This window comes from Ruegeria conchae, assembly GCF_000192475.1.
GTDB lineage: Bacteria > Pseudomonadota > Alphaproteobacteria > Rhodobacterales > Rhodobacteraceae > Ruegeria > Ruegeria conchae.
In genome coordinates this window covers 1-181,225 of the sequence record NZ_AEYW01000025.1, presented here as the reverse complement: position 1 = coordinate 181,225, position 181,225 = coordinate 1, and the positions used below count along the sequence as shown (strand labels likewise).

Sequence of the window (181,225 nt, the reverse complement as noted above, 5' to 3'; positions counted from 1 at the left end):
GGGCGGTGTCCGTCTGACCAAGTCGGTGGAAGAGGCCGCCGAAGAAGCCAAGAAGATGCTAGGCCGCACGCTGGTCACACATCAGACCGGCCCCGCAGGCAAACAAGTCAACCGCATCTATATCGAGGCCGGGTCCGGCATTGAACGCGAACTCTACCTAGCCCTGCTGGTGGATCGCCAGACTAGCCGCATCTCGTTCGTCTGCTCGACCGAAGGCGGTATGGACATCGAAGAGGTGGCCGCTGCCACGCCAGAGAAAATCCTGTCCTTCTCGGTTGACCCTGCGACGGGCTATCAGCCTTACCACGGTCGCCGCATCGCGTTTTCGCTGGGTCTGCAAGGCGCACAGGTCAAGCAATGCGTCAAGCTGATGAGCCAGCTTTACGCCGCCTTCGTCGAGAAAGACATGGAGATGCTGGAGATCAACCCGCTGATCGTCTCCGACAGCGGCGATCTGAAAGTGCTGGACGCCAAGGTCGGCTTTGACGGCAACGCGGTTTATCGCCACCCGGACATTGCCGAGCTGCGCGACACCACCGAGGAAGACCCTAAGGAACTGGAAGCCTCCAAATACGACCTGAACTACATCGCACTGGATGGTGAGATCGGGTGCATGGTCAATGGCGCCGGTCTGGCGATGGCAACGATGGATATCATCAAGCTCTATGGGGCCGAGCCCGCCAACTTCCTCGACGTGGGCGGCGGTGCCACCAAAGAGAAAGTGACCGAGGCGTTCAAGATCATCACCTCCGACCCACAGGTCAAAGGCATTTTGGTCAACATCTTCGGCGGCATCATGCGCTGTGACGTCATCGCCGAGGGCGTTGTTGCTGCCGTCAAAGAGGTCGGCCTGCAGGTTCCGCTGGTCGTGCGCCTGGAAGGCACGAATGTCGAAAAGGGCAAAGAGATCATCAACACCTCTGGCCTGGACGTGATCGCGGCAGACAACCTCAAAGACGGTGCCGAGAAGATCGTGAAGGCCGTCAAAGGCTGAGTGTCATCCCGTAGGGTGGGCTTCAGCCCACCTTTCCCAAGATTTTGGCGGGCTAACGCCCGCCCTACAAAGGAGAACGCCAGATGGCAGTCCTCATCGACGAAAATACCAAAGTGATCTGTCAGGGCTTTACCGGCTCGCAGGGCACATTCCACTCTGAACAAGCCATTGCTTATGGCACCAAGATGGTAGGCGGCGTGACGCCCGGCAAAGGCGGGATGACACATCTTGACCTGCCCGTGTTCAACTCGGTCCACGAGGCCAAGCATGTGACCGAAGCCAACGCCTCGGTGATCTATGTTCCGCCGCCGTTTGCGGCTGACTCGATCCTTGAGGCGATTGATGCCGAGATGGAGGTGATCGTCTGCATCACCGAAGGCATTCCGGTTCTGGACATGATGAAGGTGAAGCGCGCGCTGGAAGGCTCGAACTCGCGCCTGATCGGGCCGAACTGCCCCGGTGTCATCACGCCGGATGCCTGCAAGATCGGTATTATGCCCGGCCACATTCACAAGCGCGGCTCGGTCGGTGTTGTGTCGCGTTCGGGCACCCTGACCTATGAGGCCGTCAAGCAGACCACCGATGTGGGCCTGGGCCAGTCCACCTGCGTGGGCATCGGCGGCGACCCGATCAAGGGCACCGAGCATATCGACGTGCTGGAATGGTTCCTGGCCGATGACGAAACCGAATCGATCATCATGATCGGTGAGATCGGCGGCTCTGCCGAGGAAGAGGCCGCGCAGTTCCTGGCGGACGAAGCCAAGAAGGGCCGCAAAAAGCCCACGGCGGGATTCATCGCAGGCCGCACGGCCCCTCCGGGCCGCCGCATGGGCCACGCAGGCGCGATTGTCGCTGGCGGCAAGGGTGGAGCCGAGGACAAGATCGAAGCCATGCGCTCGGCCGGGATCGTCGTGGCCGAAAGCCCGGCGCAGCTGGGCGAGGCTGTGCTGGAAGCGATTGGGTAAGTGACCAAAGACCGGGTATATGCTCTGAGGGCAGCGCCCGGCCCGAGGGTGGGCGAGAAGCGCTCGCCCTGGGGGGCGGGTCGGGCGCTGCCCGGCGGTGTCCGCCAGGCAAGTCTCGCTGTGATGTTCGCCTGTCTAAGTGGCATAGGCAACGCTGAGACATCGAACGACGTACCTATGGATCAATTCATCGTCCGCGCAATTCCCGGCATAACCGGCGGCTCGACAGAAACACTGAGCGACGATCGCATCTCATTTACCTATTTGAGCATGCGTGTCGGCGATGAAGAGTTGCAAGCAGCAGCCGAATTTTGGTGCGCGCAATTCGAAGGTTCCGCTCGGCTCGTTTCAGAAACTGCGGTTGGCAAATCCCTTCTACTATTTGAACGTCGCCGGTCAATTTACGACTGCGCGATCCAGGAATAAGGGGTAGGCCATGTATGAAATGACAACCATGACCTTCTCCGAAGCCATCCGCACTTGTTTCTCCAAGTTCTTCACTTTCTCGGGGCGTGCCTCGCGGTCCGAATACTGGTTCTTTTTCCTGTTCATCGTGATTTGGAGCATCATTGCCGGGATCATCGATTTGCAGTTCTTCACTCAGGTTGCAGTGACCGAAACCGAGACGTCCAAATCCGTCACGGCCACCTCAACAGGCCCGGTGCAAAGCATCGTCGGTCTTATCGTGTTCTTCCCGCATCTGGCCGTCGCGTTCCGCCGGATGCATGATACCGGGCGCAGCGGGCTTTATGCTTTGCTGCCCATCCTGCTGATCCTCGGGGCGTTTGCGGTTCTGATCTTTGGCATCGGTCTCGCCAGCCAGTTCCACGGCGGCACGTTGGACATTCTGTTCACCCGCGCAACACTTCTTATCGTCATTCCGACACTGTTGGTTCTCATCGTGTCGCCCCTCCTGGTTCTGTGGTGGCTGACCCGCCCCAGCGAATCCGGCACCAATCAATACGGTCCCAACCCATATGAGGTAGCCCCATGACCGAACATTCGCCCAACTCCGCCTTTCATGCCTCCAGCTTCATGCAGGGGCATAATGCCGAATATCTGGAGCAGCTCTATGCCCAGTACACCAAGAACCCCGGTGCGGTCGACGCCGCCTGGGTCGAATTTTTCAAGGCCATGGGCGATGATGCCCCGGATGTGCAGCGCGAGGCCGAGGGGCCGTCCTGGGCGCGCAGCGATTGGCCTCCGATGCCCGCGGATGATCTAACCGGGGCGCTGACCGGAGAGTGGGCCGAGATTGACGCCAAGGCGGCGGGCAAGAAAATCAAAGACAAGGCCGAGGCCAAGGGGGTTGAGGTCAGCGACGACCAGATCAAGCGCGCGGTGCTGGACAGCCTGCGGGCGCTGATGCTGATCCGGGCCTATCGCATCCGGGGGCATCTTGCCGCTGATCTGGATCCGCTAGGGATGCGCGCCGCAAGTACGCATCCTGAGCTGGACCCGAAGACTTACGGTTTCACCGATGCCGATATGGATCGCCCGATCTTTATCGACAACGTGCTGGGCCTGCAGATGGCCTCCATGCGGCAGATCGTTGAGATCGTGAAGCGGACCTATTGTGGCACATTCGCGCTGCAATACATGCATATCTCGAACCCGGAAGAGGCCGCGTGGCTGAAGGAACGAATCGAGGGCTATGGCAAGGAAATCGCCTTTACCAAGGAAGGCCGCAAGGCGATCCTGAACAAGATGGTCGAGGCCGAGGGTTTCGAGAAATTCCTACACGTCAAGTACATGGGCACCAAGCGGTTCGGTCTGGACGGTGGCGAGGCGCTGATCCCCGCGATGGAACAGATCATCAAGCGCGGTGGTGCATTGGGTCTAAGCGATATCGTCATCGGCATGCCGCACCGGGGCCGTCTGAACATTCTGGCCAATGTGATGGGCAAGCCTTATCGCGCCATCTTCAACGAATTCCAGGGCGGCAGCTTCAAGCCCGAAGACGTGGACGGTTCGGGTGATGTGAAGTACCACCTCGGCGCCTCCAGCGATCGTGAATTTGACGGCAACAGCGTTCACCTGTCACTAACCGCAAACCCCTCGCACCTGGAGGCGGTGAACCCGGTGGTTCTGGGCAAGGTTCGTGCCAAGCAGGATCAGTTGAACGACGAAGACCGCACCAAGGTGATGGGCATTCTGCTGCACGGCGACGCAGCCTTTGCCGGACAGGGTGTGGTGGCCGAAGGGTTCGGCCTGTCGGGTCTGAAAGGGCACAAGACCGGTGGCACGATGCATATCGTGGTGAACAACCAGATCGGCTTTACCACCGCGCCGCATTTCAGCCGCTCCAGCCCCTATCCAACGGATATCGCGCTGATGGTTGAGGCTCCGATCTTCCATGTGAACGGCGACGACCCCGAGGCGGTGGTGCATGCGGCCAAGGTGGCGACCGAATTCCGTCAGAAGTTCCACAAGGACGTGGTGCTGGATATCTTCTGCTATCGCCGGTTTGGACATAACGAGGGCGATGAGCCGATGTTCACTAACCCGATCATGTACAAGAAGATCAAGACGCATAAGACCACGCTGTCGCTGTACACGGAACGTCTGGTCAAAGACGGCCTGATCCCCGAAGGCGAGATCGAGGATATGAAGGCCGCCTTTCAGGCCCATCTGAACGAAGAGTTCGACGCCGGGAGGGACTATAAGCCCAACAAAGCCGACTGGCTTGATGGGCGCTGGTCGCATCTGGACAAGAACAAAGAAGAATACATGCGCGGCGAAACCGCGATCTCAGCGGAAACGCTGGCCGAGATCGGGGCCGCCCTGACCACAGCACCCGAAGGTTTTGCGATGCATAAAACCGTCGGACGATTGCTGGAACACAAGAAACAGATGTTCGAAAACGGGACCGGCTTTGACTGGGCAACTGGCGAGGCTCTGGCGTTTGGCTCGCTGCTGACCGAGGGCTACCCAGTGCGACTGGCCGGACAGGACGCGACGCGAGGTACATTCAGCCAACGCCATTCCGGATTTGTCCATCAGGAAACCGAAGAGCGCTACTACCCGCTGAACAACATCCGCAAGGGCCAATCTCATTATGACGTGATTGACTCGATGCTGAGCGAATATGCGGTCTTGGGATTCGAATACGGATATTCTCTGGCCGAGCCTAACGCTCTGGTCCTTTGGGAAGCACAGTTCGGTGATTTCGCCAACGGCGCGCAGATCATGTTCGACCAGTTCATCAGCTCGGGTGAAAGCAAGTGGCTGCGGATGTCCGGTCTGGTCACGTTGCTGCCGCACGGGTTCGAAGGGCAAGGCCCGGAACACTCATCCGCGCGCCTGGAAAGGTTCCTGCAGATGTGCGGTCAGGACAACTGGATCGTGGCGAACTGTACGACGCCCGCGAACTATTTCCACATCCTGCGCCGTCAGTTGCACCGGACTTTCCGCAAACCTCTGATCCTGGTGACGCCAAAGTCGCTGCTGCGTCATAAACTGGCGGTTAGCACGGCGGATGACTTCACCACAGGCTCCAGCTTCCATCGGGTGCTGTGGGATGACGCGCAGAAGGGCAACTCTGACACCAAGCTGGTGGCGGACGACAAGATCAAACGCGTCGTCATGTGTTCTGGCAAGGTCTATTTCGACCTTCTGGAAGAACGCGATGCGCGCGGCATCGATGACATCTACCTGATGCGAATCGAGCAATACTATCCCTTCCCTGCGCATTCGCTGATCAACGAACTTGAGCGTTTCAAAGGTGCCGAGATGGTCTGGTGTCAGGAAGAGCCCAAGAACCAGGGGGCCTGGACCTTTATCGAACCCAATATCGAATGGGTTCTGACCCGCATTGGCGCAAAACACACCCGTCCGGTCTATGCCGGTCGCGCAACCTCGGCCTCGCCTGCAACGGGTCTGGCCAGCCAACACAAAGCCCAACAAGAAGCGCTGGTGAACGAAGCGCTGAGCATTGAAGGAAAGTAAACGATGACGATTGAAGTTCGTGTTCCCACGCTGGGCGAGTCTGTCACCGAAGCCACCGTTGCGACATGGTTCAAGAAACCCGGCGACGCCGTTGCAGTTGATGAAATGCTTTGTGAGCTGGAAACTGACAAGGTGACGGTCGAAGTGCCCTCGCCTACCGCAGGTGTGATGGGCGAGATTGTCGCTGCCGAAGGTGAGTCAGTGGGTGTCGATGCATTGCTGGCCACCATCACCGCTGGCGAAGGGACAGCGCCTGCTCCGGCAGCGGCGGCCCCGGCCCCAACTGCAGCAGCGGCGGCTGCGGCAGGTGGCAGCGTGGACGTTATGGTGCCGACGCTGGGCGAATCCGTGACCGAGGCAACCGTTTCGACATGGTTCAAACAGGTTGGCGACAACGTCGCACAGGATGAGATGCTGTGCGAATTGGAAACCGACAAGGTCTCGGTCGAAGTTCCGGCCCCGGCGGCAGGCGTTCTGGCTGAGATCGTTGCGCCCGAAGGCAGCACGGTCGATGCGTCTGCCAAGCTGGCGGTGATCTCGGGCTCGGCCGCAGGTGTGGCAAGCGCTCCGGTTGCGGCCGCTGCCGCTCCGACTGCAGCCAGCACAGGTAAAGACGTGGACAACGCACCATCAGCTGAGAAAGCGATGGCCGAAGCCGGTCTGACCGCCGATCTGGTCACCGGCACCGGTCGCGATGGGCGTATCATGAAAGAAGACGTGGCAAAGGCAGTTGCTGCAGCAGCTACAGCCCCAGCGCCTACGGCGGCTGCGCCCGCCCCCGCTGCCCAAGCTCCACGCGCTCCTGTGGCTGCCGAGGATGCAAGCCGCGAAGAGCGCGTGCGCATGACCCGTCTGCGCCAGACCATCGCCAAGCGCCTGAAGGACGCGCAGAACACAGCGGCCATCCTGACCACCTATAACGAGGTGGACATGACCGAGGTGATGGCCCTGCGTAATCAATACAAAGACCAGTTCGAGAAAAAGCACGGCGTGCGTCTGGGCTTTATGTCCTTCTTCACCAAGGCCTGCTGTCATGCGCTGAAAGAAGTGCCCGAAGTGAATGCCGAGATCGACGGCAATGACATCGTCTACAAGAACTTTGTGCATATGGGCGTCGCCGCTGGTACGCCTCAGGGACTGGTGGTTCCGGTGATCCGCGACGCCGACAGCATGTCCTTCGCAGCGATCGAGAAAGCCATTGCTGAAAAGGGCAAGCGCGCCCGCGACGGCAAGCTTTCGATGGCTGAAATGCAGGGCGGTACGTTCACGATCTCGAACGGTGGCGTCTATGGCTCGTTGATGTCTTCACCGATCCTGAACCCGCCGCAATCAGGTATTCTGGGAATGCACAAGATTCAGGACCGCCCGATGGTCATCAATGGCGAGATCAAGATCCGCCCGATGATGTATCTGGCTCTGTCCTATGACCACCGTATTGTTGACGGCAAGGGTGCGGTGACCTTCCTGGTTCGCGTGAAAGAAGCGCTTGAAGACCCACGCCGCCTGTTGATGGATCTATAAGATGGCAACACATGTACTCTGGCAGGCCGATGTGGCCGATTTCGACGCCTGGCTAAAAGTGTTCCGCGAGGATATGCCGATGCGTAAGGCCGCGGGTATCCGCGACCTGCATGTCTGGCGTGATCCCGATCAGAAGGACCATGCGATTGCAATGTTCGAGGTCGTGAACCTAGACAAGGCCCGTGCCTTTTTCGGGTCCGAGGAACTGGCGATGCATCACGAGCGTGGTGGGATTGCGCATATCTCGATCAAGCTGCTGGAACCCGTTTGACAAAAGATATTTCTGACCCACGAAATCGGGTTGGGGAAGTGCCGGGCGACCGGTCGATTTAGGAGAATGTAATGGCAAATTATGACGTCATCGTAATCGGCGCCGGACCCGGCGGCTATGTCTGCGCAATTCGCTGCGCTCAACTGGGTCTAAAGACCGCTGTGGTCGAAGGGCGCGAGACGCTGGGCGGGACATGCCTGAACGTGGGCTGCATCCCCTCGAAAGCTTTGCTGCATGCGAGTCACCAGTTGCACGAAGCTGAACATAACTTTGCCAAGATGGGTCTGAAGGGGAAATCGCCTTCGGTCGATTGGAAGCAGATGCAGGCCTATAAGGATGAAGTCATCGATGGCAACACCAAGGGCATCGAGTTCTTGTTCAAGAAGAACAAGATCGATTGGCTGAAAGGTTGGGGCTCGATCCCCGCTGCGGGCAAGGTCAAGGTTGGCGATGAGGTGCATGAGGCCAAGAACATCATCATCGCGTCGGGCTCTGAGCCGTCGGCGCTGCCCGGCGTCGTGGTTGACGAAAAGGTCGTAGTGACTTCGACCGGAGCGCTGTCTCTAGGCAAAGTTCCCAAGAAAATGATTGTGATCGGTGCCGGTGTGATCGGGCTTGAGCTGGGTTCGGTCTACAGCCGTTTGGGCGCCGAGGTGACGGTGATCGAATTCCTCAAGGAAATCACGCCGGGCATGGACCCGGAGGTGCAGAAGACCTTCCAGCGCATCCTGAAGAAACAGGGCTTGAAATTCGTCATGGGCGCTGCCGTGCAAAAGACCGAGGCGACCAAGACCAAGGCCAAGGTGACCTACAAGCTGCTCAAAGACGACAGTGAGCATGTGATCGACGCCGATACCGTGCTGGTGGCAACCGGGCGCAAGCCGTACTCGGATGGGCTGGGGCTGGACGCTCTGGGTGTTGAGATGACGCCGCGCGGCCAGATCAAGGTTAGTAGTGATTGGCAGACCAACGTGCCGGGCATCTACGCCATCGGCGACGTGACCGAAGGCCCGATGCTGGCGCACAAGGCTGAAGACGAGGGCATGGCTGCAGCCGAACAGGTCGCGGGTAATCACGGTCACGTAAACTATGGCGTCATTCCAGGTGTCATCTACACCTGGCCCGAGGTGGCCAATGTGGGTGAGACCGAAGCGACACTCAAGGAACAGGGCCGCGCCTACAAGGTCGGCAAGTTCATGTTCATGGGCAATGGCCGGGCCAAGGCGAATTTTGCGGCCGACGGATTCGTCAAGATTCTGGCAGACAAAGAAACTGATCGCATTCTGGGCGCACATATCATCGGCCCCGCGGCCGGAGACCTAATTCACGAGGTCTGCGTCGCCATGGAATTCGGCGCCTCAGCCGAAGATCTGGCCCTGACCTGCCATGCGCACCCGACCTATTCCGAAGCGGTGCGCGAGGCAGCGCTCGCCTGTGGTGACGGACCAATTCATAGCTGAATAAACGACCCCGGTGGTTATCTCGCCGGGGTCAACCACGCCTCAAGATAAACCTTAAGCCTGTCGCTGAAGCTTGTTGAGGCATGCAGCGCACAGAACTTTAGCGACATGGTCTGAATTGCAAATGCCTGCACTCCTTCGGCCAAAAGCTCCGAAGGAACGTCCTGGCGAATATTCGCATCTTCGAGCCACATCATCACGACACGGAAGTATCGTTCAAAGAAATAGGCGATTGGGCCAATTTCGGCGATTGCGGTAGCGCCAGAATACCTTATGAGCAGGTCGAATACATAGCGCTCAACCGTCATGAAACTGTGTACGGGTTCTAGGGCCGCGATGATCTGTGGCACTGATTTTGGGGGCTTTTCGGCCTCTGCCTGATCAAGGCAGGCATTCAGTTTTTCCGCCAGAAGGATTTCCATCAGTGCATCCTTGTCGCGAAAATGCGCAAAGAATGTTCCCTTGGCCACGCCTGCAGCCTGAACCACCTCTTCCACGCGCAGAGCTTCGTACCCGCTCTTCTGAATCACGTCCTCGGCGGCTGAGATCAGGCGTGCTCGGGTTTTAAGAGTTCGTTTTTGAATTGGTCTCTGCATAGTGCTTGCTTGCATATTTTTTGACCGTGGTCAAATTTATTGTTGACCACGGTCATTTTTTACACTTACAAAGTGACCATGGTCAATTTTAGGAGATTCGCAATGCCAGCTAAGAAGATACTCGTCCTCAATGGGCACCCTGCCGAAAGCAGCCTGTCGCGCACCTTTGCACAAACCTACGCAGACGCAGCCATTGCCAAAGGTCACGAGGTTCGCATGGTGCATCTGAGTGATCTGCAGTTCGATCACGACTTTGGTCAGGGAAATTATGAAGATTTCAAACCGCTTGAGCCCGTGCTTGAACAGGTATTGCAGGACATCGAGTGGAGCGATCACCTGGTCCTGACGACACCGATGTGGTGGGGCGGTCTGCCAGCCAAGCTGAAGGGCCTGATCGACCGGACATTCATCCCAGGACGGACGTTCGATACGCGGAACACAACAAAGATCGGATTGCCAGCACCGATGCTGAGCGGACGCACCGCAAGGGTGATCCTGACGTCAGATACGCCGGGCTGGTTCATGCGTTTGATCTATCGGCAGGCGCTGTTGCGGCAGCTTCGCGACCAGGTTCTGGGCTTTGTTGGGTTCAAGCCTACCCGCTTTACCTATTTTGCCAGTGCAAGCTATCCAAATCCTGGAAGCGTTGAACGTTGGATCGGCAAAGTGGCCAGAATGGGAGCCGCCGCGCTTTGAAGTTACTATGCGGGAAAGCTGCTACCACATAGTCTTTGCGGCGCGGGCACCCCATTCCTGATCATATTGCGCGCCGCCCTCTTCACCCGATGTCATTTCAGATAGAATCTCGCCAACACTCGGGAGGCCATCAGTTTCATCACGACCGCTCCAGGTTCCGGCTCGGATCAGGGCGCGGGCGCATTGGGTGTAGATCTCGGATACCTCAATCAAAATCACGGTCGCAGGGCGCTTTCCGTTTTTCTCGAAACGGGCACACAGGTCGTCGTCATCGGTCAACTGAGCATTCCCATTTACCCGAACCACGTTGTTCGAGCCGGGCACCAAAAACATCAGCGACACTCGGGGATCCTGAACGATGTTTCGCAGTGAATCCAGACGGTTGTTTCCTCGCCAATCCGGCAGGGCCAAAGTGCCCGGATTCAGTTCCAATACGACTGATCCGTCGTCTCCGCGCGGACTGCCATCGACACCTTCGGGGCCGACGGTGCTAAGAATGCACAGGCGCGAGGCCATGATCCACTTGCGATAGAGCGGAGTAAGTTGCCGCGCCACCTTGCGTATAGATGGCGCACCGGGCGTCCCGTAGAGCACCTCGAGCGTAGCGATGTCCTTAATGAACTCCATCCGGATCAAATCCCACTTCCTGCATCAATTCGTTCGACCGAGTCTCGATCACGTTTTCCAGCCGCTCAAGAAAGTCATTTCGTGCGACGCCGGGCTCGATTGGATTAAGGAAATCGACAATCGCGTTGCCCGGCTTGCGCATGACACCGGTTCTGGGCCAGAAGACGCCCGCATTGGTGGCAACGGGCACGCACGGGAACCCGAGGCCTTCATACAGAACCGCCGTTCCGACCTTGTAGGGCTTGTGCACACCCGGCGCGACGCGCGTTCCCTGCGGGTAGATCACCAACTGTCCGGGTTCGCTGAACTCGCGCGCAACATCTTTGACCATCTTGGCCACCGCCGCCCCTCGTTTGCCGCGATTGACCGGGATACAGCCCAGACGGCGCGCATACATGCCAATGACCGGCGTCCACAAAAGCTCGCGCTTCATGATGAATTTGCCGTGCGGGATGGCGTCGAAGATTATGATGATGTCCAGAAACGACTGGTGCTTGGCGCCGATCACAACCTCACCATGAGGCACCTCTCCGCGCACTTCACAACGAATACCAACCATCCAGCGGGCCAACCATTTGGTCGTCCGCGCATAGGTCTTACAGGCGCGCAAAGCGCCACTTTTGGCAAACAACGCATAGGGGGCAAAGATGATCCCGAGGACCAGCATCCAGGCGTAGATAGTGATCATGAAGATCAGCGACCGGACCCATTGAATGGCCATGAACATCACGAAAGCTCCTTTAACTTGCGCTGTGCTGCCGACCATGTGGCCAGAAATGCAACGGCGGCACCCAACACTGGTATCAGCACCGGCAGTAGCCATCCAATCCCTTGAAACCCAAGCCCTGTAAGAAATCCACCAGTGTCCGAGGCCTCGGGTAGCAGTAAAACACCAGACATACCTAACAGGGTTCCAACCGCCGCCCCGAAAAGCGCGCGGAAGGTAAAGCGCCGCACAAAAGCTCTGGCGATGAACCGATCCCGCGCGCCGACCTGACGCAGTACCTCGATAATCTGCGCATTGGCGGCAAGTGAGGCGTTGGCGGCTAGGGTGATCATAGCGGCAGTAGCGCCACCAATCAGCAGGATCGAAATCCAGCCCAGACGCCGCAGTGAATTGGCCGCATCAACCAATGGCTCGCGCCAGCGGGTGTGATCATCCAGCACCGCGCCCGGCACTTCTGCCCCCAATCTCAGGCGCAGACCAGCCGCATCCAGGCCGGGCTCCCCTTCGATAATCTCGATCAGCTGCGGGATTGGCAATGTGTCCAGAGGCAAGTCCGGTCCGAACCAGGGCGACAGCAGTGTGGCCTGTTCTTCGCTCGTCAACGCGCGGGCCGAAGCGACCCCCGGCGTCTGTTGGAGAACGTTCAAAGCTGCCTCGGTTTGCGCCGCACGTTGATCCGCAGGGGCATTGATCCGCAATGTCGCAGCCCCTGCCAGTTCCGAGGCCCAGCGATCCGCCACACGGCCCGAGGCCAGCGACAGGGCCAGTGCAAATACTGCGAGAAATGCCATCGCGCCCGAGACAAACAGGGTCAGCTGAGCAGTGAAACCAGTAGGTGGCACAACGCGATCAGCGCGAGTGTCGCGGCGCAGCAAATTTCGGATCATGCCCTTGCTCATAGATCCGCCCCCGCAAGTTGCACCCGGCGCTGCGCGATGCGCAGAACACGGGCCTGAACCTGGCTTTTCGCGGCGCGGATCAGGCTTAGGTCATGGGTGGCGATCAGCACGGTTTTACCCATCCGGTTCAGTTCGATCAGCAGGCGCAGCAGACGTTGAGACATCTCCCAATCCACGTTGCCGGTGGGCTCATCCGCAAGCACCACGTCAGGCGACAAAATGACCGCGCGGGCCAAGGCGGCACGCTGGCGTTCCCCACCCGACAATTCGGGCGGGTGTGCTTCGAGTCTGCTTCCAAGTCCGACCCAGCTCAGCAGCTCGGTCAGGTCGTCTTGCTGCCCATTCTCAGAGCGCCCAGAGACCATCAGCGGCAGCGCAACATTTTCGGCCAGCGTCATGTGATCCAGAAAGCGGCAATCCTGATGCACCACGCCGATCCGACGGCGCAGCAGCGCCATCTGGTCACGGTCCATGCTGGCGATATCTTCGCCAAAGGCCATCAACTTGCCCGAGGTTGGCAGCAACGCGCCATAGCAGAGTTTCAGCAATGTGGTTTTGCCCGCACCAGATGGGCCGGTCAGAAAGTGGAACGAACCCGGCTGCAACTGCAGCGAAACATCGCTCAGCAATTCGCCGCCGCCGTAGGTATAGCTGATATTGTCCAGCTCGATCACGCCTGCCCCCATTGTTCTGCTCACCTCTTGCCCGAGCGCAGCGCTGGATTCAATGCCTCGGGCGGGGCCAATTGGCGACACTTGGCCCGCGAAACCGAAAACACGCTTTGCTGTTGGGTCTTAACGGAATATCATCCCTGAAAAAACTATTATCAGGCCAGCCTTGAAGGCCAGGAGGCAGAATGCGTTTAACGTGTCCGAATTGCAGCGCCCAGTACGAAGTCCCGGACGAGGTGATCCCAGAAGACGGGCGCGAAGTGCAATGCTCCAATTGCGAAAAGACCTGGTTTCAGGAAAAACACCCTGCCACCGGCGAAACAGAGGCCGAGGCAACGCAGGAAATAGACTCGCCGGATCCTGTAGAGGTCAAAACAGTCGCCGAAGCATCTCATGATGAGAGTGCCAGCAACATAGATCCCGCAGTTTCTAACATCCTAAAGGAAGAAGCCGCGCGCGAGGCTGATCTGCGAGAGCGTGAAGGCAGTAGTCTAGAAAGCCAGCCTGATCTGGCCCTTGACCCACCCGAAGAGCCAAAGGTCAAATCCAATAGACCTTCCGCCACTGAATCAGCAGCCGATGCAGGTCAACGCGATGAGCTACCTGATGTTGAGGCAATCAATTCCGGCCTACGCAGCGATCTCAGCTCGGACGAGGCTGAAACAGATGCACCGGCTCGCAAATCCGGTGGATTTTTACGTGGCTTCGCGCTGATACTGATCATCGGCGTTATTCTGTTTCTGATCTATGGCAATGCTAGCCAGATCAGCGAAGCGGTACCGCAAGCTGATCCGGTGCTGAAATCTTATGTATCAATGGTCGATCAGGCGCGTTTGTGGTTAGAATCACAGACCGGTGGCGCAGGACAGAACTAAAACCTTTCGAGCAAGCGCTTGAGGTACTCCAGCTCAATCTGAGGCCGATCCTGTTCGCCAGTGCGGCGACGGATTTCATCCAGCAGCTCGCGCGCTCGGCGATAGACGTCTTCGCCCTGCAACAGGTTATCATCGGTCGAGATCGACCCTGCCGATCCCGGCGCGCGGCCCAACGGGTCGCGGTTGTTGGCTTGCATATCACCCGCTTCCGTACCCTGCCCCGGCTGGTTTTGCTGGTTCTGCGCCATGGCCTCACCCAGTGATCGCATCCCCTCGCGCAGCGCTTCCATCGCTTCGGACTGCCGGTCGATCGCCTCGGCCAGATCATCGCTGCGCAAGGCGTCTTCGGCCTCGTCCATCGCTCGCCCTGCACGGCCCAGCGCGTCACGTGCGGCATCACCTTCAGGCGTGCCGCCACCCGGCAGGCTTTGTTCCTGCCGTCCCAGTTCATCTCGCAGCGCTTGTTGCCGATCCGCCAGAGATCCCTGACCTTGCTGCCCCGCACCTGCCTGATCCTGACCCTGGCCCTGTCCGCCCTGACCTTCGTGGCTTTGTCCACGCCCGAGCCCGCCGCTGCTGCCTTCATTGCCCTGACTTTCGCCGGATTGGGCTCCTGGATTGAACTGTTCCTGTAGATCTCGGAAGGCCTGATCGCTCAACCCTTGCTGTTCCCGCAGAGTTTCCGCCAGCCCCTCCATGGCCTGCTGACCTTCGGATTGGCCACCCTGGCCTTGCCCTTGTGTGACGCGCATGTTTTCCATCATCTGTTGGAACTCTTCCAGCGCCTGCTGCGCTTCGGCCATGCGGCCCTGTTCCATCAGCTCCTGAATGCGATCCATCATCCGCTGCAGGTCATCTTGCGTCATCTGCAGCGTTTCGCCGTTCTGGCCTTGTTGGTTCTGACCATCTTCGCCGTTTTCTTGGGCGAGACGCTGAAGCTGTCGCATATAATCCTGCGTTGCTTCGCGCAGCTCTTGCATCAACTCAGCGATTTCCTCATCGCTGGCACCGTTCTGCATTGCTTCGGTCAAACGCTCTTGCGCGCGGCGCATCCGCTCCAAAGCGTCAGCCAGTGTTCCGTCCTCGATCAGAACAGCGAGATCCCATAGCGCCTGCGCGATCTCTTCCTGCTGTTTGAGGTTTAGCGCACCGTGCCGATCAAAGGTTTCCAACCGACGCAAGATCACCCTCAGGCGCAAGTAGGCGGTGTCCGAGCGGAACAAATCTTCGGGCAGATGCGAGACGGCACGCAACAATTGTGCGACGCGCAGTGAATTGTCGCGCGACCAGAGTAAATCGCGCCGTTGTTCAGCGACCGCGGCAGCCAGTGGATCAAAGAAACGCCGGGCAGGCAGATCGGCCAAATAAGGCTCGGCCACCGATTCCTGATCTGCCGCATCAACGGCCAAGAGGGTAATTTTCACCGGCAAATGCGCCCAGGGGTGCTGCGAGAAATCCTCGATCAGGTCTTCGGTAAAATCCGTCCTGTCGCCGGTGATCGGCATCGGAAGCTCGACCGTGATGATCTCGCGCGGCTCCGGTTCAGTCGCCAGGCCAAATTCACGATTCACAGCAGGCAGATTCAACTCGATCCGAGCCGTGCCTGAAATGATGCCATAGTCGTCGGACGCCGCGAACGGTAGTTTCATCTGTCCGCCAGCTTCGGCCTCAGCAGCGCCCGCCACCTCGATCTGTGGTTTAGTGTCCGCGAGTATGTCCAGCGCCCAATCGCGTCCAGCCGGACCTTCGATCCGCAACTGGCCCGAGCGATCGGCAACAAAGTCCTGCTCTGCCTCGGTTGCGGCCTCGGTTCCAAGCGGCGTCGTCGTCTCGGTCAAGCTGTGTGCACCAATCTCCCCGTAGAACCGCAGCGTGATGCGGCTGCCTTTGGGCACCGTAAGTGTTGGATCAGTTTGATCAGCAAGGTAAAGCGTCGGCAAGCCCGTATAACGTGGCGGTTCAACCCAGCCTTCCCACGTTGGTCCCTGCCCGGCCTGCGCGGTCCCTGGCGTCATATCCGCCACCGAGCCAATCCGCCAGAACGATCCGAACAGTCCAGCAACGACCAAAGCCAGCAGCGCGGCGTACCGCAGAGCATAAGGGTCACGAGAGGCCAACCGTAGGTCGGGTTTCACCGGATCGGCCTTTGAAGCACGGTCTGCCATGCGCGCCTGGTGTGCTTGCCAAAGTGCTACCGAATCCGCATCCATCGCACCGATCGCCTGATCGTCCATCAGCGCCTGAATCGGGCGACCGGACAGGGTTTCGTCCAGCCGAACCAGCGCCTCGGCACGGGTTGGCAGGTGGAACCGCCGGATTCCCAAGATCGCGGTCGCAATCAACGCAATCAATCCAACAGCCGCAGAAATCCAGACGGTTTCGATGCGCACAAGATCCTGCAGCCCAAGCATCAGTGCTGCGAGCAACGCCATGAGAATTGAATAGAAGGGCCAGAAGGCGCGCATCACCTGCTCGGCCAGCATGCCCCCATGCGTCAGCCACAGGGACAGTCTTGGAATCGGCAGGGTCTGGTTCTCGCGCAAGGCGGGCCTCCTGATCCGGCCCGCGCGCCTATCGCGTCAGAGCCACTCTGGTATGGTATCGCGGTTTATGATTTCGTCAAAGCTTGGGCGTTCACGAATTACGGCAAATTGATCCCCGTTCACCAGAACTTCAGGGATCAGGGGGCGCGTATTGTACTCGCTGGACATCACCGCGCCATAGGCCCCCGCGCTGCGGAAAGCGATAAGATCACCCGATTTCAGGGGAGGCATATTGCGCTGCTTGGCAAATGTATCGCCGGATTCGCAAACAGGACCGACAATGTCATAGGGCCTTTGTTCGACCCCGGCGGCGGGTTCGTCGACGGCGACTATATCATGATGCGCTTCATACATAGCGGGGCGGATCAGGTCGTTCATCGCCCCGTCAAGGATCAGGAAATCGCGGTCTTCACCGGATTTGACGTAAATAACCCTGGACACCATCAGACCCGCATTACCCGCAATCAGTCGGCCGGGCTCGATCTCGATCTCACAGCCCAGATGGCCCAGCGTTTTCTTGATCATCGCGCCATATTCAACTGGCAAGGGCGGCGCGTCATTGGAACGCGTATAGGGAATGCCCAATCCACCCCCAAGATCAAGGCGCCGAATATTGTGCCCTTCGGAGCGCAAACGCTCAGTGAGTTCCGCGACCTTGTTATAGGCCAGCTCAAACGGCTCCAATTCGGTCAGTTGCGAGCCGATATGGACGTCGATCCCGATCACTTCGAGGCCCGGCAGGCTTGCAGCCAACGCATAAACCTCGGAGGCGCGCGAGATCGGGATGCCAAACTTATTCTCGGACTTTCCAGTAGCAATCTTGGCATGGGTCTTGGCATCGACATCCGGGTTCACCCGAACGGTGATCGGCGCATTCACGCCCAATTCTAGCGCGACCGCATTGATCACCTGCATTTCAGGCTCGGATTCGACGTTGAATTGCCGAATCCCACCAATCAGTGCCGTGCGAATCTCATCTGCAGTTTTGCCAACGCCCGAGAAGACGATCTTTTCGCCGGGCACGCCTGCAGCCTTGGCACGCCGGTATTCTCCGCCAGAAACCACATCCATCCCCGCACCTGCCTGAGCCAGCGTCTTCAGGATTGCCTGATTGCTGGCCGCTTTCATCGCGTAGCAGACAAGGTGGTCGGTGCCCTCAAGCGCGTCATCGAACAGCTTGAAATGCCGCAGCAAAGTAGCCGTCGAATAAACATAAAACGGGGTCCCGACCGCTGCAGCGATTTCGGAGATTGGCACATCCTCGGCGAAAAGCGCGCCGTCGCGGTAGAGAAAATGATCCATACCGCGCGCTTAGACCAAAAGAGGCATGTGGATCAAATGATTCCAGCCATCTGCAGAAATCCCATCGCTATCTAGAAGGTCTTCGATGCACCGATCCGCGCATATCCAGATACCGAAATTCCTGTCGAGCGGGCTTCGGGCTCAGGTTTGGGTTGTGGTTTGTATGCCGGGTCGCAAGCTGCAAGAACGACAAGTGCCAAGATCAGGCCAAAGAATTTCATGTCGCCACCTTACGTCCAGAGGAGCAGCGTGCAGCTGGTTGTTCTGCTCACATGGGGATGACAAATACAAATGGCAATGCCTCAGAGCCCCAGAAATACGCCCAGACCACCGCGACGCACACCAACCCCGACACCGCCATAAGTGCCGCTGCTGCCAACGCCAACACTTGCGCTCATGGTGGGTTGGATGGGTTCGCCGTCAGCGCCGCAGCCAGCCAGAGCCGCTGCAACCGCAATCAACAGCACCACGCGTCGTATATGCATTACACTAGCGCCTTCCATCGCTTGATCTGGGCTCGCACCTGATCCGGTGCGGTGCCTCCATAGGACTGGCGCGAGTTTACCGAATTTTCGACCGTAAGAACAGAATAGACATCATCAATGATGTCAGCATGAACCGACTGCATGTCCTCAAGCGTCAAGTCAGGCAGTTCGCAGTCTTTGCTCTCGGCCATGGCAACCAGCGAACCGGTTACGTGGTGCGCATCGCGGAACGGCAGGCCTAGCACACGGACAAGCCAGTCGGCCAGATCGGTTGCAGTTGAGAAACCGGACCCTGCAGCAGCTGCAAGGCTGTCGCGGTTGGCGGTCATGTCCTTGACCATCCCTTCCATTGCGGCAAGCGCCAGCATCCAGTTGTCGGCGGCATCAAAGACCTGTTCCTTGTCTTCCTGCATGTCCTTGGAATAGGCCAGCGGCAAGCCCTTCATCACCATCATCAACGCTGTATTGGCGCCGTAAATGCGACCCACTTTCGCGCGGATCAATTCCGCGGCATCGGGGTTCTTTTTCTGCGGCATGATTGACGAGCCGGTCGAGAACCGGTCGGACAAAGTGACAAAACGGAATTGGGCCGAAGACCAGATTACCAGTTCCTCGGCGAAGCGCGACAGGTGGACCGCACAGATCGAAGCGGTCGACAGGAACTCCAGCGCGAAATCGCGGTCGCTGACAGCATCCAGCGAGTTGGCTGCGGGGCGATCAAAGCCCAGTGCTTCAGCGGTCATATGTCGATCGATTGGGAAAGAGGTCCCCGCTAGCGCAGCAGCGCCCAAGGGGGATTCGTTCATCCGCGCACGCGCATCGCGGACGCGGGACAGGTCGCGGCCAAACATCTCGACATAGGCCATCATATGGTGGCCCCAAGTCACTGGCTGCGCGGTTTGCAGATGGGTAAAGCCTGGCATGACCCAATCGGCACCAGCCTCGGCCTGCGCCAAAAGCGCGCGGATCAAGGCCAGAAGACCGGTTTCTGCCGCGTCCAGCTGATCGCGGACCCAGAGTTTGAAATCGGTCGCGACCTGATCATTCCGGCTGCGACCCGTGTGTAATCGGCCTGCTGGCTCTCCGATCACCTCTTTCAACCGCGCCTCGACATTCATATGAATGTCTTCCAGCGCGGTCGAAAACTGAAACGTACCGTTCTTGATTTCTGACAAAACGGTGAGCAGCCCTTCCCGAATAGCCTGCGCATCACTATCAGTTATAACGCCTGTGGCAGCCAGCATGGCGGCATGGGCGCGCGAGCCTGCAATGTCCTGGGCTGCCATCCGCTGATCGAACCCGATCGAGGCATTGATTGCCTCCATGATCGCGTCTGGACCGGCGGCAAAGCGGCCGCCCCACATCTGGTTCGAAGATTGATCGGTCATGTAAGAAAACCCGGAGTTGATATGCGCCTATTTCGTCTGATCCCCCTTTATATGGCCCTTGCGCTGGGTGCAAACGCCGCTTTGGCAACGGATGCCGAGACGCTTGGTCCGCTGCGTGACGGAACCCTGAAGCGGTTGATCTTGCACAAGGAACCGAAAGAGGCCAAAACGATCGAGTTCCAGTTGGAAGATGATGGCGGTGTCGGCACGCTGGAAGATTATGCCGGCAAATACGTGTTGGTGAACTTCTGGGCCACATGGTGTGCCCCCTGCCGCAAGGAAATGCCGCAGATTGCTGAGCTTCAGGAAGAATTTGGCGGCGACAAGTTCCAAGTGCTGACATTGGCCACTGGCCGTAACACGCCTGCAGGGATCAAGAAGTTCTTTGACGAGAACGGCATCGACAACCTGCCACGCCATCAGGACCCTAACTCTGCCGCCGCACGCGAATTCGGTGTCATCGCCCTGCCGATTACCGTCATTCTGAACCCCGAAGGGCAGGAAATTGCGCGCCTGATCGGCGATGCGGAATGGAACTCGGAAAGCGCGAAGTCAATCATTTCGGCTCTGGTAGAGGCCAATAGCTAAAGCCGCCCGCTTCATTTTGTGTTAGACTGAAACCGGCCCCGTTGGGCCGGTTTTCGTTTGTGATCAGCAAAATGGAGGCCATATGAAGCCAGTAGTATTACTGATCGGCCGTTTGCCGAATGTAATCGGTGACGTTGCACAGCAGTTGGATCATTTACCTATCCAATGGCTGGGCGCACATGATCAGAATGAGGTCCGGCGACAACTGGACACCGAACCCCGCATCGCCTGCGCCATCATGGGTGCCGGTCTGGACGACAATATACGCGGTGAAATGGTCGGCATCATTGCCGCGCGCCGTCCCGATATCTGCATCCATCTAAAAGATCGCACATCGGGCCCCGAGGGTTTGGTGCCCTTTGTCGAACGGGTGGTGCAACACGAAGTTCTGGACGGCCTGAAGCACGGCTGACGCCACGCCACCTTTGACAGGCAATTCGACCTCTTGCAGTTTGTCCGCAGGAGGATCGAATGCCGCTGGAAATTCTGTTGGGACTTGTCGTCGGCGGCATTGCCGGGATCACGCTATTGTTGCATCTGACGGGCAGATCTCGTTTGCGCCTACTGACGCCTGAAACCGCACAAATCCAATGGCTTCGACACTTCCCTGATGACACAGTCATTGATGTCACGGTCGCCCATGACGGTCATGCCGCCCTTGTACGAACCGAGACAGGCGCCGGGTTGCTGTGGTCCTTCGGGGCTGACACCGTAGCCCGGCATCTGCTGGATTTCGACAGGATCGACCATCCCGATGGGTTTGAGGTTCAATTTCACGATTTCAGCACTCCGCGCGTACTCATCCATCTCGACGAAACCGAGTGCCGCCACTGGCAACATCTGATGGAACCCGCATGACTGATCACGTAAGCTTTCCCGACGCGGTGCAATGGGCCGTACCGTTTTTCATCGCCGCCATTCTGGCGGAATTTCTATGGATCGCCGTCAAAGGTCAGGGCGGGCGGTATGAGACGCGCGATGCCGTGACTTCGTTGATCATGGGGGCGGGCAACATTGCCTCAGGCTTTTTGCTGGGCTTCATCGCGTATGCGTTTTTCATGTGGCTGTGGCAAATCACGCCGCTGAACCTGGGCACTTCGATCCCGGTCATCATCCTCTGCTTTGTGCTGGATGATCTGCGCTATTATTGGGTGCACCGGTTCGGGCACCGCATCCGCTGGGTCTGGGCCAGCCACGTGAACCACCACAGCTCGCAGCACTATAATTTGACCACTGCGCTGCGTCAGACCTGGACCTATACGTTCACCTTCATGATGGTGGTGCGTGCGCCGCTGATCCTGCTGGGCTTTCATCCCGCAATGGTGCTGTTTGTCGGCGGCCTGAACCTCATCTATCAATTCTGGATTCACACCGAAGCCATTGGCAAAATGCCCCGCTGGTTCGAGGCTGTCATGAACACCCCCAGCCACCACCGCGCCCATCACGGACGCAATGCACGCTATCTGGATTGCAATTATGCCGGTGTGTTCATCATCTGGGATAAGCTGTTCGGCACGTTCGTTCCCGAGCAAGAGGATGACAAGGTCGACTATGGCCTCGTACACAATATCGGCACTTTCAATCCACTGCGCGTGGCGTTTCATGAATGGGTCGGAATTTGGAAGGATGCCACTCAGCCTGGGCTGACATTGCGCCAGCGATTAGCCTATTGTTTTGCGCCTCCGGGCTACAGCCATGATGGTAGCCGAGACAGTTCCGAGCAGATCAAGGCCAAACATCTTGTCCGCCATCCGGAAGATTGCGGAACACCGGGGTTTGAGCAATTCGACCCGCAGGCATCCGCCACCGCGCCAAAGCGGGCCTAAGTCTCAAAAAGACCTTTTCTCTGCTTGATTTTTGGCACAGGTGCTCCATATCCGAGAGGTGATTTAAGTAAGCATTCTCCGGAGACCCGCATGTCAAAATTGCTGAGAATTTCTACCGCTACTGGATTGCTGGGTTTTGTCGTCACCATGGCCGCCGCGCTCAACGGAGCTGTCCCGACTATTTTGGGTCTCGGGTTTGTTATGGCTGCGCTTGGACTGTTCGGAGCACTGGTTGGCGCGGCGGCTTCGCTGCGGCATGCCCGGCAGTCCACACACTGATCACCGGCCCAACACCTGCAGATAAATACACGCTCGTTAACTCCGGTTTTACCTGTCTTGCCTGAAACTGTTGTCCAGACCGTAATCGTCGGGATCAGAGGAATGGTAGAACATGGGAAACAGAAAGCGCGCGGACCTGCCTGAAGGGTCGGACAACCCGTTGAGCGCCGCCGTCACCTCTCGGGACCAATCCGTCGTTCAGATGGCCACTGAAGCGGTAAAGCACAAGCAATGCAGGCTGGCGTTTCAACCCGTTATTCAGGCTCACCCCCCGCAAGGGATCGCCTTTTACGAAGGGTTCATCCGCGTATTGGATGAAACCGGTCGCGTCATACCCGCACGCGAGTTCATGCCACAGGTTGAAAACACGCCCATCGGTCGTGATCTGGATTGCATAGCGCTCGACATGGGATTGCGCACCCTGATCCGAAATCCCGGCATTCGCTTGTCCATCAACATGTCCGCCCGATCCATCGGTTATTCCAACTGGTCGCGTGTACTGGATAGGTTCCTGAAAAAAGACGCAAGCCTGGGCGAGAGGTTGATTCTGGAAATCTCCGAAGCGTCAGCCATGCAGGTGCCCGAGCTGGTGGTTGACTTCATGGATCAGCAACAAGCCCGCGGGATCGCCTTCGCGCTGGATGACTTCGGAGCCAGCAACTTCAGCTTTCGCCATTTTCGCGAGTTTCTGTTCGACGCCGCCAAGATCGACGGGCAGTTCATACGTGGCGTCAGTAAGAACTCTGACAATCAGGCGCTGGTGCGCGCGCTGATCGCCGTGGCACGTGAATTTGAAATTCTCGTGACCGCCGAATCGGTCGAGATCGCTGAAGATGCTGCTTTTCTGGTCGAAAATGGGGTCGATTGCCTGCAGGGCTTCTTGTACGGCGCACCTTCGGTCTCCCCACCTTGGGTCAAAGAAAAATCCTCAAAAACAGGCAGTTGATAGAAAGAAGCCGCACAAAGATACACCGCAGTCAACTCTGAGACAAGCTGCCCGTTGCTGCAGATGCAGCATTGCGGTATTGCAGAAGGTGCTGGAGCGGGGAACCCGAGGCGCTCTTGTATCCGGAGAAAGCCTCTCCACGACCTGCGCCGTCAGATTTCCCACAAGACCATGACGGTAAAGGATTGACTGTATGACCAACGTAGTAATCGCATCCGCCGCACGTACGGGCGTCGGTAGCTTTAGCGGTTCGTTTGCGAACACCCCCGCACATGATTTGGGCGCTGCCGTCCTGGAGGCCGTTGTCGAGCGCGCCGGGGTCGACAAGGGTGAGGTAAGCGAAACCATCATGGGTCAGGTCCTGACCGCCGCACAAGGGCAGAACCCCGCCCGTCAGGCGCATATCAATGCAGGTCTGCCGCAAGAAAGCGCGGCATGGGGCATCAATCAGGTTTGCGGTTCGGGTCTGCGCGCTGTCGCTCTGGGCGCTCAGCACATCCAGTTGGGCGATGCCGAGATCGTGGCTGCAGGTGGACAAGAAAACATGACCCTATCACCCCACGCCGCCGCCCTACGCGCCGGTCACAAGATGGGTGACATGAAATACATCGACACTATGATCCGCGATGGTCTGTGGGATGCCTTCAACGGCTATCACATGGGTCAGACCGCCGAAAACGTGGCCGAGAAATGGCAGATCAGCCGCGACATGCAGGACGAATTCGCTGTTGCTTCTCAGAACAAGGCCGAAGCAGCCCAAAACGCTGGAAAATTCGCCGACGAGATCGTGCCCTTCACCATCAAGACCCGCAAGGGCGAAATCGTGATGGATAAGGACGAATACATCCGCCATGGCGCGACCATGGAGGCGATGGCCAAACTGCGCCCGGCTTTCACCAAGGATGGCTCGGTCACGGCGGCAAATGCTTCGGGCCTGAACGATGGTGCCGCAGCCACCCTTCTGATGTCGGCCGAGAATGCCGAAAAACGCGGAATTGAGCCTCTGGCCCGTATCGCCTCATACGCGACCGCCGGCCTGGACCCGTCAATCATGGGTGTCGGCCCGATCTACGCGTCGCGCAAAGCGCTGGAAAAAGCGGGCTGGTCGGTTGACGATCTGGATCTGGTCGAGGCCAACGAAGCATTTGCTGCACAGGCCTGCGCCGTGAACAAAGACATGGGCTGGGACCCGTCGATTGTGAACGTCAACGGCGGTGCAATTGCTATCGGTCACCCGATTGGTGCATCCGGCTGCCGGGTTCTAAACACCCTGCTGTTCGAAATGAAGCGCCGCGACGCGAAGAAAGGTCTTGCGACCCTTTGTATTGGTGGTGGCATGGGCGTCGCATTGTGCGTGGAGCGCGACTAATTGCGCTGAAAACTAATTACAAAAGGGCGTCCACAGGGCGCCCTTTTTTGTTACAATCGGATCATATCCCTTAGATGCGACAATATCGCCGGACAGAAAGACTAATTCGATCACGAAACGATATTGCGCACCCGCAACTCTCAGAGTAACAGAATTACCAAGACGACCAAATTTGGAGGAGTCCTAAATGGCACGTACAGCACTCGTAACCGGCGGTTCCCGCGGCATCGGCGCAGCAATTTCCAAGGCGTTGAAGGCCGAAGGATATAATGTTGCCGCCACTTATGCAGGCAATGACGAAGCCGCCGCAAAGTTCACCGAAGAAACCGGTATCAACACCTATAAATGGAATGTTGCGGATTACGACGAATCCAAAGCGGGCATCGAAAAAGTCGAGGCCGAGGTCGGCCCGATCGACATTGTGGTCGCCAACGCAGGTATCACCCGCGATGCGCCGTTCCACAAGATGACGCCTGAGCAATGGCATCAGGTGATCGACACGAACCTGACGGGTGTCTTCAACACCGTTCACCCGGTATGGCCGGGCATGCGCGAGCGAAAGTTCGGCCGGATCATCGTGATCAGCTCAATCAACGGCCAGAAAGGTCAGTTCGCCCAGGTGAATTATGCCGCAACAAAAGCAGGCGATCTGGGTATTGTAAAATCGCTGGCACAGGAAGGCGCGCGGGCCGGTATTACAGCCAATGCAATCTGCCCCGGCTATATCGCGACCGAAATGGTCATGGCAGTGCCGGAAAAAGTGCGCGAATCGATCATTGGCCAGATCCCAGCGGGTCGCCTGGGTGAGCCGGAAGAGATTGCGCGTTGCGTCGCCTTTCTTGCCTCGGACGATTCGCAGTTCATCAACGGCTCGACCATTTCGGCCAACGGTGCACAGTTCTTCGTCTGAACCATCGGCATTGGAACGAAAACGGGCCGGTCCATCAAGGACCGGCCCTTCTTTTATCCCGTAAGTCCGCGCGCGCTGCGGTCAGCGGGAACCAAAAATCATTCGCCAGATGCTCCTGACCGCTTTACCGCGCTCGCAATGCGCCTTTTGAAAGGCACGCTGAACCGAAGGATGGGTTGTCATCTCAATCATGTTTGCCTCTTTTTCAGATCAGATTCATTTGACATACCCCGATGATGGGGCATATTTCTCTGGCCTACAAACGAGCTTTTTCGTATAGTTAGTTAAGGAAATTTTAACTGAATGAGCGACCGCCTGCCACCATTGACCGCATTGCGTGCATTTGATGCCGCCGCGCGGCATATGTCTTTTGCCAAGGCCGCGGAAGAGCTACACGTCACCCCCGCTGCACTGTCCTTTCAGATCAAATCGCTTGAGGAGCACCTCGGGCAACCGCTGTTTCGCCGCCTGAACCGCGCCGTTGAACTAACCGAGGCAGGGCGCATTTTAGCACCCGGCGCAGCAGAGGGATTTACGACACTACAGACAGCATGGGCTGCAACACGAAGGTTTCAGCGCATCGGGACGCTGACTCTCACTGCCGGACCAGCCTTGACCGCGAAGTGGTTGGCCCCCCGCTTGTTCGAGTTTGCACGACTACATCCGGACATCGAACTGCGGCTATCCGCATCACTAAAGGTTATCGACTTGCGGCGCGATGATGTGGACGCGGCGATCCGATTTGGAATATCTGACGACGCAGACTTGGCTTCTTACGCCGCCAGACCAGATTGGGTGACGCCGATCATGACACCTGAACTGCATGAGAGGTTCCAGACACCGGAATCGCTGCGTGACGCACCGCTGATATTTGATGATTCCCTCTTCAAGGTCGCCCCTGGTTGCGATTGGCCGTCCTGGTTCCGCGCCGTTGGTATGTCGTATTCACCTGCAACTGGCACCCATTTTTCTCAACCTGATCACGCGATAGATGCAGCCTGCGCCGGGTTGGGGGTTGCACTGGGGCGGCGGCCTTTAATCATCAAGGATGTGAGCGAAGGCCGACTTGTCGCCCCGTTCAAAGTGGCGGTGCAGACCGAAGCGCGGTTCCGATTCATTTGCCTGCCCGAAGCCAAAGACCGCCCACAAATCGCTGCTTTCCGAGAATGGTTCTTTGCAGAGATCGAAAAAACCGCGCATATGTGGGACGACTTTGAGATCATCCCAGAAAAGGAACTTGGACGCCCATGACTCGTTCCCGTGCGACCGCAATCGGCTTTGTCGCCGTCTTGCTGTGGTCCCTGCTGGCCTTGTTTACCGTGGGCTCGGCCCCCACTCCACCTCTGTTGCTGAACGCAATTTGTTTTACGATCGGTGGAACTTTGGGCTTGATCTGGACTATAGCAAATGGCGGTCTGAAGCAGTTGGGCCAGATCGCATGGACCACGTATCTGTTCGGTGCAATTGGGCTTTTCGGATATCACGTTCTGTATTTCTCAGCCCTGCGCATGGCACCCGCCGCTGAGGCGGGGCTGATTGCTTATCTCTGGCCTTTGCTCATTGTTTTGCTGTCCGGCCTGCTCCCCGGCGAACACCTGAAACCTGGCCACCTGATCGGCGCTAGCCTAGGCTTTGCCGGGGCTGCAGTGATCATTACTGGTGGCAGCAGTGCAGGGTTTCAGGCGCAACATCTGCCCGGTTATGGGCTGGCCCTTTTGTGTGCGCTGACCTGGTCAGGCTATTCGGTTCTGTCGCGAAGGTTGGGCGATGTACCGACAAGTTCGGTTGCGGTGTTCTGCATCATCACAGCAATAGCCTCTTGGGCGCTGCATTTTGCAATTGAAGAAACAGTCTGGCCGAAGGGCGCAATAGGCTGGGCCTCAACCCTCGCCTTGGGTTTGGGCCCGGTCGGGCTGGCGTTCTATGTTTGGGATATCGGAGTTAAACGCGGGGACATTCAAATCCTCGGCACCGCCTCATACGCGGCACCATTGCTATCGACGCTTGTATTGGTTCTGGCCGGGATCGCCGCCCTGTCGTGGGGATTGGCGATCGCGGCCTTGCTTGTCACCGGTGGCGCTGCAATCGCTGCCCGCGCCAGCCTGAAGGCTTAGGCCGACAGGCGCTCGATCTCTTCTTTCAGCTTCAGTTTCTGCTTCTTGAGCTGTGCAATATGGAGATCGTCAATACCAGGTGAGCGTTGAGCTTCTTCTACTTCAAGACCGAGAATTTCGTGTTTTTTCTTCAACTCCGTCAGATGCGCGCTCACGCTCATGGCGGTCCTCCTTCTCTGGTTTGGTAAGTATGACGTAAGAAGTTGATCACATCATTTCCAGACTGTCACGCTGCAGACGCACAGAATCTGTAATAAATCCGACAAATTCGGCTGGTCATTGCCGATCTGAAGCGAATCCGGCCAGTGCGGCGCCATCGCGCAGCACCGCCGAAACCTCGGGGGTATAACTTTCACCATCTTTAAGGTGCCGATCCCCCTGATGCATAATCAGCGGAGATTGTAACCGAAAGCTGGCGCGACCTCCCTTACGAGCTCGTAGAATCACCAACTCGGCCAGGCGGCCCACGCGTGCAGAAAGAGGCAACACTTCGGCCGACCCCAAACGGCCACTGCATGCAGCCAGTATGTCTGGCAAGCGATCCGCTTTCTGGATCATGTGCAAGTATCCTCGTGGTGCTAACCGCCGGGCCGCGACATCTATCCACTCTGTTAGTGGGGTGTTTTCACCTAAAGCAATTTGCCGTCCCGGATCGGTCGATGGGCTATGTGCACCCGGCTTGTAATAAGGCGGATTAGCGATGACATGATCAAACTGTGCTTGTTTCAGGTCTCTGGGTAGCGCGCTCAGATCAGCCTCGACCACCGACAGGTCCATTGCGTTCTGAGTGGCATTTCGACGCGCCAGTTCCGCATAAGCGGGTTGCAGTTCGACCCCTGTCGCCTGCAATTGCGGAACACGTGCCAACAAACACAAAATAGCGGCTCCCGCGCCGCATCCGAGCTCTAACACCGACTGACCCTTGAGGGCAGGAACCGAAGCGGCCAGCAAGACAGGATCAACACCCGCGCGATACCCAGTCTTTGGTTGCCATAATCGCACACGACCACCCAGAAATTCATTCAGCGTCAGCTCATTGTCGGAAAACAAGCTCATCGCCCCAGCGGTATCTCGTTATCAAGCATAACGCGCTCGGCGCGGGTCAGATCATCAGCGCGCACCATCAAGCGACGAGGGAAGATTCCTATGCCCCCTTCGAGGATGCTCATATTTACGTCCATCTGAAAGCAGTCTATATCCTCGCCCTCAAGGAGAGCCGTTGCAAAAGCCAGGACTGTCGGATCGGTGCTGCGCAATAGTTCTTTCATGGGGATGGATGTAAGGGCAAGGTGACTGGGATGTCGAGCCTTGTATCAGGAGTGTGATGAGCGTCAGCACGATCTCGAAACCGCATGAGCGTCTGTCTGAGATGTTGGCGGGTGAAATGGCAGCGGTGAACACGCTGATTCGGACCCGAATGGCGTCGGAACATGCCCCACGTATCCCCGAAGTGACTGCACATCTGGTTGAGGCAGGTGGCAAACGCCTGCGCCCAATGCTGACGCTGGCTGCTGCACAGTTATTTGGCTATTCCGGCGACCATCACGTTAAGCTGGCCGCGACTGTCGAATTCATCCACACCGCGACCCTTTTGCATGACGACGTCGTGGACGAAAGCGGGCAGCGGCGTGGGCGGCCCACCGCAAACTTGCTATGGGACAATAAATCCAGCGTTCTGGTTGGCGACTATCTGTTTTCCCGCAGTTTCCAGCTGATGGTTGAAACGGGCTCGCTACGGGTTCTGGATATTCTGGCTAACGCGTCGGCCACAATCGCGGAAGGTGAAGTGCTGCAGATGACAGCAGCCACCGATCTGGGCACGGATGAGGGTGTCTATCTGCAAGTCGTGCGTGGGAAGACTGCCGCGCTTTTCTCGGCTGCAACCGAGGTTGGTGGTGTCATTGCCGGCGCAAACGATGCTCAAGTCAAAGCGCTTTACGATTATGGTGATGCGCTTGGGGTTGCCTTCCAGATCGCTGATGATCTTTTGGATTATCAAGGTGATAGCGCGGTCACCGGCAAGAATGTCGGTGATGACTTCCGCGAGCGAAAGCTAACACTGCCCGTCATTAAAGCTGTGGCGCAAGCCACCGCTGATGAACATGCTTTCTGGGTACGCACGATAGGGCGCGGACGTCAGGAAGAAGGCGATCTGGACTACGCCCTATCGCTGATGGCCAAATACCGCACGCTGGAAGCTACCCGCGCAGATGCGTTCGGCTGGGCAGCCAAGGCGAAGGCGTCATTGGAAGCCGTTCCTGACCACGAAATCCGCACATTGCTAGGCGATCTGGCGGACTACGTTGTTTCGCGCCTCAACTAAGCATCGTCGCGCGGCACCACCAGTTGGGTTGGGCGACTCCGATCTCGTAGGCGGCGAAATGGGCCGCTTTCAGGGTCGGATAAAGCGCCATGCAGGTAGAGCCTGAACCTGACATGCGGGTCAGTAACACGTCGCGTGTATCGCTCAGTGCATCAAGGACAGCTGCAATTCCCGGGGCTACCGTCATCGCTGGCGCTTCAAGGTCATTGCGCTGATTCCGTAGCCACGCCGCACAATCTACTGGCGTTTTGAACGTAGGAATTCTCGCTGGCATCGGCGCGTTCTCTCGACATTGAAGCGCAGAAAACACAGGCCCGGTTGGAACTGCGATCCCCGGATTAACAAGAAGAGCTGGCAATGGCGGCAAGTTAATCGGTTCGATCTGCTCACCGATACCTCGCATTCGCGCCGCAGCAGCGTATAGGCATGCCGGGACATCTGCCCCCAGCGACAACGCAATATCATTGGCGTTTATGGACCCCTGAGCCGTCGCCGTGCGCAGGACCGCGGCTGCGTCTGAAGACCCGCCTCCGATACCGCCGCCATGGGGCAGTTGCTTGTCTAGAAGAATGCTGCCGGTCCAGCCAGCCGCCTCCGCAGCCTGCCAGACCAGATTGCTATGGTCGATTGGCACACCGCTCGAGAACTCGCCCGCTACCGACAATGCCAGGTTGGGTCCCGAAGAAAAGGTAAGTCGATCCCCGACATCTGCGAAGGCAACCAATGAATCCAGCATATGATAGCCATCGTCTCGCTGGCCGGTTACATGTAGGGTCAGGTTGATTTTGGCGGGGGCGAATGCCTCAGCCTTCATTGGCAACTTTCAATGGCTCAGCGCCCTCTTCGTGCAAGACAGTATCCAGCCCTACCTCAATCTTACGACGAATACGCTCAGGATCGGCCTCTCCATCGGTGTCTTCGGGGTCGATGAAGGACAGGGCACGTTTCCACTGAAACTCCGCCTCGCGAGCACGACCTACAGCCCAATAGACATCGCCCAGATGATCATTCACCACCGGATCGACAGGCATCAGCTCAACGGCTCGCTCCATGTGATCAACCGCCTCATCATACCGGCCCAGGCGGAACAACACCCACCCTAAACTGTCGACAATATAGCCGCTGTCCGGTCGCGCAGCGACGGCGCGTTCAATCATCTCAAGCGCTTCATCCAGCTTCTCTTTTCGTTCAACTAAAGAATACCCCAGATAGTTCAGCACCTGCGGTTGATCCGGGTTTAACTCAAGCGCGCGTCGGAAATCGGCCTCGGCCATCTCCCAGTTCTTGAGACGTTCATGGGATATCCCGCGTGCATAGTGCAGGAACCAGTTGCTGCCCGCGCCTTCTTCGGTCAGAGCAATGGCCTTGTCATATGACGTGACTGCTGCTGTATAATTTTCCTGCTGTCGCCGGAGATCTGCCAAAGCCACATGTACGCCCGGCAAATCGGGGCTCTGCGCTGCGAGGTTTTGCAACACTTCGGCGGCTGCATCTTTGCGATCGGAACGGCTGAGCACTTCGGCGCGCCCCAACTCGGCAGCGTGATAGTCGCTGCTTGTCGGTGGTACCTGCCGATAGACATCAACAGCGAGATCATATTGCTCCAGCCCGTCCAGCAGCTCTGCGCTCAGCAGGATCGCGTCGATGTGGTCTGAGCGCAGGAACGTCGCGGCCCTAATATAGAGGAGTACATAGTCGGGCGCGGCCTCGGCGCTCAGTGCCGCACCCACTGAATAGAACACTTCGGCCATGCCGTCCTGTGCAGATCGCACATGTGTAAACGGCAACGTTTCGCCGTTAGTCAGGCGACTTACATACCCTTCAATGGTCGGGTCACTTCCTGCAGCGAACACATCATCAAGGAATTGAAGCGCATCTTCGTTGCGGTCGAGTTGCGACAAAACTTCGGTTCGCGACAACGCCGCGCGGCGCGAGAAGCGGGCAACAGCACCGTTGTCGGCCTCAAAAATCGCTTCGGACCCTTCGAAATCCCCGACCGATGCCAAGGCCATAGCCTTATGGTAGAGCGCAAATTCTTTAAGCCCTTCCTGCGTAGAAACCGCATCAAATTCTTCCATCGCCTTGGACATGGCACCCTGCGCCATGTGTGTCCATGCGATCAACAGACCATCGACCAAAGGACCAACCCCCTGTGTCTCAGGGTCTCGGGCCAGAAATTCATCCAGCTCTCCGCTTGCAAGCAAATTCGCCGCGATCACCATCCGGGCAGCCTGACTGGGTAAATCCTGTTCTTCGATGGCATTCGCAACCGGCAAGGCACGCTCGATTTCACCCAGAGCCAACCGCGCTACAACAACGTTTTCTAACAGTTTTGCGTTTTTAGGATCTGCTTGAAGCGCCTGCGAATAATACCGCTCGGCGGCTGGATAGTCGCTTTGATAAATCGCCTGCCGCCCCGCCAGATACGACCCCGACCCGGTATCGGCTACCGCCGGGAGCGTTATTGCTGAGCTGAGAATGACGGCCAATGCCGTACGTTTTACCAGGGAAACCACCGATTGCCTGCCTTACTGTCGTTGACTGAAGGACAAGCTAGGGCTTTGGTGGGCGAAGGGCAATGGCAGAGCCTTCACGACCCTGCCAACGCCCATGTTCTTGCCTACATATTGGGGTAGTTCGGTCCGTCGCCGCCTTGCGGCGTTGTCCAAGTGATGTTCTGGCTGGGATCCTTGATGTCGCAGGTCTTACAGTGAACACAGTTCTGGAAGTTGATGACGAATCGCGGACCGTTTTCATCCTCGACCATTTCATAGACGCCTGCGGGGCAATAACGCTGCGCCGGTTCATCGAATTTAGGCAGGTTGACCTTCACCGGTATTTCCGGGTCGGCCAGTTTCAGATGGCAAGGCTGGCTTTCCTCGTGATTGGTGGCCGCAAACGATACGTTCGTCAGGCGATCAAAGGAAAGTGTACCGTCTGGTTTCGGATAGTCGATCGGTTGATGCTTGCTGGCATCTTCCGTCGATTCCGCGTCGTTCTTACCGTGGCCCAGCGTGCCCAGCAGCGAAAAGCCCAGCGTGTTGGTCCACATGTCCATGCCACCCAGCACCAGGCTGGCGGTTAGGCCGTATTTCGACCACAACGGCTTGACGTTCCGCACCTTCTTCAGGTCGGCGCCAATTGCGCCTTCACGAACGTCAGCCTCATAGGCGGTCAACTCATCGCCCGAACGCTCGGCCTTGATGGCGTCATAAGCGGCCTCAGCCGCTGCTTTACCCGACAGCATGGCGTTGTGGTTGCCCTTGATGCGAGGCACGTTGACCATGCCCGCCGAACAGCCCAGCAGCGCCACACCCGGAGCCACCAGTTTCGGCATCGACTGATAGCCGCCTTCGGTGATCGCGCGCGCGCCGTAAGCAACGCGCTTGCCGCCTTTCAGCAGCTCGGCCACCATCGGGTGATGCTTGAAGCGCTGGAATTCCATGTAGGGGTACAGGTGTGGGTTCTTGTAGTTCAGGTGAACCACAAAACCGACATAGACCTGATTGTTTTCAAGGTGATAGATGAACGACCCGCCACCCGCGTTGCTGCCCAGTGGCCAGCCCATGGTGTGCGTGACGCTGCCTTCTTTGTGCTTGGCCGGGTCGATCTCCCAGATCTCTTTCATGCCGACGCCGTATTTCTGCGGCTCTTTACCGGCAGACAGGTCGTATTTGGCGATGACTTCCTTGGACAGTGAACCGCGCACGCCTTCCGACAGGAAGACGTATTTACCGTGCAACTCCATACCCGGCTCAGTGTTAGGACCGTAAGAACCGTCGGCCTCTAGGCCAAAAACACCGGCCACGACGCCTTTGACTTCACCGTTTTCACCGTAGACCAGCTCGGAACAGGCCATGCCGGGGAATATTTCGACGCCCAGTTCCTCGGCCTGTTCGGCCATCCAGCGGCAGACATTGCCCATCGAGACGATGTAGTTGCCGTGGTTGTTCATCAGCGGCGGCATCGGGAAGTTGGGGATACGGATCTGACCCGCCTCACCCAGCATGTAGAAGTTGTCTTCGTGCACAGGCACGTTCAACGGCGCGCCTTTTTCTTTCCAGTCCGGGATCATCGCGTCCAGACCACAAGGATCCAGCACAGCACCCGAAAGGATATGTGCACCCACTTCCGAACCTTTCTCCAGAACCACGACATTCAGGTCGGCATCCAGCTGTTTCAGACGGATGGCCGCCGACAGGCCCGCGGGGCCTGCACCCACGATCACCACGTCGTATTCCATCGCTTCGCGTTCAATCTCGGCCATCGCGGGCTCCTTAGCTAACTTTCCGAATTGGCGCTTTCACCGCTTGGTCGGCGCAATATTGTTTCACGGCTGATTACATGGTCGGAAAGACTTTGGTCAATCGAAACACGGCGTAACAATGACGCTATTCGACACATCAAGCCTCTGGCGCATCGCCCATCAGGTATCTGGGACCGCTACCATGGGATTTTGCCCTGTCATCGGGGTTGTAAAGCTTACATTTAGGCAAGCTGAGACAGCCGCAGCCGATACAGCCGTCCAGATTGTCGCGCAACCGCATCAGCGTATCGATTCGCTGATCCAGCCGAGTGCGCAATCCTTCGCTGATGTTTTTCCAGTCCTGCGGCGTCGGTGTTCGATTACCGGGCAGTTCCAAAAGCACTTCCCGTATTTCCGGCAGGGTCAGGCCGAACTGCTGGGCGATCATCACAAAGCTTAGCCGCCGGATATCTGCGCGCTGATACCGCCGCTGCCCACCCGCGTTTCGCCACGGAGATATCAAACCCTGCGCCTCATAGTACCGGATCGCCGACACAGCTAACCCTGTCCGTCGAGCCAAAGCACCAATCGCCAATCCTTCGGAAACAGCCATAACATTCTCCAAAAATATCCCTTGACCTAAAGTTAGGTTTAGAAATTACGGTGAGTCGGGACAAGCCTTAAATCAGGAAGGAGATCCTATGATGGCGACTCTGGAACATACCAACTTCACGGTCCGCGACCCAAAGGCATCTGCGGCGTGGATGCAGAAAGTCTTTGACTGGAAAACACGCTGGGAAGGCCCGGCCATTGCCGGTGGCTACACAGTGCATGTGGGCAGCGCTCACACCTATCTGGCACTCTACGCCCCCGATGATCCGAAGCCATTAAGTGAAAGCAGCTATGATATCGTGGGCGGATTGAACCATGTGGGCGTGCTGGTCGAAGATATCGACGCCACCGAAGAAAAGGTCCGCAAAGCAGGGTTCAAACCTCACAACCACGCTGATTATGAGCCCGGGCGGCGCTTCTATTTCCGCGACGACAACGGCATCGAATTCGAGGTGGTTCAGTATGATTGAGATGTTGTGGCTTGGGCACGATGCCAGCCGTTGGCGACGCGGAGAGCTGTTGGGGCAGCGCCACCGGCGCAATCAACCTCCTAAACGGCGGCGCTAAGTTGCGAGTTTACTGACAACCCGCGCCTCCCCTCTTGCAATTCACGCTCCATTTGGGTCAGGTAATTGCCAACCCATCCTTCGCCCCGACGCTTTTGTGCGGCGGGGCGTAACATTTATGCGTGGACGACAAGACTATGGAAAAGATCCCCATGACGCCTTCGGGCAATGCCGCGCTCGAGGCAGAGCTAAAAAACCTGAAATCCGTCGAGCGCCCGGCGATCATCGAGGCGATTGCCTCAGCCCGCGAACTCGGTGACCTGAAAGAGAACGCGGAATACCATTCCGCTCGCGAAAAGCAGGGCTTTATCGAGGGCCGCATCAAAGAGCTTGAGGGCATCCTGTCGCTTGCCGACGTCATCGATCCCGCCAAGCTGTCGGGTGCGATCAAGTTTGGCGCCAAGGTGACATTGGTTGATGAAGATACCGACGAAGAAAAGACCTGGCAGATCGTCGGTGAGTATGAAGCCAATATTGAAAATGGCCTCCTGAACATCAAATCCCCGATCGCCCGCGCCCTGATCGGCAAAGATGAAGGCGACAGTGTCGAGGTTCGCACCCCCGGCGGTGTACGCTCTTACGAAGTTCTGAGTATCGAATACGCCTGACCGGAGCATTTATCATGTCAGGGTCTGAGCCCGAGCAAGAACCCGAGAAACCGACCTCGCTGGGAATCTACGATCGGCCCGCGCATCCCTCGATTACCGAGATCGAGATCGCGGCTGTTGTGCTCAGCCTGATCTGGCTGGTGGTGTCAGTAGTATTTCTGGTGCTACCCGGGGCACAGGAAGGCGGATTTATCGTCACATTTCTGGCGGTGTTTATGCCAGTGGCGATGATCTGGGTTGCAGCGTTGACGATGCGCGCCAGTCGCGTTATGCGCGAAGAAAGCGCGCGTCTGCAAACCGCTATCGACGCAATCCGCAACAGCTATGTGGTGCAACAACAGCGCGCGACCAGCACCTATGAACCGACGGTCGGCAAGAAACTGGATGAAATCGCCGAAAGTGCCAAAAAGACCGAGAGCGCATTAGCGACATTCTCAACCAATCGCAGCGAACCTGCGCGCGCCAGCAAGCCTGCATCCGAACCTGCAAATCAAACCACCTTGGAACTTGGCACGCCTGCGGATGAGATAGCGGCCCCGTTGCCAACCAATATCTTCATCCGTGCCCTGAACTTCCCCGAAACGCAGAGCGATGAGGCGGGATTCGACGCGCTGCGTCTTGCGTTGAAGGATCGCAATGCATCGCAACTTGTTCAGGCCTCACAGGATGTTCTGACCCTGCTTAGTCAGGAAGGCATCTATATGGATGACCTGCGCCCCGATATGGCCCGGCCCGAGATCTGGCGGCAGTTTGCGCAAGGCGCCCGCGGGCGTTCGGTGGCTGCGTTGGGCGGTATCCGGGACCGGTCTTCGCTGGCGCTGACGGCGGCGCGCATGAAACAGGATCCGATCTTTCGCGATGCGGCACACCATTTCCTACGGCGCTTCGATCACATGATCGTTGAGTTCGAACCCGACGCCAGCGACGCCGAACTGAACGCATTGGGTGAGACGCGTACCGCGCGCGCTTTTATGCTGCTGGGACGGGTTGCAGGGACGTTCGACTGATTAGAGCCCAAAGCTTCCGTAGGGGATAAATCGTACTGGATCACCCGGCTGGATATCGCGGGCACCGTCCTCGATTTCAACCAGCCCTTCGGCCCAGCTCAGCCCGCTTATCCGGCCGGACCCTTCTGAATGAAACACCTCGGCCCGTCCTTCACGGATGCGGGCGCGCAGATATTCGCGGCGGCCCGGTTTCTTGCGCTTTTCAAATGCAGCAGGCACGTCGAAACCTTGCGGTTCCTGCCAACCAGCTCCGGCCATTAAGGTCAGCGCGGGGCGGGCGAATACCAACGTGCAGACCATTGCGGCCACCGGATTGCCGGGCAGGCCGAACACCGGCGTTTGATCCCACATGCCCAACGCCAAAGGCCGACCGGGTTTCAGTGCGATGCGCCATTCCTGCATCGCCCCAGCCTCTTGCAACAGGGCTGAGACGTGATCTTCATCCCCGGCAGAGGCCCCACCGCTGGTCAGGATCACATCCACCTGCCGAGCGGCATGATTCAGACGATGCTCCAACGCCTCCCGGCTGTCCTCGGCGCTGCCAAGATCAACCGGTTCAAACCCCATTCGTTCGACCAGCGATAACAGCATCGGACGGTTGGCGTCGTAGATTTGCCCTGGTGCGGCAATGTCACCGGGCTCGACCAATTCGTCCCCGGTCGACAGCACCCCGACGCGCAGCACTTTGTACACCGACACTTCGGCCAACCCAATTGCCGACAAAAGTGCCAAATCAGCGGGTGTCAGCCGTCGCCCTGCAGGCAAGGCCAGCGCACCTTCGACCACGTCTTCGCCAGCCTTTCGTGCGTTTGCACCTTTTTTCAATGGACCTCGGAACGCAATGTGACCCTGATCGAGGGTCACATCCTCTTCCAGAATAACCGTATCAACACCCTCCGGAAGCGCAGCCCCGGTCAACACGCGTACGGCATGGCCCGAGGGAACCTTACCGCCAAACGGAACACCGGCCGCTGCGCGACCTTCAACCAAGGGCAAGACACAAGGGCCATCCGCCACTGGTCCGGCAAATCCGTATCCATCAACAGCGGTGTTGGGCTGTGGTGGGTTTGACCGTTTGGCCTGCACATCTTCTGCCAGAATGCGACCGGCGGCCTGCATCAGCGGCGCGCTTTCGACCCCTGTTACCACGGTCAATCTGTCCCGGAGCAATGCCAGTGCGTCGTCGACCGGCGTCCAGTTCACCCCGGCGGGCAAGGCAAAGCAATCATTGCGCAGGGGTGGAGGCGATATGTCCGGCTTGCTCATAGTCCGACCTCCCCAAGAATGAAATCAGCAATTGCCGCCGTATCGTTCAAATCAAAAACAGGGCGATCCAGCTTCAATGGCGTATCACTGGCAACCGCACGGATCGAGTCATCTTCCGTCGCGATCAGCGGGTTTCCAGGCGCTGTACGAAATGCCTCCACTTTGGGGTGGTGTTCACGCTTGAACCCTTCAATCAGCACCAGATCAACCGGAGACAAGCGTGCCAACAAGATATCCAGTTTTGGCTCTGGTGCTCCGCGCAATTCCTGCATCAGAGCAACACGCTGACCCGATGCCAAAAGCACTTCGGACGCCCCAGCCAAGCGATGCCGGTAACTGTCTGTTCCCGGCTGGTCGACATCGACACTGTGGTGGGCATGTTTAATGGTAGAGACGGTAAACCCACGTCCAGTGATTTCGTCCACCAGCCGCTCTACCAGCCCGGTTTTGCCCGCGTTTTTCCAACCGATGACGCCGTAGAGTCTCATGCCAGCTCCAACAGGGTTTCAGCGCGTACCAGATCATCGGGTGTGTTGACGTTGAAGAAGGGATCAAACGGCTGGGCCGAAAACAGCGCTTCTCGCCCGTCATGCTGGTCAGTCCAAAGGACAACCTTGCGCAAACCACCCTCAAGTGCCGCCCGCAGATCATCGCGCAACGCAACAGGCCAGAGACCAAATGTCGGGTGCCTGTTCACTCGCCTGGACCCGCCCGATTTCAAGGCCTCTTCGCCAGTTCGCGGAGTGGTTGCCAGAACAAGAGGGTGCTTTTGCCCTTCGGAAGCCCGCACCAGTTGCGCCACCAGATCTCGCGGAAAGAACGGTGTATCAGCGGCGACTGTCACAATGGACTGGGCACCCTGTTCTGCAGCCCAATCAAGTCCAGCGAGAACACCGGCAAGTGGTCCCGCAAAGCCATCGATCGAATCCGCAATCACGGGCAACCCCAGTTCATTAAATCGCAAGGCGTCCCCGTTGGCATTCAGAGCCAGAGCCTCGACCTGAGGCGAGAACCTATTGATCACACGATCCAGCAGGCTAACCCCACCGATCTGCAACAACCCCTTGTCGCCTCCCCCCATTCGGGTCGCCAGGCCACCTGCCAAAATAACGCCGAACAGTTTTGGTGTCCGTTCAGCCATTGGCACTTTTCCTGCGATGCTTCGTGTCTTCGGCAGCCACGGATGTCGGATCAACGTCACGTACCAAACGATCTTCGCCAGACAAACATACAAACCGCTGCCCGCGCATGCGACCGATCAGCGTAAGGCCGACCTCTCGCGCAATTTCAACGCCCCAGGCGGTGAAGCCCGACCGCGAAGCGAGAACCGGGATCCCCATCATTGCCGTTTTGATCACCATCTCCGAGGTCAGGCGACCGGTTGTATAGAGGATCTTGTCTTCGGCGCCCTCTCCCTCGGACAACATCCAACCCGCGATCTTGTCGACGGCGTTGTGGCGGCCCACATCCTCCATATAGACCAGAGGGCGGCTCTCACAGCACAGCACGGTGCCATGGATCGCCCCGGCCTCAAGATACAGCGACGGCGTGCGATTGATCTTGGCTGCCAGATCATAGAGCCACGAGGTGCGCACCGAGACCTGCGGCAAAAGCACGTCCTCCAACCCCTCCATCATGTCGCCAAAAACGGTACCCACTGCGCAGCCACTTGTCCGCGTCTTCTTCTTCAGCTTGTCCTCATACGAAGTCTCACGCGCGGTGCGCACGACAACGGTTTCCAGATCATCGTCGTAATCGACCCGCGTGATCTGATCATCGGCCAGCAGCATGCCCTGATTACGCAAAAACCCCAGTGCGAGATATTCGGGGTAGTCTCCGATGGTCATCGCGGTCACGATTTCCTGCGAATTTAGAAAGATCGTCAACGGGCGCTCCTCGACTACCGAGATCTGGCTGACCTCTCCATTCTGATCTACGCCTTCCACCGCACGGGTCAGTCGCGCCGCGCCCGGATCAGGGGCAATAAGGTAGTCTGACAGGTCGAATTCCTTGGCCAATTGCAACCCCTTCCCAAGACGGCTACTGCTGCACGCAACACCATAGGATTTAGCCATGGCCTCTGCCACACCCAAGTCATACTTCTGGAAAGGTTTTCGCGACGGGGCACCATTCGTCTTCGTCGCCATGCCGTTCGGCCTGCTGTTCGGAGTCTTTGCAACCGAGGCGGGGTTGAACATCATTCAGACCATGACCTTTTCCGCCACCGTGTTTGCGGGTGCTGCGCAATTCACCGCATTGCAATTGCTGCAGGACAATACGCCCACCGTGATCGTCCTGATTTCTGCGCTGGCGGTGAATTTGAGGGTTGCAATGTATTCGGCCTCGCTAACTCCCTATCTGGGCGCAGCGCCACTGTGGCAGCGCGCCTGCGCGGCCTATCTGATCGTCGATCAATCCTATGCTTGCTCGATGATCCGGTTTGAAAAAGAACCCGATATGACCGTGCCACAGCGCATGATCTATTTCTTTGGCTCGGTCACACCGATTACGCCGCTTTGGGTCTTGGGCACGTATCTGGGCGCGGTTCTGGGAACGCAGATACCAGAAAGTTGGGCCTTGGATTTCGCTTTGCCAATCACCTTTCTGGCCATGATCGGGCCAATGATGCGCACGTTGGCCCATGTGGTTGCGGCATTGGTTGCGATCGTGGTGGCCTTGCTGACGGTTGCTGTGCCATTCAATCTAGGCCTTCTAATCGCAGGTGCCGCAGGAATGGTCGCCGGTGCACAGATCGAACTGATGCTGGAACGGAATAAGTCATGACGCAGATCGATAGCACCACCATCTGGATCATAATCATCGGCCTTGCGATTGGCAGCTACCTTCTAAGATTCACATTTATCGGTCTGGTTGGGGATCGCCCGATGCCGCCCTGGCTGCTGCGCCACCTGCGCTATACGGCAGTCGCGATTATTCCTGCCCTGATCGCGCCACTTGTGGTCTGGCCATCCGCCACCGACGGCCAGCCTGATTTGCCGCGCATGTCAGCTGCTGCTGTTGCGTTAACAGTCGGGTACGTCACAAAGAACGTTCTGGCGGCGATTTTTACGGGCGCCGCCACGCTTTATGGTTTGCTCTACCTAGTTGCTTGAGGCTGCTTCAATCTGGTTCAGGCGCGCGTTATTTTCGGCTAGACCCTGCTGCAGATCGGCCGAGTCATTTTCGCGATACTCCGTCGTGACAACACCCGGTATCTGGCCAAACTGGTCGGACAGTTTCACCGGGTAGAATGTGGTGCTTATCTGCTCGAACCCTGGAACCTGCTGCAAAAGCTGTGCCGTTGAATTCGCGCAGAATGCCCCGGCAACTGGGCCCATCTGTTTGGCCAGTTGAAGCGCGATTTCCGCCTGTTGTGGCGTCACTTGGATAGTTTGGATACGGGCATAATGCGTCTCGCGCGCGTGACTGCTGCGATAGGCACGCTCGACATTTGGCGTAATGCCGTAAAGCACATCATTCTTAATCGGTACTACGTCGGCACGGAAGGATCCCGCAGGATCAAAAATCACCCTCTCGCTACCACTGATCATCAGCGACGTATGCGCCCCCGACCCGGTGCGCGTGCTGATCATTGTATAGAGCGTCAGTGTCGATGGCCCCGGATCACGATAAGACCGGGATACGATTTCAAAGGACTCTGCCTGCGGGCGCTGTGAACCAGCGCACCCAGCAACTGTCACCGCAAGCAGACAGGCTATCAAAATCCTGAACATGGGTGGTACGCCGCAGAAAATGATCAGGCCGCAAATACCGCCAGGAAAATACAAAGGAAGATACATGCCACCACAAACCAGGTGGTGAATTTGATGAACCCGTCGAAGGTTTTGGTTTGAACGGTGATGTCCATCTCGCCGTGCTTATGTTCAGCCATGTTTCAAAGAATCCCAATTCGCGTGTTTGGAATGCTGAATAATGTAAAAATCAGGGCCTGTCACGACGTCATTCGCGCGCAGTTGGACCAAAGATCGTGCAGCCGGGATAACCAAACCCCCAGCGCCAGGGCAGACCGCTGCACGGACCACCACCAAAGCGTACCGCAAGGAACATTGCCTCGGATGTAATCGAATGGACCGAGCGAATCTGATCCGGCGTCATATCATAGCGCGCAGCATAGTCCTCGGCATGGGTATCACCGTGGGCTTCGACGCAAAGGCGCAGTCCTTCATCAGCAGCAAGACGCGCATCAAAACTGGCTTCGGCCTGTGACGCACCACCCGCGTTATGATAGGCGCGATCATGTATGACGCAGCAATACTCCCATGGAGGATGCTCTTCGTACAGCAAGCTGAACTTGGGGAAGGTCTCAGCGACTAGTCGCCAACTTGACGATAATCCACCCGAGCAGCCATCGGTTTCAAACGGGGTCAACTCAGCGCCTTCCATTGACTCGACCAACGCCCTGTGCGCGGGCATTTCAACGCTGCGCATCAAGTCCTGCGCATTGGCGGGAAGCACGCAGCAGGCCAAAAGGGCGGCGAGTCTATGGGTTTGCATCGCGCATCTCAGAGGTTTCGATCGACAGGCCAAAGGTCGTTGCCAGCCACAACATCAACCGCTCCCCCGGCCCCATTTCAGCGCGGACGCGCAACACTTCGCGGGCCATCGCGGGACGGTCGGTAATCAGCCCGTCGATCCCCATCGAGGCCATGGCCGACATTTGCAATGGGTCGTTCACCGTCCAGACATAGATATCCTTGCCCGCATCGTGGACCGATCGGATCAGACCCGGAGACACCGTTGCTGCGTTCACAGCTACAAAATCGCCCTCAAGCCCCGACAAATTGCCAATCGCGGTGGCGGCCAATACTCCTGCGCGCCAACCCGGGCGCAGCGCTTTCATTTTCTGCACCGCAGGATACTTCAGGGACATGGTGGCGATATCGTCCTGCATCTCAAGTTCTTCGACAATCGCAGCGACGCGGTTTTCCAGATCGACGTCATGGCCGTAGTATTTCAGCTCGATAATGACTTTGGACTTACCTTTGGCAGCCTCAAGTACATCATACAGCGTCGGCGTCCGTTCCGAGGCGTTTTCCGGGCCGAACCAACTGCCGATATCGATCTCGGCCACATCCTCCATCGTCGCATCCCAGACCTTGAGCGGCACACCGGCCAATTTCATGAAATCACTGTCATGCGCGATGATAACCACACCGTCTGCTGTTTCCTGAACATCGATCTCGACCCAGTCGGCGCCATCTTCGATCGCCTTCAACACCGCAGCCATGGTGTTTTCCGGCCGTATCGCCGCCGCGCCCCGATGGCCAATGACATCGGCATGGTCGGGCGCTTGAATACGCTCGAGCAATTCCTGCCCGGACCATAGGCCGATCAGCAAAGCAATAGTTGCGCCACCCACAACCGCATAGAGCGGCGCGCGTAGGTTGCCCGGCTCCGGGTGGGGAACCTCGTTGGCTTGCGTTTCGAAGAACCCATCCAACAATACCGCCAGTGCACCCAGTGCTATTGCAGCGAGCACAAGCCCTGCCAATGACCACAAGCCCGCGACAATAAAACTGAAAATCAGCGCAAAACGCAGGTTCGCGCTTTCTTGCAACGGCACCAGATCAAACAGCACCCCGGCGGCACCCGCGATGAGCGCCGCAATGAACAGACGGATCGCAAGCCACAGGGCCAGTTCAATCTTAAGGCGGCCGCGTTTACCCTCCATCCGATCAGTACTAATCGCGAAGGCTTCGGCAGGTTCGCAATCTTCAAACAACACAAGATGCAGAGCCAGCGCCCAGGCCGAAAGCCTGCGGATCAGAACCCAGGCCAGGCAGAGCACCACAAAGCCGATCAGAACCACCGCCACCCAGAACGAAGGCGGATGGAAGGTGAGGTAATAGTTGATGTCGTATTCCGTGAGCGTCCACCACGCGATCACACCGGCCACAACTACAAACGGCAAAGCCAATAAGAGCACCCTCAGAATAAACCGCGCAGCAAATCCGAAAAGCGCAGGTACGCGCGTCAAGATCAGGCGGATCGAAGCGCTGCCCGCGCGCCACGGGTCGTTCTCACCCATTCGCAGCGATCCTGCCATGACAGAGAAAACAAAGACTTCAGCAAGCAGGAACAGGCTGAGCACCGCAACCGCCGCGATGAACCCTGCAGGCGACAGCAAGAACATAGCAATGTCCTGGTCTGTCAATGCGGATTGATCCGACAGTGAAACGGCCAGATTGACGGCAATGGCAACGCCGGGGGCGATCAATGCAACCAGCAACAACCGCACGGCAACATAGACAGGCACAAAGACACGCCGCTGGGCCCAAGCGCCGCGATAGGCGGTTGTTACGGCTGAGAAATTGGTCACGCGGCGCCCTCCTGAATGGTGAACTCATTCAAGGCTGCGAAAGCGTGAATTGCAAGGGTGCGCGTTAGCTGTCTTCCAGATCAGCCGCCAGCCGGAATCCGATGCGATTGGCCGGTTTGTCTTCGACCGTCTTGGGCAATGCGCGCAGCATCACATTCAACTGGCTGACATGCTGAACCAGCTGGGTTTTGGCACCGCCGCCGTCCGAGCCATAAAAGGTGATGATATCGGGATCAAAGTAGCCCATGCCCTCGATCCGCATGACACCCGCGTCGCCCCCGGTAAAGCCCATGGCAACCTCGTGATCGCCATCCAACGTCTTTTCGAAATTCTGGATATACATGATCAGCCGCTCATAGGCCCATTGAGCAGGGCTCTTGGTTTCGACCGGCTTTTGCAACGGCTTGGGCAAATCTTTGTTACCCGATGCCTCTTCCGGGTTGGCATGCACCTCATAGCAACGGGGTAATGCTGCGGATTCCGCCGCTTCGGCCGATGTTTCGATCTTGTCCATTGCTTTACCCTTTGCGCTGATATTCCCACGCCCCGTCCGCGCGGCGCGTCCGGGTGACGGCTCCAATGTGGTAGAGATGGTTCGTATGTGCAACCGCCTCGACCAGCGCGAGGCCGTATTCGCCGCCTTTGATCTGACGTTTGAACAACGGGGCAAAGCACTCGGCTGCGGTCTTGGGCTGGTCTAGATCGCTTAGCAAACGTTCGAGCGCGCCGTGATGGTTGTCGATAAGCTGACGCATCCGGATCGGCAACCCGGTGAAGGGTAGCTTGTGCCCGCCCAGAACCAGATGATCTGGACGGGCCAAAGGTTGCAGGCGTTCGCAGGCTTCCAGCCAATCAGCAACCGGGTCTGCCATCGGCTCGGTCGCATAGACACCCAAATTCGAGCTAATCGAGCTGAGAATCTGATCTCCGGTCAACACCAGATTGTCGTCGCGGCTCCAAAAGGTACAGTGTTCGGGCGCGTGGCCGTTGCCCATATGAACATCCCAGTCGCGCCCGCCCATGCGGATCACGTCGCCTTGTTTAACACGGGTAAAGCCCAGCGGCATGGGGTAGACGGTGTCGGCAAAGTTGAAGGGACGTTCAGCCATCCGGCCCGCCAGCACATCCGCATCCATCCCGGCGCTGCGGTAGTAATCGAGCGTTTCCTTCGGCCAGTTCTCCTGCACATCCAGCGTCAGCATGCGGGCGAACAACCAAGCGGTGCGGCTGGTCACAAGCTCGGCGCCATGTTCGGACTGGAACCAGCCCGCATTGCCGACGTGGTCAGGATGATGATGCGTGACCACAACCCGGTGGACGGGCTTTCCGGCCAGAGGCCCTTCGATCAGGGTCTGCCAGATGGCACGTGTTTTCTTCGAAGAAAGCCCGGTGTCGACGATTGTCCAGCCGTCGCCATCATCCAGCGCATATACATTCACATGATCCAGCGCCATGGGCAAAGGCAGCCTGATCCACAGAACACCTTCTGCAACCTCGACCCATTCGCCGGGTGCAGGCGGTTCAGCCCACGGATAACGCATCACCTGAGGCCCCTCGCCATCCATCAAACCGCCAACTCCTCTGCGCTGAGCGCATAAAGGTCATCAGCCCCGTTCTGCGCCTGTGCCAGCAAGCCTGAATGCTCGGGCAACAGCGCGTTGATGTAGTAGCGCGCCAGTTTTGCGCGCGGTCCGTCGGGGTCGGCCAAAGCCGCCGACAGGTGGTAATGCCCGCCCAGCACCCGCGCAAAGGCCTTGAGATAGGCTGACGCCCCGGCAAAGCGGTTATTCATGTCTGATTGCGCGACGATCCACTCGGTGGCTTCACGCAGTGACTCAGATGCCTCCCACACAGGACCGGCAAGCTCGGGCATCGTGGCGCGGGCTTTCTCGGCCTGATCCTCAATCTCATCCAGCAGGTTCGAAGCCGCCTCACCCCCATCCATCATCTTGCGTGCCACAAGGTCCATGGCTTGAATGCCATTGGTGCCCTCATAGATCGCGGTCACGCGGACATCGCGGTAGTATTGCGCCGCGCCGGTTTCTTCGATGAAGCCCATGCCACCATGGACTTGAACGCCGGTCTCGGACACGCGCATCCCGGTTTCCGTCCCGAAGGCCTTGCAGATTGGCGTCAGCAAAGCGGCCCTTGCAGCCCAATCGGCCTCACCCGTGGCCTGCGCCATGTCGATCGCAGCTGCATTGGCCAGCATGATTGCTCGCGCGGCAAATACATCCGCGCGCATTGACATCAGCATCCGCCGTACATCCGCGTGATCGATGATCGTACCCGAGGGCGTCTTGCCTTGCTTGCGTTCCAACGCATAGGCAAGCGCGTGCTGATAGGCCCCTTCGGCCACACCGACGCCCTCACCACCAACGCCCAGACGTGCGTTGTTCATCATGGTGAACATCGCGGCCATCCCGCCATGTTCTTTGCCGACCAGCCAGCCTCTGGCACCGTCATACTGCATCACGCAGGTGGGGGACCCGTGCAGGCCCATCTTGTGTTCCAGCGAGACGACTTTCAAATCGTTGGCAACGCCAGGATTGCCATTTTCATCGGGGATGTATTTCGGCACCAGAAACAGCGAAATCCCCTTCGTCCCCGGCACACCGTCCGGCAGACGGGCCAGAACCAGATGGCAAACATTCTTGGCAAAGTCGTTGTCGCCCCAAGAGATATAGATCTTCTGGCCGGTCACCGAATATGTGCCATCGCCATTATCCTCGGCCTTCGAAGTCAGCGCGCCCACATCCGATCCGGCCTGTGGTTCGGTAAGGTTCATGGTGCCCGACCATTCGCCCGCCATCATCTTGGGCAGATAGAGCGCCTTCAACTCGTCGCTCGCGTGGTGCTCCAGCGCCTCGATCTGGCCCTGAGTCATCAGGGGTGCTAGTTGCAACGACAGGCAGGCCGCGCTCATCATCTCGTTCACAGCCGTGGTCATGGTCATCGGCAGGCCCATGCCGCCATATTCGGGGTCGCCGCTCATCCCGATCCAACCGCCTTCGGCAATTGCTTTCCAGCCTTCTGCATAGCCCGGAGACGTTCGCAATACTCCGTTCTCCAACCGGGCGGGTTCCAGATCACCTGGTCGCTGCAGCGGGGCCATGATCTCTTCGCACATTCTCCCGGCCTCGGTCAGAATGGCGCTGACAACGTCATCGCTGGCCTCCGAGAATTTCTCGGTCGCGGCGATCTGGTCAAAACCGATCACGTTGCGAAACAGGAATTCATAGTCTGAGATCGGGGCACGATAGGGCATGGTTTCCCTCTGAGTCTGGCAGTTTGTCAGCGTGGGGTTGGAATCCCGGCCCCACGCCGGTATTCATCTGGGCTGGCACGATTACCTACCGTGACCTGAACTGCAAGCAACCAAAACGCGGCGTCACGACCTATGACCCTTCTCGGCACTCAAGACTTATCAGCAGAAGCCGACGGCATCGCCAAGGCCGCCGACCTGTTGCGGCAGGGGCTGTTGGTCGCCTTCCCGACCGAGACTGTCTATGGTCTAGGCGGCGATGCGCGGAACGGCGAAGCCGTGGCCGCAATCTATGAGGCCAAGGGACGGCCCAGCTTCAACCCCTTGATCGCCCATGTAGCCTCAACCGAAATTGCAAAAAGGTTTGTTGAATGGACCGATCAGGCCGAGCAATTGGCGCAAGCCTTCTGGCCCGGTCCACTCACAATGGTTCTCCCCTTGCAGGATGATCACGGGATTTCATCACTCGTCACGGCGGGGCTGGATACTTTGGCCGTTCGGGTGCCCGCCCATCGCACCGCACGCGCCTTGCTGGCCTCATTTGATGGCCCAGTGGCGGCCCCCTCGGCTAACCCGTCTGGGCAGATCAGCCCGACCACAGCGGCCCATGTCCGAACTGGGTTGGAGGGGCGCATCGCTGCCATTCTGGACGATGGGCCCTGCGGGGTTGGGCTTGAATCCACCATTGTCGGTCTGGCCGGAGCCCCTGCTCTGCTGCGGCCAGGTGGTGTGGCGCTGGAACGAATCGAAGAGATTTTGCAAACGGAATTGCATCATCACCAGCTGGGTGATCTGCTGACTGCGCCGGGGCAATTGCAATCCCACTACGCGCCGGATGCGCCCGTTCGCCTGAACGCACAAGCCACACAAGGCGCCGAAGTTTTGCTGGGATTCGGAGATGTCACCTGTGATCTGAACCTTTCAGATAGCAGCGATCTTGCCGAAGCCGCCGCCAACCTGTTCGCGGCGCTACACAAGCTGAATGCAACAGGCCGACCGATTGCTGTTTCACCGATCCCAGATCATGGGTTGGGTGCAGCCATCAACGACCGCCTTCGCCGCGCGGCGGCCCCCCGCGATTAGGCGCGGCCTGCGCTGGCAGAGAGCGTCAGAGGGTCAACTCCCAGCGTGGCCAAAGCGGCCTCCCATTTCTCGTCATCCGGAACATCGAAAACAAGTTTCGAGGACGCTTCGGTCGTCAACCAGCCATTCATGGCGATCTCATCCTCAAGCTGATCCGGCCCCCAACCAGAATAGCCCAGAGTCAGCATCGAATTCAGCGGCCCCTTGCCTGATGCCAGATCTTCAAGCACATCGAGCGTTGCGGTCATGCTGAAATCTTCCGCAATTTGCATCGAATGCAGATTCGCATCGTAGTCCGCGCTGTGCAGCACAAAGCCACGCGACATCTCGACCGGGCCGCCGAATTGAACCAGACGCTCCCCGATAACCGGAATGCGGCACGGGATGTTGAGCTGTTCCAGCAAGGTCTTGATCCGCAAATCTGAAGGCTTGTTGACAATCAAACCCATCGCGCCATCTTCGCCATGGCTGCAGATATAGACGACCGAATGTTCGAATCGTGGGTCGCCCATGCCGGGCATAGCAATCAACAGTTTTCCCGTAAGGTCCATCAGCAAACTTCTCTTGCGCCATAGGATGACACCAGAATGAACCCGCATGCCGGGGAATGGCAAGGGACCAGCTGGGATTTCTGGGCATTTCACCTAAGTGACCGGAACGTGACTTGGCATTTAAGCTCAGAATGCGCATGTTCTGCACATGAAACTGCTTTCGAAATCCGCCGCAGCCGGTCTGACGGCCACTCTTTGCTTTGGCTTGCCTGCGATGGCTCAAGGGGTTGGTAGCCTGGTGCAGCTTGAGGTTCTGGACGGTGGCCGGACCGCCAAGGGCACCTATCAAGGCGCTTTGCATCTGACGCTGAAGGAAGGCTGGAAAACCTATTGGCGTGCGCCGGGTGATGCGGGCATTCCGCCGCAGTTCAATTGGACAGGCTCTGGCAACATAGCGGATATCGCGATCACGTGGCCCGCACCGCATGTGTTCGATCAAAATGGGCTGCGCTCGGTCGGGTATGAGGATCAACTGGTACTTCCCGTTGAGATCACACCTAAGAACCCTGCAAAACCCGTTCGTTTGCGCGGTGAGATGGATTTGGGTGTCTGCAAAGATGTCTGTGTACCGGGTAAGCTGGATTTTGACCACACACTGGATGCAAAGGCCGGTCGCCATCCGGCTATAGCAGCAGCCCTTGCCCAGCGCCCGTTTTCCGAGCGTGAGGCTGGCGTGGTGAACGCAACCTGCCACCTGACACCCACTTCGGATGGAATGCGGATCGAAGCGCATATCACCATGCCCTCTGCAGGCGGGTCCGAATTCGCCATAATCGAACCGGGAAACCCGATGCTCTGGGCTTCGCAACCCGAAACACATCGCCAGGGCAAAACCTTAATCACCAGTTCCGAGGTCATCAGCGCCTCGGGTGGGCCGTTTGCGCTGGATCGGTCTGAAGTGCGAATCACTGTGCTCGGGGCGAACCACGCTGTAGACATACAGGGATGCAGCGCAGGCTGATCGGATGAGTCAAACTCCTAAGATTGGCGCGTTGGCCGTAGTTGTTCATGAAAATCAGGTGCTGTTGGTTCAGCGCAACAAGCAACCCGACGCAGGGTTGTGGGGTTTTCCCGGTGGCCATGTGGAATGGGGTGAAACTGTTTTGGCCGCCGCCGCCCGTGAGCTGCGGGAAGAGACGAGCGTGATTGCCGAACCGATAGAGTATCTCGATAATCTGGATTTGCTTCTGCGCGACGGCGAAGGGCTGATCCGGGCGCATTATCTGTTGGTTGGTGTCGCGTGTCGCTACACTTCGGGTACGCCTGTTGCTGCAGATGACGCGCGGGACGCGCAGTGGTTCCCCGTCGATCAGATCAAAGCCCGTGACCTTCCCATGAGTAGCCGCGTACCCGACTTGCTGCAGCTTGCGGTCTTGCGATCAAGCCTCGGCGCGACCTGACAATCGTGCGTATAACAAGCTCGACAGCAGCACTCCCAACAACAGGATCACCGTCGCTCCGGCGGCAAAGACGCCAAAGCCCAATTGCAACACAATTGGCCCATCCGGGGTTGGGTAGAAGTCTGAAAGCAGCACCATCGGTTCACCCGTAACGGCAGGCCAGATCATTGATACCCCTAACCAAACCGCCAGCGCTGCGCCTGTTGTGCGAACGGCTGTGCGCACCACTCGATCCGGCGCTCGTAAGGCACGCCGCATTGCAGTCATCGGACGTGAGACATCGTTCAGGATCGCCAGCAGAGCGGGTACCAGCAACAGGATCAGCACCATCCCGAAGCCCAGCCCGTAGACCAGAGTGATCACGGTAGGCTTCAAGAACTGTGCCTGTTGTGAGCTTTCGTACATCAAAGGCGTCAGGCCCAGCACAGTGGTCAAGGTGGTCAGCATCACCGGTCGCAGCCGGTCTGCGGTGCCTTCAACAATCGACGGTACCAGCCCACGTTCCTGTTGATACCCATCGATCGTGGTCACCAACACGATCGAGTCGTTGATGATGATCCCGGTCATGCCCAACAGGCCGACAACGGTGAACATGCTCAGCGGCACATCCCAAAGGTAATGCCCCCAAATCGCGCCCACGAGGCCGAAGGGTATGATCGCCATGACCACCAATGGCCGCGTCCAGCTGGCAAAGACCCATGCCAGAACCAGATAAATCCCGGTCAGACACAGGATTAGCCCGGTGCGCGCCTCCGAGAGAAACTCATCCTCCTGTTCGCTCAGACCTGCCATGCGCCATTCAACCTGACGTTCGGAGGCAATGTTGGGCAGAATTTCCTCCTGCATCGCACGAGCAATCTCGGCGGCTTGCGCCGGATCATCCTCGGAAATGTCGCCGTTCACCGAGATCAAGCGCAGACCATTTTCGCGCCGGACCGTCGAGAACCCCGACTTTCGCTCGACCGAGACAATATCGGCCAGCGGAACGTAGACACCATCGGGCGTCCGCATCAGCGTGCGTTCCAAAAAATCAGCTGTCAGCTCGCCCTCGGGCAGTTCGATCCGAATCTCGGTGCTGCGCGGTCCATCCGGGAAAGTGGCGGCCTCGATCCCGTTCAGTCGGTTTCGCAATACGCGGCCAAGTGTTTCGATGCGGAAACCCAGCGCCTGGCCCTGTGCCGTCAGATCCAGAATGAACTCTTCCTTGTCATACGCCAGATTATCCTCAAGCGCCGAAACTTCTGTGTATTTCGACAGCGCCGCCTGCAAATCTTCGGACGCGGATTTCAACGTGTTCACATCGGCGCCGTAGAATTGCACGTCAATTGCATCGCCACCGGGGCCTGAGCGCCAGCCGCGGAAACTGAGCAATTCGACCTTCGGATGGCGGGGGACAAAGTCCTGTAGCTCACCCACAAACTCAAAACTGGAATAGGGGCGCAGGTCGGCATCAATCAACTCAATCGAGATACCGCCCAGCAGATCGCTGTCCTTCCCATCCGCCGCACGCAACCCCCATCCGGCCGATCCACCAACTTCCGCCAGAACATATTCAATGGGATTGCGGCCATGACGTTCTTCGTAGATCTGGCCCAGTTCTTCGGTGGCCCGCTGGACCATGTGCATCATTTCAAGCGTCTCGGCACGTGTGGCACCTTCAACCATGATGAAATTGCCGGTGACCGAGCCGCGTTCTGGCGCATTGAAGAAACGCCAGTTCACATCCCCCCGTATGAACAGAGCGATCTGGCTGGCCAGAACGACAACCATCAACGCAACCACCACGTAGCGCGCCCAGATCACCCACGCGACCAGTGGGCGGAACAAATGATCGCGCACCCAGCGGAAACCTCTATTCACGACCCGGTTTGGCCAGTCATACCAATGTTCCTTGGCCGAATGTGCGATGGCATGCGCCATGTGGTTTGGCAGGATCAGAAAACACTCGATCAATGAGGCAATCAGGACCGCAATAACGGTGAACGGAATGTCTCGGATCAACTCTCCGAATCGGCCACCGATCGCGGTTAATCCAAAGAATGCGATGACGGTTGTGACGGTTGCGGCAAACACCGGCATCGCCATGCGCCGGGCTGCGCGTTCGGCAGCAACCATCGGTGCTTCGCCCAGCCGGCGAGCACGAAAATCGGCATGTTCGCCCACCACAATGGCGTCATCGACCACAATGCCCAGCGTGATGATGAGACCAAACAGAGACACCATGTTCAGTGACAGCCCGCCCAGATACATCAGAGCAATAGCCGCTGACATCGCAACCGGAATGCCGGCGGCCACCCAAAAAGCGATCCTCGCGTTGAGGAACAGGAAGAGCAGGCACACCACCAGTCCCAGGCCCAACAGACCGTTGTCCACCAGAATATCCAGACGGTCGGTGATGGCTTGCGCCCGTGTGCGGATCAGCTCAATCGTGATGCCTTCGGGCAGGCTCGCCTGCATCTGGGCCACCACATCCTCAACATCGCGCTGGATGCCAATGGCGTCGCCAAGATTGGAACGATCTACGCGGATCGACATTGCAGGATTTTCACCCACGAAATAGCTGCGATTGCGCGTAACGCCCTCGACCCTGATTTCAGCCACATCCCCTACAACAAGCTTTGAGCCGTCGGCAAAATTGCGTAGGGCGATGCCCTCAATTTCTTCCGGGGTGCGTTTTTCTACCCCCGTTCGGATGCGCGCATTGGCGCCCGAGACATCGCCTGCAGGGTTAGCTGTGACTTCGGCAGCGATGGCCGCCGCGATATCCGAGAGTGAAATGTCATTGGCGATCAGCTGCACTGTGGGCACCTCGACCACCACGCGCGGTGCGGCCAAGCCGCGGATCGTAGTGCGCGTAACCCCGGCGGCAAAGAGGCGGCTGATCAGTTCATCGGTGAACTTAGCCAATTGCTCTGCCTCGATGGGGCCAGTGATGACCACATCCGTGACACGATCACGCCAGGCCCCGCGCCGAATTGTCGGCTCCTCGGCGTCTTCGGGCAGGTTGGTGACACTGTCGACGGCCGTCCGAACCTCTTCGACTGCGCGGGACATATCCCAGTTTGGTTCGAACTCAAGCCGGACCTGTGCCGATCCTTCGCGCGAAGTTGATTCGGTACTTGCTACACCTTCGACGGCCAATAGTGCCGGTTCGAGCAATTGGATGATGCCATTGTCGACATCCTCGGGGCCGGCGCCCTCCCATTCGGCATTCACATCGACGCGTTCAAGGATCACATCAGGAAAAAACTGCGCCCGCATGTTGGGAATCGCCGCGATGCCCAACACCAACATGACCAGCAGCAACAGATTGGCCGCTGTCCGATGCCTGGTAAAATAACTCAGGATACCGCCTGCCGCGCTGGGAATTTCGCGGATCATGGCGCCTAACCCCCGGCCCGATTGTCATCAAGACGGCGTACTAGAGCGGCAGGTACCTTTGCCTCGCTCAGTTGACCCAATACCTGGTCCTTATCTGTCTGTGACATCCCTTCGCTGGCCTCGACCTGCGCGACAAGTTGAGCCCGCTTTTCGTCGGAGAGTTCTACCATGCCGGGATCAATTTCGGTGCTGGCTTCAACCCGCAGAGGCCGGACACGAACGCCCGAACCCAACAGAGGCGTTCGTCCGATCACTACTTCTCGACCCTCCAGACCTTCACCGCGCAGCAATACTTCATCTCCTTGACGACGGATCAGTTGTACGGCCAAAGGCTCTAACCGATCGTCCGGACCAAGCACCAGCACGTTGCCCGCTGCATCCAGAACAGAGGACGGCAGACGCACAACATTCTCCAGCGGTTGTTCCTCAACCGAAACGGTGACGAAATCCCCTGGTTTGAAACCTGGCGCGTCATCAAGGCGGGCATAGATCAGACGCCCGGTCTGCCCTTCACCCGCAGCCCCGCTGTCGCGGCTGATTTGGCCCTTGGCGATCAGATCGGTCCCAGTGACCTCTAGCGATACGGTGACTGGTGCGGAAATCAAGCCGCCTTGAGCGTCCAACAATCGCACATATTGCGCGGTCGAGACCCGGAACGCGACCTCAAGCGCGTTAGGGTCCACAAGTTCAGCCAGCTTTTCATTGGCCGCGACCAACCGGCCTTCAACCAAAGTGACCTCAGTCAACGTCCCGTCAAATCCGGCGTGGATCGTCATGTCTTCCAGATCACGCTCGGCTCCTTCCAGCGCGATGCGGGCGCGGGCAAACAGTGTGGTGGCCTGATCGACCCGAGACTCAGCCTGCGCCAACGCAATCCTGCGCGCCAGAACTGCCTGATGAGCAGATGTTGCAGCCAGTTCCGCCTCTTCAACACTGGCTGCCGCGCCAACGCCTCGTGTCTGTAGGTCTTGTTGACGCTGAAGAGCCCGGTCGCGTAGCTCGGCCTGCGCTTCGGCTGATTTCAATTCATCCTGCGCCAGCAGAAGCGAGCGTTCTGCATCTCGTTCTTCAAACTGGGCATCCAGAAGATCGGATTTGGCGCGGTCTAAGGCTGACTGCATATCAGCTGGATCCAACTCAACCAGCAACTCACCAGCCGTCACGGTGCCACCATCTTCGAAATCATCCGCCAGCGACACAACGCGTCCACCCAAGGCTGCGCGCAGCTCCAGCCGACGGCGACTTTGGATCTGACCAAATGCCTCCAGATAGGGCGTAACGGTTTCTGGTTCGGCGGCGCGGACACTGACGGCGAATATGCGTTCCCGCGCCTCGGGGGTCTGATTGTCCCGCGTCAGCACATCCTGCACCGCGCCCGAGATCATCTGTACAGCCACGATCAACAGGCCCAGCGTCAGAAACGCCAGGAACACACCTACAAGGCTTTGCCGCAGAAATCGCATCGGTCACTCACCTATGGTCGCACATGCTGCCTTCCGCAAAGGTAGCCGGGTCGCAAAAAATGCCAAGCCACAAAGCGGTTATGATGCGTTAAACGCAGGACCAGTCTACTTCCGTCGCAGATGTTCGTCCAATCTGGGCATTATTTCCACGAAATTGCAGGGGCGGTGGCGATAATCGAACTGTTTCTCCAAAATCGCATCCCACGCGTCTTTACACGCGCCCGGGCTGCCCGGCAGCGCAAACAGATAGGTTCCGCCCGCCACACCGCCTGTGGCGCGGGACTGCACGGCAGAAGTACCTATCTTTTCCATAGACACGATGGTGAACACGGTGCCAAACGCCTCAATCTCTTTTTCATAAACATCCCGATGTGCCTCGACTGTCACATCGCGACCCGTCAGACCTGTGCCGCCGGTCGAGATCACAACGTCGATCTCGGGATCAGCGATCCAAGCACGCAATTGTTTTGCTATCTCAGCGCGCTCATCTTGTATAATCCTGCGATCCGCCACTGAGTGGCCCGCTTTTTCGATCCGATCCACCAACGTCTGGCCCGAGCGATCCTCGTCCAGAGACCGCGTGTCAGAAACAGTCAGGACAGCGATCCGGACGGGAATGAACTTCTTGCTTTCGTCAATGCGTGACATGCGGTGTCAGGCCCTTTCCATAATAGCAAGCCGGAGGGCCAAAGCGGTGAAGATCCCCCCTGACACCCAACCTAGAATACGCGAGGCACGCGGATTGCCGATTAGCATCCGACCTGCGCCGCCAGCAAAAATGCCGACCAGCCCATTCACTACAAACCCGCCGACACCAAGAATTGCGCCATAGATCAGGAACTGCGCCAATACCGAACCCTTCCCTGGATCGATAAATTGCGGGATGAAGGCGAGCACGAACAGAATGACTTTGGGATTGGTCAGGTTGACTAGCATCCCGTCCCGAAACGCGTAACGGGTGGGTCTGTTCGGTGCGTCGGCGGCGACTGCACCATTCTTGATCGCACCCCATGCGAGAAAAAGCAGATAACCCACTCCGGCCCAGCGGATCACATCGAACAGCCACGGCAAAGTTGCGACCGCCGCGCCAAGGCCGAGACCGGCAATCAGAACGTGCACCATACCGCCTGCAGAGACCCCGGCACTTGCGGCAATCGCAGGGCGCGGACCTGCGCGCAGGCCTTGACCAAAACAGAACATCATATCCGCGCCGGGTGTGAAATTCAGCGCCAGCGCTGCCGGGATAAAAGCCAGCAGCGTTACCGTGTCGATCATAAACTCACCTCGAACCAATGCACTTTGGGCCCCAGATTGGCTATCTGTGTACGGCCGATGGTGCCTCGGTAACCCCAGCTGTCATGGATATGCCCGCAAAAGACTAATTTGGGTTGAAGCCGTTCGACTGCGTCTCGAACGGCGACTGAGCCAACCGATTGGCCTTGCGAGGTAGTATCGCCATGCCCTTTGGGTGGAGAATGCACGATCAGGATATCTGCGGCCTCGCACCGATCCAGCAGTTCTGCGGCCTCAGGCTCGGTCAGGTCGCAAGACCAATCGCCAAAAGGTGTGACCGGCACGCCATAGCCCAGCCCAAACAGGCGCAGACCGTCAAGTGTCATGCCTGTCCCGTGCAGAACATGCGCACCATCAGGCGCGGTTTCTGTCAGTTCCTCGGCGCTTTCCGCATTGCCCGGCACCAGAACCAGCGGAGCCGCAATGCCCGAAAGCATCTGCATCGCTTCATCTAATCCCCGCCGCGCGTTGCAAAAGTCGCCGGCCCCAATGACCAGGTCAGCCTCGGCACTGGCGGCCACCAAGTCGGAGGCGCGGTTGCGCGCCATGTGCAGGTCAGAGAACGCCAGCACCCTCATGACCCGCCCCTCAGCCGCGCTTGCAGGTCCAGCAGATCGGCCCAGGCCTGTCGCTTCATCTGCGGTTGACGCAGCAGGTAGGCCGGGTGGAACATCGGGATGACCGGCAGGTTCAGCGCCTGATCCCATTTCCCGCGCAGCCGTGTGATACCTCGTTTGCCCAGCACGGCCTGACAGCTGATATTGCCCATCACCACCAGAACCTCGGGTTTGGCCAAGGCCACATGCTGTTCCAGAAACGGCTTCATCATGCCTATTTCTTCCGGCTTGGGATCGCGGTTTTGCGGAGGGCGCCACGGCAGCACGTTGGTAATGTAGACATTCTCGCGCCGATCCAGATCAATCGCGGCCAGCATCCGGTCCAGCAATTGCCCAGCGCGCCCGACAAAGGGCTTGCCTTCGCGATCCTCATCACGGCCGGGCGCCTCGCCGATGATCATTACCCGTGCGCCCGGTGTGCCGTCGGCAAACACTAATTGTCGCGCGCCGCGTTTGAGGTCGCAAAGATCAAACGCCTCCATCGCCGCACGCAAATCGACGAGCGATCCGGCGGTCTTTGCCGCCTGTTTCGCAACAGCTGCGGCATCGACGGGTTCAGGCTTTTTCGCAGGTTCAGCCGCAGCGGGTTTCTTCGCCTTGGACACCTTGTCCGGCAACGCATAACGATCCACCGGCGCATCGCCGATCGCTTCGGTTGCGCCCAGCTCGATCTGCCATTCCAGCAGCGCCCGCGCGGTATGATGGTCCAAGCCCGATTCCATAACCCTCAATCTAACCAGCTTTTGACCGAGGGAAAGCGAATAGACCTTGCCATGGCACAGGGTCGCACCGACCATGGCAGGGTCATGCTGTCATTTCTGCGATTCCTTCTGATTGCTCTTTTGCTGGCAACCTCTGGCGGTTCGGCGAGCGCACAGCTGTTTGACCGGAATACTCAATGCCGCCCCGGACAGCTGCAATGCGGACGCAGTTGCTGCCCCGCAGGCCAGCGCTGCAGCTTTGATGGCCGCTGTATCCCGCCCGGGCACACCTATTGTGGAGGCGGACGCACCTGCGGCCCGTTCGAGCGCTGCGTGGCAGGAGGAACCCGTTGCGCCCCGGCGGGGGCGAACAAGTGCACCTCGCGTCTGGATTGCCCAGGTGGCAGCTTCTGCAACGGGCGCGGGGAATGCGAGCGCAGCAGACCGGATTTGATCCCAACTCCATCCACAACCTGCTCGGATGGCCGGACCTGCGGAGCCGGCTCATCCTGCTTGCCGGGCGGCGGATGCTCACGCCCCGGCTGGTTTCTGTGTGAAGAAACCGGTTCGCAATGCCGACCCGGCTTTAAATGCTCGGCTCATCAGGGCTGCGTGCCGATCAAGGCTATCGATTGCGGCTATGGCAAGTGGTGCAAACCCGGCGAACAATGCCTGCCCGAAGGCGGATGCGAGAAACTGCTTGAAGGGTCGGAACCTTAGGTTGCCTTGGCCTGCATGGCTTCCTATAAGCGGTCCGATTGTCAGACAGGAGCCCGCCCAATGCGTTTCGCCCATCGTCACCTTCTTGGCATCGAGCATCTGTCGCAATCCGATATCACCGCTATCCTCGATCTGGCCGAAACCTATGTCGATCTGAACCGGCAATCGACGAAGCATTCCGATGTGCTGTCAGGCCTGACCCAGATCAACATGTTCTTCGAGAACTCAACCCGCACGCAGGCCAGTTTTGAACTGGCGGGCAAGCGGTTGGGGGCTGACGTGATGAACATGGCTATGCAGGCCAGTTCGATCAAAAAGGGTGAGACACTGATCGATACGGCGATGACGTTGAACGCGATGCATCCCGATCTGCTTGTAGTACGGCATCCTCATTCCGGCGCGGTGGACCTGCTGGCGCAGAAGGTAAACTGCGCCGTGTTGAACGCGGGCGACGGGCGGCATGAGCACCCGACACAGGCCCTTCTGGACGCGCTGACCATCCGCCGGGCCAAGGGCCGTCTGCACCGGCTGAACATTGCGATCTGCGGAGACGTGGCGCATTCGCGCGTCGCACGGTCGAACCTGATCCTGCTGGGCAAGATGGAAAACCGTATCCGCCTGATCGGCCCGCCGACGCTGGTACCGTCTCAGTTCGCCGAATTCGGGGCCGAAATCTATGACGACATGAACGAAGGCCTGAAAGACGTCGACGTAGTCATGATGCTGCGCCTTCAGAAAGAACGCATGGACGGCGGTTTCATCCCCTCAGAGCGCGAATACTACCACCGCTATGGGCTGGATGCCGCGAAACTCGCGCTTGCAAAGTCCGACGCCATCGTCATGCACCCCGGCCCCATGAACCGAGGGGTCGAGATCGATGGCACTCTGGCCGATGACATCAACCGGTCCGTCATTCAGGAACAGGTCGAGATGGGCGTTGCCGTCCGCATGGCCGCCATGGACCTGCTGGCGCGCAACGTGCGAGAAGCCGCATGAACGATCTGATCATCACCCCCCATGAGCGCGGCGTGATCCGCCTGTTCTCGCTGGATATGCGCCCGGAAGAAGCGAAATTCCTGCGCGAACCGGGGGCTGTTGATCAGGTACTTGGTGTCGAAGGGCTGGACCGCGCACAGATCGACATTTTTCCGGTATCCGACCTCGAAGACCTTGGGCTTTATGGCTATCTCAGCGAAGGCTGCGGTGTCTCGGTAGACCAGTTAGACCGCACGAAATTGGAGGCCATCGAAGGCTGGGTGATGGTCCTGCGCAGCGCGGCTTTCGGCGATCGATCAGTAACCCTTTCACCCGATCCACGCCTGCATCTGATTGGCCTGTTCACAGAAGAGGCCACGAACTGGACCGGCGACGTGATCGAGACGGAAAGCGCAAAGCCATACTCGGCCCCGCAAAGCCCGCCAGCGGATACCAATCCAAGCCGCATCGGATCAGCGGTCATTGCCTTGCTGATTCTGATCGCCATCGGAGGTGCCTTGTGGCTGATCCTGTGACATTCTCCTCGGACAAGGGCGCTTATGTCCGCACCAATGCATGGCTCGCCGCCTTTGCAATGGCGGTCGCGATGGTCGTGCTATGGTTGATCGGCAATCCCTACGTCTGGACCGGCGCGCCTGCCGGGTTGGCTGCCATCGGGATCCGCGCGTGGTATTTGGCCTCGGAAGAACTGGTCGCCACGTGGGAAATGACAGACGCCACTCTGACCGGTCCCGGTTCGCGCAAGGTGGCGCTGAACCAGATTCAGGCGGTCAACACGATTGGCAGCTTTGTCCAGATCGTCACCAAAGGCGGCGACAAACACCTTATCAAATACCAGGCGGACCCCGCCGCCACCAAAGCCGCGATCGAAAGGGCCATGGCATGAGCAATCTGATTTTCACCAATGCCCGCCTGATCAACCCCGAAGCGGACACAGATAGCATCGGCTGGCTGAAGGTTGCCGACGGTCGGATCGCGGCGCTTGGTGAAGGCGCGGCCCCAGACGCTGACACTCAGGTGGTCGATTGCGGTGGGCAATGCCTTGCCCCCGGCATTGTCGACATTGGCGTCAAGGTGTGCGAGCCCGGTGAACGGCACAAGGAAAGCTATAAATCTGCAGGTCTTGCAGCAGCCGCAGGGGGTGTGACAACCATCGTCACGCGCCCTGATACCCTACCTGCCGTCGACACACCCGAGACGCTGGAGTTTGCCACCCGCCGCGCGCAAGCGGACGCTCCGGTCAACGTCCTGCCGATGGCCGCCCTGACCAAAGGACGCAAAGGGCGTGAGATGACCGAGATCGGGTTCCTGCAGGACGCAGGCGCCGTGGCGTTTACCGATTGCGATCATGTCGTGACCAACACCAAGGTGTTTTCTCGTGCTCTGACTTACACTAAGTCCTGCGGCGCACTGGTCCTTGCGCATCCGCAGGAGCCGGGGCTCAGCGCTGGGACTGCAGCCACCAGCGGCAAGTTCGCCGCTCTGCGAGGCTTGCCCGCCGTATCGCCTATGGCTGAGCGGATGGGACTGGATCGTGACATCGCCTTGCTTGAAATGACCGGAGCCGCCTATCACGCCGATCAGATCACCACGGCCCGCGCCCTGCCCGCACTGAAACGCGCCAAGCGCAACGGGCTGGACATCACGGCAGGCACGTCGATCCACCATTTGACACTGAACGAATTGGACGTGTCCGATTATCGCACCTTCTTCAAAATCAAGCCCCCACTGCGATCCGAAGATGACCGGCAAGCCGTGATCGAAGCAGTGCGAACCGGTCTGATAGACACGATCAGCTCCATGCACACCCCGCAGGATGAGGAAAGCAAGCGCCTACCGTTTGAAGAGGCGGCCTCGGGCGCGGTGGCGCTGGAAACGCTGCTGCCTGCGGCGCTGCGCCTATACCATTCCGAACAGCTGGACTTGCCGACCCTGTTCCGCGCCATGGCCCTGAACCCGGCCAAACGGCTGAGCTTGGAGAGTGGTCGCCTATCCCAAGGCGCGCCCGCTGATCTGGTCCTGTTCGACCCGGATGTTCCCTTTGTTCTGGACCGCTTTACGCTGAAATCGAAATCGCAGAACACACCGTTTGACGGCCAGCGGATGCAGGGTAAGGTCACCGCAACCTATGTCGCTGGACAAGAAGTGTACCGGAGAGCCTGATGCCCTTGATCGATAGCACAATGACTCAGCTCATCCTGTGGGCCGCGTTAGGATACCTGCTTGGGTCCATACCATTTGGCATGATCGTCGCGCGCGTGATGGGTCTGGGAAACCTGCGGCAAATCGGGTCGGGCAATATCGGGGCAACCAACGTCCTGCGCACCGGGAACAAGGGAGCGGCGGCGCTGACATTGCTGTTTGATGCGGCCAAAGGCGCCGCTGCCGTTTTGCTGGCGCGCGTATTGGCCGGTGAAGATGCTGCGCAAATCGCAGCGCTTGCCGCATTTCTTGGTCATTGCTTCCCGGTCTGGCTGGGCTTCAAAGGCGGCAAAGGCGTAGCAACCTTTCTGGGCCTTTGGCTCGCGCTTGACTGGCGCGTGGGTGTCGCCTGTTGTTTGACATGGCTGGTTGCGGCGCTGATCTGGCGCATTTCTTCTGTTGGGGCGCTGGCCGCCGCCGCTCTGTCCACAACATGGATTATGGTCCTGACTGATGGCAGTACGTTTTTCCTCGGGATTGCTCTGACATTACTGGTCTACTGGCGGCACAGCGCCAACCTCGCGCGGATTAAGGCGGGCACCGAGCCAAAAATCGGAAAATCGTGACGGCGTCCATCGCTTTCCTGAAGGCGATCGATGATCTGCCCATCGGCACATTCACGGGGGCCGCTGGCCCGCGTAGATATTTGGTTTCGCATCAGATCATGGCAGGTGGGAAATCACACAAGCTCGTGGCCTATCAACTGGGCGGACCGGACTATATCAGCTTAAACCTTTATCTCACCCGCAAGAGCGGTGCGCTGCTGCGCCCCTGTGAGATGCCCGCTGAGAAAGTGGTTGCCTTTGTTCTGGCGCTCGTGCCTGACGTGCAGGAATGAACAACAGGTCTTTGTGACCGCACAATCACAATTGATTGCTTTGAACGTGAACAGACCATTCCCCAACTGGGATTTTGTGACGGCCAATTACCGGCGTCGCGACAATCAAATCCGGATCGCCCGGGCAAAATTACCGTGCTCTTAAGCGAGCCTATTCACGAAAGGTGAAGTCATGAACAAGTTCAAATCCATAATCAGCGGAGTCGCGCTGTCTGTTGCCATTGCAAGCTCGGCCATGGCGGCAGGTGTTGAAATCAATGCAAGCTCAACCGGCTTGGCAATGCAGGGCTATGACCCAGTTGCCTATTTCACCGTTGGTGAAGCCACCAAGGGCGACTACCGCATTTCCACCCTGCACAACGACGCGCTGTACCGTTTCGCATCGGAAGAGAACAAAGCCGCCTTTGAAGCCAACCCTGAGGCATACCTGCCCGCTTACGGTGGCTACTGCGCATTTGGCACCGCAATGGGCTTCAAGTTCGATGGTGACCCTAACTACTGGAAAATCGTCGACAACAAGCTGTACCTGAACCTGTCTCAGGACATTCAGGAGCGTTGGGAAGGCGACATTCCGGGCTTTGTTGAGCAAGCCAGCGCAAACTGGGAAGACATCGCCGACAAAGACCCGGCTGAACTGCAGCAATAATTCGCTGACAAGACCTTTGTATATCGGCGGCAGATCGTATCTGCCGCCGATCTTCGTTTGAAGGCGCCGTGCCGCGGCCTATTTAGAATCAAAGACAAGCGCCCAGATCAATTGGGCCCGCGCCGGGGACACCGGCTAGCCACCAGGATGGTTCGGAATAGATAAAGCATCACTGATCCGGCTTTTGGGCTGGTTCGTAGTGCCAGGCATAAGGCTGCCAACCGATGACCGGTCAGCAGATCTCGAGCGAAAGGAAACAGAAGATGACGGGTAAACTTGCACTTTTCACCTCTGTCGTGACGCTAGCGGCGGGTTCAGCGATGGCACAATCCTCGGGCAGCTGGACCGGCTTTTACGGCGGTGCACAGATCGGCTATGCGGATATCGACACCAACATCTCAGGCGTAGACGGGGATGGTGCGATTGGCGGTATCATCCTTGGATATGACTATGATCTGGGCGACTGGGTTTTTGGCGGTGGCTTTGACTATGACTGGAGCGACATCGACCTGGGTAGCGCCGCCACAGTCGAGAAGGTCTGGCGCATCAAAGCACGCGCTGGCTACAAGGTGAACCCACAGGGTCTGCTATACGGAACCGCTGGTTATGCCGACGCGGACTCAAACACTCTGGGCAGCGACAATGGCTGGTTTATTGGTGCTGGCTATGAACAGATCGTCGCCCCCAACATCAGCGTAGGCGGCGAACTTTTGTATCATGAGTTTGATGATTTCAATTCATCGGGCGTCGATGTTGATGCCACGACGCTCCAGTTGCGTGTCGCGTACCGGTTCTAAACAAATGTACGGGTACGGCAGTCATTGCCGGGCCTCTCCTGTTAGGGCACCAGGATTGTACTGCCGGTGGTCTGACGCGCTTCCAATGCGCGATGTGCATCGGCAACTTGATCCAGCGGAAACTCCTGATCGACGTGGATCTTAACCTCGCGCCCATCCACTTTGCCAAACAGACGCCGCGCCATTGCCTGACAAGTAGCGTGATCCGAGATATGGGTGAACAGGGTTGGGCGGGTGATCTTCAAAGATCCTCGTTGCGCAAGCATGCCTAAGTCAACCGGTGGTACTGGTCCCGATGCATTGCCAAATGAAATCATCATACCCAAGGGTTTAAGGCAATCCAGCGACCCTTCGAACGTGTCTGCGCCGATGGAATCCATCACTACATCAACCCCTTTGCCTCCAGTGATCTCGGCGACTCGCTCGACAAAGTTCTCTGTTCGGTAGTTGATGCAATGCGACGCGCCGTTGAACTGCGCCAGGCTACATTTTTCGTCCGTTCCCGCGGTGCCAATCAGCTTGATGCCTTCGGATTTCGCCCATTGGCAGGCAATCAGGCCGACGCCTCCAGCGGCGGCGTGAAACAAAACGGTGTCCCCCCGACGCAAAGGCGTTGTGCGGTGAAACAGGTACTCGACCGTCATGCCTTTCAGCATCATGGCCGCAGCGGTACGGAACGAGATACTTTCGGGCAGCGGACATACCTGTGCGGCAGGCATCACACGCGCTTCGGAATAGGCCCCGGACGGGCCTGCAGCGTAGGCCGCGCGTTGGCCAGTGGAAAGGTGCGTGACACCTTCGCCCACAGCCTCAATCACGCCGGCTGCCTCCATCCCCAATGCGTGAGGCAATTCAAGCGGATAGAGACCGGTGCGCTGATACACATCAATGAAATTCAATCCGCAGGCATGGTGGCGAATGCGTACTTCTCCCGGCCCCGGATCCCCAAGCGGACGATCCTCAATCCGCAGGGCCTCTGGCCCGCCGTGTTCGTGAATGACGACAGTGCGCGCTGTTTGCTGCATGATACCCTCCGTTGCCTGTTGAAACAAAGCTAACATGCCTGTTCGACAGGGCAATCTTTGTTATCCCTCAAGCATGTTCGGGCAAGATTTTGCAATATGTGCTATAATGCGGGTGGACGTTGTAAATGGGCAGACGTTGCCGGCTGATCCGGTCACACGAATTTGCCGTACCGGATGCATCCCGCGGCGCACCCACGCCAGAGAAGGGGATGAACATGGACAAGACAATCGGTAACCCAATTACCTGGGTCGCCCGTAATCTGCGGGCGACCAGCGATCATGTGTCGGAATCAGTATCCGAAATCGGCAGCGCGGATGTCCGCACCCTGCCAACAGTGCACACGCTGACCCTGCAGGATCTGCGCGAATGCCTGAAAGCCGGATATAACGATTTTCTCGAAACTCGAGCCGATGCGATCTTTATCGTTCTGATCTATCCGATCGCAGGCCTGCTGATGTTCGGTATTGGGCTCAACAAAGACATGGTGCCTTTGCTGGCCCCGCTGGTCATGGGCTTTGCCCTGATCGGACCTGTCGCCGCGGTTGGGCTTTATGAGATCAGTCGCAAGCGGGAACAGGGCGGAGACGTCCATTGGCTGGATGCGTTTGGCGTGTTCCGCTCGCCTTCCTTCGGCGCGATATTGGCACTGGGCTTTTATCTGGTCATGCTGTTGTTGATCTGGCTGATGGTAGCGCAAGGAATCTACGCGCAGACACTTGGGCCAGAGCCCCCAGCCTCGGCAACAGCCTTTATCACCGAGGTATTCACCACCGGAGCTGGCTGGAGCATGATCATCATCGGCACCGCCATCGGCTTCCTGTTCGCACTGGTCGCGTTGGCGCTGAGCGTGGTCAGCTTTCCATTACTGCTTGATCGCAAAGTGGGCGTTCCAGTGGCCGTGGTGACCTCGGTTCGGGTCTTGCGTCAAAACCCGGGCGTGATCCTGACTTGGGGTGCGATCGTGGCGACGCTTCTGATATTGGGCGCCATACCGATTCTGCTGGGCTTGATCGTAGTGATGCCCATTCTGGGTCACGCCACTTGGCATCTGTATCGCCGGGCGGTCGCCTGACCGCGCGGCGTCAGCTTAGCCGGAGACTTTAAGAACGATCTTGCCGATATGGCCCGATCCTTCCATCCGCGCGTGCGCAGCGGCGGCTTCAGCCAAATCGAATTCGGAATCCATCACAGGCGCAACCTTCCCGGCCTCAAGCAAGGGCCAGACGGCTTCACGCAAGTCTTGCGCAATGCGTGCCTTCGCCAGATCGCTTTGCGGACGCAGAGTACTGCCGGTCAGGGTTAGACGCTTGACCATCATCAGCGCAAAGTTCAGTTCGACCACCGGACCTTGCAGGAATGCGATTTGAACCAAACGACCATCTTCGGCCAGCGCTTTGACGTTGCGCGGGATGTAATCGCCGCCCACCATATCGAGGATTAGGTTTGCGCCACCCTCCGCACGCATCGCAGCCACGAAGTCTTCATCGCGATAATTGATCGCCTTCTCAGCCCCCAATTCGACACAAGCCGCACATTTCTCAGCCGATCCGGCCGTGGCAAAAACCCGAGCGCCAAATGCATTGGCCAACTGGATCGCGGTCGTGCCAATCCCGCTTGAACCACCATGGACCAGAAAACGTTCCCCCGCTTTCAGGCCACCCCGCGTAAATACATTGGACCAGACGGTAAAGAAGGTCTCTGGCAAGCAGGCAGCTTCTTTCAAACCCATGCTCGTAGGAACAGGCAAGCAATGCGCGGCGGGAGTGGCTACATATTCGGCATAACCGCCGCCTGGCAGCAGGGCGCAGACCTGATCGCCAGTCGCCAGCCCCTCAACACCCGTGCCAATCGCGACAACCTCTCCTGAGGCTTCCAAACCCGGCAGATCGCTCGCACCCGGAGGCGGATCATAGGCCCCCGCCCGTTGCAGTGCATCAGGACGGTTCACCCCGGCATAGGCTACTTTCAGAACCACCTGACCCTCCGCCGGTTCCGGCATCGGGCGTTCGGTCAATTGCAGAACGTCCGGGCCACCCGCTTCGGTAATCTCAACAGCGCGCATCGTCTGGGTCATGGTCATATCTCCTTTGCCTCTTGCCTAGCAGTCAGTAGCGCAGAGGCCCAGCAACAAGTGGAAACGTTGCGACTATTTCCCCGATGACAGCGAACCGGGCAAGTTGTCTGGCATCTTCACCGGAGCCTTCACCTGACCCGCAAGCCAGTTGGGCACAGCCAGAAACGGCTTCAGCAGCGGATTGTCATTCACCTGCGCCTTGAGCTTTTCGAACTGCATCACGCCCTCGATCCGGCGATCGAGGAATTCCCATGTCGCCTGATAATCCGGACTGTCATCGCCCAGCCAATACAACAGTGTTGAAGAATAGACGCCCGACAGAGTGGCACGTTTGGTGTACCAGTTCACGTCATCCGAAGTATCGCCAAGCGCTGTCCAGATCTGGTCACAGGTGCCCCAGACCGCCTTGGCCCCATCTGCGGCATAGATCGGCAGCGCGAATAGAGTCACACCCCGGCGCACGGCCTCTTTGTCTTCGACTGCCTGTAAACGAAAGCGGACAGCGGCGGCGATCTTGTCACGAAACTTCAGCCCGCTTAGATCCTCAGTATTGATACGATCCAGCATTGCCGCATCACCGCGCGCATGGAAGGCCAGTGCCAGATCGACAGCGCCGCGCGGGCAGATGGCGCGGGCCAGTCCGGCATCCAGACCGCAATCGGAAATCGCTGCGCGAAAGCTTGTTTCCGACCAACCGTCAAAAGGCACATGGTCGAGAATCGCGTTCAGAAGTTGTTCTTTGGTATCTTCATAGGTAGCGGTCATTTCGGCTCTCCGAGGCTGCGGGTCCAGTACTAGACAAGTTAGGCGCGCTTTGCTATACGGCCACTTCCTGCAATTTCCTTGCAACTCTATCTAGAAAGGTGGTGACAACCACATGCAGGTTAGTGTTCGCGACAATAACGTCGATCAGGCGCTTCGTGCCCTGAAGAAAAAGCTGCAGCGCGAAGGCGTGTTCCGTGAAATGAAGCTGAAGCAACATTTCGAGAAACCGTCCGAGAAAAAAGCGCGCGAGAAAGCTGAAGCGATCCGCCGTGCCCGTAAACTGGCACGTAAGAAAGCACAGCGCGAAGGTTTGCTCTAAGAGCCTACCGCGACTCGTCCAGCTTTGGATGACACTATTTGACGACCCCCGAGGCCCCGCCCGGGGGTTTGTCGTTTTTTAGGGCGGATATTCTCGCCCATTCCCGGCTTTACCCTCGCGGCAACCTGCCGATTTTGATGCAATCGCCTATGTCGGCATTTTACAGCGCAGCGAATCGCCGCTCGGTTGCATTCTGCCGCCGAAAATCACCCAACCCCGTACCTACCCTGTTCAGCGTTCTTTGATCGTCTGTAAGTGAGGCCGTCCACTCAGACATAACCAAAAACGGAGGCACTGATGTCGACAGCAAGTACGGTTGAGCGCGAAATGCTGGCGCTGATCAACCAAGAGCGCACATCCCGCGGTCTTGATCCCCTAGAACTTGAACGCAACCTGAATGAATCATCCGAGGACCACAGCACCTGGATGCTTGACACCGACCGGTTCAGCCACACCGGGCAGGGAGGCTCATCTGCAACCCAACGGATGCAAGCCGCAGGGTTTGACCTGTCCGGCAGCTGGCGCACCGGAGAAAACATCGCTTGGCAATCCGAGCGCGGCGCACCGGGCATCAGCGATGATGTCGCGCAATTGCACCAGAACCTGATGAACAGCCCCGGCCACCGAGCCAACATTCTGAACCCCGATTTTAAGTATATCGGCATCGGGATCGAAGAAGGCGACATGCAGGGGTTCGATGCAGTCATGGTGACGCAGAACTTTGCTGCGACACAAGGCGAGGTCGATCTTGATAACGGCGGCACCACCCCGCCAGTGAACCCTCCGGTTGAAGAGGTTGCGGAACCGGAAGAGGAAGTTACCACTCCGACCGAACCTGAAGTGCCGGATACCGACGTCACAGAGACTGAGGAACCAGTTGACGAAACTCCGGTGGCGGAAGTTCCTGAAACCGATGAACCGGCTGAGGAGACCCCGGACGAGGACGTCACCGAAACCGAAGAACCAACGGACGAAACTCCGGACACTGACGTCACTGAGACCGACGACCAAGTCGAGGAGACTCCGGAAACTGACGTCACCGAAACCGAAGAGCCGGAAACGCCTGATACCGATGTGACTGAAGTTGAAGACCCGGAACCTGAAGTGCCGGATACCGATGTCACCGAGGTCGAAGAACCAGAGCCTGAAACACCTGAAGTTGTCGTTGACAATGGTGAACCAGGCGCGGACTGCTTTGACGTTCAGGCTTTCCTTGCCGGGATCGAAGCGTTTGTTAACGCACTGCAGGCCCATTTTGACCAGTTCGAATGGTCTCCGGTGCAACAGGCCGATACGACTCCGGAAATGGATGATTTCGATCTTGTGTTCGACACCGACGTCGCTGACGACATGATTGAAACTGTTGAAACCACAGTCGAAGACATGAATGACGACATGTGTGGCATGTTCGTTTTCGAAATGAACTGCGGATTTGATTGGGGCTAATCAAACCGTTCAGGTGCGGGGGATCGCTCTCCCGCACCACATGACTGCCAATTCAATAAATCTTTGGCACGTGTAGCTCATCCGGCAAAATGCGCCGTTCGTATTCGGGATTATAGCGCCGATCCGGCAAATTGACCTTTTCTTGCGGCACATCCTCATAAGGGATCTTGGTTAGCAGGTGCTCGATACAATTAAGCCGTTCGCGCTTTTTGTCATTGCCTTCAACGATATACCACGGCGCCTCGGAAATGTTGGTGCGAAAGAACATATCCTCTTTGGCCTTGGTGTATGCCTCCCACCGGATGCGGGATTCCAGATCCATGGGCGACAGCTTCCACTGCTTCATTGGGTCGTGAATGCGCATCAGGAATCGCAGTTGCTGTTCTTCGTCTGTAATCGAGAACCAGTACTTAAGCAGAATAATCCCCGACCGCACCAGCATCCGCTCGAATTCGGGAACGTCCTGAAAAAACTGTTCAACCTGATCTTCGTTGGCAAACCCCATCACGCGTTCCACACCCGCTCGGTTGTACCAGGACCGATCGAAGAACACGATCTCACCCGCCGCAGGCAAATGGGGCACATAGCGCTGAAAATACCACTGGCTTTGTTCCCGTCTGCTAGGCGCAGGCAAGGCGACCACGCGAGCGACCCGCGGGTTCAAGCGCTGTGTTATGCGTTTGATCACCCCACCCTTGCCAGCACTGTCGCGGCCTTCGAACAGGATGCAAACCTTGGCCCCGGTGTGAACCACCCAATCCTGTACCCTGATAAGTTCGGCCTGCAGACGCAAAAGGTTACGAAAATAGACCTTGCGATCCAGCATATCGGGATGCTGATCCTTGTAGATCTTACGCACCTCGACCGAAAGCATTGGTTCGCTGAATTCGATCTCGAAATCTTCATCCAGCGAATCTTCCAGTTCGGCTTCCAGCCAATCTTTAGGGGTGCTGTCATGTTCGTAAACCAAGGTCTGCTCCTTATCGTCTTCGGGTTCGGACCATACAGGGCCAGTGTAACCATCGGATGTCAGCGCGCATTGCCAATGTTTCACTTATGGTCAGAACTATAGATTTTGAACCGGTCTGAAGGCAGATACAAGCGGTCAGGACGAAACGCAGCCATCGGGTGCGGAAGAGTTCAAACTGGCAGGGCCGTCGTTTTGAAAACCGTGCGCAAAGCAAAAGAGCTTTGCATCTGCGCCACGCCGGGCAAGCGAGAAAGGTACTGCCGATGTATCCGCGCGAAATCTTCGGTATTTTCAGCAACCACCTTCAAAATATAATCCGCTGTTCCGGCCATCAGATGACATTCTAGTACATCGGGAATTCGGGCGACTGCCTTTTCGAAGGATTCAAGCACCTCTTCCGCTTGTCCCTGCAAAGTAATCTCGACAAACACAGTTGTTGGCACATTCATTTTACGTGCATCCAGCAATGCAACGTAATCTTTGATATAACCTTCTGCCTCAAGCCGTTGAACACGGCGGTGGCACGCCGAGGGTGACAGGTTGGCCTGTTCGGATAGCTCTGAATTAGACATCCGGCCTTTGCGCTGAAGGGCTGCCAGAATCTTTCGATCGGTCGCATCTATCATCATCGGCGCACATCCATTGCGTAGTATTTAACTATCTTCGGATAATTTCCTACAATTCTACCATTTGGCAAGCAGGGTTTCACAAAAATTGCACAGCATAATGCCCATAATTTAGGCAGTTTATGAATGGAGTCTCACATGAAAATCGGCTGCCCCAAGGAAATCAAACCCCAGGAGTTCCGCGTCGGGATGACCCCGAACGCGGCTGGCGAGGCTGTGGCCCGTGGTCACGAAGTCATCATCGAAACGGGTGCCGGGATGGGCTCGGGCTTTGACAATGATGCCTACGTCGCGGCAGGAGCTCGCATCGTCGACACTGCAGAAGAGGTGTTCGCCACCGTCGACATGATCGTCAAGGTCAAGGAACCTCAGGCGGTCGAGCGTAAAATGCTGCGCGAAGGTCAGTTGCTGTTCACCTATCTGCACCTTGCACCCGACCCAGACCAGACCCACGACCTGCTGGAATCCGGCTGTACTGCGATCGCCTATGAGACTGTCACCGACGCGAACGGCGGCCTGCCTCTGCTGGCCCCAATGTCGGAAGTTGCCGGTCGTTTGGCACCGCAAGTCGGGTCCTGGACTTTGCAGAAGGCCAACGGTGGCCGTGGCGTTCTGATGGGCGGCGTTCCGGGTGTTGGTCCTGCCAAGGTGATCGTCATTGGTGGCGGTGTGGTTGGTACCCACGCTGCCAAGATCGCAGCGGGCATGGGCGCAGATGTAACCGTGCTGGACCGCTCGTTGCCGCGTCTGCGCTATCTGGACGATGTGTTCGGCGGAACGTTCAAGAACCAATATTCGACAGCTGGTGCCACCGCTGAACTGATCCAGGATGCCGATCTGGTCATCGGTGCGGTTCTGATCCCGGGTGCGGCAGCTCCGAAGCTGATCTCGCGCGCACAACTGTCGACCATGAAGCCCGGCGCGGCTCTGGTAGACGTTGCGATCGATCAGGGCGGCTGCTTCGAAACCTCGAAAGCCACCACCCACGCCGATCCGGTTTACGAAGTTGACGGCATCATGCACTACTGCGTCGCCAACATGCCCGGTGCGGTTGCCCGGACCTCGACCATAGCACTGGGCAACGCAACAATGCCGTTCATGCTGTCGCTGGCAAGCAAGGGCTGGAAGCAGGCCTGCAAGGACGACGCACACCTGCTGGCAGGCCTGAACGTCCACGCCGGCAAGCTGACTTACGAAGCGGTAGGTACTGCCCTCAACATCGACTCTGTCGATCCGGCAACTCTGCTGAACTAAGAGTACTCCCGCCTCTGAAAGCGTCCTTTTCCAAAGGACGCTTTACAGACTTGGGCCTGGCACCGCGCCAAAAGCGCGGCGCTATTGTTTTTGAACCAACGGTCACACAAAAAAAGTACACCGCGCTTTGGCGCGGTGCGCGGCCCAACCGGAGGAGGGCAATTCAATGCCCGAGCGACGGGCGGGAGGCTTACGCCTCTTTGTGTATCTCCACTGAATGCGGATACGGGATGGATACGCCCTTGGCGTCAAACGCTTCTTTGATCGCTTTGGTAAGTTCAAACTTCACATCCCAATAGTCAGCCGCCGCACACCACAGGCGAGCGGTCAGATCAACCGAGCTATCTCCAAGGTTTGTCACCCGCACCCAAGGCTCAGGATCAGCCATGATACGACTGTCGGCCTTGGCCACATCCTGAATGATGTTCATCGCCTCATCCGCGCTGTCGCCATAGTCGATGCCGAACACCAGATCGACCCGGCGCGTGTCATGGGCGGAGTAGTTTGTGATCACCGAACCCCAAGCCTGACCGTTTGGCACGATGATCTGTACGTTATCCGGCGTCACAAGCTCGGTCGTGAACAGGTTCAGGTCTTTCACCGTACCTGCAGTGCCACCAATATCGACATACTGGCCCAACTTATAAGGCCGGAACACGACCAGCATCACGCCTGCGGCTAAATCACTGAGTGTTCCCTGCAGCGCCAAACCGATGGCCAAAGATGCGGCACCCAGAATGGCCACAATGCTGGTCGCCTCGATACCGAAAATGCCCAGTACGGCGACAAAGACTATCGCCAACAGCACCCATTTCACCAGGCTCGCAACAAAATTCCCCAAAGTCGGGTCGATATGCGGTGTCGCGTTGATCCGCCGCCGCACCAGACCACTTATGGCTCCGGCGACGATCCAACCCAATACCAGAACGATCAACGCTTTGATCGCGCTCATGATCAGCGGACCAAATGCGCCCACCTGTGTTACGACATCTTCCACACGTTTCTCCTTTGCGCCAACAGCAAACCCGCGCCTTTGGCGCGGGATTGCTAAAAAGTCTGGGCTAATTTTGCGCTCAGGTCTAGGTGCGGGATTTCCGAGTTTTCCCCCTGCTGTTCCCCAGCAAACAGTCACTGTCCGGTCCTGCACACTCAAACACCTGACAATCTGCGCTCATGCCACCACATTGAGACCTATAACCCTGTTGCAGGAGCATATCATGCTGGACACCACCTCATTCCCGATCATGGCCAAATGGCCACCGCAATTTCCTGATCGCATCCAACTTTATTCCTATGCAACGCCCAACGGGGTCAAAGCGTCGATCATGCTGGAGGAAACCGGACTTCCCTACGAGGCACATCTAGTTACGCTGGCAGATGCGGATGTCAAAAGTCCCGAATTTCTGTCGCTAAATCCCAATAACAAGATCCCGGCTCTCATTGATCCGAACGGGCCCGATGGGGTCCCGATGGGGCTTTTCGAAAGCGGAGCGATCCTGCTGTATCTGGCCGAGAAAAGCGGCATGCTGCTGGGGCAGAGCAAGGCGGACAAACATTTAGTCACCCAATGGCTGATGTTCCAGATGGGCGGCGTTGGGCCGATGTTCGGTCAGCTGGGGTATTTCCACAAATTCGCTGGCAGCGAGATCGAAGACCCCCGCCCCCGCGAACGCTATGTGACCGAGGGCAAACGCTTGCTGAACGTCCTCGAAACACAGCTGAACGGCCAGGATTGGATCGCCGGAGATTATTCGATCGCTGACATAGCCATCGCACCCTGGCTGCGTGGTCTCGACTATTATGGCGTCAAAGAGGTCCTCGGTTGGGACAACTACAGCAATGTAGCGGCCTATCTCGACCGTTTTCTGGAAAGGCCTGCAGTTCAGAAGGGCCTGACCATCCCGCCTCGAGATTAACTTGAATCACAGGGCGGCGGCGCCAAAGAGCCGCACGCCCTTGGGCCGTTCAGCCTGGCAATCGGCCTGTCTCGACGTAACGCAGAATCTCGACAACCTGCGCGGGCTCTTCCGCCACCGCAAGCGCGGCCGCGTCCACCTCTTTCAAAGCGTGTTGATGATCGGCTCCATGTAACACGATGATCGATTTGCCCAAGGCCGCCGCGTAGCCGGCATCAAAGGCTGCATTCCACTGCTTGTATTTGTCCCCGAAGCGTACAACGACCACATCAGCGTCTGAAATCCCCTTGCGGGTTCGGATCGCGTTCACCATCGCACCCTTGTGGTCATGCCAATACTTGTTTGGCTCTGCCCCCAAAATCGCGACGCCACAATCATCCGACGCATCATGATCTGTCACTGGGCTGCTAAACTCTATGTCCAGCCCCTCGGCACCTCCGATAATCTGTTCCCGCCAATCCGTGTGAATCTCACCTGAAAGATAAACTTTTAACATGACTTGTTCCTCCCGCAAAAAAGGGGCGCGCCCGCCCCTTCGTGATATCATATATGTCCCACCCTGGGTGGAAACATCCTCAGCCGCGCAGCACGCCACCAGTCGCTTTCGCCACTTTCTCGACGATCTTTGCACTGACCTCTTCGATGTCCTTTTCCTTGAGGGTCGAGTCAGATGGCTGCAGCCGAACGGTAATGGCCAGGGATTTCTTCCCTTCACCAAGGCTACCCCCGATGAACTCGTCAAACACCCGAACGTCTTCAATCAGTGCCTTGTCGGCCCCTGCAGCTGCATTCACCAGCGTTAGCGCCTCTATATTGGCATCAACGACAAACGCAAAGTCACGCTCAACCGCCTGCAGGTCGCGCAACTCCAGCGCTGAACGGGTCGCACCCGATTTACGCGACATCGGAACCTGATCCGGCCAGATGGTGAACGCCACTGCCGGGCCTTTGATTTCCATTGCCTGCAACACGAGCGGATGCAGTTCACCAAAAACGCCCAGAACCTTTTTCGGGCCCAGACAAATCTTGCCGTGCCGACCCGGATGCCACCAGGTATCTCCTCCGCGCAAAATCTGAACCTTCGCGGGTGCGCCAATGGCAGCCAGCGCCGCCTCGGCGTCGGCTTTCGCATCGAACAAGTCCACCGGGCGGGACGCACCGTGCACATCCTTGGGGCCGCTGCGCCCAACCAACAGGCCGGTGATTTGCGTCTGCTGATCCCCCGGCTCGCCATCGTGGAACACCGGACCGACCTCAAACAGAGCCAGATCTGCGTAACCCCGCGCCTGATTGCGCGCCGCCGCCTGCAGCAAACCGGGCAGCAGATCGGGGCGCATATGACTCATCTCGGACGAGATCGGGTTTTCCAGCATGGTTGCCGCGTCGCCACCGCCAAACAGCGCAGCCGAGGCCTGATCTATGAAGGTGTAGGATACACATTCATTATACCCCAGTGCGGCACAAGTCCTTCGCGCCATCGACTGGCGGCGCTGCGTCGGCGTCATGACCGGTTTGGGGATACCCGCCGTGGTGCGTGGCAGAGGAATACCCTGCAGCTTGGTCAGTGAAGCAATCCGCGCAACCTCTTCCACCAGATCAGCTTCCCCCATGATGTCTGGTCGCCAGCTGGGCACGTGCGCCATCTCTCCATCCAGACGGAAGCCCAAACGGGTCAGGGTTTGCCGCTGCTCGCTTTCCGGGATTTCCATCCCGACCAGAGACTGCACTCGCGCCGCATCCAGCTTGTAGGCCCGCGCGTGGTTCGGCGCATTGCCCGCCTCAACCACGTTCGAGGCTTCACCGCCGCAGATATCCAGGATCATCTGCGTCGCGTGCTCCAACCCTTCGCGGGTGTATTCCGGGTCGACCCCACGTTCGAAGCGATAGCGCGCATCCGAATTGATTTTCAGCGCACGGCCCGTCAGGGCGATCTGCACATGATCCCAGAACGCGCTTTCAAGGAAGACGTTCACCGTCTCCTCGGTGCAGCCGGTTTCCTCACCGCCCATGATACCGGCGATTGATTCCGGGCCTTTGTCGTCCGAAATCACCATCATGCCGGGCTGTAGTGTGTATTCCTTCTCATCCAGAGCAACCAACTTCTCGCCGCCTTTGGCACGGTGAACGCGTAGGTTACCCTGCACCTTGTCGGCATCGAATACGTGCAGCGGGCGGTTGTGATCGAAGGTCATATAGTTGGTGATATCCACCAGAGCCGAGATCGGACGCAGACCAATCGCCTTTAGCTGATCCTGCAGCCATTGCGGGCTAGGACCGTTCTTAACACCCTTGATAAGCCGACCGGTGAAATGCGGTGCGCCGTCCAGCGTATCCTCGTCGATCGACAACTTGATCGGGCTTTCGAAATCACCTGGCACCGGCACATAGTCGCGCACCTTCAGCGTGCCCAAACCACGAGCAGCCAGATCGCGCGCAATCCCCTCAACACCCAGCGCATCCGGGCGGTTTGGCGTGATCGCAATCTCGATCATCGGGTCAACCTTCGACGGCTCGTTCTCGGCCAGCCAGTCGATAAACTTGTCACCGATCTCGCCCGAAGGCAGCTCGATAATTCCGTCATGCTCGTCCGACAGCTCCAGCTCGCGTTCGGACGCCATCATGCCAAAGCTTTCGACACCTCGAATCTTGCCAACGCTGATGGTGATATCCAGACCGGGGATATACATGCCCGGCTTACACACGACGACAGTGATGCCTTCGCGCGCGTTGGGTGCGCCACAGATGATCTGCAGGTCGCCCTCGTCGGTCTCAACCGTACAAACTCGAAGCTTGTCGGCGTCGGGGTGTTTCTCGGCATGTTTCACATGGCCCAGCGTAAAGCCCGCCAGCCGGTCCGCCGGATTGACGATATCTTCGACCTCAAGTCCGAGGTCGGTCAGCGCCTCGGCAATCTCAACCACCGAAGCGTCAGTATCGAGGTGGTCTTTCAGCCAGGAAAGAGTGAATTTCATCGGTCGTCATCCGCCAGTAAATCTCGGGTCAGACCGCATGTAGCGGATATTGTACACAGGGGAAAGAGGCCGTTGGCCTAGTCTTCGGCAACCGTGTTCGAAACAGCGTCCGACCCGGCAAATACAGCCAGAATACGCGCGATCCCGCTACCCGTATTCACCCCGGCATGGGTCGAGCGGAAGGCTTCGACAAAGGCATCCCCGGTTCTGTAGACACGCGTACCAGCGTCGCCATAGTCAACGGTGATCTCGCCCTCAAGAACATAGGCCGCCAACGGTGCATCATGACGGTGGTCGCCTGTCTGCTGTCCCGGTTGCATGGTGACGATCGCCAAAGTGATTTCAGCCTGCCCTGCCGGATATTCCAGTGGCTCGCCGATGATCGAGGTATCGGTCTGCAACAGCAATTCAACCGGCGGGTATGTATCCTTTGCCTGGACATTAGTGGCGGCAAGGATCAGTGCACCCAGCAGAAGCGGTTTCACGAGTCATCTCCTATGATTGTGCTCTGGCAAGTGATCGCGCTGCGGCAGCGAAGTCAACGGTTATGGATAAGTTGGCGTTCGGCCCAAAAGCTCGTCCAACTGCCAGCCGATCCAGCCGTGAGGAATGAAATGCCCGCCCGGATGCGTATCCAGCGTGACCTGCCCCTGCACGCAATCGGTCCACTCTATCCGGCTGAGCGTCAGAAACGGCTTCACGCTCCAATCCCCGCGCGGGGTCGCGCCGTTGCAGTCGAACTTGGCCTTCCACAGCGCCACCGGATAGGTCGTATCCCCGTCTGGCCCAAAGGGAAAATCCATCACCGTATCGTCAAGCCCGTGCACATGGCGCACCTCGCGCGGAGCTTCCGGGCAATCCTCGGTCTGGCGGATCGAGCCCGCAACCGCTAGTAGCGCTGCGATGTCATTTCCCGACTGGCAGACAAAGCGCCACGCCATCGCGCCGCCATAGGAATAGCCCGAAACATAGATGCGTTCAGGATCAATGGGATAGTTTTTGGCCACATCCTCCAAAACCCGATCAGCGAACGGCACGTCTGCGGTATCAGCGGTCCAGAAATTCCAGCTTTTGCCCAGCCCGTTCGGAGCCACCAGCAGCACATCGCGCAGCTTGGTTGCCCCGGCGATGCGTTGATGGTTCACCACTACATCGCCTTGCCGCGCCCAGCCGTGGAAATGCAACAGCACCGGCAGAGGCGTTTCGCCATCCCAACCTTCAGGTTCCAGCACATGATACGAACGGTCGTCGATCTCACAGGCGGTATCGCCGTGGCAGTTAGATTTCCACGGCCCCATCGCAAAGGCCGGAGTCGCGGTCAGCAGAAGAAAAAGCAGTCGATAGATCATAAGCCGGAGCCTAGCGACGTCTGCCGCACTGTCACATAACATATTGGTGTAGGGTGGGGTTTCACCCCACCAACCGCCCCACTGTGGGGTGAAACCCCACCCTACACCGGATCAAGCTACAAAGCCGCGCTATCGCCAGACCGCGGGGGTGGCGATCCTCGGGCTGTGCCGAGCACTTTATGCCAGCCAAATCCGCGAAACGCTCAAACGGAGCGTTAACGGAGACAAATCGCCAGCCCGTGCGGGCGGTCTGGCGATAGCGCGGCGGCCTATCGGCCTTTGCTCCGCACTTACCTCTTGAATCGATCAATGAGTTTCTTGGTTTTCCAAAACTGAGATTGTTGATCACGCGTGCTTTCATCTCTTTTTTCCCAAACGCGATGATGCGCAATCATGAACAGGCCCGAGAATGGCGCGGATATGAGTAAAGCTAAGCCAGCAACCCAACCTGGAAGTAAACTAACAATTCCAATAAATACCCAATACCACGCGAAGAGTATCGCAAGTCCAACCCACCGACGGTGACGGCTGGAAAACGAATAGGACCAGTCATAATACTTAGCGAGATAAATGCTGAACAGGTACAAGTCTTACCACCAATTCCAAAAACTAGAATTCCGTTTTTGGATTAGGTCTAAGGTTTTGTCTCTTTGCAGTCGATCTCGCACTTGAAAAGCACCGGGCAGCAAAAATTCGAGCCCAGCAACGAGTAGTCCCGGCAGAAACAAAATTGCTGAGACTACAAAAGCAATCAAGACTGCTGTCGATGAACTTTCCCACACCCAAGATACAAGTGTTGGTGGAATAAACACCGCGAAGAACAAACATATGAACCAATGAAGCGGCTGTTTGGAAACCCTAAGCTTCCACCAATCACGATATAACGTCAGCCAGTCGTCCAATGATCTACCTACCGCGACAAACCACCATGCAGGTTCGGCATATCCAGCGCTGCAAATCCGTAGTGCCGCAACCACCGCAAATCTGAATCAAAAAACGCCCGCAAATCCGGAATGCCGTACTTCAGCATCGCCAGACGGTCGATGCCGATACCAAAGGCAAAGCCCTGATAGACCTCGGGGTCGATGCCACCGGCGGCGATTACCTTGGGGTGGACCATGCCCGAGCCCAGAATCTCCATCCAGTCGTCGCCCTCGCCGATCTTCAGCTGACCGTTATCCCAGGAACAGCGGATATCGACCTCGGCCGACGGCTCGGTAAAGGGGAAGTGCGAGGCGCGGAAGCGCAGTTCGACATCGTCGACCTCGAAGAACGCTTTCACGAACTCTTCCAGAACCCATTTTAGGTTGGCCATCGAGATGTCCTTGTCGATGGCCAGCCCCTCGACCTGATGGAACATCGGCGTGTGGGTCTGGTCATAATCGGCGCGGTAGACGCCGCCCGGGCAGATCACGCGGATCGGCGCGCCCTGCAGCTCCATCGAGCGAATCTGAACCGGAGAGGTATGGGTGCGCAGCACGTGCGGCGGACGGTTATCACCCTCGGCGCGGTGCATGTAGAAAGTGTCCATCTCAGCCCGCGCGGGGTGGTGGCCGGGGATGTTCAGGGCATCAAAGTTGTGCCAGTCGGTCTCGATCCGCGGCCCTTCGGCCACCGAGAAGCCCAGTTCGGCAAAGATCGCGGTCAATTCCTCGGTCGCCTGGCTGACCGGGTGGATCGAACCCTGACGGCGCGCGCGGGTCGGCAGGGTGACGTCCAGCCATTCGGTGCGCAGACGCTCATCCAGCGCCGCATCAGCAAGCGCTGCTTTCTTGGCCGACAGGGCCGAGTTGATCTCATCCTTCAGGGCGTTCAGCGCTGGGCCAGCAACCTGGCGTTCCTCGGGCGTCATCTTGCCCAGCTCGCGCATCTTCAGCGCGACCTCGCCTTTTTTGCCCACGGCAGCGACGCGGATCGCCTCAAGCGCGTTTTCATCGCCAGCTTCGGCGATTTGGCCCAGATATTTTGCCTTAAGATCGTCCATGACGCCCTCTGAATTTGGTCGCCAACCTGCTATCGGCCCCGCCCCGCGAATGCAAGCGGGACGGTGGGGATCAATAGCTGTATTCGGGATAAATCCGGGTCAGATCGCCATTCCAGTCGCCATTGTAGTGATCCAGCAACTCATCAGCGGGAACCTTGCCCGTATCGATGCTGTCCTTTAGCGCGTTCAGGAAATGCGTCTCGTCCTGCACCAGACCACCTGCGCCGGGGCGCGCGCGCGACGCCAGACCGGCCTCGGCAATCGAGACCACTTCGCGCGCCAGATCATGCATGTTGATGTTGCCAACCTGCGCTTGCAGACCATCCTTGGCAGCCTCAACCCGCAGCGCTTCGCGCGTTTCGGCATCCCAGCCTTTGGCCAGATCCCAAGCGGCATCCAGCGCGGTTTGGTCATAGGTCAGACCGACCCAGAAGGCCGGCAGCGCACAAAGCCTGCGCCATGGGCCACCATCGGCACCGCGCATCTCCATGAATTTCTTAATCCGCGCCTCGGGGAAGGCCGTGGTCAGGTGATCTGCCCAATCGGACAGAGTCGGCGTCTCACCGGGCAGTGCAGGCAGTTTGCCCTGCAGGAAGTCGCGGAATGACATGCCCAGCGCGTTGATATATTGCCCGTCGCGATAGACGAAATACATCGGTACATCGAGCGCATATTGTACATAGCGTTCGAACCCGAAACCCTCTTCGAACACAAAGGGCAGCATACCGGTTCGCGCATCATCCAGATGGCGCCAGATATAACTGCGCCAGCTTTTCTGGCCGTTCACCTTGCCCTCGAAGAACGGAGAATTCGCAAACAGCGCCGTCGCCACCGGCTGCAGGGCCAGTGCGACGCGCAGTTTCTGCACCATGTCCGCCTCGGACCCAAAGTCGATATTGACCTGAACCGTGCAGGTGCGCCGCATCATGGCGCGGCCCATGGTGCCGACTTTCTCCATATAGTCGTTCATCAGCCGGTAACGGCCTTTGGGCATCAGCGGCATCTCGTCATGGGTCCAGATAGGAGCCGCACCCAGACCGATAAATCCTACGCCGATCTCATCAGCTATATCCTTCACCTCACGCAGGTGGATATTCACCTCATCGCAGGTCTCGTGGATCGTCTCAAGCGGAGCACCCGACAGCTCCAACGCGCCACCCGGCTCCAAGCTGACGTTCGCACCATCCTTCTCAAGCCCGATCAGATGCCCGGCTTCGCGCACCTCGGCCCAACCATGACGATCACGCAACCCTTCCAGCACAGCCACGATGGACCGTTTGCCTTCAAACGGCAGCGGTTTCAGCGTGTCTTTACAATATCCGAACTTCTCATGCTCGGTGCCAATGCGCCAATCATCCTTGGGCTTGCAGCCCGATTCCAGATATTCGGCCAGTTGCTCATGGCGTTCGATCGGTCCGCCGCCGGACTGGGGGATGGACATGTTACCCGTGCTCCGATCCTGATATGTCTGTCTTGAAGGTCAGTCCTGAGCGCAAACCGCGCCAGTGTCAATGCAGCCTGAGATGAGCCGGGCGCGAGGGCGTCCGTTCCCAAATCACAACAGGATGCGCTGATCCACCGTTGAGTTCCGACAGCATTTGTTCAGTTTTCAACCCTGGCAGGTTCGAAAACACATCAAACAGAGCCTCAGCCCCTTCGGCGTTCACCGGAATGTGAAGAGTCGGTTGCCCCGGCTGGTCCAGAACCCAAAGAGCTGGGCGCGCGGTTGGGTCCAGCGCAAGTCGTTCGATTTCGCGCGCAGCAACGATCCCGCCATCTAAAGGGCCAAGATAGGTGATCTGGCCTTCATCGATGGTCACAACACCCGGACCACCTGCACCGGTGCGAAAGCGCGCACGCTGTAATCCGATTACGGCCAGTGCAATCGAAACGACCACCAAAATCCAACCCAACCAGCCCAGCAATCCACCGGGTCCGTTGATCCAGCTCAGGCCCAGCAGCAGGACAAATCCAGCAACCAGCACTTCGCGCCAGCGCCACATGGCCAGTTTGGCTTCTGGTCGGATGAAACTCATGCTGTGTCCTCCGGGTTTGTGAACAAGATCAGCGAGAAATAGCCCGCTGGTTGGAACCCAATAGCCATATAAGCACGCGCGGCGGAATCGGAAGCGGCAAACAGAACTGAACGTGAAACTCCAGCGTCCCGCGCCTCGGACAGATGCAAGGCAACAGCGAGACGCGCATAACCTCGGCCACGCAATTCGGGTGGCGTGTAGACCCCTCCGATCTGTACGATCTCGGGCAGGCGCGCATTGAAGCCTGTCATGGCGACGGGCCGATCGTTGACCAGAAGAACCCGGTGGGAATCGCGCGTGCAATAAGCTTCGAAATCTTCGCCTGCCTGTGTTTTTGCCCTGTCGGGAGCAAAATCCATGGCCTCGATCAGATAGTCGTGCCGCCAGTTCTCGGTGATTGCCCTGTCGACTTCATCCAGAGGAACCAGACGGGCGCCTGAAACGTCTGGAATGCGAAGCTGATCCAGCTCCAGCGAAAACCCCGGCTCATCACTGTTAAGCGTCGCGGGCCGGTCTTCCCAGCCACCAAGCTGCATGAGCCACCGCGCCTGCGTGGCTTCCGAGGCAATGCCAAACAGAGCGTGCCCTCGGATCAGGCTTATGGCCTCAGCAAGCTCATCATCCGAACAGTTCGGACATTGTGACAGGATCATACCTTCGTTGGTGATGGCAAAGACAGCGCGAAACGGATCGCCAAGCACCCAGGCTTTCAACGACCGGGGATGCAATTTACGCAGACCGAAATCTCGCAGATTAGCCAACGGAAACATGGATGTCTGGATGTGCTGGGATAGAAATGCGTCAATATCCGGCAGGTCCGTTTCCTGTGCCGGCCGCCACATCAAGACCAATCCCCCAGTGCCTGCTGCCACATGGTCATCGCAGCAACAGCGGCCGTATCGGCACGCAGGATACGGGGGCCGAGGCTGACCACATGAGCATAGGGCAACGCCTTCAGTCGCTTGCGTTCGTGGTCGGAAAAACCACCCTCTGGGCCAATGAGGATGGCCCATGGCTGACCTGGTTCGTTTTCGGCCAATCGCAGGGCCGAGCCAACCTCGGCCTCGTCACAGAACATCAACTGACGATCTTCAGGCCATGCATCAAGCACGCGGTCCAGTCGCTGCAATTCAGTGACCTCTGGCACGAAGGTCCCGCCACATTGTTCCGCTGCTTCCACCGCATGCGCTTGCAGCCGATCCTGCCGAATACGCTCGGAATTGGTGAACCCTGTCTGTACCGGCATAATCCGCGCAGCGCCCATTTCAGCTGCTTTTTCAACGATGAAATCGGTCCGCGCCTTTTTAATCGGCGCGAAGAGCAGCCACAGATCGGGCGGCAGTTGCAGCGGCTTCGTTTGCTCTGCACAGGACAGTAGGCCGCCACGTTTGCTCGCCTCGGCGACATCGGACAGCCACTCTCCATCCTGCCCGTTGAACAGGGCAACCTGCCTGCCAACCGACAAGCGCATGACACCGAACAGGTAATGGGCCTGTTCGCGCGTCAAAGGAACCGATTGCCCCGGACCTAAAGGGTGCTCTACATACAATCTGATCTTCGCAGTCATGAGACCCTACATATGCAAGGCAATGCCCCAACACCAGACGGTCAGGTCGCCGATGCCGCGACCGGCAACTGGGTCGACACGTACGCACCCACCTTTGCGCGCCCTTACCTGCGGCTCAGCCGGGCTGATCGGCCTATTGGCACATGGTTGTTGCTGATTCCCTGCTGGTGGGGTCTGGCACTGGCCATCCTCAGCGACGGGCAACCCCGATGGGAGGATCTTTGGATCGCCATCGGTTGCGCCATCGGAGCCTTCCTGATGCGCGGCGCGGGCTGTACGTGGAATGACATCACCGATCGGGAGTTCGACGGGAAGGTCGAGCGCACCCGCTCGCGCCCAATACCATCGGGTCAGGTCAGTGTGCGTCAGGCAGTGTTCTGGATGGTGTTGCAATGCTTGTTGGCACTGGCGATTCTTCTGACTTTCAACCAGGCCGCCATTGCAATGGGTGTTTTATCGTTGCTTCCCGTCACGATCTATCCATTTGCGAAACGGTTTACTTGGTGGCCACAGATTTTTCTGGGGCTGGCCTTTAACTGGGGCGCATTGCTGGCATGGGCAGCACATACCGGAACGGTCGGCCGGCCCGCCATCATGCTCTATCTGTCAGGCATTGCCTGGACCCTGTTTTATGACACGATCTATGCCCATCAGGATGCAGAGGACGACGAACTGATCGGAATCAAATCCACTGCCCGACTGTTCGGAACCGATACCGCGCGTTGGCTCAAATATTTTCTGATAGGAACGGTCAGTCTGATGGGACTTGCGATTATCGATGCGGCATTGCCGGAGGCGTCGGTCCTTGCATTGGTCGTAGCGCTAAGCGGGCCTTGGGCGATGGGATGGCACCTTGCCTGGCAATTGAGGGGGTTAGACACGGAAGACAACGCCAAATTGCTGCAACTGTTTCGGGCCAATCGCGACACCGGCTTGATTCCGCTGATCTTCCTCTGCGTCGCCCTTTTGCTCTGATTGCACCTCCGTGATGGGCTCTGTATGAGTCCGGAACCAACCGCCCGAGGAGTTTCGATCCCACCTATGCGCATGCCTTACGCTCTTGCCGTTGCGTTGATCTTTGCGGTGACCGCCGTGCTGTCTCTGGTGGCGGCGAGCTATGCAGTGACAAAGATAGAAGATGCATCGGAGTTTGCAGTACGTCGGGCTTTGAATCTCAAGGGCCATGACTGGGCCGAGGTCCAATCCGATGGGTTGCGTGTTGTATTGACTGGTACTGCCCCGGATGAAGCTACCCGGTTCAACGCACTGACCGCCGCCGGAACCGAAGTTGATACCTCGCGTGTAATCGATGAGATGGAGGTCGCGCCCACCGCCGACCTGACCCCGCCCCGTTTTTCGGCCGAGATATTGCGCAATGACAGCGGCATAACAATCATCGGCCTCGTGCCCGCGAGCTTGGATCGCGACGACCTGATCGACAGGTTGCAGCGACTTGATCAGAACTCATCCGTTTCTGATCTGATGGAAAGCGCGGACTACGCCGAACCCAAGGGATGGGATCAAGCCATAGATTATGCAATCGAGGCACTTTCTGGCCTGCCCCGTGCCAAGATTTCCGCCAGCCCTGGATTGGTACGTATCACCGCCATCGCCGATAGCCAGCAGGAGAAAGACAGGCTGGAACAAGACCTGAGCCGTGCCGCACCGCCCGGACTGCGAATCGGCCTTTCCATCTCGGCGCCCCGCCCCGTTATCACGCCGTTTACGCTCCGCTATCTGATAGATGAAAACGGCGGACAGTTTGATGCCTGCTCTGCTCAGAGTGAAGACGCGCGGGAGCTGATCGTCGCCACCGCGCGCGAGGCTGGTTTGACCGGGCAATATTCCTGTACAATCGGGCTGGGGGTTCCTTCGCCTCGCTGGTCTAATGCTGCACAGCTAAGCATCTTGGCACTGGCCGAGATTGGACAGGGGTCGGTCACCATGTCGGATGCCGACATCACGTTGGTAGCGGCCCAAGATACCAGCCCCATCTTGTTTGATCGTGTTGTGGGGGAATTGGAAAACGCGCTTCCCGACGTATTCGCCCTTCATGCAGTACTGCCTGAACCCGAGCCCGACGATCCCGCTGGACCGATTGAATTCAACGCCACCCTCAGCCCTGAAGGTCTGGTGCAGTTGCGTGGCCGTGTCAGTGACGAGACCTTACGCGACATGACCGACAGTTTCGCCCGCGCCGCCTTTGGATCAACGCAGGTTTACACCGCCACCCGTGTGGTTCAGGACCTGCCAACCGATTGGCCCGTTCGGGTTCTGGCCGGGCTCGATGCCTTATCTCATCTACACAACGGAGCATTGACTGTAACGCCAGACGACGTTTCGCTGACAGGGGTCAGCCACGATCCCGATGCAAAGGCGCGGATCGCTGGATTGCTATCGGACAAGCTGGGCGACGCTCAGGATTTCAACCTGTCGATCACCTATGTTGAACCGCCAGCGCCTCAAGATGCGCTGCCAGATCCGGAGGTTTGCGAAGAACAGATCGCCGAAGTTCAAAGCAATAGTAAAATCGCCTTCGAACCAGGGTCGGCGACAGTCGCCTCCGACTCGCGCGATGCGTTGAATCAGATCGCGGACATCCTGCGCGAATGCGGCCCGATACGATTGGAAATACAGGGCCATACCGACAGTCAGGGTCGCGAGGAAATGAACCAGCAACTCAGCCAGGCGCGTGCGCAATCTATCCTGAACGAACTACGTGGTCGGCGTGTCCCCACCTCAAGCTTTTCAGCGGTCGGATATGGCGAGACGCAGCCAATTGCGGACAATGACACCGAAGAAGGCCGTGAAATAAACCGCCGCATCAAGTTTCATCTGATCCGGCCTGAACCTGTGCCAGATACTGAGACCGGGCTTGAAGCCGTAGAAGCAGAATCACCGGACGCCGAAGCCCAGGATGCAGGCTCAGAGGACCAATAAAGTGAACAGAATCGAATTCGTTATCGCCACCGCTATCATCCTGTTTGCTGCCTTCTGCATGGGCTGGTTTGCGAACTGGCTGGCACATCGACTGTCGCGCGTCCGTCAAAGCGACGTGGCTGATCTGGATCGCATGAGCCAGGAGTTGCACGAGGCCGAGGAAACGCGCGATCAAGCAATCACCTATCTGCAGCAACGCGAAGCGGAGCTGACCAACCAGCTAACGCAGACCGAAGCCGAACTGAGTGCAGCGATGGAGGGATTGCGTGCCGCGCGGCAAGAGGCTGAAGAGCTGCGTGGTAGGATCAACAACGCAGACTGATCTTGGCAACCTAGAAAGCTAATCCTGTTTCTACGCTTAGATCGGCGTATTTTGGCCGATAGGCGAGCACTGTCTTCATTTCCACAACTTATTCAATAATATGAATTGGTGTGTTTTTGCCTGCGCACTGAACTGTTCACGATCCAAGAAACTGGAGTGTACTATGTTTTTCAAACCAACTTTTAAGACCGCCGCAATCCTTGGGATGTTTGTGACGACCGCTGCAGTCGCCTCAAGCGATGTGATCCCGTCAGAGAATGACACCTTTACAAAATGGGGTGAAGAGTCCGGTTGGACCATCTATGTGGATGAAACCCGTGGGTCCTGCCTGATCGAGCGTGTCGACGGTAACAGCAACGTCGTTCAGATGGGACTGACAAAAGATCAGGAGATGGGTTATCTCGGCGTCTTCACACAAAACGACATCGGCTTGAAAGGCAAAAAGGAGGAAATCATCCTATCGCTGGACGGCAACGTTTACTCGGCCGAAGCGCGCAAGAAGACAAAGCACCTCGCTGAAGGATACACAGGGGGCTACATTCTGGCCAACAATCCGCAATTTGTCGAAGACGTCATGAAGAAATATGAGATGACGGTTTTCCCGGAAAAAGAAACCGGATTCACCGTAAGCCTTGATGGCACTCTGAAAGCGATCGAAGCTGCTCGGACCTGCAACACGGAACAAAGCAGTTAAGTCGATCAACCCAATCTCGGCATCCGGCAACGGGTGCCGGACCCAGTCTTTACCACCGAGTCAGCGCGTCCTCGTCCTCATCCTTGGCCGCGACCCATTCGGCCCCGTCCGAGGTGATTTCCTTTTTCCAGAATGGAGCGCGGGATTTCAGGTAGTCCATCAGGTATTCCGCCGCCTCGAACGCATCCTTGCGGTGCCGTGCAGCGGTGGCCACCATCATGATCCGGTCGCCCGGCGCAAGCCGCCCATGGCGGTGGATCACCAGCACATCCCCCAAAGACCAGCGTTTCTGCGCCTCTTCGGCGATCTTGGTCAAGGCGCGCTGGGTCATTCCGGGGTAGTGCTCGATCTCCATCACGTCCAGATCGCCCGAAGCAAGATCACGGACGACGCCTGTGAAGGTCACGATGGCCCCATTGGCGTCATCTCCGGCGGCAAAAGCACTGGCCTCGGCACCCAGATCGAACTCTTCTTCCTGAACCGAGATGCGCAATTTAACCACCGGTCATGGGTGGGAAAAACGCGACCTCGCGCACTCCCGCCAGTGACGCGTCAAAATCTGACAATTCCTGATCCAGAGCCACCCGCAGCGCAGACAGATCGGCAAAGGCCGCCGCATAGCGGTCCTCTCGCGCGCTAAGCTCGGCGACCAGATCAGACACCGTTGCGGCCTGCGTCTCAACCTTTTCTTTCGGCAGACCGATGCGTTCACGCACCCAGGCAAAATACAGCACGTCCATTGCTTAGCTCTCCTTCAGGTGGGGCATGGCTTTACGTAGGTAGTCATAGCCGGTGATCAATGTCAGCGTCGCAGCGATCCACAGCAGCCACAGACCAATACGGCCAGACCAGAACATGCCTTCAAGATGCCAGCGCATGTGGCCCAGATCCTCTACCTGCCCGGTCAACACCTGATCGATGGTCGTGGCGTCCATGCCGAACGTGGCCATCACGAAGTGGTGTTCGAATATGCCCTGCGAAAACAGGATCGCGATTGCCACCATCTGCGCCGTGGTTTTCCACTTGGCTAGTTTTGTGACCTTTAGCGTCCCGGCCACATCACCCAGATATTCCCGCAGACCTGAAACAAAGACTTCGCGAAAGAGGATCACCGTTGCGGGCAGCACCAGCCATGGCGTCCAGTGCTCGGTCGAGTAGCCGACCAGGATCATCAACGCGATCACAACCATCGCCTTATCGGCGATTGGGTCCAGCATGGCCCCGATTTTGGTTTCCTGTTTCCAAGCCCGCGCAAGATAGCCGTCGAACCAATCAGTGATGGCCGCAGTCAGGAACAGGATCAGCGCAAACCAATCCGCATAGGGGCGCGTGAAATACAGAAACATCACGGCAAGACCCGGCGCAGCCACGAGGCGCAGGACGGTCAGAATATTCGGCAGGTTCCATTTCATGGCTTGGACCCTACATCGCCGACCCGAGACATAAAAGATGAGGTCGCGAAAAACTCACAGCACACAAGCGTTTGGCACGTGGCACGTCACAGAGTCGCAACAGTAGAGAAGTCTTCAGATTCATCTTGGCATCGCAAGACATTGAAGTCAGATTGGCGGATGGTCCGACCTGAAAGTACCTGAACCCCACATGACACCGCAGATCCAAACCGACCCCCGGTCGAACCTGATCGGTAGCGCCTGGATGATCGCCGCCATGGCTTTGTTCGCGATCGAAGACGCGCTGCTAAAAGGCGCATCGGCTAACTTGCCGATCTGGCAGGTTTTGCTTCTGTTTGGGACGGGCGGATCAATGATTTTTGCATGCGTCACAACCTTACGCGGCGGGCGGTTATTCCATCCCGATGTCTTGTCTCGGCCCATGAAAATTCGCGTCTTTTTCGAGATCCTCGGACGGATGTTCTATTTGCTGGCAATCGCTCTGACGCCACTCTCATCTGCGACAGTGATTTTGCAGGCCACGCCGCTGGTCGTGGTTGCTAGTGCGGCGCTTTTCTTTGGGGAAACCGTCGGCTGGCGACGCTGGAGCGCGATTGCAATTGGTCTGGTCGGTGTCGTCATCATCATCCGACCAACAGGCGATAGTTTTACGATGCTGTCACTTCTGGCGGTGTTCGGGATGTTGGGATTTGCGGGTCGCGATCTGGCGAGCCGCGCCGCGCCCGCGACACTGGGTGCAGACGTGCTGGGGTTCTACGGGTTCCTCTCGGTCGTGGTTGCTGGTATCGCCTATCGATTCTACGAGGGCGCGCCGATGGTAGCCTTGACGGGCAGTACTGGTGCCTACATTGCGACCGCAGTAGTGATTGGGACGATCGCCTATGCGTCACTCATGAAAGCAATGCGGACGGGCGAAGTTTCAGCTGTAACACCCTTTAGGTATTCTCGGCTTCTGTTCGGGATCGGTCTGGGTGTGTTCTTATTCAAAGAGCAATTGGATCAAACAATGTGGATTGGCAGCGCCCTGATCGTGGCCTCCGGTCTTTATATTCTCTGGCGCGGGCGAAAAGCCTAACCTTTGTCGTGGAAGAAATCATAGACTTTCTGCGCCAGCCCGGCTGAGATACCTTCGACAGCTTTTAGGTCTGCCAAATTGGCTCGGCTTACAGCTTTGGCGCTGCCAAAATGAGCCAACAGAGCACGTTTGCGTGCAGCTCCGACGCCGGGAATTTCATCCAAGGGCGTAGCACCAACCGCTTTGGCCCGTTTCGCACGGTGCGTCCCGATGGCAAAGCGGTGGGCCTCGTCCCTTAGGCGCTGGATGAAGTACAATACGGGATCATTGCGTTTCAAGGCAAAGGGGCGTTGGCCGATGCGATGGAACTCTTCTTTGCCATGGTCGCGATCCACGCCTTTGGCGACACCGATCATTGGAATATCTTCGACCCCATGCGCCTGCATGATCTCGTGCACAGCACTCACCTGTCCGGCTCCGCCATCTATCAACAGCAGGTCAGGCCATAGCCCCTTATCGCGATCCGGGTCTTCTTTTTGCAAGCGAGTGAAACGGCGGGTCAGGACCTCTTTCATCATGCCGAAATCATCACCCGGGGTCAGATCGTCGCCACGAATGTTGAACTTGCGGTAAGCGTTCTTCATGAACCCTTCAGGACCTGCGACGATCATGCCCCCTACTGCGTTAGTTCCTTGTATGTGAGAGTTATCGTAAACCTCGATCCGGTTCGGCGGTGCGTCCAGATCAAATGCCTCGGCCACACCCCGCAGCAATTTGGCCTGCGTGGCACTTTCTGACATCCGTCGGGCCAGTGATTCACGCGCATTGCGTAAGGCACCAGCCACCAATTCCTGTTTCTCGCCACGCTGGGGCACATTGATTTCAACCTTACGGCCGGCTTTTTCGGTTAGCGCCTGTTGCATCAGATCGGCGTTTTCGATTGCATCAGACAGGATCAACTGACGCGGCGGTTCCTTATTGTCGTAGAATTGCCCCAGGAACGCCTCCATCACCTCTGCCGGAGACACGTCCGCACCAACGCGCGGATAGAAGTCCTTATTCCCCCAGTTTTGATTGGCGCGGATAAAGAACACCTGTACGCAGGCCTGCCCGCCGTCCATATACAGGCCGATCACATCCGCCTCAGCCACACCGCGCGGGTTGATGCCCTGGCTGGTCTGCACCTGCGTCAACGCCCGGATTCGGTCGCGCAGACCAGCGGCGCGCTCGAATTCCATCGCCTCGGACGCGGCCATCATCTGATCGGCCAAATCTTCCTGCACCTTGGTGGATCTGCCAGATAGAAACCGTTCGGCGTCCTTTACGCTTTCACGATAGTCCGCATCGGAAATCAGCCCAACACATGGCCCAGAACAACGCTTGATCTGGTAGAGCAAGCAAGGCCGCGTGCGGCTATCAAACATTGAGTCAGAACAATTCCGCAGCAGGAATGCTTTCTGCAACTGGTTCAGCGTCCGGTTTACGGCTCCAGCACTGGCGAATGGCCCGAAATAGGCGCCTTTTTCCTTCTTGGCCCCGCGATGCTTCTTGATCTGCGGAAAGGCATGATCCTTGGCGACCAAAATATTGGGAAAGCTTTTGTCGTCCCGCAGCAGCACATTGTATTTTGGCTTGAGCTGCTTGATCAGGTTTTGTTCCAGCAGCAGTGCCTCGGTCTCTGTCCGCGTGGTCAGGAACATCATCGAGGCAGTCGCTGCAATCATCTTCTCGATCCGACCCGAATGACCCGGGCGCGTATAGTTCGACACCCGCGCCTTCAGATTCCGCGCCTTGCCGACATACAGGACACGACTGTCCGCATCCAGCATCCGGTAAACACCCGGCGAGCTGTCCAGCGTTTTCACATAGCGCTGAATGCAGGCATAGCCGGTGGCTTGTGTTGATGAATCGGGGTCGGTGCTGGCTGTCATGGCTCTGAGATATGATTCTCTGACCATGGCTGCAATCTTGAGCCCCTTAGATCAAGAGAAAACAAATCCACGACTTCTGTGGATAAGTATGCAGATAACTTTTGGGGCATCGTGATTTTCCCTTGAATCATTGCCTATTCGTTAATCTGCACAAAAAATAGGCAGTATTTTAACTATTTGTTTTCAAACGATACTTTTTCTGATGTGAGACAAGTGTATGAAAATTAAGACATTTTTGTAACGTGCATGTAACGTAAATGAGAGCGGTGCAAAACTTACCGCAGTTTTACCTATTCTACGCCCAGTACATCCGGTGTCTGCCAGCCCAGATGCTGCCCGCCATCCACGCACAAAAGCTGACCGGTGACCGAATGCGCATCCAGAAAATAGCCAAGCGCGGCAGTGATATCTGACGGATTCGCGCCGCGCTTAAGAATCGTGTTCCGGCGTTGAGCGTTAAAGTGCTTTTCGCTTTGTCGATGACCCTGCATCGTCGGTCCCGGGCCGATTGCGTTTACGCGGATCGCTGGTGTCAATGCCTGAGCTGCGGTTTGGGTCAGGGTCCATAGACCCATCTTGGCGATCGTATACGACATGAACTCGGGCGTCAGTTTACGAACGCGCATGTCCACCATGTTCACAATCAGACCCACTGCCTGGGGCTCACCCTGTTCATCCAAAGTCGGCTGCAATCCCTGTGCGGCCATGGCCTGCGTCAGAACAAATGGCCCGCGCAGGTTGCTGTCGAGGTGGCGATCCCAGCTGTTGCGCGTAGCGGTATTAATATTGTCATATTCAAAGATCGAGGCATTGTTGACGAGGCAAGTTATCGGCCCGCCAAGCGCCTCCGCCGAGCGGGGCAGCAACGAGCTGACCTGAGCTTCGTCAAGCAGATCTGCCTGCAGAGCGACTGACTTTCGCCCCAGCGCTTGCACTTCATTCACTGTTTCAAGCGCTTCCCGTTCCGAGCTTGCGTAATGCACAGCCACATCCATCCCGCGCCGCGCCAGGTATAGTGCCATCGCGCGGCCAAGACGTTTTCCCGCTCCGGTCACCAGTGCTTGGGTCATGGGCTCTCTCCCCAGGTCTGATCAGGCCAGAAGGCTAACCACATAGATCACATAAAGTAGCGTCAGGACCAAACCCCAGACCCGCGTGATGTCCTTTTTGAAGAAAACAAACGGGACCAGCAAAAGCGATGCACCCAGCATCACCCAGAGATCAAAGCGTAGAAACTCAGGATCAACCGGGATACGCCCAAACAGAGTTGCGATACCGACAATGGCCAGCAGATTAAACATGTTCGATCCGATAACATTGCCCAGCGCCACATCTGCCTGCCGACGCAATGCCGCCATGACCGTAGTCGCCAGTTCCGGCAAGGATGTGCCAACCGCGATCAAGGTCAGGCCGATCACAGTTTCGCTCACGCCATAGCTCTGGGCGATGATGGTTGCATTGTCGACCAGCAAATGGGCACCCATTGGCAGACCGATCAGGCCCAGGATCAAATAAACTGCTACCTTCCAATAAGGCATGTCGGGGTCTGCTTCCTCCAGACCGTCTAGTTCGTCGTCATCAGCACAGGCTTCACCACAGGCTTTGCGGTGGGCATGCGCCTCACGAAAGGCATTGGCGAGAACCAGAGCCAAAGCTGCCAGCAAGATCGCCCCACTGAGCAGATTAAAGACCCCGCAAAATGCCAACCCGATAAACAGAACCGAAGCGAGCAGCATGAAGATATAGTTTTTTCTGCTGTCACATTCGCTTGTGTGCAACGTCGCCAAAAGCGCCGGAAGCCCCAGAACCAACAGAATATTCGCCGTGTTCGACCCCACCACATTGCCTAGCGCTATCCCCGGCGCATTTTCTTTGATCGCACTGATCGCGATCAACAATTCAGGTGCCGAGGTGCCAAAGGCAACAATCGTAAGGCTGACAATCAGCGCAGGCACACCCAATCTCAGGCTGAGGTTCACGGCCCCGCGGACCAGCGCATCACCTGCCAACAGCAGGATTAGCAATCCAAGGCCAGAGAACAGCCACGCGCTCATCCACGGCCTCCTGTTTCACAAGGACAGGGGCCCTTACCGATCCGAAACCGCCCGCAACGTGGACATTTTGCAGAACTCAACCGTTTCTGACCCGGAAAGCGGAGCTTTCCGAACATCGCCAGAACACCCATGGCAACCAGAAACAGTGTGACTATTTTGATGATCACGTCACAACCCGAAACGCGCGTATGCAGCACGCTCCTCAAGCCCGGCAAAGGCGTCCTGAGCAATCGTCGCCCCAAAACGGGACCAGATCGGTTTGCGCAGGCCATAACGGCGGAATTTGACCTTATCTCCAAACTTCTCCTGCATTTTGGGCTTCAGATGTGCAATCCCGTCGATCAATCCCAACTCTTGCGCACGCCGCGCCAGCCAAACCTCGCCATTGAACAGGTCAGCACTGGTATCCAGCTTGCCGTCTCGGCGAGACTTTACGTGATCAATGAAATTCTCGTGGATATCGCCCAGCAGCACTTTGAGCCGTGCAACGTCGTCTTTCTTTTCGGGGGCAAACGGATCGAGCATCGATTTCGACTGACCCGCTGTGTGCACACGTCTTTCAAAGCCCTGGCGTGCCAGAAAAACATGCGCGCCGAAGCCAGAAGAGATCACGCCTATCGATCCCAGAACCGAACTGTCATCGGCCCAAATCTCATCTGCCGACGCCGCCAGCCAGTATCCGCCTGAGGCGGCCACATCTTCGACGAAGGCATAGACCGGAATATCAAGCTCTTCCGCCAGCCGCCGGATACGCGCACCAATCAATGAGCTTTGAACAGGCGATCCACCCGGAGAATTGACCTCAAGCGCCACGGCGGCAGGCTTGCCTTTGCGAAAAGCTTTTTCCAGTACCGGCGCCAAGGCGGTGGCATTCATCGACCCGCGCCCAGCCATTCCGATGGCACCGGACAGCCGAACAACGGCCACCATGGGCTGCTTTTTCAAGAAGGGCAGGCTGAGTTTCATGGAAGCCGATGTAGAGGGCGCCGAGGCTGTAAACAAGAGACCCGAAGCGCCATAAACGCGACGTGAACCAATTTCACACACCTGATGGGCAAAAATGCAACGCCCTAGCTACGGATGCGCCAGCCGGTTTTGAAGATCCAGCCGATGATTGCAAGGCAGATTCCGGTAAAGGCAAGTATGGCCAGAAGGCTCCAGAAAATGGGTACATCGGCGATTCCGTAGAATGACCAGCGAAAACCTGAAATCAGATAGACCACGGGGTTGAACAGCGTGATCGTTTGCCAAAGGGGCGGCAGCATTGAGATCGAGTAGAACGTTCCGCCCAGAAAGATCAGGGGCGTCACGACAAGTTGAGGGACCAACGACATCTGCTCAAAATTCCCGGCCCAGATACCCACGATAAAGCCCAGCAACGAAAAGCTGAGACAGGACAGGATCAGGAAAGCCGCCATGGCAAAGGGGTGTTCTATGCGTATATCGACGAAGAACGTCGCGGTGGCCAGAATGACAAGGCCGACGAAAAGCGCCTTTGTTGCCGCCGCACCCACATATCCGATCACAATCTCAATGAAATTGATCGGTGCCGACAACAGCTCATAAATCGTGCCCAGAAACTTCGGAAAATAGATTCCGAAAGATGCGTTCGAGATCGACAGCATCACCACAGACAACATGATGAGACCCGGCACAATGAAAGCGCCGTACGAAACGCCCTCAATCTCTTGAATGCGACTGCCGATCGCGGTGCCAAACACCACGAAGTAAAGCGAGGTCGACAGCACTGGCGACAAAAAGCTCTGTGCGAGCGTACGGAAGAACCGGGCCATTTCGAACCGGTAGATTGCGGCAATTGCAGACCAGTTCATGCGGGCTCTCCGGATACGAGGTTAACGAATATCTCTTCAAGGCTCGACTGACGGGTCTGAACGTCGCGCAATACCAGACCAGCCTGCGCCACATCATTGAGAAGAGTGGTGATCCCGGTACGATCGGCATGGGTGTCGTAAGTGTAGATCAGCGAGTCTCCGGCCCCATTCAAAGTCAGGTTATGCTCGGACAAGCTTTCGGGAATGGTCGATACAGGCTCGGTCAGCATTACCTCGATCTGTTTTTTACCCATCTGCGCCATCAATGTGTCCTTATCCTGGACCAGCAAAAGCTCACCCTTATCGATGACGCCGACACGGTCGGCGATTGCCTCGGCTTCTTCGATATAGTGGGTGGTCAGGATGATGGTGACACCGGCCAGTTTCAACTCGGCCACGATCTCCCACATGTCCTTACGCAGTTCGACATCGACGCCAGCGGTGGGTTCATCCAGAAACAGCACCCGTGGCTCATGCGCCAGAGCCTTGGCAATCAATACGCGGCGCTTCATGCCGCCAGATAACTCCTTGATTGAATTGCGGCGCTTGTCCCAAAGGGACAGCTTGCGCAAAATCTCTTCGATCCGGGCATTGTCAGACCCGTGGCCGAACAGCCCTCGTGAGAAGCGAACAGTATTCCAAACCTTCTCGAACGGCTCCAGCGCGATCTCCTGCGGCACCAGTCCTATCATCTTTCGCGCCGCGCGAAACTCGGTCTGGATGTCATGCCCCCCCACGGTAACCGATCCTGATGTCGGAGTAGTAATGCCGCAAACAGTGGAAATCAGCGTTGTTTTACCAGCACCATTCGGACCCAACAGCGCAAGAATCTCACCTTCTTCAATGTCCAGAGACACGCCTTTCAACGCCTCAAAACCATCGGCATAGGATTTCCGCAAATTGCGGATGGACAAAATGGTGGTCATGCGTTCCCTCGTTCTGGCCCTGCAACCTATCGCGGGGGACCATCTTGGAACAGTCCAATTCCGCGCATGCTCATGCGCATGTATGCAGGGGCTTAATCTCGCCCTGTCAAACGGCCTAGCCAACCCTTTTTAGTTTCTTCCTCGGCGTCATCGTCTTCCGGCGGTGGCCCTTCAAAGTGCTCTTGCAGATTGGCAAAAAACTGATCCGCCATCTTCTTGGCAAATCCATCAATCAGGCGGCTTCCCAACTGCGCTAGCTTGCCCCCCACTTTGGCATCAACGTCGTAGATCAGAAGCGTGCCGCCAGACTCGCTTGGCCCAAAACTTACATTTGCACTGCCCTTGGCAAAGCCTGCGGCCCCACCCTTGCCCTCACCCGCGATGGTCAGACGTTCCGGTTCAACCATATCAGACATGGTAACGGTCCCTTTGAAGGTCGCCTTCACGGGGCCGACCTTTTGCACCACGGTCGCATGGTATCCTTCAGTCGGATCGCCAGTAATCCCTTGTGCACCACTGATGCAGGCTTTCAGCACTTCAGGATCCAGCAGGGCAGAATAAACTTCGGCGGGTGACGCCTGAATTTCGCGTGTATCGCTTAGCTGCATCTGAGAACCTCTTTCATACCTACGGCAGACCGACATAGACCTAGCCCTGAATTGTCGATGCAAGCAACCCAATTGCAGGGGCAAAACAAACTCTTCGCTTGCATTCGCTGCGCCACGCAGAAACCCTGCGTCGCAGGAGGGACCATGCTGAACGGAATTCGTATCATCGAAGTCGAAGGGCTTGGCCCGGGCCCTTTCGCAGCCATGCTGCTGGCGGATATGGGTGCGGACGTCATCACTATTCACCGTAAAGGATCTGCGATCACACCGGGAATGCCTGAGCGTTCCCTTCTGGACCGAGGCAAGCGATCCATTGCGCTGGATCTCAAGGACCCACAGGAATTAGGGACAGCGAAACGTCTGATCGCAACCGCTGATGCGCTGATCGAAGGCTTTCGCCCTAGCGTGATGGAAAAGCTTGGGCTGGGCCCTGAGGATTGTCATCAGATCAACCCGAAACTGGTCTATGGCCGAATGACTGGTTGGGGACAGCAAAGCCCTTTGTCCAACACTGCAGGCCATGATCTTAACTATATCGCGCTTTCGGGGGCGTTGTCTTACGCTTCCCCACCTGGCCAACCACCCTTAACACCTGCAACGCTCGTCGGAGATATCGGCGGTGGCGCACTGTATCTGATCGCAGGTCTGCTAGCCGGGCTTCTGAATGCCCAAAGCACAGGAAAAGGCACGGTGGTGGACGCTGCCATCTACGATGGTTCAGCCCATATGATGAATCTTCTGATGAGCCTGCGCCAGACTGGCAACCTGTCCTACACTCGGGGTGAAAGCCTGCTGGACGGCCCACATTGGAGCCGCACTTACACGTGCGCAGACGGTGGCTTCATCTCAGTTCAATGTCTGGAGCCAAAGTTTTACGGCTGCTTTCTGGATATCCTCGGGCTTGGCGATGATGCAGAATTCGCTCGGCAATATGACCAAGCTGCGTGGCCGGGCCTGACGGAACGCCTGAGCAAAATATTTGCCCAGAAACCTCGCGATGAATGGGCGGCGCTGTTCCAAGATACAGACGCCTGCGTTGCCCCGGTCCTAAGCCCGCAAGAAGCGCTAGATCACCCCATGAACACGGCCCGCCAAACATGGATCGACCACGACGAAACACGTCAAGCCGCAGCGGCACCAAGATTCTCAACCTACGATTGGCACCCTCGATCTAGCCCAAAACGCGGAGAGCACACAGATGAAATTCTGAACGATCTCCCGCCCGCTTCATCTGGCTAAAAATATCTCGGGGGTGAATTGGCCGAAGGCCAAGAGGGGGCTGGCCCCTTAGCCCGACTTACCGCCCGCGCACCGTATCGATCATCAATTGAACGTTCTCGGGATCGGCATCCGGTGTAATACCATGACCCAGATTGAAGATGTGTGGCCCTTTCGAAAAGGCCTTAACAATTCGACGTGTCTCATCAACCAGCGCCTGACCACCCGTGACCATATGCAATGAGGCTAGATTGCCCTGCACACACCCATCGACTTGTACATTCGCAGCAGCCCATTCGGGCGACACAGAATTGTCCAGTGCGACGCAATCCACTCCGGTGGCTTTGGCGAACCCGATGTAGCCCTGATCCGCTTCGCGCGGGAACCCGATGACGGGTATGCCCGGGTGACGGGCCTTTATGGCTGCGGTAATCACGCGGCAGGGTTCAACAGCGTATTTCTGAAACGCTTCGCCTTTCAATGATCCTGCCCAACTATCAAAGATTTTGACAACCTCGGCCCCGGCCTCGATCTGAGCTGACAGGTATTCAATCGTCGCAGCAGTGATCCGATCCAAAAGCGACTCGAACAGCGCAGTGTTTTCTTCACGCAGCCTATGGGCTGGCCCCTGATCCGGGGTGCCCCGTCCGGCGATCATATAGGTCGCCACTGTCCAGGGCGCGCCTGCAAATCCGATCAATGCGGTTTCAGAAGGAAGCTCACGCGAAAGAATACGCACGGTCTCATAAACCGGAGACAGAGTTTCATGGATCGCATCAATCGGCTTCAGCGCATCGAATTCCGATTGCTGCGTGATCGTGGACAGACGCGGCCCCTCACCAGTGACAAACCATAAATCCGCGCCCAGCGCCTGTGGCACCAGCAAGATATCGGCAAACAGGATCGCAGCATCAAATCCGTAACGGCGGATGGGTTGAAGGGTAACCTCGGCGGCCAGCTCGGGATTATAGCACAAGGACAGGAAATCACCGGCCTGTGCACGCGTGGCGCGATATTCGGGCAGATACCGCCCGGCCTGCCGCATCATCCAGATCGGCGGCACTTCCTGAACCTCACCCGCCAGCGCCCGCAGTATTTTCTTTGTCTCGGCCATTCGTGCCCCCAGTATTCCGGTTTGGTGCAACGGGTCGGCCCTCAGTGGCAATTTGTCAAGCTCTGCCCCCATTGTCAGGGCAATGTGACGCGACTAAAGCTGTGCACATGAGTCTGATATTGCCTACCCCCGCATCGCCTCTGAAAATCGGTACCCGTGGATCCCCGCTGGCACTGGCGCAGGCCTATGAAACCCGTCAGAGGCTTGGTGCCGCTTTCGACCTGCCTGAGGACGCGTTCGAGATCGTGGTGATTAAGACGACCGGTGACAACCGCGCCATGATCGACGCGGACCGACCGCTGAAAGAGATTGGCAACAAGGGTCTGTTCACCAAGGAAATCGAAGAGGCGATGCTAAAAGGCGAGATCGACATCGCCGTGCATTCGACCAAGGACATGCCGGTGGAACAGCCTGACGGGCTGGCGCTGGATACATTCCTGCCACGCGAGGATGTGCGCGATGCGTTTATCTCGCCGTCATTGAGCTCGATTCACGAACTGCCCGAAGGCGCTGTTGTCGGGACGTCTTCGCTGCGCCGCCGGGCGCAATTGCTGAACCGTCGGCCCGATCTGAACGTGGTTGAGTTTCGCGGCAATGTTCAAACCCGGTTGAAGAAACTGGCCGATGGCGTGGCCGATTGCACCTTTCTGGCTATGGCCGGTTTGCGCCGATTGGACATGAAGGACGTCCCAGCGACCGCCATTTCCACGGTCGACATGCTACCTGCTATTGCTCAGGGCACGATCGGCATTGAAAGACGCAGCGATGACACGCTCGCTGCAGAAATGCTGGCCGCAATTCATCACGTTGAAACCAGCCAGCGGCTCGCCGCAGAGCGCAGCTTGCTGGCCGGGCTGGACGGTTCATGTGAAACTCCGATAGCTGGATTGGCTGAAATCCGAGATGGCCGGTTGCATCTGCGCGGCGAAGTTCTGCGCCCGGATGGGTCCGAGGCCATCAACGATGAGGTAACCGCATCGGTCGATGACGGGATCGAACTGGGCCAGTCCATGGCAGCATCTCTTCTGAAACAAGCTGGTCCAGGTTTCTTCGATTGGCGATAAGGAAAAAATATATACAACTTCAAGGTAATGTGAACTTCTTCACTGTATCTTCTGTTGGATTGTCTAAATATGAGTTTATTCCAATGAGGATGGAAGGTCGGTCTCGAATATATCGAAAGTTTTAGCCCGTTTTTGTTTTAGATAGTATTCGAGGGGGCGAGATTGATCTTTCTGGCGGGGCGCAGTTGAAAATCAGCTGCGCCTCGTTCTTTCTCCAAAGTAATCGGGTGATGATTCTATGTGGCGCTTTCGCGCAGGCCATTATGATGACTGAATACCGGTTGCGCATGCACCATCTCCGATCGAAAATCCGCAGTACGCCCGGGTAATGTGCCATAGAATGATGTCAGACCCGGCTCGATTGTCGCAGCGAGCGCCGCACATTCTTTGCTTAGGTTCGCAACGTCAAACTGTGACGCCCGCGATCGAACGGCTTCCAATAGCCTAAAATGTGCAGCTTCCAACGCTTTAAACTCTGCGCTGCCCGCCAGTTGCCTATCACCGACCAGTACGTAAACTGGTTCTGGTTCACTTTTGCCTTTCAGGTCAACAAACCCCGCCTCAAGCAGTGCCAGATCAGAGTTTGTGGCCTGCTGTATCGAGTGCGAGACAAGTATGTCGTAATCAACATGTCGGCAATTCTGCTCGATCCGCGCCGCCACATTCACCACATCCCCGATAACCGTATAGTTGAAACGACGCCGCGAACCGATATTGCCGACACAGGCGGCTCCGGTCGCGCACCCGGTGGCGAGGGCAATCGGAGGACGATCGCGCATAATGGAGGAAGAGTTAAAATTCTCTAACGCCACCCGCATTTTCAATGCGGCCAATGCAGCGCGACACGGATGATCATCGACCGGCAGTGGCGCATTCCAGAAGGCCATGACCGCATCGCCGATAAACTTATCGATGGTTCCGCGTTCGACAAGAATCTGGTCCCCGATTTCAGAAAAAAGCGCGTTTAGCAAAGCCACCAAATCTGTGGCGGATACCGATTCGGACAAGGGGGTAAATCCTCGAATATCCGAGAACATCACTGTGATCTCCTGAGTTTCTCCACCCAATTGCAGTTGATGCCCATTGGCCTCCATCTCATCGAGGATCTCGGGCGCTACGTAATGCGAAAAGGTTTGACGGATCACCCGCTTTTCCCGTTCAGTTGAGATAAACAGGTAGCCTGCCAACAACCCGAAATTTGCCATTCCTCCGGCCAAAGGGAAGGTCGCATCAAACAAAACCGATTGATTCTGAAATGAAAGCCAGCTGATAAGGATCACCACCATTGCCGCTACGCCGCCTGTGACAAATGATGCAACCGCTCCAAAGTTGGACATCACCACGGTGACAACAATGCCAAGAATCACAAATGCCACCAGTTCCAGCGCGGCGGTCACATCAGATCTGCTGAGCAAATCACCAACTAAAATCTGTTCGATAATCTGCGCGTGAATCGAAACGCCTGGTACGGACTCACCCAACGCTGTCTGGTGCATATCGAACAAACCGGCCGCAGACGTGCCCACCAGTATGATATGACCCTCGATTTCTGATCGAAGCGCCGGATCATCAGGGTTTTGCATGATTGCATCTGCCGACAGATATAAATCTGGCTGATCTTTTCGATACCTGACCCAAACCTCGCCATCTTCAGTTGTTGGCAGTCGAAAATCTCCGATTTCGACCGCAAGTACGATCCCTTCTTCCTTTGAAGAGCCCTCGACCAGAATGTAAGGGGCATCCAAAGCAACTCTCAAAGCTTCGATGCCCAACCCCGGCAGCGCCCCGTCTGGCCCACCCCACAAGGCTGGGACACGTCGCACGACGCCCATCCCCCCAATCGGTGAAACATTAACACCGCCAATTCCCGCGGCGCTGCGGTCAAGAGGTGGTGCAATTGGTGTCCAGTATGGCACCGAGACCAAACCCGCCGTCGGGTTTTCTCCAATCTCGACGATGCCGGCCTTGGAACTGATCTGACTACCTTCCTGGGATGTTCGGGCGGCGGTGCCCAGTACGACTGGCCAACGAGCAACCTCTAGCCCAAACATGACATCGTAGTCGGCTTTTTGCGCATGACGCTCAACGGTCAGAACCCCTGCAAGCGCCGGGTCATTGAGCAATCGCGCGGGGGAATACCTGTCAGGCTCGGCAAACAGCATATCAAATGCTATGGCCGCCGCGCCGTTTTCACCTAGATTTTGAACCATCTGCGCCAACAATGTGCGCGGCCAGGGCCATTGACCCCAGTTAGCCAATGACTGCTCGTCTATATCCAGAACCTTAACCGGTAATTCGGGGTTGTATTCCCTTGGCGAGATGCGCTGAAGCACATCGAAGTAGATCAGGCGAGACATACGTACGGGGTAGGGGTCCAGAATTCTTATAAAGCAACCCAACACGATCAGCGCCAAACCAGCCAGGCGAAAACCCAGTCGTCGACCAATTCTGGCTTTGATCTTACCCGCCACATTCGCCTCCTTGGCGCTGGGGGAAAAATAGGCTTGCGATGTCTTCACCTACCTGTTTGCGGCTGCGGACGCGTTGCCTCTATCACCCGGGCTACCACTATTCCCCTTGCCATGCCCGGGACCTTTGCCTTTGCCAGGGTTCCCTGTTCCGCCTGAAGGTCCGGTTCGACCAGCAGGATTTGAACCGTCCCCTTGGCCAGAACGATTTGAGCTGACGTCTGGTTCAGGCTCTGGCGCTGGGGGTTCCGGTGCCGGAGGTTCAGGTTCCGGTTCAGAAGTTTCAGCTCTGGACACCCTCGCCACTTGGGTCTGGATGACCCTTTGAGGTGCCGCGCTTCGTTGAACCGGAATGTCTGATTGCCGAATCGCAAGAGGAACAGATTCCCTAGCGCATCCGCCAAAATCGACCTGAAGCGGACTCAGCAGATCCCTTTGCGACTGAACGAATGGAAAGCCATTCTTAAGTGCCAACTCATATTGTTCCTGGTCGACGGGGCGACCAACATTTCCACCCTGTGAAGTCGCGAACAGGCTGCACTGGCGCCCGGTCGAGCGGCACCTACCCGATCGACTGCACATGCGGACCTTACCTTCCAATACCAGCATGGCACTTTGCTTACCCGGGACAACCCACATGTCGAAGGTTGTGCCACGAACGGCCATGGTCGCTGTGGGGGTTTGTATGGAATAGGCTCTTTTCTTACTTTTACCCGAAATGAATCGAAAACTGCCACCCAAGGCCTGAACCGCGAAAGATTTTGCTTTCTTTTTCCCGCGCAACATTGAGACATCCAGCACCATTTGCGCATTCGGGCCGATTGCGATCTTGGTATCATCTACGAACAACAACTGTACGACGCCGGATCGGTCGGTAGAAATGGTATCTCCGGAAACAACTTCCATCCCTTCACGCAGACGTATCTTTTTGCCAGCGCGAACTACATCGGCACCCTGCTTGGCACTCAATACCTTTCCGATAGAGGCAGTAACCGATGCCGGTAATGCAGCCAGAACCATGAAAACAAAAACAATCTTAACCAGGCCAAACCCAAGTCCCCCTCCCCCAAAAGGTACCCACTGGGATGTTAAATCACCCCTCGCCCGATATCTGTCGCCTCAGAGAGCTAAATCTGATTAGTTATTCAACCCATTAAATCTAGACAAATATGCGCTCAAACCGGTGCATTTGGCAAGCATCGGGGTATTTGCCTGCGTTTCCCGCGTTTTGAAATCTCTTATCCAAGGCTCGGTACAGCCACATCATTGGATTTGATCAACGGTTCTCAGAGAAACTTTTCAGCCGCAAAATGTACGGTGTCACGTCTGTGCAGCGGCAAGACATCCCCAGATCGCACAATGCTTGGGCCAGACATTCTCGACCTGGTCATAGAACCGCTGGGCGTGCTTGTTTACGACGATGGAAATCGGCATGCTGTCCAGGCGGTGACGATGCCTCCGGCGAACATTGGCGCGCGCCTGTCGATGGCAACGGCGTGTCATTGGGCCGAGTCTCCTACACTTTCCACGCCCTGACCCAGAAGGTCGGCAATACCACGCCGCAGCATTGAGCCGTTCCCTTGATCAGGAAGTTCTTTGCAGGCTCGCCCCATACGCGGATCAACCAGTTGGTATCCGCCTGAGAACCGCCCAAAGAGCGATCACGGCCTTTGGCGAAATCCGGTGGGATTCCCCAACTTAGGTGTAATCCACCCATTGGATTTTATCGTCAGCCAGCTCCAACTGCGGGACAGTGGCTTTACACAGAATTTCTACCGCCAGACCAACAGCGGTCCGGTAATCTGCATTCTCCAGAGACTTAACGCCCCCCATGAAGAACGTATTGCTCCGGGACAATGATAAGGTTCCAGACAGCGAAGGTTGGAGCCGGACAACCCGCTCCTCAACCCACGACAGGCATTCCTCGGACACGCAGATCGCCAGGCGGGCCAGATGCTCGTTAGTTTTCCCGTCAGTGGCCTTCAACAGATCAAACAGAAATTCGTGCTCGTTGTATTCCTCGGTCAGAGGCCCCAGCGGTCCAGAGTGCGCGTCGAGAAATTAGAATGTGTAGCGCGTATTGCCACCACGATAGCGTTTCGGTGCTGTCTCGAGGATCAAAAGCCCGGCCCCTGCCTCGGCGACTGTCATCGCATCGCAGAGAGCTGCGTTCACACTCTCAACCAAAGCGATGCCGCAAGCTTCGTTTTGAGCGGCCATATCGAGATTACCTACTGGGTTTCGTCTCTCCTGCGGTCGCGTTCCTGCAATGCACGGATGCGCATCCGTTGTGCGGCCTGAATATGCGCACGCATCTCCGTCTCAGCAGCCGCACCGTCGCGAGCGTTCAAAGCCGCCATAATGCGCCGATGCTCGGCCACCGCAGCCTCGGCCCTGTCACCATCTAACAGTTGAGACGGCCCGAGGACCAGCAGAGCCTTTTGCAAGGATAACATTGATTTTGCCAGAAACCGGTTCTTGGCTGCATCCAGCAGCGTCGCATGAAAAATCCGGTTGATCCGCACAGCGTCTGGGCCCGTGCCTGCCTCCGCCAGTCGATCATTCAGAACCTCAAGCTCATCCAGTTCGACACCTGACGCAGCGCGGGCGGCCAAACGGGCAGCTGTCCCCTCAAGCACCGCGCGCATTTCATAGAGCTCCATCACCTCCGCATAATCCAGACTGCGCACTGTTGCGCCCTGCCGTGGAACATGGGTCACCAATCCGTCAGCCTCCAATTGACGGATCGCCTCTCGCACCGGGGTGCGGCTAACTCCCAATCGTTCAGACAACTCTATTTCTCGCAGGCGTTCACCCGGCAGAAGATTGCCTTCGCGAATATCGTCCAAAAGACGTTGGTACGCGGAATAGCCTTGCGGGCCGGGCTGTAAGGGGTCGTCCTGTAGTGTCACATTAGGCTCACTTGTCTTATTGCATCCTGCTGTATACAGTTGAATACACAACGAGTCAATAACGCTGGAAAACGTTCCGTGCCCACGCAGACCAACACACTGCCTCTTCTGACAAAGCGGGCTGTAACATTCGGCCTTGCACTTATTGGCACCGGAGTTTTCTGGACGTTGAATCTGCCGCTGCCCTTTCTGTTTGGCCCGATGAGCGCCTGTCTGATTGCGGCCCTCGCGCATGCGCCGATGGAAGGGTTCGGGCAGGTGTCAGTGGCAGCGCGCACCATTCTGGGTGTGGCGGTGGGCGCATCAATTACACCTGCCCTATTTGCAGAATTGCCTAAAATGGCCGCGTCGATTGCACTGGTCCCATTTTTCATCCTGTTGATCGCGCTGATCGGCGTACCATTCTTCCGCCGGGTCTGGGGTTTCGATAGGACAACCGCATTCTATGCCGCCATGCCCGGCGGCTTGCAGGACATGATCATCTTTGGGACCGAAGCTGGAGCCAACCCGCGCACTTTGTCGCTGATCCATGGCACGCGCGTGCTGATCATTGTGACGCTGGCCCCGCTGTTTCTGACCGTGTTTTATGGCGCCGAACTGACAAACCCGATCGGAGAACCCGCACGCGACCTGCCGCTGCACGAACTGGCCCTGATGGTGCTGGCCGCCTTTATCGGCTGGAAGGGTGGCGAGCGTATTGGCCTGTTCGGCGCATCGATCCTGGGGCCGATGATCCTGACGGCTGCTTTGTCTCTCGGGGACTTCATCCATACACGACCACCGCGCGAGGCCATCTTGGCCGCACAATTCTTCATTGGTTGCGGAATTGGCGTGAAGTTTGTCGGTGTTACCTGGGTAGAGTTGCGCAAGGTCGTGGCCGCGGGCTGCGCTTACGTGGTTGTGCTGGCCGTGCTGGCAGCGGCCTTCACAGCTGTTGTCACCACGTTGGGGTTTGGCAAACCGGTCGAGGCGTTTCTGGCCTTCGCACCCGGCGGGCAGGCCGAAATGACGGTTCTGGCCATCGTCTCAGGCGCGGATCTGGGCTTTGTGATCACTCACCATCTGACAAGGATCGTGTTGGTGATCATCGGTGCGCCCATCGCCGCAAATCTCATTCTGCGTTGGTTCAAACCTCGGGGTTGATCATATGGATCGGCGCGCCTTCTGTATAAGCGTTTAGCTGATCGAAGATGTCAGCAAACTGCAGGTCGAACTCATCTTCGGTCACAAAATCGATATGCGGCGTCGCGATCAGCCTGGGATGTGCCTACAACGGATCGTTCGGGTCGGTTAGTGGTTCGGTATCGAACACATCAAATGCGGCTCTGCCAGGGCGACCGGCGTTGAGCGCTCCAAGCAAGGCACCTGGAGTGATCAACCCGGCCCGCGACGTGTTAACGAACAGCACGCCCGGGTGCATCTGCGCAAAATCCGCTGCGGTTATGAAACCTTGCGCGTCCGGTTTCAGGCGCATATGGACCGAGACGATATCGCTGTCGGCAAAAAACCCTCTCTTATCAAATCAACCTAATCTGTCCCATGGGCGCTGACGTCAGACACGGCGATGCCGAACGGGGATTCGATGCGTTGTGGAGTTTCGAACCTGGTGGTCGAGTGGTGTGTCGCTGGGAATTGCTTCAGAAAACAAATCCAATTCTTGCCCATAATCCACGTAAGTCGGTGTGTTTTACCGTGATTTCAACGGGTTCACCAATTTTGTCGGAGTAAGGCACAAAATGGAAATTTCGCCTTGTATTCCCGGCGCTTGCAAGGATATACCCGTCGGCGGAGACGTGGCCGAGTGGTCGAAGGCGCTCCCCTGCTAAGGGAGTAGGCCCGGAAGGGTCTCGAGGGTTCGAATCCCTTCGTCTCCGCCATAATCTACACGACAATCAAGACCCTTTAGGTTTCCGAGAAGTCGTGTGAAATCAGCCGCAAATACGCTCAAAGCACTTCGCCAGATAGATGTACGCCAACCAGCGTTCGTATCTCGTCAAACGGCGACCGAGGCCTGCAGCAATTCTTGCGAGTACGGGTGTTCAGGTGTGCCTACACGCAGCGTTTCAGAGGACATGACCTCAACGATCTCACCATTTCGCATAACTGCCAGTTGATCGCACATATGCGCGATAACTGGAAGATCATGGGATACCATCAAATATGTCAGCCCGCGTTGTCTTCGCAAATCCGTCAACAAGTTCAATACTTCTGCCTGAACGCTGACATCCAGAGCTGATGTGGGTTCATCCAGCAGCAGGATGTCCGGCTCGCCTGCCAACGCTCTGGCGATAGCGACCCTCTGACGCTGCCCTCCGGATAACTGATGTGGATACCGAAACCGGAAGCGCTGCCCGAGCCCAACATCGTTCAGCAGACCTTTGACCCTTTGATCGATATTATCTAGTCCGTGCAGATGCAGAGTTTCACTGAGCACCTGATCGACGGTGTGCCGCGGGTGAAGCGAGGCGTATGGATCCTGAAAAACCATCTGCACGGTTCTAAAAAACCTGCGATCTCGCTTGGCCCCGGACAACGCTTCACCTTCGACTCGGATAGTACCAGACCATTGAGGCGCCAGACCGGTTATTGCGCGGAGGATGGTAGATTTGCCCGAGCCGCTTTCACCCACAAGACCAAAGCTCTCACCCTGGTTAACACTAAGACAAGCACCCTTAACCGCATCTACGCGGTCATGCGCGTGACCAAACCAGACGTTCAGATCGTTGATTTCTAATGCGGTCATTTCAACCCCTCACGCTGGGCGCGTCTGACCAGGCGGGATCGCGGGTCAGAACACTCAGATGCGCACATTTCTCATCAAGACGCGGGAGCGAATTCAGCAGCCCCTGAGTGTATGGGTGTTGCGCCTGGTGCAGCTTATCTGCTTCGCAGACTTCGACAATCCGTCCCGCGTACATGATGAGGACACGGTCGCAAAACTCGGACACCAGGTTGAGGTCATGACTGATGAAGATCAGGCCCATGCCCCGTTCTTTGACCAATCCGTCCATGATGTTTAGCACCTGCCGCTGAACACTGACATCCAACGCCGAGGTCGGCTCATCCGCAATCAGGATCTTAGGGTTCGGAATCAGCATCATCGCGATCATGATGCGTTGCCCCATACCTCCTGACACTTCATGCGGGTATGCCCGCATTACCCGTTCGGGATTGCGGATCGAAACATTCTCCAACATTTCGATCGCCATTTTTTTGGCGCGCGATTTAGAGCCGGAATTGTGCTGAAGATACGCCTCCATCAACTGTTCGCCTACCGTGACCACCGGGTTTAGAGAGAACTTGGGGTCCTGCATCACCATGGAAATCTGCTTGCCGCGCACGCTGCGCATCTCGCGCTCGGTGAGCTGCAACAGGTCACGTCCCTCAAGACCGATGTGGTTGGCTTCGACGATACCGGGCTTTCGGATCAGGCGCAGGATGGCCCTCCCTGTCATCGACTTACCGGACCCGCTTTCGCCAACGATCCCCAGCCGTTCACGCCCCAACGAGAATGACACTCCGCGGACCGCATCAAACACGCCCTGACGGGTAGGGAAGCGAACCCACAGGTCTTCGATGTCGAGTAAGTTCATTGCCCACCGTCCTTTGGATCAAGCGCGTCCCTTAGCCCGTCCCCCAACAGGTTAAAGGCCAGCGAAACTGTGAAGATTGCAAGCCCTGGCACCGTGGCAACCCACCAGTGATCAAGGATGAACCTACGCCCTTCGGAAATCATGGCGCCCCATTCCGGGCTTGGAGGTTGCGCCCCTAGTCCCAGAAACCCAAGGCCGGCTGCGGCCAGAATGATCCCGGCCATGTCGAGTGTGACCCTTACGATCAACGATGAAATGCAAAGTGGCCAGATGTGCCGGGTGATGATCCGCAGTGGCCCAGCCCCTTGAAGCCGGATCGCATTGATATAGTCGGTCGACCGGATCGTAAGCGTTTCTGCCCGCGCCATGCGCGCGTATGGCGGCCATGCAGTCAGCGAGATCGCCAAAACCGCGTTCTCGATCCCTGCCCCGAGCGCGGCTACAAAAGCCAATGCCAGAACAAGTCGCGGAAAGGCGAGGAAGATATCGGTGATGCGCATGAGGATCACATCTGCCCATCCGCCAGCATATCCCGCGACGGTTCCGACCAAAAGGCCCGCGACCGGAGCGATAAGCGCCACCAACGCCACAATGTACAGCGTTATCCGCGCGCCATAAATCAAGCGTGAAAGAATATCTCGCCCTAGGCTGTCGGTCCCCAGCAAATGTCCTTCGGCGCCGATAGGGAGCAGTCGGCTGGACAAATCCTGAACAAAAGGATCTTGCGGTGCGATGATAGGAGCAAAAACCGCAGTCAGCACGAGGATAACTAGGATCGCCAACCCAACCATTGCCATCGAGTTTGATCGCAGTGTCAGCCAGCCTTTGTACAGGCTGGCCAGTCTGGCGTGGCGTCGGGATGTGGGTTCGTCGGTCAGCAGCCACTGACGCAAAGTCATGTCGCTCATTTCGACCTCGGATCAAAGAAACGGTAGAGAAGGTCGGAGAATATGTTCAGGCAGATAAAGATCAGCCCGACCACGACTGTTCCTCCGAGGACGGCATTCATGTCGGCACTCAGCAAAGCGGTCGTGATGTAGCTGCCGATCCCCGGCCAGCTAAAGATGATCTCGGTCAGAACCGAGCCTTCAAGCAAATTGGCGTAGCTCAGTGCGATGACCGTAATGAGTTGTACGCGAATATTCTTGAAGGCGTGACGCCAAATCACCTGCCGTTCTGACAGGCCTTTGACGCGGGCGGTAATGACATATTCAGCTGACAACTGTTCCAACATGAAGGATCGCGTCATCCGGCTGATGTAAGCCAGTGAGTAATACCCCAGCAAAGCAGCGGGCAGGATGATGTGAGACAGCGCGTTGCGGAAGACGTCCCAATCCTGGGCGATGGCACTATCCACCAAGATCAAACCGGTACGCGCGGGCACAATATCTTCGTAGAAGATATCCAACCGACCCGGTCCCCCAACCCAGCCAAGAATTCCGTAGAAGACCAGAAGCCCCATAAGCCCCAGCCAGAAGATTGGCATTGAGTAGCCAACAAGCGCGACCACACGGGCGATCTGATCGATCCAGGACCCCCGCTTCACGGCGGCAATCACACCCAGTGGAACACCTAGAAAGATGCCAATCATCACACCCAAAGTCGCCAATTCCAGCGTGGCAGGGAAGACACGTGCGATGTCTTCGGAAACCGGACGCGCATTCAGCAGCGAGTTGCCAAAGTCTCCGTGCAGGACGTCCCAAAGATAATACCCAAACTGCACCAGCAGCGGTTTATCGAGGCCAAGCTGTTGGTAGACTGCATCATAAGTCGATTGCGAGGCGCGCTCACCTACGATCGCCAGCACCGGATCAATCGGCATGACGCGGCCGATGATGAAGGTCACGAACAGCAGACCCAACATCGTGATTGCAATGGTACCAAGAGTTTTCAGGATACTCTTGATCCAATGGATAAGAGGCGCCGAGCGGCGCCCCTCAGATGGTCTTTCGGCCAGAGCCATTTACTTGGTCACCTGCCAATACGACGCCGATGTGATCGCCTGACCGGTCGAGAAATCCGTTACGTTTTCACGCAATGCCGATTGCTCAATTTGCTGGAACATCACGACAAATGGTGATGTCTCACGGAATTCAGCCTGGATTTCCTTGTACATACCGGCACGTTTCACGGTGTCATTCTCAACCACAGCCGCATCTGTTTTCTCTGTCAGCCCGCCGGTATCCCACGAATTCCGCCACGCCAACAGACCAGTTGCATTGGCCGCATCCGAGTTGTCAGGATTATAGGCAAACGTCCCCGCGTTGGTTTGCGGATCAGGATAGTCCGGACCCCATGCGCCAAGATAGACGTCCAGTTCCCGTGCGCGATACCGCGCCAGAATTTGTTTGGCAGTACCGACAGTAATATTCATCGTGATACCAACCTGACCCAGCGCATTTTGCAGCGACTGAGCGATCTCAATCCGCTCTTGCGCTTCGCGCACGCCAACTTCGATCTCAAGCCCACTTACACCAGCTTCATCCAGCAACGCTTTGGCTTTTTCGACGTTGAAGCTGAAGGGATTCTCATCGGAGGCACCAAGATAGGTTTGCGGCAGGAAGTTCTGATGGATTGTGTACTGACCCTTCAGGAAACTGTCGCGCATCCCTTCATAGTCGATCAGGTATTTGAAGGCCTGACGGACCTGAGGTTTGCTGAGCTCTGGGTGCTTCTGGTTTAGTGAGACATACATCAGACGGCCCTTCAACTCGTCTGAAATCTTGACGCCAGCAACTGATGATACTCCTGCAACGTCTTCGGGGTTCAGGTTGCGGGCAACGTCGATATCACCACGCTCGAGCAGCAAGCGCTGGCTAGCGCTTTCTTGAACGTGACGGACAACGACGCGCTCCATCGCCGGGGCACCCAGATAGAAATCAGGGTTGGACTGTAGGGTCACGCTTTCATTGGGCTTCCAGCTCACCAAGCTGTAGGCACCGGAGCCCGCCGTGTTGGTCTTAAGCCACTCGTTGCCCAGATCTCCGTCCTTGTTGTGTTCCATCACAGTCTTCTTATCGACGATGCCACCGATGGTCGCGGTCAGACAGTTCAGAACGAAGGATGTCGCGTAGGGCTTGTCGGTTGTGATCGTCAGAGTGTTGCCATCCGCAACAATCGTTTGCTCGACGTTTTCCGGCGTGAACCCAAACTGGGTAAGGATAAAGGCCGGAGTTTTGTTCAGAATGATCGCACGGCGCAGCGAAAACTGTACATCCTCAGCAGTCACCGGGTTGCCGGAATGGAAGGTCAGCCCTTCCCTGATCTTAAATGTGATGGACTTGCCATCCTTAGATACATCCCAGCTTTCTGCGACGTCGGGCTGATAGCCAGCATCCAGATCAAGCGGGTCGAAGTTGACGAGCTTTTGGTAGACATTCCGACTGACGTCCGATCCGGCAAATTCAAAGCTTTCAGCGGGGTCCAGTGTTGTGATGTCGTCAATACGGTTCGCGATCACCAACATGTTTGGCGGCGTTTCCGCGATTGCCGAAGTCGAGGTCACAGCCAGCGCCAATCCCAGCGCCGCACCGGTAAGCAATCTATTAAATGCGTTCATTTTGTCCTCTCTGTCATCAAGTTATTCACTAACGGTTACGATCCCCAAGTCTTCTCAAGTACACGCAACCAGTTTTCATGGCAGAGCTTCTTAATGAGCTCTTCGCCGTATCCATGGGTTTCCATGGCATCTCTCAATCGGGGCAGCATCGCTACGTCGGTCACATCGTCTGGAACCACGGCCCCGTCATAGTCCGACCCAAGCCCGACCCGGTCCTCACCCAAGATCCCGATCAGGTGATCTAGGTGCTTCAGAACCTGTGTCAGCGGCACGTCAGAAAGCATTCGCCCATCCTCGCGCAGAAACGCGGCGGCAAAATTCAGTCCGACCATCCCGTCGCTTTCTGCGATTGTGCGAAGCTGATCGTCTGTCAGATTTCGAGCGTGCGGGCAAATGGCGTGCGCATTCGAATGCGTTGCTACCAGGGGCGCATCTGAATATCGCGCAACGTCCCAAAAACCTTTCTCATTGAGATGAGACAAGTCCAGCATGATCCCAAGCGCGTTGCAGCGTTGGACAAGTCGCAGACCATAATCGGTCAACCCCGGACCGGTGTCTGGCCCTGATGGATATCTGAACGGCACACCGTGCCCGAAAATGTTTGGCCTGCTCCAGACCGGACCAAGCGAGCGCAGCCCCGCAGCATGAAAAACGTCGAGCGAATGCAGATCGGCATCAATCGCTTCGGCACCTTCGATATGAAATATCGCTGCCATCCGACCCTGCGCCAGACAATCCCGGATATCTGCGACTGAGCGTGCAACACTCAACGCGCCCAGCCTTTCCAGTTCCAACAATATGGCAATCTGGCTCAGTGCTGCCGGGAAGGCGTCTTCAGCATCTATCTGATCGGGAAGCGGCAGGTCATATCTGGGCTGGACCATCTCTTCCATCTTGGCGTCGACATCCATTGGCGACGGCACCCACACGGCAAAGAACCCGCCGCCAAACCCACCCTCTTTGGATTTGACCAGATCGATTGCGCCTTCCAGGCCGCTCAGAAATTGGCCCGCTTCTGAAACACCACCGGTCGAAGCCAACTTGGACAACACATCATTGTGCCCATCGAAAATGAGTGGGAAGGTGTTCAAAGCCGTATCACCCGAATTAAGTATCAATCCGATACACGCTAACAGACGTTATCGTCATGATTGCAAAAAAATTCAATGAGTTTTACTCATAGAGCTAGTCGGATTCATGAGGGCGCAAGTCGATGAAGAAAACACGCAACTGGCACTCACTACCGGAGTATCAAGCCTTGCGGGCCCTCATGCAGGCAGGAACCACTGCCGCCGCTGCACGACAACTGGGCCTGTCTCAATCAGCCGTCAGCCGATCTGTTGGCAGTCTTGAATCCCGGCTTGGGAAAATACTGTTTGAAAGGGATGCGGGCAGACTACGCCCGACGCAAGAGGCCGTGCGATTGAACATGCGTCTCGATCCCTTGTTCGAAGCTCTCGACCGGATCGATGGACCGGGTGAAACCGTCCAGGAAACGTTACGCCTTGTCGCTCCTCCAAGTTATGCCCACCGCTATATCGTCACGCTCATCGCCAGTTTCATACGTGGAAATCCGGGTTTTTTTGTGAACCTGGAGGTGACGACCTCAGACATGGTGACATTGGGCGTATTGGAAAACCGCTTCGATTTGGCGGTAACCGGGATTGAGCAAAGCCGCGCGGGGATCAAACTGATACCGTTCAGGGAATCGCCAGCAGTTTGCGTAATGCGACCCGAACATCCACTTGCCCAACGCAGTGCGCTCGCCCCCGCAGATCTGCATGAACAAGATCTGATTGCATTGACATATCGCCACGGCAGACGCGGGCAGCTTGATCGATTACTGCATCAGGTACGAGCGGAACCCAGAATTGTCGCCGAGGTTTCGACCTCATTCGCAGCAGCCGATATGGCTCGGGAGGGCCTTGGGTTGGCTGTGATCAATCCCTTTCCGGTGTACATGTATCGATCACCGGACCTGACTTTTGTCCCGTTTGAAGCGCCCATGCGATATCGTGGCCACTTCGTCATTTCGGATCAAAGGCCGGTTCCTAGAATCGCCCGCGCATTCATGCGACATCTTCGGCTAAACACGCCATCGGACCCATTCTCCGATAAAAATTTGTGAGGCGGTTGGGCTTACGACCCGGTTTGTTAAACCAAAAAAGCCGCTCCCTGCAGGAGCGGCTTTGATTTCACTGTCTCTGAGACGAGGATCAGGCGGCCAGGGCTGCCTGAGCTTTGGCGACGATCGCGCCGAACGCTTCCGGTTCGTGCACGGCCAGGTCAGCCAGAACTTTGCGGTCCACTTCGATACCGGCCAGGTTCAGGCCATTGATGAAGCGGGAATATGTCAGTGCTTCGTCATGCGAACGCACAGCAGCATTGATACGCTGGATCCACAGCGCGCGGAAGTTGCGCTTGCGATTCTTGCGGTCGCGGGTTGCATACTGGTTGGCCTTGTCAACGGCCTGAGACGCAACTTTGAATGTGCTCTTGCGACGACCATAATAGCCTTTTGCGGCTTTGATGATCTTCTTGTGACGGGCGTGGGTTACGGTTCCACCTTTAACGCGGGACATCTCTCAAATCTCCTCTTAGCGGTCGTAGGGCATGTAGCCCTTGACGATCTTGGCGTCGGGGGCGGACAGGGTGGTGTTGCCACGGGCATCGCGGATGAATTTCTTGGTCCGCTTGATCATGCCGTGACGTTTGCCGGCCTGGCCAGCAAGGACCTTACCGGTCGCAGTCACCTTAAAGCGCTTCTTGGCGCTCGACTTGGTCTTCATCTTAGGCATTTCCGTCTCCTTTTCCGGGTTCGGTTTCAGACGCGACTCGGCATGCCATCTCGGCCGGTCACGCGATCAGAAGCGCCGTTTACGCAAGTTCGGTCATACTGGCAAGGGGGTTTGGGTCAGAATCTGCGATTTTCACGGGCAGACTGAGTACCGGGGCGACGCGCGCCGCCCCGGTGGTATGGTTTAATGTTCGAATTTGCGGATTTCGCCGCTCTTCAACCGTTCTGCGTAGGACGCCAGCTCCTGGCGCACCACTTTCATCAGGAAGTAGAGCGCGAAGACGTTCACAACCGCCATCGCAAAGATCGCCGCATCCGAGAAGTCGATGACCGGACCAAGGTTGGCCGCAGCGCCAATGACAACGAAGATGCAGAAGATGACCTTGAACACCAGTTCCTTCGTGTGGCCCTCACCGAACAGGTAGGTCCAGGCCTTGAGGCCATAGTAGGACCAGCTGATCATGGTGGAGAAAGCAAACAGCACCACGGCAATAGCCAGAATGAACGGGAACCAGCTGAACGCGCTGCCGAAGGCTGCCGAGGTCAGGCTGACACCGGTGTTACCATCAACAGTTGCAATCGCGTTACCCGCTTCGTTCAGCATGTAATTGCCGGTTTCCGGATCAACGATCAATTGCTGGGTGATGATGATCACCAGCGCGGTCATGGTACAGATCACGACCGTATCGATGAACGGCTCAAGCAGAGATACAAAGCCCTCGGTAATCGGCTCTTTGGTCCGAACAGCAGAGTGTGCAATCGCTGCAGACCCGACGCCTGCCTCGTTCGAAAACGCCGCACGACGGAAGCCCTGGATCAGCGCACCGACCATACCGCCAGCCACGCCGAGACCAGTGAAGGCACCCGCGAAGATCTGGCCAAAGGCCCACCCGATCTGATCCGCGTTCATCAGGATGATTACCAGCGCCGCAGCCACATACATCACGCCCATAAAGGGCACGACTTTCTCGGTCACGCGTGCGATAGATTTCAGGCCACCCACGATCACTGCAAACACGATGCCCGCGAACACCAGACCGGTGATCCAACCGGGATAGTCTCCAACGATGCCTGCGATCTGCTGGTGCGCCTGGTTGGCCTGGAACATGTTGCCCCCGCCCAAGGCACCGAGGATACAGAAGATCGAGAAAAGAACCGCAAGGATCTTACCACCCGGCAGGCCCAGTTCGTTGAACCCTTTGGACATGTAATACATCGGACCACCGGAAACGGTGCCATCCTCGTATTCGTTGCGATACTTCACGCCCAGCGTACATTCGGTGAATTTCGACGCCATACCCAACAGACCCGCGACGATCATCCAGAAAGTCGCACCCGGCCCGCCGATGCCGACGGCAACCGCAACACCGGCGATGTTGCCAAGCCCAACCGTACCGGACAAGGCTGTAGCGAGCGCTTGAAAGTGGCTGACCTCACCCGCATCGTTCGGGTCAGAGTAGTCGCCTTTCACCAGGCTGATCGCATGGCTGAAAAAGCGCAACTGCACGAAGGCAAAATACAGTGTGAACACAGTCGCCGCTACAACCAGCCATCCCACGATCCAGGGGAAACCTGTCCCGGGGAAAGGTGCAAAAATAAAACTTACAAATGGCCCGGTGAAGTCTGCAAATGCCTGATTGATCTTGTCGTCCAGCCCAACCGCTTCCTGAGCGGCGGCAGGACTCGCAGCCAGAGCGGCAAGCGCAGCCAAACCAAGTTTGTTTTGAATACTCATCATCTACTCTCCCCTCAATTCACGACCGTGACGGGAACGTCGGCATGCATGACAAGGTTCTGCGTGGAGCTGCCAAACAGGCGCTTCTTGAACCCGTCAGCCGAAGCCCGACCAACAACGATCTGTGATCCACCGTTTTCGACCGTGATCGTGTTCAGTGTTTCGGCGACATCTCCGTGACGCACGATACCTTGGGCTTCGAATCCTGCTGCCTTTAGCGCCTCGACCGCTGGCGCGATGATCCGCGATGTAGCCAGCTCTACCTCTTCCTCGCGCCTCTTGTGGCGCATAGCATTTTCTTCCGGTGTCTGGAATGTGAAAGGCGACCATTCGATGACATAAACAACCAGCAGCTCGCATTCTCCGATACGTCCGGCCAAGTCTTTGGCGAAGGCGATCGCGCGTTCTCCGGTTTCTGTCCCGTCCAGTCCAATGACAATTTTCGTTGTCATGTCGTTCCTCCGTTGTGGTTTGTTTGACCGGGGCCCGTGCCCCCGGCAGAGCAGCCGGAACCTGGAACTTGTTTGAGTAGACTGCCCTAGAGGCAAGTATCCCCAAAAACACGGAAAAACAGAGAAGTAATTTTGAAATGCAACCAACAATCGATCATCTAGTTGAAATTGCTAATTTATTTCAGCCTAAATTTTAGGCAGATCGTAAGGTATCAAAATAAATTGTTGATATTGGGTCGCAACTTAACCCGGATCGGTGTTGTAAATCAGCCGTTCATCACACGGAGCGATACGCAAAATATTGGTCGTTCCAGGGACATTAAACGGCACGCCAGCGGTGACCACGATCTGATCAGTCTCGGCCGCAAAGCCACCCGAACGAGCCGCGCGAGCCGCACTGACCACCGCGCCCTTGAACCGTTCCTGCTCGGGGGTCAGAACACAATGGCAGCCCCAGCTCAAGCAAAGCCTGCGTGCGGTGCCAGTGGCCGGAGTCATCGCAATTATCGGCACACCGGGACGCTCGCGTGCAGTAAGCAACGCGGTTGTACCACTTTGAGTGAAACAGCAGATGGCCTTGATGTCCGTCTTCTCCGCGATTTCGCGCGCGGCTGCCACGATTCCGTCCGCGATGGTCGTGCCCTTGGCAGTTCGTGAGGCCGCAATGATCTGGTGGTAGGTTGGATCCGCTTCAACCTCGATGGCGACCTTATTCATGGTCTGGACCGCTTCGATCGGATAGGATCCAGCCGCGGATTCAGCGCTAAGCATGATTGCATCGGTGCCTTCATAGATGGCGGTTGCCACGTCCGAAACCTCGGCCCGCGTTGGCATCGGGCTTTCGATCATGCTTTCCAACATCTGTGTTGCAACAATCACGGGCTTCGCTGCAGTACGACATTTGCGCACCAGACGCTTCTGAATCGGCGGCACAGCAGAAACGGGCAATTCTACGCCCAGATCACCACGTGCAACCATGATCCCGTCCGAGGCATCAAGGATGTCATCAAAGGCTTCCACTGCGGCAGGCTTTTCGATCTTGGACAGGATCGATGCGCGACCATCTGCCAGCGCACGTGCTTCGAAAACGTCCTTGGCACGTTGCACGAAACTGAGCGCCAGCCAGTCCACGCCCAACTGGCAGACAAATTCCAGATCGTCGCGATCCTTGTCAGACAGCGCCGCCAGCGGCAGAACCACGTCCGGAACGTTCACACCTTTTCGGTTTGAGATCGTGCCACCTACTTCGACTGTGCAGTGGGCAAAATCCTGACCGCAATCCTGCACGATCAGACGAATCTTGCCATCATTGACCAGCAGGCGCGCACCCGGCTCCAAAGCAGCAAAAATCTCGGGGTGCGGTAGACAGACCCGGTTGATATCCCCCGCTGCCGGATCAAGGTCCAGACGAAACGCTGCGCCCTCTTCCAGCCCTTCTGCGTCATTGGCAAACACACCAACGCGCAGCTTCGGCCCTTGAAGATCGGCCAAAATTGCAATCGGGCTGTCCAGATCCTTTTCGATCTGCCGGATGATCCGATGCCGTTCGCGGATTTCATCATGGCTGCCATGGCTCATGTTCAGGCGAAACACATCGGCCCCTGCCTCGTGCAGAGCGCGGATGGTGTCATAGTCGTTAGACGCCGGTCCCAGCGTCGCCACGATTTTCACATTTCTCAGGCGTCGCATTGATCAGGCTCTCCTTAAACGCACGAATGTTACCGCAAACATTGCTTGGGCCGCTTATTGCGCAATTCCCTTTCCAACGCAACTGTCCTACACCTGCGACAAACAAGATGACAGGCTCATGACTTATTCTCCGTTTTTTGTTCACGGCGCGGATCGGCCGTCGCGTTGGCTAATAACTTGCGACCATGCAACCAACATGGTCCCACCCGATATCAATGACGGGGACCTGGGACTGCCGCGCGAAGACATGGAACGACACATCGCTTACGATGTGGGCGCCTACGAGGTGTCGAAGCATCTGGGCGAGATTCTGAACGCCCCAGTTATCGCAGCCAATTTTTCGCGCTTGGTGATCGACCCCAATCGCGGTGAGGATGATCCGACGCTTCTGATGAAGCTTTATGATGGTTCGATCATCCCCGGCAATCGCCACGCCGATCCAGTTGAGAAGGAGCGGCGCCTGAATATGTGCTATCGTCCTTATCACGATGCGCTGGCACAGCTTGCAGGCCTGCCTCATGCGGTTATCGTCTCAATGCACTCCTTTACGCGCCAGCTACGCGGTCGCGATCCCCGACCCTGGCATATCGGCGTCCTGCACACTCCGGATGAGCGGTTCTCACGCCCGTTAATCAACCGACTGAATGCCGAGAGTGATCTGTGCGTCGGTGTAAATGAACCCTATACCGGCGTTCTACCCGGTGATGCGATCGACAAACATTGCACAGCATTCGGTCGACCCAATGCATTGATTGAGCTGCGCAACGATCTGATTGCGGATCACGAGGGGCAGCACCATTGGGCCAACCGTCTGGCCGTTGCACTACAAGACGCGCTCGTCGAAAGCAGGCTGTGACACAGTGACGTAGCAGATTGTTTTTTGTTCCCCATAATGTTGGGAGCGCTTTGGCCAATACCCATATTTTAGGCGAAAGGAGACGAATATGACGCAGGAATTCCTGACGACTGTCTTCGGTTGGATGACGGTTCTGAACATCGGTGTTTTGCTCTTCAGCACCATGATGGTCTTGGCTTTGCAAAACTGGATTGCAGATGTGCATGGTAGAATGTTCCAGATGGAACGTGCTGACATAAAACGCGCTTACTTCCGGTATCTTGCGAACTACAAGATCCTGACCCTGGTTTTTTGCCTGGTGCCATGGTTGGCACTGAAACTCTCCTAAATACCGGATCGGCCAATTCAAAGGCCTTTGTATTCATTGTATCGAAGCCTGCGGATTGCTAGTTCAGCCTCAGAATGTAAAAACACCTACTCGGAGCCAGAATATGGACAAGCAAACCGAAATCGAACTTCAGGCCGCTGCGTTCCGTCGTTTACAGCAGCACCTGATGAAAGACCGCACAGACGTCCAGAACATCGACATGATGAATCTGACCGGGTTTTGCCGCAATTGCCTGTCGCGCTGGTATCAGGAAGCCGCTAATGCAAAAGGCATTGAAATGGGTAAGGACGAAGCGCGCGAGATTTTCTATGGCATGTCCATGGATGAATGGAAGGCCAACTATCAGACCGATGCCAGCGCCGAAAAACAGGCCGCATTCAAGGTTGCGTTTGAAGAGAATGTGACGAAGAAGAGCTGACGCTCGACGCCGGAAGAAACCGCCTTCTCTGTGTAAACCTTCCACCGGGGATTTTGCTGATCATTCGAATACGGGTTCATAATCAGTGACACCTCAGTGATCCGTAAAAACCCAACATGACGGTTTGTTCACGGCACCAACATCCCGTGAAACCACAACACCCTCGCAATATTTTGCGAGGGTGCAGGAATAACGGCAAATTGCGCCGCGCGTCGCATTTGAGTTCATACCATTGCTGGCAACGAGACTAGATATAACTACCTCTTCTAGATCGCCGCCTTGCGGCTTTCGTCCAGATAGATCTCGCGCAGACGTTTGGCGATCGGACCCGGTGTGCCATCGCCCAGCGCAACGCCATCGATCTCAACCACCGGCATAACGAATGCGCTGGCCGAAGTGGTGAAGGCCTCATCGGCTTCTTTTGCTTCGTCGATGGTGAAAAGGCGCTCTTCGATCTCCATCTGTGCCTCGGCCGCCATGCGCAAAACCGCCTTGCGGGTGATGCCGTGCAGAATGTCGTTCGACAGCGGACGGGTGACGATTTTACCGTTCTTGACGAAATAGGCGTTGTTGCTGGTGCCTTCGGTCACATAGCCATCTTCAACCAGCCACGCATCATCGCAACCTGCCTTTTTGGCCATCATCTTGCCCATGGAAGGGTAAAGCAGCTGCACGGTCTTGATGTCACGACGGCCCCAGCGGATATCATCAATCGAGATGATCTTGGCACCCTTCTGCGCTGCCGGACTGTCGGCAAGACCCGGTTTATTCTGGGTAAAGAGAACAAGGCTTGGCTTTGTATCAGCGGCTGGGAAAACAAAATCCCGATCCCCGTCCGAGCCACGAGTGACCTGCAGATAAACCAACCCCTCATCGATTCCGTTCAATTCAACCAGTTTGCGGTGGATTTCCAACAATTCGTCCATGCTGCAAGGCTGAACGATATCGAGTTCATCCAATGAGCGCTTCAGACGTACGGCGTGGCCTTCAAAGTCGATCAGCTTGCCGTCCAGCACGCTAGTCACCTCGTACACGGCATCCGCAAACAGGAAACCCCGGTCAAAGATCGAAATACTTGCTTCGGATTCAGGCAGGTATTCGCCATTCACATAGACGGTACGGGTCATGTCATTTCCTTTTGTTTCCGGGCTTCGCCCGTTCCTTACCCCCAGAGCGCCGCTTCGGGCGGGTGTACTCCGGCATCGTCAAAAATCAGCGGTGTTTCGCGGTCTTCGGCCAACAGAAGCGGCCCGTCAAGGTCTGTAACCATCGCCCCCTGCGCCACCAGTGTTGCCGGGGCCATCGCAAGCGAGCTTCCGACCATGCAGCCAACCATAACATCATAGCCCTCAGCCAATGCAGCCTTGCGCAATTCTAGCGCCTCGGAAAGACCGCCGGTCTTGTCCAGTTTGATGTTCACCACATCATATTTGCCCTTGAGTGCAGGTAGGCTTGCCCGATCGTGACAGGATTCGTCAGCACAAACCGGCACTGGGCGATCCATCCCGATCAGGGCATCATCCTCACCAGCTGGTAAGGGCTGTTCGACCAGAGCCACGCCCAGGCGCACGAGATGCGGGGCAAGATCTGCATAGACTTCGGCAGACCAGCCTTCATTAGCGTCAATAATGATCTTCGACTTTGGCGCCCCAGCCCGGACAGCCTCGAGTCTCGGCATATCATCGGGTGTTCCCAGCTTAATCTTAAGTAAGGGGCGGAAAGCGTTCTCGGCCGCTTGAGCACGCATCGCTTCGGGCGTGTCCAATGACAGCGTATAGGCTGTTATTTCAGGCCCCGGCGCAGCGATTTCAGCAAGCTCCCATGCCCGTTTGCCCGTGCGTTTCGCTTCCAGATCCCAAAGTGCACAATCCACCGCATTCCGCGCCGCGCCAGCAGGCAACAGGTCCATCAGGGAATAGCGCGAAAACACATCGGGTAGCCCGGCTATCTCGGCCTCGACCGACTCCAGTGTTTCGTCATATCGGGCATAAGGCACACATTCGCCCCAACCATGGTGCACACCGTCCGAGATACGGACCGTCAAAACTTTTGCCTCGGTACGTGAGCCGCGCGAGATGGTGAATACCTGCGCCAATCGAAACACATCGCGAGAAACTTCAATTTGCACGCGCCTGCTCCTCTATTTTTTGACAAATACGCCCGCCGGCGACGGACTGCTCCGCCTCCAGCGAGAGTGCTTAGATCACAGTGTGGCCAGCGCATCCACTAGTTTACCGGCTCCAAAGCGGTAGGGATCGGTCGCCGGGATGCCCATCTCGGTCTCAACCTTAGTGATATAGGCAAGCGCATCTTCTTCGCTCAGGTGCTGGGTGTTGATCGACACGCCTGCAACCTGACACTCTGGGTTTGCCACGCGCGCCAGCGGCAGTGCTGTGTCACGCAACTGCTCCAGCGTCGGCAGTGAATACTCAGGCAGTCCGCGCATATGGGTCCGGGTAGGTTCGTGGCACAGGATCAGCGCATCGGGCTGCCCGCCATGGATCAGCGCCATGGTCACACCCGAATAAGACACGTGGAACAGGGAACCCTGCCCTTCGATGTGATCCCAGTGATCCGGATCATTGTCCGGTGTCAGATACTCGACCGATCCTGCCATGAAATCCGCGATAACGGCATCCAGCGGTACACCCTGCCCCGTGACCAGAATGCCCGTCTGACCTGTAGCACGGAACGTGGATTTCATACCGCGCTTGCGCATTTCGGCATCCATCGACATCGCCGTATACATCTTACCGGCAGAGCAATCGGTTCCAACGGCCAGGCACCGTTTGCCGGTACGCTTGCGGCCGTTTGCAATCGGGTAACCAACAGTCGGCACACGGACGTCGTGCAAGGTGCATCCATGGGTCTGCGCAGCCGCAACCAAATCACCTTCGTCACGCAGCAGGTTGTGCAGGCCAGATGCCAGATCATAGCCCATTTCCAACGCTTCAATCAGAACTTCTTTCCAAGCTTCGCTGATGATCCCACCTCGGTTTGCGACACCAATGACAAGTGTCTTGGCGCCAGCGGCTTTACCTTCGGCCAGTGACATTTCCGTCAGGCCCAAGTCGGCCTTGCAACCCTCCAGCCTGATTTGACCAACAGCATTCTCAGGACGCCAGTCCCGGATGCCAATAGCCACTTTGGCCGCCAACAGGTCGGGCGCATCGCCCAAAAACAATAGGTACGGTGTCTCGATCATCGCGCTGCACTCCTTTGATTCTGGCCTAAGCTAGAGAACCGAATTGACGAGGGTTTCTCGATTTCTCCTTCCAAGCCACCTATCGGCAGGATAATTTCGTGCCCTGAAGCAAATATGCGCAAAAATCTTCGAAGTTTTCAAACTGATCAAAGTTTAAGCATCCTTTTGTGTTTCAAATTTTGTTCATTCTGCACGCGCATTGCCGCAGCTGCACAATCACGCTTGCGCTGCGCTGCGCAATTTAATATCCCATCACCAGCAAAGAACGCAACTTCCTTACTCACAAGAGGTCCAGATGAGCTTCCGCATTCAACCCGCCGCTCCGGCCCGACCCAATCGCTGCCAACTGTTTGGCCCAGGCTCGAACACCAAGCTGTTTCCCAAGATGGCCGCGTCGGCAGCGGATGTCATTAACCTGGATCTGGAAGACTCGGTGGCCCCGTCCGACAAGGATACCGCGCGCGCCAATGTCATCGAAGCGCTCAATACGGTCGATTGGGGCAACAAATATATGTCGGTCCGGATCAACGGGCTGGATACGCCCTATTGGTACCGCGACGTGGTCGATGTGCTGGAACAGGCAGGCGATCGGCTGGATCAGATCATGATCCCCAAGGTCGGGTGTGCGGCAGATGTTTATGCGGTGGACGCGCTGGTTACTGCCATCGAGCGGGCCAAGGGCCGAACCAAGCCCATCTCTTTCGAGGTGATCATCGAGTCTGCCGCTGGCTTGGCGCATGTCGAAGAGATCGCAGCATCATCTCCGCGTATGCAAGCCATGAGCCTTGGCGCCGCGGATTTTGCAGCCTCGATGGGCATGCAGACAACCGGCATCGGTGGCACACAGGAAAACTACTATATGCTGCGCGAAGGCGAAAAGCACTGGTCCGACCCGTGGCATTGGGCGCAGGCCGCCATCGTCGCCGCCTGCCGCACCCATGGCGTGCTGCCGGTCGATGGCCCGTTCGGCGATTTTTCTGATGATGAGGGATATATCGCGCAAGCCAAACGCTCGGCCACTCTGGGAATGGTCGGCAAATGGGCCATCCACCCCAAGCAGATTGCATTGGCTAATCAGGTTTTCACCCCGTCAGATGAGGCGGTGTCCGAAGCGCGCGAAATTCTAGCCGCAATGGAACAGGCAAAGGCTAACGGTGAAGGCGCAACCGTCTACAAAGGACGTTTGGTGGATATCGCCTCGATTAAGCAGGCCGAAGTCATCGTAGCGCAGTCCGAACTGATCGCGGCAGGCGGCTAGCGCACAAATAGAAAAGGCGCTCGATCGAGCGCCTTTCACTTTATGTAATCAGCGGCCGAAAACGTCGTTGGGTGTCCAGGTAATTCTCTGACCCTGTTTACCCCATTTCATCATCAAGCAAGACGTACCGTATTTCTGAAAGTACTTGATGTTGAGAGGATACCAACCAGCTTTCGGCACTTCGACTTCGGTCCGTTGGTTAGCCTCACAGCCTTGGCGACCATTAACATATCCAATTTGCTGGCCACCGACCCACGCATCGATCCCGTCATTTGACCAGGTTTCAAGCTCGTATATCCCGGGTGAATCAAAACGAATATAACCCGTGATTTCCGCGGCAACATTGAAGGCTTCGTTGAAAGTCAGGACAGGATCGCCCTCATTCGTATCACGGTAGTCCAGCCCTCTAAGTGGCGCGCCCGGCTTGGCCTTCCTCAAAAGTTGTTTAACTTTGGCGAGGTTTTGGATTTTGCGAGGCGGATTACCTTCCCAGCTATACTTTGCATTCAACCCCGCTTTTGGACTGGGTTGAGGATTTGCCGGCGTTAACTTCAAAGGTGCAGCCGCCGCCGCACCCGCAAGAATTGCTATGACTGCAACAAGCGCTCCGGTCCGGAAAAATTTCATGGTCTTCTCCCTGAATTCGCGCCCGCTTGGGGATCAATCCCTGCCGACGACACTGTTGCAAAGACCTTAGGCTGTGAATTTTTGACCTGCAAGGTGGTTAGAATTCACTTTTTTGGCCTTTACGCGCGCATATCCTTGGGCGACCCCATTACCACGTATGAGGTAATCGAGGTCACATGCGGAAGCGTTCCCAATACCTCAGTATGGAAGGTTTTGTAGGATGCGAGGTCTGCACATTCGACCCGCAAAAGGTACTCGATCGTGCCTGTGATATTGTGACATTCGACCACCTCGGGCGCTTGCTGCAGTGCTTCTTCAAATCCTTCTTGGGCGGCCTTGGTATGCTCACCCAGCCCGACGCCGATATAGGCAACAAAGCCTATGCCCAAGGCAGCCGGGTTCAGAACTGCGCGATAGCCCGATATTACACCCGCGCGCTCCAACTCTTGCACCCGACGCAGACAGGCAGACGGCGACAGGCCAACGCGGTCGGCAAGATCGAGGTTGCTGATACGACCATCTTGCGACACTTCGCGCAATATATGTTGATTTATTCGATCAATCTTCGCCATTTGTTGTTAACAATATTCAATAACCGCACAAAAAAGCAATTTCATTCGCCGAGATCGGCGAGAAAATGCGGTCATGACATACGAGATTTTGATGGCCCTGATCGTGTTCGCCTTTGTGTCCTCGATAACTCCGGGGCCAAACAACCTCATGCTCATGGCGTCAGGCGCGAATTTTGGCTTCCGGCGAACGATACCACATATGTTGGGTATCGGGTTAGGCTTTACCTTCATGGTATTATTGGTGGGCGCAGGGCTGGTTCAGGTTTTCGACCGTTTCCCGGTTAGTTATACGGTGCTTAAGATCGCATCCGTCATTTACCTGCTGTATCTGGCTTGGAAGATCGCACATGCAGCGCCTGTGAAGGGGCAAGCAGCAAGCGGTACGCCGATGACGTTCCTTCAGGCTGCCAGCTTTCAGTGGGTCAATCCAAAGGCCTGGGCCATGGCGCTTACGGCGACTGCAGCATATGCGCCGGGACAAACGCTCGAAGCCATCATACTGGTTGCGCTGGTGTTCGGAGCGATCAATCTGCCATCGGTCAGCGCGTGGACGGTTCTGGGCCAACAAATGGCACGGGTCCTGACCAACCCGCGCCGCTTGCTGATATTTAACTGGACGATGGCTGTGCTACTGGTTGCATCGCTCTACCCTGTTCTTTGGCCGCAATAAGTCATTTGAGCGGTAGACAGATTTCGGTCAGCAGGTCCTCGGGTGCAGTTTCACGCGGATCATTCAGATAGATTTCATAGCAAGGCTGATCCGCAGGCTCCTCGCCAGAATCGGGCAACCAATTTCCGAACAGCGTCTGATAGGCGGCGTATATGCCGGAATACGGGCCTTTGTAGGTCAGAACTGCCGTTTTGCCGCCTGGGATGCTGAGGTCTTCCATCCCCTCCGGTGTATCTTTGCCGCAGAATTGAGCCCCCGCAAAGCTGCGCAATTCATCTTCCTGAACGTCTTCGGGGCTGTCGAGATAGAGCCCGATCATCGGGCCGACCTGCGGCCACAGTTTTCGGGATTCGCATAGGGCACCAAAGGCCTCAAAACTGCGGCCAATCTCGGCATAAGCCCCTTTATGCGGAAGTGCTACGACACGGCGGGACGGTTCTGTGCGGGTTGTCACAGGATGCATGGGGTATTCTCCGGTTTTGAATTTTGGATGAGCCGGCAGAATCTGCCCCGCCTTGCGAAACGCGGTGGGACTGCTGCCGTAGGCCTCGGAAAAGGCTCGTGCAAAAGATTTCAGGTTCGGATAACCAATATCGGTCGCTATCTGCGCAACAGGCCTGTCCGACTGCACCAACCAACAGGCGGCACGATGCAATCTGATCCGGCGCGCAGCCTGCGCGCAGGTTTCACCGGTGATGGCACGAAACACGCGATGCCAATGAAATCGTGACATCGCCGCGACATCGGCCAAAGCATCCAGCGACAAATCCCCAGCGGGGTGATCGTGGATATAAGCCAACACGCGCAACACGCGATCTTCATAGCTGGCGACCATCGGTATCCTTCCTTCTCATTGCCCATCTGTCGTGACATATTCCACGACCACAAATCTTGCTGAGTTCGATGGAAGAGACGCTCAGCTTTTTGGTACAATCATTTCAGAGACAATTGCTCTTATTTTCAGCGCCTACTTGGAGATCGCTTCGTAAGTTCGATCAGCGTCAATCCAGAAGCCTTGCTCGCCTTCAACCACCAAAGTGCCAAGTTTGTAACCGAATTCAAGATCGTGATCTTCGACCCAAATCCTGCAGATCCAATAGCTTCGATCATCCAATTTGCTACAATCAGAGGTGAACCAGAAACCATCTTCGTTGATGGCATTGGTCTGTAGGACCTTCGTTACTAGCAAGTCGCCGCGGATATCTGTTACGCTCATAACTACCCGGCCATCGGTTTCAAATGGCAAATTGAATGGTCGTTTGATGGCCAAGTTTTGATCGAATGAGTAAACACTGAAAATTCTCAGTTTCGTTGTATCAAACCCATTGCGAAGCAGAAAATTATTGTAACCCTCGGCGTTAAGGCGAAGAAACCCAAATGCCGGAAGAACGTCTGCATTGGTATCCGACATGCAGAATACCTGCGTTGTCTCGCCACCAAGCAAAATCAGTTCGCCAACAATTCGAGGGCCTTCTTTAGGGTTCACCTGCAGGGAAGAACTTGCTTTCAAGGTCAGCAACTGATTTCCGATCTGGACTACCAATTCAGACACAAAATGACATGCCGCAATCCGCTCAGCTTCTTCTTTTTTGGATTGATAAATCCCCCAAGAAACATGAGCGACGAACCAGACCACCCCGAAAGCGACGACTGTCAGGGAAAGCAACAACAAAAACACAGCCCCGCGAAACGCCGCCTCGATGAATTTAACCGCATGATCAATTACTTTTAGCATGCTCAGCATCTCAAATGCCCCTTGTTGTTGCATCTGAAGACAGCCAACGGCATATAGCTAGGAAAATTCACGCGAGTGAGGCGTCATGACCCAGTATCTGGATTTCGAAAAACCGCTGGCCGAGATCGAAGGCAAAGCTGAAGAGCTGCGCGCGCTGGCCCGCGCAAATGAAGAGATGGACGTGGCCGAAGAAGCCGCCGCACTGGATGCCAAGGCCGCCAAACTGCTGGACGAGCTTTATGGAGACCTCACGCCGTGGAGGAAATGCCAGGTCGCGCGGCACCCTGAACGGCCTCATTGCAACGATTACGTAGATGCGTTGTTCACCGAATTCACACCTCTGGCCGGCGACCGGAACTTTGCCGATGACCTGGCGGTCATTGGCGGTCTGGCGCGGTTCAACGATCAACCGGTGATGGTGATTGGCCATGAAAAAGGCAGCGACACCAAATCGCGGATCGAGCGCAATTTCGGCATGGCCCGCCCCGAAGGCTATCGCAAAGCCGTTCGACTGATGGAAATGGCGGGCCGCTTTGGTCTGCCGGTGATCACTTTGATCGATACAGCAGGCGCCTATCCCGGCAAAGGCGCGGAAGAGCGCGGCCAGTCCGAGGCCATCGCACGCTCAACCGAGATGTGCCTGAAGATCGGCGTACCACTGGTTTCTGTCATCATCGGCGAAGGCGGATCGGGTGGAGCCGTTGCGTTTGCAACAGCGAACCGCGTGGCGATGCTGGAGCATTCGGTCTACTCGGTGATTTCGCCCGAGGGCTGCGCCTCGATCCTGTGGAAGGATGCCGAGAAGATGCGTGAAGCCGCCGAGGCGCTCCGTCTGACGGCTCAGGACCTGCACAAACTGGGTATCTGTGACCACATCATTCCAGAACCCAAAGGCGGGGCGCATCGCGACCGCCCTGCAGCGGTTGAATCCGTGCGGTCTGCAATTGCTTCGATGCTGAAAGAGCTCGACGGAAAAGATGCGGCGGCCCTGATCAAGGACCGCCGTCAGAAATTCCTGGATATCGGCTCAAAAGGGCTGGCGGCTTAACCCGTCAACCTCCCAAACTCTGCAACAACGCCACTGAAGGCTGACCGGTTACGGACAGCCCGTTGGCGCGTTGATAAGCGCTGATTGCAGCCTCAGTGTTTTTTCCGATCACTCCGTCTGCGCCTTGCGTGTCATAACCCGCAGATGTCAGGCGGCGCTGTAGTTCTTTACGATCGTCAAGCGTCAACCCGGTTGCATCCGGCCCGAATGAGGCCTGGAACGGTGCCCCGCCCGCGATCCGATCCGCAAGATGGCCCACACCAATCGCGTAACTGTCCGAGTTGTTATAGCGCTTGATCACTTGAAAATTGCGGAACACCGCAATGCGTGGTCCGGGCGTCTGCGGTTGTAACACTGCCACCGGAGAGCCCGAGACTGTACCGACTTCCCCACCCCAAGGCTGACCCTGCACCCAACCGGCGCGCGACAGATACGCGGCGGTTGAGGCCAACGAATCTGCCGGATCTTCGGACCAAATATCGCGGCGTCCATCACCGGTGAAATCAACGGCATAGGCTAGATAAGAGGTAGGGATAAACTGGGTGTGTCCCATCGCTCCGGCCCAGCTGCCGGTCATGTTGGCCGGGGTTGTATCGCCCTCTTGAATGATCTTCAGCGCCGCCACCAGTTGCTTTTCAAAGAACGCCCCGCGCCGCCCATCATAGGCCAGCGTCGAGGTCGCCGAGATCACCGGCACATCACCGCGCCGTGCGCCGTAGCGGCTTTCTAGTCCCCACACTGCGACAACAATTTCCTTGTCGACACCATATTGCGCTTCGATCTGCGACAGAGTCCCTGCGTGCCGCACGAGCATCTGTTTGCCGGTGCTGATCCGCTCGTCCGACGCGGCAATGGCCAGATAATCCTCAAGCGAGCGCTTGAACTCGACCTGATTGCGGTCGCGCTCGATCACATCGGGCAAATATCCCGCCCCCTGAAAGGCGCGATTTAGCGTAGATTGAGAGATGCCCTGCGACGCTGCCCGGCCTTTGAAACCAGCAACCCACGCATCCCATCCAGCGTTCGGGACAGCGCGCATTCGCGACGCTGGAGCACTGGTTGGTGCACTGCCAGTTGAACAGGCTGCCAACAGCGTCGCCCCAAGCCCGATAGAAAAAGTTCTTCGATTGATCATGATTGAAATCTGCTCTTGTTGTGATTTGCTTTCAGGATAACGCAGCCCGCCCGTTCAGACCAGCAGAGCAGCATCTGAAACCAACCTGTCAATGAGATGGGCAACAAGCCGCTCAGGTTACGAGCAGGCGCAATCCTTGCGTCACGTCCGAGCGCACCGCCAATCTAAGACCTGGTTCATCCCCAGCCTTGAGCGCTGCGATGATCAAACGGTGGTAATGCGGCGGCTCAGTTCGTCGCAGCCGGCCATAAAGTGCCCGCATCGTGGGACCAAGCTGCAGCCAAACGGTCTCGGCCATTGCAAGCATCGCGGGGGCCTGTGCGCGCAGGTAAAGCGTCCGGTGGAATTCCAGATTGGAACGGATATAGCCAACCGCGTCGCGTTTAGTGACCATCTCGGCGACGGCCATGTTGATGCTTTGCAGCCGGTCAATCAGTGCCATGTGCGCGCGCGGCAGGGCACGACTGGCCAATTCAACCTCAAGCAGCGCACGCAATGCGGCCAACTCCTCGATCCGATCCCGTGTCAGTTCAGGGGTCGACACGCGGCCCGAGGTGGACAGTGACAGCGCGCCTTCCGCTGCAAGCCTCCGCACTGCTTCGCGCGCAGGCGTCATCGACACACCGAATTCCTTGCCTATACCGCGCAATGTCAACGCCTGCCCCGGAGCCATCTCACCATGCATGATACGAGACCTGAGTGATCGATACACTCGATCATGGGTCGCGGTGTGGGACTCGGCGGGGCGTGTGGTCAGCATGAGCTTATGTGATCACAAACTTTCCCGGCGTCAAGCGGCGGGTTCGAAGCGATAGCGGTGAAGTTCAGCCCCATTGTCGCGCAACCAGCGGCGGGCCTCTTTGTACGGGCCAAATATCCGCTCGACCTGCGCCCAGAAGGCGGGAGAATGGTTCATTTCGATCAGATGCGCCACTTCATGAGCGGCCACATAGTGCAGCACCTCAGGCGGTGCGAGGATCAGTCGCCATGAAAACATCAACGCACCAGCAGAACTGCAGGATCCCCAACGCGAACGCGTATCACGCAGCGTAATGCTACTATACGGACGACCCAACATTGCGGCATAATCATCACACGCTCCGGTCAAACGATCGCGGGCAAGTTCTTTGAGAAACCGGGCGAGTCTCCGCGCCTCCGCCCCAGCAGGAACACCGATCTCGTCCCCCTTCAGCAGCACCCGCCGACCTGAGATTTGAACGATTCGCCGTGCTTTTCCCTCTATTGATATGGATTGACCGAACTCAACGGTTTCATGGTCTGGCCTGTCCTGAAGATGACCGCGAATCCAATCCTCTTTCTGATGCGCGAAATCCAAAGCCTCGGCTTCGGGGACACCTTTTGGGTAGGTCAGCGTAACCCGCCCATCCAATTGGGAAATCCGCAAACTGATCCGTCTTGCCTGCGCAGATTTGCGCAATGTCAGCGGCACCGGAGGGGTTCCAGGCAATGCGTGTCGCCCCATGGGCCGATCTCCTTCGCGCAAAGGCTTTGACAGTGCCTGCCGCTTATGGCAGGTGACCTGAATCATTGATGAGATTCACCTGATATCAAGGGGATTTGATATGCCCAAGGAAGAATGGGGCGTAAAGCGTGTTTGCCCGACCACTGGTAAACGCTTTTACGACCTTAACAAGGACCCGATCGTCAGCCCCTATACCGGCGAGATCGTTGAACTGGAAACCGGCAAAAGCCGGATGATCGCGGCAGATGCTGAAGATGCGGCTTCGGTTAAAGCACGTGAAGCTTCGTCGGACGAAGATATCGTGTTGGATGATGACGACAACGTCGATGTCGAACTGGACGACGATCTGCTGGACGATGATGACGACAGCGACAACGTTTCGCTGGACGATATCAAGGACATGTCGTCAGAAGACGAAAATTGATGGGTTTCGAGGCAGCCCCAGCTGCCTCATCCCAGTCCACCGGATTAGTTCGCACTTTTTCACCGAATCCGATTTTTGGACTTGCACTCTACGGCGACGTCTCATAAACGTCCGTCCACCGCTTTGGCGGTACCTGCATGGGGCCTTAGCTCAGTTGGGAGAGCGCTTGCATGGCATGCAAGAGGTCAGGGGTTCGACTCCCCTAGGCTCCACCAAATCTCAATAATTGATCCACCACCCAGAGTTCTTCCTTTTTGGCAAAAGAAATTTCCTTTGGGTTCGGAGCGGACGCTCATTGTTCGTACACATCAGAGTCGCCTAAGCGCTGTCGCCAACAACCTGAAAACCGCAAAAAGAATTTTCCTTGCGGTTCATAAAGCGATGTGGTGCTCAACACACCACCCAGATCATGTTTGGCCGGTTGAAAGACTGGAGACGCGTTACCACCTGCCACGACAGATACCTATAAGGACTTCCTTTTTACCATAGCACCCCAGCAACCGTTATGTATTGGCCATGAGGCATAAGACTACCCTGGAAGTACTACCCCAAGCCCATCGCAACCATGGGTAATAATACACCCGACATGGCGATCGATACACCCATCGGATAGCTCGCTTTTGGTCGCAATGCGAGCCAGCGGCATTCCGGAAATCCAATTATCGAGCGACTTGTGATCACAAACAGCATGCCCACGACCATGGACAGGGTGAAAGTGTAAAAGAACAGCAAAAGAAAGTAGCTGGGCACAAACAATGTCAGCGCGGCGATTGCCTTTACGTCGCCTCCACCCCACAGGCGCAGCGTGAAACCAAGAAAACCAACGACAAATACGCCGACGCCGAAGACCGCGCGGTATACCGTCTCGTGGAAGGATAGAAACACGGGCGCGGAGAGAACAAAAGCGGCGAGCATTATCAGTACCAGCTTATTGGATATCCTGAGGTTTTTCAGGTCATTCCATGCCATTGCAGCCAAAAGCGGAGTAATGACGATCAAAGGGACGAACTGCGCGACTTCAGGCGACATTTTCGCTACCCGCATTCAGCGATTGGCGCTTGACCATCGGGGTCAGCAAATCATGGATCAATTCGGGTTGAGATGACGTTTCTGTTTTGACGTAGATATTGCGAAGATGCGTACGCAGTGTCGAAATTGAAATCGATAACTCGGACAACAAGGCGTTGTTGTTCAATCCGCGCGCCAATAACAGGCAAACCCGATATTCCGAGCGACTCAGCCGACAAGGGTTGTCCATAGACAAAATGCTTTTTGGTTCTTTCTTGATAAGCTTTCGGCGCGTGTTTTTCAGCTTCGCTTCGGAAAACCGACCAAGAGATCTTTTCTTCCAGCAATCCGACAGAACAGGGCCCAGAACGCTCAGAATATCTACCGCGGCCGAAGAGATGGGGTGGCTGAAATGCAATTCCAGAAAGTCGGCGACACCATTTTGTCGTTCCAGCAGAATGGAAACTGACTCGGAAAACCTGCGGAAAGCATAGAACTCTGACAGATGTTCGTATTCGGACAGGTCATCCTGTCCACCGAACCAAGCCGACCCCAGTTTGGCCCCGCTCATGTTGTTTCCGCAAATGGCAGGCGCGATGCAGAAATCGAAACCGCTGAAACTGTCCGGTGTCTTGTGATTGGCGTCGTAGCTCAGCACTTTTGCCGAATTCTGATTGCCGTGCAGGTCCACCCGGCTGATTGAAACGACTTCCGCATCAATTGCGCGAGCTGTTTCGCGCAGTGCATTTAGCAGTGGGACTTTCCCCTGAGTCGCCTGGCAAAGGACAGCTACGACTTTTAGAAGTTCTGACGTTGGTGCCCCTGCACCGGGCGCGAAACGATGCGCCGAAAACAAACTATTCATACCGTTTAACATTGACCGAAACCCGATCAACCCTTTCGACAGACACCCCCACCCGTCGATTGCGTCGCGATTTTTTGTGTGGCCGGACTCCACTTAACTACCTAAAAGCTTACTCTTTTCTCTCTTAACTGGGCAAAATCTGCCGAAACCAGACGCCCGTTTGTCCTCGTTTTGGAAACATGGCCTGCCCGAACTCGCGATTACCGCGGATCCGGGCGCGAATTTTACGCTCCAAAGCCACGGAAGTATCGAATCATCGAAGGTGCGGCGGTAATGATGATCAGCGTCGGCAGCATCAGCGCAGCCAAAACAGCGGACATCTTTACCGGTAGCTGGTTTGCCAGTTCCTGTGCCCGTGTTTCGCGTGAGTCCCGCATTTCAGACGCATAGGTAGTCAGAGCTTCGGACATACTGGTCCCGTAGCGTATGGATTGCTGGACAACCGTGGCAAAGGACTGGATTTCATCAACCCCTGTACGCCGCGCCATGTCAGACAGCGCAGTTGCGCGGGGGCGTCCGGCCTGAATCTCGTGCTGGGTGTTCAGAAACTCAAACGCTAGGTCAGGGGAGGCCAGCGCCAGTTCGTTCCCGACCCGTGTCATAGCGGCATCAAAGCCCAGCCCAGCATGAAGCGAGATCTGCAGCAGATCGAGAGCATTTGGGAATGCATCGCGGATACGCTGCTGACGTTCTTTGCGGCGATGCTTCAGCCAGGCCGCGGGAACAAAATATCCGACGGCCGTCAGCAAACCGATAAGCTGAATAGCGTTGGCTTTGCTGATGGATTCAAAAATGCCCGTAATCGCGCTGGGAACGGGGATGCCAGGCGTTCTTGAGGCAACGATGAGCAGACCCACAATCATCGGCACGAAAATCCCAAGCCAAACCCGAGTCAGTGTGTAGATCCGCAGGGCATTTCGACCGGTCAGCCCGGCTTGAATCAGCTGATCCTCGATCTTGCGCCGCTCAGCTTCCCTACTGGGCAGTGCGGCCTTAAAAAGACCTTTAGGGGTGACGAGAGTTTCGCGCAACAGTCCACGGTCATTGCGGGCCTCATACCTTTGGGCGCGCAGATTGGCGATACGGACAGCCGCTGGATGGCGACGGCTTAACGCCGAGGTTACGGCGACGAACACCAGCAAAACGCCAAGACCAAAGACGGTCAGCAGAATTGTTTCGGCTGGCAGCCCGAAACGAAGCGACATAATTTCCAGAATATTTTCCATGAAACTGCCCTCAGATACGGAAATTGACGAGTTTGTGCAGGATGATGACGTTCGAGACCATCAGAACGACAACCAGCACTGCAAGTTTGATGAATGCGGGATCGTCACTGACGTCGGTGTAATATCCCGGCGCGTTGATCGTCATTAACCCCATGATCACCAGCGGAATGATCGACAGAAGAAACCCGGACAGGCGCCCTTCTGCGGAAATGGCTTTGATCCGCGCGCGCAACGCGATGCGCCTTCTGACCACGGTTGCCAGGACGGACACGATCCGCTCCAGATCGCCACCGGTGCCATGTTGGATCGCCATGCTTGCCGCCAGGTACTGCGCATCTTCCGAGCCGACCCGGTCTGCAAAATCCTGAACCGCATCAGGAAGCTCATCACCAAAGCTGATCTGGTCGAAGATGATGCCGAACTCGGACCCGATCGGATCTTGCATCTCGTCCGCGACGGCTTTGATTGAGGTGTTGACCGGATGGCCAATTTTCAGGCCACGCGCCATCAGCTCTAGCGCATCGGGCAACTGACTGGTCAAAACTTTTTGGCGTTCAGCCTGCCGCGATTTCACCACCAAAGCAGGCATAAGCACACCCAGGATGAGTGCGATCGGGGCCGCCTGCCAGGGCGGCAGAAACATCATACCGGCGATTGCGATCGCCAAGGTGCCAAACAGACAAAGCAGCACAAAATTCTTCGCTGAAACATGCAGTCCCGCCTGAATCAACGTATCCGGCAAATTCCCAAAAAACGGAATCTTAGCAAAAAAGCCTGTCTGGGTCTCAGGAAGCAGCAAGGCCAGCCGTTCTTCATCGGACACGCCCTGTCGGACCATGCGCATTCGGCGGTTGCGGGCCTCGGCGTGGTTTTCACCGCGACGGGCAAAGTGGAACACACCGGTAATCAGCATGAAAATTCCGACGAAGACGCAAGCCAGCGTCAGATAGTTAAGAAGTTCGGCTGTGTTAATACTGGTCATGCCTCAGCCTCCTGATACTCGGAAAGTCTCGGGTTCGAGATCGACGCCAGCAGCTGTGAGCAAGTCATAGCATTTCGGGCGAATCCCGGTGGGAACAAACTGACCAAGCACCTCGCCGCTTTCCGCGCGGCCTTTCTTCTGGAACACGAAGATGTCTTGCATGGTGATGATCTCACCTTCCATCCCGGTTATTTCCGAAATGCTGGTGACGCGGCGCGACCCATCCGCCAACCGCGACAGATGCACAATGAAGTGCAGCCCCGACGCGATCTGGGATCGAATGGCTGCGGCGGGAAATTCGATACCCGTCATCGTGACCATCTGTTCCAGGCGGCCCAATGAATCGCGCGCCGAGTTCGCATGTACAGTCGTCATCGAGCCATCATGACCCGTATTCATGGCCTGAAGCATGTCGAAGGTCTCCGCTCCGCGAACCTCACCGACAATGATCCTGTCGGGGCGCATACGCAGCGCGTTGCGCACCAGATCACGCTGAATGACCTGGCCGTCGCCGGATGGGGATGGCGGGCGTGTTTCCAGTCGCACAACATGCTCCTGCTGGAGTTGCAGTTCTGCTGCGTCTTCAATGGTGACGACACGCTCGCCATGGTCGATATACGAAGACAGGGCGTTCAACATCGTTGTCTTGCCCGACCCCGTCCCGCCTGCGATCAGGACGTTCAGGCGCGCATATACCAGTGATTGCAGAAAACGCGCGGCGGCGTCGTTCAGAGCGCCATTTGCGACCAACTTTTCCATTGTCAGCTTCGACTGGGCGAATTTTCGAATTGAAACACTGGGACCATCAATCGAACAGGGGCGGATGATTGCGTTGACACGGCTGCCATCTTCCAGCCGGGCGTCCACCCAAGGCTGCCGTTCATCGACACGACGCCCGATCTTGCTGACGATCTTGTCGATAACCCGCAGCAGGTGCTTTTCATCGCGGAACCGCACCGGCACGCGCTCCAGCAGGCCAGAGCGTTCGACATAGACCGTCTGATAACCGTTAACCAGAATGTCGTTGATAGTCGGATCGGCCAGCAATGGCTCCAATGGGCCAAAACCCAGAATTTCGTCCAGAAGTTCCTCAACGATGCGGTTGAAGTCTTCGGTATTCAGCGGCCTGCCGGTTTGGGACAACGCACCGCCAACAACCCCGGCGACTTCGCGCCGCAGCACGTCTTTTTCAACCTTTTCGATCACCGAAAGGTTCAACCGTTCCAGCAAAGCCTCGTGCAAAGTGCTTTTGAGCTCAAGCCAGTCGGCCAGTTCGGTATCTTCTGTTGTGGTCTCAGGCTGAATTTCTTGGGCCAGTTGCTCTGCATGCTGGTTAAGCTGGATTACTTCGGCCTCATTGGTTCGCCCGGCGCGTGTAAACTTTTCAAACATCCCTTAGACTCCAATTAGGCTGCGTTGTTTCTCAGGCCGGTTTTGCCGACCATTGTTTCATTCATGATTTTCCGACCCATCGTGCGGATCGCCTTGGACAAGGCACAGCTGCCTGAGGCTTGCGATAGCAATTGACCCCGATCCAGCGCCTGTTTTGCGTGGCGCGCGTCGCTTGGCAGCCAGAAGCGCAATTCGCGTTCCAGCGCCTTTTGGGCTTCGACATGTTGGCTTGACCGGAATGTCGGTTTCGTTTCCTGGCTGATGACGATCTCAACCGGAGGTTCGAGCCGCTCTTTTGTGAAGAATTCGATCAAACGGCAGGCTTGGCGCACCGAAGAGACTGAGCTGTCACCCACCATCATCATCCTGTCTGACGCGGTAACTACTGCGCCAAGCCAATCGACCAGCGCACGTGGCAGATCGATAACAACAAAGTCGAATTCCAGACGCAAAGTCTCGATCAGCGCGCTGACCTGTTCGCGTGTCAGAACATCCAGAGGAATGAATTCTTCGGGCGCGCTCAGGACTTCCAAACCGGATGCATGTTGCACCAAAGATTGCTGAAGGAAAGTCCGGTCCGGCGTGACACCATCCTGGGCCATTCTCAAAAGCCCCGAGGAAGACTGCAAATCTAAGGACGTCGCGACCGTGCCAAATTGCAAATCCAGATCTACGATAGCGACCTTGTTTCGCGTCCTTTTCCGGAAGATGCCGGAATAACCCTGCAATTGGTCCGCCAGGTTGATGGACAGTGTCGACGCGCCGATGCCTCCACGGGCCGGGCATACGCTGATAATCTGCCCCAGTCGCTGCGGTTGCGGCGCATAAATTGTCGGCAGCAAGGATTTGTCGACCATCAGACGCTGAATCTGTTCGGCCAGTTCGTCCTGCCCGATGGGATAGGGCAGAATCTCGTCCACGCCCGATTTGTTCAGCGCACGCGCTTCGGTCAATGAGATGTCACGGTCGCTAAGTGCCAGCAAGGTGCCGCGCGAACCGGCGCTACGACGAAGATCGCTGACAGTTTCCAGATTCAATTCGCCTGAAAAGCTGAACACCAGCAGGTCATTTTCACCCATCAGATCACAGGCGCGACCGTTTACCGAAGACAAGGTCCCGGAATGTGTCTCTAGCGAAAGATCGTCGAACCGGTCGACGGCCTGGGCGACTGAATCCTTAATCGCCTCATTATCAGAGATTAGGGCTAATGATTTTTGAGTCACTTTTCAGCTCCCATGATTAGAAATTCAACCGTTGACTCCGCTGGCGAGGTCTTCGCCAGGAAGGGTTGCGCTAAAGTCGGAAAAAATTTTGAAGCCCGTTGTCGCGGTGGTCAGTGCATCGGTTTCTGGCGTTGAGCCGCCCAAAACCAGCGCTGCGATCGAACCCAACGGAGAGACGAACCGGAACGGAAGTTCTTCGATTGTCACTGTGACCATCGGTACATAAGGGCCACCCAGGAAATTCATTTCCGGGTCGAAGTCGTAAGTGAATGTGATGTTGCTTTCGTCAAAAGTTGCGGTGGGATCGTTGGGAACGGCAAACTGAAGCATGTTCCAGATGTCGGTCACGGTGGTCTGGGCCGCTGCATTCACGGGTGCCGCACCGGTGCATATTGTGGTGGCAGGTTCGACACAGACGCCAGCGGCGAAACTGCAATTGGTTCCGAATCGCGGGCCGGTGATATCGGTATAGGTGCCGCGGCTGTTGGTTGTCGGAACACCGCCACATGCGGGTGGCATCACTGCAGCCATCCGAGCGGCGACCTGTGCTGTTTTTTCAGCAGCCACATAGTGGAAGGCCAATCTGCCGAAATCTATCAGGCCCAGGAAAATCAAAAGGAACAACGGCAGGACAAAGGCAAGCTCAGTGACCGTCGACCCATCTTCGTGACGGCCAAGTCGCGACATTTCGCGGGTTATCTTGTGAATGCGGCGGGTCATGGTCCAAACACCCGGCTGCGATCTGTGATCGTGGTTTGGATCTGCGCCGTCGCCGAACCTCCTACTAGTTGGAACAGGGGCGTGAATGGCAGATTTGAAATTGTCAGTGACGCGGTCAGGACGGCCACTGGTGTGGGCGAAACGCGGTATTCACCTGCGTTGCCAACGCATTCGAGGGACAGAGAGTCCAGACCAACAGCAATGTCAGTGGTTGAAAGCGATGTCAGTGTATTTGAGACAGCGGTTTGAAAATCGCCGATAGCAGCGCTTGGCGAGGCAGTGCACAAGTCCGACGGGGCGATCCGGCCAACATAACGGGCAGTGTCCCGAACCCCTGTGATCGCATTTTGATAGGACCAGAAAATCCGCCCCCCTTCGACGATCAGGGCAAATGTCACTAACAGGATTGGCAAAAGGATCGCAAACTCGACCAACGCCGCGCCGGACTGATCGTTGCGGAACCGGCTAAGGGTATTGCTGATATGATGGGAGGCACCAAACATGATCATTACTCGTAAAGCTGAACTAGATCGTGAACGATGCCGCCAACTCCGGCGCCGCCGATGCCATCCGATACGGTCTGAATGACCTCACCATAGATGACCGCGTTGGCACCGGTGCTGCCGGACTCCGAGGGGCGGATCAGAAACATCTCGATGAAACTTGTCACCGGAATGGCGCCCGACCCGCCGTTCAGCTCATCCTGAAAAGTCGCGCAATCGATACCGGCGACAGTGATGACACGGCGCGTAGGATCGGCACGACCGGCTGAAGGGGGTTGGCACGAAGGCATGCTGCTTTCAGCTTTACCACCGGCGGTCAGGATAGCTTCCAGAGCGGCCTGGTTGGTAACCTCTGCATTGTAGATGTCATAGCGGGTGCCACCGGTCGGGAACCAAGATGGAATACCGGTTGGAAGAGGACCGCTGAAATCAGCGCCGTAGTTGATGGTCAGATACTCGGTAAGGCCGCCAGCGAACACGCCATTGCCTATGCGAGGTGTCGGGCAAGTGCCGCTGGCAAAACAATCATCAAGTGGCAGCCCAACGGTCGCGGCCGGATCAGGGATCCCGTTCGCATCATAAGTGGGCGACAGCTGGCTGGTGCAGTTGTTTCCGTTACTCGCAGTGATCCAACCGTCCAGGACATGCGGGGAAGAGGCGAAATTGTCGACGTCGTAGCGCGAGCCGTTGCTGAACTGCCTGGCGCTGGAATCAAATCGGTCGAAACGTGTGTTAAAGCCAGCAACCATGTTGCCCACGCTCAGACCCGGTCTGGTTTCAACGGCTCTTTGGCTGAAGCACATGGAAACAGCGCGCGATGCGGCCAGAGCACATGAATCTTCCTGACCGTTTGGTGCAGGTTCGCAGGCACCAGACGCGTCGATGGCCAGATTCTGATTAGAAGACAAAAAACCAAAGTTTCCGGGACCCCAATGGCCATTGCCGCCCTGACTTACCATCCTAATCAACTGGCCTTCGGTCAGATCAAGGCTAGGTTGCGGCAGGCAGATGAACATGGGGGTGATGTCGCAGGCCATCAGGGTGAAGCCTGCTACGGCATCGGCGTTGACGCTGGAGAAAGGCTGCGCATTGCCCAAAAGAGCCGCCGCTGCCGCCGCCAGCGGAGTGCCAACCTCGTGCGTGTCGACGGTCACCCGAACAAATGCCGCAATCGGCCCGCTGGCAGGATCGGTCGAATCCAGCAACTGCGCGGGTTGGGCGGGATCAGTCGCAGTGGTCGGCGGGTTTTCGTAAAACCGCAGCTGGTAATCCGTTGCACCGGACAACAGCTGATCCTTGTTGCGAATGCCAAAGCTTTGACGGTCGCGGATCATGTTTGCAGCCGCATTCGTGGCGCGGGTGATTGAATCCGGGCGACCATCAAGTTCCCCCGCAGCCGCAAGGGCAACATTGTCCGCAAAGCTCTGCAATTCCGACTGAGTGGTGGTCACCCGACCAATGTCGAATGCAAGGGCGGCCATTCCGACCATCACCGACAGGGCCACCGCAACAAAGACCAGGATCGCGCCGTCTTCGGAGCTACGGAATTGACGTATGAATTGAGCGAGGGACACGGTCGAAACCTTCGTTGGTCGATTCAGTTGATGATGGATTCTGTCACTTCGGTGCCGCGGCGGACCCGGACTATGGTTTTACGCACCGGTTCTTTGATGTCCTGCGCAACAACCGGCTCATCAATCAGAAGATCGTTAAGTCGCGTCATGGTCAGCGTCTTGTCCTCGGTGTCATCAATGGACCGCAAGGTGAGGCTCAGCCGACCGGCACGTTGCGCCAGAGCAAGGCGCTGGACCTGATCCGGGGTAACGGCAACAGTAACCGTACGTGCAACAACGGGTTGGTCGGTCTGTTCGTCAGATTCCTGATCAACACCAATGACCCTGATGTTTTGCAAAATTGTGACGGCGTGCATGTCTCTTTTTTCGCCAGTGGTCATTACTACATCGACCCGATCACCGGGGGTGACAAAGCCCCCGACGGCGGTTTCGGCATCAACCTCAATGGCCATGGCGCGATGATCTGCGCCCAGCGTCTGAACGATGGTGACCTTTTCACCAAAGTCGGACACCTTGCTGTTCAGGATCAGTTCACCCTGAGTAATTGCGCGACGAGCGCGACGGGACGGCATGCTGGCCTCCGCAATCAGGTCGTCGTAATCTGTAAAGACGCCCACGGGTACAGCACCACGGGGCCAGTCAATGGTTGTCAGCGCGCCGGGCTCGATTTCTTCACCAAACGAGATATCGCGCGATGCAACGACCACGCTCACCATCTCGCTCTCGGCCTCGACATTTGCGGACTGAGCGTCAAATTGAATGTAATCCCGAGCGACGTAAACCGACCCTCCGGCTACGACCAGGCCCGTCAATGCAGTGAAAATGGCAGAGAGTCTCATCTGGTGCTCCTTCAGCTATTTCCTGGCGTTTTTCGAATGAACCGATCTGAACGGTTGCACTTTGCCAGCGGATCAAAAAATTATCCTGGGCGATAAGCACGCGGAGCTGGGTGCACCGCGTGCTTTGTCTTCATTAAGGAATCAGGGTTTCCGCGTTTGTGAACTGACCGTTAACGTCGGCGCCCAAAGCGGTCAGAGTGGCCACTGCAATCGCCGTGACAATGGTCAGGGCGACGCCGTATTCCACGATGGTCGCGCCGCTTTCGTCGCGTGCCATGGTCTTCATCTTTACATAAAGCTTCAACATTTTACTCTCCTAGTTAACTCACTAGTTACTCATGGATGCCGCCCAAATTCGCGGCGTTCTAACCCCCCCATATGGACGGAGCCTTCCACAAGGTTAGGTCCCGCCATCAGGGCGCCGCATCCTCCAAACCGCGGAGAAATACACGTCAAGATTGTAAGATTTGGCAGTTCGGCCGGTTCTTTGCCGCAAATTGGCCCGATTCCTTAACGGAATCTGAATGGCCAGATCTGTGATTCTTTCCCAACTATCGGGCCGCCAATTGTGGTGCCAAGCGGCTTTGCTGCACAATTGGAATGAAGGATTCACCTCATGAATCCAGCATGATAACCGAGAGACACGACCCGTTGCATCCGGACGAAGTACAAGACCGGGAACTGGCCTTCGTATAATACCGCATTGAAAGAACGAGGATCGCTTTCGATCTGGTTTGATCCTGAGATGGATTGGACACCGCCACCTTCAGTCAGGCGCGGCCGTCACCAGAGTTTCAGCAACGCCGTGATCCAAGCGTGCCTGACCCTGTTCTGTTCGGGATGCGGCTTAGGCAAACCACAGGCTTCGTGGGCAGTCTCTTGCAGCTGACTGGCTTGTGGACTGAGCCGTGCCTGATTTCTGTACCCTGTGCCGCCGTAAAAAGAACGCTGAACGTGAACCTTCCGTATCGTGGCGGATGCGGCCCGCTGCATCTGCTGATCAACAGCACCGGCATCAAATCTGAGGGCGAAGGAGAATGAAATGGCCGCAAGCATGGTAGCCCCAAGCGGCACATTTGGCGTAAAATACACATAGGCATCTACGAGGAAACACTGGAAGTGCGCGCCGTTGAAGTTACCACCAACAACGCCGGACACGCGCCATTACTTCCCGAGTTGCTTGATCAAAACCCGCTAGATCAGAACATCGGGTCGGTGACCGCAGACGAGGCATACGACGCGCGTAAATGCTACGGCGCGATTGTCGCCCGCAATGCCCACGCCATCATCCCGCCACGCAAGAACTCCAAGTCATGGAACCCCAAGTCCGCCGGTGCCATTGCCCGAAACGAGGCGGTCACTGCATCTCGATACCCGGGCCGCGCTATCTGACAACGATGGAGCGGGTATCACCACTTGCAGAACGGCACTGCTGACGCATTCGAGTGGCGTTGCTATTCGCCATCTGCAATTGGTGGCAGCAAGTCCGCACCATTTCTTAGCGGGTCAACTGGAACGCTCGGTGCAGTGTGCCGCGCGCAGCCTATTTATGTAGCGACGTGAGAAACATCTTTGTCCGGCGAATAAATATCCAAGATGTTCCAATGTCCGGTTGTTGGCGTCGGATTGTTGATCATCGGGACATCCAAAACCGTTGGCTTGCCACTGGCGATTGCCGCCTCCAATGCGGGCAACAACTCGTCAGCAGCGCTGAGCCTGTGTCCTTCTGCACCATAGGCCCGCGCTATGTCGGCATAGCCCGGCCCGTTTGCGGGCGCTTCGGCCGATCCGGGGAAGGTCGTTCCATAGGTCAGGCCGTAATGCGCTTTTTGCAGTCCTGCGATGGTCCCAAACGCGTTGTTGTTCATCACAAGCCAGATGATGCCCAGATCAAGTTCGACAGCTGTTGCCAGCATTGACGGGTTTTGACCAAACCCACCATCGCCGACCAGGCTAAGAACCACCCGATCAGGTGCCGCCAGCTTCGCGCCGATGGCACCCGGAGGTCCAAAGCCCATCGTGGCGAACCCGCCCGGTGTCAGGATCGAACCGGGAGTCAGGATATCGAACTGTTGCCCAACTCCGTTCTTGTTCCATCCAACATCAGTGGTGATGATGGCATCTTCAGGCAGTGCCTTGCGGGTATCCGCCAGAATACGCTCAGGCATCATCGGAAAGGCAGATGAGATCGCCATTTCCAAGTTACGCGCTTTGAAGTCCGTTCGGAAGTCAGCGATTTTCTGTTCCAGCGCAGGGCGCTTGAAACCGTCCGGATACATCTCACGGGCCACCCGATTGAGCACACGAAGCGCGGCTTTAGCGTCGGCGACGACACCGATCTCGGTGGGATAGTTTCGGCCGATCTCTTGCGGTTCGATGTCAATGTGAATGACCTTGGAACCGGGAATATTGAACGTGTAGCCGGGATACCAGCTGGAACAATCGGCCTCTTTGAACCGGGTGCCCACGGCAAAGATGTAATCCGCATTCAGGCAGGACTGGTTGACCAGTTCGGTGCCCCAAAACCCGGTCATACCCAGTACAAGCGGATGATCGTCTCGCAACGCACCTTTACCCATCAGGGAATGCGCGACGGGCAGACCCATATGTTCAACAAACTCGCGCAACTCCTCGCTCGCCTGCGCCAACAGGATACCGCCACCGACATAGGCAACCGGGTTTTCGGCCTTCGCCAGTGCTTCGACAATCTCTCGTGCTGATTCATCGTCAATCGACGGTTTCTTGAGCGCGCGTGTATTGTCGCGGATACGGTCGAAACTGTCCGAGGGGATCACCTCGGAGAAGATGTCCATCGGCACGTTGACCAGCACCGGTCCGGGCTGGCCGCTTTCGGCAAGATGGAATGCTTTCTCCAGGATTTCGGCCATCAAGTCTGCCCGGTCCACCCGCCATGCACGTTTCACGAAGGGGCGATAGATCTCCCACTGGGCGGCGTCCGCGTGCAGGTTCACCTCCTGATGCGGATGCTTGCCGTAGTAATGCGTGGGAATGTCACCTGCGATCACGACCATGGGGATACAATCCAGCGCCGCGTTGGCGACCCCCGTGGCGCAGTTTGTCAAACCTGGGGAGAGGTGAGACAAGACCACCGAGGCCTTGTCCGTCACGCGGGCATATGCATCCGCCGCGTGGCTGGCGATTTGTTCGTGTCGTACTGTGACGAAATCAATCGGGCTTTCCGCCAGCGCAGCCAGAACCGCGATGTTCGTGTGGCCGCACAGGCCGAAAACGTGCTTGACCTCACGGCGTTCGAGAAAGTCAACGATATGTTCGGCAACGGTTTTACCTTCCAATTTCGCTCCGTCCATCACGCGACCTCCTGTCCGTAGAATTCACCGAACAGGTCCGGTTCCGAGGGGCGATCCTCGGGGATCGGGCGGCTGACCCAGGTGTAGTTCATCATATGTTTCATTGTGACGTTTTCATTGGTGATGTTGCCGCCCCAGATGCCGCAACCAAGGCTGCTGGTCATGGGCATGCCATTGGTCCAGGCACCTGCGTTGGCTTTGGACTGAGGCTGTCGCACCATCATTCGGCTGACCGGAGCCAGACGCGCGAGCCGATCGATATGATCGTCATTGTGGCTGTAGATGCCGCAGGAATGGCCCTTGCCCCCGGTGTTGTAAATCTGGCTGACTGTTTCAAGCGCGTCATCGAATGTGTCGAAGTGATACAGCGCCATCAGCGTGGTCAGCTTTTCCTTGGAAAACTTGTGTTGCGGCCCGATTTGCCCCTGGTTTTCAACCATCAGGAATTTACGGTCCTCGGGAATCGAGAACCCGGCAACCTTGGCCGTTTGCTGCGGCGGGCAGGCGATGGTCGGGAACGTGCGGTTGCCCTTTTCATCCCACATGGCGGCTTCGAGCATGGCCTTTTCTTCATCAGAACACAGATACCCGCCTTCGGCCTTCAGCGCTTTGACCATATCGTCGTAGACCGATCGCTGGATAATGATGTTACCGTCGGCCGAACAACCCGAGCCAAAGTCAGAGGTCTTAGAGATGCGAGTGTTCTGCGCGGCGATGTCTAGATCGGCTGTCTCATCGATGACAATGGACGAATTGCCCGCGCCGACGCCATAGGCCGGACGCCCTGAACTGTAGGCCGCTTTGACCATGGGTTTGCCACCCGTTGCCAGTGTTAGATCACAAATTTCCATCAGATGCTGCGTCAACGGGATCGACGGTTTGCGGATCGACTGGAACAGGTCTTCGGGGGCACCGGCGGCGCGGCAGGCTGCGCGCATGACCTCGACCATCTCAAAGGTGGTATGGGCGGTTCGCGGGTGCGGGCTAAAGATGACGGCATTCCTGGCGTTCGCGGCGGACACGCCGGTCACCGGTGGTGTCATCGCAGGATTGGTCATCGGGATCAGAGACGCGATCACACCGGCAGGTTTGGCATATTTAACCAGGCCCTTTTCTTCGTCGACTTCGACGATACCGGTCGATGGCGTGCGCAGAACATCGCGCAGCACCATGTGAATCTTGAACCGCTTTGCTGGACGTCCCGCACGATCTCCGATACCGCTCTCGTCCACGCCTTGCTGGGCCAGACGCGTGAAGGTTTTCTCGTTTCCTGCGTACCACGCAATGGCCTGAGACAGGCGGTCCAGCCTGTCCTGATCCCAATCCTCGATCTCGGCCATGGCAGCGCGGGCGCGTGCCAGCATATCGGCCGCCATATTGCGGTCGTTTTCAGTGAGCTCTTTGCTCATGATAATCCTCTTGGTGTTTTGGAATTGCTGCATCGGGCATACGGCGCTGTGACCGCGCCTCGCCGAATGTTCGCTTGGCGTGGCTGAGACAGCGACGCGCGTGTTCTTCATACCCCAACTCGGCAACGCGACTTTGGTTGGGCAGTTCAATAGAATAATCGACGGGAGGCATCCGTTCGATGATGCCGGTGAAGTCAATCCAGCCTTCGCCAGGATAGAGCCGCGCATCGCGGGCAAGTTGGATCATGCCCTCGCGCGTATCAGCGATGCCGGGCAGGCAATCAGAGATGTGCAGGAAGTGAAACAGGTCCGAAGGGACGTGCAAAAGCTCCCCGAGATCCACTCGGCTGAGGTGCAGATAGAGCGTGTCGACCAGAATACCACCATTCGGCTGATCAGAGGCGCGGACAATATCCAGCGCCTCATCCAGAGTACGAAGGCGGGAAAAGCTTGGGAACTCAAGGTCCACCGTCAGTCCATAGGGTGCTGCCAGTTCGCAGGTCTCAGAATAGACGTCGATCAGAAAGTCACGATCATCGCGGGTGTTGGTCCACGCGCTCATGATCATGCGTTTGGCGCCGAGTTCCCCGCCGATTTCCAACGAGCGCTCAAAGCTGCGCGGGTCCACGTCTTCGGTGATGCGCGCAATCTCAACATCAAGGACTTTTAGGCCGGTTGTCGAAAGAGCCGTCTTGGTGGCCTGCACCTGCGCCTTGTCGATCGGGGATTGGGTGAATTCACCGGGCACATGCATCGGAATGAACCGGGGACTGACGGCATCGTAACCGGCCCGCGCGGCGATATAGACCAGCTCGGGCGGCGTACAGCCAATCAGCGTCAGATGCGCCAAGGAATAGAGAGAGGGGCCTGCGCCAGCCTCTTCGGGTTTCACCATGAACGACAGCTCCACGTGTCTGCGAATCTAGAATTCATCACACGTAGTAAAAAATATCTGATATTTTTTAAAATATCAACTTTTAATACTGAGCAGGAAATGAAAATGCCCGGGCCCTAGCCCGAGCGTGCTTAACCTTCGTATTGGCAAAGCTTTAGATAGTGACCCAGTCGCCTCCGGACTGGTGAGAGCGCACAGAGGCATCAATGAATCGAACACCGTCTGCGCCTTGATCGACACTGGGATAAGAGAGCCAATCGGCCGGAACGGTAACGCGATCCCGACGCGCGGCGACGGCCATGGCAAATTCCGTATAGAGATTTGCCCAGGCTTCGATAATCCCTTCGGGGAAGCCGCGCGCCGTACGGATCAGACGTTCCGCACCGGGGCCGATGCCATGCCCGTGACCTCGGCTGATGATACGATCCGGCTCACCGAACCGATTGAACTTCAGCTGTTCCGAATTCTCCAAGTCCCACTCGAGGCCTCCTTCGCTACCGAATATCCGCAACCGCAACCCACCCCGATTTCCGGGGGCAAGGCGCGTCGCCATCAGGGTTCCCGGAACTTTATTTTGGTAACGGGTGAACATGAAAACTGTGTCTTCCAAAGGCTTTGGCGCGCCGCAGACATGAAACTCGGCCCTCAGGTCGGTCATTGGCAGGCCCGAGACAAAACTTGCAAGATGCGCGGCATGGGTGCCGATATCGCCGACACAACTGGTCGGGCCAGAAATCTCTGGGTCCAGCCGCCACTTTACATGAGGCGCATCGGCCACATCTTCGGGCGTCATCCAGTCTTGCATAAACTCGACATGGATTTGGTTGATCTTGCCGATGCCGCCTTCTGCAACGATCTGCCTGGCTTGCCGGATCACTGGAAAGCACGACATCGCATATCCGACGGCAAAGACCTGCCCCGTGCGCGCGGTGATCTCCTCAAGCCCCTCGGCCTCGGCGACTTCGTTGGTCAGGGGCTTGTCGCACATCACGTCAATGCCCGCCTCCAGAAACGCTTTGGCCGCTTTGAAATGAACGTGGTTTGGGGTCGTGATCATGACGGCATCTACGCCATCCGGGCGCGCCGCCTCGGCCTGTGCCATCTCGTCGAATGACGCATAGCACCGGTCGGCCGGCAAGAACCATTCGGCCCCGCGCACCTTGCTGCGCGCAGCGTCAGAACTGAGCGCGCCTGCGGCGACCTCCCACCGGTCGGTCATCCGAGCAGCCGTTGCTTGCGTGACCGAGATCCGTCCTCCACCAACAACGCCCAGCCGCAAACGGCGAGACAAGCGAGGAAAGGGGCCGTCAAAGTTCAGGTCTTCGGGTAAAAGTCTCTCAGCCATTCTGAACCTCCATTTCCGGGACCAGTGCGCCCTCGGGCAGGATTTCAACCGCCATGAAGATGCTGGGGGTAATCGTCTCGTATTGATGCCAGGGATAGTTGCCTTCGGTGTCATACATCGGTTTGTGCGTCGTCCCCGGGGCCATGAATTCTTCGAGATAAAGGGTCTCGACATCCCGTTCCCGGCATTGCTGCATTTTGCCAAAGCCAACGATCTGCGTATGCACTTCGCGGAACCCCGGCACAGGGCAGAACGGATGATCCTTATGCAATCCGACATTCAGCGGAACCGAACCGGAATGGTACATGGTCAGTCCAACATTGCCCACGAATACCTTCGGCGACATGTAATGGCTGACACCGCGCAGACGCTCCTCTTGGCGGATATCAAAAGCAGAAGGCCACGTAGCCTTTGCCTTTGCGAACAGCGCGTCGTCATCACCGTGTGCGTCAAAGTCGCGGATTATCACCGCGCGCTCCACGTTGTTCAAAATACTGGCTTGCACGATAACGGACGAAAGCGGTGCAACGGTTTGATCCTCGACCGAAAGGTCCCGTCCCCCAAGGTTCAGAACAATTGCGCGACCCTCGACAGATATCCCGTCTTCATCGGTGATGTGCTGGACGCGAAAGAATGGCTCGGCAAAGTCGAGTGTCTCAACCGGCATGGGCCAGCTCCTTCCTCTCATTCATCAGAAAATCAACCGGTAAAGGCTCGGGTGCCTCGCAACGGCTTGCGATTGTCTGATAAGCTCCGAATTTCGGTGCCTGTTCAATCGCATCCATGACCTCGAAAACGTGGTAGGCAAGTGCTCCACTTGCACGCGGTTGGCGTCCTTCTTGTGCCGCCAGGGCAAGATCCAACAGACCGAGACCACGGCTGTCTTCATTGAACCCATGTTTGTTTTCGACCACCTGCCAGCCTTCGCGACCGGTTGGACGAGGCTGATGAGACCAGCGCGAGGTGTCCCGCGTTTTCAGCCAGACATCGCCTTGAAAGATGTTGGCACCATGAACCGGGTCAGGGTCAGGGATGCTGATGGTTCCGTCTTCGCCATAGATCTCGAACCGGGGTGTTTCGCTGTCCCAGACATCAAAACTCATTGTCATTGACCCGATGGCGCCGGATGAGAACTGAAGCAGGCTCAGGGAATGCGTGTCGACCTCGACATCCATCCACTCTCCTTTGCGTGGACCGTTTTCGATCATCCGCTTGTCAAAGGTGCGACGGGCCATTCCGGCGACCCGGTCAACGGGCCCTAGACAACAAATCATGGCGGTCAGATAGTAAGGTCCAAGGTCCAGCAAAGGGCCACCACCGGCCTTGTAGTAAAAATCCGGATTGGGGTGATGACGTTCCGTGCCGTGTGTTCCGACATGGGCAAATACCCCTGTTGGTTTGCCGATGGCGCCTTCATCAATCAAACGCCGAACGGTCTGCCAACGACCGCCCAGAAAGGTGTCGGGCGCGCAACCGACCAACAGCCCCTTTTCAGTGGCCATGTGCAGGATCGCCTTGCCATCCGTTCGATTCATGACCAGCGGCTTTTCGGAATAGACATGTTTGCTCGCCTCCAACGCGCGCAAACTGATTTCCGCATGCGCCGCCGGAATTGTCAGATTCAGAACGCAGTCAATCGTCGGATCAGCGAACACCTCATCCGGCGTGCAGGCCTTGGCTATGCCATATTGATCCGCCTTGGCGCGGCTTTCCGAAGGATCAAGGCTTGCACATGCCGCAACCTCTACGTTCGAAAATTTTGATAGTGTTTTTAGATAGATATCGCTGATACGACCACAGCCGATAAGGCCGACCCGGAAGGATTTCGATGTCTCACGTGTCATCATTCCTGTCTTCGTAGAGGGGTAGGTATTTCGGGGGCATGGGCCCTTTATTGCGACCACCCTGCCCCATCTGTTCCCACGCGTGGGCGAGTATTCCGACCGAGCGGGAGAGGCAGAACAACCCTCGCGACAAGGGCGCAGGGAAGCCAAGTTCACAGAAGATCACGGCTGTCGCGCCGTCGATATTCATGGCAATCGGCCGACCGCCGCGTTGGCGGCCAAGCTCGGCCTGAACCTCTTCTCCGATATCGGCAAAGCGGCCAGAAACTGTGCCTTCTGTCGCCGCATCACGAACAAGTTGCATCAATCGTGGTGCGCGTGGGTCGACGGGCTTGTGAAAACGGTGGCCAAAGCCCGAGACGATCTTGCCGTACATCTCGCGCCAGCTGCCCAGACCGTCCTGTACAGCATCATTCAGCGATGCCCCAGCATCCATGCGTTCTGAAATATCATAATAAAGCTCGGCGCACTGTTCGCCTGCTCCGCCATGCACATCGCCCAGCATGTTCACCGCAGTCGCCATAGCATTATTGAGACCGAGGCCGCAGGTGGCGGCCATACGCGCCGCCGCGATCGAGGGGGCCTGTGGACCGTGATCCACGCCTGCGACCAATGCGGCCTCGAACAGGCGCGCTTGTGCGTCGCTGGGCAGATCGCCCCGCACCATCAGCCAGATCATCTGAGGGAAGGAAACGTTCCCGATCAGGTCCTCGATGGGATGGCCACGAAACGCGATCTGGCCGGGCTTCATGTCGATGATTGAGGTGCGCCACCATTGGCGCACAGCTTGCTCGTCGCTCGTCATTATGTTTGCACCTCTTTCATCGTCTGGGTTTTGCTTTGCGCGGCAAGGCGAATGGGCGCGTTGCGCGCGCCATAACCAGCATAGCCCATACGGCGTTCAACGATTTCGAAGAAGAAGCCGTTAAAGATCGGGCGGCTATAGATCTGAAAATACTCTGCACCCGCTGCCCGGTCGTAGAGAATGTTGCCCTCTCGCAGTTGGGCGATCAGATCATCATCCAATCCGAAGGTCGCTTGCAGATCGGCGTAGTAGTTCTCTGGGATCGTCAAACTGGGAAAGCCGGATTTACGCAGCTGATCCGACGTTTCAAAAATATCGTCCGACTGGAAGGCGATGTGCTGAACACCGGCCCCAAATCCATCTTCAAGGAATGACGCTGCCAGAGTTCTGCGCCCAACGGCCCCGTTCAGGTTCAGGCGCACTTCGCCTTCGGGACTTTCGATAGCCTGGCTTTGCACGACACCGGACGGGTCGGCGACGTTCACGATAGGAGACTTTGCCATCTCAAAAGTTGAAATGTAGTAAAGCAGCCAGCTTTGCATCTCATCATGGCGCATTGTCTGTGCCAGATGGTCGATACGGCGCAGACCAGCAGGCTGGGTCGCCTTGGTTTTCGCAACCGGCTCAAACTCGATGTCCCATACCCGATGCAGATCGGATTTCTCATCGATGAAATGAACGACATTGCCACCGACACCTCGGATGGCTGGGATATCCAACTCTCCGGTCCCCACCGGCTGAGAGAAATCAGGAGCGCCCAGCGCGGTCGCGCGCTGAACCGTCTGATCCGCGTCTTTGACGCGCAATCCCATGTCACAAACCGAGGGACCATGGCCCAGGAACGCCGAATGGGCAAAACCTTCCTTTTCGGTATTCACAACGATGTTTATCGCGCCCTGCCGCCACAGCTCGACGGACTTGGTGACGTGTTTTCGCTCCATTCGAAAACACATTGCTGACAGCATGTCTGCCAGCTGCGCGCCGCTTGTTTCATCCGCTGTAAATTCGACGAACTCAAAGCCTGACGCATAGACGCGTTCCGGTAGATCCGGGATGCCGTAGTCGGTTCCCGGCTCGGTCCGGGATACCTCATCCAGGAGGTTCACCAGCGATCTGTAACAGTCACGCGCCAGCGTTTGACCACCGGGTTGCGGCGCTGCTTCGTTGACACGTGCAATGGACCAAGGCCCCGTGTATCCGGCGCGGGACAGCACCCGTACGAAGCCCGCTAGGTTCAGCGATCCAAGCCCCGGCAAGAGCCCGAAATGCCGCTTGAGCCTGCGGATATCCATTTCAAGCCGGGGTGCATCGGACAGTTGCACATGGAACAGGCGCTCTCCGGGAATGTCTCGAAGGCGCGCGGGCTTGGACCCGTCAGCCAGCGAGAAAAAGGAGTTTAAGGCCAACCCGAAATGCGGGCTGTCAATCGCCTCGACAATGCGCAGCGCCTGCGCGTCCGAGTGGATGAGGTCGGACCAGGGCAAGCCCATATAGGCCAGACGTACACCCATCGCCTTTGCAATCTCGGTCGCTTCCCCGAGGTCAGTGATCACCTGATCTTCGGTGGCGTCGGCCTCCACCTCAAAAGCTGAACCAATGAGCAGTAGTTCTGTGCCCAACTCACCCATCAGATCGAGTTTGCGTTTCAACCGATCAAAAGCGCGCTGTCTACCGCCGCCAGATTGACCTTCAAGGTTATGGAACGGTTGCAGCAGGCAGATTTTCAATCCGAGGTCTGAGGCAATGTCCCGGATTTGCGATGGTGACCCGTCAAAGGCAGTCAAATCCGGTTCACGCAGTTCAACCCCGTCAAATCCGGTCCCGGCTATGGCATGCAGTTTCTCAGCCAAATCGCCGGGGATGGATGTTGTCGAAACCGACAGGCACATTACCCCTGGTACCCAAACATGCGCGGCAACCACAGGACCAGATCCGGCATTAGCATCATTATCACTAGAGCGAAGATGAGAACCGCGAGGAAGGCCCAAATTTCCGAGATGATTTCGCGCAGCGGAATGTCCGTCACGGCGTTGATCACAAAGAGTAGAATGCCATAAGGCGGCGTGATCAGACCGATCATCGAGTTCACGACAACCAGCACTCCGAAATGCACCAGATCAATCCCAAGCGCTTCGCAGGTTGGAATGAACAGGGGCACGATCACCAGAATGATCGTTGTTGCATCCAACACACAACCCAGCGCAAGGATCAGCAGGTTAACCAGGATCAGGAACACAATCGGACTGACATCCGATCCCTCCAGCAAGGCCGAGATCGACTGTGGAATTTGCTCCTGAATGACGATGAAATTCAGGATGAACGCACCACCGATCACAACTCCAACAGCTGCCGACGAACGGGCACTGTCAACAAAGACCTGATAGAGACCACGGAACGACAGGGCGCGATAGAAGAACGCTGCCAACAGCAGGGCATAGAATGCGGCCACCGCGGCGGCCTCGGTAGGTGTGGTGACACCCCCGTAGATACCGTAGAGCAGGATCGCGGGCATCAACAGCGCAGGAAACGCGTTGGCGGTTTTTGCAGGCAACTCGCGCAGAGGAATGGGTTCTTCCAGGGCAAAGTTTCGCTTTCCAGCCAGATAGTAGTTCATCGCCATCAGAACGACGCCCATGATCAGGCCCGGCAGAATACCAGCTAGGAACAACGACCCGATAGACGCCTTGGAGACCAGCGCATAAAGAACCATCGGGATCGAGGGCGGAATGATCGGGCCGATCGTCGCCGACGCCGCAGTGATTGCGGCTGCATAGCCCCGGCTGTAACGGCCATCTTTGGTCATCATCTCAATGATAATCTTGCCGATGCCTGCCGCGTCCGCGACAGCCGAGCCAGACATGCCTGAGAAAATCAATGACGCAACCACGTTGACGTGTCCGAGGCCGCCCTTGAACCGCCCGACCGCAGCGACGCAGAAGTTCAGCAAGCGGTCGGTGATCGACCCCGCGTTCATGATATTGGCGGCGACTATGAACAAAGGCACGGCAAGCAGGATCGTGCTTTTGTAGAAGCCCTGCAGGATTTTTTCACCCGCCAGCGCGACATCCAGACCAGCGACCCCCAGATACATCAGTGACGCCAAAAGGATGGAATAGCCGATAGGGGTCCCGATGCCTGCCAGAACAAAAAGGGTTAGCAGGCAGGAAAGAAGTTCAAAACTCATTTGCTTGCGTCCTCGTCGTCTTCCACATCAACGCGGGGGTGATCGTCGACCACGTTGTATCCCACGACCATTTCAAGTTCGGTTTTTGGTGGGCCGTTGCGCATGATGTCAAAGAACAGCCATGCATACCGCGCAGCTACGACCAGCATGAACACGGCATAGATCGAAAAAACGGTGCGCAGAGGTATCTTCTCACCCGAGAAGGGATTGCGAACGGTCGCGGTCTTGCGGATTTTCATCCAGTCGATGTAGTCCCAAGTTGGCAGAAAGCTGTAGAGCATCCCAACCACGATTGCTGCAGCCGCCAGCATTGCAAAGATCTGACGGACGCGTCGGGGCACAGACAGATAGATAATGTCGAATTTTACGTGATCCCGCTCGCGCACGATGAAAGCGCAGCTGAAAAAGATCACCCAGACCCAGAGGATGCCGATCAATTCAAGCGTCCATCCTGCAGGGGTAAAGAAGTACCGCAGCAGGATTTGCAGTAGGAAGATCAGGAAGATTGCCGCCAGCATCCCGCCGGCAATCGCTTCGGTAAGTCGGGAGAACCCCTTTATGAAGTCTTTCATTGCGGTTCTCCCTCCCTTGCAATGCAGGCTTAGTTGCCCAGAGCGTTGATCTTATCCAAAACGCCTTCGGGCCACGAACCGGCGAATTCGCTGTCCAGATACATGGATTGCACTTGATCGCGGAACGCTGCGAGATCGGGTTCGTAGATCTCCATGCCCTGCTCTTTCAGGAAGCTTACAAGATCCTCTTCTTTCTGAAGCTGCTTTTGGCGACCCGATTCAGCAGCTGCATCTGCAGCTTCTTGAACCTTAGCTTGCTGTTCAGGGGTCAGGCTGTCCCAAACCTCTTTGCCGATGGCAATATAGTTCAGGTCCACCAGATGTGACGTTAGAACGATCTGGTTGGTCACTTCGTAGAACTTTGCGTCCACAACGGTCGGTAGCGGGTTGTCCTGACCGTCAACAGCACCGGTCGACAACGCAGTGTAGACCTCCGAGAACGCCATTGGTGTCGGAGCCGCACCCAGAGCCTTACCCAGGAACTGCCATGCATCAGTGCCGGGCATCCGCAGGTTCACACCTTCCAAGTCGGCCGGTGTCGAAACCGTCAATTCATCTTTGGGCTGGCGCAGGTTTACCTGGCGACGACCCAGATACATCACCGACAGCAATTTGACGCCCAGCTCTTCTTCGGCCTTCTGCTTGAAGGCATCCATCAAGGGATCGTTGAAAACAGCAACCTGATGCGCGGCGTCCTGATGGACATAGCCTGCGGTGAAAATCGAAAACTCGGGGAAGAACTGTGCCAGTTCCTGCGCCGAGGTGATCGACATTTCCAGGTTACCGCGGCTGATCGCGTCCAACTCGGTACCTTGTGCAAAGATGGTGCCGTTATAGCTGGGCTCATAACTCGCGAAATCGGCGACCATCGGTGCGAAAACTTCGGCCATGGCAACCGAACGCTGATCGGTTTCCGACCCCGAGGTTGCGAGGCGAAGTTGCACTTTATCCTGCGCCAGCGCTGCACTTGTTGCGCTGAACAGAACACCGGTGGCGACCAGGGCTGACACAGCAGCCCGGCGTGTAAGTTTGAAAGTCACTTTTTTCCTCCCTGAGACATCATTGATGCTTCTTTTTTGACGATTCCAAGTTTTGACCTATTTTGGACATTTTGCAAGATTTTTTACAAAATATCTGATATTTTATACAACCGAAACATTTGCGATCGGTGCTTGCTGAAACCTTTCTATCCTGATCGTTTCGCCTGTTCTGCAAGAATTCTGAATAGCCTCAATGACTTGAAGCGTTCTAAAACCTTCCCATCCCGATACGATCGGCTCGGCTTCGTGCCGGGCCACTTCAACAAAATGCCTGAGTTGATTGACCAACGGGTCAGAGGCGCCCTTCTTGAGCGCTGTGGACGAAATGGGGGTCCACCAATCTCTTTGCTCACCCCGATAGCTCCAGAGCCGGAGGTCAGGGACGGATAGCGACCCATGAGAGCCACCGATCATGTAGCTGCTTTCAGTGGTTGATGGATAGATTGGATATTCCTGAGACGTCATCTCCCAACTCCATGGCGCGACGATGCTGTCAGACACGCTTATGGTGCCAATGGCCCCGCCTTCGAACGTCAGCAACGCGCCAGCAACATCCTCGTTGTCGTAGCCGCGCTGCGATGCAGCCGATTGCGCCTGAACGGTTACGACCTCTCCGGCCAGATACCGCAGAAGATCGACGTCATGGACAAGATTAACCGAGATGGGTCCCGCGCCAGGTTTCTTTCGCCAGGGCGCAGTGTCAAAATACTCGTCGGGCTTATAGAACCAACAATTCGCATGGATTGCACGAACATCACCGATCTGCCCATCCGAAATCGCCTCCTTGGCCGATTTGATCAGTGGATTGTACCGGCGATGGTGTCCAACCATAAGCGGTACGTCTGCCTTCTCCGCCTCTTGAACAAGCTCTAGTGCCGCGGCAGCTTCTACGGCGATCGGCTTTTCCACGAGTATGGGGCAACCGTGCCGAATGCAAGTGAGGCCCTGCTCGACATGAAGTGTCGTTGGGGTCGCCAGCACAGCGCCGTCCGGGGTCTGATTGGCGAACATTTCTTCAAGCGTCTCGTAACACGCAACCCCATGTTCATCAGCATACGCGCGGCCTTCGTCGCTGGGGTCGACAAATGCAACAAGATCGACATGACGCAACGCACGGATTGCATCTGCGTGGCGACGTCCAACAAGGCCAATGCCGACGATGGCAATGCGAAAGTTCTGAGACACTTTGGTTCCTTCCGGAGGATCCAAAAAAGCTCTGGATCCGATGTTTGCGACTAGGCTGCATCGCCCAATTTGAACACGACCGTATTGGGGTTTTCCCGATTCCGCAATAATGTATGATATTTTTATTTTTACCATACATCAGTTTGGATTGCTGATGACCTTTAAAAATGATAGATGAACGAGGAAACCAAGAATATCGGGTGAAATGCATGGCGAAGCAGCCGTCTACGATAGGCGCAAGCACCTATCAGCGCATCAAACGGGATATCATTTTCGGAGAGTTGCAGCCCGGCTCGAAACTTAAGTTGGACGCTTTGAAAGAGCGGTACTCAGCAAGCCTTTCGACGCTTCGTGAAACGCTGAACAGGCTTGCCAGCGACGGGTTTGTCGAAGCTCCCGAGCAAAGGGGATTTCTGGTTACGCCAGTTTCCCGTGAAGACCTGACCGAGATCGCAGAGCTGCGCGCCCTGTTGGAATGCCACGCATTGGAATTGTCGATTGCAAACGGCGACACGGATTGGGAAGGCAACCTTGTCGCCGCGCACCATAAGCTGCACCTGATGGAACAGCAGCTGCTAAAAGGAGATGACTCTGAGAAAGAAACCTGGAAACGGTATGATTGGGAGTTTCACCAAGCCATGATCGCGGCGTGCAACTCCAGAAACCTTCTGACGCTGCACTCTATCATCTACGATAAATACCTGCGCTATCAAATGCTTGTACTAACCTATCGCGGCGAAGAAGCCGTCGAGGAGCATAAAGGCATGTTCAATGCCGCCTTGGCCAGAGACGCGGATACAGCCAAGAAGCTACTAGTGGATCATATCCGAAATGGCCTCGCGCATACGTTAGAGGCCATGTAGCCTGCCACAACTAATTGAATTGCTGTAGATCCACCCGCGAACGACTACGGACGCGTCTAAGAAGCAATGTAGGTGCGTGCTTAACGCTGCACTCCTATCATTGATTTTATTCAGAAAATTTGGGTGTCTTCGCCCATAATTTTGCATAGCACTTGCGCGTAAGCCTGCACGATTTGCCCATAAGTTTGCACGATTCACTATACGCGCTCAATTGTCGATTGTCGTAACGTGGCTCGATCAACTTGGACACACCAAACTCAATCTAAAGTGCATTCTTCTTGGAAGAATTCAATCCAAAACTGAACAACACAACTCAATTGCGAGGTTATGGTAGATCACTTTCAATGTAGCGCGGCTCGGTCGGTCTTCTCGCAGGCAGCCAGCTAGCACTTTGGCGACATACAAGTTTTGCAGCAGCTCTGCAAAACGCGCAAATACATGGCTCCGTAGTGCGAGCCCACTCTGTTTGGAGGAGCTTGGTTGCGGTTAATTGAAGCTCTATGCAGTTCCCACGAGAATGGCTTCATCCGCAGTACTTTCGCACCTCAGTATCCCTTAACCCGGTGTCCACAAGCATGCATCTGTTTCGCGCCTCGTAATAGTACCCGCGAGCATACCACATGACCGCTTCGGGCTCGTTTCCATCTGAAACCATCCAAGCTCCGCGCAAGTATTTCACGGCGTATGTCAGGTTGGTCTGAGCGTCCAAGAGGTCGGAAGGCTGCCCGCGAAATCCCATCTGGCGCGCTGTCGCAGGCAGAATCTGCATCAGGCCGTAGTATGGGCCATTTCGAGCATTGGGACGATAATCGCTTTCTCGTTGGATCACACGGTGTACTAGGCTGCGCGGTACTCCGTTTGCGTCCGCAGTTTCGTCGATCATCATACGCAGCTCAGGGGTCTCACCGGGATAAAGTCGGGTAATTGGCTCTGCGGGTTCCTTGCCGCAAGCGGTAATAAATAGCGCGGCAAGAATGACTGTGTATCGCATCAAAATTCTCATCTCATTAATTACAAGATTCATCAGCGCTCAATTACAATTGATATTCAATATCCCAAGGTATTTTTGAGCGGGATTTGGCCAGATTTGATTTGGCACCTAATACCGACGGTGCACTCTCTTTTCAGTAATGACATGCCTCTTTTTCTGACGCTCACGCAAAAAGACAAACAATCCTGACCCCAAGATCAGTGCGATACCGATAGCGACAGGCAGGTTTGGGAGCTCGCCCCAGATGACCCATCCCCAGAAAATGGCCATGGGAAGTCCGACATATTCAAACGGTGCCACTGTAGCTGCATCTGCCATGCGGTAAGCCTGGCCAAGGCAATACCCGATGATAGCAGAATTGAATCCTAAGCCGATAAACAACCAGCGATCAGACCCTTCGGGCCAAACCCAAGCCCGCAGCAAAAAGATCAAGCTTTCGTTCTCGAACTCGTTCGCAAAGCGCCCATCTCCTGCCACTGACCAGAACAAAAGGCTGACAACGATAAAGCACGCCTGAATGTAAACAGCCATTGCTGAGGCCTTGGACTTTGCGCCAAGGAAACGGGTTAGCACGTTGTTGAGGGCATAGGTGAAAGCAGCAAGAACCGGTAGGGCATACATCAACAAACCAACTTCACGCTCTCCACCGGCCTCCCATGGACGGGTCATGATCACTACGCCCAAAAATCCGACAAGCACGGCACCAATCCGCATCGGCCCAACTTTTTCGCCAAGCAATGGGATACTCAGCAATGTGATCATCAAGGGGGCTACGAAGAAAACAGCGGTGGCTTCTGCCAGCGGCATTACCGCCAGGGCCGTAAAAAATGTCAGGTTGGCAATGACAATCAGCAGGCCCCGCAAAAGGTGAAGTCCCGGCTGATCGGTTTTCAGGATGCGCCAACCGCCCTCCATCTGGACAAGGGCAAAGCTGAACCCGATCCCGATCAACGATCTTGTAAACACCATTTGGTGCAAGGGGTAACCGCCAGACAGGAATTTGATCAGCATATCATTGATAGAAATCGCCAATATTCCGATCAGCACGAACACAATACCAGCTGTCGGGTTATGTAGTTTTTGTTCCGCTGTCATGAAGTGCCCTTTCACAGGGCCACTACCATGGGTCAAAGAATAGGTCACGTCGCTTTGCGACACGGCGGTTCGCTCAAATATCCGCGACGTGTATCAGGAGCCGCTTCCATTCTCGCTCTCTAAGCCACTGTGCCGACTGCCGTGGTCGGCAACCTCCCTCTCCCCACTATCGTCGCGTCGCTTGGAGACAAGATCATCACCGATAGTGAGGTAAGCTCATAAGTGCAGCAATGGAGCCCCCGAATGCCGACAAGAAAACGACCGAATGTGATACTGATCCTGGCTGATGATCTGGGTTTTGCAGATTTGGGTGCCACCGGATCGGAAATTCGCACCCCAAATATCGATGGCCTTGCAAGAGATGGTGTGCTGCTTACAGCAATGTATAACTGCGCTCGCTGTTGTCCTACGCGGGCATCTCTTTTGACCGGGTTGTATCCACACAACGCCGGCGTGGGTCACATGGGGGCCGACCTGGGCACGCCCGCATACCAGGGGTTTTTACGTAATGACAGCGCCACCATAGCGGAACACCTACGTGCAGGTGGCTATCGGACATTGATGTCCGGCAAATGGCATGTCGCCGGAGATTTCATGGCGCGCGAAGTTGACAGCTGGCGGGTTGGTGATGTTGAGCATCCGACGCCGAGACAGCGTGGTTTTGATCGCTTCTATGGGATCGTCGATGGCGTCACCCACTTCTTCTCGCCGCATTACATGCTCGAAGATGACAGCCGTGTCATGACATTCCCGGATGACTTCTATTTCACAGATGCAATCACGGACAACGCAATTGAAATGATCGAGGAAACACCCGACGGCCAGCCTTTTTTTCTTTATCTCGCGCATACTGCACCACATTGGCCCCTGCATGCCCATCCCGAGGACATCGCTCGCTATGACGGGGTGTATTCAGGCGGCTGGGACACAATCCGTACCGCACGGCACGAAACCATGAACAGCATGAACCTGTTTCATAGAAACTGGGAAATTTCTCCACGTAATGTTGCCGTTCACCCCTGGGAGGCCGAACAGAATACCGATTGGGAGGCACGAAAGATGGCCACCTATGCTGCAATGGTAGACCGGATGGATCAATCTATCGGTAGACTTATCGCTGCGTTAAAGCGTTTGGGGCAGTTCGAAGACACCTTGATTTTTTTCCTGTCCGACAATGGTGGCTGCGCTGAATTCATGGCGGAAGACGGATGGGCAAAGTTCTTCCCGGATACCACAAATGACGGCCGCCCCATTGAAATGGGAAACCGCCCCGACGTGATGCCGGGCGGTGCCCAGACATACCAGAGCTACGACAAGCCGTGGGCGAATGTCTCGAATGCGCCGTTTCGGTTGTTCAAGCACTACGTTCATGAAGGCGGTATATCGACGCCGCTAATAGCGCACTGGCCCAATGGGTTTGCCTCAGAAGCAAACGCGCACGCCGCCTGTCATGTCGTTGATGTGTTACCCACTATTTTGGAGGCAACGGGATGCCAGTATCAAAGTGAGGTAGGTGGTCACGAGATTCAGCCTATGCAAGGGCAGTCGTTGATGGACCTGTTCCGCGGCAAAGATTGGGCGCGAGATGAGCCTATCTTTTTCGAACATGAAGGAAATTCGGCAGTACGGCTGGGTCAGTTCAAACTTGTCAGGCAGCATGGGCAAGATTGGGAACTCTATGACATCGAAGCGGATCGCACTGAGTTGACTGATTTGAGAGGGAGCAACGCCGAATTGGAGGCACACCTGATTAGTCAATACAATAACTGGGCCAAACAGACAGGTGTTATGGATTGGGATCTTGTGCTTCCGAGGCTGCTAGCGGCTTGGAAAATTGAAACAGCAGAGGGATAGTTGGCTTAACGCAGGGATCATAACCGTCCATCTCTGTACTCCAAGTAAATGACTGCCCTCAGCCCAAACCGGACACTCAACACGCCGGTCCAGTGGGGCGGTGCAGCGCTATAAAAGAAGCCAGTTTCGACTAACTTTCTCTCGCAGAAGCCAGCCTCCAACAACCTATTGACCCATTAGGTGCGGCGCGCGATTTTAAGTCATGGAACGGCCAAGGACACATTATGCCAAGGCGGGCGATATTCACATCGCTTATCAAGTTTTCGGGACCGGACCCATTGATCTGCTATGGGCGCAAGTTTGGGCAACCCATATCGAATTTGCCTGGGAAAGCCCGGACTATGCGCGATTTCTGACCAAAATCAGTCGGTTCGCGCGAGTTATTTTCTTCGATAAGCGCGGAGTGGGCATGTCTGATCGTGATGTTGGATATACACCATTGCGCATCCATGGTCCCTCTGGTCGGATGCCCGAACTTGGCACAGCTGGATTGGTCAAAGGCATGCAACAGATGCTCAAATGGCATCTGGAGGCCTTTGATGTGTTCCCGATTGGGGACGGCTATGAGATCGAGGTCAACGAGTTCGATTTCCGCCAAGAAGGTGGCATCGTTTATGACCAAGACGGTGTGACTGTTCGGTCCTGGCCGCGCAGTCATGCCAAGGACGGCGCAGTTGGTTATCGGCTCGATTGGAACGGTCTGAGCTTTGTATGGACCGGCGATGGACGCCCGGATGAGCTTTCACCGAAATACGGCGAAGGCGTTGATGTCTTTGTAACCGAAATGTCGGGACAGGATATTGGTCAGTTGATGACTTACAAATACGGTATCCCACAGGATCTCTTTAATTACACTATCGATACGCATCACACCTCCCACTATGCCGTGGATAAGCTCTTTGCTGACACAAGGCCGCGTTAGGGAATGGTGACACACTATACCCAGGACGAAGACATTAACGCTGAAATGCTGGCTGGTATTCGCGCCCACTACGACGGTCTGTTCCAATGGGGTCTCGATGTAGCCGTTGTGAACGTGACCAAGGATGCAATCTGGTACAGGAAAGCTGCATTGCCCGGAAAATCCGGTACTGTGCCACCATTTCGTGAACTGGCTGCGGCAGCCGAGGCCGGGCGTATTGAGCTTCCGGATGAAATCACATTACCGAATCCGAGGCTCACCCGAGCAGATCAGCAAGACCAGAAGTACCGTGATATGGAGATCGATCCACGCGAATACTACCCAACTGACGTTTTCCGAGCACCCGGCGGGGACTGGCCGCAGGACTTTACCATCAAAGTTTCGGATGTAATCGGCTCGCGTGATGAAGACTGAGAGGAGATCGAACAATGATTGAATTTGGTTCGACTTCTGCGATCCCCGTAACGATCCTTACCGGCTTTCTAGGAGCCGGTAAGACAACGCTTCTGAACCGCATCCTCACCGGTAATCACGGATTACGAGTGGCAGTCCTGGTGAATGACTTTGGATCAATAAACGTAGACGCCGACTTGGTGGTTGGCCTCGAAGATGATGTGATGAGCTTGGCTAATGGGTGCGTTTGCTGCTCGATACGAGATGATCTGATTGAAACGGTAGAAGCTGTTCTCGCTCGGCCTGAGAAACCGGAATACATCGTCCTTGAAGCAAGCGGCGTGTCGGACCCATCATCAATCGCGATGACGTTTACGGATCATCGGTTCCGGGACATGATCCGCTTAGACAGCCTCATGTGTCTTGTCGATGCGGAACAGTTATTTGCCGCGCCGGAACAAATGGAACTGAAGCTCCGTCAAATTACATTTTCGGACATGGTAATTCTGATCAAGGTTGATCTTGTCGACAGGGCCACAGTTCAGAAGGTGCATGATTGGCTCGGGTCTCACTTCCGTCGATATCGCCTGGTCGAAGCTGTAAACGCAGACGTCCCACTCGACATACTTCTTTCTGTCGGCCGCTTTGCCGCCGAACAACTCGAAACGGAAATACCTGATCACCATGAACATGGACCAGATTGTGGTTGTCATCATACTGATCACTCAGACAGCTTCTCAACAACTATGATGAAAGCTGAACGCCCAATAAGCCTATCTTCCCTCCGGAGTGCTATTCGGAAGCTTCCCGGCGACGTTTATCGTCTTAAGGGTTTTGTTTTTAGTGAGGAGGATCCAGATCATCGCATTCTTGTTCAGGTGGTCGGAAAACGTATGGACATCGCACGAGATGGTGCTTGGGGGGACCGCAAACCCGAAACAAGGCTTGTCGCAATAGGCGCACCGGGGGCGCTCTCCAAGGATGTGCTTTCGGACACGCTTATGGAGACAGTCTGAAGGCCAGTTTCGACCAAGTATTTTGGCTATAAGTCAACCGTGCTGGACAATTTCATACAGTTCGGCGGCGGCGGACTTTGAGTGCGCCATTGATGTCATTGCCAACCTGGCGATCTCAAGTGCAAGCCACTCATGAGAAAACGGCCAGCTGAAGGGAACCGCCTATGAACCTAAGGTTGCAACGCTGCTCCATACTTGCCGGGATTAGTGCCCTTTCTGGTACTGCGTGGGCAGAGTCCCAGGAAGAAGAACTAGCAAAGCAACTTGCTAACCCAGTGGCCGCTCTCATTAGTGTACCATTCCAGCTGAATTATGATCAGAATTCGGGTGCCGACGGAAATGGTTCGCGTTGGATATTAAACGTACAACCGGTTGTTCCCTTTGATCTTACGGATGATTGGAACCTCATATCCCGAACAATTCTTCCAATTGCCTCCATAGATAGTGGCCTACCGGGTTCTGAATCCGAGACCGGGCTAGGAGATACTGTTCAAAGCTTATTTCTTTCGCCCAAAAACCAAGTGCGGGCGGTTGGATTTGGGGGGCTGGACCCGTTTTTCTGCTGCCAACGTCGACAGATAACAGCTTAGGTCTCGGAAAGTGGGGTGCCGGAGTTACCGGCGTGGCTCTCAAACAGCAGGGTCTTTGGACATATGGTGGCCTGACAAATCACATTTGGGACATTGATGGTGACACCGACATTAACCAGACGTTCTTACAGCCATTTATTTCCTACACAAATTCGAACGCGTGGACGTTCACTTTAAACACTGAGTCCACCTACGATTGGGAAAACGATCAATGGTCTGCGCCAATCAACGGTGTTGTCACCAAAGTTACCCAACTCGGTGATCAACTTATCAGCGTAGGCGGAGGAGTACGCTATTGGGCCGACGGCCCCGATAGTGGGCCCGACGGTTGGGGCGCGAGACTTGTGGCTACCTTTCTGTTTCCCAAATAGTTGAGCCTTTCCTCAGAGAATATCGCTACCGGATGCAGGCATTGCGCGGATGAAAGCGAATAGCGGTTTGGTCCGCATCTCGGAAGTCATCATGCTTGGATTGGAAGGTCCGCTTTGCGCTGGAAGCGGCAGTCCTCAAGCTTCACGGGGGCCACGACCATGGCATGGGACCAACCAAAATTTGCGCTGTGCGAAATTAGCTTTGAATTCGAAATTTAATGGGTGGCTAGTGCGCCCAAGGTTTTGGGCCAAAGATGCAAATCTTTAGGCGAAATGCAAAGCTTTGGGCGCACCTACAACAACTGTAGGTGTTCTCATAACGATGCATTAGTATCATTGATTTCATTCAGGAAATTCGGCTGTGTTCGCACATAATTTTGCGCGGCATTTTCGCACAAGTTTGCACGATTTGCCCATAAGTTTGCGCGGTTCAAGAAACGCGCTCAATTGATAGTAGTCACCGCACATTTTCTTCAACTAAAACCGGGCGCCTCTCAATCAAGAGTGCATTCTGATTGGAAATATTCAACCCTGATCATAGGGAAGCAGTTAATTCGCAGGCTAGTGATAGATCCTCGCTTCAAGAATGGGCATTTCCGTAACTGCTAGGTGAGCGCGTTCAAACCGACGCGCTCACTTTGCTTGGTTTTGCTTGTCACTACGGAGTTAAGAGCGATGTATCACTCTGCGGCAACCGCTTCCTCTTCCAGTGCCGGGTAATCGGTGTACCCTTTTTCAGTGCCGCCGTAGAGAGTGGTTGGATCGAGCTCATTCAGCGCGGCGTCTTTCTCCAGCCGGTTGACAAGATCCGGGTTGGAAATAAACGGCCGACCAAAGGCCACCAGATCGACGGCTCCGGTTTCAACCGCTTCAACCGCCATTTCCCGGTCATAAGCGTTGTTGCCCATTTTCGCACCGTCAAACAATTCATAGAGCGCCTTCAGATCGCCACCTTCCGGAATATCGCGCGGGCCGCCGGTCTGTCCCTCCACGAGATGGAGATAGGCCAGCCCATAGCCATTCAGCAATTTGACCGCATGGGTGAATGTCGCCTGTGGGTCGCTGTCGGAGATGTTGTTGGCGTCCGAGAATGGGCTGAGGCGGACACCAACGCGGTCGGCGCCCCAGACATCGACAACCACGTCCATGACCTCTTTCAGGAACCGTGCTCTATTCTCGACAGGACCGCCGTATTCGTCTTCACGCTTGTTGGATTCGTCCCGCAGGAATTGATCGATAAGGTATCCGTTGGCTGCGTGGACCTCGACACCGTCGAAACCGGCCTCTTTGGCGTTTTCCGCAGCCCTCCGGTAGTCCGCAACGATGCCAGCAATTTCTTCGATGGCCAGAGCCCGCGGTTCAGATGTTTCAACAAACTGCTCACCATCAAACGTCTTGGCCTTGGCTCCAATTGCGGATGGTGCAACAGGGGCGCCACCATCCTGCTGCAAGCTGTAATGCGAAATCCGGCCCACATGCCAAAGCTGGATTGCAATCTTCCCGTCCTTGGCATGGACGGCCTCAGTCACTTTTTTCCAGCCGTCGATCTGCGCTTCGGAATATATGCCGGGCGTCCAGGCATAGCCCTTGCCTTGGGGCGAGATTTGCGAAGCCTCCGTGATGATCAGACCTGCACCCGCCCGCTGGGCGTAGTACTTGGCCTGCAATTCATGGACACTGTCATCCTCGGCTCTTGCCCGGTTGCGGGTCAATGGCGCCATGACAATGCGGTTTTTCAGCTCGATTGCACCGGCTTTGATGCCAGAGAACAGTTTTTCATCAGCCATTGCTGCTTCCTTCTTTGGTAAACTTCGTTCAGATATTATTGGACCAATCAGTCCAATATTAGGGTCACTGTCTTTTGATTGAGTTTGTTTTAGGTTTCATTTCCTTATGGTGGCGGGAGGCCTTATGGCGAAATCACCAACCGGGCTTGTTTCAGGGTTTGCGATATCTGCTCAGCGGGAACGCCCGCCTTGCGCAAGGCTAGTGTTCCGATTGCAAGGGACGCAAAGGCGCGTGCCTTATCGAGGGCCTGTCCCGGATCCGAAGGCTCAAGCGCTCTCGCAATAATCTCGTCAATATTCTCCAAATGCTGCCGCCCGAGAGCCGCCACTTCATCATCATGAGGAGCAAGTTCCGTCAGGCAGTTGATAAGCATGCAGCCATCACGACCTCCTTGCGGGTTCGCCAAAGCTTCCATTATCGCACCAGCAGGGTCATCTCCTCCCGCGTCAGCAACGTCACGCAGCGCTTTCAAACCACGCCTTGAATAGTGGCTGAGGGCTTTGTGAAACAGAGCCTGCTTGTTGCCGAACGCTCCATAGAAGCTGGACCGACTCAAACCCATGGCCTTGGTCAGATCATCCACGGACGCGGTCTCGTAGCCCTTGTGCCAGAATACGCACAAGGCTTTTTCCAACGCCTCAGCTTCGTCAAAGGCACGAGGTCTACCTGGACCTGCGGATGATTTGATGTCGCCATTTGGGAGAGTTTTTTTGCTCATGCGTATGATTTGGAATGATTGGTCCAGAAATTCAAGGTGGCGGTAGGAAATTTTTGGAATGGTCAGTCCGTATTGTGACCAGAGAAAGGAGTTTCGGTCGGTAGAAATACAAAACCTCCCCATCCCGCTTGGTGTCACGCTAATCTTAGGATCAGGACTGTTTGTCTTTTTGCGGGAGTGTCAGACGAAGAGGATCGTGATCGTCGAAATGAGAGCCCACGCTCGGTACTAGTTTCCAACACTAGACAGAGTGACTGCTGGCTTTGTCCAATGCGTTGATGTTGATCACTCACAAAGCAGAGATTGGTTCGGTAGATCCATGGCCAATGACCTCATTGCATGTTAAAGAGAACTCATCGAATAACAGGCCGTCAGGCTTATCTGCGGTGCCCAAATGCAGCTTACTCCCAATCGCCAGCAGATGAGCGCCAAGTGTCGGCTTCGCCATCCCAAACACTGGCGCTGACGCATGGCGTTGGATTTATTCCGTCGCAATTGGATCCATGAATATCCGCTACGACAACGCGTCGACGCCCAAAATCAACGACCGTCCAGCCTTGGTTGAGCAAGGAGTGCACCTCTTCGCCAACCCAAAAGTGCGACATGCATCCGCCAGTTCCGCAGTAAAGAGATGCGGCGCTCGAACACGCAAAACCAGACTCATTCAAAACCCAGTCGCGTTGTAGATCTCCGTTGAGATCGACCCTTTCGACCGCGCCCCAATCTAAGCCAAACTGACCGTTGTTGAACTCCGCGCATGCTCGTGCCGCCAGATCAACCTTTGCTCGCAAACCGGTTGGAAGTTGCGAAACGTCAGCCGCGACAACTGGTGAGGTCCAAACCAGGCCCGAACCAAGCAGGATCGCAGATACCAAACGTTTCAAGTAGTTTGCCAATTGAGAAGCCGGTTGGAAGGTGGCTTCAGTTGCATTGATCATACCTGTAGTCCCCGTATTCCAGCCAGTTTGACGAGCCTTCGCTAAAAATCAGAAACTCGGACCTGTCTTCCCCAAGCAGGGCGACGACAAATCCGGCCGGCGGCTCATAGTTTCCGAAGTAACTATAGGCCGTCATGGCTCTGATCGACTCGCCGTTGACCGTTACTCGCGCGTCCCATTCTCCGTCCGGGTTGTCCAAAATTACCGGTTCGATGACACGCTCTACCGCTCCGCCACCACAATAGACGATGCCTTCTGGGGGTTCGTAGGAGGCCCCTTGGCTAGCACCTGAATCGCAGGCGGAACGAAGGGACCGAATTGCCGCGCTGGAACCTTTCAAGTCAAAGATTCCGTAGCTGACATCTTGATCAATCATGGACAGGTTAACGGATGCATTGGCCGCGAGCTGGTCCAGTACAAAACCATAATCCTGCTGACTATTGAAACTGACCTCGACAGGATAATTGTCGACGACCTGCACGTCAGCGTTTTCTGCGCCAACCTGAAATGCGCCAACTTCGGTGGTGCCATTCTTCAAGAAACGAATGGAAAGCCCTTGCTTCTGTACAATGTCCTGGCTGTCCTCGTATCCAGCCGGAGCAAAGCGGATACGGTCACACTGAAGTTCCAGCGTCATGTTTCCGGTCTGAATAAATGCATTGGGATTAGGCCCAGAGTTGAACGACCACTCCGCTGATGCTGTGGTCGCCATAACCATCATCAGCGTCCCAGTGGAAATCGTTTTGAAACTCATTTTCTCTCTCCATGGTGTTACGGTTCGCACTGTCAATCAGCCAGAGATTCCGGCCAATTGCCCCGGCAACCAGGTCAGGAAACAGGTGCGCCGTATTCGTTTGCGCCTTCTTCCGAAGGGCGCGTCAACCACCAGATCATCAGAATGGACAGAACCAATTGAAGAATTGAGACAACAACAATACCGGTCACGCCCAGTACTGCCGCGGGTCCTCGTAATGCATCGGGGTTTTCGGTTCCTTGCTCCAATACCGAGAAGAACGCCACCCCACCCAGCATAACAAAGAGCGTTGTAATGCTGAGCGCCATCGGCAGCAGCAAATACCAGCCAGGTCGTCCTGTATCATGCAGCCTCCGCCAACCGGCGGCCAGCATGGGTATGAGAACAGCCAGTTGGAAAACAGAGGACAGAACCCGAGATCCCTGCCCTGTTTCGGGGTTGGTCCCGAATATGATCGTATCCAGCACAGCTAAAGCAGCGCTCGCGAGAACTACGAACAAGAAGAACCACCAGTATTCTGAGCGTAAAGCCCGACCGGAGAACTGGAAGTATTTTGAGAAACACGTTTTTACTGCTTCGCCAAATCCCATATTTCACTCCTTTCTTACTTTCTGTGCGGTCTCAAACGCTTCGCCGTTCAGGAGAACCCACTCGCCCCTAAGGATGCTCCCTCTTACCTTTTTTTGAAAGCAGACGCTTATCATACGAGAGCATAGAGAATTTTACGCGCGGAAAAAATGTTGATTTATGAAAAAATAGATTCAAACATGCGAATTCGACACAACTTTAATTTTACCTCCGTTGTTGTCGCTGTCGCCCGACTTGTCGGGCCCTTCCGACTGCTGGAGTGAGTGCTGGCGGTCGGAAGGCCTTTAATAATGGTCGAGCGTTGGGAGGACGCGATGTTGGAACCTAACGCTCTCCCCATCTTTCCAGAGTTTGCTTTAGCTTTCGCCAGTGTCGTCATTCGGCCTTCACACGTTGTTGGCGGCCCCGATAGTCAACGAAATGTTGTTCCGCCGACTAAGCCCGCCGCAGCAAGTTTTGGGAAAGGTATTCACAGGATGGAAGCATGTTCTGTTGGGTGCTCAGACACGAGAGCTTCAAACAAGCGCATCCAATTTCGTTAATTTCAAAGGACCCCGAGGGAGAAGAAAATGACCAACAAGATGGTGATGATTGCAGGCGCAACTTTTTTCGCAATGCTTGCGGCCTGTGACGATACGAGTACATCAAGCGCGTCCGCCGAGCTCACACCGGCTCAGCAAGCATGTTTGCGAGATGTAGCCAACACCACGAACAATTCGCAAGTCGTGGTGCTCTCATCGGCATTTAGCGAGGCGGGAACACAGGTCACTGTAGGCGTTGGTGAGGATCGTGCTCCTTGGAATTGCATTGCCTACAGTGATGGCGCGACAGCTGGTATCGAGTTCCTGGGCGACGAAGGCGCATTGTAGTTTGTTCGCTGTGTATCTCGAAAGCACCAGTCGTGATCAAATTTGAATAACGGCAAGCTCAGACATTCAAACCTCGTAATAGGATTGGGTTTTAACATGCTCAATCACGCTAAGGTTGTAGAAAATGCCCGTAACCAACTCGGTTGTAATTGCGATCATTTGCACTTTTGTGGCCATTGTTTCAGTGCCAAAATACAGCATTGCACAAACTTGGGACATAGCATCACAGCACTCTGTCAGCGGCGTAACGGTGTATGATACTGATGAGCTGTTAACGTTTGCCGGTCAGTTGGCCTTTAATCGGTCAGGGCGCATCACAGCGGTGGAGGTCGCATCAACGATCACTCAGATCTACCGAGAAGACGGTTATTTCTTGGCTGAGGCCTGGCCCGGTCCCGATGGGCAGAGCATAATTGTTGATGAAGGGCGCATTCAAACCATCGAAATTGAAGGGGTAGATACTCGCACGTTCCAAACACTAGAGAAGATTTTTCAACCCCTCACCACCTCCTATCCCATAACGCTGAAACGATTTGAGCGGGCAGTGATGCTGGCCGAGGACATACCTGACTTGGAATTGTCGACCGAACTTGACTACCCGGATCAGGCTGGTGCTCGGCTGAGAGTATTGGGAGAGCCACTGCGCAAACAAGCCGGCAGCGCGACACTCGACAACCCTCCGCGTGAGCTTGGAGAAGCGCTCAGCTTCTATGTCGTACAAGAGTTTTATTCGATGCTGACCGTCGGGGATTTGCTGCGATTTGAGGGGTCAGGTAACTACAATTGGGACAAAGACGACGAACACTCTTTATGGGGCGCTGTTACCTATCGCACACCGCTGCACAGCAATGGTCTGTATGGTGAGATTTTCTACGGGAACATAAACGCAAAACGTGACCTCTCGGGTGATTTTGCAAGAACAGATATTGATGGCGAGAACTTCACCGTCGCGTTGGGTTACCCCGTGATCCGAGATGTGGCGCGCTATGGCTATCTGCTGCTGGATTATCGCCTTTCCGAAGCGGACTCAGTCAGTGGCGGCGTTCCATTGTCTAGTGACGCGAGTGTCGTTGGCCTTACATATCTTTATGGGCAAAACTATCCAAAAGGACAAGCTCTGGAAGCAGGGTTAACGCTGTCTTTTGGCGATAATGAAAACGACACCACAGACGCAAGCTTTGACGACGGGGACTCTTCGTTCTGGCATCTTCGAGGCGGCGTCGGATACGAAAGCCCATTAACAGCCTTATCGCCCAACACTGCGTGGCGGACAGAAATATGGGGGCAGTACACGACGGACAGATTGCCATCTGTCGAAGAGTATTTCCTTGGTGATCGTTATGCTTTGCGCGGATATCGGTTTGACGAAGTGGACGGTGATTCCGGGATTTCCGCGACTTTCGAAGTGTCTCACTCCTACTTTCCGAGCTCGCAAAGCATTCATCGCTTAACGCCATTTGTCTTTTTCGACGTGGGTTACATCTCGAACAACGACCCTGCGAGTTTTGAAGTTGATAATGCTACACTGGCCTCAACAGGTCTGGGTTTGGACATTGAGTTTAAGCGAAACCTATTCCTGTCCGGATATGTCGGTGTCCCTTTGAGAGACGGCCCTTTGACCGACTCTGGCGATCCTGGCGCGTATCTTGCTCTGACAACAAGTTGGTGAGGATGTTATGAAACGGAACCGCATTGCTTTGCTTGCAGCAGCTTGTTTGTTTGCAGAACTGGCCGCTACGCAGGTCGTCGCGCAGGGAAATCATTTCGGGTGGTGCCGTGGCGTGGGGAATCCGCACCAGTCGAGCCAAGGGTGTGGCCAGGCCGGTGGGCAAGGGGTAGGCAATCAAATTACCGGCCCAACGCAGCCGGTGGCAAATCAGTTGCCACCAAGGGGAACGCCGCAAACGCCCACGTCCGTTGTTGTGCCTGTCCTTGCGCCGGGCGCGGTCCCGAACGCAATTCCCGGTCGGGTTCCTATCGCAACGCCAATAGCGGTTCCCGGTCAAGTTCCAACGCCGATCGTAGCACCAACCCTAGCTCCACCCTTGGTGCCAAATCCGACACCAAACCGGGTTCCGACAGCCGTTCCCAATCAGGTTCCGCCATTGGCTACCGGGCCAACTGCTGTGCCGCCGCAAGTTCCGACTGCGACTCCCAATCAAATTCCGATAGCTGTCCCTGGCCAGGTTCCGCCTCAGCCTGATGTGCCGCCCCTTGTGCCAACTGCAACACCAAACCAAATACCAGTCGCCGTTCCTGGTCAGGTCCCGCCTCAGCCTTCCGGTCAAACTGCTGTGCCACCGCTCGTCCCGACCGCGACTCCTAATCAGGTTCCCATAGCGGTTCCTGGCCAGGTTCCACAGTTGACACCAAGACCTATGGCAACTCACGTAGCCGTCCCAGGACATAAGAATCCACAAGGTGTCGTGACAATCATGCGCCCTAGGCCGAGGCCAACAACCGGTGCTGTTCAGCAACCTGGCTCAACACAAGTGACCCACTACTTAAGTCACCAAAGCAACTCAAAGAAACACGATCACGTCGCAGCGACACCGGGACGGCATGACCCGCACGACCTACCGAGATTCCGCAACGCGGCGGCCAAGGAAAACTGGGAATGTGTTGCCAGCGGATTCGGACAGCGCCGGTATGATGCTGGGCGAGGCGTATTGCTCAACAACGGAGCGTTGCGGCACCTCGGAAACGTGGACGCTATGGCACGAGATGTCCCTGCACGGCATCCAAAACACTCTGGATGCATTATCTCGGTTAAACGAAAGCAGCAGTAGCGCCAGTCTGGTAAAGGCACATCTAGAAACCTTAGAGGAATTCTTCCGAGTGGGAAGCTGGTTTCCAACCAAGGTTAAGTTGAAGAATAGACATCAACCGAAGGTGTCATCTCTCAGAAGGTTAATGAGGCATACAATATGCCTTTCTGATTGCTGTTTGGGCATCCGGCTCGAATCATCGGTTGCCTCAAAAAACCGATTGGGAATTCGCAAAAGAGCGAAACCTCTACGAGAAGGATTCCTCCATGAGTGCTAGATTGGTACTTTTGCTTGCTGCCGTCGGCCTCGTGCCAATTGCGTTATCATACGGTCTGATGCCCGGCAGTTCGATCCCAGTTTTGCTGGGATTTCCTGTGGAAGGGACGAACCAAACCCACGTGTTCCGAGCGATTATGGGTCTTTATCTGGCAAACGCTTTGTTTTGGTTAGCGGCTGTGGCGAAACCAGATTTACAACAACCGGCGCTTTGGGTTCTTTTTTTGTTTATGTCGGGACTGGCAGTTGGACGCATGCTAAGCATTCTTATCGATGGAGTTCCAAACGGGGTACTTCTATTTTTTCTTGCGGCCGAGATAGCTTTTGCAGCTCTGGCGGCGGTTTCCCTGAGAAAAGTACAATGAAACAGGAAGTGTTAAAGTGCTGAGGTTTTTCTTTGTTCTCTCGATGATTACAACCGCGTCGGTTTCGACCTCCGGTCTTGCACAATCGTCATCTGTTCAGACTGCGGTGGACAAAAACTTTTTAGAGCTTGAGACTGCCGTTGTCGAAGCGGGAGCTACTCCAATCGCATCGATAGATCACGCGCGTTTGGCCAAAGCTGAAGGCGTAGAAATGCCAGCATCACGTGTACTCATTTTCTCTGATCCAGAGATAAACACGCCCATTCTGGAAGAGAACGTACGAGCAGGTCTGGACCTTCCTTTTCGCGTTCTCTCATTCGATCAGGATGATCGCCCGCAGATCGCCTATACAGACTCTCAGTTTCTCAAAGTGCGGCATGGTCTGAATGACACCCAAGCGTTAAATACATTTGAGAGCAAGCTGCTCGAAGTTCTGAACGGCTTGGATGCAGCACCAGCGCCAACCAGCGAATTGTTTGCCGACTATGGGGTCATCGAACTGCGATCTCAGCGCAGCGTACCAGAGGCAGTCGAACGTCTCAGTACAGCCGTAATGGGGCAGGACGATACTGTCTGGTTTGGGGAAATCGATTTTGCAACGGAAGCTTCCCAACAGGGGGTGGCGCTGCCGGATACGGTTCTCTTGCTGTTCGGCGGACCAGCACCCGGTGGCGTGGCAATGGCGGGCTTTCCGGCAATTGGTTTGGATGCCTTTTGCCAAAAACTACTGGTTTATGCGAATGAAGAGGGCGGCTCCGTAGTCATTTTCAATGACATCGCTGCCTTGGCGGAGTTGCACTACGGTTCCTCTGCGGAGCCTCATCACGGTTTGAACAAACGACTTACCTCAACATTTCGCACTGCAATTGAGTAGCCGCTGGTTGGAAGTCACAATTTTTCTGAATTGCTATATTCCGTATTTGGCTGCCCATTCTGAGCTGGGTACACTGCTCAAATTGAATTCAAAAAATGCTCTATTTCCACTAGGGCTTTAGGCCAAGCAGGATCATACTCTGGCATCGTATTGTTTGCTGTCTCAAGGCCAACAAAGCGCGCATTCTCGATGCCGGAGGCGAATATCCTACCTTGTTCAACACTGTGCATCCTGTTTCGATTAGCGTGCATGACTAGAGCCGAACAGGTGATCCGCAGAAGTAAATCGGTTACGTCGACCCCTGCGACCAGTGGTCCAATCTTGAGCCAATCCTGATGGACCTCTATTGCATCGCAATCCAGCCTTCGGCAGGTATAATGCGAATATGACAAGAGATATTGAAGCTAGCGCTAAGACAATCGCTGATGCCCTGACCTCTGCCCAGCAGATATCTAAACTGTCTTCAGAGGCCGAACAGCTAACGCTGGATGAAGCATATTCGATTGCAAGTCGCGTCCGAGAGCTTCAGGGCAAAAAGAGAGTTGGCCGGAAGGTCGGCTTCACGAACCGCACGATTTGGCCTGTTTATGGTGTAGATCAACCCATTTGGGGACAGGTCTACGCAGATGGGCTGTTTTCGACTGATCAGCCGGTAAACTTGGCAAGGTATTCAGAACCGAGGATTGAACCAGAAATTGTAGTGGGCCTTAAACATGCACCAACAGCTGAAATGAACAATGAGCAGTTGGCAGGTTGCGTAGAGTGGGTTGCCCCTGGGTTTGAAATTGTTCAATCGATTTATCCCGACTGGAAATTCTCGGTCGAAGATTCAATCGCAGCACAAGGATTGCACGGCTGCCTTGTTCTCGGCGACAAAATCGCGGCGACGCAAGATGTTTTGACCGGCTTGGCTGAAGTGCCAATAGCATTGTTCAAGGGCGGTGAGGCCATCGAGTCCGGCAAAGGTGAAAACGCGCTTGGCGGCCCAATCGAAGTCCTGGCTCATCTTGTGTCTCTGCTCTCCGAAGCCGACCAGCTTCAGGGAGGCGAGCTCGTCACAACTGGCACATTGACAGACGCATGGCCAGTGTCCCCGGGAGAAGAATGGTCAGCTGGTTTTGGTGGCGTTATGGACACCGAGCTATCGGTACGATTTACATGAGTCTTTGGTAGAGTGGTGACGACGACTGCACCTAAGAAAAGTTACTCTCAATAGCTGGCCGCGATGGTCTTTCACTGATTTCATCAAATCTGGAATGCAAATAATACGATGCTATCCAAATCTGATTATATGATGTTTCTCAGGCACCCTGCCTGGCTATGGATCAAGAAACACGCCAGGCATCTGTTGGTGACTTTCAAGGACGACGGGACACCTTGGTTTTCGAGTAAACTGTCCGCGCCGGCAATGAGCTCGTTGTCCGGACATTCCAAGCGGATCTCTGGTCTAACTGCTGGGCACAAGGAGAACCTGATCTGGCATCGCGATCAGGTGTTCAATCCTTGAGACACTGAAATCTATCCTTCGGCACCCGCATAAGGCGATTTACTTGTTCTCCTCCGCACTATTATCGTGAAACAGTGCAAACTTATGGGCAAATCGTGCAAACTTATGGGGTGCGTGAAGGTTTGTGCGCGTCCCTACACTAGATGTAGGTGTTCTCATAACGCTGCATTGTCTTCATTGAAGACATTCAGGAAATTCGGCTGTGTTCGCCCATAATTTTGCGCGGTATTTGCGCATAAGCTTGCACGATTTGCCCACAAATTTGCGCGGTTCGAAAAACGCTCTCAATTGATGGCAGCTGTCGCGCTCCTTCTTCAGCTTTAAAGGGCTATCTCTCAATCATAGGTGCATTCTGGGCGGCAAAATTCAACCCTTATCTGAAGGACGATGTTCGTCAGCGCTTGTGGTAGATTGCGGAACTGGAAA

General features: G+C 56.4%; 190 protein-coding genes, 2 tRNA genes and 3 pseudogenes. 74 read left to right on the top strand and 121 right to left on the bottom strand.

Annotated elements, in window-relative coordinates:
• The 8 genes from sucC to lpdA form a co-directional block, all read left to right on the top strand.
• Nucleotides 1–994 (top strand): ADP-forming succinate--CoA ligase subunit beta (gene sucC, locus G7G_RS0122200; RefSeq protein ID WP_010443704.1); only part of this gene is annotated, 994 nt, incomplete at its 5' end.
• A gap of 83 nt (nucleotides 995–1,077) precedes the next feature.
• Nucleotides 1,078–1,959 (top strand): succinate--CoA ligase subunit alpha, encoded by an 882-nt coding sequence (sucD, locus tag G7G_RS0122195; RefSeq protein ID WP_010443702.1) that lies wholly within the window; start codon nucleotides 1,078–1,080, stop codon nucleotides 1,957–1,959.
• Nucleotides 1,960–2,385 carry a hypothetical protein gene (locus tag G7G_RS24310; RefSeq protein ID WP_139056639.1) on the top strand — a complete coding sequence of 142 codons (426 nt, stop codon included), beginning with the start codon at nucleotides 1,960–1,962 and terminating at the stop codon, nucleotides 2,383–2,385.
• Between the two features lie 10 nt (nucleotides 2,386–2,395).
• Nucleotides 2,396–2,953: a DUF805 domain-containing protein gene (locus G7G_RS0122185; protein WP_010443698.1), complete on the top strand. Its 558-nt coding sequence runs from the start codon at nucleotides 2,396–2,398 to the stop codon at nucleotides 2,951–2,953.
• Nucleotides 2,950–5,907: a 2-oxoglutarate dehydrogenase E1 component gene (locus G7G_RS0122180; protein WP_010443696.1), complete on the top strand. Its 2,958-nt coding sequence runs from the start codon at nucleotides 2,950–2,952 to the stop codon at nucleotides 5,905–5,907. Before G7G_RS0122185 ends, G7G_RS0122180 begins: the two co-directional genes overlap by 4 nt.
• 3 nt (nucleotides 5,908–5,910) lie before the next feature.
• Nucleotides 5,911–7,428 (top strand): 2-oxoglutarate dehydrogenase complex dihydrolipoyllysine-residue succinyltransferase, encoded by a 1,518-nt coding sequence (gene odhB / locus G7G_RS0122175; protein WP_010443694.1) that lies wholly within the window; start codon nucleotides 5,911–5,913, stop codon nucleotides 7,426–7,428.
• A gap of 1 nt (nucleotide 7,429) precedes the next feature.
• The gene (locus G7G_RS0122170) at nucleotides 7,430–7,699 is read left to right on the top strand and encodes a hypothetical protein (protein WP_010443693.1); all 270 of its coding nucleotides are present in this window, start codon (nucleotides 7,430–7,432) and stop codon (nucleotides 7,697–7,699) included.
• A 71-nt stretch (nucleotides 7,700–7,770) separates the two neighbouring features.
• Nucleotides 7,771–9,159: a dihydrolipoyl dehydrogenase gene (gene lpdA / locus G7G_RS0122165; RefSeq protein WP_010443690.1), complete on the top strand. Its 1,389-nt coding sequence runs from the start codon at nucleotides 7,771–7,773 to the stop codon at nucleotides 9,157–9,159.
• Between the two features lie 17 nt (nucleotides 9,160–9,176).
• On the opposite strand, the gene G7G_RS0122160 is transcribed toward lpdA, so the two are convergent.
• Complete coding sequence (locus tag G7G_RS0122160) at nucleotides 9,177–9,755, bottom strand: TetR/AcrR family transcriptional regulator (protein ID WP_010443689.1); 579 nt, start codon at nucleotides 9,753–9,755, stop codon at nucleotides 9,177–9,179.
• Nucleotides 9,756–9,857: 102 nt separating this feature from the next.
• Here G7G_RS0122160 and G7G_RS0122155 point away from each other — a divergent pair, with 102 nt between their 5' ends.
• Nucleotides 9,858–10,451, top strand: coding sequence for an NAD(P)H-dependent oxidoreductase (locus G7G_RS0122155; RefSeq protein ID WP_010443686.1), 594 nt, complete (start codon nucleotides 9,858–9,860; stop codon nucleotides 10,449–10,451).
• 21 nt (nucleotides 10,452–10,472) lie between these two features.
• On the opposite strand, the gene G7G_RS0122150 is transcribed toward G7G_RS0122155, so the two are convergent.
• The 4 genes from G7G_RS0122150 to G7G_RS0122135 are packed head-to-tail and all read right to left on the bottom strand — an operon-like array spanning nucleotide 10,473 to nucleotide 13,378.
• Nucleotides 10,473–11,078, bottom strand: coding sequence for a pyridoxamine 5'-phosphate oxidase family protein (locus G7G_RS0122150; RefSeq protein ID WP_010443684.1), 606 nt, complete (start codon nucleotides 11,076–11,078; stop codon nucleotides 10,473–10,475).
• Nucleotides 11,065–11,805: a lysophospholipid acyltransferase family protein gene (locus G7G_RS0122145; RefSeq protein WP_010443682.1), complete on the bottom strand. Its 741-nt coding sequence runs from the start codon at nucleotides 11,803–11,805 to the stop codon at nucleotides 11,065–11,067. The genes G7G_RS0122150 and G7G_RS0122145 overlap by 14 nt, the downstream gene beginning before the upstream one ends.
• A complete protein-coding gene (locus tag G7G_RS0122140; RefSeq protein WP_010443680.1) occupies nucleotides 11,805–12,704 on the bottom strand; it encodes a cell division protein FtsX in 900 nt (299 codons plus the stop codon). Before G7G_RS0122140 ends, G7G_RS0122145 begins: the two co-directional genes overlap by 1 nt.
• On the bottom strand, nucleotides 12,701–13,378 hold the full coding sequence (locus G7G_RS0122135) for a cell division ATP-binding protein FtsE (RefSeq protein ID WP_010443679.1): 678 nt from the start codon (nucleotides 13,376–13,378) through the stop codon (nucleotides 12,701–12,703). Before G7G_RS0122135 ends, G7G_RS0122140 begins: the two co-directional genes overlap by 4 nt.
• Nucleotides 13,379–13,560: 182 nt before the next feature.
• Here G7G_RS0122135 and G7G_RS0122130 point away from each other — a divergent pair, with 182 nt between their 5' ends.
• The gene (locus tag G7G_RS0122130; protein ID WP_010443677.1) at nucleotides 13,561–14,250 is read left to right on the top strand and encodes a zinc-ribbon domain-containing protein; all 690 of its coding nucleotides are present in this window, start codon (nucleotides 13,561–13,563) and stop codon (nucleotides 14,248–14,250) included.
• Here G7G_RS0122130 and G7G_RS0122125 read toward each other — a convergent pair.
• The 5 genes from G7G_RS0122125 to argH form a co-directional block, all read right to left on the bottom strand.
• On the bottom strand, nucleotides 14,247–16,733 hold the full coding sequence (locus G7G_RS0122125; RefSeq protein ID WP_238528858.1) for a TIGR02302 family protein: 2,487 nt from the start codon (nucleotides 16,731–16,733) through the stop codon (nucleotides 14,247–14,249). The two genes, G7G_RS0122130 and G7G_RS0122125, sit on opposite strands and share 4 nt — an antisense overlap.
• Nucleotides 16,734–16,829: 96 nt before the next feature.
• Nucleotides 16,830–18,095 carry a diaminopimelate decarboxylase gene (lysA, locus tag G7G_RS0122120; protein WP_010443672.1) on the bottom strand — a complete coding sequence of 422 codons (1,266 nt, stop codon included), beginning with the start codon at nucleotides 18,093–18,095 and terminating at the stop codon, nucleotides 16,830–16,832.
• A gap of 71 nt (nucleotides 18,096–18,166) precedes the next feature.
• Nucleotides 18,167–18,316 (bottom strand): hypothetical protein, encoded by a 150-nt coding sequence (locus G7G_RS24565; protein ID WP_010443671.1) that lies wholly within the window; start codon nucleotides 18,314–18,316, stop codon nucleotides 18,167–18,169.
• Between the two features lie 81 nt (nucleotides 18,317–18,397).
• Nucleotides 18,398–18,580: a hypothetical protein gene (locus G7G_RS0122110; RefSeq protein WP_010443668.1), complete on the bottom strand. Its 183-nt coding sequence runs from the start codon at nucleotides 18,578–18,580 to the stop codon at nucleotides 18,398–18,400.
• Nucleotides 18,580–19,968 carry an argininosuccinate lyase gene (argH, locus tag G7G_RS0122105; RefSeq protein ID WP_010443666.1) on the bottom strand — a complete coding sequence of 463 codons (1,389 nt, stop codon included), beginning with the start codon at nucleotides 19,966–19,968 and terminating at the stop codon, nucleotides 18,580–18,582. The genes G7G_RS0122110 and argH overlap by 1 nt, the downstream gene beginning before the upstream one ends.
• Nucleotides 19,969–19,989: 21 nt before the next feature.
• On the opposite strand from argH, the gene G7G_RS0122100 reads away from it, so the two are divergent.
• From G7G_RS0122100 to yddG, 10 genes are all read left to right on the top strand, one after another.
• A complete protein-coding gene (locus G7G_RS0122100; protein ID WP_010443664.1) occupies nucleotides 19,990–20,556 on the top strand; it encodes a TlpA disulfide reductase family protein in 567 nt (188 codons plus the stop codon).
• Between the two features lie 82 nt (nucleotides 20,557–20,638).
• Nucleotides 20,639–20,968: a hypothetical protein gene (locus G7G_RS0122095; RefSeq protein ID WP_010443662.1), complete on the top strand. Its 330-nt coding sequence runs from the start codon at nucleotides 20,639–20,641 to the stop codon at nucleotides 20,966–20,968.
• 59 nt (nucleotides 20,969–21,027) lie between these two features.
• Nucleotides 21,028–21,414 (top strand): hypothetical protein, encoded by a 387-nt coding sequence (locus G7G_RS0122090; protein ID WP_029622271.1) that lies wholly within the window; start codon nucleotides 21,028–21,030, stop codon nucleotides 21,412–21,414.
• Nucleotides 21,411–22,382, top strand: a complete 972-nt coding sequence (locus tag G7G_RS0122085) for a sterol desaturase family protein (RefSeq protein WP_010443656.1) — start codon at nucleotides 21,411–21,413, stop codon at nucleotides 22,380–22,382. Before G7G_RS0122090 ends, G7G_RS0122085 begins: the two co-directional genes overlap by 4 nt.
• A gap of 90 nt (nucleotides 22,383–22,472) precedes the next feature.
• The gene (locus tag G7G_RS0122080) at nucleotides 22,473–22,661 is read left to right on the top strand and encodes a hypothetical protein (RefSeq protein ID WP_010443654.1); all 189 of its coding nucleotides are present in this window, start codon (nucleotides 22,473–22,475) and stop codon (nucleotides 22,659–22,661) included.
• Nucleotides 22,662–22,773: 112 nt separating this feature from the next.
• Nucleotides 22,774–23,607 (top strand): EAL domain-containing protein, encoded by an 834-nt coding sequence (locus G7G_RS0122075; protein ID WP_010443653.1) that lies wholly within the window; start codon nucleotides 22,774–22,776, stop codon nucleotides 23,605–23,607.
• A 193-nt stretch (nucleotides 23,608–23,800) separates the two neighbouring features.
• Nucleotides 23,801–24,976, top strand: coding sequence for an acetyl-CoA C-acetyltransferase (locus G7G_RS0122070; RefSeq protein WP_010443652.1), 1,176 nt, complete (start codon nucleotides 23,801–23,803; stop codon nucleotides 24,974–24,976).
• Between the two features lie 187 nt (nucleotides 24,977–25,163).
• The gene (gene phbB, locus G7G_RS0122065) at nucleotides 25,164–25,886 is read left to right on the top strand and encodes an acetoacetyl-CoA reductase (RefSeq protein WP_010443651.1); all 723 of its coding nucleotides are present in this window, start codon (nucleotides 25,164–25,166) and stop codon (nucleotides 25,884–25,886) included.
• 303 nt (nucleotides 25,887–26,189) lie between these two features.
• Nucleotides 26,190–27,137 carry a transcriptional regulator GcvA gene (locus tag G7G_RS0122055; protein WP_010443650.1) on the top strand — a complete coding sequence of 316 codons (948 nt, stop codon included), beginning with the start codon at nucleotides 26,190–26,192 and terminating at the stop codon, nucleotides 27,135–27,137.
• The gene (gene yddG / locus G7G_RS0122050) at nucleotides 27,134–28,000 is read left to right on the top strand and encodes an aromatic amino acid exporter YddG (RefSeq protein ID WP_010443649.1); all 867 of its coding nucleotides are present in this window, start codon (nucleotides 27,134–27,136) and stop codon (nucleotides 27,998–28,000) included. The genes G7G_RS0122055 and yddG overlap by 4 nt, the downstream gene beginning before the upstream one ends.
• On the opposite strand, the gene G7G_RS24100 is transcribed toward yddG, so the two are convergent.
• From G7G_RS24100 to G7G_RS0122035, 3 genes are all read right to left on the bottom strand, one after another.
• Nucleotides 27,997–28,161: a YdcH family protein gene (locus tag G7G_RS24100; protein ID WP_010443648.1), complete on the bottom strand. Its 165-nt coding sequence runs from the start codon at nucleotides 28,159–28,161 to the stop codon at nucleotides 27,997–27,999. The two genes, yddG and G7G_RS24100, sit on opposite strands and share 4 nt — an antisense overlap.
• Nucleotides 28,162–28,276: 115 nt before the next feature.
• Nucleotides 28,277–29,056, bottom strand: coding sequence for a tRNA1(Val) (adenine(37)-N6)-methyltransferase (locus G7G_RS0122040; RefSeq protein ID WP_010443647.1), 780 nt, complete (start codon nucleotides 29,054–29,056; stop codon nucleotides 28,277–28,279).
• Nucleotides 29,053–29,268 carry a putative signal transducing protein gene (locus G7G_RS0122035; protein ID WP_010443646.1) on the bottom strand — a complete coding sequence of 72 codons (216 nt, stop codon included), beginning with the start codon at nucleotides 29,266–29,268 and terminating at the stop codon, nucleotides 29,053–29,055. Before G7G_RS0122035 ends, G7G_RS0122040 begins: the two co-directional genes overlap by 4 nt.
• A gap of 56 nt (nucleotides 29,269–29,324) precedes the next feature.
• On the opposite strand from G7G_RS0122035, the gene G7G_RS0122030 reads away from it, so the two are divergent.
• A complete protein-coding gene (locus G7G_RS0122030; RefSeq protein WP_010443645.1) occupies nucleotides 29,325–30,323 on the top strand; it encodes a polyprenyl synthetase family protein in 999 nt (332 codons plus the stop codon).
• Here G7G_RS0122030 and G7G_RS0122025 read toward each other — a convergent pair.
• The 4 genes from G7G_RS0122025 to soxR all read right to left on the bottom strand — a co-directional run bounded on the left by G7G_RS0122025 (nucleotide 30,316) and on the right by soxR (nucleotide 35,182).
• Nucleotides 30,316–31,137, bottom strand: a complete 822-nt coding sequence (locus G7G_RS0122025; protein WP_010443644.1) for a 4-(cytidine 5'-diphospho)-2-C-methyl-D-erythritol kinase — start codon at nucleotides 31,135–31,137, stop codon at nucleotides 30,316–30,318. The genes G7G_RS0122030 and G7G_RS0122025 overlap by 8 nt on opposite strands.
• Nucleotides 31,127–32,839: a tetratricopeptide repeat protein gene (locus G7G_RS0122020; protein WP_010443643.1), complete on the bottom strand. Its 1,713-nt coding sequence runs from the start codon at nucleotides 32,837–32,839 to the stop codon at nucleotides 31,127–31,129. The genes G7G_RS0122025 and G7G_RS0122020 overlap by 11 nt, the downstream gene beginning before the upstream one ends.
• Nucleotides 32,840–32,943: 104 nt before the next feature.
• On the bottom strand, nucleotides 32,944–34,590 hold the full coding sequence (locus tag G7G_RS0122015) for an electron transfer flavoprotein-ubiquinone oxidoreductase (RefSeq protein ID WP_010443642.1): 1,647 nt from the start codon (nucleotides 34,588–34,590) through the stop codon (nucleotides 32,944–32,946).
• Nucleotides 34,591–34,726: 136 nt separating this feature from the next.
• Nucleotides 34,727–35,182 carry a redox-sensitive transcriptional activator SoxR gene (gene soxR, locus G7G_RS0122010; RefSeq protein ID WP_010443641.1) on the bottom strand — a complete coding sequence of 152 codons (456 nt, stop codon included), beginning with the start codon at nucleotides 35,180–35,182 and terminating at the stop codon, nucleotides 34,727–34,729.
• 88 nt (nucleotides 35,183–35,270) lie between these two features.
• On the opposite strand from soxR, the gene G7G_RS0122005 reads away from it, so the two are divergent.
• The 3 genes from G7G_RS0122005 to G7G_RS0121995 all read left to right on the top strand — a co-directional run bounded on the left by G7G_RS0122005 (nucleotide 35,271) and on the right by G7G_RS0121995 (nucleotide 37,362).
• Nucleotides 35,271–35,651: a VOC family protein gene (locus G7G_RS0122005; protein ID WP_010443640.1), complete on the top strand. Its 381-nt coding sequence runs from the start codon at nucleotides 35,271–35,273 to the stop codon at nucleotides 35,649–35,651.
• A gap of 233 nt (nucleotides 35,652–35,884) precedes the next feature.
• A complete protein-coding gene (gene greA, locus G7G_RS0122000) occupies nucleotides 35,885–36,355 on the top strand; it encodes a transcription elongation factor GreA (protein WP_010443639.1) in 471 nt (156 codons plus the stop codon).
• A gap of 14 nt (nucleotides 36,356–36,369) precedes the next feature.
• Entirely contained in the window at nucleotides 36,370–37,362 is a 993-nt protein-coding gene (locus G7G_RS0121995; protein WP_010443638.1) for a hypothetical protein, read from the top strand.
• Here the strand turns inward: G7G_RS0121995 and G7G_RS0121990 are convergent, their stop codons facing one another.
• The 4 genes from G7G_RS0121990 to G7G_RS0121975 are packed head-to-tail and all read right to left on the bottom strand — an operon-like array spanning nucleotide 37,363 to nucleotide 40,703.
• Nucleotides 37,363–38,628 (bottom strand): molybdopterin-binding protein, encoded by a 1,266-nt coding sequence (locus G7G_RS0121990; RefSeq protein ID WP_010443637.1) that lies wholly within the window; start codon nucleotides 38,626–38,628, stop codon nucleotides 37,363–37,365. It lies immediately after the preceding gene.
• The gene (gene mobB, locus G7G_RS0121985; protein ID WP_010443636.1) at nucleotides 38,625–39,116 is read right to left on the bottom strand and encodes a molybdopterin-guanine dinucleotide biosynthesis protein B; all 492 of its coding nucleotides are present in this window, start codon (nucleotides 39,114–39,116) and stop codon (nucleotides 38,625–38,627) included. The genes G7G_RS0121990 and mobB overlap by 4 nt, the downstream gene beginning before the upstream one ends.
• Nucleotides 39,113–39,769, bottom strand: coding sequence for a molybdenum cofactor guanylyltransferase MobA (gene mobA / locus G7G_RS0121980; protein ID WP_010443635.1), 657 nt, complete (start codon nucleotides 39,767–39,769; stop codon nucleotides 39,113–39,115). The genes mobB and mobA overlap by 4 nt, the downstream gene beginning before the upstream one ends.
• Complete coding sequence (locus G7G_RS0121975) at nucleotides 39,762–40,703, bottom strand: formate dehydrogenase accessory sulfurtransferase FdhD (RefSeq protein WP_238528856.1); 942 nt, start codon at nucleotides 40,701–40,703, stop codon at nucleotides 39,762–39,764. The genes mobA and G7G_RS0121975 overlap by 8 nt, the downstream gene beginning before the upstream one ends.
• Between G7G_RS0121975 and G7G_RS0121970 the strand changes: the two genes are divergently transcribed.
• Complete coding sequence (locus G7G_RS0121970) at nucleotides 40,702–41,412, top strand: AzlC family ABC transporter permease (RefSeq protein WP_029622268.1); 711 nt, start codon at nucleotides 40,702–40,704, stop codon at nucleotides 41,410–41,412. The genes G7G_RS0121975 and G7G_RS0121970 overlap by 2 nt on opposite strands.
• Nucleotides 41,409–41,741 carry an AzlD domain-containing protein gene (locus G7G_RS0121965; protein ID WP_010443632.1) on the top strand — a complete coding sequence of 111 codons (333 nt, stop codon included), beginning with the start codon at nucleotides 41,409–41,411 and terminating at the stop codon, nucleotides 41,739–41,741. The genes G7G_RS0121970 and G7G_RS0121965 overlap by 4 nt, the downstream gene beginning before the upstream one ends.
• Here G7G_RS0121965 and G7G_RS0121960 read toward each other — a convergent pair.
• The 7 genes from G7G_RS0121960 to G7G_RS0121930 form a co-directional block, all read right to left on the bottom strand.
• A complete protein-coding gene (locus G7G_RS0121960; RefSeq protein WP_010443631.1) occupies nucleotides 41,730–42,362 on the bottom strand; it encodes a hypothetical protein in 633 nt (210 codons plus the stop codon). The two genes, G7G_RS0121965 and G7G_RS0121960, sit on opposite strands and share 12 nt — an antisense overlap.
• A gap of 23 nt (nucleotides 42,363–42,385) precedes the next feature.
• Nucleotides 42,386–42,520, bottom strand: a complete 135-nt coding sequence (locus tag G7G_RS0121955) for an aa3-type cytochrome c oxidase subunit IV (protein WP_010443630.1) — start codon at nucleotides 42,518–42,520, stop codon at nucleotides 42,386–42,388.
• Nucleotides 42,521–42,588: 68 nt separating this feature from the next.
• Nucleotides 42,589–43,143, bottom strand: a complete 555-nt coding sequence (locus tag G7G_RS0121950; RefSeq protein ID WP_010443629.1) for a hypothetical protein — start codon at nucleotides 43,141–43,143, stop codon at nucleotides 42,589–42,591.
• Nucleotides 43,130–44,968: a glycerophosphodiester phosphodiesterase family protein gene (locus G7G_RS0121945; protein ID WP_010443628.1), complete on the bottom strand. Its 1,839-nt coding sequence runs from the start codon at nucleotides 44,966–44,968 to the stop codon at nucleotides 43,130–43,132. Before G7G_RS0121945 ends, G7G_RS0121950 begins: the two co-directional genes overlap by 14 nt.
• A 64-nt stretch (nucleotides 44,969–45,032) precedes the next feature.
• Nucleotides 45,033–45,482, bottom strand: a complete 450-nt coding sequence (locus G7G_RS0121940; protein WP_010443627.1) for a DUF6173 family protein — start codon at nucleotides 45,480–45,482, stop codon at nucleotides 45,033–45,035.
• A 4-nt stretch (nucleotides 45,483–45,486) separates the two neighbouring features.
• A complete protein-coding gene (locus G7G_RS0121935) occupies nucleotides 45,487–46,533 on the bottom strand; it encodes an MBL fold metallo-hydrolase (RefSeq protein ID WP_010443626.1) in 1,047 nt (348 codons plus the stop codon).
• The gene (locus G7G_RS0121930) at nucleotides 46,533–48,236 is read right to left on the bottom strand and encodes an acyl-CoA dehydrogenase family protein (protein WP_010443625.1); all 1,704 of its coding nucleotides are present in this window, start codon (nucleotides 48,234–48,236) and stop codon (nucleotides 46,533–46,535) included. Before G7G_RS0121930 ends, G7G_RS0121935 begins: the two co-directional genes overlap by 1 nt.
• A 132-nt stretch (nucleotides 48,237–48,368) precedes the next feature.
• On the opposite strand from G7G_RS0121930, the gene G7G_RS0121925 reads away from it, so the two are divergent.
• Nucleotides 48,369–49,316: an L-threonylcarbamoyladenylate synthase gene (locus tag G7G_RS0121925; protein WP_010443624.1), complete on the top strand. Its 948-nt coding sequence runs from the start codon at nucleotides 48,369–48,371 to the stop codon at nucleotides 49,314–49,316.
• On the opposite strand, the gene G7G_RS0121920 is transcribed toward G7G_RS0121925, so the two are convergent.
• Nucleotides 49,313–49,867 (bottom strand): YqgE/AlgH family protein, encoded by a 555-nt coding sequence (locus G7G_RS0121920; protein WP_010443623.1) that lies wholly within the window; start codon nucleotides 49,865–49,867, stop codon nucleotides 49,313–49,315. The two genes, G7G_RS0121925 and G7G_RS0121920, sit on opposite strands and share 4 nt — an antisense overlap.
• A gap of 148 nt (nucleotides 49,868–50,015) precedes the next feature.
• On the opposite strand from G7G_RS0121920, the gene G7G_RS0121915 reads away from it, so the two are divergent.
• Nucleotides 50,016–50,828, top strand: a complete 813-nt coding sequence (locus tag G7G_RS0121915; protein ID WP_010443622.1) for a protein-disulfide reductase DsbD domain-containing protein — start codon at nucleotides 50,016–50,018, stop codon at nucleotides 50,826–50,828.
• A 4-nt stretch (nucleotides 50,829–50,832) separates the two neighbouring features.
• On the top strand, nucleotides 50,833–51,267 hold the full coding sequence (locus G7G_RS0121910; protein ID WP_010443621.1) for an NUDIX hydrolase: 435 nt from the start codon (nucleotides 50,833–50,835) through the stop codon (nucleotides 51,265–51,267).
• On the opposite strand, the gene G7G_RS0121905 is transcribed toward G7G_RS0121910, so the two are convergent.
• The 6 genes from G7G_RS0121905 to G7G_RS0121880 all read right to left on the bottom strand — a co-directional run bounded on the left by G7G_RS0121905 (nucleotide 51,247) and on the right by G7G_RS0121880 (nucleotide 58,743).
• Nucleotides 51,247–54,648 carry an efflux RND transporter permease subunit gene (locus G7G_RS0121905; protein ID WP_010443620.1) on the bottom strand — a complete coding sequence of 1,134 codons (3,402 nt, stop codon included), beginning with the start codon at nucleotides 54,646–54,648 and terminating at the stop codon, nucleotides 51,247–51,249. The genes G7G_RS0121910 and G7G_RS0121905 overlap by 21 nt on opposite strands.
• A 5-nt stretch (nucleotides 54,649–54,653) precedes the next feature.
• A complete protein-coding gene (locus G7G_RS0121900) occupies nucleotides 54,654–56,111 on the bottom strand; it encodes an efflux RND transporter periplasmic adaptor subunit (RefSeq protein ID WP_010443619.1) in 1,458 nt (485 codons plus the stop codon).
• A gap of 105 nt (nucleotides 56,112–56,216) precedes the next feature.
• Nucleotides 56,217–56,759: a molybdenum cofactor biosynthesis protein B gene (gene moaB / locus G7G_RS0121895; RefSeq protein WP_010443618.1), complete on the bottom strand. Its 543-nt coding sequence runs from the start codon at nucleotides 56,757–56,759 to the stop codon at nucleotides 56,217–56,219.
• A 6-nt stretch (nucleotides 56,760–56,765) separates the two neighbouring features.
• Complete coding sequence (locus G7G_RS0121890; RefSeq protein WP_010443617.1) at nucleotides 56,766–57,386, bottom strand: LysE family translocator; 621 nt, start codon at nucleotides 57,384–57,386, stop codon at nucleotides 56,766–56,768.
• Nucleotides 57,383–57,982: a metallophosphoesterase family protein gene (locus G7G_RS0121885; protein WP_010443616.1), complete on the bottom strand. Its 600-nt coding sequence runs from the start codon at nucleotides 57,980–57,982 to the stop codon at nucleotides 57,383–57,385. The genes G7G_RS0121890 and G7G_RS0121885 overlap by 4 nt, the downstream gene beginning before the upstream one ends.
• Nucleotides 57,979–58,743 carry a uracil-DNA glycosylase gene (locus G7G_RS0121880; RefSeq protein ID WP_010443615.1) on the bottom strand — a complete coding sequence of 255 codons (765 nt, stop codon included), beginning with the start codon at nucleotides 58,741–58,743 and terminating at the stop codon, nucleotides 57,979–57,981. Before G7G_RS0121880 ends, G7G_RS0121885 begins: the two co-directional genes overlap by 4 nt.
• Nucleotides 58,744–59,502: 759 nt before the next feature.
• Between G7G_RS0121880 and G7G_RS0121870 the strand changes: the two genes are divergently transcribed.
• From G7G_RS0121870 to G7G_RS0121835, 8 genes are all read left to right on the top strand, one after another.
• Nucleotides 59,503–60,438 carry an aspartate carbamoyltransferase catalytic subunit gene (locus tag G7G_RS0121870; protein ID WP_010443613.1) on the top strand — a complete coding sequence of 312 codons (936 nt, stop codon included), beginning with the start codon at nucleotides 59,503–59,505 and terminating at the stop codon, nucleotides 60,436–60,438.
• On the top strand, nucleotides 60,435–60,953 hold the full coding sequence (locus G7G_RS0121865) for a hypothetical protein (RefSeq protein WP_010443612.1): 519 nt from the start codon (nucleotides 60,435–60,437) through the stop codon (nucleotides 60,951–60,953). Before G7G_RS0121870 ends, G7G_RS0121865 begins: the two co-directional genes overlap by 4 nt.
• Nucleotides 60,938–61,324: a hypothetical protein gene (locus G7G_RS0121860; RefSeq protein ID WP_010443611.1), complete on the top strand. Its 387-nt coding sequence runs from the start codon at nucleotides 60,938–60,940 to the stop codon at nucleotides 61,322–61,324. Before G7G_RS0121865 ends, G7G_RS0121860 begins: the two co-directional genes overlap by 16 nt.
• Nucleotides 61,321–62,601 (top strand): dihydroorotase, encoded by a 1,281-nt coding sequence (gene pyrC, locus G7G_RS0121855; protein WP_010443610.1) that lies wholly within the window; start codon nucleotides 61,321–61,323, stop codon nucleotides 62,599–62,601. Before G7G_RS0121860 ends, pyrC begins: the two co-directional genes overlap by 4 nt.
• A complete protein-coding gene (plsY, locus tag G7G_RS0121850) occupies nucleotides 62,601–63,206 on the top strand; it encodes a glycerol-3-phosphate 1-O-acyltransferase PlsY (protein WP_010443609.1) in 606 nt (201 codons plus the stop codon). Before pyrC ends, plsY begins: the two co-directional genes overlap by 1 nt.
• Nucleotides 63,203–63,478 carry a hypothetical protein gene (locus tag G7G_RS0121845; protein ID WP_010443608.1) on the top strand — a complete coding sequence of 92 codons (276 nt, stop codon included), beginning with the start codon at nucleotides 63,203–63,205 and terminating at the stop codon, nucleotides 63,476–63,478. Before plsY ends, G7G_RS0121845 begins: the two co-directional genes overlap by 4 nt.
• Nucleotides 63,479–63,650: 172 nt before the next feature.
• Entirely contained in the window at nucleotides 63,651–64,124 is a 474-nt protein-coding gene (locus G7G_RS0121840; RefSeq protein WP_010443607.1) for a YHS domain-containing (seleno)protein, read from the top strand.
• 263 nt (nucleotides 64,125–64,387) lie between these two features.
• Nucleotides 64,388–64,921, top strand: coding sequence for an outer membrane protein (locus tag G7G_RS0121835; protein ID WP_037322129.1), 534 nt, complete (start codon nucleotides 64,388–64,390; stop codon nucleotides 64,919–64,921).
• Nucleotides 64,922–64,962: 41 nt separating this feature from the next.
• Here the strand turns inward: G7G_RS0121835 and G7G_RS0121830 are convergent, their stop codons facing one another.
• Nucleotides 64,963–65,946 (bottom strand): quinone oxidoreductase family protein, encoded by a 984-nt coding sequence (locus G7G_RS0121830; RefSeq protein ID WP_010443605.1) that lies wholly within the window; start codon nucleotides 65,944–65,946, stop codon nucleotides 64,963–64,965.
• 215 nt (nucleotides 65,947–66,161) lie between these two features.
• Here G7G_RS0121830 and G7G_RS0121825 point away from each other — a divergent pair, with 215 nt between their 5' ends.
• Entirely contained in the window at nucleotides 66,162–67,019 is an 858-nt protein-coding gene (locus G7G_RS0121825) for a DUF2189 domain-containing protein (RefSeq protein WP_029622266.1), read from the top strand.
• 15 nt (nucleotides 67,020–67,034) lie between these two features.
• On the opposite strand, the gene G7G_RS0121820 is transcribed toward G7G_RS0121825, so the two are convergent.
• Nucleotides 67,035–68,021 (bottom strand): NAD(P)H-quinone oxidoreductase, encoded by a 987-nt coding sequence (locus G7G_RS0121820; RefSeq protein WP_010443603.1) that lies wholly within the window; start codon nucleotides 68,019–68,021, stop codon nucleotides 67,035–67,037.
• A 72-nt stretch (nucleotides 68,022–68,093) separates the two neighbouring features.
• Nucleotides 68,094–68,786 (bottom strand): COQ9 family protein, encoded by a 693-nt coding sequence (locus G7G_RS0121815; RefSeq protein ID WP_010443602.1) that lies wholly within the window; start codon nucleotides 68,784–68,786, stop codon nucleotides 68,094–68,096.
• Between the two features lie 112 nt (nucleotides 68,787–68,898).
• On the opposite strand from G7G_RS0121815, the gene rpsU reads away from it, so the two are divergent.
• Nucleotides 68,899–69,105 (top strand): 30S ribosomal protein S21, encoded by a 207-nt coding sequence (gene rpsU, locus G7G_RS0121810; RefSeq protein WP_005614280.1) that lies wholly within the window; start codon nucleotides 68,899–68,901, stop codon nucleotides 69,103–69,105.
• A gap of 297 nt (nucleotides 69,106–69,402) precedes the next feature.
• The gene (locus tag G7G_RS0121805; RefSeq protein ID WP_010443601.1) at nucleotides 69,403–70,551 is read left to right on the top strand and encodes a CAP domain-containing protein; all 1,149 of its coding nucleotides are present in this window, start codon (nucleotides 69,403–69,405) and stop codon (nucleotides 70,549–70,551) included.
• A 52-nt stretch (nucleotides 70,552–70,603) separates the two neighbouring features.
• Here G7G_RS0121805 and ppk2 read toward each other — a convergent pair whose 3' ends face one another.
• Together ppk2 and G7G_RS0121795 are read right to left on the bottom strand one after the other, a co-directional pair.
• Complete coding sequence (ppk2, locus tag G7G_RS0121800) at nucleotides 70,604–71,521, bottom strand: polyphosphate kinase 2 (RefSeq protein WP_029622264.1); 918 nt, start codon at nucleotides 71,519–71,521, stop codon at nucleotides 70,604–70,606.
• A gap of 170 nt (nucleotides 71,522–71,691) precedes the next feature.
• Complete coding sequence (locus G7G_RS0121795) at nucleotides 71,692–72,150, bottom strand: Lrp/AsnC family transcriptional regulator (RefSeq protein ID WP_010443599.1); 459 nt, start codon at nucleotides 72,148–72,150, stop codon at nucleotides 71,692–71,694.
• Nucleotides 72,151–72,285: 135 nt separating this feature from the next.
• Here G7G_RS0121795 and ald point away from each other — a divergent pair, with 135 nt between their 5' ends.
• The gene (gene ald / locus G7G_RS0121790) at nucleotides 72,286–73,401 is read left to right on the top strand and encodes an alanine dehydrogenase (RefSeq protein WP_010443598.1); all 1,116 of its coding nucleotides are present in this window, start codon (nucleotides 72,286–72,288) and stop codon (nucleotides 73,399–73,401) included.
• A 190-nt stretch (nucleotides 73,402–73,591) separates the two neighbouring features.
• Here the strand turns inward: ald and G7G_RS0121785 are convergent, their stop codons facing one another.
• Nucleotides 73,592–74,398 (bottom strand): mechanosensitive ion channel family protein, encoded by an 807-nt coding sequence (locus tag G7G_RS0121785; protein ID WP_010443597.1) that lies wholly within the window; start codon nucleotides 74,396–74,398, stop codon nucleotides 73,592–73,594.
• Nucleotides 74,399–74,618: 220 nt separating this feature from the next.
• On the opposite strand from G7G_RS0121785, the gene G7G_RS0121780 reads away from it, so the two are divergent.
• Entirely contained in the window at nucleotides 74,619–75,317 is a 699-nt protein-coding gene (locus G7G_RS0121780; protein WP_010443596.1) for a glutathione S-transferase family protein, read from the top strand.
• A 49-nt stretch (nucleotides 75,318–75,366) separates the two neighbouring features.
• Here G7G_RS0121780 and G7G_RS0121775 read toward each other — a convergent pair whose 3' ends face one another.
• The 9 genes from G7G_RS0121775 to G7G_RS0121735 form a co-directional block, all read right to left on the bottom strand.
• Complete coding sequence (locus G7G_RS0121775; protein WP_010443595.1) at nucleotides 75,367–75,813, bottom strand: YtoQ family protein; 447 nt, start codon at nucleotides 75,811–75,813, stop codon at nucleotides 75,367–75,369.
• Between the two features lie 79 nt (nucleotides 75,814–75,892).
• A complete protein-coding gene (gene pheT / locus G7G_RS0121770; protein ID WP_010443594.1) occupies nucleotides 75,893–78,289 on the bottom strand; it encodes a phenylalanine--tRNA ligase subunit beta in 2,397 nt (798 codons plus the stop codon).
• A 77-nt stretch (nucleotides 78,290–78,366) separates the two neighbouring features.
• On the bottom strand, nucleotides 78,367–78,774 hold the full coding sequence (locus G7G_RS0121765; RefSeq protein WP_010443593.1) for a cupin domain-containing protein: 408 nt from the start codon (nucleotides 78,772–78,774) through the stop codon (nucleotides 78,367–78,369).
• Between the two features lie 60 nt (nucleotides 78,775–78,834).
• Nucleotides 78,835–79,638, bottom strand: coding sequence for a CE1 family esterase (locus tag G7G_RS0121760; RefSeq protein WP_010443592.1), 804 nt, complete (start codon nucleotides 79,636–79,638; stop codon nucleotides 78,835–78,837).
• Nucleotides 79,639–80,548: 910 nt separating this feature from the next.
• Nucleotides 80,549–81,622, bottom strand: a complete 1,074-nt coding sequence (gene pheS, locus G7G_RS0121755; protein ID WP_010443591.1) for a phenylalanine--tRNA ligase subunit alpha — start codon at nucleotides 81,620–81,622, stop codon at nucleotides 80,549–80,551.
• Nucleotides 81,623–81,692: 70 nt separating this feature from the next.
• Nucleotides 81,693–83,063 (bottom strand): glutamate--cysteine ligase, encoded by a 1,371-nt coding sequence (locus G7G_RS0121750; RefSeq protein WP_010443590.1) that lies wholly within the window; start codon nucleotides 83,061–83,063, stop codon nucleotides 81,693–81,695.
• A gap of 67 nt (nucleotides 83,064–83,130) precedes the next feature.
• Entirely contained in the window at nucleotides 83,131–83,658 is a 528-nt protein-coding gene (locus G7G_RS0121745) for a hypothetical protein (protein WP_010443589.1), read from the bottom strand.
• Nucleotides 83,655–84,500 carry a GNAT family N-acetyltransferase gene (locus G7G_RS0121740; RefSeq protein WP_010443588.1) on the bottom strand — a complete coding sequence of 282 codons (846 nt, stop codon included), beginning with the start codon at nucleotides 84,498–84,500 and terminating at the stop codon, nucleotides 83,655–83,657. The genes G7G_RS0121745 and G7G_RS0121740 overlap by 4 nt, the downstream gene beginning before the upstream one ends.
• The gene (locus G7G_RS0121735) at nucleotides 84,500–85,225 is read right to left on the bottom strand and encodes a 16S rRNA (uracil(1498)-N(3))-methyltransferase (protein ID WP_010443587.1); all 726 of its coding nucleotides are present in this window, start codon (nucleotides 85,223–85,225) and stop codon (nucleotides 84,500–84,502) included. The genes G7G_RS0121740 and G7G_RS0121735 overlap by 1 nt, the downstream gene beginning before the upstream one ends.
• A 12-nt stretch (nucleotides 85,226–85,237) precedes the next feature.
• Between G7G_RS0121735 and ubiA the strand changes: the two genes are divergently transcribed.
• The 4 genes from ubiA (at nucleotide 85,238) to G7G_RS0121715 (ending at nucleotide 89,181) form a co-directional block, all read left to right on the top strand.
• Nucleotides 85,238–86,200 carry a 4-hydroxybenzoate octaprenyltransferase gene (gene ubiA / locus G7G_RS0121730; protein WP_010443586.1) on the top strand — a complete coding sequence of 321 codons (963 nt, stop codon included), beginning with the start codon at nucleotides 85,238–85,240 and terminating at the stop codon, nucleotides 86,198–86,200.
• 66 nt (nucleotides 86,201–86,266) lie between these two features.
• Nucleotides 86,267–88,165, top strand: a complete 1,899-nt coding sequence (locus G7G_RS0121725) for an OmpA family protein (protein WP_010443585.1) — start codon at nucleotides 86,267–86,269, stop codon at nucleotides 88,163–88,165.
• 1 nt (nucleotide 88,166) lies between these two features.
• Nucleotides 88,167–88,487, top strand: a complete 321-nt coding sequence (locus tag G7G_RS0121720; protein WP_010443584.1) for a hypothetical protein — start codon at nucleotides 88,167–88,169, stop codon at nucleotides 88,485–88,487.
• A gap of 163 nt (nucleotides 88,488–88,650) precedes the next feature.
• Complete coding sequence (locus G7G_RS0121715; RefSeq protein WP_010443583.1) at nucleotides 88,651–89,181, top strand: hypothetical protein; 531 nt, start codon at nucleotides 88,651–88,653, stop codon at nucleotides 89,179–89,181.
• Between the two features lie 49 nt (nucleotides 89,182–89,230).
• Here the strand turns inward: G7G_RS0121715 and G7G_RS0121710 are convergent, their stop codons facing one another.
• Genes G7G_RS0121710 through pgsA form a run of 3 tightly spaced genes read right to left on the bottom strand, consistent with a single transcriptional unit; the run spans nucleotide 89,231 to nucleotide 90,593 of the window.
• Nucleotides 89,231–89,674 carry a molybdenum cofactor biosynthesis protein MoaE gene (locus G7G_RS0121710; protein WP_010443582.1) on the bottom strand — a complete coding sequence of 148 codons (444 nt, stop codon included), beginning with the start codon at nucleotides 89,672–89,674 and terminating at the stop codon, nucleotides 89,231–89,233.
• Between the two features lies 1 nt (nucleotide 89,675).
• Nucleotides 89,676–89,921, bottom strand: coding sequence for a molybdopterin converting factor subunit 1 (gene moaD / locus G7G_RS0121705; protein ID WP_010443581.1), 246 nt, complete (start codon nucleotides 89,919–89,921; stop codon nucleotides 89,676–89,678).
• Nucleotides 89,922–89,924: 3 nt separating this feature from the next.
• Complete coding sequence (gene pgsA / locus G7G_RS0121700) at nucleotides 89,925–90,593, bottom strand: CDP-diacylglycerol--glycerol-3-phosphate 3-phosphatidyltransferase (protein ID WP_010443580.1); 669 nt, start codon at nucleotides 90,591–90,593, stop codon at nucleotides 89,925–89,927.
• 190 nt (nucleotides 90,594–90,783) lie between these two features.
• Here pgsA and G7G_RS0121695 point away from each other — a divergent pair, with 190 nt between their 5' ends.
• Complete coding sequence (locus G7G_RS0121695) at nucleotides 90,784–91,668, top strand: DMT family transporter (RefSeq protein ID WP_010443579.1); 885 nt, start codon at nucleotides 90,784–90,786, stop codon at nucleotides 91,666–91,668.
• Here the strand turns inward: G7G_RS0121695 and uvrC are convergent.
• The 7 genes from uvrC to G7G_RS0121660 all read right to left on the bottom strand — a co-directional run bounded on the left by uvrC (nucleotide 91,665) and on the right by G7G_RS0121660 (nucleotide 98,959).
• Nucleotides 91,665–93,539, bottom strand: coding sequence for an excinuclease ABC subunit UvrC (uvrC, locus tag G7G_RS0121690; protein ID WP_010443578.1), 1,875 nt, complete (start codon nucleotides 93,537–93,539; stop codon nucleotides 91,665–91,667). The genes G7G_RS0121695 and uvrC overlap by 4 nt on opposite strands.
• A 290-nt stretch (nucleotides 93,540–93,829) precedes the next feature.
• The gene (locus G7G_RS0121685; RefSeq protein ID WP_010443577.1) at nucleotides 93,830–94,609 is read right to left on the bottom strand and encodes an SDR family oxidoreductase; all 780 of its coding nucleotides are present in this window, start codon (nucleotides 94,607–94,609) and stop codon (nucleotides 93,830–93,832) included.
• 21 nt (nucleotides 94,610–94,630) lie between these two features.
• Complete coding sequence (locus G7G_RS0121680) at nucleotides 94,631–95,593, bottom strand: calcium/sodium antiporter (RefSeq protein ID WP_010443576.1); 963 nt, start codon at nucleotides 95,591–95,593, stop codon at nucleotides 94,631–94,633.
• Nucleotides 95,594–95,761: 168 nt separating this feature from the next.
• Nucleotides 95,762–96,559 carry a S49 family peptidase gene (locus G7G_RS0121675; protein ID WP_029622261.1) on the bottom strand — a complete coding sequence of 266 codons (798 nt, stop codon included), beginning with the start codon at nucleotides 96,557–96,559 and terminating at the stop codon, nucleotides 95,762–95,764.
• A 104-nt stretch (nucleotides 96,560–96,663) separates the two neighbouring features.
• Nucleotides 96,664–97,425, bottom strand: coding sequence for an ABC transporter permease (locus G7G_RS0121670; protein ID WP_010443573.1), 762 nt, complete (start codon nucleotides 97,423–97,425; stop codon nucleotides 96,664–96,666).
• Nucleotides 97,422–98,351: an ABC transporter ATP-binding protein gene (locus G7G_RS0121665; protein ID WP_010443572.1), complete on the bottom strand. Its 930-nt coding sequence runs from the start codon at nucleotides 98,349–98,351 to the stop codon at nucleotides 97,422–97,424. The genes G7G_RS0121670 and G7G_RS0121665 overlap by 4 nt, the downstream gene beginning before the upstream one ends.
• A 92-nt stretch (nucleotides 98,352–98,443) precedes the next feature.
• Nucleotides 98,444–98,959, bottom strand: a complete 516-nt coding sequence (locus tag G7G_RS0121660; RefSeq protein ID WP_010443571.1) for an SRPBCC family protein — start codon at nucleotides 98,957–98,959, stop codon at nucleotides 98,444–98,446.
• A gap of 144 nt (nucleotides 98,960–99,103) precedes the next feature.
• Here G7G_RS0121660 and G7G_RS0121655 point away from each other — a divergent pair, with 144 nt between their 5' ends.
• Complete coding sequence (locus tag G7G_RS0121655) at nucleotides 99,104–100,198, top strand: CaiB/BaiF CoA transferase family protein (protein WP_010443570.1); 1,095 nt, start codon at nucleotides 99,104–99,106, stop codon at nucleotides 100,196–100,198.
• 58 nt (nucleotides 100,199–100,256) lie between these two features.
• On the opposite strand, the gene hemE is transcribed toward G7G_RS0121655, so the two are convergent.
• Nucleotides 100,257–101,291: a uroporphyrinogen decarboxylase gene (gene hemE / locus G7G_RS0121650; RefSeq protein ID WP_010443569.1), complete on the bottom strand. Its 1,035-nt coding sequence runs from the start codon at nucleotides 101,289–101,291 to the stop codon at nucleotides 100,257–100,259.
• A gap of 107 nt (nucleotides 101,292–101,398) precedes the next feature.
• Between hemE and hemC the strand changes: the two genes are divergently transcribed.
• Nucleotides 101,399–102,355, top strand: coding sequence for a hydroxymethylbilane synthase (gene hemC, locus G7G_RS0121645; protein ID WP_010443568.1), 957 nt, complete (start codon nucleotides 101,399–101,401; stop codon nucleotides 102,353–102,355).
• 236 nt (nucleotides 102,356–102,591) lie between these two features.
• On the opposite strand, the gene G7G_RS0121640 is transcribed toward hemC, so the two are convergent.
• The 7 genes from G7G_RS0121640 to G7G_RS0121615 form a co-directional block, all read right to left on the bottom strand.
• Nucleotides 102,592–104,874, bottom strand: a complete 2,283-nt coding sequence (locus tag G7G_RS0121640; protein WP_010443567.1) for a CHASE2 domain-containing protein — start codon at nucleotides 104,872–104,874, stop codon at nucleotides 102,592–102,594.
• Complete coding sequence (locus G7G_RS0121635; RefSeq protein WP_238528857.1) at nucleotides 104,875–105,729, bottom strand: FecR family protein; 855 nt, start codon at nucleotides 105,727–105,729, stop codon at nucleotides 104,875–104,877.
• 414 nt (nucleotides 105,730–106,143) lie between these two features.
• Complete coding sequence (locus tag G7G_RS24305) at nucleotides 106,144–106,326, bottom strand: hypothetical protein (protein ID WP_010443565.1); 183 nt, start codon at nucleotides 106,324–106,326, stop codon at nucleotides 106,144–106,146.
• A 13-nt stretch (nucleotides 106,327–106,339) separates the two neighbouring features.
• Nucleotides 106,340–106,540: a hypothetical protein gene (locus tag G7G_RS24300; protein WP_139056638.1), complete on the bottom strand. Its 201-nt coding sequence runs from the start codon at nucleotides 106,538–106,540 to the stop codon at nucleotides 106,340–106,342.
• A complete protein-coding gene (locus G7G_RS23845; RefSeq protein ID WP_050806489.1) occupies nucleotides 106,522–106,809 on the bottom strand; it encodes a hypothetical protein in 288 nt (95 codons plus the stop codon). The genes G7G_RS24300 and G7G_RS23845 overlap by 19 nt, the downstream gene beginning before the upstream one ends.
• 75 nt (nucleotides 106,810–106,884) lie before the next feature.
• The gene (locus G7G_RS24465; RefSeq protein WP_010443563.1) at nucleotides 106,885–107,043 is read right to left on the bottom strand and encodes a hypothetical protein; all 159 of its coding nucleotides are present in this window, start codon (nucleotides 107,041–107,043) and stop codon (nucleotides 106,885–106,887) included.
• Nucleotides 107,044–107,054: 11 nt separating this feature from the next.
• Complete coding sequence (locus G7G_RS0121615) at nucleotides 107,055–107,735, bottom strand: GntR family transcriptional regulator (protein ID WP_010443562.1); 681 nt, start codon at nucleotides 107,733–107,735, stop codon at nucleotides 107,055–107,057.
• Between the two features lie 78 nt (nucleotides 107,736–107,813).
• Here G7G_RS0121615 and G7G_RS0121610 point away from each other — a divergent pair, with 78 nt between their 5' ends.
• Nucleotides 107,814–108,878, top strand: coding sequence for an AbrB family transcriptional regulator (locus tag G7G_RS0121610; protein WP_010443561.1), 1,065 nt, complete (start codon nucleotides 107,814–107,816; stop codon nucleotides 108,876–108,878).
• Nucleotides 108,879–109,002: 124 nt separating this feature from the next.
• Here the strand turns inward: G7G_RS0121610 and G7G_RS24935 are convergent.
• Nucleotides 109,003–109,230: pseudogene (locus tag G7G_RS24935) on the bottom strand (NAD(P)-dependent oxidoreductase); the annotation flags it as partial.
• A gap of 292 nt (nucleotides 109,231–109,522) precedes the next feature.
• Between G7G_RS24935 and G7G_RS0121595 the strand changes: the two are divergent.
• Nucleotides 109,523–109,612: transfer RNA gene (locus G7G_RS0121595), tRNA-Ser, on the top strand.
• 116 nt (nucleotides 109,613–109,728) lie between these two features.
• Here the strand turns inward: G7G_RS0121595 and G7G_RS0121590 are convergent.
• From G7G_RS0121590 to G7G_RS0121565, 6 genes are read right to left on the bottom strand one after another with little or no spacing between them, the layout of a single operon-like run.
• Entirely contained in the window at nucleotides 109,729–110,478 is a 750-nt protein-coding gene (locus tag G7G_RS0121590) for an ABC transporter ATP-binding protein (protein WP_010443560.1), read from the bottom strand.
• A gap of 1 nt (nucleotide 110,479) precedes the next feature.
• Nucleotides 110,480–111,328 carry an ABC transporter ATP-binding protein gene (locus G7G_RS0121585; RefSeq protein ID WP_010443559.1) on the bottom strand — a complete coding sequence of 283 codons (849 nt, stop codon included), beginning with the start codon at nucleotides 111,326–111,328 and terminating at the stop codon, nucleotides 110,480–110,482.
• Nucleotides 111,325–112,236, bottom strand: coding sequence for an ABC transporter permease (locus G7G_RS0121580; RefSeq protein WP_010443558.1), 912 nt, complete (start codon nucleotides 112,234–112,236; stop codon nucleotides 111,325–111,327). The genes G7G_RS0121585 and G7G_RS0121580 overlap by 4 nt, the downstream gene beginning before the upstream one ends.
• Nucleotides 112,233–113,291: an ABC transporter permease gene (locus tag G7G_RS0121575; RefSeq protein ID WP_010443557.1), complete on the bottom strand. Its 1,059-nt coding sequence runs from the start codon at nucleotides 113,289–113,291 to the stop codon at nucleotides 112,233–112,235. Before G7G_RS0121575 ends, G7G_RS0121580 begins: the two co-directional genes overlap by 4 nt.
• Nucleotides 113,292–114,887, bottom strand: a complete 1,596-nt coding sequence (locus tag G7G_RS0121570; RefSeq protein WP_010443556.1) for an ABC transporter substrate-binding protein — start codon at nucleotides 114,885–114,887, stop codon at nucleotides 113,292–113,294. It lies immediately after the preceding gene.
• Between the two features lie 35 nt (nucleotides 114,888–114,922).
• Nucleotides 114,923–115,978 (bottom strand): dipeptidase, encoded by a 1,056-nt coding sequence (locus G7G_RS0121565; RefSeq protein ID WP_010443555.1) that lies wholly within the window; start codon nucleotides 115,976–115,978, stop codon nucleotides 114,923–114,925.
• Between the two features lie 122 nt (nucleotides 115,979–116,100).
• On the opposite strand from G7G_RS0121565, the gene G7G_RS0121560 reads away from it, so the two are divergent.
• On the top strand, nucleotides 116,101–117,015 hold the full coding sequence (locus G7G_RS0121560) for a LysR family transcriptional regulator (RefSeq protein ID WP_010443554.1): 915 nt from the start codon (nucleotides 116,101–116,103) through the stop codon (nucleotides 117,013–117,015).
• Between the two features lie 88 nt (nucleotides 117,016–117,103).
• On the opposite strand, the gene rplT is transcribed toward G7G_RS0121560, so the two are convergent.
• The 5 genes from rplT to pyk form a co-directional block, all read right to left on the bottom strand.
• Nucleotides 117,104–117,469 (bottom strand): 50S ribosomal protein L20, encoded by a 366-nt coding sequence (gene rplT / locus G7G_RS0121555; RefSeq protein ID WP_010443553.1) that lies wholly within the window; start codon nucleotides 117,467–117,469, stop codon nucleotides 117,104–117,106.
• Nucleotides 117,470–117,484: 15 nt separating this feature from the next.
• A complete protein-coding gene (rpmI, locus tag G7G_RS0121550) occupies nucleotides 117,485–117,685 on the bottom strand; it encodes a 50S ribosomal protein L35 (RefSeq protein WP_010443552.1) in 201 nt (66 codons plus the stop codon).
• A gap of 183 nt (nucleotides 117,686–117,868) precedes the next feature.
• Entirely contained in the window at nucleotides 117,869–119,419 is a 1,551-nt protein-coding gene (locus G7G_RS0121545) for an alanine/glycine:cation symporter family protein (protein WP_010443551.1), read from the bottom strand.
• Nucleotides 119,420–119,433: 14 nt separating this feature from the next.
• Nucleotides 119,434–119,871: a universal stress protein gene (locus G7G_RS0121540; RefSeq protein ID WP_010443550.1), complete on the bottom strand. Its 438-nt coding sequence runs from the start codon at nucleotides 119,869–119,871 to the stop codon at nucleotides 119,434–119,436.
• A gap of 243 nt (nucleotides 119,872–120,114) precedes the next feature.
• A complete protein-coding gene (pyk, locus tag G7G_RS0121535; RefSeq protein ID WP_010443549.1) occupies nucleotides 120,115–121,560 on the bottom strand; it encodes a pyruvate kinase in 1,446 nt (481 codons plus the stop codon).
• Nucleotides 121,561–121,678: 118 nt separating this feature from the next.
• Here pyk and G7G_RS0121530 point away from each other — a divergent pair, with 118 nt between their 5' ends.
• The 3 genes from G7G_RS0121530 to G7G_RS0121520 all read left to right on the top strand — a co-directional run bounded on the left by G7G_RS0121530 (nucleotide 121,679) and on the right by G7G_RS0121520 (nucleotide 123,162).
• The gene (locus tag G7G_RS0121530) at nucleotides 121,679–122,416 is read left to right on the top strand and encodes an N-formylglutamate amidohydrolase (RefSeq protein WP_010443548.1); all 738 of its coding nucleotides are present in this window, start codon (nucleotides 121,679–121,681) and stop codon (nucleotides 122,414–122,416) included.
• 88 nt (nucleotides 122,417–122,504) lie between these two features.
• Nucleotides 122,505–122,744, top strand: coding sequence for a DUF6868 family protein (locus tag G7G_RS0121525; protein ID WP_010443547.1), 240 nt, complete (start codon nucleotides 122,505–122,507; stop codon nucleotides 122,742–122,744).
• A gap of 103 nt (nucleotides 122,745–122,847) precedes the next feature.
• Nucleotides 122,848–123,162 carry a DUF1244 domain-containing protein gene (locus G7G_RS0121520; protein ID WP_010443546.1) on the top strand — a complete coding sequence of 105 codons (315 nt, stop codon included), beginning with the start codon at nucleotides 122,848–122,850 and terminating at the stop codon, nucleotides 123,160–123,162.
• A 266-nt stretch (nucleotides 123,163–123,428) separates the two neighbouring features.
• On the opposite strand, the gene G7G_RS0121515 is transcribed toward G7G_RS0121520, so the two are convergent.
• The 3 genes from G7G_RS0121515 to dgcN form a co-directional block, all read right to left on the bottom strand.
• Nucleotides 123,429–124,289 carry a D-amino-acid transaminase gene (locus tag G7G_RS0121515; protein ID WP_010443545.1) on the bottom strand — a complete coding sequence of 287 codons (861 nt, stop codon included), beginning with the start codon at nucleotides 124,287–124,289 and terminating at the stop codon, nucleotides 123,429–123,431.
• A 35-nt stretch (nucleotides 124,290–124,324) separates the two neighbouring features.
• The gene (dgcA, locus tag G7G_RS0121510) at nucleotides 124,325–125,290 is read right to left on the bottom strand and encodes an N-acetyl-D-Glu racemase DgcA (protein WP_010443544.1); all 966 of its coding nucleotides are present in this window, start codon (nucleotides 125,288–125,290) and stop codon (nucleotides 124,325–124,327) included.
• Between the two features lie 75 nt (nucleotides 125,291–125,365).
• Complete coding sequence (gene dgcN, locus G7G_RS0121505) at nucleotides 125,366–126,367, bottom strand: N-acetyltransferase DgcN (protein WP_010443543.1); 1,002 nt, start codon at nucleotides 126,365–126,367, stop codon at nucleotides 125,366–125,368.
• Between the two features lie 295 nt (nucleotides 126,368–126,662).
• On the opposite strand from dgcN, the gene G7G_RS0121500 reads away from it, so the two are divergent.
• Nucleotides 126,663–127,625: an L-malyl-CoA/beta-methylmalyl-CoA lyase gene (locus G7G_RS0121500; RefSeq protein ID WP_010443542.1), complete on the top strand. Its 963-nt coding sequence runs from the start codon at nucleotides 126,663–126,665 to the stop codon at nucleotides 127,623–127,625.
• Nucleotides 127,626–127,673: 48 nt separating this feature from the next.
• Here G7G_RS0121500 and G7G_RS0121495 read toward each other — a convergent pair whose 3' ends face one another.
• Entirely contained in the window at nucleotides 127,674–128,252 is a 579-nt protein-coding gene (locus G7G_RS0121495) for a PA14 domain-containing protein (RefSeq protein WP_010443541.1), read from the bottom strand.
• 119 nt (nucleotides 128,253–128,371) lie between these two features.
• Nucleotides 128,372–128,824 (bottom strand): Lrp/AsnC family transcriptional regulator, encoded by a 453-nt coding sequence (locus tag G7G_RS0121490; protein WP_010443540.1) that lies wholly within the window; start codon nucleotides 128,822–128,824, stop codon nucleotides 128,372–128,374.
• 73 nt (nucleotides 128,825–128,897) lie between these two features.
• Between G7G_RS0121490 and G7G_RS0121485 the strand changes: the two genes are divergently transcribed.
• Nucleotides 128,898–129,494, top strand: coding sequence for a LysE family translocator (locus tag G7G_RS0121485; RefSeq protein ID WP_010443539.1), 597 nt, complete (start codon nucleotides 128,898–128,900; stop codon nucleotides 129,492–129,494).
• A gap of 1 nt (nucleotide 129,495) precedes the next feature.
• Here the strand turns inward: G7G_RS0121485 and G7G_RS0121480 are convergent, their stop codons facing one another.
• Both G7G_RS0121480 and G7G_RS0121475 read right to left on the bottom strand, forming a co-directional pair.
• Entirely contained in the window at nucleotides 129,496–130,329 is an 834-nt protein-coding gene (locus G7G_RS0121480; protein WP_010443538.1) for an AraC family transcriptional regulator, read from the bottom strand.
• Nucleotides 130,330–130,461: 132 nt separating this feature from the next.
• Nucleotides 130,462–131,229, bottom strand: a complete 768-nt coding sequence (locus G7G_RS0121475) for a hypothetical protein (protein ID WP_029622257.1) — start codon at nucleotides 131,227–131,229, stop codon at nucleotides 130,462–130,464.
• A gap of 85 nt (nucleotides 131,230–131,314) precedes the next feature.
• Here G7G_RS0121475 and G7G_RS0121470 point away from each other — a divergent pair, with 85 nt between their 5' ends.
• Entirely contained in the window at nucleotides 131,315–132,277 is a 963-nt protein-coding gene (locus tag G7G_RS0121470) for an acetyl-CoA carboxylase carboxyltransferase subunit alpha (protein ID WP_010443536.1), read from the top strand.
• A 4-nt stretch (nucleotides 132,278–132,281) separates the two neighbouring features.
• On the opposite strand, the gene G7G_RS0121465 is transcribed toward G7G_RS0121470, so the two are convergent.
• The 3 genes from G7G_RS0121465 to G7G_RS0121455 form a co-directional block, all read right to left on the bottom strand.
• Entirely contained in the window at nucleotides 132,282–133,412 is a 1,131-nt protein-coding gene (locus G7G_RS0121465; RefSeq protein WP_010443535.1) for a lytic murein transglycosylase, read from the bottom strand.
• A 112-nt stretch (nucleotides 133,413–133,524) separates the two neighbouring features.
• The gene (locus G7G_RS0121460; RefSeq protein WP_029622256.1) at nucleotides 133,525–134,172 is read right to left on the bottom strand and encodes a GntR family transcriptional regulator; all 648 of its coding nucleotides are present in this window, start codon (nucleotides 134,170–134,172) and stop codon (nucleotides 133,525–133,527) included.
• Nucleotides 134,173–134,202: 30 nt separating this feature from the next.
• A complete protein-coding gene (locus G7G_RS0121455; RefSeq protein WP_037322146.1) occupies nucleotides 134,203–134,895 on the bottom strand; it encodes a M48 family metallopeptidase in 693 nt (230 codons plus the stop codon).
• Between the two features lie 100 nt (nucleotides 134,896–134,995).
• Between G7G_RS0121455 and G7G_RS0121450 the strand changes: the two genes are divergently transcribed.
• From G7G_RS0121450 to G7G_RS25040, 3 genes and pseudogenes are all read left to right on the top strand, one after another.
• Complete coding sequence (locus G7G_RS0121450) at nucleotides 134,996–135,319, top strand: TIGR02300 family protein (RefSeq protein WP_010443532.1); 324 nt, start codon at nucleotides 134,996–134,998, stop codon at nucleotides 135,317–135,319.
• Between the two features lie 139 nt (nucleotides 135,320–135,458).
• Nucleotides 135,459–135,534: transfer RNA gene (locus tag G7G_RS0121445), tRNA-Ala, on the top strand.
• 188 nt (nucleotides 135,535–135,722) lie between these two features.
• Nucleotides 135,723–135,839, top strand: a pseudogene (locus G7G_RS25040) (IS5/IS1182 family transposase); the annotation flags it as partial.
• Nucleotides 135,840–135,862: 23 nt separating this feature from the next.
• Here G7G_RS25040 and G7G_RS0121440 read toward each other — a convergent pair.
• From G7G_RS0121440 to G7G_RS24090, 11 genes are all read right to left on the bottom strand, one after another.
• Nucleotides 135,863–136,348 carry a prepilin peptidase gene (locus G7G_RS0121440; protein ID WP_010443531.1) on the bottom strand — a complete coding sequence of 162 codons (486 nt, stop codon included), beginning with the start codon at nucleotides 136,346–136,348 and terminating at the stop codon, nucleotides 135,863–135,865.
• Nucleotides 136,338–137,192: a helix-turn-helix transcriptional regulator gene (locus G7G_RS0121435; protein WP_037322121.1), complete on the bottom strand. Its 855-nt coding sequence runs from the start codon at nucleotides 137,190–137,192 to the stop codon at nucleotides 136,338–136,340. Before G7G_RS0121435 ends, G7G_RS0121440 begins: the two co-directional genes overlap by 11 nt.
• A 224-nt stretch (nucleotides 137,193–137,416) precedes the next feature.
• A complete protein-coding gene (locus G7G_RS0121430; protein ID WP_010443529.1) occupies nucleotides 137,417–138,418 on the bottom strand; it encodes a type II secretion system F family protein in 1,002 nt (333 codons plus the stop codon).
• A 10-nt stretch (nucleotides 138,419–138,428) separates the two neighbouring features.
• Nucleotides 138,429–139,400, bottom strand: coding sequence for a type II secretion system F family protein (locus tag G7G_RS0121425; protein ID WP_010443528.1), 972 nt, complete (start codon nucleotides 139,398–139,400; stop codon nucleotides 138,429–138,431).
• Between the two features lie 3 nt (nucleotides 139,401–139,403).
• Nucleotides 139,404–140,792: a TadA family conjugal transfer-associated ATPase gene (locus G7G_RS0121420; RefSeq protein WP_010443527.1), complete on the bottom strand. Its 1,389-nt coding sequence runs from the start codon at nucleotides 140,790–140,792 to the stop codon at nucleotides 139,404–139,406.
• A 14-nt stretch (nucleotides 140,793–140,806) separates the two neighbouring features.
• A complete protein-coding gene (locus G7G_RS0121415) occupies nucleotides 140,807–142,015 on the bottom strand; it encodes a CpaE/TadZ family protein (RefSeq protein ID WP_010443526.1) in 1,209 nt (402 codons plus the stop codon).
• Between the two features lie 24 nt (nucleotides 142,016–142,039).
• Nucleotides 142,040–142,735, bottom strand: coding sequence for a TadE/TadG family type IV pilus assembly protein (locus G7G_RS23550; protein WP_010443525.1), 696 nt, complete (start codon nucleotides 142,733–142,735; stop codon nucleotides 142,040–142,042).
• Entirely contained in the window at nucleotides 142,732–143,238 is a 507-nt protein-coding gene (locus G7G_RS0121405) for a TadE/TadG family type IV pilus assembly protein (RefSeq protein WP_158005286.1), read from the bottom strand. Before G7G_RS0121405 ends, G7G_RS23550 begins: the two co-directional genes overlap by 4 nt.
• Before the next feature lie 5 nt (nucleotides 143,239–143,243).
• A complete protein-coding gene (locus G7G_RS0121400) occupies nucleotides 143,244–144,812 on the bottom strand; it encodes a pilus assembly protein TadG-related protein (RefSeq protein WP_010443523.1) in 1,569 nt (522 codons plus the stop codon).
• 23 nt (nucleotides 144,813–144,835) lie between these two features.
• Entirely contained in the window at nucleotides 144,836–145,651 is an 816-nt protein-coding gene (gene cpaB / locus G7G_RS0121395) for a Flp pilus assembly protein CpaB (protein WP_010443522.1), read from the bottom strand.
• 133 nt (nucleotides 145,652–145,784) lie between these two features.
• On the bottom strand, nucleotides 145,785–145,958 hold the full coding sequence (locus tag G7G_RS24090; RefSeq protein WP_010443521.1) for a Flp family type IVb pilin: 174 nt from the start codon (nucleotides 145,956–145,958) through the stop codon (nucleotides 145,785–145,787).
• Nucleotides 145,959–146,396: 438 nt separating this feature from the next.
• On the opposite strand from G7G_RS24090, the pseudogene G7G_RS25035 reads away from it, so the two are divergent.
• A pseudogene (locus G7G_RS25035) lies at nucleotides 146,397–146,692 on the top strand (transposase).
• A gap of 33 nt (nucleotides 146,693–146,725) precedes the next feature.
• Complete coding sequence (locus G7G_RS25030; protein ID WP_420794976.1) at nucleotides 146,726–147,043, top strand: transposase; 318 nt, start codon at nucleotides 146,726–146,728, stop codon at nucleotides 147,041–147,043.
• A 155-nt stretch (nucleotides 147,044–147,198) separates the two neighbouring features.
• On the opposite strand, the gene G7G_RS0121375 is transcribed toward G7G_RS25030, so the two are convergent.
• From G7G_RS0121375 to G7G_RS23540, 12 genes are all read right to left on the bottom strand, one after another.
• On the bottom strand, nucleotides 147,199–148,980 hold the full coding sequence (locus tag G7G_RS0121375) for a thiamine pyrophosphate-binding protein (protein ID WP_010443520.1): 1,782 nt from the start codon (nucleotides 148,978–148,980) through the stop codon (nucleotides 147,199–147,201).
• Nucleotides 148,980–150,389, bottom strand: coding sequence for an aldehyde dehydrogenase family protein (locus G7G_RS0121370; protein WP_010443519.1), 1,410 nt, complete (start codon nucleotides 150,387–150,389; stop codon nucleotides 148,980–148,982). Before G7G_RS0121370 ends, G7G_RS0121375 begins: the two co-directional genes overlap by 1 nt.
• On the bottom strand, nucleotides 150,370–151,284 hold the full coding sequence (locus tag G7G_RS0121365; RefSeq protein WP_010443518.1) for a sugar phosphate isomerase/epimerase family protein: 915 nt from the start codon (nucleotides 151,282–151,284) through the stop codon (nucleotides 150,370–150,372). Before G7G_RS0121365 ends, G7G_RS0121370 begins: the two co-directional genes overlap by 20 nt.
• A 154-nt stretch (nucleotides 151,285–151,438) precedes the next feature.
• Complete coding sequence (locus tag G7G_RS0121360; RefSeq protein WP_010443517.1) at nucleotides 151,439–152,629, bottom strand: Gfo/Idh/MocA family protein; 1,191 nt, start codon at nucleotides 152,627–152,629, stop codon at nucleotides 151,439–151,441.
• Complete coding sequence (locus tag G7G_RS0121355) at nucleotides 152,622–153,296, bottom strand: hypothetical protein (protein WP_010443516.1); 675 nt, start codon at nucleotides 153,294–153,296, stop codon at nucleotides 152,622–152,624. The genes G7G_RS0121360 and G7G_RS0121355 overlap by 8 nt, the downstream gene beginning before the upstream one ends.
• Nucleotides 153,286–154,473: a Gfo/Idh/MocA family protein gene (locus G7G_RS0121350; RefSeq protein WP_120981263.1), complete on the bottom strand. Its 1,188-nt coding sequence runs from the start codon at nucleotides 154,471–154,473 to the stop codon at nucleotides 153,286–153,288. Before G7G_RS0121350 ends, G7G_RS0121355 begins: the two co-directional genes overlap by 11 nt.
• Complete coding sequence (locus G7G_RS0121345; RefSeq protein WP_010443514.1) at nucleotides 154,463–155,278, bottom strand: citryl-CoA lyase; 816 nt, start codon at nucleotides 155,276–155,278, stop codon at nucleotides 154,463–154,465. Before G7G_RS0121345 ends, G7G_RS0121350 begins: the two co-directional genes overlap by 11 nt.
• Nucleotides 155,278–157,167 carry a bifunctional sugar phosphate isomerase/epimerase/4-hydroxyphenylpyruvate dioxygenase family protein gene (locus tag G7G_RS0121340; RefSeq protein ID WP_010443513.1) on the bottom strand — a complete coding sequence of 630 codons (1,890 nt, stop codon included), beginning with the start codon at nucleotides 157,165–157,167 and terminating at the stop codon, nucleotides 155,278–155,280. The genes G7G_RS0121345 and G7G_RS0121340 overlap by 1 nt, the downstream gene beginning before the upstream one ends.
• The gene (locus G7G_RS0121335; protein ID WP_010443512.1) at nucleotides 157,167–158,462 is read right to left on the bottom strand and encodes a TRAP transporter large permease; all 1,296 of its coding nucleotides are present in this window, start codon (nucleotides 158,460–158,462) and stop codon (nucleotides 157,167–157,169) included. Before G7G_RS0121335 ends, G7G_RS0121340 begins: the two co-directional genes overlap by 1 nt.
• Nucleotides 158,459–159,034: a TRAP transporter small permease gene (locus tag G7G_RS0121330; RefSeq protein ID WP_010443511.1), complete on the bottom strand. Its 576-nt coding sequence runs from the start codon at nucleotides 159,032–159,034 to the stop codon at nucleotides 158,459–158,461. Before G7G_RS0121330 ends, G7G_RS0121335 begins: the two co-directional genes overlap by 4 nt.
• A 29-nt stretch (nucleotides 159,035–159,063) precedes the next feature.
• On the bottom strand, nucleotides 159,064–160,074 hold the full coding sequence (locus G7G_RS0121325) for a sialic acid TRAP transporter substrate-binding protein SiaP (protein ID WP_010443510.1): 1,011 nt from the start codon (nucleotides 160,072–160,074) through the stop codon (nucleotides 159,064–159,066).
• A gap of 102 nt (nucleotides 160,075–160,176) precedes the next feature.
• The gene (locus tag G7G_RS23540) at nucleotides 160,177–161,259 is read right to left on the bottom strand and encodes a Gfo/Idh/MocA family protein (protein ID WP_010443509.1); all 1,083 of its coding nucleotides are present in this window, start codon (nucleotides 161,257–161,259) and stop codon (nucleotides 160,177–160,179) included.
• Between the two features lie 209 nt (nucleotides 161,260–161,468).
• Here G7G_RS23540 and G7G_RS0121315 point away from each other — a divergent pair, with 209 nt between their 5' ends.
• Complete coding sequence (locus tag G7G_RS0121315; protein WP_010443508.1) at nucleotides 161,469–162,122, top strand: GntR family transcriptional regulator; 654 nt, start codon at nucleotides 161,469–161,471, stop codon at nucleotides 162,120–162,122.
• Nucleotides 162,123–162,645: 523 nt separating this feature from the next.
• Here G7G_RS0121315 and G7G_RS0121310 read toward each other — a convergent pair.
• Together G7G_RS0121310 and G7G_RS0121305 are read right to left on the bottom strand one after the other, a co-directional pair.
• Nucleotides 162,646–163,113 (bottom strand): lytic transglycosylase domain-containing protein, encoded by a 468-nt coding sequence (locus tag G7G_RS0121310; RefSeq protein WP_037322138.1) that lies wholly within the window; start codon nucleotides 163,111–163,113, stop codon nucleotides 162,646–162,648.
• A gap of 108 nt (nucleotides 163,114–163,221) precedes the next feature.
• Complete coding sequence (locus tag G7G_RS0121305; protein ID WP_010443506.1) at nucleotides 163,222–164,208, bottom strand: DMT family transporter; 987 nt, start codon at nucleotides 164,206–164,208, stop codon at nucleotides 163,222–163,224.
• Between the two features lie 243 nt (nucleotides 164,209–164,451).
• Between G7G_RS0121305 and G7G_RS0121300 the strand changes: the two genes are divergently transcribed.
• The 5 genes from G7G_RS0121300 to G7G_RS24805 all read left to right on the top strand — a co-directional run bounded on the left by G7G_RS0121300 (nucleotide 164,452) and on the right by G7G_RS24805 (nucleotide 169,354).
• Nucleotides 164,452–166,062 carry an arylsulfatase gene (locus tag G7G_RS0121300; protein WP_010443505.1) on the top strand — a complete coding sequence of 537 codons (1,611 nt, stop codon included), beginning with the start codon at nucleotides 164,452–164,454 and terminating at the stop codon, nucleotides 166,060–166,062.
• A 202-nt stretch (nucleotides 166,063–166,264) separates the two neighbouring features.
• Entirely contained in the window at nucleotides 166,265–166,984 is a 720-nt protein-coding gene (locus G7G_RS23825; RefSeq protein ID WP_010443504.1) for an MBL fold metallo-hydrolase, read from the top strand.
• 6 nt (nucleotides 166,985–166,990) lie between these two features.
• Complete coding sequence (locus G7G_RS23820) at nucleotides 166,991–167,398, top strand: hypothetical protein (protein ID WP_139056636.1); 408 nt, start codon at nucleotides 166,991–166,993, stop codon at nucleotides 167,396–167,398.
• Between the two features lie 14 nt (nucleotides 167,399–167,412).
• On the top strand, nucleotides 167,413–168,393 hold the full coding sequence (locus G7G_RS0121290; RefSeq protein ID WP_010443502.1) for a CobW family GTP-binding protein: 981 nt from the start codon (nucleotides 167,413–167,415) through the stop codon (nucleotides 168,391–168,393).
• A 622-nt stretch (nucleotides 168,394–169,015) separates the two neighbouring features.
• On the top strand, nucleotides 169,016–169,354 hold the full coding sequence (locus G7G_RS24805) for a hypothetical protein (RefSeq protein ID WP_010443501.1): 339 nt from the start codon (nucleotides 169,016–169,018) through the stop codon (nucleotides 169,352–169,354).
• A gap of 680 nt (nucleotides 169,355–170,034) precedes the next feature.
• Here G7G_RS24805 and G7G_RS0121275 read toward each other — a convergent pair.
• From G7G_RS0121275 to G7G_RS0121250, 5 genes are all read right to left on the bottom strand, one after another.
• Nucleotides 170,035–171,141, bottom strand: coding sequence for an alkene reductase (locus G7G_RS0121275; protein ID WP_010443500.1), 1,107 nt, complete (start codon nucleotides 171,139–171,141; stop codon nucleotides 170,035–170,037).
• Between the two features lie 122 nt (nucleotides 171,142–171,263).
• On the bottom strand, nucleotides 171,264–171,860 hold the full coding sequence (locus G7G_RS0121270) for a TetR/AcrR family transcriptional regulator (protein WP_010443499.1): 597 nt from the start codon (nucleotides 171,858–171,860) through the stop codon (nucleotides 171,264–171,266).
• A 401-nt stretch (nucleotides 171,861–172,261) separates the two neighbouring features.
• Nucleotides 172,262–172,744, bottom strand: coding sequence for a hypothetical protein (locus G7G_RS0121260; protein WP_139056635.1), 483 nt, complete (start codon nucleotides 172,742–172,744; stop codon nucleotides 172,262–172,264).
• 37 nt (nucleotides 172,745–172,781) lie between these two features.
• A complete protein-coding gene (locus tag G7G_RS0121255) occupies nucleotides 172,782–173,552 on the bottom strand; it encodes a periplasmic substrate-binding domain-containing protein (RefSeq protein ID WP_010443496.1) in 771 nt (256 codons plus the stop codon).
• A 74-nt stretch (nucleotides 173,553–173,626) separates the two neighbouring features.
• Nucleotides 173,627–174,142: a DUF805 domain-containing protein gene (locus G7G_RS0121250; RefSeq protein WP_010443495.1), complete on the bottom strand. Its 516-nt coding sequence runs from the start codon at nucleotides 174,140–174,142 to the stop codon at nucleotides 173,627–173,629.
• A 567-nt stretch (nucleotides 174,143–174,709) separates the two neighbouring features.
• Here G7G_RS0121250 and G7G_RS23525 point away from each other — a divergent pair.
• Nucleotides 174,710–175,009 carry a hypothetical protein gene (locus G7G_RS23525; RefSeq protein WP_010443494.1) on the top strand — a complete coding sequence of 100 codons (300 nt, stop codon included), beginning with the start codon at nucleotides 174,710–174,712 and terminating at the stop codon, nucleotides 175,007–175,009.
• A gap of 124 nt (nucleotides 175,010–175,133) precedes the next feature.
• Entirely contained in the window at nucleotides 175,134–176,678 is a 1,545-nt protein-coding gene (locus tag G7G_RS0121235) for a ShlB/FhaC/HecB family hemolysin secretion/activation protein (RefSeq protein ID WP_010443493.1), read from the top strand.
• A 440-nt stretch (nucleotides 176,679–177,118) separates the two neighbouring features.
• Here G7G_RS0121235 and G7G_RS24150 read toward each other — a convergent pair whose 3' ends face one another.
• Nucleotides 177,119–177,310, bottom strand: coding sequence for a hypothetical protein (locus G7G_RS24150; protein WP_010443492.1), 192 nt, complete (start codon nucleotides 177,308–177,310; stop codon nucleotides 177,119–177,121).
• A gap of 733 nt (nucleotides 177,311–178,043) precedes the next feature.
• Here G7G_RS24150 and G7G_RS0121225 point away from each other — a divergent pair.
• From G7G_RS0121225 to G7G_RS0121215, 3 genes are all read left to right on the top strand, one after another.
• Nucleotides 178,044–178,418, top strand: coding sequence for a DUF4345 domain-containing protein (locus G7G_RS0121225; protein ID WP_010443491.1), 375 nt, complete (start codon nucleotides 178,044–178,046; stop codon nucleotides 178,416–178,418).
• A gap of 106 nt (nucleotides 178,419–178,524) precedes the next feature.
• The gene (locus G7G_RS0121220) at nucleotides 178,525–179,292 is read left to right on the top strand and encodes a DUF302 domain-containing protein (protein WP_238528855.1); all 768 of its coding nucleotides are present in this window, start codon (nucleotides 178,525–178,527) and stop codon (nucleotides 179,290–179,292) included.
• Nucleotides 179,293–179,677: 385 nt separating this feature from the next.
• Nucleotides 179,678–180,454 carry a 2-keto-4-pentenoate hydratase gene (locus tag G7G_RS0121215; RefSeq protein WP_010443489.1) on the top strand — a complete coding sequence of 259 codons (777 nt, stop codon included), beginning with the start codon at nucleotides 179,678–179,680 and terminating at the stop codon, nucleotides 180,452–180,454.
• The last annotated feature ends 771 nt before the right edge of the window (nucleotides 180,455–181,225 follow it).

Excerpts from the sequence above, each read along its gene's own strand:
- G7G_RS0121865 (WP_010443612.1), top strand. The coding sequence starts at position 60,435 with ATGAACGATCTGATCATCACCCCCCATGAGCGCGGCGTGATCCGCCTG.
- G7G_RS0122095 (WP_010443662.1), top strand. The coding sequence starts at position 20,639 with ATGAAGCCAGTAGTATTACTGATCGGCCGTTTGCCGAATGTAATCGGT.
- G7G_RS24565 (WP_010443671.1), bottom strand. The coding sequence starts at position 18,316 with ATGAAATTCTTTGGCCTGATCTTGGCACTTGTCGTTCTTGCAGCTTGC.
- G7G_RS0121255 (WP_010443496.1), bottom strand. The coding sequence starts at position 173,552 with ATGAGTTTCAAAACGATTTCCACTGGGACGCTGATGATGGTTATGGCG.
- G7G_RS0121950 (WP_010443629.1), bottom strand. The coding sequence starts at position 43,143 with ATGCAAACCCATAGACTCGCCGCCCTTTTGGCCTGCTGCGTGCTTCCC.
- cpaB (WP_010443522.1), bottom strand. The coding sequence starts at position 145,651 with ATGAGACTCTCTGCCATTTTCACTGCATTGACGGGCCTGGTCGTAGCC.
- G7G_RS0121655 (WP_010443570.1), top strand. The coding sequence starts at position 99,104 with ATGCTGAACGGAATTCGTATCATCGAAGTCGAAGGGCTTGGCCCGGGC.
- rpmI (WP_010443552.1), bottom strand. The coding sequence starts at position 117,685 with ATGCCTAAGATGAAGACCAAGTCGAGCGCCAAGAAGCGCTTTAAGGTG.
- G7G_RS0121930 (WP_010443625.1), bottom strand. The coding sequence starts at position 48,236 with ATGCCCTATCGTGCCCCGATCTCAGACTATGAATTCCTGTTTCGCAAC.
- G7G_RS0121235 (WP_010443493.1), top strand. The coding sequence starts at position 175,134 with ATGCCCGTAACCAACTCGGTTGTAATTGCGATCATTTGCACTTTTGTG.
- G7G_RS0121425 (WP_010443528.1), bottom strand. The coding sequence starts at position 139,400 with ATGACCAGTATTAACACAGCCGAACTTCTTAACTATCTGACGCTGGCT.
- G7G_RS0121735 (WP_010443587.1), bottom strand. The coding sequence starts at position 85,225 with ATGACTGCGAAGATCAGATTGTATGTAGAGCACCCTTTAGGTCCGGGG.
- greA (WP_010443639.1), top strand. The coding sequence starts at position 35,885 with ATGGAAAAGATCCCCATGACGCCTTCGGGCAATGCCGCGCTCGAGGCA.
- yddG (WP_010443649.1), top strand. The coding sequence starts at position 27,134 with ATGACTCGTTCCCGTGCGACCGCAATCGGCTTTGTCGCCGTCTTGCTG.
- G7G_RS0121375 (WP_010443520.1), bottom strand. The coding sequence starts at position 148,980 with ATGGACGGAGCGAAATTGGAAGGTAAAACCGTTGCCGAACATATCGTT.
- G7G_RS0121760 (WP_010443592.1), bottom strand. The coding sequence starts at position 79,638 with ATGATCTATCGACTGCTTTTTCTTCTGCTGACCGCGACTCCGGCCTTT.
- G7G_RS0122055 (WP_010443650.1), top strand. The coding sequence starts at position 26,190 with ATGAGCGACCGCCTGCCACCATTGACCGCATTGCGTGCATTTGATGCC.
- G7G_RS0121580 (WP_010443558.1), bottom strand. The coding sequence starts at position 112,236 with ATGAGCGACATGACTTTGCGTCAGTGGCTGCTGACCGACGAACCCACA.
- sucD (WP_010443702.1), top strand. The coding sequence starts at position 1,078 with ATGGCAGTCCTCATCGACGAAAATACCAAAGTGATCTGTCAGGGCTTT.
- G7G_RS0121665 (WP_010443572.1), bottom strand. The coding sequence starts at position 98,351 with ATGACCACCATTTTGTCCATCCGCAATTTGCGGAAATCCTATGCCGAT.
- G7G_RS0121515 (WP_010443545.1), bottom strand. The coding sequence starts at position 124,289 with ATGACCCGTACCGTCTATGTGAATGGCGAATACCTGCCTGAATCCGAA.
- G7G_RS0121305 (WP_010443506.1), bottom strand. The coding sequence starts at position 164,208 with ATGACAGCGGAACAAAAACTACATAACCCGACAGCTGGTATTGTGTTC.
- ubiA (WP_010443586.1), top strand. The coding sequence starts at position 85,238 with ATGCAAGGCAATGCCCCAACACCAGACGGTCAGGTCGCCGATGCCGCG.
- G7G_RS0121350 (WP_120981263.1), bottom strand. The coding sequence starts at position 154,473 with ATGACACGTGAGACATCGAAATCCTTCCGGGTCGGCCTTATCGGCTGT.
- G7G_RS0121480 (WP_010443538.1), bottom strand. The coding sequence starts at position 130,329 with ATGGTCGCCAGCTATGAAGATCGCGTGTTGCGCGTGTTGGCTTATATC.
- G7G_RS0122155 (WP_010443686.1), top strand. The coding sequence starts at position 9,858 with ATGCCAGCTAAGAAGATACTCGTCCTCAATGGGCACCCTGCCGAAAGC.
- G7G_RS0121250 (WP_010443495.1), bottom strand. The coding sequence starts at position 174,142 with ATGGGATTTGGCGAAGCAGTAAAAACGTGTTTCTCAAAATACTTCCAG.
- G7G_RS0121780 (WP_010443596.1), top strand. The coding sequence starts at position 74,619 with ATGCTGGACACCACCTCATTCCCGATCATGGCCAAATGGCCACCGCAA.
- G7G_RS0121570 (WP_010443556.1), bottom strand. The coding sequence starts at position 114,887 with ATGAACGCATTTAATAGATTGCTTACCGGTGCGGCGCTGGGATTGGCG.
- G7G_RS0121575 (WP_010443557.1), bottom strand. The coding sequence starts at position 113,291 with ATGGCTCTGGCCGAAAGACCATCTGAGGGGCGCCGCTCGGCGCCTCTT.
- G7G_RS0121355 (WP_010443516.1), bottom strand. The coding sequence starts at position 153,296 with ATGCCGGTTGAGACACTCGACTTTGCCGAGCCATTCTTTCGCGTCCAG.
- G7G_RS0121920 (WP_010443623.1), bottom strand. The coding sequence starts at position 49,867 with ATGGACCTTACGGGAAAACTGTTGATTGCTATGCCCGGCATGGGCGAC.
- G7G_RS0121330 (WP_010443511.1), bottom strand. The coding sequence starts at position 159,034 with ATGAAAGACTTCATAAAGGGGTTCTCCCGACTTACCGAAGCGATTGCC.
- G7G_RS0121340 (WP_010443513.1), bottom strand. The coding sequence starts at position 157,167 with ATGTGCCTGTCGGTTTCGACAACATCCATCCCCGGCGATTTGGCTGAG.
- G7G_RS0121890 (WP_010443617.1), bottom strand. The coding sequence starts at position 57,386 with ATGATCGACACGGTAACGCTGCTGGCTTTTATCCCGGCAGCGCTGGCG.
- G7G_RS0121345 (WP_010443514.1), bottom strand. The coding sequence starts at position 155,278 with ATGACGAGCGACGAGCAAGCTGTGCGCCAATGGTGGCGCACCTCAATC.
- G7G_RS0121830 (WP_010443605.1), bottom strand. The coding sequence starts at position 65,946 with ATGCAGCAAACAGCGCGCACTGTCGTCATTCACGAACACGGCGGGCCA.
- G7G_RS0121485 (WP_010443539.1), top strand. The coding sequence starts at position 128,898 with ATGACATACGAGATTTTGATGGCCCTGATCGTGTTCGCCTTTGTGTCC.
- G7G_RS0121940 (WP_010443627.1), bottom strand. The coding sequence starts at position 45,482 with ATGGACAAGATCGAAACATCGGCCGAAGCGGCGGAATCCGCAGCATTA.
- G7G_RS0122170 (WP_010443693.1), top strand. The coding sequence starts at position 7,430 with ATGGCAACACATGTACTCTGGCAGGCCGATGTGGCCGATTTCGACGCC.
- G7G_RS0121460 (WP_029622256.1), bottom strand. The coding sequence starts at position 134,172 with ATGCTGACCACACGCCCCGCCGAGTCCCACACCGCGACCCATGATCGA.
- G7G_RS0121530 (WP_010443548.1), top strand. The coding sequence starts at position 121,679 with ATGACTTATTCTCCGTTTTTTGTTCACGGCGCGGATCGGCCGTCGCGT.
- G7G_RS0121450 (WP_010443532.1), top strand. The coding sequence starts at position 134,996 with ATGCCCAAGGAAGAATGGGGCGTAAAGCGTGTTTGCCCGACCACTGGT.
- G7G_RS0121525 (WP_010443547.1), top strand. The coding sequence starts at position 122,505 with ATGACGCAGGAATTCCTGACGACTGTCTTCGGTTGGATGACGGTTCTG.
- G7G_RS0121370 (WP_010443519.1), bottom strand. The coding sequence starts at position 150,389 with ATGAGCAAAGAGCTCACTGAAAACGACCGCAATATGGCGGCCGATATG.
- G7G_RS0121520 (WP_010443546.1), top strand. The coding sequence starts at position 122,848 with ATGGACAAGCAAACCGAAATCGAACTTCAGGCCGCTGCGTTCCGTCGT.
- G7G_RS0122030 (WP_010443645.1), top strand. The coding sequence starts at position 29,325 with ATGAGCGTCAGCACGATCTCGAAACCGCATGAGCGTCTGTCTGAGATG.
- G7G_RS24305 (WP_010443565.1), bottom strand. The coding sequence starts at position 106,326 with ATGACACGCCGTTGCCATCGACAGGCGCGCGCCAATGTTCGCCGGAGG.
- G7G_RS23825 (WP_010443504.1), top strand. The coding sequence starts at position 166,265 with ATGGAACGGCCAAGGACACATTATGCCAAGGCGGGCGATATTCACATC.
- G7G_RS0121420 (WP_010443527.1), bottom strand. The coding sequence starts at position 140,792 with ATGTTTGAAAAGTTTACACGCGCCGGGCGAACCAATGAGGCCGAAGTA.
- G7G_RS0121545 (WP_010443551.1), bottom strand. The coding sequence starts at position 119,419 with ATGAGTATTCAAAACAAACTTGGTTTGGCTGCGCTTGCCGCTCTGGCT.
- G7G_RS0121560 (WP_010443554.1), top strand. The coding sequence starts at position 116,101 with ATGAAGAAAACACGCAACTGGCACTCACTACCGGAGTATCAAGCCTTG.
- G7G_RS0121975 (WP_238528856.1), bottom strand. The coding sequence starts at position 40,703 with ATGGCTAAATCCTATGGTGTTGCGTGCAGCAGTAGCCGTCTTGGGAAG.
- mobB (WP_010443636.1), bottom strand. The coding sequence starts at position 39,116 with ATGAGACTCTACGGCGTCATCGGTTGGAAAAACGCGGGCAAAACCGGG.
- G7G_RS0121740 (WP_010443588.1), bottom strand. The coding sequence starts at position 84,500 with ATGTGGCGGCCGGCACAGGAAACGGACCTGCCGGATATTGACGCATTT.
- G7G_RS0121775 (WP_010443595.1), bottom strand. The coding sequence starts at position 75,813 with ATGTTAAAAGTTTATCTTTCAGGTGAGATTCACACGGATTGGCGGGAA.
- G7G_RS0122090 (WP_029622271.1), top strand. The coding sequence starts at position 21,028 with ATGCCGCTGGAAATTCTGTTGGGACTTGTCGTCGGCGGCATTGCCGGG.
- pyk (WP_010443549.1), bottom strand. The coding sequence starts at position 121,560 with ATGCGACGCCTGAGAAATGTGAAAATCGTGGCGACGCTGGGACCGGCG.
- soxR (WP_010443641.1), bottom strand. The coding sequence starts at position 35,182 with ATGGCTGTTTCCGAAGGATTGGCGATTGGTGCTTTGGCTCGACGGACA.
- G7G_RS0121685 (WP_010443577.1), bottom strand. The coding sequence starts at position 94,609 with ATGACCCAAGCACTGGTGACCGGAGCGGGAAAACGTCTTGGCCGCGCG.
- phbB (WP_010443651.1), top strand. The coding sequence starts at position 25,164 with ATGGCACGTACAGCACTCGTAACCGGCGGTTCCCGCGGCATCGGCGCA.
- G7G_RS0121315 (WP_010443508.1), top strand. The coding sequence starts at position 161,469 with ATGGCGAAGCAGCCGTCTACGATAGGCGCAAGCACCTATCAGCGCATC.
- G7G_RS0121590 (WP_010443560.1), bottom strand. The coding sequence starts at position 110,478 with ATGACCGCATTAGAAATCAACGATCTGAACGTCTGGTTTGGTCACGCG.
- G7G_RS0121670 (WP_010443573.1), bottom strand. The coding sequence starts at position 97,425 with ATGAACTGGTCTGCAATTGCCGCAATCTACCGGTTCGAAATGGCCCGG.
- G7G_RS24300 (WP_139056638.1), bottom strand. The coding sequence starts at position 106,540 with ATGGGTGGATTACACCTAAGTTGGGGAATCCCACCGGATTTCGCCAAA.
- G7G_RS0122015 (WP_010443642.1), bottom strand. The coding sequence starts at position 34,590 with ATGGCCGAGATTGAACGCGAAGCGATGGAATACGACGTGGTGATCGTG.
- moaB (WP_010443618.1), bottom strand. The coding sequence starts at position 56,759 with ATGTCACGCATTGACGAAAGCAAGAAGTTCATTCCCGTCCGGATCGCT.
- G7G_RS0122075 (WP_010443653.1), top strand. The coding sequence starts at position 22,774 with ATGGGAAACAGAAAGCGCGCGGACCTGCCTGAAGGGTCGGACAACCCG.
- G7G_RS0121300 (WP_010443505.1), top strand. The coding sequence starts at position 164,452 with ATGCCGACAAGAAAACGACCGAATGTGATACTGATCCTGGCTGATGAT.
- G7G_RS0121470 (WP_010443536.1), top strand. The coding sequence starts at position 131,315 with ATGACCCAGTATCTGGATTTCGAAAAACCGCTGGCCGAGATCGAAGGC.
- G7G_RS0121745 (WP_010443589.1), bottom strand. The coding sequence starts at position 83,658 with ATGAGTTTCATCCGACCAGAAGCCAAACTGGCCATGTGGCGCTGGCGC.
- pgsA (WP_010443580.1), bottom strand. The coding sequence starts at position 90,593 with ATGAAATGGAACCTGCCGAATATTCTGACCGTCCTGCGCCTCGTGGCT.
- G7G_RS0121585 (WP_010443559.1), bottom strand. The coding sequence starts at position 111,328 with ATGAACTTACTCGACATCGAAGACCTGTGGGTTCGCTTCCCTACCCGT.
- G7G_RS0121820 (WP_010443603.1), bottom strand. The coding sequence starts at position 68,021 with ATGACCCAGACGATGCGCGCTGTTGAGATTACCGAAGCGGGTGGCCCG.
- G7G_RS0121750 (WP_010443590.1), bottom strand. The coding sequence starts at position 83,063 with ATGTCCATCCCCCAGTCCGGCGGCGGACCGATCGAACGCCATGAGCAA.
- G7G_RS0122080 (WP_010443654.1), top strand. The coding sequence starts at position 22,473 with ATGTCAAAATTGCTGAGAATTTCTACCGCTACTGGATTGCTGGGTTTT.
- G7G_RS0122150 (WP_010443684.1), bottom strand. The coding sequence starts at position 11,078 with ATGGAGTTCATTAAGGACATCGCTACGCTCGAGGTGCTCTACGGGACG.
- G7G_RS24465 (WP_010443563.1), bottom strand. The coding sequence starts at position 107,043 with ATGGCCGCTCAAAACGAAGCTTGCGGCATCGCTTTGGTTGAGAGTGTG.
- hemE (WP_010443569.1), bottom strand. The coding sequence starts at position 101,291 with ATGGCCGAGACAAAGAAAATACTGCGGGCGCTGGCGGGTGAGGTTCAG.
- uvrC (WP_010443578.1), bottom strand. The coding sequence starts at position 93,539 with ATGACAGCCAGCACCGACCCCGATTCATCAACACAAGCCACCGGCTAT.
- G7G_RS0121540 (WP_010443550.1), bottom strand. The coding sequence starts at position 119,871 with ATGACAACGAAAATTGTCATTGGACTGGACGGGACAGAAACCGGAGAA.
- G7G_RS0121215 (WP_010443489.1), top strand. The coding sequence starts at position 179,678 with ATGACAAGAGATATTGAAGCTAGCGCTAAGACAATCGCTGATGCCCTG.
- G7G_RS0122185 (WP_010443698.1), top strand. The coding sequence starts at position 2,396 with ATGTATGAAATGACAACCATGACCTTCTCCGAAGCCATCCGCACTTGT.
- pheT (WP_010443594.1), bottom strand. The coding sequence starts at position 78,289 with ATGAAATTCACTCTTTCCTGGCTGAAAGACCACCTCGATACTGACGCT.
- ald (WP_010443598.1), top strand. The coding sequence starts at position 72,286 with ATGAAAATCGGCTGCCCCAAGGAAATCAAACCCCAGGAGTTCCGCGTC.
- G7G_RS0121270 (WP_010443499.1), bottom strand. The coding sequence starts at position 171,860 with ATGAGCAAAAAAACTCTCCCAAATGGCGACATCAAATCATCCGCAGGT.
- G7G_RS0122140 (WP_010443680.1), bottom strand. The coding sequence starts at position 12,704 with ATGAGCAAGGGCATGATCCGAAATTTGCTGCGCCGCGACACTCGCGCT.
- G7G_RS0121885 (WP_010443616.1), bottom strand. The coding sequence starts at position 57,982 with ATGAGGGTGCTGGCGTTCTCTGACCTGCACATGGCGCGCAACCGCGCC.
- G7G_RS0122035 (WP_010443646.1), bottom strand. The coding sequence starts at position 29,268 with ATGAAAGAACTATTGCGCAGCACCGATCCGACAGTCCTGGCTTTTGCA.
- G7G_RS0121275 (WP_010443500.1), bottom strand. The coding sequence starts at position 171,141 with ATGGCTGATGAAAAACTGTTCTCTGGCATCAAAGCCGGTGCAATCGAG.
- lpdA (WP_010443690.1), top strand. The coding sequence starts at position 7,771 with ATGGCAAATTATGACGTCATCGTAATCGGCGCCGGACCCGGCGGCTAT.
- G7G_RS0121840 (WP_010443607.1), top strand. The coding sequence starts at position 63,651 with ATGAACAAGTTCAAATCCATAATCAGCGGAGTCGCGCTGTCTGTTGCC.
- G7G_RS0121365 (WP_010443518.1), bottom strand. The coding sequence starts at position 151,284 with ATGGTGAAACCCGAAGAGGCTGGCGCAGGCCCCTCTCTCTATTCCTTG.
- G7G_RS0121495 (WP_010443541.1), bottom strand. The coding sequence starts at position 128,252 with ATGAAATTTTTCCGGACCGGAGCGCTTGTTGCAGTCATAGCAATTCTT.
- odhB (WP_010443694.1), top strand. The coding sequence starts at position 5,911 with ATGACGATTGAAGTTCGTGTTCCCACGCTGGGCGAGTCTGTCACCGAA.
- G7G_RS0121825 (WP_029622266.1), top strand. The coding sequence starts at position 66,162 with ATGGACAAGACAATCGGTAACCCAATTACCTGGGTCGCCCGTAATCTG.
- G7G_RS0121465 (WP_010443535.1), bottom strand. The coding sequence starts at position 133,412 with ATGATCAATCGAAGAACTTTTTCTATCGGGCTTGGGGCGACGCTGTTG.
- G7G_RS0121995 (WP_010443638.1), top strand. The coding sequence starts at position 36,370 with ATGTCAGGGTCTGAGCCCGAGCAAGAACCCGAGAAACCGACCTCGCTG.
- G7G_RS24100 (WP_010443648.1), bottom strand. The coding sequence starts at position 28,161 with ATGAGCGTGAGCGCGCATCTGACGGAGTTGAAGAAAAAACACGAAATT.
- G7G_RS0121310 (WP_037322138.1), bottom strand. The coding sequence starts at position 163,113 with ATGCGATACACAGTCATTCTTGCCGCGCTATTTATTACCGCTTGCGGC.
- G7G_RS0121900 (WP_010443619.1), bottom strand. The coding sequence starts at position 56,111 with ATGCGATTTCTGCGGCAAAGCCTTGTAGGTGTGTTCCTGGCGTTTCTG.
- moaD (WP_010443581.1), bottom strand. The coding sequence starts at position 89,921 with ATGGACGTGCTGTATTTTGCCTGGGTGCGTGAACGCATCGGTCTGCCG.
- G7G_RS0121405 (WP_158005286.1), bottom strand. The coding sequence starts at position 143,238 with ATGTTTGGTGCCTCCCATCATATCAGCAATACCCTTAGCCGGTTCCGC.
- G7G_RS0122110 (WP_010443668.1), bottom strand. The coding sequence starts at position 18,580 with ATGCATATACGACGCGTGGTGCTGTTGATTGCGGTTGCAGCGGCTCTG.
- G7G_RS0121960 (WP_010443631.1), bottom strand. The coding sequence starts at position 42,362 with ATGTTCAGGATTTTGATAGCCTGTCTGCTTGCGGTGACAGTTGCTGGG.
- G7G_RS0121635 (WP_238528857.1), bottom strand. The coding sequence starts at position 105,729 with ATGGAAGTTGTTTCCGGAGATACCATTTCTACCGACCGATCCGGCGTC.
- G7G_RS0121660 (WP_010443571.1), bottom strand. The coding sequence starts at position 98,959 with ATGCAGCTAAGCGATACACGCGAAATTCAGGCGTCACCCGCCGAAGTT.
- G7G_RS0121475 (WP_029622257.1), bottom strand. The coding sequence starts at position 131,229 with ATGCTAAAAGTAATTGATCATGCGGTTAAATTCATCGAGGCGGCGTTT.
- rpsU (WP_005614280.1), top strand. The coding sequence starts at position 68,899 with ATGCAGGTTAGTGTTCGCGACAATAACGTCGATCAGGCGCTTCGTGCC.
- G7G_RS0122085 (WP_010443656.1), top strand. The coding sequence starts at position 21,411 with ATGACTGATCACGTAAGCTTTCCCGACGCGGTGCAATGGGCCGTACCG.
- G7G_RS0121335 (WP_010443512.1), bottom strand. The coding sequence starts at position 158,462 with ATGAGTTTTGAACTTCTTTCCTGCCTGCTAACCCTTTTTGTTCTGGCA.
- dgcN (WP_010443543.1), bottom strand. The coding sequence starts at position 126,367 with ATGATCGAGACACCGTACCTATTGTTTTTGGGCGATGCGCCCGACCTG.
- G7G_RS0121225 (WP_010443491.1), top strand. The coding sequence starts at position 178,044 with ATGAGTGCTAGATTGGTACTTTTGCTTGCTGCCGTCGGCCTCGTGCCA.
- G7G_RS0121675 (WP_029622261.1), bottom strand. The coding sequence starts at position 96,559 with ATGAAACTCAGCCTGCCCTTCTTGAAAAAGCAGCCCATGGTGGCCGTT.
- G7G_RS0121805 (WP_010443601.1), top strand. The coding sequence starts at position 69,403 with ATGTCGACAGCAAGTACGGTTGAGCGCGAAATGCTGGCGCTGATCAAC.
- G7G_RS0121360 (WP_010443517.1), bottom strand. The coding sequence starts at position 152,629 with ATGGCTGAGAGACTTTTACCCGAAGACCTGAACTTTGACGGCCCCTTT.
- G7G_RS0122160 (WP_010443689.1), bottom strand. The coding sequence starts at position 9,755 with ATGCAGAGACCAATTCAAAAACGAACTCTTAAAACCCGAGCACGCCTG.
- hemC (WP_010443568.1), top strand. The coding sequence starts at position 101,399 with ATGAGTCTGATATTGCCTACCCCCGCATCGCCTCTGAAAATCGGTACC.
- G7G_RS0121440 (WP_010443531.1), bottom strand. The coding sequence starts at position 136,348 with ATGTCGCCTGAAGTCGCGCAGTTCGTCCCTTTGATCGTCATTACTCCG.
- G7G_RS0121500 (WP_010443542.1), top strand. The coding sequence starts at position 126,663 with ATGAGCTTCCGCATTCAACCCGCCGCTCCGGCCCGACCCAATCGCTGC.
- rplT (WP_010443553.1), bottom strand. The coding sequence starts at position 117,469 with ATGTCCCGCGTTAAAGGTGGAACCGTAACCCACGCCCGTCACAAGAAG.
- G7G_RS0122100 (WP_010443664.1), top strand. The coding sequence starts at position 19,990 with ATGCGCCTATTTCGTCTGATCCCCCTTTATATGGCCCTTGCGCTGGGT.
- G7G_RS0121915 (WP_010443622.1), top strand. The coding sequence starts at position 50,016 with ATGAAACTGCTTTCGAAATCCGCCGCAGCCGGTCTGACGGCCACTCTT.
- G7G_RS0121490 (WP_010443540.1), bottom strand. The coding sequence starts at position 128,824 with ATGGCGAAGATTGATCGAATAAATCAACATATATTGCGCGAAGTGTCG.
- G7G_RS23550 (WP_010443525.1), bottom strand. The coding sequence starts at position 142,735 with ATGACCCGCCGCATTCACAAGATAACCCGCGAAATGTCGCGACTTGGC.
- G7G_RS0121965 (WP_010443632.1), top strand. The coding sequence starts at position 41,409 with ATGACGCAGATCGATAGCACCACCATCTGGATCATAATCATCGGCCTT.
- G7G_RS0121680 (WP_010443576.1), bottom strand. The coding sequence starts at position 95,593 with ATGAGCGCGTGGCTGTTCTCTGGCCTTGGATTGCTAATCCTGCTGTTG.
- G7G_RS0122180 (WP_010443696.1), top strand. The coding sequence starts at position 2,950 with ATGACCGAACATTCGCCCAACTCCGCCTTTCATGCCTCCAGCTTCATG.
- G7G_RS0121990 (WP_010443637.1), bottom strand. The coding sequence starts at position 38,628 with ATGAGCAAGCCGGACATATCGCCTCCACCCCTGCGCAATGATTGCTTT.
- G7G_RS0121695 (WP_010443579.1), top strand. The coding sequence starts at position 90,784 with ATGACACCGCAGATCCAAACCGACCCCCGGTCGAACCTGATCGGTAGC.
- pyrC (WP_010443610.1), top strand. The coding sequence starts at position 61,321 with ATGAGCAATCTGATTTTCACCAATGCCCGCCTGATCAACCCCGAAGCG.
- G7G_RS0121925 (WP_010443624.1), top strand. The coding sequence starts at position 48,369 with ATGACCCTTCTCGGCACTCAAGACTTATCAGCAGAAGCCGACGGCATC.
- G7G_RS0121290 (WP_010443502.1), top strand. The coding sequence starts at position 167,413 with ATGATTGAATTTGGTTCGACTTCTGCGATCCCCGTAACGATCCTTACC.
- G7G_RS0121815 (WP_010443602.1), bottom strand. The coding sequence starts at position 68,786 with ATGACCGCTACCTATGAAGATACCAAAGAACAACTTCTGAACGCGATT.
- pheS (WP_010443591.1), bottom strand. The coding sequence starts at position 81,622 with ATGGACGATCTTAAGGCAAAATATCTGGGCCAAATCGCCGAAGCTGGC.
- G7G_RS0121455 (WP_037322146.1), bottom strand. The coding sequence starts at position 134,895 with ATGGGGCGACACGCATTGCCTGGAACCCCTCCGGTGCCGCTGACATTG.
- G7G_RS0121430 (WP_010443529.1), bottom strand. The coding sequence starts at position 138,418 with ATGGAAAATATTCTGGAAATTATGTCGCTTCGTTTCGGGCTGCCAGCC.
- G7G_RS0122040 (WP_010443647.1), bottom strand. The coding sequence starts at position 29,056 with ATGAGCTTGTTTTCCGACAATGAGCTGACGCTGAATGAATTTCTGGGT.
- argH (WP_010443666.1), bottom strand. The coding sequence starts at position 19,968 with ATGACCGATCAATCTTCGAACCAGATGTGGGGCGGCCGCTTTGCCGCC.
- G7G_RS0121795 (WP_010443599.1), bottom strand. The coding sequence starts at position 72,150 with ATGATGATAGATGCGACCGATCGAAAGATTCTGGCAGCCCTTCAGCGC.
- G7G_RS0121935 (WP_010443626.1), bottom strand. The coding sequence starts at position 46,533 with ATGGATGGCGAGGGGCCTCAGGTGATGCGTTATCCGTGGGCTGAACCG.
- G7G_RS0121870 (WP_010443613.1), top strand. The coding sequence starts at position 59,503 with ATGCGTTTCGCCCATCGTCACCTTCTTGGCATCGAGCATCTGTCGCAA.
- G7G_RS0122070 (WP_010443652.1), top strand. The coding sequence starts at position 23,801 with ATGACCAACGTAGTAATCGCATCCGCCGCACGTACGGGCGTCGGTAGC.
- G7G_RS0121435 (WP_037322121.1), bottom strand. The coding sequence starts at position 137,192 with ATGAATAGTTTGTTTTCGGCGCATCGTTTCGCGCCCGGTGCAGGGGCA.
- G7G_RS0121970 (WP_029622268.1), top strand. The coding sequence starts at position 40,702 with ATGGCCTCTGCCACACCCAAGTCATACTTCTGGAAAGGTTTTCGCGAC.
- G7G_RS24090 (WP_010443521.1), bottom strand. The coding sequence starts at position 145,958 with ATGTTGAAGCTTTATGTAAAGATGAAGACCATGGCACGCGACGAAAGC.
- G7G_RS0121835 (WP_037322129.1), top strand. The coding sequence starts at position 64,388 with ATGACGGGTAAACTTGCACTTTTCACCTCTGTCGTGACGCTAGCGGCG.
- G7G_RS23525 (WP_010443494.1), top strand. The coding sequence starts at position 174,710 with ATGACCAACAAGATGGTGATGATTGCAGGCGCAACTTTTTTCGCAATG.
- G7G_RS0122005 (WP_010443640.1), top strand. The coding sequence starts at position 35,271 with ATGATGGCGACTCTGGAACATACCAACTTCACGGTCCGCGACCCAAAG.
- G7G_RS0122130 (WP_010443677.1), top strand. The coding sequence starts at position 13,561 with ATGCGTTTAACGTGTCCGAATTGCAGCGCCCAGTACGAAGTCCCGGAC.
- G7G_RS0122025 (WP_010443644.1), bottom strand. The coding sequence starts at position 31,137 with ATGAAGGCTGAGGCATTCGCCCCCGCCAAAATCAACCTGACCCTACAT.
- mobA (WP_010443635.1), bottom strand. The coding sequence starts at position 39,769 with ATGGCTGAACGGACACCAAAACTGTTCGGCGTTATTTTGGCAGGTGGC.
- G7G_RS0121905 (WP_010443620.1), bottom strand. The coding sequence starts at position 54,648 with ATGATCCGCGAAATTCCCAGCGCGGCAGGCGGTATCCTGAGTTATTTT.
- lysA (WP_010443672.1), bottom strand. The coding sequence starts at position 18,095 with ATGGATCATTTTCTCTACCGCGACGGCGCGCTTTTCGCCGAGGATGTG.
- G7G_RS0121910 (WP_010443621.1), top strand. The coding sequence starts at position 50,833 with ATGAGTCAAACTCCTAAGATTGGCGCGTTGGCCGTAGTTGTTCATGAA.
- G7G_RS0122125 (WP_238528858.1), bottom strand. The coding sequence starts at position 16,733 with ATGCTGGCCGAGCAGGTGATGCGCGCCTTCTGGCCCTTCTATTCAATT.
- G7G_RS0121715 (WP_010443583.1), top strand. The coding sequence starts at position 88,651 with ATGTTTTTCAAACCAACTTTTAAGACCGCCGCAATCCTTGGGATGTTT.
- G7G_RS0121880 (WP_010443615.1), bottom strand. The coding sequence starts at position 58,743 with ATGGAATCGGGCTTGGACCATCATACCGCGCGGGCGCTGCTGGAATGG.
- plsY (WP_010443609.1), top strand. The coding sequence starts at position 62,601 with ATGCCCTTGATCGATAGCACAATGACTCAGCTCATCCTGTGGGCCGCG.
- G7G_RS0122145 (WP_010443682.1), bottom strand. The coding sequence starts at position 11,805 with ATGTTCATGGCCATTCAATGGGTCCGGTCGCTGATCTTCATGATCACT.
- G7G_RS0121725 (WP_010443585.1), top strand. The coding sequence starts at position 86,267 with ATGCGCATGCCTTACGCTCTTGCCGTTGCGTTGATCTTTGCGGTGACC.
- G7G_RS0121955 (WP_010443630.1), bottom strand. The coding sequence starts at position 42,520 with ATGGCTGAACATAAGCACGGCGAGATGGACATCACCGTTCAAACCAAA.